The sequence below is a fragment of the Corallococcus sp. NCSPR001 genome (genome assembly GCF_017309135.1).
GTDB lineage: Bacteria > Myxococcota > Myxococcia > Myxococcales > Myxococcaceae > Corallococcus.
In genome coordinates, this window is record NZ_JAFIMS010000002.1 from 3,471,262 (window position 1) to 3,699,695 (window position 228,434).

General features: G+C 70.1%; 197 protein-coding genes and 3 tRNA genes (2 of these 200 only partly in view). 117 read left to right on the plus strand and 83 right to left on the minus strand.

Annotated elements, in window-relative coordinates; translation table 11 throughout:
• On the minus strand, positions 1–327 hold the start of the coding sequence (locus JYJ93_RS16075) for a phosphatase PAP2 family protein (RefSeq protein ID WP_242543827.1). Its footprint begins 567 nt before the window's first position; the window shows 327 of its 894 coding nt (coding positions 1–327); the start codon lies at positions 325–327; the stop codon falls past the left edge of the window.
• Between the two features lie 57 nt (positions 328–384).
• On the minus strand, positions 385–696 hold the full coding sequence (locus tag JYJ93_RS16080; RefSeq protein ID WP_206792273.1) for a LysR substrate-binding domain-containing protein: 312 nt from the start codon (positions 694–696) through the stop codon (positions 385–387).
• 596 nt (positions 697–1,292) lie between these two features.
• On the opposite strand from JYJ93_RS16080, the gene JYJ93_RS40800 reads away from it, so the two are divergent.
• The 7 genes from JYJ93_RS40800 (at position 1,293) to JYJ93_RS16120 (ending at position 13,038) form a co-directional block, all read left to right on the plus strand.
• Positions 1,293–1,874 carry an alpha/beta hydrolase gene (locus JYJ93_RS40800; RefSeq protein ID WP_206792275.1) on the plus strand — a complete coding sequence of 194 codons (582 nt, stop codon included), beginning with the start codon at positions 1,293–1,295 and terminating at the stop codon, positions 1,872–1,874.
• A gap of 12 nt (positions 1,875–1,886) precedes the next feature.
• Entirely contained in the window at positions 1,887–2,078 is a 192-nt protein-coding gene (locus JYJ93_RS16095; protein WP_206792277.1) for a hypothetical protein, read from the plus strand.
• A gap of 1,265 nt (positions 2,079–3,343) precedes the next feature.
• Complete coding sequence (locus JYJ93_RS16100; protein WP_206792279.1) at positions 3,344–6,589, plus strand: PD-(D/E)XK nuclease family protein; 3,246 nt, start codon at positions 3,344–3,346, stop codon at positions 6,587–6,589.
• Positions 6,586–10,254 carry a UvrD-helicase domain-containing protein gene (locus JYJ93_RS16105; RefSeq protein WP_206792281.1) on the plus strand — a complete coding sequence of 1,223 codons (3,669 nt, stop codon included), beginning with the start codon at positions 6,586–6,588 and terminating at the stop codon, positions 10,252–10,254. Before JYJ93_RS16100 ends, JYJ93_RS16105 begins: the two co-directional genes overlap by 4 nt.
• 12 nt (positions 10,255–10,266) lie before the next feature.
• Entirely contained in the window at positions 10,267–11,577 is a 1,311-nt protein-coding gene (locus tag JYJ93_RS16110; protein WP_206792283.1) for an adenylosuccinate synthase, read from the plus strand.
• A gap of 56 nt (positions 11,578–11,633) precedes the next feature.
• Positions 11,634–12,533 carry a tetratricopeptide repeat protein gene (locus JYJ93_RS16115; RefSeq protein WP_206792285.1) on the plus strand — a complete coding sequence of 300 codons (900 nt, stop codon included), beginning with the start codon at positions 11,634–11,636 and terminating at the stop codon, positions 12,531–12,533.
• A 64-nt stretch (positions 12,534–12,597) separates the two neighbouring features.
• Positions 12,598–13,038, plus strand: a complete 441-nt coding sequence (locus JYJ93_RS16120; protein WP_206792287.1) for a PH domain-containing protein — start codon at positions 12,598–12,600, stop codon at positions 13,036–13,038.
• A gap of 13 nt (positions 13,039–13,051) precedes the next feature.
• On the opposite strand, the gene JYJ93_RS16125 is transcribed toward JYJ93_RS16120, so the two are convergent.
• Together JYJ93_RS16125 and JYJ93_RS16130 are read right to left on the minus strand one after the other, a co-directional pair.
• Positions 13,052–13,888, minus strand: coding sequence for an FHA domain-containing protein (locus JYJ93_RS16125; RefSeq protein WP_206792289.1), 837 nt, complete (start codon positions 13,886–13,888; stop codon positions 13,052–13,054).
• 128 nt (positions 13,889–14,016) lie between these two features.
• A complete protein-coding gene (locus tag JYJ93_RS16130; RefSeq protein ID WP_206792291.1) occupies positions 14,017–14,652 on the minus strand; it encodes an outer membrane beta-barrel protein in 636 nt (211 codons plus the stop codon).
• 185 nt (positions 14,653–14,837) lie between these two features.
• On the opposite strand from JYJ93_RS16130, the gene JYJ93_RS16135 reads away from it, so the two are divergent.
• On the plus strand, positions 14,838–16,043 hold the full coding sequence (locus JYJ93_RS16135; protein WP_206792293.1) for a carbohydrate-binding family 9-like protein: 1,206 nt from the start codon (positions 14,838–14,840) through the stop codon (positions 16,041–16,043).
• Between the two features lie 9 nt (positions 16,044–16,052).
• Here JYJ93_RS16135 and JYJ93_RS16140 read toward each other — a convergent pair whose 3' ends face one another.
• A complete protein-coding gene (locus tag JYJ93_RS16140; RefSeq protein WP_014398208.1) occupies positions 16,053–16,313 on the minus strand; it encodes a hypothetical protein in 261 nt (86 codons plus the stop codon).
• Complete coding sequence (locus JYJ93_RS16145) at positions 16,313–18,772, minus strand: DNA internalization-related competence protein ComEC/Rec2 (protein WP_206800325.1); 2,460 nt, start codon at positions 18,770–18,772, stop codon at positions 16,313–16,315. The genes JYJ93_RS16140 and JYJ93_RS16145 overlap by 1 nt, the downstream gene beginning before the upstream one ends.
• Positions 18,773–18,963: 191 nt before the next feature.
• Here JYJ93_RS16145 and JYJ93_RS16150 point away from each other — a divergent pair, with 191 nt between their 5' ends.
• Complete coding sequence (locus tag JYJ93_RS16150; RefSeq protein WP_014398206.1) at positions 18,964–19,458, plus strand: CarD family transcriptional regulator; 495 nt, start codon at positions 18,964–18,966, stop codon at positions 19,456–19,458.
• A gap of 596 nt (positions 19,459–20,054) precedes the next feature.
• Here JYJ93_RS16150 and JYJ93_RS16155 read toward each other — a convergent pair.
• Positions 20,055–21,563: an FHA domain-containing protein gene (locus JYJ93_RS16155; protein WP_206792295.1), complete on the minus strand. Its 1,509-nt coding sequence runs from the start codon at positions 21,561–21,563 to the stop codon at positions 20,055–20,057.
• A 128-nt stretch (positions 21,564–21,691) separates the two neighbouring features.
• Between JYJ93_RS16155 and cysS the strand changes: the two genes are divergently transcribed.
• The 7 genes from cysS to JYJ93_RS16190 all read left to right on the plus strand — a co-directional run bounded on the left by cysS (position 21,692) and on the right by JYJ93_RS16190 (position 32,620).
• The gene (gene cysS / locus JYJ93_RS16160; RefSeq protein ID WP_206792297.1) at positions 21,692–23,161 is read left to right on the plus strand and encodes a cysteine--tRNA ligase; all 1,470 of its coding nucleotides are present in this window, start codon (positions 21,692–21,694) and stop codon (positions 23,159–23,161) included.
• 45 nt (positions 23,162–23,206) lie between these two features.
• A complete protein-coding gene (locus JYJ93_RS16165; protein WP_206792299.1) occupies positions 23,207–24,892 on the plus strand; it encodes a M28 family metallopeptidase in 1,686 nt (561 codons plus the stop codon).
• 79 nt (positions 24,893–24,971) lie between these two features.
• Positions 24,972–27,137, plus strand: a complete 2,166-nt coding sequence (uvrB, locus tag JYJ93_RS16170; protein ID WP_242544450.1) for an excinuclease ABC subunit UvrB — start codon at positions 24,972–24,974, stop codon at positions 27,135–27,137.
• A gap of 11 nt (positions 27,138–27,148) precedes the next feature.
• Positions 27,149–29,089 (plus strand): excinuclease ABC subunit UvrC, encoded by a 1,941-nt coding sequence (gene uvrC, locus JYJ93_RS16175; RefSeq protein WP_206792302.1) that lies wholly within the window; start codon positions 27,149–27,151, stop codon positions 29,087–29,089.
• 138 nt (positions 29,090–29,227) lie between these two features.
• Positions 29,228–29,746, plus strand: a complete 519-nt coding sequence (locus tag JYJ93_RS16180; protein WP_014398200.1) for a DUF507 family protein — start codon at positions 29,228–29,230, stop codon at positions 29,744–29,746.
• 61 nt (positions 29,747–29,807) lie between these two features.
• On the plus strand, positions 29,808–31,214 hold the full coding sequence (locus JYJ93_RS16185; RefSeq protein WP_206792304.1) for a hypothetical protein: 1,407 nt from the start codon (positions 29,808–29,810) through the stop codon (positions 31,212–31,214).
• Positions 31,215–32,305: 1,091 nt separating this feature from the next.
• The gene (locus JYJ93_RS16190; protein ID WP_242543828.1) at positions 32,306–32,620 is read left to right on the plus strand and encodes a hypothetical protein; all 315 of its coding nucleotides are present in this window, start codon (positions 32,306–32,308) and stop codon (positions 32,618–32,620) included.
• 9 nt (positions 32,621–32,629) lie between these two features.
• On the opposite strand, the gene JYJ93_RS40595 is transcribed toward JYJ93_RS16190, so the two are convergent.
• The 6 genes from JYJ93_RS40595 to JYJ93_RS16220 form a co-directional block, all read right to left on the minus strand.
• Positions 32,630–32,746, minus strand: coding sequence for a di-heme oxidoredictase family protein (locus JYJ93_RS40595; RefSeq protein WP_206792308.1), 117 nt, complete (start codon positions 32,744–32,746; stop codon positions 32,630–32,632).
• Positions 32,743–33,246, minus strand: coding sequence for a hypothetical protein (locus JYJ93_RS16200; protein WP_206792310.1), 504 nt, complete (start codon positions 33,244–33,246; stop codon positions 32,743–32,745). The genes JYJ93_RS40595 and JYJ93_RS16200 overlap by 4 nt, the downstream gene beginning before the upstream one ends.
• A 64-nt stretch (positions 33,247–33,310) precedes the next feature.
• Positions 33,311–33,490: a hypothetical protein gene (locus JYJ93_RS16205; protein ID WP_206792312.1), complete on the minus strand. Its 180-nt coding sequence runs from the start codon at positions 33,488–33,490 to the stop codon at positions 33,311–33,313.
• A gap of 106 nt (positions 33,491–33,596) precedes the next feature.
• On the minus strand, positions 33,597–34,577 hold the full coding sequence (locus tag JYJ93_RS16210) for a DUF3108 domain-containing protein (protein ID WP_206792313.1): 981 nt from the start codon (positions 34,575–34,577) through the stop codon (positions 33,597–33,599).
• Between the two features lie 25 nt (positions 34,578–34,602).
• On the minus strand, positions 34,603–36,288 hold the full coding sequence (locus tag JYJ93_RS16215) for a DUF4091 domain-containing protein (protein ID WP_206792316.1): 1,686 nt from the start codon (positions 36,286–36,288) through the stop codon (positions 34,603–34,605).
• A 37-nt stretch (positions 36,289–36,325) separates the two neighbouring features.
• Positions 36,326–37,132 (minus strand): DUF3108 domain-containing protein, encoded by an 807-nt coding sequence (locus JYJ93_RS16220; RefSeq protein ID WP_206792318.1) that lies wholly within the window; start codon positions 37,130–37,132, stop codon positions 36,326–36,328.
• Between the two features lie 293 nt (positions 37,133–37,425).
• Here JYJ93_RS16220 and JYJ93_RS16225 point away from each other — a divergent pair, with 293 nt between their 5' ends.
• Positions 37,426–37,647: a hypothetical protein gene (locus JYJ93_RS16225; RefSeq protein WP_206792319.1), complete on the plus strand. Its 222-nt coding sequence runs from the start codon at positions 37,426–37,428 to the stop codon at positions 37,645–37,647.
• Between the two features lie 7 nt (positions 37,648–37,654).
• Here the strand turns inward: JYJ93_RS16225 and JYJ93_RS16230 are convergent, their stop codons facing one another.
• Positions 37,655–38,323, minus strand: coding sequence for a YggS family pyridoxal phosphate-dependent enzyme (locus JYJ93_RS16230; protein WP_206792321.1), 669 nt, complete (start codon positions 38,321–38,323; stop codon positions 37,655–37,657).
• Positions 38,320–38,913 (minus strand): Maf family protein, encoded by a 594-nt coding sequence (locus JYJ93_RS16235; RefSeq protein ID WP_206792323.1) that lies wholly within the window; start codon positions 38,911–38,913, stop codon positions 38,320–38,322. The genes JYJ93_RS16230 and JYJ93_RS16235 overlap by 4 nt, the downstream gene beginning before the upstream one ends.
• Before the next feature lie 64 nt (positions 38,914–38,977).
• On the opposite strand from JYJ93_RS16235, the gene JYJ93_RS16240 reads away from it, so the two are divergent.
• On the plus strand, positions 38,978–40,078 hold the full coding sequence (locus tag JYJ93_RS16240) for a sensor domain-containing diguanylate cyclase (protein WP_206792325.1): 1,101 nt from the start codon (positions 38,978–38,980) through the stop codon (positions 40,076–40,078).
• Here the strand turns inward: JYJ93_RS16240 and JYJ93_RS16245 are convergent, their stop codons facing one another.
• Entirely contained in the window at positions 40,079–41,656 is a 1,578-nt protein-coding gene (locus JYJ93_RS16245; protein WP_206792327.1) for a SurA N-terminal domain-containing protein, read from the minus strand.
• A 230-nt stretch (positions 41,657–41,886) separates the two neighbouring features.
• Here JYJ93_RS16245 and mreC point away from each other — a divergent pair, with 230 nt between their 5' ends.
• From mreC to JYJ93_RS16270, 5 genes are read left to right on the plus strand one after another with little or no spacing between them, the layout of a single operon-like run.
• The gene (mreC, locus tag JYJ93_RS16250) at positions 41,887–42,753 is read left to right on the plus strand and encodes a rod shape-determining protein MreC (protein WP_206792329.1); all 867 of its coding nucleotides are present in this window, start codon (positions 41,887–41,889) and stop codon (positions 42,751–42,753) included.
• Positions 42,750–43,250, plus strand: a complete 501-nt coding sequence (locus JYJ93_RS16255; protein ID WP_206792331.1) for a hypothetical protein — start codon at positions 42,750–42,752, stop codon at positions 43,248–43,250. The genes mreC and JYJ93_RS16255 overlap by 4 nt, the downstream gene beginning before the upstream one ends.
• Positions 43,247–45,304: a penicillin-binding protein 2 gene (gene mrdA / locus JYJ93_RS16260; protein ID WP_206792333.1), complete on the plus strand. Its 2,058-nt coding sequence runs from the start codon at positions 43,247–43,249 to the stop codon at positions 45,302–45,304. The genes JYJ93_RS16255 and mrdA overlap by 4 nt, the downstream gene beginning before the upstream one ends.
• A 7-nt stretch (positions 45,305–45,311) precedes the next feature.
• The gene (gene rodA, locus JYJ93_RS16265) at positions 45,312–46,439 is read left to right on the plus strand and encodes a rod shape-determining protein RodA (protein WP_206800326.1); all 1,128 of its coding nucleotides are present in this window, start codon (positions 45,312–45,314) and stop codon (positions 46,437–46,439) included.
• Positions 46,440–46,457: 18 nt separating this feature from the next.
• Positions 46,458–47,099: a PilZ domain-containing protein gene (locus JYJ93_RS16270; RefSeq protein WP_206792335.1), complete on the plus strand. Its 642-nt coding sequence runs from the start codon at positions 46,458–46,460 to the stop codon at positions 47,097–47,099.
• An 18-nt stretch (positions 47,100–47,117) separates the two neighbouring features.
• Here JYJ93_RS16270 and JYJ93_RS16275 read toward each other — a convergent pair whose 3' ends face one another.
• Both JYJ93_RS16275 and trxA read right to left on the minus strand, forming a co-directional pair.
• Positions 47,118–47,459 (minus strand): hypothetical protein, encoded by a 342-nt coding sequence (locus JYJ93_RS16275; protein ID WP_120566465.1) that lies wholly within the window; start codon positions 47,457–47,459, stop codon positions 47,118–47,120.
• Positions 47,460–47,895: 436 nt separating this feature from the next.
• Positions 47,896–48,222 carry a thioredoxin gene (gene trxA, locus JYJ93_RS16280; protein ID WP_206792337.1) on the minus strand — a complete coding sequence of 109 codons (327 nt, stop codon included), beginning with the start codon at positions 48,220–48,222 and terminating at the stop codon, positions 47,896–47,898.
• Positions 48,223–48,396: 174 nt separating this feature from the next.
• Between trxA and JYJ93_RS16285 the strand changes: the two genes are divergently transcribed.
• The 7 genes from JYJ93_RS16285 (at position 48,397) to JYJ93_RS16315 (ending at position 56,353) form a co-directional block, all read left to right on the plus strand.
• Positions 48,397–48,759 carry a hypothetical protein gene (locus tag JYJ93_RS16285; protein WP_206792339.1) on the plus strand — a complete coding sequence of 121 codons (363 nt, stop codon included), beginning with the start codon at positions 48,397–48,399 and terminating at the stop codon, positions 48,757–48,759.
• Between the two features lie 55 nt (positions 48,760–48,814).
• The gene (gene ccsA / locus JYJ93_RS16290; protein WP_206792341.1) at positions 48,815–49,627 is read left to right on the plus strand and encodes a cytochrome c biogenesis protein CcsA; all 813 of its coding nucleotides are present in this window, start codon (positions 48,815–48,817) and stop codon (positions 49,625–49,627) included.
• 2 nt (positions 49,628–49,629) lie between these two features.
• Positions 49,630–50,970 carry a glutamyl-tRNA reductase gene (gene hemA / locus JYJ93_RS16295; RefSeq protein ID WP_206792343.1) on the plus strand — a complete coding sequence of 447 codons (1,341 nt, stop codon included), beginning with the start codon at positions 49,630–49,632 and terminating at the stop codon, positions 50,968–50,970.
• Positions 50,967–51,911 (plus strand): hydroxymethylbilane synthase, encoded by a 945-nt coding sequence (gene hemC / locus JYJ93_RS16300; RefSeq protein ID WP_206792345.1) that lies wholly within the window; start codon positions 50,967–50,969, stop codon positions 51,909–51,911. The genes hemA and hemC overlap by 4 nt, the downstream gene beginning before the upstream one ends.
• An 11-nt stretch (positions 51,912–51,922) precedes the next feature.
• Positions 51,923–52,684, plus strand: coding sequence for a uroporphyrinogen-III synthase (locus JYJ93_RS16305; protein WP_206792347.1), 762 nt, complete (start codon positions 51,923–51,925; stop codon positions 52,682–52,684).
• Between the two features lie 73 nt (positions 52,685–52,757).
• Positions 52,758–54,518 (plus strand): MYXO-CTERM sorting domain-containing protein, encoded by a 1,761-nt coding sequence (locus JYJ93_RS16310; protein WP_206792349.1) that lies wholly within the window; start codon positions 52,758–52,760, stop codon positions 54,516–54,518.
• On the plus strand, positions 54,515–56,353 hold the full coding sequence (locus JYJ93_RS16315; RefSeq protein WP_206792351.1) for a type II/IV secretion system protein: 1,839 nt from the start codon (positions 54,515–54,517) through the stop codon (positions 56,351–56,353). Before JYJ93_RS16310 ends, JYJ93_RS16315 begins: the two co-directional genes overlap by 4 nt.
• A gap of 71 nt (positions 56,354–56,424) precedes the next feature.
• On the opposite strand, the gene JYJ93_RS16320 is transcribed toward JYJ93_RS16315, so the two are convergent.
• The 3 genes from JYJ93_RS16320 to JYJ93_RS16330 form a co-directional block, all read right to left on the minus strand.
• On the minus strand, positions 56,425–57,957 hold the full coding sequence (locus tag JYJ93_RS16320; protein ID WP_206792353.1) for a hypothetical protein: 1,533 nt from the start codon (positions 57,955–57,957) through the stop codon (positions 56,425–56,427).
• Between the two features lie 96 nt (positions 57,958–58,053).
• The gene (locus JYJ93_RS16325) at positions 58,054–60,036 is read right to left on the minus strand and encodes a hypothetical protein (RefSeq protein ID WP_206792355.1); all 1,983 of its coding nucleotides are present in this window, start codon (positions 60,034–60,036) and stop codon (positions 58,054–58,056) included.
• Positions 60,036–62,330: a bifunctional UDP-sugar hydrolase/5'-nucleotidase gene (locus tag JYJ93_RS16330; RefSeq protein ID WP_269012533.1), complete on the minus strand. Its 2,295-nt coding sequence runs from the start codon at positions 62,328–62,330 to the stop codon at positions 60,036–60,038. Before JYJ93_RS16330 ends, JYJ93_RS16325 begins: the two co-directional genes overlap by 1 nt.
• Before the next feature lie 232 nt (positions 62,331–62,562).
• Between JYJ93_RS16330 and JYJ93_RS16335 the strand changes: the two genes are divergently transcribed.
• The 7 genes from JYJ93_RS16335 (at position 62,563) to JYJ93_RS16365 (ending at position 71,240) form a co-directional block, all read left to right on the plus strand.
• Entirely contained in the window at positions 62,563–63,243 is a 681-nt protein-coding gene (locus tag JYJ93_RS16335) for an NUDIX hydrolase (RefSeq protein WP_206792360.1), read from the plus strand.
• An 85-nt stretch (positions 63,244–63,328) separates the two neighbouring features.
• Positions 63,329–64,798, plus strand: a complete 1,470-nt coding sequence (locus tag JYJ93_RS16340) for an MFS transporter (protein WP_206792362.1) — start codon at positions 63,329–63,331, stop codon at positions 64,796–64,798.
• Between the two features lie 101 nt (positions 64,799–64,899).
• Complete coding sequence (locus tag JYJ93_RS16345; protein WP_206792364.1) at positions 64,900–66,483, plus strand: hypothetical protein; 1,584 nt, start codon at positions 64,900–64,902, stop codon at positions 66,481–66,483.
• Positions 66,484–66,528: 45 nt separating this feature from the next.
• Positions 66,529–67,296, plus strand: a complete 768-nt coding sequence (locus JYJ93_RS16350; protein WP_206792366.1) for a hypothetical protein — start codon at positions 66,529–66,531, stop codon at positions 67,294–67,296.
• A 131-nt stretch (positions 67,297–67,427) separates the two neighbouring features.
• Positions 67,428–68,555: a pyruvate dehydrogenase (acetyl-transferring) E1 component subunit alpha gene (pdhA, locus tag JYJ93_RS16355; protein WP_171414388.1), complete on the plus strand. Its 1,128-nt coding sequence runs from the start codon at positions 67,428–67,430 to the stop codon at positions 68,553–68,555.
• 54 nt (positions 68,556–68,609) lie between these two features.
• Complete coding sequence (locus JYJ93_RS16360; protein WP_014398167.1) at positions 68,610–69,596, plus strand: pyruvate dehydrogenase complex E1 component subunit beta; 987 nt, start codon at positions 68,610–68,612, stop codon at positions 69,594–69,596.
• A 6-nt stretch (positions 69,597–69,602) separates the two neighbouring features.
• Positions 69,603–71,240: a pyruvate dehydrogenase complex dihydrolipoamide acetyltransferase gene (locus JYJ93_RS16365; protein ID WP_206792368.1), complete on the plus strand. Its 1,638-nt coding sequence runs from the start codon at positions 69,603–69,605 to the stop codon at positions 71,238–71,240.
• Positions 71,241–71,304: 64 nt separating this feature from the next.
• Here JYJ93_RS16365 and JYJ93_RS16370 read toward each other — a convergent pair whose 3' ends face one another.
• Positions 71,305–71,499, minus strand: a complete 195-nt coding sequence (locus tag JYJ93_RS16370) for a hypothetical protein (protein WP_206792370.1) — start codon at positions 71,497–71,499, stop codon at positions 71,305–71,307.
• A gap of 195 nt (positions 71,500–71,694) precedes the next feature.
• Here JYJ93_RS16370 and JYJ93_RS16375 point away from each other — a divergent pair, with 195 nt between their 5' ends.
• Positions 71,695–71,955 carry a DUF2795 domain-containing protein gene (locus JYJ93_RS16375; RefSeq protein ID WP_242543830.1) on the plus strand — a complete coding sequence of 87 codons (261 nt, stop codon included), beginning with the start codon at positions 71,695–71,697 and terminating at the stop codon, positions 71,953–71,955.
• Between the two features lie 138 nt (positions 71,956–72,093).
• Positions 72,094–73,251 (plus strand): hybrid sensor histidine kinase/response regulator, encoded by a 1,158-nt coding sequence (locus tag JYJ93_RS16380; protein WP_206792374.1) that lies wholly within the window; start codon positions 72,094–72,096, stop codon positions 73,249–73,251.
• On the opposite strand, the gene JYJ93_RS16385 is transcribed toward JYJ93_RS16380, so the two are convergent.
• The gene (locus tag JYJ93_RS16385; protein ID WP_269012531.1) at positions 73,229–73,798 is read right to left on the minus strand and encodes a hypothetical protein; all 570 of its coding nucleotides are present in this window, start codon (positions 73,796–73,798) and stop codon (positions 73,229–73,231) included. The two genes, JYJ93_RS16380 and JYJ93_RS16385, sit on opposite strands and share 23 nt — an antisense overlap.
• Positions 73,799–73,870: 72 nt before the next feature.
• On the opposite strand from JYJ93_RS16385, the gene JYJ93_RS16390 reads away from it, so the two are divergent.
• Positions 73,871–74,839: a response regulator gene (locus JYJ93_RS16390; protein ID WP_206792378.1), complete on the plus strand. Its 969-nt coding sequence runs from the start codon at positions 73,871–73,873 to the stop codon at positions 74,837–74,839.
• Positions 74,840–74,972: 133 nt separating this feature from the next.
• On the opposite strand, the gene JYJ93_RS16395 is transcribed toward JYJ93_RS16390, so the two are convergent.
• The 4 genes from JYJ93_RS16395 to gltX form a co-directional block, all read right to left on the minus strand.
• Positions 74,973–75,044, minus strand: a tRNA-Glu gene (locus JYJ93_RS16395).
• Between the two features lie 81 nt (positions 75,045–75,125).
• A tRNA-Gln gene (locus tag JYJ93_RS16400) sits at positions 75,126–75,196 on the minus strand.
• 68 nt (positions 75,197–75,264) lie between these two features.
• A complete protein-coding gene (locus JYJ93_RS16405; protein ID WP_014398160.1) occupies positions 75,265–75,675 on the minus strand; it encodes a hypothetical protein in 411 nt (136 codons plus the stop codon).
• Positions 75,676–75,721: 46 nt separating this feature from the next.
• Positions 75,722–77,173 carry a glutamate--tRNA ligase gene (gltX, locus tag JYJ93_RS16410; protein WP_206792380.1) on the minus strand — a complete coding sequence of 484 codons (1,452 nt, stop codon included), beginning with the start codon at positions 77,171–77,173 and terminating at the stop codon, positions 75,722–75,724.
• Between the two features lie 88 nt (positions 77,174–77,261).
• On the opposite strand from gltX, the gene JYJ93_RS16415 reads away from it, so the two are divergent.
• From JYJ93_RS16415 to JYJ93_RS16430, 4 genes are read left to right on the plus strand one after another with little or no spacing between them, the layout of a single operon-like run.
• The gene (locus tag JYJ93_RS16415; protein WP_206792382.1) at positions 77,262–77,843 is read left to right on the plus strand and encodes a hypothetical protein; all 582 of its coding nucleotides are present in this window, start codon (positions 77,262–77,264) and stop codon (positions 77,841–77,843) included.
• A complete protein-coding gene (locus tag JYJ93_RS16420; protein ID WP_206792384.1) occupies positions 77,843–78,742 on the plus strand; it encodes a myxosortase-dependent metalloprotease, MXAN_2677/MXAN_2678 family in 900 nt (299 codons plus the stop codon). The genes JYJ93_RS16415 and JYJ93_RS16420 overlap by 1 nt, the downstream gene beginning before the upstream one ends.
• On the plus strand, positions 78,739–79,704 hold the full coding sequence (locus JYJ93_RS16425; RefSeq protein ID WP_206792386.1) for a myxosortase-dependent metalloprotease, MXAN_2677/MXAN_2678 family: 966 nt from the start codon (positions 78,739–78,741) through the stop codon (positions 79,702–79,704). The genes JYJ93_RS16420 and JYJ93_RS16425 overlap by 4 nt, the downstream gene beginning before the upstream one ends.
• A 10-nt stretch (positions 79,705–79,714) precedes the next feature.
• Entirely contained in the window at positions 79,715–80,434 is a 720-nt protein-coding gene (locus tag JYJ93_RS16430; protein WP_206792389.1) for an HAD-IB family hydrolase, read from the plus strand.
• On the opposite strand, the gene JYJ93_RS16435 is transcribed toward JYJ93_RS16430, so the two are convergent.
• Positions 80,431–82,494 carry a TonB family protein gene (locus tag JYJ93_RS16435; RefSeq protein ID WP_206792391.1) on the minus strand — a complete coding sequence of 688 codons (2,064 nt, stop codon included), beginning with the start codon at positions 82,492–82,494 and terminating at the stop codon, positions 80,431–80,433. The two genes, JYJ93_RS16430 and JYJ93_RS16435, sit on opposite strands and share 4 nt — an antisense overlap.
• A 248-nt stretch (positions 82,495–82,742) precedes the next feature.
• Here JYJ93_RS16435 and JYJ93_RS16440 point away from each other — a divergent pair, with 248 nt between their 5' ends.
• Genes JYJ93_RS16440 through JYJ93_RS16465 form a run of 6 tightly spaced genes read left to right on the plus strand, consistent with a single transcriptional unit; the run spans position 82,743 to position 90,020 of the window.
• On the plus strand, positions 82,743–83,306 hold the full coding sequence (locus JYJ93_RS16440) for a chemotaxis protein CheW (protein WP_206792393.1): 564 nt from the start codon (positions 82,743–82,745) through the stop codon (positions 83,304–83,306).
• The gene (locus JYJ93_RS16445; protein WP_206792395.1) at positions 83,303–84,805 is read left to right on the plus strand and encodes a CheR family methyltransferase; all 1,503 of its coding nucleotides are present in this window, start codon (positions 83,303–83,305) and stop codon (positions 84,803–84,805) included. The genes JYJ93_RS16440 and JYJ93_RS16445 overlap by 4 nt, the downstream gene beginning before the upstream one ends.
• A gap of 39 nt (positions 84,806–84,844) precedes the next feature.
• On the plus strand, positions 84,845–86,452 hold the full coding sequence (locus tag JYJ93_RS16450; protein WP_206792397.1) for a methyl-accepting chemotaxis protein: 1,608 nt from the start codon (positions 84,845–84,847) through the stop codon (positions 86,450–86,452).
• A complete protein-coding gene (locus JYJ93_RS16455) occupies positions 86,449–86,862 on the plus strand; it encodes a response regulator (protein WP_014398150.1) in 414 nt (137 codons plus the stop codon). Before JYJ93_RS16450 ends, JYJ93_RS16455 begins: the two co-directional genes overlap by 4 nt.
• 11 nt (positions 86,863–86,873) lie before the next feature.
• Positions 86,874–87,455, plus strand: a complete 582-nt coding sequence (locus tag JYJ93_RS16460; protein ID WP_206792399.1) for a chemotaxis protein CheW — start codon at positions 86,874–86,876, stop codon at positions 87,453–87,455.
• A gap of 15 nt (positions 87,456–87,470) precedes the next feature.
• Complete coding sequence (locus tag JYJ93_RS16465) at positions 87,471–90,020, plus strand: response regulator (RefSeq protein WP_206792401.1); 2,550 nt, start codon at positions 87,471–87,473, stop codon at positions 90,018–90,020.
• 90 nt (positions 90,021–90,110) lie between these two features.
• On the opposite strand, the gene JYJ93_RS16470 is transcribed toward JYJ93_RS16465, so the two are convergent.
• Positions 90,111–91,055, minus strand: a complete 945-nt coding sequence (locus tag JYJ93_RS16470) for a histidine kinase dimerization/phospho-acceptor domain-containing protein (RefSeq protein ID WP_242543831.1) — start codon at positions 91,053–91,055, stop codon at positions 90,111–90,113.
• Positions 91,056–91,335: 280 nt separating this feature from the next.
• Between JYJ93_RS16470 and JYJ93_RS16475 the strand changes: the two genes are divergently transcribed.
• From JYJ93_RS16475 to JYJ93_RS16485, 3 genes are all read left to right on the plus strand, one after another.
• Positions 91,336–93,411 (plus strand): alginate lyase family protein, encoded by a 2,076-nt coding sequence (locus tag JYJ93_RS16475; protein WP_206792403.1) that lies wholly within the window; start codon positions 91,336–91,338, stop codon positions 93,409–93,411.
• A gap of 71 nt (positions 93,412–93,482) precedes the next feature.
• A complete protein-coding gene (locus tag JYJ93_RS16480; RefSeq protein WP_277989548.1) occupies positions 93,483–94,802 on the plus strand; it encodes a nucleotide sugar dehydrogenase in 1,320 nt (439 codons plus the stop codon).
• Between the two features lie 135 nt (positions 94,803–94,937).
• Positions 94,938–96,644, plus strand: coding sequence for a TldD/PmbA family protein (locus JYJ93_RS16485; RefSeq protein ID WP_242544459.1), 1,707 nt, complete (start codon positions 94,938–94,940; stop codon positions 96,642–96,644).
• Here the strand turns inward: JYJ93_RS16485 and JYJ93_RS16490 are convergent.
• Genes JYJ93_RS16490 through JYJ93_RS16500 form a run of 3 tightly spaced genes read right to left on the minus strand, consistent with a single transcriptional unit; the run spans position 96,641 to position 101,700 of the window.
• Positions 96,641–99,733: an alpha-amylase family glycosyl hydrolase gene (locus tag JYJ93_RS16490; RefSeq protein WP_206792407.1), complete on the minus strand. Its 3,093-nt coding sequence runs from the start codon at positions 99,731–99,733 to the stop codon at positions 96,641–96,643. The two genes, JYJ93_RS16485 and JYJ93_RS16490, sit on opposite strands and share 4 nt — an antisense overlap.
• Positions 99,734–99,771: 38 nt before the next feature.
• Complete coding sequence (locus JYJ93_RS16495; RefSeq protein WP_206792409.1) at positions 99,772–100,752, minus strand: hypothetical protein; 981 nt, start codon at positions 100,750–100,752, stop codon at positions 99,772–99,774.
• A gap of 12 nt (positions 100,753–100,764) precedes the next feature.
• On the minus strand, positions 100,765–101,700 hold the full coding sequence (locus tag JYJ93_RS16500; RefSeq protein WP_206792411.1) for a metalloenzyme: 936 nt from the start codon (positions 101,698–101,700) through the stop codon (positions 100,765–100,767).
• A gap of 32 nt (positions 101,701–101,732) precedes the next feature.
• Here JYJ93_RS16500 and JYJ93_RS16505 point away from each other — a divergent pair, with 32 nt between their 5' ends.
• Positions 101,733–102,818, plus strand: a complete 1,086-nt coding sequence (locus JYJ93_RS16505; protein ID WP_206792413.1) for a DUF4388 domain-containing protein — start codon at positions 101,733–101,735, stop codon at positions 102,816–102,818.
• Between the two features lie 9 nt (positions 102,819–102,827).
• Here the strand turns inward: JYJ93_RS16505 and JYJ93_RS16510 are convergent, their stop codons facing one another.
• The 7 genes from JYJ93_RS16510 to JYJ93_RS16540 all read right to left on the minus strand — a co-directional run bounded on the left by JYJ93_RS16510 (position 102,828) and on the right by JYJ93_RS16540 (position 109,347).
• Positions 102,828–103,241, minus strand: coding sequence for an SET domain-containing protein (locus tag JYJ93_RS16510; RefSeq protein ID WP_206792415.1), 414 nt, complete (start codon positions 103,239–103,241; stop codon positions 102,828–102,830).
• 73 nt (positions 103,242–103,314) lie between these two features.
• Positions 103,315–104,451: an ADP-ribosylation factor-like protein gene (locus JYJ93_RS16515; RefSeq protein WP_206792417.1), complete on the minus strand. Its 1,137-nt coding sequence runs from the start codon at positions 104,449–104,451 to the stop codon at positions 103,315–103,317.
• On the minus strand, positions 104,448–105,611 hold the full coding sequence (locus JYJ93_RS16520) for an anhydro-N-acetylmuramic acid kinase (RefSeq protein ID WP_206792419.1): 1,164 nt from the start codon (positions 105,609–105,611) through the stop codon (positions 104,448–104,450). Before JYJ93_RS16520 ends, JYJ93_RS16515 begins: the two co-directional genes overlap by 4 nt.
• Positions 105,612–105,773: 162 nt before the next feature.
• Entirely contained in the window at positions 105,774–106,721 is a 948-nt protein-coding gene (gene murQ, locus JYJ93_RS16525) for an N-acetylmuramic acid 6-phosphate etherase (RefSeq protein ID WP_206792421.1), read from the minus strand.
• 23 nt (positions 106,722–106,744) lie between these two features.
• Entirely contained in the window at positions 106,745–106,936 is a 192-nt protein-coding gene (rpmB, locus tag JYJ93_RS16530) for a 50S ribosomal protein L28 (RefSeq protein WP_014398134.1), read from the minus strand.
• Between the two features lie 104 nt (positions 106,937–107,040).
• Positions 107,041–108,561 carry an NAD(P)-binding protein gene (locus JYJ93_RS16535; RefSeq protein ID WP_206792423.1) on the minus strand — a complete coding sequence of 507 codons (1,521 nt, stop codon included), beginning with the start codon at positions 108,559–108,561 and terminating at the stop codon, positions 107,041–107,043.
• A 96-nt stretch (positions 108,562–108,657) separates the two neighbouring features.
• Positions 108,658–109,347 carry an HAD family phosphatase gene (locus tag JYJ93_RS16540; RefSeq protein ID WP_206792424.1) on the minus strand — a complete coding sequence of 230 codons (690 nt, stop codon included), beginning with the start codon at positions 109,345–109,347 and terminating at the stop codon, positions 108,658–108,660.
• 83 nt (positions 109,348–109,430) lie between these two features.
• Here JYJ93_RS16540 and JYJ93_RS16545 point away from each other — a divergent pair, with 83 nt between their 5' ends.
• A complete protein-coding gene (locus tag JYJ93_RS16545) occupies positions 109,431–110,498 on the plus strand; it encodes an enoyl-CoA hydratase/isomerase family protein (protein WP_206792426.1) in 1,068 nt (355 codons plus the stop codon).
• 2 nt (positions 110,499–110,500) lie between these two features.
• Here JYJ93_RS16545 and JYJ93_RS16550 read toward each other — a convergent pair whose 3' ends face one another.
• The 3 genes from JYJ93_RS16550 to purM are packed head-to-tail and all read right to left on the minus strand — an operon-like array spanning position 110,501 to position 112,718.
• Positions 110,501–111,022: a DUF523 domain-containing protein gene (locus JYJ93_RS16550; RefSeq protein WP_269012520.1), complete on the minus strand. Its 522-nt coding sequence runs from the start codon at positions 111,020–111,022 to the stop codon at positions 110,501–110,503.
• Complete coding sequence (purN, locus tag JYJ93_RS16555) at positions 111,019–111,684, minus strand: phosphoribosylglycinamide formyltransferase (protein WP_206792428.1); 666 nt, start codon at positions 111,682–111,684, stop codon at positions 111,019–111,021. The genes JYJ93_RS16550 and purN overlap by 4 nt, the downstream gene beginning before the upstream one ends.
• Positions 111,681–112,718 (minus strand): phosphoribosylformylglycinamidine cyclo-ligase, encoded by a 1,038-nt coding sequence (purM, locus tag JYJ93_RS16560; RefSeq protein ID WP_206792430.1) that lies wholly within the window; start codon positions 112,716–112,718, stop codon positions 111,681–111,683. The genes purN and purM overlap by 4 nt, the downstream gene beginning before the upstream one ends.
• A 152-nt stretch (positions 112,719–112,870) precedes the next feature.
• Between purM and JYJ93_RS16565 the strand changes: the two genes are divergently transcribed.
• The 9 genes from JYJ93_RS16565 to JYJ93_RS16605 all read left to right on the plus strand — a co-directional run bounded on the left by JYJ93_RS16565 (position 112,871) and on the right by JYJ93_RS16605 (position 123,520).
• Positions 112,871–113,521 carry a Crp/Fnr family transcriptional regulator gene (locus JYJ93_RS16565; RefSeq protein WP_014398127.1) on the plus strand — a complete coding sequence of 217 codons (651 nt, stop codon included), beginning with the start codon at positions 112,871–112,873 and terminating at the stop codon, positions 113,519–113,521.
• 1 nt (position 113,522) lies between these two features.
• Entirely contained in the window at positions 113,523–114,278 is a 756-nt protein-coding gene (locus tag JYJ93_RS16570) for a 3',5'-cyclic-nucleotide phosphodiesterase (protein WP_206792432.1), read from the plus strand.
• Positions 114,279–114,351: 73 nt separating this feature from the next.
• Entirely contained in the window at positions 114,352–115,203 is an 852-nt protein-coding gene (accD, locus tag JYJ93_RS16575) for an acetyl-CoA carboxylase, carboxyltransferase subunit beta (protein ID WP_206792434.1), read from the plus strand.
• 19 nt (positions 115,204–115,222) lie between these two features.
• Positions 115,223–116,548, plus strand: a complete 1,326-nt coding sequence (locus tag JYJ93_RS16580) for a folylpolyglutamate synthase/dihydrofolate synthase family protein (protein ID WP_242543833.1) — start codon at positions 115,223–115,225, stop codon at positions 116,546–116,548.
• Positions 116,549–116,557: 9 nt separating this feature from the next.
• Positions 116,558–117,829, plus strand: coding sequence for an alpha/beta fold hydrolase (locus JYJ93_RS16585; protein WP_206792436.1), 1,272 nt, complete (start codon positions 116,558–116,560; stop codon positions 117,827–117,829).
• 98 nt (positions 117,830–117,927) lie between these two features.
• Complete coding sequence (locus JYJ93_RS16590; RefSeq protein WP_206792438.1) at positions 117,928–119,433, plus strand: AMIN domain-containing protein; 1,506 nt, start codon at positions 117,928–117,930, stop codon at positions 119,431–119,433.
• Positions 119,434–119,484: 51 nt separating this feature from the next.
• A complete protein-coding gene (gene lptD / locus JYJ93_RS16595; protein ID WP_206792440.1) occupies positions 119,485–122,184 on the plus strand; it encodes an LPS assembly protein LptD in 2,700 nt (899 codons plus the stop codon).
• A 67-nt stretch (positions 122,185–122,251) separates the two neighbouring features.
• Positions 122,252–122,602, plus strand: coding sequence for a helix-turn-helix transcriptional regulator (locus JYJ93_RS16600; protein ID WP_014398120.1), 351 nt, complete (start codon positions 122,252–122,254; stop codon positions 122,600–122,602).
• 153 nt (positions 122,603–122,755) lie between these two features.
• The gene (locus JYJ93_RS16605) at positions 122,756–123,520 is read left to right on the plus strand and encodes a TetR/AcrR family transcriptional regulator (RefSeq protein ID WP_206792442.1); all 765 of its coding nucleotides are present in this window, start codon (positions 122,756–122,758) and stop codon (positions 123,518–123,520) included.
• Positions 123,521–123,539: 19 nt separating this feature from the next.
• Here the strand turns inward: JYJ93_RS16605 and JYJ93_RS16610 are convergent, their stop codons facing one another.
• Complete coding sequence (locus JYJ93_RS16610; RefSeq protein WP_206792444.1) at positions 123,540–124,601, minus strand: M23 family metallopeptidase; 1,062 nt, start codon at positions 124,599–124,601, stop codon at positions 123,540–123,542.
• A 315-nt stretch (positions 124,602–124,916) separates the two neighbouring features.
• On the opposite strand from JYJ93_RS16610, the gene JYJ93_RS16615 reads away from it, so the two are divergent.
• The 8 genes from JYJ93_RS16615 (at position 124,917) to JYJ93_RS16650 (ending at position 129,167) form a co-directional block, all read left to right on the plus strand.
• Positions 124,917–125,435, plus strand: coding sequence for a hypothetical protein (locus JYJ93_RS16615; protein ID WP_206792446.1), 519 nt, complete (start codon positions 124,917–124,919; stop codon positions 125,433–125,435).
• 25 nt (positions 125,436–125,460) lie between these two features.
• Positions 125,461–126,225 carry an endonuclease/exonuclease/phosphatase family protein gene (locus tag JYJ93_RS16620; RefSeq protein WP_206792448.1) on the plus strand — a complete coding sequence of 255 codons (765 nt, stop codon included), beginning with the start codon at positions 125,461–125,463 and terminating at the stop codon, positions 126,223–126,225.
• A gap of 169 nt (positions 126,226–126,394) precedes the next feature.
• Positions 126,395–126,868 carry a phage holin family protein gene (locus tag JYJ93_RS16625; protein WP_206792450.1) on the plus strand — a complete coding sequence of 158 codons (474 nt, stop codon included), beginning with the start codon at positions 126,395–126,397 and terminating at the stop codon, positions 126,866–126,868.
• Positions 126,858–127,067, plus strand: coding sequence for a DUF3618 domain-containing protein (locus JYJ93_RS16630; protein ID WP_014398114.1), 210 nt, complete (start codon positions 126,858–126,860; stop codon positions 127,065–127,067). The genes JYJ93_RS16625 and JYJ93_RS16630 overlap by 11 nt, the downstream gene beginning before the upstream one ends.
• Positions 127,068–127,140: 73 nt before the next feature.
• Positions 127,141–127,335, plus strand: coding sequence for a hypothetical protein (locus JYJ93_RS16635; protein WP_206792452.1), 195 nt, complete (start codon positions 127,141–127,143; stop codon positions 127,333–127,335).
• Positions 127,336–127,362: 27 nt separating this feature from the next.
• The gene (locus JYJ93_RS16640; RefSeq protein WP_120590667.1) at positions 127,363–127,740 is read left to right on the plus strand and encodes a hypothetical protein; all 378 of its coding nucleotides are present in this window, start codon (positions 127,363–127,365) and stop codon (positions 127,738–127,740) included.
• Between the two features lie 55 nt (positions 127,741–127,795).
• On the plus strand, positions 127,796–128,104 hold the full coding sequence (locus tag JYJ93_RS16645) for a YtxH domain-containing protein (protein WP_206792454.1): 309 nt from the start codon (positions 127,796–127,798) through the stop codon (positions 128,102–128,104).
• Between the two features lie 88 nt (positions 128,105–128,192).
• The gene (locus JYJ93_RS16650; RefSeq protein WP_242543835.1) at positions 128,193–129,167 is read left to right on the plus strand and encodes a hypothetical protein; all 975 of its coding nucleotides are present in this window, start codon (positions 128,193–128,195) and stop codon (positions 129,165–129,167) included.
• Between the two features lie 6 nt (positions 129,168–129,173).
• Here the strand turns inward: JYJ93_RS16650 and JYJ93_RS16655 are convergent, their stop codons facing one another.
• Positions 129,174–130,040, minus strand: coding sequence for a hypothetical protein (locus JYJ93_RS16655; protein ID WP_206792455.1), 867 nt, complete (start codon positions 130,038–130,040; stop codon positions 129,174–129,176).
• Between the two features lie 99 nt (positions 130,041–130,139).
• Here JYJ93_RS16655 and JYJ93_RS16660 point away from each other — a divergent pair, with 99 nt between their 5' ends.
• Complete coding sequence (locus JYJ93_RS16660) at positions 130,140–132,746, plus strand: adenylate/guanylate cyclase domain-containing protein (RefSeq protein WP_330166744.1); 2,607 nt, start codon at positions 130,140–130,142, stop codon at positions 132,744–132,746.
• Here the strand turns inward: JYJ93_RS16660 and JYJ93_RS16665 are convergent.
• The 7 genes from JYJ93_RS16665 to JYJ93_RS40600 form a co-directional block, all read right to left on the minus strand.
• Entirely contained in the window at positions 132,743–133,102 is a 360-nt protein-coding gene (locus tag JYJ93_RS16665) for a (2Fe-2S) ferredoxin domain-containing protein (RefSeq protein WP_206792458.1), read from the minus strand. The two genes, JYJ93_RS16660 and JYJ93_RS16665, sit on opposite strands and share 4 nt — an antisense overlap.
• 172 nt (positions 133,103–133,274) lie before the next feature.
• On the minus strand, positions 133,275–134,027 hold the full coding sequence (locus tag JYJ93_RS16670) for an NADH-quinone oxidoreductase subunit I (RefSeq protein WP_206792460.1): 753 nt from the start codon (positions 134,025–134,027) through the stop codon (positions 133,275–133,277).
• A 27-nt stretch (positions 134,028–134,054) separates the two neighbouring features.
• Positions 134,055–135,500: a complex I subunit 1 family protein gene (locus tag JYJ93_RS16675; RefSeq protein ID WP_206792463.1), complete on the minus strand. Its 1,446-nt coding sequence runs from the start codon at positions 135,498–135,500 to the stop codon at positions 134,055–134,057.
• 2 nt (positions 135,501–135,502) lie between these two features.
• Complete coding sequence (locus tag JYJ93_RS16680) at positions 135,503–137,392, minus strand: 2Fe-2S iron-sulfur cluster-binding protein (protein WP_206792466.1); 1,890 nt, start codon at positions 137,390–137,392, stop codon at positions 135,503–135,505.
• Positions 137,389–138,648, minus strand: coding sequence for an NADH dehydrogenase (quinone) subunit D (nuoD, locus tag JYJ93_RS16685; protein ID WP_206792468.1), 1,260 nt, complete (start codon positions 138,646–138,648; stop codon positions 137,389–137,391). The genes JYJ93_RS16680 and nuoD overlap by 4 nt, the downstream gene beginning before the upstream one ends.
• A gap of 13 nt (positions 138,649–138,661) precedes the next feature.
• Complete coding sequence (locus tag JYJ93_RS16690) at positions 138,662–139,180, minus strand: NADH-quinone oxidoreductase subunit C (protein ID WP_120566563.1); 519 nt, start codon at positions 139,178–139,180, stop codon at positions 138,662–138,664.
• 174 nt (positions 139,181–139,354) lie between these two features.
• On the minus strand, positions 139,355–140,629 hold the full coding sequence (locus JYJ93_RS40600; protein WP_206792470.1) for an adenylate/guanylate cyclase domain-containing protein: 1,275 nt from the start codon (positions 140,627–140,629) through the stop codon (positions 139,355–139,357).
• 157 nt (positions 140,630–140,786) lie between these two features.
• Between JYJ93_RS40600 and JYJ93_RS16700 the strand changes: the two genes are divergently transcribed.
• Together JYJ93_RS16700 and JYJ93_RS16705 are read left to right on the plus strand one after the other, a co-directional pair.
• On the plus strand, positions 140,787–142,970 hold the full coding sequence (locus JYJ93_RS16700) for a sulfatase-like hydrolase/transferase (RefSeq protein ID WP_206792471.1): 2,184 nt from the start codon (positions 140,787–140,789) through the stop codon (positions 142,968–142,970).
• Positions 142,960–143,328: a PaaI family thioesterase gene (locus JYJ93_RS16705; RefSeq protein ID WP_169820855.1), complete on the plus strand. Its 369-nt coding sequence runs from the start codon at positions 142,960–142,962 to the stop codon at positions 143,326–143,328. Before JYJ93_RS16700 ends, JYJ93_RS16705 begins: the two co-directional genes overlap by 11 nt.
• A gap of 84 nt (positions 143,329–143,412) precedes the next feature.
• Here JYJ93_RS16705 and JYJ93_RS16710 read toward each other — a convergent pair whose 3' ends face one another.
• On the minus strand, positions 143,413–143,976 hold the full coding sequence (locus JYJ93_RS16710) for an NADH-quinone oxidoreductase subunit B (protein ID WP_120566535.1): 564 nt from the start codon (positions 143,974–143,976) through the stop codon (positions 143,413–143,415).
• 9 nt (positions 143,977–143,985) lie between these two features.
• Entirely contained in the window at positions 143,986–144,354 is a 369-nt protein-coding gene (locus tag JYJ93_RS16715) for an NADH-quinone oxidoreductase subunit A (protein ID WP_120552545.1), read from the minus strand.
• A gap of 247 nt (positions 144,355–144,601) precedes the next feature.
• Here JYJ93_RS16715 and JYJ93_RS16720 point away from each other — a divergent pair, with 247 nt between their 5' ends.
• On the plus strand, positions 144,602–146,149 hold the full coding sequence (locus JYJ93_RS16720; RefSeq protein WP_206792473.1) for a methyl-accepting chemotaxis protein: 1,548 nt from the start codon (positions 144,602–144,604) through the stop codon (positions 146,147–146,149).
• Between the two features lie 15 nt (positions 146,150–146,164).
• Here JYJ93_RS16720 and JYJ93_RS16725 read toward each other — a convergent pair whose 3' ends face one another.
• Complete coding sequence (locus JYJ93_RS16725) at positions 146,165–146,995, minus strand: PHP domain-containing protein (RefSeq protein ID WP_206792475.1); 831 nt, start codon at positions 146,993–146,995, stop codon at positions 146,165–146,167.
• Positions 146,996–147,188: 193 nt separating this feature from the next.
• On the opposite strand from JYJ93_RS16725, the gene JYJ93_RS16730 reads away from it, so the two are divergent.
• The 3 genes from JYJ93_RS16730 (at position 147,189) to JYJ93_RS16740 (ending at position 149,535) form a co-directional block, all read left to right on the plus strand.
• On the plus strand, positions 147,189–148,412 hold the full coding sequence (locus JYJ93_RS16730; protein WP_206792477.1) for a deoxyhypusine synthase family protein: 1,224 nt from the start codon (positions 147,189–147,191) through the stop codon (positions 148,410–148,412).
• Between the two features lie 29 nt (positions 148,413–148,441).
• Positions 148,442–148,870, plus strand: a complete 429-nt coding sequence (locus tag JYJ93_RS16735; protein ID WP_206792479.1) for an OsmC family protein — start codon at positions 148,442–148,444, stop codon at positions 148,868–148,870.
• A 137-nt stretch (positions 148,871–149,007) separates the two neighbouring features.
• On the plus strand, positions 149,008–149,535 hold the full coding sequence (locus tag JYJ93_RS16740) for a hypothetical protein (RefSeq protein WP_206792481.1): 528 nt from the start codon (positions 149,008–149,010) through the stop codon (positions 149,533–149,535).
• Positions 149,536–149,550: 15 nt separating this feature from the next.
• On the opposite strand, the gene speA is transcribed toward JYJ93_RS16740, so the two are convergent.
• The gene (speA, locus tag JYJ93_RS16745; protein ID WP_206792483.1) at positions 149,551–151,560 is read right to left on the minus strand and encodes a biosynthetic arginine decarboxylase; all 2,010 of its coding nucleotides are present in this window, start codon (positions 151,558–151,560) and stop codon (positions 149,551–149,553) included.
• 236 nt (positions 151,561–151,796) lie between these two features.
• Here speA and clpX point away from each other — a divergent pair, with 236 nt between their 5' ends.
• Positions 151,797–152,873, plus strand: a complete 1,077-nt coding sequence (gene clpX / locus JYJ93_RS16750) for an ATP-dependent Clp protease ATP-binding subunit ClpX (RefSeq protein ID WP_206792485.1) — start codon at positions 151,797–151,799, stop codon at positions 152,871–152,873.
• Here the strand turns inward: clpX and JYJ93_RS16755 are convergent.
• Both JYJ93_RS16755 and JYJ93_RS40080 read right to left on the minus strand, forming a co-directional pair.
• The gene (locus JYJ93_RS16755) at positions 152,863–153,627 is read right to left on the minus strand and encodes a CvpA family protein (RefSeq protein WP_206792487.1); all 765 of its coding nucleotides are present in this window, start codon (positions 153,625–153,627) and stop codon (positions 152,863–152,865) included. The two genes, clpX and JYJ93_RS16755, sit on opposite strands and share 11 nt — an antisense overlap.
• Positions 153,628–153,648: 21 nt before the next feature.
• Positions 153,649–154,665, minus strand: a complete 1,017-nt coding sequence (locus tag JYJ93_RS40080) for a J domain-containing protein (protein ID WP_242543836.1) — start codon at positions 154,663–154,665, stop codon at positions 153,649–153,651.
• On the opposite strand from JYJ93_RS40080, the gene JYJ93_RS16765 reads away from it, so the two are divergent.
• Positions 154,664–154,828, plus strand: coding sequence for a hypothetical protein (locus JYJ93_RS16765; protein ID WP_206792490.1), 165 nt, complete (start codon positions 154,664–154,666; stop codon positions 154,826–154,828). The genes JYJ93_RS40080 and JYJ93_RS16765 overlap by 2 nt on opposite strands.
• A gap of 1,196 nt (positions 154,829–156,024) precedes the next feature.
• On the opposite strand, the gene dnaK is transcribed toward JYJ93_RS16765, so the two are convergent.
• Positions 156,025–157,632, minus strand: coding sequence for a molecular chaperone DnaK (gene dnaK / locus JYJ93_RS16770; RefSeq protein WP_206792492.1), 1,608 nt, complete (start codon positions 157,630–157,632; stop codon positions 156,025–156,027).
• A 215-nt stretch (positions 157,633–157,847) separates the two neighbouring features.
• Between dnaK and JYJ93_RS16775 the strand changes: the two genes are divergently transcribed.
• Positions 157,848–158,681 (plus strand): class II glutamine amidotransferase, encoded by an 834-nt coding sequence (locus JYJ93_RS16775; RefSeq protein WP_206792494.1) that lies wholly within the window; start codon positions 157,848–157,850, stop codon positions 158,679–158,681.
• Between the two features lie 8 nt (positions 158,682–158,689).
• Here JYJ93_RS16775 and mrtX read toward each other — a convergent pair whose 3' ends face one another.
• From mrtX to polX, 3 genes are read right to left on the minus strand one after another with little or no spacing between them, the layout of a single operon-like run.
• Positions 158,690–159,415 (minus strand): myxosortase MrtX, encoded by a 726-nt coding sequence (mrtX, locus tag JYJ93_RS16780; RefSeq protein ID WP_206792496.1) that lies wholly within the window; start codon positions 159,413–159,415, stop codon positions 158,690–158,692.
• Positions 159,412–160,023: a serine protease gene (locus JYJ93_RS16785; protein WP_206792498.1), complete on the minus strand. Its 612-nt coding sequence runs from the start codon at positions 160,021–160,023 to the stop codon at positions 159,412–159,414. Before JYJ93_RS16785 ends, mrtX begins: the two co-directional genes overlap by 4 nt.
• A 19-nt stretch (positions 160,024–160,042) precedes the next feature.
• The gene (gene polX / locus JYJ93_RS16790) at positions 160,043–161,803 is read right to left on the minus strand and encodes a DNA polymerase/3'-5' exonuclease PolX (RefSeq protein ID WP_347402696.1); all 1,761 of its coding nucleotides are present in this window, start codon (positions 161,801–161,803) and stop codon (positions 160,043–160,045) included.
• A 66-nt stretch (positions 161,804–161,869) separates the two neighbouring features.
• Between polX and JYJ93_RS16795 the strand changes: the two genes are divergently transcribed.
• The 7 genes from JYJ93_RS16795 (at position 161,870) to eutB (ending at position 170,815) form a co-directional block, all read left to right on the plus strand.
• Positions 161,870–162,184 (plus strand): Rieske 2Fe-2S domain-containing protein, encoded by a 315-nt coding sequence (locus JYJ93_RS16795; protein WP_014398081.1) that lies wholly within the window; start codon positions 161,870–161,872, stop codon positions 162,182–162,184.
• A gap of 227 nt (positions 162,185–162,411) precedes the next feature.
• The gene (locus tag JYJ93_RS16800; protein ID WP_120594536.1) at positions 162,412–162,879 is read left to right on the plus strand and encodes a molybdenum cofactor biosynthesis protein B; all 468 of its coding nucleotides are present in this window, start codon (positions 162,412–162,414) and stop codon (positions 162,877–162,879) included.
• A gap of 13 nt (positions 162,880–162,892) precedes the next feature.
• Positions 162,893–163,822, plus strand: coding sequence for a TIGR02757 family protein (locus JYJ93_RS16805; RefSeq protein WP_206792500.1), 930 nt, complete (start codon positions 162,893–162,895; stop codon positions 163,820–163,822).
• 77 nt (positions 163,823–163,899) lie between these two features.
• On the plus strand, positions 163,900–165,858 hold the full coding sequence (locus JYJ93_RS16810) for an ATP-binding protein (protein WP_206792502.1): 1,959 nt from the start codon (positions 163,900–163,902) through the stop codon (positions 165,856–165,858).
• Positions 165,855–167,012, plus strand: coding sequence for a hypothetical protein (locus JYJ93_RS16815; RefSeq protein WP_206792504.1), 1,158 nt, complete (start codon positions 165,855–165,857; stop codon positions 167,010–167,012). Before JYJ93_RS16810 ends, JYJ93_RS16815 begins: the two co-directional genes overlap by 4 nt.
• Positions 167,013–167,056: 44 nt before the next feature.
• Positions 167,057–168,451, plus strand: a complete 1,395-nt coding sequence (locus JYJ93_RS16820; RefSeq protein WP_206792506.1) for a hypothetical protein — start codon at positions 167,057–167,059, stop codon at positions 168,449–168,451.
• Between the two features lie 126 nt (positions 168,452–168,577).
• Positions 168,578–170,815, plus strand: coding sequence for an ethanolamine ammonia-lyase subunit EutB (eutB, locus tag JYJ93_RS16825; protein ID WP_206792508.1), 2,238 nt, complete (start codon positions 168,578–168,580; stop codon positions 170,813–170,815).
• Between the two features lie 16 nt (positions 170,816–170,831).
• Here eutB and JYJ93_RS16830 read toward each other — a convergent pair whose 3' ends face one another.
• From JYJ93_RS16830 to JYJ93_RS16850, 5 genes are all read right to left on the minus strand, one after another.
• Complete coding sequence (locus JYJ93_RS16830; protein ID WP_206792510.1) at positions 170,832–171,089, minus strand: hypothetical protein; 258 nt, start codon at positions 171,087–171,089, stop codon at positions 170,832–170,834.
• Between the two features lie 52 nt (positions 171,090–171,141).
• Positions 171,142–172,629: an NAD(P)/FAD-dependent oxidoreductase gene (locus JYJ93_RS16835; RefSeq protein ID WP_206792512.1), complete on the minus strand. Its 1,488-nt coding sequence runs from the start codon at positions 172,627–172,629 to the stop codon at positions 171,142–171,144.
• Between the two features lie 189 nt (positions 172,630–172,818).
• Complete coding sequence (locus tag JYJ93_RS16840) at positions 172,819–173,580, minus strand: energy transducer TonB (protein WP_206792514.1); 762 nt, start codon at positions 173,578–173,580, stop codon at positions 172,819–172,821.
• Between the two features lie 117 nt (positions 173,581–173,697).
• A complete protein-coding gene (locus JYJ93_RS16845; RefSeq protein WP_206792516.1) occupies positions 173,698–174,423 on the minus strand; it encodes a response regulator transcription factor in 726 nt (241 codons plus the stop codon).
• Positions 174,420–176,249, minus strand: a complete 1,830-nt coding sequence (locus tag JYJ93_RS16850) for a HAMP domain-containing sensor histidine kinase (RefSeq protein ID WP_206792518.1) — start codon at positions 176,247–176,249, stop codon at positions 174,420–174,422. Before JYJ93_RS16850 ends, JYJ93_RS16845 begins: the two co-directional genes overlap by 4 nt.
• 116 nt (positions 176,250–176,365) lie before the next feature.
• Here JYJ93_RS16850 and JYJ93_RS16855 point away from each other — a divergent pair, with 116 nt between their 5' ends.
• A complete protein-coding gene (locus JYJ93_RS16855; RefSeq protein ID WP_242543837.1) occupies positions 176,366–177,739 on the plus strand; it encodes a YXWGXW repeat-containing protein in 1,374 nt (457 codons plus the stop codon).
• Between the two features lie 25 nt (positions 177,740–177,764).
• On the opposite strand, the gene JYJ93_RS16860 is transcribed toward JYJ93_RS16855, so the two are convergent.
• Positions 177,765–178,793: a lipoate--protein ligase gene (locus JYJ93_RS16860; protein ID WP_206792520.1), complete on the minus strand. Its 1,029-nt coding sequence runs from the start codon at positions 178,791–178,793 to the stop codon at positions 177,765–177,767.
• Between the two features lie 159 nt (positions 178,794–178,952).
• Between JYJ93_RS16860 and JYJ93_RS16865 the strand changes: the two genes are divergently transcribed.
• Positions 178,953–179,705: a pyridoxal-phosphate dependent enzyme gene (locus JYJ93_RS16865; RefSeq protein ID WP_206792522.1), complete on the plus strand. Its 753-nt coding sequence runs from the start codon at positions 178,953–178,955 to the stop codon at positions 179,703–179,705.
• Between the two features lie 12 nt (positions 179,706–179,717).
• Here JYJ93_RS16865 and JYJ93_RS16870 read toward each other — a convergent pair whose 3' ends face one another.
• Positions 179,718–180,503: a hypothetical protein gene (locus JYJ93_RS16870; protein ID WP_206792524.1), complete on the minus strand. Its 786-nt coding sequence runs from the start codon at positions 180,501–180,503 to the stop codon at positions 179,718–179,720.
• Between the two features lie 190 nt (positions 180,504–180,693).
• Here JYJ93_RS16870 and JYJ93_RS16875 point away from each other — a divergent pair, with 190 nt between their 5' ends.
• Positions 180,694–181,620, plus strand: coding sequence for a triacylglycerol lipase (locus JYJ93_RS16875; protein ID WP_206792526.1), 927 nt, complete (start codon positions 180,694–180,696; stop codon positions 181,618–181,620).
• Between the two features lie 23 nt (positions 181,621–181,643).
• A complete protein-coding gene (locus JYJ93_RS16880; RefSeq protein WP_206792528.1) occupies positions 181,644–182,705 on the plus strand; it encodes a lipase secretion chaperone in 1,062 nt (353 codons plus the stop codon).
• A 7-nt stretch (positions 182,706–182,712) separates the two neighbouring features.
• On the opposite strand, the gene nadE is transcribed toward JYJ93_RS16880, so the two are convergent.
• The 8 genes from nadE to JYJ93_RS16920 form a co-directional block, all read right to left on the minus strand.
• Entirely contained in the window at positions 182,713–183,708 is a 996-nt protein-coding gene (gene nadE, locus JYJ93_RS16885) for an NAD(+) synthase (RefSeq protein ID WP_206800336.1), read from the minus strand.
• Positions 183,709–183,710: 2 nt separating this feature from the next.
• Positions 183,711–185,330, minus strand: coding sequence for a class I adenylate-forming enzyme family protein (locus tag JYJ93_RS16890; RefSeq protein WP_347402697.1), 1,620 nt, complete (start codon positions 185,328–185,330; stop codon positions 183,711–183,713).
• Positions 185,331–185,370: 40 nt separating this feature from the next.
• The gene (gene asnB / locus JYJ93_RS16895; protein WP_206792532.1) at positions 185,371–187,341 is read right to left on the minus strand and encodes an asparagine synthase (glutamine-hydrolyzing); all 1,971 of its coding nucleotides are present in this window, start codon (positions 187,339–187,341) and stop codon (positions 185,371–185,373) included.
• Positions 187,342–187,348: 7 nt separating this feature from the next.
• Positions 187,349–187,597, minus strand: coding sequence for an acyl carrier protein (locus JYJ93_RS16900; protein WP_206792534.1), 249 nt, complete (start codon positions 187,595–187,597; stop codon positions 187,349–187,351).
• A gap of 109 nt (positions 187,598–187,706) precedes the next feature.
• A complete protein-coding gene (locus tag JYJ93_RS16905) occupies positions 187,707–188,303 on the minus strand; it encodes an acyltransferase (protein WP_206792536.1) in 597 nt (198 codons plus the stop codon).
• Positions 188,300–188,842: a DapH/DapD/GlmU-related protein gene (locus JYJ93_RS16910; protein ID WP_206792537.1), complete on the minus strand. Its 543-nt coding sequence runs from the start codon at positions 188,840–188,842 to the stop codon at positions 188,300–188,302. Before JYJ93_RS16910 ends, JYJ93_RS16905 begins: the two co-directional genes overlap by 4 nt.
• A 3-nt stretch (positions 188,843–188,845) precedes the next feature.
• Positions 188,846–189,709, minus strand: a complete 864-nt coding sequence (locus tag JYJ93_RS16915) for a hypothetical protein (RefSeq protein WP_206792539.1) — start codon at positions 189,707–189,709, stop codon at positions 188,846–188,848.
• A gap of 134 nt (positions 189,710–189,843) precedes the next feature.
• Entirely contained in the window at positions 189,844–191,334 is a 1,491-nt protein-coding gene (locus JYJ93_RS16920; RefSeq protein ID WP_269012503.1) for a mechanosensitive ion channel family protein, read from the minus strand.
• A gap of 84 nt (positions 191,335–191,418) precedes the next feature.
• Between JYJ93_RS16920 and holB the strand changes: the two genes are divergently transcribed.
• From holB to JYJ93_RS16945, 5 genes are all read left to right on the plus strand, one after another.
• A complete protein-coding gene (gene holB, locus JYJ93_RS16925; protein WP_206792543.1) occupies positions 191,419–192,453 on the plus strand; it encodes a DNA polymerase III subunit delta' in 1,035 nt (344 codons plus the stop codon).
• Positions 192,450–193,766 carry a DNA polymerase III subunit delta gene (gene holA, locus JYJ93_RS16930; RefSeq protein ID WP_269012501.1) on the plus strand — a complete coding sequence of 439 codons (1,317 nt, stop codon included), beginning with the start codon at positions 192,450–192,452 and terminating at the stop codon, positions 193,764–193,766. Before holB ends, holA begins: the two co-directional genes overlap by 4 nt.
• 24 nt (positions 193,767–193,790) lie before the next feature.
• Entirely contained in the window at positions 193,791–194,240 is a 450-nt protein-coding gene (locus JYJ93_RS16935) for a hypothetical protein (RefSeq protein WP_014398053.1), read from the plus strand.
• A gap of 338 nt (positions 194,241–194,578) precedes the next feature.
• Positions 194,579–196,477 carry a M4 family metallopeptidase gene (locus JYJ93_RS16940; RefSeq protein WP_206792545.1) on the plus strand — a complete coding sequence of 633 codons (1,899 nt, stop codon included), beginning with the start codon at positions 194,579–194,581 and terminating at the stop codon, positions 196,475–196,477.
• A gap of 130 nt (positions 196,478–196,607) precedes the next feature.
• The gene (locus JYJ93_RS16945) at positions 196,608–197,495 is read left to right on the plus strand and encodes a patatin-like phospholipase family protein (protein WP_206792547.1); all 888 of its coding nucleotides are present in this window, start codon (positions 196,608–196,610) and stop codon (positions 197,493–197,495) included.
• A 15-nt stretch (positions 197,496–197,510) separates the two neighbouring features.
• On the opposite strand, the gene JYJ93_RS16950 is transcribed toward JYJ93_RS16945, so the two are convergent.
• Positions 197,511–198,305 carry an NRDE family protein gene (locus tag JYJ93_RS16950; RefSeq protein ID WP_206792549.1) on the minus strand — a complete coding sequence of 265 codons (795 nt, stop codon included), beginning with the start codon at positions 198,303–198,305 and terminating at the stop codon, positions 197,511–197,513.
• A gap of 109 nt (positions 198,306–198,414) precedes the next feature.
• Here JYJ93_RS16950 and metG point away from each other — a divergent pair, with 109 nt between their 5' ends.
• From metG to JYJ93_RS16965, 3 genes are all read left to right on the plus strand, one after another.
• The gene (gene metG, locus JYJ93_RS16955; protein WP_206792551.1) at positions 198,415–200,541 is read left to right on the plus strand and encodes a methionine--tRNA ligase; all 2,127 of its coding nucleotides are present in this window, start codon (positions 198,415–198,417) and stop codon (positions 200,539–200,541) included.
• A 235-nt stretch (positions 200,542–200,776) separates the two neighbouring features.
• Positions 200,777–201,751, plus strand: a complete 975-nt coding sequence (locus JYJ93_RS16960) for a HEAT repeat domain-containing protein (RefSeq protein ID WP_206792553.1) — start codon at positions 200,777–200,779, stop codon at positions 201,749–201,751.
• Positions 201,748–202,524 carry a TatD family hydrolase gene (locus tag JYJ93_RS16965; RefSeq protein ID WP_206792555.1) on the plus strand — a complete coding sequence of 259 codons (777 nt, stop codon included), beginning with the start codon at positions 201,748–201,750 and terminating at the stop codon, positions 202,522–202,524. Before JYJ93_RS16960 ends, JYJ93_RS16965 begins: the two co-directional genes overlap by 4 nt.
• Here JYJ93_RS16965 and JYJ93_RS16970 read toward each other — a convergent pair.
• The 5 genes from JYJ93_RS16970 to JYJ93_RS16990 all read right to left on the minus strand — a co-directional run bounded on the left by JYJ93_RS16970 (position 202,511) and on the right by JYJ93_RS16990 (position 209,354).
• Positions 202,511–204,481 (minus strand): HD domain-containing phosphohydrolase, encoded by a 1,971-nt coding sequence (locus JYJ93_RS16970; protein ID WP_206792556.1) that lies wholly within the window; start codon positions 204,479–204,481, stop codon positions 202,511–202,513. The two genes, JYJ93_RS16965 and JYJ93_RS16970, sit on opposite strands and share 14 nt — an antisense overlap.
• A 5-nt stretch (positions 204,482–204,486) precedes the next feature.
• Positions 204,487–206,013, minus strand: a complete 1,527-nt coding sequence (locus tag JYJ93_RS16975; RefSeq protein WP_206792558.1) for an OB-fold nucleic acid binding domain-containing protein — start codon at positions 206,011–206,013, stop codon at positions 204,487–204,489.
• 56 nt (positions 206,014–206,069) lie between these two features.
• On the minus strand, positions 206,070–207,209 hold the full coding sequence (locus JYJ93_RS16980; RefSeq protein WP_206800338.1) for a methyltransferase domain-containing protein: 1,140 nt from the start codon (positions 207,207–207,209) through the stop codon (positions 206,070–206,072).
• A gap of 127 nt (positions 207,210–207,336) precedes the next feature.
• The gene (locus tag JYJ93_RS16985) at positions 207,337–207,711 is read right to left on the minus strand and encodes a hypothetical protein (RefSeq protein WP_206792560.1); all 375 of its coding nucleotides are present in this window, start codon (positions 207,709–207,711) and stop codon (positions 207,337–207,339) included.
• A gap of 47 nt (positions 207,712–207,758) precedes the next feature.
• Positions 207,759–209,354: an FAD-dependent protein gene (locus JYJ93_RS16990; protein WP_206792562.1), complete on the minus strand. Its 1,596-nt coding sequence runs from the start codon at positions 209,352–209,354 to the stop codon at positions 207,759–207,761.
• Positions 209,355–209,676: 322 nt separating this feature from the next.
• On the opposite strand from JYJ93_RS16990, the gene JYJ93_RS16995 reads away from it, so the two are divergent.
• Positions 209,677–209,889 (plus strand): hypothetical protein, encoded by a 213-nt coding sequence (locus tag JYJ93_RS16995; RefSeq protein WP_206792564.1) that lies wholly within the window; start codon positions 209,677–209,679, stop codon positions 209,887–209,889.
• 109 nt (positions 209,890–209,998) lie between these two features.
• Here the strand turns inward: JYJ93_RS16995 and JYJ93_RS17000 are convergent, their stop codons facing one another.
• Positions 209,999–210,643 carry a diacylglycerol kinase family protein gene (locus JYJ93_RS17000; protein WP_206792566.1) on the minus strand — a complete coding sequence of 215 codons (645 nt, stop codon included), beginning with the start codon at positions 210,641–210,643 and terminating at the stop codon, positions 209,999–210,001.
• Positions 210,644–210,723: 80 nt separating this feature from the next.
• Between JYJ93_RS17000 and JYJ93_RS17005 the strand changes: the two genes are divergently transcribed.
• The 15 genes from JYJ93_RS17005 to JYJ93_RS17070 all read left to right on the plus strand — a co-directional run.
• Entirely contained in the window at positions 210,724–213,603 is a 2,880-nt protein-coding gene (locus tag JYJ93_RS17005; protein ID WP_206792568.1) for an N-acetylmuramoyl-L-alanine amidase, read from the plus strand.
• A gap of 96 nt (positions 213,604–213,699) precedes the next feature.
• Positions 213,700–214,713, plus strand: a complete 1,014-nt coding sequence (gap, locus tag JYJ93_RS17010) for a type I glyceraldehyde-3-phosphate dehydrogenase (RefSeq protein WP_206792570.1) — start codon at positions 213,700–213,702, stop codon at positions 214,711–214,713.
• A 57-nt stretch (positions 214,714–214,770) separates the two neighbouring features.
• A complete protein-coding gene (locus JYJ93_RS17015) occupies positions 214,771–215,964 on the plus strand; it encodes a phosphoglycerate kinase (protein WP_206792571.1) in 1,194 nt (397 codons plus the stop codon).
• A gap of 39 nt (positions 215,965–216,003) precedes the next feature.
• Positions 216,004–216,765, plus strand: a complete 762-nt coding sequence (gene tpiA, locus JYJ93_RS17020; protein WP_206792573.1) for a triose-phosphate isomerase — start codon at positions 216,004–216,006, stop codon at positions 216,763–216,765.
• 85 nt (positions 216,766–216,850) lie between these two features.
• Entirely contained in the window at positions 216,851–217,249 is a 399-nt protein-coding gene (gene secG, locus JYJ93_RS17025) for a preprotein translocase subunit SecG (protein ID WP_206792575.1), read from the plus strand.
• Positions 217,250–217,334: 85 nt separating this feature from the next.
• A tRNA-Leu gene (locus JYJ93_RS17030) sits at positions 217,335–217,416 on the plus strand.
• Between the two features lie 210 nt (positions 217,417–217,626).
• Positions 217,627–218,502 (plus strand): DUF2381 family protein, encoded by an 876-nt coding sequence (locus tag JYJ93_RS17035; RefSeq protein ID WP_206792577.1) that lies wholly within the window; start codon positions 217,627–217,629, stop codon positions 218,500–218,502.
• Positions 218,499–220,301 (plus strand): serine/threonine protein kinase, encoded by a 1,803-nt coding sequence (locus JYJ93_RS17040; protein ID WP_206792579.1) that lies wholly within the window; start codon positions 218,499–218,501, stop codon positions 220,299–220,301. Before JYJ93_RS17035 ends, JYJ93_RS17040 begins: the two co-directional genes overlap by 4 nt.
• Before the next feature lie 351 nt (positions 220,302–220,652).
• Entirely contained in the window at positions 220,653–221,243 is a 591-nt protein-coding gene (locus JYJ93_RS40085; protein ID WP_242544474.1) for a protein kinase, read from the plus strand.
• A gap of 37 nt (positions 221,244–221,280) precedes the next feature.
• Positions 221,281–223,083 carry a hypothetical protein gene (locus JYJ93_RS17045; protein ID WP_242543840.1) on the plus strand — a complete coding sequence of 601 codons (1,803 nt, stop codon included), beginning with the start codon at positions 221,281–221,283 and terminating at the stop codon, positions 223,081–223,083.
• The gene (locus tag JYJ93_RS17050; RefSeq protein ID WP_206792581.1) at positions 223,083–225,404 is read left to right on the plus strand and encodes a hypothetical protein; all 2,322 of its coding nucleotides are present in this window, start codon (positions 223,083–223,085) and stop codon (positions 225,402–225,404) included. The genes JYJ93_RS17045 and JYJ93_RS17050 overlap by 1 nt, the downstream gene beginning before the upstream one ends.
• A gap of 159 nt (positions 225,405–225,563) precedes the next feature.
• Positions 225,564–226,277: an immunity 52 family protein gene (locus tag JYJ93_RS17055; protein ID WP_206792583.1), complete on the plus strand. Its 714-nt coding sequence runs from the start codon at positions 225,564–225,566 to the stop codon at positions 226,275–226,277.
• Positions 226,278–226,586: 309 nt separating this feature from the next.
• Positions 226,587–227,129 carry a DUF2378 family protein gene (locus JYJ93_RS17060; RefSeq protein ID WP_206792585.1) on the plus strand — a complete coding sequence of 181 codons (543 nt, stop codon included), beginning with the start codon at positions 226,587–226,589 and terminating at the stop codon, positions 227,127–227,129.
• A 171-nt stretch (positions 227,130–227,300) separates the two neighbouring features.
• Positions 227,301–227,843 carry a DUF2378 family protein gene (locus JYJ93_RS17065; protein ID WP_206792587.1) on the plus strand — a complete coding sequence of 181 codons (543 nt, stop codon included), beginning with the start codon at positions 227,301–227,303 and terminating at the stop codon, positions 227,841–227,843.
• Positions 227,844–227,855: 12 nt separating this feature from the next.
• Positions 227,856–228,434, plus strand: partial view of a fibronectin type III domain-containing protein gene (locus tag JYJ93_RS17070; protein ID WP_206792589.1) — the 5' portion only. Its footprint extends 987 nt past the window's final position; the window shows 579 of its 1,566 coding nt (coding positions 1–579); its start codon is at positions 227,856–227,858; its stop codon lies beyond the right edge, outside the window.

Consider the following 228,434-nt stretch of genomic DNA (forward strand, 5'->3'; position numbering starts at 1 on the left):
GATGATGTTGCTCCAGGTGTCCGCGCGCTTGCGGGACGCTTCCGTGCTGCCCGCGATGCCTCGGCCCCAGCGGTCCAGGCGATTGAGCCGGTCGGTGCCGTCCGGAGCGCGGTCGCACCAGCGGCACTGTGCAGGGGACAGGTCGGCCTTGAACACCGACTCGCTGGTGATCCACAGCACTCCCGCGGTGCCGGTGATGATGCCGTCGCGGGTCCAGTTGAAGCGCAGCGCGCGCGGCGCGTCGGAGGCGTCCTGCGCGGCGGCGGGGGACAGCGGCGCCAGCAGGAGCAGGCAGAAGGTGGCGAGGGTCCGGTAGGAAGCAGGCATGGGCCGGAGGAGCATAAAGGCGCTCCGCCCTTTTCCTGCAATCCGGGTGATGGGATCTCAGCTCGGCCCGGCCCCGTCCTCTTCGACGAGCCGCGCCAGGAAGGCGCCCAGGGCCTTCACCTTGGGCGAGGTTCGCAGCGCCTGGGGCCACACCCGCCACAGCGTGCCGCGTTCCAGGGAGCGCCCACGCAGGAAGGGGCGCAGCGTGCCGGCCTTGAGTTCCGGGCGGATCATCCGCTCCACGAACTGGGCGATGCCGAAGCCCGCCCGGGCCGTGTGGGTGACGGCCTCGCTGTTGTTGAAGACGAAGGTCTCCGGGATGCGCGGTGAGAGAGCGCCCGCGGGCTGACGCAGGGCCCTGGACTCCACGCGGCGGGGTGGACACGAAGCGATAGCGGATGCAGTCGTGCTCCTGAAGCGCGTCGAGCGAGCACGGCGTTCCATGCACCTGGAGGCAGGCGGGAGAGGCGCAGAGGATGAAGCGCTTGGGGCCCAGGCGACGGCGCATGAGCCGTAAGTCGGTGAACTCGCCGCAGCGCACCGCCGCGTCCAGCCCGTCCGCGACGATGTCGGCCACGTGGTCGTTGACGTCCAGCTCCAGCTCCAGGTGCGGGTACTCGGGGCGGAAGCTCTGGACGTTGGGGATGATGAGCCGCAGGGCGAGCATTTCCGGCACGGAGACGCGCCCACGGCCCCGCAGGGTGCGCACCGCGTGGGCGAGCTCCGACTCCGCATCGCGCAATTCGCTGAGGGCGCGCGCAGCGCTCGTGGAAGCGGGCGCCCTGCTCGGTGAGGTGCATGCGCCGCGTGGTGCGCTGGGAGCGGCGCGTGCCCAATCGTTCCTCCAGGCGGGCCACGCTCTTGCTCGCGGCGGATGGAGTGATGCCCAGCGCGCGGGCCGCGGAGGCGAAGCTGCCGGTTTCCGCGACGCGGGCGAAGACGCCGATGGCGGAGAGGCTCTCCATGTGTATCCCCCAGCGATTGTGGATGGCACGTCGCTGTCGTACTTCCGGCACGGGCAGGGGCCCGCGCTCGTCTGGATCTGCGGCACGCTCAGCACGTGGGACAATTGGCGGGACGTCGCGTCGCGGCTATCCCCGCGCTTCACGGACTTCGTGTTGGAGCGGCGCGGACGCGGCGCCAGCGCGGACGGCGAGGTGTATTCGCTGGAACGCGAGGTCGAGGATGTACTCGCGCTGATGCAGGAGGCCAGGGCCGGGGCCTGCCTGTTCGGCCACTCGCCAGGCGGCATCCTCGCGCTGGAGGCGGCGGCGCGACGGCCACCTGCGCGGATGGTGCTCTACGAACCTCCGTTCCCTATCTCCCAATGCATCGCGCGCGAAGCCGTGGAGTTCGTCCGCACGACCTGGAAGCCCGAGGGCCCGGACGCGGCGCTCGTGGCCGCGCAACACCGCATCTTCCGGATGCTTACTCCGGAGCAACTCGATGCCTTCCGCCAGACGCCGCAGTGGGCGAAGCAACTCGGCCGGATAGAGCCCTTCCTGCGCGAAATCAGCGCGGTGGCGGACCTCCCAATAGGCGTGTAGCGCTTCCGCGCCGTGGATGCCGCCACCCTCGTGGTCCTGGGCGACCAGAGCCCCCAGGTGCTCCTCTCGGAACCTGCCCATGCCCTGACGAAGGTCCTCCCACACGCGTCCCTCCGCATGCTGCCGGGACAGGGCCATGTGGCCCACGTCTCAGCTCCCGCGCTGCTCGCCCTGGCGGTGGAGAACTTCCTCACCGCGCACTGAATCGCCCGAGGAGCCTCACGCCCTGACGTCCATGGCGGATTATCGGACAGGTTTCCACAGCAGCGCTCACGCCAAGCGCAGTGTTCCAGAACCTGCCCGACCGTCCGACAAGTTCTTGCCGCGGCTTGGCACCAGCAGTGGCAGTCCAGACTTGCCCGGCTGTCCAACAGGTTCTCGCTGCGACCTGGCGTGGGCGCCGCCGTTCCAAAACCTGTCCGACTGTCCGACATGTTTTCACAAGCGTGGGGCGCCAGCCGTGTGTCCCAACCCAACCCGGCTGTCCAACAGGTTCTCGCTGCGGCCTGGCGTGGGCGCCGCCGTTCCAAAACCTGCCCGACTGTCCAACAGGTCTTCACAAGCGTGGGGCGCCAGCCGTGTGTCCCAACCCAACCCGGCTGTCCAACAGGTTCTCGCTGCGACCTGTCGTGGGCGCTGCCGTTCCAGAACCTGCCCGACTGTCCAACAGGTCTTCACAAGCGTGGGGCGCCAGTCGTGTGTCCCATGCCGGTCCGACAGGTTTCACTGCATGGTGCCCACTGCGATGCTCCAAAAGCAGTCCGACCGTCCGACAGGTTCTCGCCGTGGCTTGGTGCCAGCAGTGGTGGTTCAGTCCTGTCCGACTATCCAACAGGTTCTGGCTGCGGCGTGGCGGCGGCGCTGTACCAGCAGCTGTCCGACGGGATTCCACAGTGGAGGTGTTCCAGCCTTGGGGCTCCAGAATCAGTCCGACTGTCCGACAGGTTTTCGCAACGCCGTGGCGCCAGCCCCGGTTTACCTGTCGAACAGGACTGGTCTTCGCGGTGCCATGACGCCAGCCACGGTCGGCCGGACTGGCTTTGGCCGTCCGACAGGTTTTCGCCGCACCATGGTCCTGGCGGAGCGCTCGTGACCGGTCCGATTGTCCGACAGGTTTTCCACCACCGTGGCGGCAGCCCCGATGGGCCAGCCGGTCTGCCTGTCGGACAGGTTTTCGCGGCTCCGTGGTGCCCGCGGTGGTGCTCCCGACCTGTTCGTCTGTCCAACAAGTTTTCGCGGCCTGTCACCTGCCGCGACTTTCCAGAACCTGTCCGACCGTCGGGCAGGTTCTGCGACCTGGGCGCCTCCAGCCTGAGCGGAGCTGTCGCGGGTCGGGCGGAAAGGCTCGCGTCCTTGGACTTCCCGGGTTCCAAGGGCGGCAGGCGAGCGGACAACGGGCCAGGGTGTGGGAATGCGCAGAAAGGAGCATGAAAACGGCGCCCCTGGCCGTTCTAGAGTCCTCGCCCCGCATGTCCCGCCCTGGTCGCACACTCCACGTCTTCCCCGATGCCGCGCGCCGCCAGGCTGCCCTGCGGGCGGAGCGGCGTGCGCGGGGCCTCGCCGTGGGGACCCATCTGCTCACGTGGGACGACTTCGTCCACGCGCTGGGTGGGGCTCGCGAACTCAACCGGCGGCCCTGTCCCGCGATGACGGCCCGCGCCGTGGTGGCCGGCCTGGGCGCATTGCTGGGCTCCACACCGTTCGGTGACTACGTGCGCGAGCCCGCCTTCGCCCGCGCCGCCGCAGACGTGCTGCTGGACCTGAAGGCGGGCCGGCTCTCTCCTCGCGAACTCCAGGACGCCGCGGAGGTGCTGCCCCCGGAGCGCCGCACCCGCGCGCGGGTCCTCGCCCGGCTCTATCACCTGTATGAACAGCGTCTGGCGGAGCTGGGGCTCGCGGACCGTGAGGACGTGCTCCGGGGCGCTCGCGAGGCGCTGGACCGGGGCGCGTGGCCCTCGGGCTGGGACGGGGTGACGGGGCTGGTGCTCCACGGCGTCTACGACGTGCGCCCGTCGAAGCTGGAGCTGCTGATGGGGCTCGCCGCGGCGTGCGAGGCCCGGCGCGTGTCGCTGCGCGTGGAGACGCCGGTGGGCGGCTCTCCGGTGGCCGACGCGGCGCTCGCGGCGCTGTTCCGCGCCTTCGAGAACCGGGGCGAGACCATGCCCCACGTGGACCTCTTCAAGGCGGACGTCACCTTCGAGGGCCGCCCCTTCACGGACCTCGGCCGGCACCTGTTCTCGCCTCGCGCCGCTCGTGACGTGCTGAAGGGCGCGGTGGACGGGCTGTCCGTGTGGAACGCGACGAACGCCCGCGAGGAGGCCCGCGTCGTGGCCCGCGACGTGCGCCGCCTCATCGACTCGGGCAGCGCGCCGGGCGACATCGCCATCGCTTACCGGGACCTGGGACCGGAGGCGGGCTGGCTCGCGGAGGCTCTGGGCGACCTGGGCGTGCCGGTGCGCCTGCCGTGGGGGGAGCCGCTCGCGCTCGCGGGGCCGGTGCGGCTGGCGCTGGAGCTGCCGGTGCTGATGGAGGACGGCTTCCCGGCTGAACGCGTGGCGGAGCTCGTCTCCAGCCGCTACGTGCCTTCGCTGTCGCGCGGGGGGCCGGATGCGCCCGCGACCCTCTTCGCGCTCGCCGCCGCGCGCGATGACCGCCTGGGCGCCACGCGAGGCAAGGGCGCCTACGACGTGCGCCTGGAAGGGCTCGCGCGCCGGATGGCCGCGCAGGGCGGCAAGCGCAAGGAGGACGCGGTCAAGGTGATGGCCGTGCGCGCGCTTCGCGACCGCGTGATGCGGCTCATCGACGAATGCCGCCACATCCCCCAGGAGGCCCCCGCCGCGGAGTCCATCGCCGCGTGGTGGAAGGTCGTGGAGCGGCTGGGCCTGCTCGACTCCTCGGGGCCCCTGGAGGCCCGCGAGGCCGGGACCCTGGGCGCGCGCATCGAGGACGCGCAGGCCCGGGACGACGCGGCGCTCGCGGCGTTCCGCCAGCGGATGGAAGCGCTGCTGCGCTCGCTGCGCGCCGTGGGCGGAGGTCCCCGCATCACCCGGCGCGTGCTGGGCCGGTGGCTGACGGACGCGCTGCGCGACGTGCACCTGCCCGCGCGAGGCCCGTCCACGGGCGCGGTGGAGGTGCTGGACCTGGCGGAGGTGCCCGGCCGCACCTTCCGGCACCTCTTCGTCGCCGGGCTCACCGAAGGCCGGCTCCCCGGGCGCGACCCGCCGTCGCCGCTGCTGGGCGACGCGGAGCGCGTGGCGCTCAACCAGCACCTGACCCGGGACGTGTTCCGCCTCACCGGCGGCGAGTTCGACGACCGCGCGCCCTGGCGCCTCACGGAGGACCGGCTGCTCTTCGCCAGCGCGCTCGCGGCGGCGGAGGGCTCGCTGAGCCTGTCGTTCGCGGTGAAGGCCGCGGGTGGACAGGAGCAGGTGCCCTCCGCGTTCCTGGAGGAGGTGCGCCGGCTCACCGGCCACAAGTGGTCCACGCGCACGCTGCCCCCGGTGCTGCCGCTGGACGAAGTGCTCACGCCGTCCGAGCTGCGGCGCACCGTGGCGCTGGAGGCGCTGGCGGGCCTGTCGTTCCCCTCCCTGCGCGTCACGGAGCCGGACCCCGCGGGACAGGTGCTCAAGGACCGCTTCGGCACGGATGACTGGTTCCGCAGCGCCCGGGAGCTGGCCCACATGGAGGCCGCGCGCCTGCGCTTCTTCGGCCGCGAGGACGAGCTGCCCGGCGAGTTCACCGGCGGCGTGCAGGGCCCCCAACTGGAGCAGAAGCTGCGCGACACGTTCCACTTCGGTCTGGAGCGCCCGCTGTCCGCGAGCGCCCTGTCGAAGTTCGGCAACTGCGGCTTCCAGGGCTTCATCGCGTACGGCCTGAAGGTGGCCGAGCCCGTGGTGGCCAACGAGGAGTTCGACGCCCGGGGCCGGGGCACCTTCTGGCACCGCGTGATGGAGGAGGTCTTCCAGGCGCTCAAGGAGAAGAAGCTCCTGGGCCAGGCGCCGGAGGACATCCCCGAGGAGGTGCTGGAGAAGGCGGTCAAGAAGGCCAGCCGGCACTTCGCGGAGCTGTACCACGTGGGCCACCACGAGCTGTGGAAGCTCGCGGGTGAGAAGGCCCAGGCCATGGCCCGGCGCATCCTCGCGGATCCGCGGCGCGGCCTGCCGTTCGACCCGCTGGTGCCCGAAGGCTTCGAGCTGCGCTTCGGCCCCGCGGCCGAGGACAAGCGCTGGAGCGACGTGAAGCTGATGGTGGCCGAGGACGCCATCGTCTTCGAGGGGCAGATCGACCGGCTGGACACGGCCGGCCCGGAGGTGGGCGTCATCGACTACAAGACGGGCCGCCTGGACAAGCGCACATTGAAAGAAAACCTGCTGCGCTCGGACTTCCAGCTCCCGCTGTACCTCTATGCCGCGCGCGTGGCGGGCCACGTGGGCGCGAAGAACGCGGCGTGGTTCTCGCTGCGCACGGGCGACGCCATCCACCTGTCCTCGGTGCTGCCGGCCGCGGAGCTGGAGGACCTGCTGTCCACCGACCCGGAGGTGCGCCAGCGCGTGGCGGAGTCCGCCGGCCTCAACCTGCCCAACGCGGTGGAGTCGCTGGTGCGCCAGCTGCGCAAGGGCGACTTCCCGGCGCGGCCCAATGACTGCGGCAAGTGCGGCTACCGCGCCGTGTGCCGCATCACCGAGCGCCGCATCTCGGACGAGGGGAGCGGATGAGCGACACCGCGCCCCACATGCTCGCGCTGGAAAAGAACCTGGCCCTGATGGCGGGCGCCGGCGCGGGCAAGACGTACAGCCTGGTGACCATGACGCTGCACCTGTTCGCGGGAGCGCGGCAGGCGGAGCCGCTGCGTCCCTCCCGGCTGTGCATGCTCACGTTCACGGACAAGGCCGCCGCCGAAATGCGCAAGCGCGTCCGCGAACGCCTGGACGCGCTGGCCCAGGGCGATGTCCCGCATGACGCGGAGAAGGACCTGCGCGCGTCGCTCGCGAGGCTGGAGCGTCCGTTCCCCACGCAGGACGCCTGGCGCAAGGTGCGCGAGGAGCTGGGCGCCGCGACGGTGGGCACGTTCCACTCGCTCTGCGGTCAGCTCCTGCGCCGCGCGCCGCCCGCGGTGGGCATCGACCCTGCCTTCGAGGTGCTGGACGAGCTGGAGGCCGCGGGCCTGCTGGAAGACGTCACCGAACGCGTCGTCCTGGACGCGCTGGAGGGCGGAGACGCGCGCGTGCGCGAGCTGTGCGCGGAGCTGGGCTTCTCCGGCTCCGGCTTCTCCGACGGGCTCGTGGCCGCGCTGATGGACGTCTACGGCACGCTGCGCGAAGAGGGCCTGAAGGCCGCCACGGCGCGCGTGGGCGACGGCGTGGCGGACAAGGCGCAGCTCGAAGCCCTCATCGAGGATTGCCGCCGCCTGTGCCTGGACGCCCGCGCCCAGGACACCAAGGGCGAGTGGAGCCCGCTCCTGTCCGCGTGCGAGCTCCCGCTGAAGACGATGACGCCGGACACGTTCATGCAGTCGGGCCACTACCCGACGCTGCGCAACGTGCTGCTGTCGGAGCCGCGCAACCTGGCCAACCTGCGCAAGGGCGCGGGCGCGTGCCTGAAGGAGCTGCTCTGGAGGGTGAAAGGCAAGAGCGACGGCTCCGTGCGGCGGCTGGAGGATGCCTACGCCGCGTGGCGCACGGCGCCCTTCGAGGCGACCTTCCGCGATCTGCTGGCCCAGGTGGAGGAGCGGCACGACGCGGAGCTGGCCCGGCGCAACGTGTTCGACTTCACCTCGCTGCTGGTGAAGGCGCGCGACCTGCTGCGCGACCATCCGGAGTTCCGCCAGCAGGTGCAGGAGCGGCTGGGCGCGCTGCTCGTGGACGAGTTCCAGGACACCAACCGGCTGCAGTTGGAGCTGGTGCTGCTCCTGGCGGAGAAGCGCGAAGGCGGCCCGCGTGAGCTGGCGCCGGACATGGACCTCGTGGCCTCGCTGCCCGTGGAGCCCGCGTTCCTGTGCGCGGTGGGTGACCGCAAGCAGTCCATCTACGAGTTCCGTGGCGCGGACGTGTCCGTGTTCAAGGTGCTCGCGGACAAGATCGAAGCCGAGGGCGGCATGCGCGGCTTCCTCCAGAACAACTACCGCTCGCTGCCGGGCGTCCTGTCCTTCTTCAACCGCGCGTTCGCCGGGCTGCTCGTGGCGAAGGAGGCGACGCCCCGTCCCTTTGAAGTCGTCTACGAACCCGAGACGGACGACCTGTCCCCCACGCGACCGGACCTGGCCGAAAGGCCCGTGGTGGAGCGGCTCACCCTGCCGGAGGCCGACACCGCCCCGGAGCTGCGCGAGTACGAAGCGGACGCGGTGGCCCGCAGGCTGCGGGTGATGCTCGCGCCGGGTGCCCCGCCGACGGTGATGGCCGAGGACAAGAAGGGCCTGCGCCCCGCGCGCGGCGGCGACGTGGCCATCCTCTTCCGGACCTTCACGCACCTGGAGGAGTACCGGCAGGCGTTGATCCGCCACGGCGTGCCGCACCGGGTGCTGCGAGGCCGCGGTTTCTACGGGGCCCAGGAGGTGCGCGACCTCGCCTCGTTGCTGGCGCTGCTCGCGGACGCGGACGACGCGCTGGCGTTCGCCGCGGTGCTGCGATCGCCGCTGGTGGGCCTGTCGGACGCGTCGCTGTTCCGGCTCGCGGGGGACCTGCCGCTGTCGCTCGGCTCACCGCGCCTGGTGGATGAAGAGGTCCGCGCCGCCATGTCCGCGCGCGAGCAGTCGCGGCTCGCGCGCTTCCTGGAGCTCATCCCCGTGCTGCGGCGCGAGCGGGACCGGCTGGGCGTGCATGCCCTCTTGCAGGCCGCGCTGGAGGCGACGGGCTACCGGGAGGCCCTCGCGGGCTCGCCCTACGCGGAGCAGGCGAGCGCGAACGTGGAGAAGCTCCTGTCGCTGGCGGCGCGCCGGGACGAGCGCGGCACGGGTGGCTGCGTGGCCTTCGCGCGCGAGCTGCGCCAGCTGGCGGACTCCGACCCCAACGAGGCCCAGGCGGACCTGCTGGACGAGGGCGACCCGCGCGCCGTGCAGTTGCTCACCATCCACCGCGCCAAGGGCCTGGAGTGGCCGGTGGTCATCGTGCCCGGCATGGGCGGACGTCGGCGCACCACGTCCGCGCGGGCGTACTTCGAGCGCTCGTTCGGCCTGGCCCTGCGGCCGTGGATGCCGGACTCGCTGGACACCTTCACCTCCGAACGCTTCGAGGCCGTGCGCGCCGAGCTGAAGGCCCGCGAGGACGCCGAATACCTGCGCCTGCTCTACGTGGCCCTCACGCGCGCCAAGGACCTGCTCGTGCTTTCCGGCGGAGAGGAGAAGCGCGCGGGCACCGACACGTGGTGGCACCGCGTGGACCGCCGGCTGGACGTGGACCCGGAGCTGCGTGCGCTCGCCAACGACGTGGACGTGGAGCAGCTGCCGCCGCCCGCGGATCCGGAGCCGCCCACGGAGGAGCAACTGGAGCAGGCGCGGATCCGCCTGGAGTCCGCGCTGGAGCGGCTGTCCGACGAAGCCTCGGGCGTGGGTGCCGCGCTGCTCACCGACGCCCCGGCGGTCGCGTCCGTGCGCGCGGTCCAGGACTTCCTCACCTGCCCGCGCCGCTACCACCAGCTCCACCGGCTGGGGCTCGCCGCCGGATCCGAACCGTGGGAAGCCCCCGTGCGCGCCGCGCCCCTCTTCGTGGAGCCTGACGGCTGGCTGCCCGTGGAGCGTCCGGACCAGCTCGTCACGCGGTTGTTGCGCGAGGTGGACCTGTCGCTCGCGGGACCGGACGCGGAGGCCTCCGAGCGGCGCGCGCACCTGGAGAACCTGCTGCGCGGCGCGGGCCGGGATCCGGACGAGGAGGAACTGGGCGGCGTGCTCGCCACCGTGGAGCGCTTCCTGGACACGACGTTCGCCCGGCAGCTCGCGGTGGCGCCCGCGTCCACCCTCCACCGCGGCCTGGACTTCGTGCTGGACCTGGATGACAGCGCCAGCGTGGAGGGCGCCGTGGATCTGCTCTGGGAGTCGCCGGACGGAGAGGCCGTGGCGGTGCTCCTGCGCCCGGGCGCCCGCCACCCCCTGGGCACTGCCGCGTGCGTCCACGAGCTGACAGCCCTGGCCCTGGCGTCCGCGCGGATGGTGCGCGACGGGGTGCCGGTGCGGGTGGGCGTGGCCTTCCTGGGAGACGCATCCCCGGAGCCGGAATTCCTCCCGGCCGGATCCGCCGACGCCGGGGCGGTGCGCCGGCTGGCCGAGGGCGTCCGAGCGCTTGTCCAGGCCGAAATGTCGCGGGCACGGCCGGGGTGGGACAAGGCGGCCTGCCAGGCCCTTCACTGCGGCTTCGCGGAACACTGTCACCCGGCCCCTCCCGCGTGCTAAGCGGCGGGCACCATGCCGAACGTCGTCGTCATCGGAGCGCAGTGGGGAGATGAGGGGAAGGGCAAGGTCGTCGACCTTCTCACCGAGCACGCCCAGGTGGTCGTCCGTTTCCAGGGCGGCAACAACGCGGGCCACACGCTGGTGGTGGGCGGGCAGAAGACCGTCCTGCACCTGATTCCGTCCGGCATCCTTCACCCGGGCAAGACGTGTGTCATTGGCAACGGGGTGGTGGTGGATCCCGCCGTCCTCGTCCGGGAGATCGACGCGCTCAAGCCGCGCGGCTTCCTCAAGGATGACGCGCAGCTGCTCATCTCCGACAACGCCCACGTCATCTTCCCGTGGCACAAGCTGTTGGACAGCTTCCGGGAGAAGGCGCGCGGTGGCAGCGCCATCGGCACCACGGGGCGGGGCATCGGTCCGGCGTACGAAGACAAGGTGGCCCGCCGGGGCATCCGCGTGCGCGACCTGCTCCACCCGGAGCGCCTGCGCCGCCGCATCGACGAGCGCCTCCCCGCCGCGCTGGAGGAGCTCAAGGACCTCTGCGCCCGGGCGGGCGTGGACGTGCCAACCCTGGAGACGCCGCAGATCCTGGCGGAGTTCTCCGCCCTGGGCGAGCGGCTGCGCCCCTACGTGCACGACGTGTCGCTCTTCCTCTCCGAGCAGGTCCGCCGCGGCGCCCGTATCCTCTTCGAGGGCGCGCAGGGCACGCTGCTGGACGTGGACCACGGCACCTATCCGTTCGTCACCAGCTCCAACTGCGTGGCGGGCAACGCCGCGGTGGGCTCGGGCCTGGGGCCCACGGCCATCGACAAGGTGATGGGCATCAGCAAGGCGTACACCACGCGCGTCGGCGGAGGCCCGTTCCCCACGGAGCTCAGCGACGAGCTGGGAGACCGGCTGCGCAAGGTGGGCGACGAGTTCGGCGCCACCACGGGCCGCCCGCGCCGCTGCGGCTGGCTGGACGGCGTGGTGCTGCGCTACGCGGTGCGCGTCAACGGTCTGTGGGGCATCGCGCTCACCAAGCTGGACGTGCTCAGCGGCATCAAGACGCTCAGCATCTGCAACGCGTACGAGCTGGACGGCCAGCGCGTCACCGAGCTGCCCGGTGACTACGAGGACCTCGCGCGCGTGAAGCCCATCTACGAGACGCTGCCCGGCTGGGACGAGAAGCTCGCCGGCGTGCGCACCTTCGACGAGCTGCCCGAAGCCGCCAAGCGCTACGTGCGCCGCGTGGAAGAGGTCAGCGGCGTGCCCGTGGTGTGCGTGTCCGTGGGCGCCGACCGCGGCGAGACGGTGCTCCTGCAGAACCCCTTCCGCAGCTAGGAAGGACGCAGGCCGCAGTGGTTCTGGCCCGCCGGGGGCCAGGACGGGAGAGGGACATGGTTCGCACGCGCAGGTTCCAGCTCGGGGTCTCGGCGGTGGTGTGGCTCGGCACGTTGGCGGTGCCGGCCTGGGCGCAGGGCCCCAGCGCACAGCCCCCGGCCACCGAGCCGAAGTCCGCCGCCCCGGCCGCGCGCGCACCGGGCCCGGCCACCGACACGCCTCCCGGCCCGGTGGAGCCCAAGCGCACGTCGCAGGCCGTGCTCGCGGCCACGCGGATCCGCGACGGGGACGCGCTGATGCGCGAGCGCCGCTACCGCGAGGCGGCCTTCGCCTTCCTCGACGCGGAGCACGCGGCGCCGGATCACGTGGAGGCGCGCTTCAAGCTGGGCAACGCGCTGGCGGTGCTGGGTTACTACGCGCGCGCCATTGAAGAGTGGGAAGCCGCGTCGCGCCTCACCCAGGACGTCGCCATCCGTCAGAGCGCGCAGGACAACATCACCCGCGCGCGCGTGAAGCAGGGCGAGCTCGGAGCGTCGCCGCAGGCGGTGGGGCAGCCGCCCGGCTCGGGCCCGGTGGCGGACACGACGCGGGCCCAGGCGCGCCGCGCCTACGAGCAGGGCGTCCAGCACATCAGCCAGCGCGCCTACGCGCCCGCGCTCCAGACGCTGACGCAGGCCCTGCAGCAGGAGCCGCTCCTGACCGTGGCGTACATCGCGCGGGGCAGCGCCAACATCGGGCTGCGGCGCTACGCGGAGGCCGCGGCGGACTACCAGTTCGCGCTGAAGCTGGAGCCGGACGCGGCCTCGCCGCTGTACGGGCTCGCGGAGGCCTACCGCGCGCTGGGCCGCAACCTGGAGGCCCGCGACCTCTACGAGCGCTACGCGCGCTCCACCGCCGCCGACGTGCGGCCCGAGCTGAAGGAGGAGTCCCGCCAGAAGGCCGAGCGCCTGCGCTGACCGTCTGCCTGGAGAGCAGGCGGGCATGGTCCGAGGGACTGTCCGGCCCACTATTTTGAAGGGCATGGACGGACGCGATCGGACGGTGGAGGGGAAGCAGCCGCACCAGGTCTTTCGCCCGCGCAGGGTGCTCGCCGCCGTGATGGCGGCGGCGGGCCTGTTATGGCTGGGCATCTTCGCCTGGCTGTTCCACTTCGACGGAGTGCCGCTGCAGACGTTCCTGTCCGCGGCCTTCTTCGTCCTCTTCTTCGGGGTGGCCGTCGCCTACTACGGCCGCACCCGCATTGAAGTGGACTCCCGGGGCATCACCTGCCGGGGCATGGTGCGCACGCGGCGCTTCTCGTTCGCGGACATCCGCAAGCTGGACGTCCTGCCCGGGCCGGTGACGGTCTACGCCATCCGGGGCAGCAAGGGCTTCGTGCACTTCACCAGCTTCTTCCGTCACCACCGGTATCTGGCTCGGCTGCTGGTGGAGCGCGCGGGGCTCTCGCCCCTGCCGGCGTAGGGCGCGCGCGTCTTCAGCCTGTCGCCGCCACCAGGGAGGTGACGAGCAGCGCACCCAGGGCCAGCGCGACGGCCCCGGCGATGATCCACCCCTCCAGGCGTCGCGGCCCTCCTTCGGGAGGCCGCGGCGTTGCTGCATTCGCGGGCTCCACGACGACGGCCACCGGCCGGGGCACGGGCCGAGCCTCTCCAGCGGCCTCGTCGAACGCCGCCTGGAAGCGGAGCAGCGAGCGCCCCAGCTCCACGACGTCCCCGTCCGCCAGGGGCGCGGGGGCCTCCAGCCGCACGCCGTTGAGGAACACGCCGTTGGGCGTGCCCAGGTCCTCCAGCACGAAGCCCGGGTCCTCGCGGCGGATCCGCGCGTGCATCCGTGACACGGCCCGGTCGCGCAGCCGCAGGGACATGCCGTCACCCCGGCCGATGTCCGTGCACGCCTCCGCGAGCGCGTGACAGCGGCCCACGTCCAGTCCGGTGAGGCAGGTGAGGGTGGCGGCGCGCGACGGCGGGATGTCCGAGTCCGTCAGCAGGCCCTTGAGCACCGCGACGGTGCCCACTTCGCGTCCGGGGGCGCCCGGCTCGGCGAGCACGCGCAGGCACATGCCGTCCGGAAGGCCCAGCACCTCGCCGGGCACCACCAGGCGCGACACGCCGGGCAGCACGCGCACCGCGTTCACGGTGAAGCTGCGCACCGCCTGCACCATGAGCCGCCCGGAGTCGATGCGCAGGGTCAACAGCCCCGGAGGAAGCCCCTCCAGGTGGACATGGTCGTCGGGGCCGCCGCCCAGCAGGTGGTGGCCCTCGGTCAGCTCGAACGGGGTGGGGGTGCCCAGGTGCTCGAATTCGAAGCGCATGCGGACGTCCGGCAGCAAGCGTCACGCCTGCCACCGGACGTCGCGTTTTCGCGAGGTTGCCCCCAGGCCCCATCCAGCCCCGGCCCCCCATGTCCGGAGGCCGGGACGGCGGTGGCCATGGCTTCTGTCTAGAAGGTGGCGCCCAGGTTGATGGTGCCCACGTAGCGGCCGCCGCTGCTGAACGTCTCGTCGCCGCCCAGGTCCACGTCGGACGGCGGCACGGTGAGCGCGAACTCCTGGTCGAACAGGAAGTTGTAGTTCACGCGCGCGTCCGCGGTGAAGCTGCCGATGTGCAGGCGCAGGCCCGCGCCCACCGGCACGCTGCCCACCGTGTCGTCCTGGAAGCCCAGGGCGGCGGAGCGCACGTTGTAGCGGCTCACGCCCAGGCCGCCCATGACGTACGGCTGGAGCGGCGTGGCCGTCAGGCCCAGCGTGACCGCCGCCTGCGCGCCGTTGCGCACGATGTCCGGCCCGCTGGTGTCCGTCGCCAGCACGCGGCTGTCGTTGAAGTTACTGATGGCGCCCGTGTAGCCCAGCTCCAGGCCCAGCACGTTCGTCGGCTTGATGGCCACCGTCACGCCGTAGCCCAGGCCTGGATCAATCTGGTCGCGCAGGCCGCTGGTGTAGCCCTCCACACCGCCGCCCACGAGGAACGTCAGTCCGCGCATGTCCGCCGACCTGCGCAGCTCCGTCGACGCCGCCTGTGCGGAACCCGCCGCCAACACCGCCACCGCCGCCGCGCCAGCCAACAATCCCTTGCTCATGTGGTCCCCTCCCTGTGTTGGACCGAAAAGTGGGGTGTACCTTCGTCCATGCCAACCGGGCTCCGGGGGCCCGCCGGCTCGGCCGCCCTCCCTTGCGGACGGGTTGCCCAGGCACGGGAAGCGCGCTGCCCACCCGAGGAAGAACGCTTCCCAGAAGACGGGGGAGGGTAGACTCCGCGCCTTCGATGCGCCTGCGCTCCCTTGCCCTCGTCCCGTTGCTGTCCTCCGTCCTGTTCATGGGTGGCGCCTGCCGCGATGAACAGGCGGGCCCCGCCCACCGCACGCCCAAGCTGCCCGCGCCCACGGCGCTGCGGACGCTCGACGCGGCCCCGGAGGGGCTCACCTTCCGCAGCGGCGCCACCTTCGCCGGAGGCGCCGTCGTCTACCTGGGCGCGCGCGTGACGCCGGAGAAGCCCACCCCAGGGCAGCCGGTGCGCATCGCGCACTACTTCCAGGCCGTGCGCCCGCCGCCCCAGGGCTTCCACTTCTTCGTGCACGTGGTGGATCCGGAGAGCGGCCAGATGCTGGCCAACGCGGATCACGAGTTCCAGGACGGCGCCGCGCCGCTGGAGACCTGGCCCGTGGGCCGGGTGCTGGAGGACGTGCACACCGTCGCCATGCCCGCCACGCCCGCGCGGCTCGCGTTGGGCTTCTGGAAGGACGATGAGCGGCTCGCGGTGGATGATCCGCGCATGCAATTGGGTGACAACCGGATGCGCGGCCCGCTCCTGGGCGGCGAGCCTCCGGCGCTGCCGGAGTACACCGTCACGCGCGTGAAGAAGGCGCCCGTGATTGACGGCGCGCTGGACGACGAGGCCTGGAAGGGCGCGAAGCCGGTGACGCTCGCGGGCAGCTTCGACGGCCGGCCCGTGCGGCTGCGCACCCAGGCGCGGCTCGTCTACGACGACGCCAACCTGTACGTGGCCTTCGACGTGGAGGACCCGGACATCTGGGGCACGATGCGCAACCGCGACGACTCCATCTACGAGCAGGAGGTCGTGGAGGTGTTCCTCGACGCCAACGCGGACGGGCGCACGTACAACGAGCTGCAGGTGTCCCCCCACAACGTCATCTTCGACGCGTACTTCCCCGCGCGGCGCCAGGGCATGGACCGCTCCTGGGACTCAGGCATGAAGACGGCGGTGAAGGTGCGCGGCACGCTGGACGACGCGTCCGACCGCGACGAGGGCTGGACGGTGGAGATGGCCATCCCGTTCAACCGGCTCGCGGAGGTGCCGCACATTCCGCCCCAGCCGGGTGAGCGCTGGCGCTTCAACCTCTACCGGTTGGAGCACCTCGAACGCCGGCAGGTGGAAGGCCAGTCCTTCTCGCCGCTCTTCATCGGTGACTTCCACGCGCTGCCGCGCTTCGGCTGGCTCGTCTTCCAGTAGGCCGGCGAGTCAGGCGTGGGGCGAGATGTCCCACGGCGCGTCCGCCACGGAGCGCTCCGCCGGATCGCCCAGGAAGCGCACGAAGCCCCGGGCCTCCAGCGTGTCGACGAGCTCCTCGGCCTCCAGCTCGGAGAACCGGTTCTCCCTCATGTCGAGCAGCAGGTCGCGCATGAGGGATTTGCCGCGCAGGTAGCCCACGGGCTCGCCAGGGCCCAGGCGGGCCTTGAGTTGGGTCGTGAGCTGCCGGAGATCCAGGTCGTCGGAGATCATCACCGCTCAAGCTGGGCCTGCTCCCCACTCCCGGCAACGGGGAGCGGGGGGGAATCCACGCGCGGCAGGAAGGACACCAGCCGGACGTCCTCACCGTCGCTCTCCAGGGTGATGGCCCCGTCGCGGTCGGTGCGCCAGCACTCGGTGCCCAGGGCCCGGTAACGCGCCTCCACCTCCGGATGAGGGAACCCGTAGCGGTTGCGCCGGCCCACGCAGAACACCGCGTGGCGCGGCCGGGTGCGCTCCAGGAGCGGCGCGGTGGACGACGTGCGCGAGCCATGGTGCGGCACCTTCAACACCGTCACCGGGCCCAGGACCTCCTCGAGCGCGGCCTCGCCCTCCGCCTCCACGTCGCCCGCGAGCAGCACGGTGACGTCGCCATGGCGCACGCGCAGCACCACGCTCCGGTCGTTCGCGCCCTCCATCAGCTCCCGGTCCACGGGAGGCCCCAGCACCTCCAGCGTCGCCTCGCCCAGGACGAACGAGGGATGGCCCACCTCCACCTCCTCCACGGCGGCGCCCTTCGCGGCGGAGATGATCCGCCGGGACAGCGGTCCGTCCGCGCTCCCCGCGGACAGCCACAGGCGTTCGGTGGGCACCTGGGCCAGGGTCGACACGAGCCCGAGCGCATGGTCCGGATGTGGATGGGAGAGCACCGCGAGGTCCAGCCGCGACACGCCCTCGGCCTTGAGGAAGGGCAGGACGAACCGCTCCCCGGTATCCGCGCCCTCCGGAACGCCGCCCGCATCCACCAACGCATGGTGCCCCTGGGAGCGCAGCACCACCGCGTCTCCCTGGCCCACGGAGAGGAAGGTGATCCGCAGCGCGGGCTCTGGGGCGAGCACGGGCAGGAGCAGCGCGCCCAGCACGGCCCCCGGAACGAGCAGTCCCAGCCATCGCCAGCGCCCCGACCCCAGTGCCCAGGCGCCCAGCCCCACCGCGTACGCCCCGCCGAGCCACGGCCCCAGGCCCGGCACCTCCACCGCCGCGAAGGGCACGGCCGCGAAGCCCCGCGTCAGCACGAGGAGGAGCTCCGATGCCCAGGCGCCCGCCCACAGCACCGGCGTCGCCACGACCGGCGCCACCACGAAGAGCGCCGCGCCGCCCGCCGCGAGCCCGGTGAGCAGTCCGCACAGGGGCAGGGCGATGATGTTGGACACGAGCCCCGCCAGGCTCACCCGGCCGAACGCCGCCGCCACCACGGGCAGCCCCACGAGCGTCGCCGCGCCGCTCGCGCACAACGTCTGCGCCACGGTCTCCCGCGCCTGGGCGGCCCACCGCTTCAGCAGCCGGGGTTCGGAAGGAGCCGGCCGGTCCAGGGGCAGGGCCTCGCGCAGCGCGGGCGACAGCAGCACCAGGCCCAGCACCGCGAGGAATGACAGCCGGAGCGACAGGTCCACGACGCTGGAGGGCGCCCAGGCCACGAGCACCAGCGCCGCCAGCGACAGGCCATTCAGCCCATCCGCGCGCCGCCACAGCGACAGGCCCAGCAGCACCGCTGACGCCATCACCGCCGAGCGCACCGCGGGCGCCTGGTTCCCCGTGAAGAGCACGTACGCCCAGACGAAGGGCACCGCAGCTGGAGCCGCCCAACGCCGCGCCTCCAGCGTCCGCCAGCGTCCACCCAGGCGCACGAGCCCCCGCCTGAGCAGCGCGAGCGTCATCAACGCGAGCGCCGCCACGTGCAGCCCGCTGACGCTGAGCACATGGGCGAGCCCCGCCCGCGAGAACGCGTCCTCCCAGGAGGCGTCCAGGTCCGCGCGCTGTCCGGCGGCCAGCGTGAGGAACAGCGCCGCCGCGTCCGCGGAGGGAGCGACCCCCTGCACCGCCGTCGTCAGCCGCCCGCGCACGTCCTCCAGCGCGAGTCGCCACGACGGGGCAGGGGAGAGCGCCAGCACGCGCCCTGGAACGAAGCCGCCCGTGAAGGCCACGCCCTGCCGCCGCCGCGCCGACGAGAAGTCCCGCTCGCCCGGATTTGAAGGAGGCGCATCCGGCACGAGCCGCGCTTCCACCCGCACGCGCTGCCCGGGGTGCAATTCCAGACCTTCCCCCCGCCCGGAGAGGCTGACGCGGAATCGAGCGGCCACCGGAGGCTCCGGAACCGGCCCCGCGCGGGCCACCGCGAGCCGCAGCCGCACGGCACCATCGAAGCGCTCCACGCGCTCCAACTCACCTTCGAGGACCGCGCTGCCGCCTTCCTTGAGGGCCAGAGGGATGTCGACCCGCGCCTCCAGGGAGGACAGCCCCGCGCCCGTCAGGGCCAGCGCGCCGAGCACCGCGAGGTGTGCTCCAGGCAAGGGGCCGAGCGCCACGCCCAACCCACCCAGACAAAGCGCGCAGAGGAGAAATACCCCGGCGAAGCTCTCTGTTCCGGTTGGCCAAAGGGCGCCGAGCAAGAGGCTCAGCGCTGGAAAGAACAACGGACGCGCACCCAGGTCGCGCCACGAATAACGAACCAACACCCACCCCCACCCACCGCCCTGTCCGTCTCGCGGCGCTCACACACCGAGCGACACCGCACACAAAACCGGACACCGTAGTGCGGCTGTCATCGGGTGGTCAAGGCGATTTCGTTGCCCGTGGATGTGGTTTGTGGTAGTAGTGGCAGGCGTGAAGGCCGGGGTCGAAGCTTTCTCCAAGGAGGCAGTTAGTGCAGACCAGCTTCAAGACTGGTGACAAGGCGGTTTATCCGGGCCAGGGCGTCGGTGAGGTGATGGGCATCGAGCACACCGAGGTCGCCGGGCAGCGCCAGTCGTTCTACGTGCTGCGCATCCTGGAGAACGGGATGCGGATCATGATCCCGATCAACAAGGTCGGGTCGGTCGGCCTCCGGGAGATCATCAGCGAGGAGGACGTCAAGCAGGTCTATTCCATCCTCCGCGAGAAGGACATCTCCGTCGACTCCACCACGTGGAACCGCCGGTACCGCGAGTACATGGAGAAGATCAAGACGGGCTCCGTCTTCGAAATCGCCGAGGTGCTCCGCGACCTGTACCTGCTCAAGGGTGACAAGGACCTGTCGTTCGGCGAGCGCAAGATGCTGGACACGGCGCGCTCGCTGCTGATCAAGGAGCTGTCGCTGGCCAAGGACTGCTCCGAGGAAGAGGTCGAGTCCGACCTGAAGAAGATCTTCAACCTCGCCTGAGTCCCCGCGTGACGCGCGGCTTCAAGCCGCCGCGTTCGCACCCCGCGCCCCGGGTTCCCTCGATGGAATCCGGGGCGTCGTGTTTCCAGGGCCAGGCAGGCGCCCGGCTTCCCCGGACTCCCATCCGCTCCGCGCCGCACGAACCGGTCGGACAGTCGGACAAGTTCGGGGAGTCATGGCCAAGGGCGCCCCGCCGACCGGGCAGCCGAAACCTGTCGGACTGTCGGACACGTTTGGAACGTCGCGGCCAAGGCCGGCCTCGTCACCCGGGCAGCCGGAACCCGTCAGACAGGTTTGACCCCCATGGCCAGAGGGCCTCCGCCGAAGCCGGGCCAAGAAACCTGTCCGACAGTCGGACACGTTTTGGAGCCCCGAGGCCGGGCCCTCCACCCGGGCCGAGCGGTGGAAACCTGTCCGACTGTCGGACACGTTTTGGAACTCCGAAGCCAGGCCCTCCACCCGGGCCGAGCGGTGGAAACCTGTCCGACAGTCGGACAGGTTTTGCAGAAACGCGTCGGGGAGGGCGGTGGGCGACCGGGAGGTCACAAGGCCTGGCGCAATGGCTCGCGTTCGTAGCGCCCGGCGGGACCGCTCAATCAAGGCGCCTGGGTGGGCAGTGCCGCCAGCTGCGAGCGGGCCTCGGCGTTGTCGGCGTCGTACTTGAGGGCGGCGGTGAAGGCCTCGCGGGCTTCGTCGAAGCGCTGGGCGCGGACGGCCTCCTGGCCCGTGCGCACGTACATCCCGGCGAGCTGGCGGCGGAGGCTGATGCCCTGGCGGCTCCAGCCCTGGGACAGCTCCCCGTCCGCCCGCACGGCGGCGCTGAGCGCATCGAGCGCCCGGGGACGGTCCTGCTGCGCCAAGGCGGTCCGGGCCGCCGCCTCGGCGGTCTGGAAGCGGGTGAGCTGCTGCACCAAGGGCGTGAGGTTCGCGCGCTTCGCCTGGGCCAACGCGCCGGAGACGTCGCCGGATTCGTAGCGAGCGAGGATGTCCGCGCGCTGGCGCTCGTCCGGAGGCCCTGAAGGCTCGCTCGAGGGCACGGCTTTCCGTCCGGACGCGGCGACGACCGCGGCGTCCGCATGGGGTTCACCCGCCTTCGCTGTCCCCGTGCCCTTCGCGATCTCCAAGGCGCTCGGAGCCGCGTCCTTCGTCGCCGCCCCGGTGCTCGGATGCATGCCTCGAGCGATGTCCGAGGCACTCGGAGTCACCTGTCCCGACGGCCCTCTTCGCGCGATGTCCGAAGCGCTGATGACCTTCGCCGCTGCCGGGCTCCCGTGAGTCGGGTCCTTCGCGGGCGCTGAAGCCTCGGTCTCCTGGGCCTCCTTCGCGGGCGCCGCTGGAGTCCCAGGTTCCTTGGCGGGCGCACCTTCCGCCGGAGCCCGCGCGGGAGTCCGGTCCCCCATGCGCATGGCCACCACGCTGATCAACGCCGCCACCGCGGAGCCCACGACCGCCGCGACCACCGCCACGGCGACCCCGTTCAGCCGGCGCCGTGCCGCGCGAGGCAGCAGTGGATCCAACGCCGTCCGGCTCATTGTCGGCCCGGCCCCGGGCCCGCGCAGCCGCAGCGTCGCGTTGCCCAGGCTGAGTTCGTCACCGGGCTTGATCTCCACCTCGCCCTTGATGCGCAGGCGGTTGACGAAGGTGCCGTTCTGGCTGCCCAGGTCGCGCACCATGAAGACGTTGCCCCGCCGGGTCAGCTGCGCATGGCGCCGGCTGATGGACGCGTGCTGCAGCCGCAGGTCCGACGTGGAGGACCGCCCCAGCGTGATGGAGCCCTGGCGCAGGGGCACGAGCTGCCCGGCCCCGGGCCCGCGCTCCACGTAGACGAACGCGGGCGTCAGGCCTGGATCCGAGTATTCCTTCGCCCAGTCATACCGGGGCGACAGCTCACGGTCGGACCGGCTGCGCTCACCCGGGCCTCGCCGCTTCGCCTTCCGGGGGCCCGCCGGATACTGGGGCACGCGCTGCGGGCGTGGATCATCCGCCTGCAGGGGCGCCACCTCGTCGTCGTCGAACGGGAGCTCCTCCGACGGGTCATCCGACGACGCCTGCTGCCCTGGAGGGCGGGGAGGGCGCGGCGGACGCTTCGGATTCGGCGGAGCCATGCGGCGATTCTCCCTATCCGACGCTTCCAACGCCAAGTGCTGGCCTGTGTGGGACCCGGGATCCTAGAGTGTGTATCGCGTTGCGCAAGTGCCGCGCCCGCCCTGTCCCCAAAGGAGGACCCTCCACCGTGGCCCCCCCATCCATCCGGCTCTTCAACACGATGTCCATGCAGAAGGAGCCGCTGGAGCCGCTCGTGCCCGGCGAAGTGAAGGTCTACGTCTGTGGGCCCACGGTCTACAGCTACATTCATATCGGGAACGCGCGCACCTTCACGTCGTTCGACGTGGTGGTCCGCTACCTGCGCTACCGGGGCTTCAAGGTGACGTACGTGCGCAACTTCACGGACGTCGACGACAAGATCATCAAGGCCGCGCACGAAACGGGTGAGGCGCCCGTGGACCTGGCCTCGCGCTTCGTGGAGGCCTTCCGCGAGGACGCCCGCGCGCTGCACCTGCGCGAGCCGGACGTGTCCCCGCGCGTGAGCGAGACCATCCCGGAGATCGTCGCCCTCATCCAGACGCTCGTGGACAAGGGCTACGCCTACGAGGCGAAGGGCGACGTGTACTTCGCCGTCGACAAGGACGAGGACTACGCGAAGCTGTCCAAGCGCCACCTGGACGAGCTGTGCCAGGGCGAGCGCGTGCAGCCCGGAGACATCAAGCGCCAGCCGCTGGACTTCGCGCTGTGGAAGGCGGCGAAGCCCGGTGAGCCGTCGTGGGACAGCCCGTGGGGCAAGGGCCGTCCGGGCTGGCACATCGAGTGCTCCGCGATGAGCGAGAAGTTCCTCGGCCGCACGTTCGACATCCACGGCGGGGCGTTGGACCTCATCTTCCCCCACCACGAGAACGAGATCGCCCAGAGCGAGTCCGCCACCGGCCAGACGATGGCGAAGTACTGGATGCACTGCGGCTTCCTGGACCTGGAAGGCGCGAAGATGTCCAAGTCGCTGGGCAACGTGGTGCGCCTGCGCGACGCGCTCGCCAAGGTGGACGCGGAGGCCCTGCGCTTCTTCTTCCTCTCCACGCACTACCGCCACCCGCTCAACTTCGGGGAGAAGGCGCTCCAGGACGCGGAAGGTCGCATGGAGTACTTCTACGAAACGCTGCGCAAGGTGGACGAGCGCGTGGCGGGCAAGGACTTCGGCAAGGGCCCGCTGCACGGCGACCCCGCGCGCTTCCTCACGGAGTTCGAGTCCGCCATGGACGACGACTTCAACACCGCGAGCGCCCTGGGCGCGCTGTCCGGGCTCTTCGGCTTCATGAACGAGCTCACCGACAAGCCGCCCGTGAAGGACAAGCCGCTGGTGGGCCGCACGCTCCAGGCGCTGCGCGAGCAGGTGCGTGAGACGTCCCGCGTCCTGGGGGTCTTCGAGGATGAACCGGGCGAGTGGCTGTTGCGCCGCCGCGACCGCGCGGTGCGTGAGCGCGGCATCGACGTGGCGGAGGTGGAGCGGCTGCTCTCCGAGCGGACCGCCGCGCGCGCCGCGAAGGACTTCGCCAGGGCGGACCAGGTGCGAGGCGCCCTCAAGGCCCTGGGCGTGGACATCATGGACACGCCTGCCGGCACCTCCTGGAAGGTGGCGGCGACAGCCTCCTGAAAACCCGCTGGGGAGCCCCGTGCGGCCATGCTACGCACGGGGCTCATGAAGCTCCTCCCCGCGCTGTTCGTCTCGCTGTGCTCCCTGGGCCCGGTGCCCGTCCTGGCGGCGGGCGCCCCCACCGTCACGCCGCAGGAGAAGACGGCCGAACAGGCCATCACGGCGGACCTCCTGCGCGCGCACGTGCGCTTCCTCGCGAGCGACCTGCTGGAGGGCCGGGGCCCCGGCACGCGCGGCGACGCGCTGGCGCAGGAGTACATCGCCACGCAGTTCGAGGGCCTGGGCCTCAAGCCGGGCGCCGAGGACGGCGGCTACCTCCAGCGCTTCGACCTGATGGGCATCCACAGCCGCCCCGGCGCCATGACCTTCCAGGCGAAGGCGGGGCGCGTGGAGCTCCAGCCGCGCGAGGACTTCATCGCCGTCTCCGGCGTGCAGGCGCCCGAGGCGAAGCTGGACGCGTCCGAGCTCGTCTTCGTGGGCTACGGCATCGTCGCGCCGGAGTACCAGTGGGACGACTTCAAGGGCGCGGACCTGAAGGGCAAGACGCTGGTCATCCTCAACAATGATCCGGAGGACGACCCGCGCCTCTTCGGGGGCAAGGCGCGCCTCTGGTACGGCCGCTGGGACTACAAATACGAGCAGGCGGCGAAGACGGGCGCGGCGGGCGCCATCATCATCCACACCACGCCCAGCGCGGGCTATCCGTGGCAGGTGGTGCGCACGTCGTGGACCGGCGAGCAGTTCGAGCTGCCCGCCGGGGACGCGCCCCGCCTCCAGGTCAAGGCCTGGACCACCGAGGACGCCACGAAGCAGGTGATGAAGCTCGCGGGGCAGGACCTGGACGCGCTGCGCGCCGCCGCCCAGAAGCGCGACTTCCACCCGGTGCCGCTCGGCATGAAGGTGTCCCTGGGCCTCACCAACGAGGTGCGCCGCCGGCCCACCGCGAACGTGCTGGGCCTCCTGCCCGGCAGCGACCCCACGCTGGCGAAGGAAGTGGTGCTCTACAGCGCGCACCATGACCACCTGGGCAAGAAGGACGACGGCAAGCCCGGCGAGGACGTCATCTACAACGGCGCACTGGACAACGCGGCAGGCGTCGCCTCGATGCTGTCCGTGGCCCGCGCCTTCACCGCGCTGCCCACGCCTCCGCGCCGCTCCATCCTCTTCGCTGCGGTGGCCGCGGAGGAGTACGGCCTGCTGGGCTCCGCGTACCTCGCGGCGCATCCTCCCGTGCCTCCGGGCCGCATCGCCGCGAACATCAACGTGGACGGCGGCAACGTACTGGGCCGCACGCGGGACATCACCGTCATCGGCCTGGGCAAGTCCTCCCTGGACACCTACGTCACCGCGATGGCGAAGACGCAAGGTCGCACGGTGAAGGCGGATCAGCTCTCCGACCGCGGGTTCTTCTACCGCTCGGATCAATTCAACTTCGCGCGGCAGGGCATCCCCGCCGCCTACTTCGGCAGCGGCATGGACTTCATCGGCCGGCCGGAGGGCTGGGGCAAACAGCAGCGCGCCCAGTGGGAGGCGAAGCACTACCATCAGCCCTCCGACGAGGTCCGCCCGGAGTGGGACCTGTCCGGCGCGGTGGAGGACACGCGGCTGTTCTTCCTGGTGGGCGCCCAGGTGGCGAAGGCCCTGGCGATGCCCGTATGGAACAAGGGCGACGAGTTCGAGGCCGCTCGCCTGAAGTCCCTGGAGGCACTGAAGGCCCCGGCCGCGAAGTAGGGGAGCGCCCCGTCCTTTGTCGGACGGACGTGCACGAAGGTTCAGTACACAGGCAGCGGGGATGTTAGATCTGTCCTCCATGCCGGACTTCGAAATCGTCAGTGAGCACAAGCCGCAGGGCGACCAGCCAAGGGCCATTGGGGAGCTGACCGAGGGCCTGCTTCGCGGCGACCGCTATCAGACCCTCCTGGGTGTCACCGGCTCGGGCAAGACGTTCACGATGGCGAACCTCATCGCGAACGTGAAGCGCCCCGCGCTGGTCATCGCGCACAACAAGACGCTGGCGGCGCAGCTGTACGGCGAGTTCAAGGCGCTCTTCCCGAACAACGCCGTCGAGTACTTCGTCTCGTACTACGACTACTACCAGCCCGAGGCCTACGTCCCGTCGACGGACACCTTCATCGAGAAGGACTCGTCCATCAACGACAACATCGAACGGATGCGCCACTCGGCGACGCACAGCCTGCGCACCCGCAACGACGTCATCATCGTGGCCAGCGTGTCCTGCATCTACGGCCTGGGCGCCGCGCGCAGCTACGTGGACCTGGCCATCCGCGCCTCCGTGGGCGAGGACATGGGCCGCGACGGCTTCATGCGCAAGCTCGTGGAGGCCCAGTACGAGCGCAACGACCTGGACTTCCACCGCGGCACCTTCCGCGCCCGCGGCGACACCGTGGAGGTGTTCCCCGCCTACGAGGAAGAGCGCGCCGTGCGCGTCAGCTTCTTTGGCGACGAGGTGGAGCGCATCACCGAGTTCGACCCGCTGCGCGGCCAGACGCTGGGCCAACTGGAGAAGATCGTCATCTTCCCCGCCAGCCACTACGTCGCCGGCGCCGACGCGCGCCAGAACGCCATGCGCACCATCCGCGAGGAGCTGGCCGAACAGCTCCAGAAGTTCAAGGCGGAGGGCAAACTGCTGGAGGCGCAGCGGCTGGAGCAGCGCACCATGTTCGACCTGGAGATGATCGAACAGGTTGGCTACTGCAACGGCATCGAGAACTACTCGCGCCACTTCACCGGGCGCGCGCCGGGAGAGGCGGCCCCGTGCCTCATCGACTACTTCCCGCGCGACCTGCTGGTGCTCATCGACGAGAGCCATCAGACGGTGTCCCAGATTGGCGCCATGTACCGGGGCGACCGCGCCCGCAAGGAGACGCTGGTCAACTTCGGCTTCCGCATGCCCAGCGCGCTGGACAACCGGCCGCTGAAGTTCGTTGAGTTCGAGGAGATGGTCCCCCAGGCCGTCTTCGTCTCCGCGACCCCCGCCGAGTACGAGCTGCAGAAGTCCAAGGGCGTGGTGGTGGAGCAGATCATCCGCCCCACCGGCCTGACCGACCCGGAGGTGGAGACGCGCCCCGCCGGCAACCAGGTGGACGACCTGTTGGAAGAGGTCCGCGTGCGCGTGTCGCGCAACGAGCGCGTGCTGGTGACCACGCTCACCAAGCGCATGGCGGAGGACCTCACCGAGTACTACAGCGACGTGGGCGTGAAGGTCCGCTACCTGCACTCGGACATCGACGCCATCCAGCGCATGGCCATCATCCGCGACCTGCGCCGGGGCGAGTTCGACGTGCTCGTGGGCATCAACCTGCTGCGCGAGGGTCTGGACATCCCCGAGGTGTCGCTCGTGGCCATCCTGGACGCCGACAAGGAAGGCTTCCTGCGCAGCCACGTGTCGCTCATCCAGACCATTGGCCGCGCGGCGCGCAACGTGAACGGGCGCGTCATCATGTATTCGGATCAGATGACCGACTCCATGAAGCGCGCCATGGAGGAGACGACGCGCCGCCGCGACATCCAACGCGCGTACAATCTGGAGCACGGCATCACGCCGCGGTCGGTGAAGAGCAACATCACCGACTTCACGGAGAACATCCCGGACTACGACGCGGGCGCGGGCGCGCTGCCCATGGCGGCGGAAGGCGAGAACGACCTCCTGGAACCCAAGGAGATCAAGCGCCTCATCGCGGAGTTCACCGCCGACATGCTCAAGGCCGCGGACGAGATGCAGTTCGAGAAAGCCGCCGAGTTCCGCGACCGCGTCCAACTGCTCAAGGACATGGACCTGGGGCTCAAGCCCGCCTCGCGTTCGCTCCTGCGCGCGCCGGCCAAGGCCGTGGATCAGCCCGGCACCACGCCGAAGAAGGGGCGCGGACGCGGGCGTCCGTCCTCGTCTGGAAGCGGTTCATCTGGCGCGTCCGGGGCGGCGAAGCCCGCGGCCCGTTCGCGGTCACGCAAGAACTAGAGGCCTTCGCCATGGACATCCGGCTGCAGGAGAAGCTGGACGCGCTGCCCACCGAGCCCGGCGTGTACCTGATGAAGGACAAGCGCGGGACCATCATCTACGTGGGCAAGGCCATCAACCTGCGCAGCCGCGTGCGCAGCTACTTCAACCGCTCCGGAGACACCCGCGTCTTCGTGTCGCTCCTGGACACGATGCTGGGCGACCTGGAGACGGTGCTCGTTCACAACGAGAAGGAGGCCCTCCTTCTTGAGAACGAGCTGATCAAGAAGCACAAGCCGCGCTTCAACGTCCTGCTCAAGGACGACAAGCAGTTCATCTCCCTGCGCCTGGACCGCACCCAGCCGTTTCCCCGGCTGGAGGTGGTGCGCAAGTACGAGAAGGACGGCGCGCGCTACTTCGGGCCGTACTCCAGCGCGGGCGCCATCCGCGAAACGCTGCGCCTCATCAACCGCTTCTTCCGCCTGCGCACCTGCACGGACCACGTGCTCGCCAACCGCAAGCGGCCGTGCCTGCTGTACCAAATCGGACGGTGCCCGGCCCCGTGCGTCCATCCGGTGCCCCCGGAGGAGTACCGCAAGAGCGTGGACGAGGTGGCCATGTTCCTGGAGGGCAAGGCCGGGCAGCTCATCGAAGGGCTGCGCGCGCGGATGAAGCGCGCGTCCATGGAGCTGAAGTTCGAGGAGGCCGCGCGGGTGCGCGACCAGTTGCTCGCCATCGAGCGCAGCCTGGAGCGCCAGAAGGTGGCCACCACGGACTTCAAGGACCAGGACGTGTTCGCGCTGTATCGCGAGGGCGACCGCATCCTGTTCTACGTGCTGCACGTGCGGCAGGGCCGGCTCAACGGCGGCCAGGCCTTCCCCTTCGGCAGCCAGGAGTTCCCGGACGACGAGCTGCTCGCCTCGTTCGTGAACCTCTACTACGACCAGGGCGGCTTCGTGCCGGAGGAGGTCCTGCTGCCCCTGGAGCCCGGCGACGGCACGGACGGCCTGGAGGCCCTGCTCACGGAGCGCAAGGGCGAGCGCGTGCGCGTCTTCGTCCCCAAGCGCGGGGAGAAGCATGAGCTGGTGAACATGGCGGTGAAGAACGCGGAGCAGGCGTTCTTGGAGCGCAAGCGCACCAAGGACGAAACCGACACCGTGCTGTCACGGCTCCAGTCCAAGCTGGGCCTGCGCAACTTCCCGCGCCGCATGGAGTGCTACGACATCTCCCACTTCCAGAGCTCCTCCATCGTGGCGTCCCAGGTGGCCGTGACGGACGGGGAGACGGACAAGTCGCGCTACCGCAAATACAAGATCAAGACGGTGGAGAAGCAGGACGACTTCGCCAGCATGTACGAGGTCATCACCCGCCGGCTCAAGCGCGGCCTGGAGGACAACGACCTGCCGGACCTGCTCGTCATCGACGGCGGCAAGGGTCAGCTCGCCAGCGCGCACGCGGCCATGAAGGACCTGGGCGTGGAGGGCGTGGACGTGGTGGGCCTGGCCAAGAGCCGGGATCAGGAGGTCTTCGACCGCGACGCGGAGAGCGCGAAGAGCCCCGAGCGCGTCTTCGTCCTGGGTCGCAAGGATCCCATCGTCCTGCCGCAGAACTCAGCGGAAATGTTCATGCTCACCCGCATGCGGGACGAGGCCCACCGCTTCGCCATCACCTTCCAGGGCAAATCCATGCGCAAGAGCTCCTTGCGTTCGGCGCTGGAGGACATTCCCGGCGTGGGCGAAGGACGGCGGAAGATGTTGCTGCGCCACTTCGGTTCTCTCAAGCGGGTGGGGGAGGCCAGCATCGAGGAGCTGACCGAGGTCGTGGGCCCGGCGATGGCCGAGCGCGTCCACGCGGGCCTGCATGGCGACCCCGAGGACGACACCGAGGACCCCGTGCGCGAGGCGTCCCTGGATGACGCTTCCGAACCCGTGCACGAAAAAGCGGATGGAGGGTCGCCACCCGGTGCGGCATGATTAAGTTCCGCTTCGGACGCCGGGGGGAGTGGCCGCTGGAACCCGCGACGTTCCTAGGGTTTTTCATTGCGACCATGCTCGGCGCTGATTTATAGCGGTTGAAGATCCGAGCACGTTTGAAGAGGACGAGGGACCGACATGAGGCTGTATCCGAAGGTGATCCCGATCATCTCGCGCGAGGCCATTCAGCAGCTCATGCAGGACGGGGACATCGAGGTGGAGCCGATGCGCGTGGCCGACGCCGAGATGGATCTCTCCGCCATCATGCGCGAGTACCTCGCCAACGAAGAGCGTGTGAACCAGGCGACGCGCGAGGCCCTGGAGCGTCGGGGATATGACTACTCCAAGTTCAACCAGGTGAAGCGCGAGATGGCGGACGTGCGCGGCTTCAAGATGGGGGACGAGGGCATCGAGTACGTCATCAACCAGATGATTGAGTTCCTCCTCATCAGCCGGAACGTCGAGGAGGTCTACTCCCCCGACAACGTGCTGCGTCAGAAGATGTTCCAGGGCATGAAGAAGCACCTGGACGTCGACGACGAGATCGACCGGGAGGCCCGCTCGCGGCTGAAGCACCTGCAGGAAGGCACGAGCGCCTTCGACATCGAGTACAACAAGACGGTCGAGCAGATCCGCCGCGCCCGCGGTCTGATTTAGTCCCGGGGCGTGCCACGGCCCGCTCCGCTGCCTACCTTCAACTTCAAGGGAGGCAGCGTCGATGGCGGGTCCAATCACGAGCATCTTGCTGTCCGGTGTCCTGGCGGCGGCGCCAGGGGGCGAAGGGGTCACGTTCGAGGGCCGCGAGGCCAGCGCGAGGACCGAGCAGCCGGACGGTTACTACTTCCAGGGTTCGCTTCCATTCGGTGACCTGACCGAGCGCGGCACGGGGCAGGTATCGCTCTCCGTTCAGGACCGGGTGGGCGTGGCGAACGCGACCTTCGGCGACAAGGCGAGGCTCTCCGCGAGCCTGCGCATTGGTGGCGCTGAGTACCGCGTGGAGTTGACGCAGGCGGGCTTCCCGCCCGTGCAGGCGATGACTCCGGCGCCCGCCGGGCCGCTCCCTCCGCCGCCACCGCACCTCATCGAGGGCGGGGTGCTGATGGGGACGCCCATCTACGGTGAAACCGGCATTGGCTGGCGCGCCACGACGCGCGCGCACGCGGCGATGGCCGTCTGGGGCATTGGCAGCGTGTGGCGCAACGGGACGCTGCTGACGGACTCCGCGCTGGTGCACGCGGCGGCGTTGGATGCGGGCACGTACGCGGATGACGACACGAAGCGGCTGTTGCGCGAGGCGCGGCCGGGGGACGCGGAGGTGGTGGTGGTGGTGTGGAACCTGCCGCCGCAGGCGGAGCCGCGCGGGTTCATCCAGTTCCTCTTCGACAACGTGTCCATCGACGTGGATGGGACGCGGGTGCCGTCGGTGGCGGTGGTGCCCACGACGGGGGAGTTGCCCGTGGCGCTCGGAACGCTGACGCCGGTGTCGCCCACGGCGTTCCCGGCGGCGGTGGCCCCCATGTCCGCGCCACGCTTCGCGCAGGGCACGGGCGGCAGCGGCACGGCGGGCGTGAATCCCAGCGCGGCGAACACAGGCGTGGGCGCGGCGGGGACGACGACGGTCATCGTGCCTTCGGTGCCCGCGCTGCCCACGGAGGGGCCTGCGACGATCAGCGGTTCGTTCACGCCCTCCGCGCCGTCCGAGCCGCCCGCGGTGGTGTCGGGTGCGTCGCCGGGCTCCGCGAACACGGTGGGGCAGGGGACGTTCACCACGCCGCCGACGGTGGCGGGCGTGTCCGTGGGGGGCTTCACCACGCCGCAACTGCCCGCGCCGGACTTCAACAACTTCCTGGGCACCAGCCAGGTGAGCCCGGGCATTCTCTCCACGGTGCCGCCGCTGTCGCAGACCTTCGGCACCCCGGCGTCGCCCATCCTGGGGACGCCCGCGCCGCTCAACACCGGCACGCCGTCGCCGCTCCTGGGGACGCCTCCGCCGCTCAACTCCGCGCCGAGCACCGCACTGCCGGCCACCCCGTCCCCGGCCAACGCCGCGCCTGCGGCATCTCCAGCGGCGGCCCCGGCGGCTCCGGCGGCTCCGGCAGGAGGTGCCGCGGCGCCCGCGCGCTGAGAAGCGCGCCCACGGCATCTCAGCGGCGGGCCCCGGCGGCTCCGATGGGCATTGCCGCAGCGCCCCGGCGCTCAGAAAGCGCGCCCACGGCATCTCCAGCGGTAGCCCCGGCGGCGCCGGCGGGTGGTGCCGCAGCACCCGCGCCTGAGGAATCGCAGCGCTAGCTGCGGCTCCATGGGTGGCCCTTTCGGCTCCGGCTGGTGGTGCCGCAGTGCCCACGCGCTGGGAATGCGCCGCGTCAGGCCCGGCCAGGAATGCTGTCCTACTGGCGGGCCGGCGCACTTCAAACCGGTCCGACAGTCGGACCGGTTCGCGAGGTGTGCCCCTGCCGGGCCTGCGTAGTTCAACCTGGTCCAACAGTTGGGCAGGTTCGCTAGGTGCGCCTCCGCCGGGCCGATGCACTTCAACCTGGTCCGACAGTCGGACAAGCTCGCGAGGCTCGCCCTTGCCGGGCCGATGCACTTCAACTTGGTCCGACAGTCGGACAGGCTCGCGAGGCTCGCCCTTGCCGGGCCGATGCCCTTAAACTTGGTCCGACAGTCGGACAGGCTCGCCCCTGCCGGGCCGATGCACTTCAACCTGGTCTGACAATCGGACAGGTTCGCGCGGTTCGCCTTCGATGGACCGATGCACTTCAACCTGGTCCGACACTCGGACAGGTTCGCGCGGTTCGCCTTCGACGGACCGATGCGCTTCAACCTGGTTCGACAGTCGGACAGGTTCGCGCGGTTCGCCCTCGATGGGCCGATGCCCTTCAACCTGGTCCGACAGTCGGACAGGTTCGCGACATGCGCCCCCGGCGGGCCGGCGTGCTTCAAAGCGGTCCGACAGTCGGACAGGTTCGCGACATGCGCCCCCAGCGGGCCGGCGTGCTTCAAACTGGTCCGACAGTCGGACAGGTTCGCGAGGTTCGCCCCTGCTGGACCGATACGCTTCAATCTGGTCCGACAGTCGGACCGGTTCGCGCGGTTCACCGCCGACGGGGCGGCGTTTCGCACCGACCGGCAGGGGGTGGGAAAATTGACCGGATGCTACGGACCTGTAGCGTCCTGGATATGTCCCCTTCCGTCGCAGCCCTCGCCACCCCCGCGATGTTGCGCCGTACCGATCCTGTCCGTGGGGCGGTGGAGCGCCTGGCCCGGACGCTGCCCGCTCGCGAGGACGCCACCGTCCTCCTGGACTTCCTGGAGGACGACCTCCGCGAGGGTCTGGACGCCCTGGGCGATGTGCAAGCGCATTTCTACGACCTGCTCCTGGCACTCCACCGCGAGACGCTCACGCCAGTTGCCGTGATGAACGCGGGCGAGAACCTGCACGTGTTCCAGCGCATCGAGGACTTGCACGAGGTGGTGACGCAGCTGCGCCGCCGCCTGTCGCAGGCCGCCGGGATGATCCGCAACGGGTGAAGCCGCTCGCTACAGCGACTGGAGGATGCGCACCTGTGCGTCCCGGTCGCTGGTGGACAGGTTGCGGAACCCCTCCCGCGCCCGCTCCGCCTCACCGCCGTGCCACAACACGGCCTCTTCCGTCATCGCCACAGGCGCCCATCAGGAGCGCGCCACCCACCAGCAGGGAGGGTTTCCAGGGAACGGGAGGCCAGGGGGGAACCTTCAATTCCTCTCGTGGCGACAACGATCGAGATAGCCGAGGGACGAATCCGTAGACAAAGCCCGTCGACCTCCGGAGCGCGTTCTCCGAACGGAAGACGCCGCTGGCTGAAGTTGGGCCTCAGCGCGGCGAGCCCCGCGAGCGTGTAGCTGGTGCCCCCCGTGTAGGGGGTGCGCTCGAAGTGGGAGGTGAACAGCTCGGGGCGGGGCTTGAGCTGCGAATCCATGGAGTCGATGCGGACGGACGGCTCCAGCCGATGGTTGCCGTCCAGCCCCAGCCAGGGCGCGATGTCGTAGCCCTGCTCGCCCCACGCGGAGCGCACGTTGTCAGCCGCCAGCGTGCGCAGCACGTTGAGCAGGTTGGACAGACGCGTGTTGCGCGCGGACACCGCCGCGGCGTTGCCCAGGTGGACGAACATCACCATCGCGTGCGCCCGCCAACGGTCGCGGCCTCGAGCCCGTACTCCGGCAGCCCCGCCTCCAGCTCCATCACCAGGCGCGTCGTGTCGAACGCGAGCCGTCCGCCCGGTTCCAGTCCTCGCCGAGGTTGGAGTACGCGAACTGGAGATCCGCGTACGCGTTCACGCTCACGTCCAGCTTCGGCTTGCCGCCGACGGTCAGGACCTTGTCCTTCGCGTCCTCGCCGATGCGGCACTCGTCGGCGCGCACCCTGTGTTCGGCTTTTCGACTCCGCGAATCAGTCTCGATATTCGGCCAAGAAAAAGGCCCGCGCTCCCTGTGGGAGGCGGGCCCGGGGCGGGAGCTCAGCCCCGCGTTACCACTTGAGGTCTTCCTTGCCCTGCGCCTCCATGGGTTTTTCACCGGGACGCTTCACGCCGGACAGCGTCAGCCGCACCGCGCCCAGGTCGATGGCGCCCACGGCGGCCAGCGGGAGGCGGCGGTCGTCGTCGGTAATCCAGACGTGCACGTCGCGCGTCTGCGACGGCCGGTCCAGGCGCACGGCGGTGCCGGCCAGGTGCCAGGCGTCGAACTCGCCCAGGGGCAGCGACACGTGCTCGCGCTCCACCACGGTGGCCGTCATGCGCCACATGCGGCGGATGCCGTACACGTCGAAGCACACCGGCAGGTCCTTCTTCAGGGGCAGCTGGCGGATGAGGTAGATGGCGCCCGCGACGTCCAGGCCGTCCTTGTCGTAGGCGTAGTCGAAGTGGCCCTTGGGGCGGTCCCCGATCTGGTAGTCCACCTTGACGCTCTTGTCCTGCGCGCCGAAGTCCACGTTCACCTTGCGGCGCTGCTCGTTCTCCACGGCCTCCTCGGTGTAGCGCGAGGGGCGCAGCGTCTTGGGGTGCAGGTAGCTGGTCGCGCTGCCGCGCACCCGGCGCACCTTGGAGAACAGCGTGTTCGTCTGCGCCTCCACCAGCACCGGCAGCGAGCCGTTGGCGGGGCGCTGCACGCGCATGGTGAGCTTGCCCGCCTTCGCGCCCATGGCGTCCATTTCGAACTCGAGCAACTCCCCCGGCTTGAAGGCCAGCGGCGAGCGCAGCACGGGCAGACCCTGCTCACACGGCTTCACCGCGACGACGGGCTCCTCGGGGGCAGGTGCGGCGGACGCGTCGCCGGTGTTCTCCGCGGCCGCCGCGGGCTTCGCCGGATCAGCGGTGTCCGTCACCGTCGGGAGCCTGGAGGGGCTCAGGATGTTGATGGGGCGGGGCTGGGCCTCCTGGGCCTGTCCCGAGTTGGCGCCAAGGGCGCTGAAGGCGAGGCAGGCCGCGACGAGGGTGCGCATGGGTTTCATTCTGCTTCCTCCCAGGGGGGAGTGACTACGGGGTTCCCCCGGAAGTCCGACGTCCGGAGCGCTTCGCTTGTTCAGCCGATTGACGCTTCACGATGCGCTCGGTCAGTTCCTTGCGCACCGCTTCCCATTCCGCCGGGTCCCGGGAGATTTCGTACCCGGACTTCGCCAGCCGCTTCGCCGCCGCCTTCGCGAAGGCGCCGTCGCCCAGCGAGTCGAGCAGGCGCAGGTATTCGTAGTCCTCCAGGCCGTCACGGATGTGTTTCAGCCGCAGGGACACCACGGGTTGGTGCTCGGTGCCCCCCAGCTTCGCGGGCGTGCCCGGGTAGAAGAGGGTGCCGTCGCCGTTGCCGCCGAACTCGAAGAGGTCCGACCAGACATCCTTCTTCGTGTTGTAGGCGAAGACGGTGTCGAAATAGAGCTCGCCATCCACGCCGCTTTCGAAGGCCAGCGGGCCCATGGCGCGGTTGAGCGGGGCGGGGTGATCCACCATGTACGACGCCCAGTCGCTGTACGCCTTGTCCAGCGACTTGTCCTCGGGCGGGCCGCCCGTGCAGCCGTGCGACATACAGCTCTGGTACCACCACACCTTCGCGCGCGAGCTCAGCTTCGTGCGCGCGGCCGAGGCGTTGACCACGTTGTGGCACGTCTGAGGCCCCTCGCGCGGGTAGAAGCAGTTGATGATGGGCGTGAGGATGTCCACCGAGCCCTGGAGCGCCGGGTTCAACGCCGTGGTGACGAGCACCGGGATGTCCGCTCCCGCGTCGCGCACGCGCTTGGACTGCGCCTTCACCAGCGGGAAGTCCGCGGGCTTGGGTTCGTCCTTGGCGTAGAAGAAGAGCTGCGCCTTCCATCCCTTGTCCGCGAAGTGCTTCTGGAAGGCGCGGTAGTACGCGGACTTCTCCGCGTCCGTGGAGGCCTTGCGGTTGTCACGCACGTCCACGGTGGTGAAGCGCGCGCCGGAGGGCAGCACGCTCCCATCCAGGAAGGGCGCCATCTCCGCGTCGTACGCGGTCCAGTCCAGCACCGCGCGGCCGTCCTGGAACTTCACCGGCGGCGGGTCCATGCCCATGCCGTGCGCGCTCACGCGGTGCTCCAGCAGCGTCTTGCCGTACTCGCGCAGGAGCGCCTTCGCCTCCGGCGACTCCGCCGGGATGCCGTGCCCCTTCGCGATGCTGTACAGCGAGATGCCGAAGCTGTTGGGCAGGGACGACGTCGCGGGCAGCTCGAAAGGTTGCACCTCCACGCTGAAGGGGACGGCCGGCAGCTCCCTGCCATCCACCGCCGCGCTCAGGCTCCCCGTATAGGTGCCCGGGGCCTGCTTGGCGGGAACGCAGACCTCCACGTAGACGACCGTCGGATGTCTGGGATTGGCGGGCGCGGACAGGGGCACCAGCGCGTCCGGCCACAAGCCCGTTTTGCCCTCGCCGTTGGAGGGCGTCTTCACGTCGAGGTAGGCCTCGCGCCACGCGTCCACGGTGAGCGGCGCGCCCGGCCCCTTGAGGGCCAGGGGCTTCATCGTCACGCGCGTCACGCCCTGGGGGAGCACCAGTTGCGTGCCCTCGCATTCACCCCGGGCCGCGCTGAGGCGAGCCTCCTTCGCGCCCTTCGGCGTCGCGTCCGGCCGCACCTTCACCAGCGGCGACACCACCTGCACGCCGCCCGGCGCGGCGGAGAGCGCCGCTGCCACTGCCCATGCCCAACCCACGCCCATGCCCCCTGCCTTCCCCTGGTTGGCGGACGACGCACTTTCAGTCGCCCGAGTTGTCCGCCCGGGCCACCGTCACCACGCGGCCCGGCTTGTAGTCCATGAGCTCCGCCACGACGGTGCCCAGCGCGAAGTCCGCTTCGATTCGCACCGGCACGTGATGCGCATCCGCGCTGAGGTACGCCACCATGTCGCGCTTGGATTCCAGCTTGCCGCCGAAGTCGGTGTGCACGCGCACCTTGAAGGCGTCCCGAGCCCCCGCGGGCGTCGTCACCGTCTCGCGGCCCTCCACCGTGGCGCTCATGGTGAACTGCTTGCTGCCGGTGAACACCGGATAGGAATAGGAGCGGCCCACCACCAGCTCCTGGCCGCGCAGCGCGAACGTCGCGCCCGCCACGTCCATGGAGCCCTCGGGCAGCGTGTGCTCGGACTCGCGCGGCGGGTCACTCTCCTTCTGCTTGATGACCTTGGCGCCCGCTCCATCCGCCGACAGCTGGATGCGCTGGCGGCGGCGCTTGCGGTTCTCTTCTGAATGAAGGTCGCTCCCCGTTACGCGCCCGGCGTCCGCGTTCCAGTACGACACGAAGCGGCTCTTGATGGGGTAGACGCCCACCAGGTCATCCGACTTCGCGGTGGACACGATGGGCCACACGCTCTGGCCCCACTGCGTCATGGGCGCGCCCACCGTCACCGTCGCCGTGCCGGCCGTCAGCCCCAGGTAGCGCACCCGGTACTGGGCCTGCTCACCCGGGCCGAACGCCGAACCGGTGGGCTCCTGGGCATGCGCCAGCGTGGACCCCATGAGTCCCACCACCGCCGCCGTGAACCCCCACCTGGACAGACCGCGCATCGGGTGTGCTCCCTTGCTTGCAAGTTAGGTGGCCGGCCCGCCCAAGCCAACCGTGCCCCTCAACCGCCCCCGCCACCGGACATTTCCAGGACGGACGGCCGTGGGACAGCATTCAAAGCCGTCCGGCCGCCCTCCGGACGCGCCTGCGAAAGACTGGCAGGGGACGGAAATGACGGCCCGCAGGGGTACACGCCGCCAAGGGCCGCTGACAAATGGACGACAGTCCGGCGCGCCTGCCTGGATGCCCGGCAGGGCACCCCCGGACGCCGGGCCCGGTGCTAGCGTCCGGGGCCATGGCCAACGACTTCCAGTTCGACGACGACGACTTCGCCAAGGAATCCGGCGCGGGCGCCGGCAGCCGTGTGTTGAAGGAGTTCGACTGCCCCGGCTGCAACGCCAACAACCCCGTGGACGAGACGTTCACCGACGGGGACGAGGTGCGCTGCAACTACTGCGGCTGCGAGTACAAGGCGCTCATCAACCAGGAGGGGCGGGTGAGGTTCCGCGAGCTGTGAGCGGGCTTCAGGCGCGCTCGCCGAAGATGGCGGTGCCCACGCGCACGACGGTGGCGCCTTCTAGAATTGCCTGCTCGAAGTCGTGCGTGGTGCCCATGGACAGGGCCGTCAGCGCGTGCGCCCGCGCCAGCTCGCGCAGCCGGGCGAAGCCCTCGCGCATCCGCGCCACGTCGTCCGTGGGCGGCGGCAGCGCCATCAGCCCCACCACCTGGAGGTTCGGCAGCTCGCGCACCTGGGTGAGGAAGTCCCCCAGCGTGTCCGGGGTGAGCCCGTGCTTGGTGTCCTCTCCGCCCAGGTTGAGCTCCACGTAGCAGGGCAGGGGAGATGTCCCTTCGCGCCGCTTGGACAGCTCCCGGGCGACGTCCAGCCGCTCCAGCGCGTGGAAGGCGTGCGCGACGCGGGCCACGTACTTCACCTTGTTCGTCTGCAAGGACCCGATGGCGTGCCAGCGCAGGCCGTCCAGGTCCTTGAGCTCCTCGGCCTTGTCCCGCAGCTCCTGGGCGTAGTTCTCCCCGAAGTCTCGCTGCCCCGCGGCATACGCCTCGCGGATGAGCGCCGAGGGCTTGAGCTTGGACACGGCCACCAGCGTCACCGACGACTCCGGCCGCCCCGCGCTCGCGCAGGCCTTCGCCACGCGCTCGCGCACCCGCGCCAGGTGGTCCGCCACGCTGCTCATCGCGCACCCTCCGTCCACGGCAGCGGCATGCCCACGCGCGCAAGCAACGCCAGCGTCTCGCCCAGCGGCAGGCCCACGACATTGGAGTGGCTGCCCTCGATGCCCTGCACCAGGAAGCCGCCCTTGCCCTGGATGGCGTAGGCGCCCGCCTTGTCCAGGGGCTCGCCGGTGTCCGCGTACCAGGCAATCTCCTCCGGGGAGAGCGCGCGGAAGGTCACCTGCGTGCGCACCACCTGGGACGCCTGGGCGCGGCCCGCCACCGCGATGCCGGTGAAGACTTCATGGACCCGGCCGGACAGGCGGCCAATCATCCGCCGCGCCTCCGCCGCGTCCTGGGGCTTGCCGAGCAGCTCCGACCCCAGGGCCACGGTGGTGTCCGCGGCCAGCACCCATGCGTCCGGGTGTCGGGAGGCGACCGTGCGTGCCTTCTCTTCGGCCAGCCGGAGCACGTACTTCGACGCAATTTCTCCGGCCATCGGCGTTTCATCGATATCCGCCGCCGCCACGGTGAAGCGAAGGCCCAGCTGGGCCAATAAATCCTTGCGCCGGGGCGATGCGGAGGCGAGAACGAAGCGAGCGGTTGGATCCATGGGCGGGTGCGGGATGTTTCGCGCTCGCGGGCCTTAGCAGACTTGCGCTCCAGAGGGCACCTCGATGAACCCCGCGGACCTCCTGTCGGCCATGAAGCGGACAGTGGAGCAGCTGGCCGCCTACAACGAGATGGCCAAGGCGCTGACCTCCACGCTGGAGCTGCGCGAAGTGCTCGCGCTGGTGATGCAGAAGGTCAGCGCGCTGCTCAAGCCGCGCAACTGGTCGCTCATCCTCCAGGACGAGCGCAGCGGAAAGCTCTACTTCGAAATCGCGGTGGGGGAGGGCGCCGAGGCGCTCAAGGCCCTCCAGCTCAACCCGGGCGAGGGCATCGCCGGGGCGGTGTTCTCCTCTGGCGTCGCGCGGCTCGTGCACGACGTGGCCGGCGACTCCAGCTTCGCGCCCCGCTTCGACGAGGCCTCCGCCTTCCACACCCGCTCGCTGCTCGCCGTGCCCCTGGTGGCGCGCGAGCGCGTGCTGGGCGTGATTGAGCTGGTCAACGGGCCCACCGAGCCCGGCTTCACGCATGACGACCTCGCCGCCCTGTCCGCCATCGCGGACTACGCGGCCATCGCCATCGAGAACGCGCGCAACTTCCGCCGCGTCCAGGAGCTCACCATCACGGACGAGCACACCGGCTGCTTCAACGCGCGGCACCTGCGCGCGCAATTGGAGCAGGAGGTGAAGCGCTCGGCGCGCTTCCGCCACCCGCTGTCGCTCGTGTTCCTGGACCTGGACCACTTCAAGTCCATCAACGACCGGCACGGGCACCTGGTGGGCAGCGCCACGCTCAAGGAGGTGGGGGACCTACTCATCAGCCTGGGCCGCCACAACCTGGACGCCGTCTTCCGCTACGGCGGCGACGAGTTCGCGGTGATGTTGATTGAGACGGACAAGGCCGGGGCCCAGGTCATCGCCCAGCGCATCTGCGAGGCGTTCCGCGGCCAGCGCTTCCTGCGTGAGCAGGGGCTGGACGTGGCGCTCACCGCGAGCGTGGGGGTGGCCTCCTTCCCGGAGCACGCCACCACTTCCACGGACCTCATCCGCGCGGCGGACTTCGCCATGTACGCGGCCAAGGGCCGGGGCCGGGACGGCATCGCCGTCGCCGAGGCCCCTTCGGGAGGGGGGACCCCGATGGAGGTCCCCTACGCCCGCTCCGGCGGGTGACTACCCCGCGGAGCCCAGCACCGAGTCGATGGCCTCGGTGTTGGTGACGACGCTGCCGCTCTTCTTCAGCGACTTGAGGAAGGACTCCGTCAGCTCAATCTGCTTGGCCTGACGGGCCTGGGTGCGCAGCTCCTCCTTGCGCTTGTCGAAGCCCGCGGTGTCCGGCTTCTCGCGCTCCACCACCTGCGCGACGATGTTCGCGTCGCCCACGGTGAAGACCTCGCCCAGCACCACCGGGCCGTTGGCCTCGAAGGTGGACTTCACCAGGGCCGGCGCCGGCCCCAGGTGCGGCACGGAGTCACCCTGCGCGGTGAAGCTGTCCGTCTCCACGGCCTCCGGCTTCGTCTCCGCCTCGAAGCGCAACAGCGCGGGCTGCTGGCCGGCGGGGACCGGGAACTGCTCCTTCAGGGACTTGCCGGCCTTCGCCGCGGCCAGGGCCTTCTCGGCCTCCGCCTTCGCCAGCCCCTTCGCCTGGTCCTGCTTGAAGAGCGTGGTGGCGATTTCACCCTTCACGTCCTCCAGCTTCTTCGCCTGGGCGTCCTTCTTCTCCTCCACCTTCACCAGGTGCACGCCCAGCGCGGACTCCACCGGCTGCGTGACTTCCCCGGCCTTCAGCGCGAACGCCGCGTCGGCCAGCGCCGGGTCCCACGTGGTGCGCTCCACCCAGCCCAGCTCGCCGCCCTTCGCCTTGGTGGCGTCGTCGTCGCTGCTCGCCCTGGCCAGGGTGGCGAAGTCCTTGCCGCCGTCCAGCTCCTTGCGCAGGCCCTCCGCCTTCGCCTTCGCCTGGGCCTTCTGCTCGGGCGTGGCGTCCGGGGCCACCTTCACCAGGATCTGACGGGCGCGGATCCGCTCCGGCACGTTGTAGACGAAGCTGTTCGCCGCGTAATAGTCGGCGATCTCCTTCTCGTGCGTCTTCTGGAACTCCGCGAGCTTCGCGGGCGTGGGCGCGGGGACCTTGTCCGCGAACATCGTGGGCAGGAAGCGGGCGAACACCAGCTTCGCCTGGTTGCCTTCCTTCTCGTAGCGGGCGCGGACCTCGTCGTCCGACACCACGGCGCCCGTGCGCACCACGTCCAGCATCTTCTGGGCGGCCATCTGGCGGCGCAGCTCCTGCTCGTACTCCTGCGGCGTGCGGCGGTAGAAGTCGCGCAGCACCTGCTGGTAGCGGGCGAAGTCGAACGCGCCCTCCTTGGTGTGGAAGTCGGTGTTCTCGTGGATGAGCTTGCGCAGCTCCTCATCCGACGGGGTGATGCCGTGGCGCTCCGCCGACTGGGCGAGCAGCTCCGCGTTCACCAGCCGGTCGAGCACCTGCTTGTCCAGGCCGAACTGGCGGGCCACCGACTCCGGGATGGGGTTGCCCTGCGAGCGCAGGAAGTTCATCTGCCGCGACCAGGCCATGCTGAAGTCGCGCACAGGAATCTCCTTCCCGTTCACCGTGGCCACCGCGCTGGCGGTGGGCGCCTGGCTGCCCGTGTCCGCGAACCCGTTGCTGCCAGGGCCGAACTGGAGCGTGAACACCACGGCGATGCCGATGATGAACAGGAGGGAGAAGACCTTCCGGGGATTCAAACCGTCCATTGTGGTCACTTCACGGTCGGAAGCGCCCGCGAATCACCTTGCGGAAGGTCTCGCGGCGCCGTGTTGTTGGTAGCCCGGCCGGTGGGGATGCATGAGTATCAACACCCCCTCATCCGGGCCTTGACTGCCTAGGACAACAGACCGGAAAATGCAAGCGATTCAGCCAGCTTAGCCCGACCCTCTCCCCCTTCCACCCGCGTCCTTCGCCCACCCCGGGAAAGCCCCCGTCCGTGTTGTCTCTTCTCAAGCGGTACCGCCGCTTCCTCCTCGTGGCCGCCCTCCTCTTGTACCCGCTCGGCGCCTTCCTGCTGGGCGGGCGGCGGGGCCGCGACCCGAACTTCGTCGACCGGGGCGTCATCGCGCTCACGGCCCCCGTGCAGCAGGGGCTCACCGCCGGCATCGACGGCGCCGTGGCCGCGGTGCGCAACTACCTGGATCTGCGTGGCGTCCGTCAGGACAATGACGCGTTGCGACTGGAGAACCTTCAGCTGCGGGCGACGGTGCAGGCCCTGGGCGAGGCCCGCTCGGAGAACGGGCGGCTGCGCAAATTGCTGGCGTACGCGGAGGCCGTGCCCGGGCCGGAGATTCCGGCGCGGGTGGTGGGCGTCAATCCGGTGGCGAAGCTCCTGTCGGTGCGGATCAGCAGCGGAGAGAAGGACGGCGTGTTCCGCGGCATGTCGGTGGTGACGCCGGACGGCATCGTCGGGCAGGTCATCCGGTCCACGGGCGGCTACGCGGACGTGGCGCTGGTGACGGATCCGCAGAGCCGGGTGGCGGTGCGGGTGCAGCGCTCCAGGGCGCGCGGCACGGCGGCGGGCGCGGGCAACGGCCCCCTGACGCTGGAGAACATGCTGCGCACGGAGGACGTGGAGAACGGCGACCTCATCATCACCTCCGGCACGGACGGCATCTATCCGCCGGGGCTGGTGGTGGGGCGGGTGACGCAGCTGGAGAAGAAGGAGCACGGCATGTTCCAGGGCGCGGACATCACGCCTGCGGTGGACACCAGCCGGCTGGAGGAGGTCCTGGTGGTGGGCAGTCCGTACAGTGAAATGGCCGCCACCGGCGGGGCCTCCACGGAGGGCGCGCAGAAATGAAGTTCCTGGTGACCGTCATCCTGGCGCTGGTGCTGCTCACGCTGGAGTCCGTGTTCGTCCAGCAGGCGGGGCTGGTGCTGGGCCGCGTGGACGTCACGGTGGTGCTGGTGGCCTTCCTCGCGCTCCGGGCGAGCCTCACGGAAGGGGCCTGCTCCGCCTTCGCGGTGGGCTACCTGCTGGACCTGATGAGCGGCCAGCCCACGGGCCTGTTCACGTTCCTCGCGGTGTTCACCTTCCTGGTGGGCCGGCTGGTGGCGTCGTTCGTGGACGTCCGGGGCCCGGTGGCCTTCGCGCTGTTCGCCATGGGCGCGGACCTGGGGCATGGCCTCCTGTCCACGTTCTTCACCTGGCTCACGGTGAAGGAAGGCTCCACGGCGCCGCTGCTCTCCGGCATGCCGGCGCAGCTGGCGCTCACGGGCGTGGCGGCCCTGTTGCTCTTCCCGTTGTTCAAGCGGTTTGAGGTGGCGCAGGAGCGCCCGGCGGGGTTGCTCCGTTGACGCCTCCCACCATTGGCAACACCACTCCAGGCCGGGATCTGAAGCGCCGCTTCCTGTGGCTGGGCCTGGCCATGTCGCTGGGCCTGGTGGCGCTGGCCATCCAGCTGTACCGGCTCCAGCTCATCCGTCATGAGGAGTACGCCGCCAAGAGCGTGGCGAACTTCGTGAAGGAGGTGCGCCTGCGCGCCGACCGCGGCGTCATCAAGGACGCGCGCGGCACCATCCTGGTGGACAGCCGCCCGTCGTTCGACGCCTTCGTCACGCCGGCCTTCTGCACGGACTGCTTCGAGCAGGTGATTCCGCGCCTGGGCGAGCTGCTCCAGTGGGACCCCGAGCAGCGCAAGAAGATTGAAGACCTGGTCCGCGCGAGCCGCCGCAACGCGCCCTTCCAGCCGGTGCCGGTGCGAGTGGACCTGACGCGCGACGAGTACGACCGGCTCAACGCCCGGCGCGACATCCTGGACGGCGTGGAAGTGGTGCCCGTGCCGCACCGCAACTACCGCGCGGACACGGTGCTGTCGCACGTGCTGGGCTACATGAATGAAATCACCCAGGAGGAGCTGGAGCGCCTCAACGGGGACGGCGCGAAGTACGCGCTGGGCGACTACATCGGCCGGCGAGGCCTGGAGCGCTACTTCGAGTCCAAGCTGCGCGGGCAGGACGGCGTGCGCAAGGAAGTGGTGAACGCGCGTGGCCAGACGATTGAAGAGCTCAACGACAAGCTGGGGGAGAACGCGGTCATTCCTCCCACGGCCGGCAGCAACGTGGTGCTCTCCATCGACATGCGCCTGCAGGAAGAGGCGGAGCGCTCGTTCCCGGGCGTGACGGGCGCGGTGGTGGCCATCGACGTGAACACCGGCTTCATCAAGGCGCTGGTGTCCCGCCCCGGCTTCGACCCCAACCTGCTCACCGGCCGCGTGACGCCGTCGCAGATGGCCACGCTGGCCCGGGATCCGCTCCACCCGATGATCAACCGCGTGGCCGCGGAGCACTACAGCCCGGGCTCCACGTTCAAGGTCGTGACGCAGCTGGCGGCCTTCAAGTCCGGCGCGTTCCGTCCGGAGACGGTGGTGCACTGCTCCGGCGGCTACCGGCTGGGCGCGCGCGTGTGGCGCTGCCACAAGGACAGCGGCCACGGGCCCCTGGACGGCCGGGGCGCCATGAAGGCGTCGTGCGACGCGTGGTTCTACAAGGTGGCGGACACCATCGGCCTGGACCCCATCGCGGAGATGGGCAAGTCGCTGGGCCTGGGCCGCCCCACCGGCATCGGCGTGGTGGCGGAGGTGCCGGGCATCATGCCGTCCAGCGCGTACCACGACAAAGCCTCGCCGGGCGGCTACACCAAGGGCATGGCGCTCAACAGCGCCATCGGGCAGGGCGACGACAACGTGACGCCGCTGCAACTGGCGCTGGTGTACGCGGCCGTGGCCAACGGCGGGAAGCTCTACAAGCCGCAGATGGTGCAGCGGCTGGAGAACCTGGACGGGCAGGTGATGGAGGAGTTCAAGCCGGAGGTGGTGTCGAAGGTGGACATCAACCCCGCGCACCTGAAGGCCATTGTCGAAGGCCTGGAGGCGGTGGCGCAGGAGCCCGGCGGCACCGCGTACCGCGCGAAGCTCAAGTCGGGCCTGCCCGCGGACTTCCTGGTGGCGGCCAAGACGGGCACCGCGCAGGTGGCGCGCATCGGCACGGTGCGCCTGAAGACGCACCAGATGAGCTACTTCGAGCGCGACCACGCGTGGTTCGCCGGCTTCGCGCCCGCGGACAAGCCGGAGCTGGCGGTGGTGGTGCTCAACGAGCACGGTGGCCACGGCGGCGTGGACGCGGCGCCCACGGCGCTGGCCGTGATGAAGAAGTACTTCGAACTGAAGGCGCAGGACGCCACGTCACCGCCGCCCCGCGCCAACCAGCCCTACACGCCGTCCTTGCCGCCGGCGCCCAGCCTGGATGAAGCGTCGCTCACGCGCGTGGTGCCCCCGCCGAAGGTGAACCTGCCGGGAGAGCCCATCCAGCCGCCCTCGGAAACCGGAGACGACAGTGCAACTGCGGATTGAGCGCCGGATGATGCCCCACGTGCCGTGGGGGCTCATCGTGTGCGTGCTGGGCGTGTGCGCGCTGGGCATCTGGAACCTGGCGTCCGCGTCCCGGCCCCCCATGGCGCCGGTGTGGACCAGCCAGGCGCTCTACCTGGGCGTGGGCCTGGGCGCGGTGCTGATGGTGTGCCTGGTGGACTACCGCTGGATCCAGCGGATGGCCTTCCCCATCTACGTGCTCAACATCCTGGCGCTGCTGGCGCTGCGGCTGGTGGGGCACACGGCGAAGGGCGCGGAGAGCTGGTTCGTCATTGGCCCGTTCCGCCTGCAGCCCGCCGAGTTCATGAAGATTGGCGTCGTGCTGATGCTGGCCAAGGTCTACCACGACGACTTCCAGCCCAATCAGCCGTCCTACGGGCTCGTCCGGCTGTGGAAGCCGGTGCTGGTGGTGATGGTGCCCTTCACGCTGGTGCTGGTGCAGCCGGACCTGGGCACCGCGCTGATGATCTTCCTGTCCTCCGGCACCGTCATCCTCTTCGGCAAGGTGCGCTGGTACCTGGCCGCCACCATCGTGGCGGGCGTGCTGGTGGGCGGCCTCATCATCTGGAACGACTACGTCCGGGAGATGCCCGAGCCGCGCACCACCGTCGTGCGCCACTACCTGAAGAAACACCAGAGCCAGCGCATCTCCGGATGGTTGGACCCCGAAGCGGATCTGCGCGGCAGTGGCTATCACGCCGCGCAATCCAAGATTGCCGTGGGCTCCGGGGGGCTCACCGGCAAGGGCTGGCGTGAGGGAACCCAGACAGGTCTGCGCTTCCTGCCGGAACAGCACACGGATTTCATCTTCTCCGTGTGGGCCGAGGAACACGGCTTCTTCTCCTGTCTCCTGTTGCTCGTGCTCTACGGCGGCATCTTCATTCTCGGGTTGGGCGTGGGGTTCAGCGCACGTGACCGTTTTGGAGCGTTCGTTGCCGTAGGGGTGGTGGCTACACTTTTCTGGCAGGTGTTCGAAAACATCGGCATGGTCATTGGCCTGTTGCCGGTGACGGGCATCACGCTGCCCCTCATGAGCTACGGCGGCTCCTCGATGCTGTCGGTGATGTTGTGCATCGGGCTGCTGGTGAACATCAGCATGCGCCGTCACATGTTCTGACGGCCGCGGAGGCTTCCGATGGTGGTGCAGAGGAAGGGTGTGACGACGGCGAAGGCCGGCACGGCGGCGCGCGGGCCGGAGGAAGCGCAGGCACCCCGGCCGTTCGTCCCGCCGGTGGGCACGTCGCGCAACGTGCCCGTGCCCGGCGCGGCGCCCCGCATCGAGATGAACCAGGGGGAGCCGGAGCACCGGCACTTCCCGCGCGCGCAGTTGGCCACGCACTTCGAGCTCTGGGTGGAGGACGGCGCGGGCGGGCGGCGCTTCTCCGCGGGGCTCACGTCCGTGAACGTGAGCGTCAGCGGCGCCTTCCTCGCGAGCACCTTCTTCCTGCCCATGGGCACGGTGGTGCGCGCGCGCTTCGCGCTGGAGGAGGGGGCCGCCCCCGTGGAGGCTCGCGCGGAGATTGTCCGGGAGGAGCGGGGCCCGGAGGACGAGGGCCGCAGCGGGTTCGCCCTGCGCTTCCTGGACTTCTCGGGTCAGACGGAGGTGGCGCTCGCCCGGCTCTTCCTGGGCATGCGCCTGAGGGCCTTCACCGAGGACTACCTCAAGTCCCAGCGCGCCCGCTCCCTGCCCAATGAGCTGGAGCGGGTCATCGACGTGATGGCGGCCTGGGAGCTGCTCAAGGCCACCACGCCCGGAGACCCCTGGCGCGGCGAGTAGGGCCCCGGTACGGCTTCTTCAGGCCGGCTTGCCGGTGGCGATCTGCCTGCGGCGCTCGGCCTGGTAGTGCGCGGAACACAGGCCCTTGGAGCGCTGCTCGCGGGTGCAACCGCTCACCGTGCAGCGGCGGTCCATGGGCACCGGCCCGCCCGCCACCGTCTTGGGGGGACGGCCGCGGCGGCGACCCGCCATCACCGCGCCATTGCCCGGCGACGCCGCGACGGCGCCCATGCCCGGCATTCCCGTGTTCAGCGCGCGCAGCATGCCGCGGCCGATGGCATCACCCAGGGCCTCCGCCCACGACGTCAGGGCAGGGGTCAGCGGTGCTTGCGAGGTCAATTCTTTGCGAAGGCGTGCCATGAAAACTCCTGTAGAAACTCGCCAATCAAGACAGGCGTGTACTCGCGACTTGTGTCTGTTGTGGCGAACTCTGTCAACAAGACATGTTGGGGTCGTGTTTGACTCGTAATGCAATTTCAATGTCTGTTGAACAAAACATGACGGGAGGATCGTCCAGTCGTGCCAGGAAGGCATTTGTCTCAAGAGCAGAGAAACGTCTGCGTCAGGGGGCGGGTCGCACCCGGTACGTGAAAGCCCTTACCGTTGCGGTGAGTTGTCTTTCTACAGACATATCGAACCGCGAGCCCTGTCACGCCCGGGTGTCTGGTTGGGAGCCCATAAGCAACGTCCCCTCTCACCGGGCGCGAAGCCTGGCGGTGTGAAGGCCAGGGCGCGTGGGTGGAGGGGACGAAGGGAGACGGCCTCGAAGCAGGCCCGTCACCGGGAACACATGGGCTCAGAGATTCTTCCGGACCACGTCCTCGATGCGCGACTTCGGCACCGCGCCGACAATCTGGTCCACGACCTTGCCGCCCTTGAAGAGCAGCAGGGTGGGGATGGAGCGGATGCCATACTTCTGGGGCGTGTCCTGGTTCGCGTCGATGTCCATCTTCGCGAACTTCACCTGGCCCTTGTACTGGCCGGACAGCGCCTCGACGGAGGGCGCGATGGCGCGGCAGGGCGCGCACCAGGTGGCCCAGAAGTCCACGAGCACGGGTTGTTGAGAGTCCAGGACCTGCGTCTGGAAGTCCGAATCACCGATGTTGATCACGTCGCCAGCCATGTCGTCACCTCATGTCGACTGCTTGAGTAGGATACGTCCTGAGCTTCGCGCCCGGCGGATGCCTCGGGGGCGGGAGGGCCGGGCCGCTTCCGGTGGAACGGATGCCGCATCTGGCCGGAGGTTGCACCCCATTTCCAGGCCCGCCGGGAATGAGGGTGGTGTAGTCTGCGGCGCGTGACGAAGCTCTTCCTGTCCCAGGCCCAGCTCGAGGAGTGGGCGCTGGAGGACAAAGCAGACCTGCGCGAGGGCCGCCTGGTGGTCGCCGCCGAGGGTGGGAGCGCCTGGCCGCTCACGCCCGCCGTCCATGTCGTCCAACTGGTGTCCGGGGAGGACACGCACCAGCTGGTCTCCCGGGTGAAGACCGAGGAGCAGCTTGGCCGGCTGGGGGCTGAACAGATGGCCGACTCCATCCTGGTCGGGGACTCCGCGTACGAGGTGGTTCCGGGTTATGTCGCGGAGGTGGGGGCGCCCGCTGCTGAGCGCAAGCCCAATTCGGAGACCGATCTGCTGGCGGCCTTCATTCTCAATAAAATGTAAAATGGGCTGAGGCAGGACTGAATGCCTCCTCGGCCGGGGTTATGAGCCTGCCGCCATGAGCCATACGCTCGTCTCGCTCGCCTGCCACGCCTACGGCCTGGCCGCGCTCGTCTACCTCGCCTTCCTGGTCCGCCAGTCCCAGGTGCTCGCCGTCACCGGCCGGGTGCTGGTGGGGACCGGGCTGCTGATGCATTGCGTTGCGCTCATCGGGATGCTGAGCGCGCAGGGAGGCCGCCTGGTGGGCCCCGCGCAGGGCATGTCCACCTTCGCCTTCCTGCTGCTGGCGCTGTTCCTGGCGCTGGACGTGCGCTACCGCAAGCCCGTCATCGGCGCGTTCCTCACGCCGCTGGCGGTGGCGGTGCTGCTCGTCGGCATGCTGCTGCACGGCGGATCCACGCCGCTGCCGGACGCGGTGCGCCAGCCGCTGTTGCCGGTGCATGTGACCATCGCGCTGTTGGGCCTGACGGCCTTCGGCGTCGCGGCCGGAGTGGGCGTCATGTACCTGCTGATGGAGCGCGAGGTGAAGTCCAAGCACTTCGGGCTGCTCTTCTCCCGGCTGCCGTCGCTGGAGTTCCTGGACACGCTCAACCGGCGGCTCGTGCTGTGGGGGTTCATCGCGCTGTCGCTCACGCTGGCGACCGGCGCCCTGTTCACCACCACGCTGCGGGGGCTCACCTGGGCGCTCGAGGCCAAGCACGTGGCCACGTTCGTCGCATGGGGCGTCTTCGCGGCGCTCGTCAACGCACGCATCTTCGCCGGCTGGCGTGGCCGGCGGGTGGCGCTGCTCACCATGGCCGGCTTCTGCCTGGTACTGGTCTCCTTCCTGTCGTCCTACGACCTGTCCGCCGCTGGCCCGGGGATGCCGTAGCCATGGAATTCATCTGCATTGGCGTGTCACACCGCACCGCGCCCCTGGGCGTCCGTGAGCGGCTGGCATTGCCTGAAACCCGGCAGACGGAAGTGTTGCAGCGCCTGGCGCAGGCGCCCGTGGAGGCGCTCTGGGTGTCCACGTGCAACCGCGTGGAGGTGTACCTGGCGGCCCCCAGCGCGGACCTGGCGCGGGAGCGCGCGCGGGAGACGCTGCACTCGCTGGGCGGCGCGGAGGCGCTGGAGCACCTGTACGAGCACCAGGGCGAGGCGGCGCTCGTGCACCTGTTCCGCGTGGCGTCCAGCCTGGACTCCATGGTGCTGGGCGAGGCGCAGATATTGGGGCAGGTGAAGGATGCCTTCGAGCGCGGCCAGGGCGCGGGCGCGGTGCGCGGTGAGTTGACGCGCGCGTGCGCGGCGGCGTTCGGCTGCGCCAAGCGCGTGCGCACGGAGACGGCGGTGGGCCGCGCGGCGACGTCCATGGCGTCCGCGGCGGTGCAGCTGGCGAGCAAGGTGTTCGACGGGCTCAAGGACAAGACCGTGCTGGTGGTGGGCGCGGGCGAGATGGGCGAGCTGGCGGCGCGGCACCTGAAGAACGCGGGCGCCGGGACGCTCATCGTGACCAACCGCACGCTCGCCCGCGCGGAAGCGCTGGTGGCGCAGGTGGGCGGGGTGGCGAAGCCCTTCGAGGAACTCTTCACGCTGCTCGCTGCGGCGGACGTGGTGGTGACGAGCACCGCGTCGCCGGTGCCCCTCTTCACGCGCGACAACGTGGGCGCGCTGGGCAAGGCGCGCAAGGGCCGGCCGCTGTTCATGGTGGACCTGGCGGTGCCGCGAGACATCGACCCGGCGGTAGGGACGCTGGACTGGGTGCACGCGTACGACGTGGACGACATCCAGAAGTTCGTCGCGGACAACACCGCCGCGCGCGCGGAAGAGGCGCACAAGGCGGGCGGGCTGGTGGCGCAGGAGGTGGCGCGCTTCGCCCGGGAGCGCGCGCTGCGCGACGGCATGCCCGTGCTGGCGCGCCTGCGTCAGCGCGCGGAGGCCATTGCCCGCGCGGAGGTGGAGCGCACGCTGCTGGGCCTGGGCGACGGGCTCACCGACAAGCAGAAGAAGAGCATCGAGGCCATGGGGCGAGCCATCGTGAACAAGCTGTTGCATGAGCCCACCGCGCGCCTGCGCGCCGTGGGGCCCCAGGGTGAGGGCAACCGGCTGGCGGGCGCCGCCGCGGAGCTGTTCGGCCTGACGGAGGCGGAGGCCGCCGCCATCGCTCCGGACGAGAGCGCCGCGCCCCCTCAGGAGGCGCGCAACACCGTGGTGGCAACCGGGAGCCGGCGATGATGAAGACGGTGCGAATCGCGACGCGGGAGAGCCCGCTGGCGCTGTGGCAGGCGAATCACGTGGCCTCGCTCCTCACCGCGCGCAACCCCGGCCTGGAGGTCACCCTGGTGAAGATGACCACCGAGGGCGACCGCTTCCTGTCCGCGCCGCTGTCCCAGGTGGGCGGCAAGGGCCTGTTCGTGAAGGAGATTGAACAGGCGCTGCTCGATGGCCGCGCGGACATCGCGGTGCACAGCCTCAAGGACATGACGTCGGTGTTCCCGGAGGGGCTCATCCTGGCGGCGGTGCCGGCGCGCGAGGATCCGCGCGACGCGTTCTGCAGCCCGGAGGGGCACACGCTGGCGATGCTGCCCGCGGGCGCGAAGGTGGGCACGTCCTCGCTCCGGCGCAGCTGCATCCTGCGCGAGCGCCGGCCGGACCTGGAGATCGTCTCGCTGCGCGGCAACGTGCAGACGCGCCTGCAGAAGACGCGCGACCTCCAGCTCGCGGGCGCGATGCTCGCGGCGGCGGGGCTCAAGCGCCTGGGATTGGACCACCACATCACCCAGGTGGTGCCGGTGGCGGAGAGCCTGCCGGCGGTGGGGCAGGGCGTGCTGGCCATCCAGTGCCGCGAGGCGGACGCGGACGTGCGCGCGCTGCTTTCACCCCTGGAGGACCTGGCCACCCGCAACGCGGTGCGGGCCGAGCGCGCCTTCCTGGCGAAGCTGGAGGGCGGCTGCACCGTGCCCATGGCCGGCCACGCCACCGTGAAGGACGGCCAGGTGTACCTGAGCGGCCTCGTCGGCCGGCCGGACGGGACACGGGTGGTACGGGGCGAGGTGAAGGGCCCCGTACCGGAAGCGGAGCGGCTGGGCGAGGCGCTCGCGGACGAGCTGCTGTCGCGCGGGGCGGGAGACATCCTGCGCGATTTCGCCCGCCGCGAAGGCGCTCCCCGCGCCTAGAGTGCCGGCCCGTGGACCCGCGACTGGATGGCATCCGAATCTTGGTGACGCGCCCGCGTGAGCGGGCCGAGGAGCTGTGCTTCCTCCTGGAGGACGAGGGCGCGGAGGTCCTCAGCCTGCCGCTGCTGGAGCTGCATCCGCCGGAGGACCCGCGCCCGCTCGCGTCCGCCGCCGAGCACGTGCAGCGCTACCACTGGGTGGTGTTCGCCAGCCCCTCCGCCGTGGAGGCCTTCCTGGAGGCCCTGCGGCTCGCCGGTACGTTGGACCGGCTGTCCCGCGTGAAGCTGGCCGCCGTGGGGCCGCGCACCGCGAGGGCCGTGGAGGGCTATGGCCTGAAGGTGGAGGCCGAGCCCAACGAGGGCACCGGCGCGGCGCTCTTCACCGCCCTGCGCGACGTGCTGGGGCCGGAGGACGACGTGCTCCTCCCCGCGGCGGAGGAGGGCAGGCGCGAGCTGGAGGACGGCCTGCGCGACCTGGGCGTGCGGGTCACCCGCGTGACGGCCTACCGCAGCGCTCCGGCCACCGTCGAACCGGAGTCGCTGGCCCGGCTGGCCGAATCGCCGCCCCAGGTGGTGCTCTTCGCCTCGCCGCGCACCGCGGAGGCCTTCGTGGAGGGGGTGGGCCGCGAGCCGCTGGCCTCCGCGAAAGTGGTGGCCATTGGCCCCACCACGGCGACCGCGCTGACGCAGTTGGGCATCCCCGTGGCCGCCGTCGCCGAGCGCCCCACGCCCGAGGCGCTGGTGGATGCCACCGTTCGCGCCGTTCACGGGTAGAGTGTCCGCCCGGTGACGTCCGGGCGCTCAGACGGAGCGCCCCGTGCGGACGTGACGTGACGAGGTGCGGGTGATGAAGCGTGGGACGCAGCGGAGTGTCTTCCTCCTTGGACTGCTGGCGCTGGCCACGACAGCGCAGGCCCAGGGGGGCTACCAGTTCCTGGAACACTGGGTGCTCAACAACAGCCAGGACCCGTTCCCGTACTACGTGGACGCGCGCAACAACCAGCCCTCGGGCAATGACATCTCGCTGGTGGAAGACGCGGTGAAGAAGGCCTTCCAGGCCTGGCAGGACGTGGACTGCGCCTGGCCCGCCTTCACGTACAAGGGCCGCTCCACCATCGTCCCCATCCCGGACGTGAACGACCGGCTGGACGGCTTCAGCGTCGCCGCCATCTGGGTCACCGACCCGAACAGCACCGAGTACAAGGACGTGCTCAACGCCGGCGCCAACGTGGCCGCCGCGGTGCCGCTGAGCCACGGCGGCAACGTGTACCAGTGCGACATCTTCCTGGACGCCGTGAGCCACAAGTTCACCACGTTCTCCCCCACGCCCGCGGGCTTCGTGGACATCCAGACGGCGGTGATGCGCGAGGTGGGCCACTGTCTGGGCCTGGGCAGCACGTACGAGTACCCGGACGCGGTGATGTACTTCTCGCTGAACGCGGGCACGCAGCGGCGCACCCTGTCGTCGTATGACCGCGGCGCCTTCTGCCAGCGCTATCCCCAGACGGGCGCGGTGGGCTCGCCGTGTGATACCGCCGCGTGCGGCCCCGGGCTCACCTGCGTCACCACGCAGTCCACCACCAGCGGCAACTCGATGAAGATCTGCTCCAAGCCGTGCCCCTCCGGCACGCCCGGAGCCTGCCCGGCCCCCTACCAGTGCCGCGCGTCCACGCTCATCAACGGCTCGCAGTACGCCTGTCTGCCGGAGGCGATTGGCACGGGCACCAAGGTGGGCAACCCCTGCACCAGCGCCTCCACGTGCGGCGCGCCCGAGTCGCGCTGCCTGACGGCCACGGACAAGACCACCGCCTTCCCGGCGTGGACGGACGGCTACTGCACGGAGTCCTGCGTCGCCAACGCGGACTGCCCCACCGGCTCCACGTGCACGTCCGTGGGCTCCGTGGGCAAGCGCTGTCTGAAGAACTGCCGCCCGGGCAAGGGCGACTGCCGCCAGGGCTATACCTGCAACACGCTGCCGGACAACGGCGGCGACGTGTGCGTCGCTGACTGCGCCACCAACAACGACTGCGGCTCCAACTACGCCTGCCGCTCCTGCGACCACGCCTGCGTGCAGCAGCTGTCTGGCACGCGCAGCGTGGGCGACCCGTGCCTCCAGGATTCGGAGTGCGGCTTCAACCAGAAGTGCCTGAAGCTCAATGGCAACCCGCAGGGCGTGTGCTCGGAGCCGTGCTCGGTGGCCACCTGCACGTGCAGCCCCGGCAACACCTGCCGCCCGGCGGGCACCGGCGAGGACCGCTACTGCTTCCGCGACTGCGGCACGGGCACCTGCTCCTCGCCGCTCCAGTGCGTGCCCTTCCAGGAGGGCACCGCCTGCATCGCCCCCTGCCGCTCCAACCAGGACTGCCCCAACGGCCTCTACTGCGGCAATGGTGGCCAGTGCTACGACCCGTACGCGCAGACGGACGGCGGCACCTGCACCCTGTGTGGTGACGGTGGCACGCCGCCGCCCCCGCCGGTGGACGGCGGCTCGGGTGGCACGACGAACGACCCCGGCGGCTGCGGCTGCCAGAGTGCCCCCTCGTCCGCGGCATTCCTCGTGGGGCTCGGGGTGTTGCTCCTGGCCACCCGCAGAAGGAGGAAGGTGTGACCCAGGCGGCTCCCCCCGGAAGCAGCGCCCCCTCGCGCAGCGCCACGGACTTCACCCTGGGCTTCGTGCTGGAGGCGCTGGTCGCCCAGCGCCTGCTGACGCCCCAGCAGGCGCAGGAGGTGTTGGCGCGGGAGCCCGCCGCGCGCGCCCGCGTGCTCAAGGCGCAGGGCGGGCCGGGGAAGGACGCGGCCCGCTATGACGTGTCGCCCGTGGAGGTGGTCGCGGCCTTCCAGGTTCCGGCGCCGGGGGGGCGGGGGGTGCTGGACGAGGACCGCGTCACGGAGGCCGCCGCGCGCGCCGCGGGGCTGGCCTACCGGAAGCTGGATCCGCTGAAGATGGACATGGCGCTGGCCACCCGCACGGTGTCCCGGCCCTACGCGCAGAAGCACGTGCTGCTGCCCCTGGAGCGCACCGAACAGGGGCGGCTGCGCGTGGCGGTGGCCAACCCCTTCGACCGCGAGCTCTTCGAGTCCTTCCACCGGCTCACCGGCGAGCCGGTGGAGCCCGTGCTGTCCGCGAAGACGGACATCCTGCGCTCCATCGCGGACATCTACGGCTTCAAGAACACGCTGGCCAAGGCCGCGGACGACTTCGGCGGCGCCAACGCGCCCATCGCCAACTTCGAGCAGCTGGTGTCGCTCAGCGGCACGCAGGAGCTGGAGGCGTCCGACAGGCCGGTGGTGCAGGCGGTGGACTACCTCCTGCGCTACGCCTTCGACAACCGCGCGTCGGACATCCACATCGAACCCAAGCGCGCCACCGCCGTGGTGCGCCTGCGCATCGACGGCGTGCTGCACCCCGTCTACACGCTGCCCTCGCAGGTGCACCCGCCCATCGTGTCGCGCGTGAAGATGCTGTCGCGCATCGACATCTCCGAGAAGCGCCGCCCCCAGGACGGCCGCATCAAGACGGAGCGCGACGGCCGCGAGGTGGAGCTGCGCGTCTCCACGCTGCCCACCGCCTTCGGCGAGAAGGTGGTCATCCGCATCTTCGACCCGGAGACGCTGGTGCAGGACATCGCCCAGCTGGGCTTCGACCCGGACGAGAAGGGCCACTTCGAGTCATGGATTGACCAGCCCCACGGCCTCATCCTGGTGACGGGCCCCACGGGCAGCGGCAAGACGACGACGCTCTACTCCGCGCTCAAGGCGGTGGCGGGGCCGGACGTCAACGTCACCACGATTGAAGACCCCATCGAAATGGTGTGGGACACCTTCAACCAGGTGCAGGTACAGCCCAAGGTGGGCCTGGATTTCGCGGGGGCGCTGCGCCACATCCTGCGCCAGGACCCGGACGTCATCATGGTGGGCGAGATCCGCGACGCGGAGACGGCGGAGAACGCCATCCAGGCCGCGCTCACCGGCCACCTGGTGCTCTCCACGCTGCACACCAACGACGCGCTGGGCGCGGTGGCGCGCATGAAGGACCTGGGCGTGCCGGCCTTCCTCCTGGCCCAGAGCCTGCTGGGCGTCATGGCCCAGCGCCTGTTGCGCCGCGTCTGCGTGCACTGCGCGGAGGAGGCGGTGCTCACGCCGGACGAGCTGTTGGCCCTGGAAGCCCCCCTGCCGCTGTTGCCCGGCGGCGTGAAGCTGTCCAAGGGGGCGGGGTGCGTGCGCTGCCGCGGCACCGGCTTCTCCGGCCGCACCGGCGTCTTCGAAATCGTCTCCACCAACCGCGAGGTGCGCGAGCTCATCGCCCGCGAGGCGCCCTACGAGCACCTGGTGCAGGCGGCGCGCCGCGGGGGCATGCGCACGCTGCGCGAGGCCGCCGTGCGCAAGCTGGCGCAGGGCCTCACCGCCTTCGACGAGGTGGTGCGGATGACGTCCGCCTTCTGAAAACACGAAGGGCCCGCCGTGAAACACGGCGGGCCCCGCGATGCTGCCCGAAAGAGGGCGAAGGCGGCTTTCTAGAAGCGCGCCTGCAGCAGCGTGTTGAAGCCCAGCGCGTGCGGCTTCTCGAAGTTCGGCTGCGCGATGCCCGTCACGTCGTCCTCGAACGTGGTCCGGTTGGTGTCGTACGTGTAGTAGACCTCACCCACGGCCGCGACCGTCTCCGACAGGTCCCACCGGAAGGTGGCCTTGGCGGACCAGATGAGCTCCGCCTCGCAGGCGTTGGAGCCGCCGCAGGTGCTGGGCAGGATGCTCAGCTGGTTGGCGTCACGCACCACGACCGTGCGCGTGCCGGTGAGGCTGGGGGGCGGGTTGCTGCCGCCCACGAGCGGGACCGGGCTGCGGAAGGACGCCGGCTGCTGCGCGCCGATGATGAAGCCCGGCGTCAGGTGCAGCTTCTCGATGTTGTAGTCCACGCCCACCGCGCCGAAGACTTCCGGCTTCAGCTCCGTGCCCGTGGGGAAGTCCTGGAACGGCGGGAAGCCCGGCACGTCGAACTGGATGAAGGACAGGCTGCGCACCAGCGCCAGCGCGTTGAAGCGGAAGCGGTTGAGCTTCGCGCGGCCCTGGAAGGCGAGCGCCACGGCGCCCTGGGGCTTGGTGGCGCCGAACTTGTCCGGGTCCTGCAGGGTCTGCGTGAGGTAGCTGCCCTCCAGCGAGAGGGAGTACGACAGGCCACCCGGGTACGTCTCCGGCGCGAAGAAGCGCTGGTAGATTTCCGGGTCGTTCTTGTAGAGCCGGAAGTCCACGCTCGTGCCCACCGGCACGCCCACGTGGTAGACGACCTGCCCGGACACGCCGGCCGAGTTGACGCCCGCCTCGATGGACTGGTTCGCCAGGCCCGGGACGATGCCCTTCTGGAAGTAGCCGCCGCCGGCCTCCACGCGCAGCGTCTCCAGGATGTCCCAGCCCGCGCCGGCCATCACGCCGTAGAGCGTCTCCTGCTCCAGGATGAGGTCGTTGAGCACCAGCGCCGTCTTGCCGCCCACGTACGCGTACCAGCGGTCCCGCGTCACCTGGAACTTGGCGCCCGGCACACCGGACGCGGTGGCGCGGTTGGTGAAGATGGAGCTACCGCCCCAGGAGATGCGGTACGCGTAGCCCAGACGGAAGCGGTCCGCGGACACCGGGAAGCCGGTGAGCGAGATGCCTTCCTTCTCACCCCAGCCCGGCGGCTGGTAGTTCAGGCGCACGTAGCTGGAGTTGTCGAAGATGTCGACACCGCCGGACGGGCGCTCCAGCACCAGCAGCGTGAGGGCCGCCTCCGTGGTGAGGCCCTCGAAGAACGCCGGCATGCGCTTGTAGAGCACGACGTTCGACAGGGACTCGAAGCCGGAGAACCGCGTGTTGAAGTTGTCGTAGAACTGCGTGTTCTGGTTACCCGCGCCAAAGCGCGCGTTGGGGCTGTTAGGAGTCGTCTCTCCCGCGCCCGCCAGCACGTTGTCGTCCGCGAAGACGAACGACAAACGGGTGTCCACGAAGTCCCCGGCCCAAGCGGGCGCGGAAAGGGTTGTGAGGCCCGCCAGGGCCAGCGTCTGCAACGTTTTCAATGTCCCTCCAGGAAGCGGTCCGGGGGAGACCGCTCCTCCCTGCGCCCCGGCTCTTCACCGGGGCGCTCAATGCGACTGCTCAAAGGTGAATGGCGATTACGGGCACGGCTTGATGGGCTTCGGGCACTCCATCCCGGGCCCGGGGTAGCAGCACAGGTCGTCCTGGTCTCGCGGCAGGACGTTCCAGCGCGGACGCGCCGGACCCACGTGCTTCAGGTGCCCCACGACGTCGAAGGTGGCCGCCCGCAGCTGCTTGCACTGGAGCGCCTTCGCCGCGTCGGGGTCGTTCTCGTTGCAGTCCGGGTTCAGGTCCGGCACCGCGTCCTTGATCTGAAGGCTGATGCGCGAGCGCGTGTCCGGGGCGACCTTGCACGCGGCGTTGGCCGTGGCGGCGGCGTCGCGCACCAGCGCGACCGTGACCTCGGAGTCCTTCAGCGTGTACTCGTAGCGGGTGTTCGCCGGGATGAGCGTGTCCGTCTGGTCCGCCGTCACGCTCACCGGGCCGAAGCGCGCGTGCACCGGCTGGGTGCAGATGATGTTCATCCGGTAGCCCAGCGGCAGCGCCTTGTCCGGCCGCACGGCCGTGGTGCCCACGTTGACGTTCATGATGCGGTTGGGGACGGACTCGTCCATGCCCATGGACGCGGGGCCGGTGGCGTTCATCTCCACCACGAACTGGCCGAAGTTCGTGTACGTCGTCTTCTCCGCGCAGATGGTGCCGGCGTACTCGCCAATGCCCAGCGTGCAGTCGATGACGCACTTGCGCTCCGGCAGGTCCGGATCATCCGGCGGCTCCTCGAAGCAGTTCTGCCAGGTGCGCGACGCGCTGCTGCCCACCGGGCAGAACATGGGCATGTCGTTGTTGCCGTTGGCGTCGCAGTTGCGGAACACCTTGGGGAACTTCACCCGGCGCAGCTTCACCAGCGAGGACTCCAGGCTCTCCATCTTGTAGTTCTTGTAGCTGTAGCCGCACAGGATGTCGTCCAGGTACGGCGAGCCGCTGTAGCCGCACAGCCGGCCGTTGATCTCCACGGGCGGCACCTGGTCCAGGTACTTGTTCCACTGGTCCTGCGGCAAGAGGCGCACGTTCTCCCGCAGCGTCCAGGCGGGGAAGCTCATCTGCGTGGTGTTGGTGAACTCCGCCACCGTGCCGGACAGCGTCCAGAGCAGGTCGCCGGAGTCCAGCCCCTCCGGGAAGGAGTAGTTGTAGATGTAGATGCTGTTGAAGCGGCCCGGGTTGAAGCCGTCCGGCTCCGCGGTCTGCACGTTCGCGCCCGTGACGCTCTTCTCCGCCACGCGGCAGGCCGTCATGTCCGTGACGTAGAAGCCGCTGGAGTCCGTGCCCGTCACCAGCAGCATCATCTGCTTGCCGTTGTTGGGGTCGGACGGGTCGCAGTTCTGCGTCAGCGGCTCGCCGGACTCCGGGTTGCGGCCCACGCGCATGAACTGCTTGACGAAGACGCTCGTCTCCGAGCCGCCCTCGGGCAGGTTGATGGTTGAGAGCGAGGGCTCCTCGAAGCGGATGCCCGGGGACAGGCCGGTCGCGAGGGTGCGCGTGGCCGGCTCCTGGGGCAGCTGGGCCAGGTCGCCCACGACGCCGCCGTCCGCGTAGACGAGCTCCAGGTCCTGGTCCTGCACCCAGACGTGCGTCTCGCCGTACAGGTGGGCCACGCGCACGGTGCCGGTGCCCTTGCCGTTGGTCAGCTGCGTCCAGCGCTGGCCGTACTCACCGGTGAGGTCGCCCGGGATGACCCGGAAGGACACCGGCCCGTTGAAGGACGTCATCTCCCCGCCGGTGCCGTCCAGCGCGGTGATGGACAGGCCGATGTCCACGTCCGAGCGGGGCAGGGTGTAGGGGCAGTCCGTGGTGCCGCGCACGTCGAGCGGCACCGCCGCCTGGTCGTTGCCGTACTTCGCCGCGCAGGCGTTCACCACCGGCAGCAGCGTCGCGGCGGAACCGCCGGTGGTGATGCTCGTCACCTCCACGCGGAAGGACGTGAGTCCGGTGGGCGCCTCGGACTCCTTCGTGTAGCAGCCGGCCGCCAGGGCCAGCGTGGACAGCAGGAAGAGTCTCTTCATCACTTCACCCTCCGCCCGATGCGGCCATCCTCGATGGCGCTCGCGATGGGCATGGCTGTGGGCTTCTCACAGAAGGAACGCAGCTGGCTCGTCACGTTGCCGCAGGTGGGGTTGCCGCCCACCAGCAGGTCGCGGCAGGTGCAGCGGCCGGTGTAGGGCCCCTGCGGCAGCGCGCACTGCTCCACGGCCGCCTGCTTCGTCGTGTCCGGCAGGCCGCACCGGGCCATGGCCGCCGGCTGCTCCTTGGCGTCGTCGGTCACCTTGAGCAGGTCGCGGCACGAGCAGCTGCCCACGGTCTTGTCGAGCCCTTCCTCGAAGGCCTTGGACACCTTGCAGGAGTTCAGCGTCTTCTCGTCCACCGTCCACTGGCCGTTGACCAGCGAGCCGCAGCGCGTGCCGTTGCTGGACGTCTCCCGGCCGTTGAGCAGGTCGTCGCAGTTGCAGAAGCCCTGCATGTAGCCGATGAGCGAGTCGCGCAGGCTGATGCCCGTCTCGATGCGCGTGGTGTTGCGCTTGAGCACCGTGAAGCCGGAGCCGCCCTTGGCGATGTAGTCGTTCACCGCGACCTTGTAGGTGCCGTTGGTGTCCAGCGGCCGGCCGTTGATCTCGATGTTGATGCCCGGGTGCGCCCAGCAGCGCGAACCGGCGGTGTCCTCCAGGCAGGTCCAGGGAGCGTGGCCCTCGCGGTTGTCCTGGGGGCAGTCCGTGGACACCGTGGCCGGCGTGCACGCGATGCGCAGGTCGTTGAGCTGCACCTGGGCGCAGTCCATGGTGAAGCGGGCGCCGGAGATCTGCGCCTGGCTCACGCACCCGCGCTCCGCGGAGCGCTCGGTGACGAAGTCGAACATCTCCTGCATCTCCACGCCGGACAGGTACATGATGTTGATGGTGTTCTCGAACGGGAACACGTTGAACATCGCCTCCTGCGTCACCACGCCCGCGTAGAGGTTGTCGCGGATGCCCAGGGAGTTGGTGAGCGCCATCTCCGCCTCCACGCGGTTGCGCTTGCGCATGGAGTCCGCGGCGATGTTGCCCAGCGGGCTGTCACCGCCGTTGGAGTTGTTGCGGCGCTGCACGTCCAGCGGCGCGTAGGAGAAGATGGAGGTGAGCTGCAGCTTCACGTCCATGCCCAGCAGGTACGGGATGAGCAGGTCCGTCGTCTGCGCGTCCTCCTGACGGCCGCACTCCGCCATGGCCTCGCGCACGCCCGGCGCGTTGATGAACTCGCCCGGGTCCCAGAAGATGTTGTCGTCGAAGCGGTACTTGCGCATCGCCTCGTTGCACCAGAGGCCGTCCACCGGGAACGCGTGGTAGTCTTGGCTGATGACCTCGGCGCCGTTCTCCTCGCCCCGCTGGTTGGGCATCTTCACGACCAGCTCCAGGCGGCCCACGTACTTGGCGAACGCGCCCGAGTGCGACAGCACGACCTTGCGGCCGGAGGGGTCCGTCACCAGCTGCGGCGGGTTGAGCACCACGTGCAGGTGGCCGCCCAGCACCACGTCCATGCCGTTGACGCCCGCGATGTGCACGCGCACCACCGACTTGTCGTTGCCTTCCGGCCCGAACCACTCCAGCACCTTCCACGCGTCGTGCGCGCGGTTGATGAAGGGCTTCGCGCGGCCGTACTCGTAATAGGCCTCATAACCCTGGATGAGATCCTGGTCCTCGGTGAGGCCCAGGTGGCTGACGATGACAATCAGGTCCGTCACCGGGCGCAGCAGCTCCACGTAGGAGCGCGCGGCCTCGTTCTGCTCCAGCGGCGTCACCTGCAGGCTGTTGCCGCCCTCCACGATGGAGTTGAGCGAGGAGATGTTCGCCATGCCGATGACGCCCACCCGCAGGCCCTTCACCGTCCGGATGGTGTAGGGGTTGGTCACCATGGAGGCGCCGTTGGTGCCGGTCGTCTTGGGGTCGTCCCAGTAGTAGTTGGCGGCCAGCAGCGGGAAGTTGGCGAAGTTGCGCGCCTTCTGGACGAAGTTGAGGGCGCCCGCGTCGAACTCGTGGTTGCCCACCACGGCGGCGTCCAGACGGGACTCGGAGAGGAAGCGGAACTCCGCCTCGCCCGTGTTCACGTTGAAGATGGGGGCGCCCTGGAAGCAGTCACCGGAGTCCAGGTGCAGGATGCGGTCGCCCTTGGCGCGCTCGCGCTTGAGGATGGACGCGATGCGCGTGGCACCGCCAAAGGGACCGGCTTCCGGGATGAGCTCCAGGTCCTGGTCCGTCTTCAGCGGCGTGAAGTCGTACGGGACGAGCCGCGAGTGGATGTCAGAGGTATGGAGGAGGGTAAGCCGCACCTCCTGACCTTCAAGGTGGTAATCCTGGCCTTCCAGCACAGGCATGCACGAGGCGAGGGCCAGGGCGCAGGCACAGAAGAGGCCGAGCAGTGCGCGACACATTCGTGGCGGATCCGTGATTCTGAGGGAGTGACGACTTGAGGACGGCGCAACCTACGGGATCAAGGGTGCACGGGCAAGCAACGCCACCGTGGCACCTCCACCTACCAGGACATCAGGAGAGCAGGCAGACATGCGTCCCAGCAGTTCCAATGTGACTGACATCGAGATCATCGAGGATTTCTCCGCCACGGCGCGTTGTGACGAAGGTTTCCTCCGAGTGCGTCGGCTGCGCTGCCGCAACCGGCGCGCGGATGGCTCGTCGTCTCCGGTGTACCGGGTGGATGTGGTGGACCGGCCCCGGTTGGACGCGGTGTCGGTGCTCATCTACCGCCGCGCGCCGGATGGAAACGTGGAAGTCCTGACCCGGATGAACCTGCGCCCCGCGGCCTACTTCCGCCGCGAGCAGACCGCGTCCATGACCGTGCCTGACACGGTGAGCCATCTGCGCGTGGAGGAAATCGTCGCGGGCCTGCTGGAGCCCGCGGACAAGGGCGAGGAGGGGCTTCGCCGCCGCGCGGCGGAGGAGGTGAAGGAGGAGGCGGGCTACACGGTGCGGCCGGAGGACATCCAGCTCCTGGGCGGCGCGTTCTTCCTCGCGCCGGGCATCCTGTCGGAGAAGGTCTTCCCGGCCGCGGTGGACGTCACCGGCGTGACGCAGGGCGAGGTGGAGGGTGACGGCTCTCCCCTGGAGGAGGGCATCCACCTGCAGTGGCGGCCCTTGAGCGCGGTGCTGGACGCGTGCCGGCGCGGGGACATCGCGGACGCGAAGACGGAGGTGTCCCTCACGCGGCTGCTCGCCCGGCTTTCCTGAAAGCCGCTTGCTGTTTCCGGGGTGACGACGGACGGGGTAGGGTGCTGCCCCGTTCCGCTTCCTTTTAGCAGGCGAGGTTCGTCGCATGTCGTCGCTGCCCCCGTGGCTGGCCCAGCTGCTCCCCATCGTCATCCTGCTCGGGGCCATTGGCCTGGTGCTCTCACGGCTGCCGAAGGTGGAGCTGGGGCACACCGATGCGTTCCGCCGCCGCCGCTTCTTCAACTGGTTCCCGCTGGGCCTGACGTACGCGTTCCTCTACATGGGGCGCTACAACGTCAACGTGGCGACCAGCGCCATGGGCGCGCAGACGTCCAACGCGGACTTCGCCACCATCTTCTTCTGGGGGACGCTGACGTACGGCGTGGCCTTCCTCCTCAACGGCCCGCTGACGGACAAGCTGGGCGGCCGCTTCACCATCCTGCTGTCCGCGGGCGGCAGCGCGGCGGCGAACATCGCCATGGGCGGCCTGGTGTACGCGGTGCTGAAGAACGGCTGGGCCCCGCCGGGCGGCATCGTCGCGTGGCTTGCGTTCCTCTACAGCGTGAACATGTACTTCCAGAGCTTCGGCGCGGTCTCCATCGTCAAGGTGAACGCGTCGTGGTTCCACGTGCGCGAGCGCGGCCAGCTGGGCGGCGTGTTCGGCATCCTCATCTCGCTGGGCCTGTACTTCGCGTTCGACTGGTGCCGCTTCATCGCGGACGCGGCGCCGGTGTGGTGGGTGTTCTTCGTGCCGGCAGGCCTGCTCCTGGCCTTCCTGGTGCTGGACTTCTTCGTCATCCGCGACACGCCGTCGCAGACGGGCCACCCGGACTTCGACACGGCGGATGCGTCCAGCGGGGAGACGGGCCCGGCGCTCTCCGTGCCGCAGCTGTTCGGCAAGCTCTTGAGCAACCGCGTCATCCTCATCATCCTGGGCGTGGAGTTCTGCAGCGGCTTCCTGCGCAACGCGGTGATGCAGTGGTTCCCCAAGTACGCCAAGGCGGTGGGGGAGTCCGGCGGCTTCGTGGCCTCCAACTGGGGCATGCTGTCGTGCGTCGCCGGCATCCTGGGCGGCATGTTCGCGGGCGTCATCAGCGACCGCATCTTCGACTCGCGCCGGGGCCCCGTGTCCACGGTGCTCTACGCGGGCCTGCTGCTGGGCGCTGTCGGCGCGGTGTTCCTGCTGGGCACGGTGGGCGCCGGCTGGTCCGTGGTGTTCATGTCCCTGTGCGTCATCGGCGTGCACGGCATGCTGTCCGGCACGGCCACCATGGACTTCGGCGGCAAGAAGAACGCGGGCATCGTGGTGGGCATCATCGACGGCGCGGTGTACGCGGGCACGGCCATCCACGCGCTCATCTACGGGATGATCCTGCCCACCGGCGACGCCATGAAGGACCCCGCCAACTGGAAGCCGTGGCCCCTGGCCATGCTGCCCCTGGCCGTCGTGGGCCTGGTGCTGGCGTCGCGGGTGTGGAACGCGAAGCCCCAGCCCAGGGCCGCCCCGCTGCCGGTGGGCGACGTCGTCCCGGGCGCCGTGCCGGGCGCGTCCTCCCGTACGGGCACCAACGGTTGAGGCTCCACGGGAGTGCGTCCGGGTGTGTCGCCCCGGACGCTTTTCCATCCTTCAGTGAGGGTGGCTCCCGTGTGACAGGCCTGTGACATAGACTGGAGTTTGTGTCCCAGGTCCCTGAAGCGCTCCACAGCCGGTTCGACGTCCACGACCGCAAGCAGTTCGAGATCAAGCTCGAGTACCAGCCCACGGGCGCGGACGAGACGCGCTACCTGGTGGAGGCCTACCTCTTCCTGCCGTCGAGCCTGAACATCGACGCGGAGACGTACCCGCGCGCGGACTTCTACGCGGACATCCACAACTACGTGCGCTTCAAGACGCCGGTGATGGGGCTGGGGGAGCTGCTGTCGTCGGAGGGCTCGCCGCTGGTGAAGCTGGAGGCGTGGCTGCGCGCGGGCGTGGCGCCGGAGGCGGACGTCGTCTACCAGGCGAAGCTCTTCTCGTGCGTGCTGCGCGGCGCGCTGCGCCGGTTCGCCACCACGGTGGAGACGCGCTGTGACGCCAAGACGGGCGAGGCGGGCAGGGTGGACCTGGAGGCGGTGGTGCGGCAGGCGGGGGACTCCGTGCCCGTGGTGCTGGAGCGCTTCCGCGCGTGGCTGCGCGCCACCGGTGAGGCGAAGCTCCAGGAGAAGACGCGCGCGTCGCTGCGGCTGGTGGACGAGTACGTGAGCCTGCTGGTGGAGCAGTTCTTCCGCCGCGCGGTGGCGGACATGGACGCGCTGCCGCGCACCGGCCCGTGGCTGCCCCTGCGCAAGGGGCTGATGGAGGCGGTGCTGCGCGAGGAGTCCTACCGCAAGGAGCACCGGCTGCGCTCCGTGTTGAGCCCCACCGGGGACAACGAGGAGTACATGCAGCGGCTGGGCTTCCTGAAGAAGTTCTGCATGAACGTGCTCTTCCTGTCCTCGCGCCGGCGTCAGCGGCGGCAGGGCTGGGAGGAGGTGCTGTTCGCCATCGCGGCGGGCGTGGCCATGGCCTTCGCCACGTCGGTGGCGCTCTGGGCGCAGGTCCGCTTCACGCAGGTGAGCCTCAACTTCTTCCTGGTGGCCGTGGTCGGCTACATGATGAAGGACCGCATCAAGGAAGGGCTGCGGCGCATGTTCAGCCGCGTGGCCGCCACGCACCTGTACGACCGCACCACGGACCTGGTGGACCCCGTCACGGCGCGCGCCATTGGCACGTGCGAGGAGCGCGTGGACTATGGCGCGGCGGTGAAGGTGCCGCGGGCGGTGTCGTCGCTGCGGCTGCAGGACGACTTCCTCACCGTGTCCCAGGGCGAGCTGTCCGAAGCCGTCATCCGCTACCAGAAGCGCATCGTGCTGGACGCGCGCCTGTTGCCCCGCTCCGAGCGCGGCCTCACGGGCGTCACGGACATCCTCCGGCTGAACGTGGGGCGCTTCCTGCGCGACATGGACGAGCCGGAGTTCGCGCTGGAGTACGTGGACCTGGAGGACTTCTCCGTGGGCCACATCCGGGGCGCGAAGCGCTACCCGGTGGACTTGGTCTTCCGCTTCACGGTGATGGAGGACGGCGTGCGTCATGAATCCGCGCAGCTGGTCCGCCTGGTGTTGGACCGCAACGGCATCCAGCGCATGCAGAACTTCGCCCGGGCCCCCGAGGTCCTGGCGGAGGGCTCGGAGCCCGCGGGGTCGGTGCCCATCCAGCCGGCCGCGTGGCGCCAGGGCGCGTGATTTGATGGCCAGCCCCGCGCCGGGGGCATGTATCTTCCGGCGTCCATGGCATTTGAAGATCTCAAGCAGCGCGTGCGGCCGGACTGGCGCGAGGCACTCCGGAGCATCCTGGAGAAGGCCCGCTCGCTCGGCCCCCAGGCCGTCCTGGCGTTCGACCTGGACTCCACCCTCTTCGACAACCGGCCCCGCCAAGCGCGCATCCTGCGCGAGTACGGCGACGCCCGGTCCCTGCACCTGCTCTCCGTGTGCGAGCCTCGCCACTGGGACACCGGCTGGGACATGCGCGCCGCCATGCGCGCGTGCGGCATGGAGGACGCGGAGGTGGAGCAGCGCTACGCGGACGCGCGCGCCTTCTGGCAGGAGCGCTTCTTCACGAGTGACTACTGCGTCTCCGACGAGGCGATTGATGGCGCGGCCGCCTTCACGCAGGCGGTGGCCGCCACCGGCGCGCAGGTCGTCTACCTGACGGGCCGCCATGAAGCGATGCGTGAAGGCACCGTGTCATGCCTCGCGCGCTGCGGGATGGTGACGCCCCCCGGCGCGGACGGGCGCGTGCACCTCATCATGAAGCCCACGCTCGCGGAGAACGACGACGCCTTCAAGCGCGAGGCGCACGCGCGCCTGGGCCGCATGGGCACCGTGGTGGCCGCGTTCGACAATGAACCCACACATGCCAATGACTACCGCCACCGCTTCCCGGAGGCGACGGTCATCCACCTGGCCACGGACCACTCGGGACGGGACGTGGAATTGAAGGATGGCATCGTGTCAGTGCCGCATTTCTCCATGGAGGACGTGACGCACCGCGCCTGAAAGAAAGGCGTGATGGACGACGGTTTCTGAAAGGCTTTGGAAGTCCCTTGGCCGCGCGCTAAGAGGCGCACGGCGTTCGCCGCCCTTCCCCCTCGGGTCTTCAGGGGCGGCCCAGACGGAGGCATGCCGCGGTGGCCAGCGCGTACTCGAAGGACCTGTTGTTGACGATGTACCGGAAGATGTACCTCCTGCGCCGCTTCGAGGAGCGGGCCGGCCAGCAGTACACGCTGGGGAAGATCGCCGGCTTCTGCCACCTCTACATCGGCCAGGAGGCCGTGGCGGTGGGCTGCAACGAGGCCATCCGCCCGGATGACTACATGCTGTCCGCCTACCGCGACCACGGCCAGCCGCTGGCGCGTGGCAGCGACGCCGGGATGGTCATGGCGGAGCTGTTCGGCCGGGGCTCCGGCTACAGCAAGGGCAAGGGCGGCTCGATGCACATCTTCGACATCGAGCACCACTTCTACGGCGGCTACGGCATCGTCGGCGGGCAGATTCCGCTCGCGGCGGGCATGGCCTTCGCCAGCCGCTATCGCAACGAAGACCGCGTCACGGTGTGCTTCTTCGGCGACGCGGCCGCCAACCAGGGCTCGTTCCACGAGACCTTCAACATGGCGCAGAAGTGGAAGCTGCCGGTCATCTACATCTGCGAGAACAACCGCTACGGCATGGGCACGGCCATCGCGCGCACGTCCGCGGTGCCGGAGATCCACAAGCGCGCCTCCGCGTACGGCATGCGCGGTGAGGCGGTGGACGGCATGGACGTCCTCAAGATGTACGAGGCCGTGAAGGACGCCGCCGAGTACTGCCGCGCGGGCAAGGGCCCCGTGCTGATGGAGGCGAACACGTACCGCTTCCGCGGCCACTCGATGGCGGACCCGGCGAACTACCGCACCAAGCAGGAGGTGGAGGACGAGCGCAAGAACGACCCCATCCCGAAGCTGCGCGAGTTCGCGATGAAGCAGGGCTTCAAGCTCACCGACGCGGACTTCGAGGCCATCGAGGAGGAGGAGAAGCGCGCGGTGGACGCGGCGGTGAAGTTCGCCGACGAGTCGCCCGAGCCCAGCGTGGACGAGCTGTGGCGCGACACCATCGTGGAGCCGGGCGAGGAGGACGTGCGCCCGCGCGAGCGCGTGCTGGGCGTGAAGGTCACCAACTGGCCGAAGTACCCGTCGGGCCAGGAGCTGAAGGTGACCTGGGACCTGGAGCCCCGCGCCGAGGCCGAGCAGGCGGACAAGAAGGCGGGCCTGAGCCGCTAGCGCTCACGTTCACCCAAGCCACTACCCTTTCGAGATTCGAGTTCGGAGCCGACGATGCCCGAGTTGATGTATCGCGAAGCGTTGAACCAGGCGCTCGCCGAGGAGATGGAGCGCGACGCCAATGTGTTCCTCATTGGCGAGGAAGTGGGCCGCTACAACGGCGCGTTCAAGGTGTCCCAGGGACTGCTGGACAAGTTTGGCAGCGCGCGCATCATCGACGCGCCCATCAGCGAGCTGGGCTTCACGGGCCTCTCCGTGGGCGCTGCGGCGGTGGGCCTGCGTCCGGTGGTGGAGATGATGACCTGGAACTTCGCCATCCTGGCGATGGACCAGATCGTCAACAACGCGGCCAAGCTGCGCCACATGAGCGGCGGCCAGTTGCGCTGCCCCATCGTGTTCCGCGGCCCGGGTGGCGCGGGCGGCCGGCTCTCCAGCCAGCACAGCCAGGCGCTGGAGGCCAACTACGCGCACTTCCCCGGCCTGAAGGTGATTGCCCCGGCGACCCCGGCGGACGCCAAGGGCATGCTCAAGAGCGCCATCCGGGACGAGAACCCGGTGGTCATGTTCGAGGGCGAGCGCCTCTACGCCATCAAGGGCGAGGTGCCGGAAGGTGAGCACATCGTTCCGCTGGGCAAGGCGGACGTGAAGCGTGAGGGCACGGACGTCACGCTGATCACCTGGAGCCGGATGTACTACTTCTGCATGGAGGCCGCGGAGGCCCTGGCGAAGGAAGGCATCAGCGTGGAGGTGCTCGACCTGCGCACCCTGCGCCCCCTGGACGAGGAGGCCATCCTCGCGAGCGTGCGCAAGACGAACCGCGCGGTCATCTGTGAAGAGGGCTGGGCGCTGGCCGGTGTCGGCGCGTCCGTGGTGGACCTCATCCAGTCCCAGGCGTTCGACGACCTGGACGCGCCGGTCGTGCGCGTCACCGGGTTGGATGTGAACATGTCCTATGCGGCGAACCTGGAGAACGCGACCCAGCCGGACGCGCCCAAGATCATCGCCGCCATCAAGAAGGTCCTGTACCGCGAGGGAGCCTGAACGCGTATGGCGACGCCCATCCAGATGCCCAGCCTCTCCCCGACGATGAAGGAGGGGAAGATCGTCAAATGGCTGAAGAAGGTGGGAGACAAGATCTCCTCCGGAGACGCCATCGCCGAGGTGGAGACCGACAAGTCCAACCTCGAGGTGGAAGCCTTCGACGACGGCTACCTCATTGAAATCGCCGTGCCCGAGGGCGAGGTCGCCACGGTGGGTGCGCCCATCGGCTTCCTCGGCGCCAAGGGTGAGAAGGCCACCGGTGGCGGTGCGCCTGCGGCCCCCGCGCCGCAGAAGGCGGAGGCCCCCAAGGCCGCCGCTCCCGCCGCCGCCCCGAAGCCTCCCGAGCAGGCCCCGGCTCCCGCCGCCAGCGGCGCGGGCGAGGGGATTGCCATCCTGATGCCCAGCCTCTCCCCGACGATGACGGAGGGGAAGATCGTCAAGTGGCTGAAGAAGGAGGGGGACAAGGTCTCCTCCGGGGATGCCATCGCCGAGGTGGAGACGGACAAGTCCAACCTCGAGGTGGAGGCGTACGACGACGGCACGCTCGCGCGCATCACGGTGCAGGCGGGTGACATGGCCAAGGTCGGCGCGCCCATCGCGTTCCTCACGCCCAAGGGCGCCAAGGCCGGGGCCTCCGCTCCGGCGGCCGCTCCGAAGGCTCCTGCGCAGGCCCCTGTCGCCGCGGCTCCGTCCGCGCCCGCCGGGGGACAGGTCGTCCCGCTGCGCCGCGAGCCCCAGGCTCCGGCCTCCGGCGCTGGCGGCCGGCTGCGCGCAAGCCCCCTGGCGAAGCGCATGGCCCAGGAGCGCGGGCTGGACATCAGCCAGGTGCGCGGCACCGGCCCGCTGGGCCGCGTGGTGAAGCGCGACGTGGAGCAGGCGCTGGGCCAGGGTTTGGCGAAGGCTCCCGCGCAGGCGCCGGCGGCGAAGAAGGCCACGCAGCCAGAGGTTCGCGCCTTCGGCACGCGTCCGGAGCCACAGTCGGTGCCCATGTCCTCCATGCGCAAGGTCATTGGCCAGCGCATGTCGGAAGTGAAGCCCGGCGTGCCGCACTTCTACCTCACGGTGGAGGTGGAGATGGACGCCGCGGTGAAGATCCGCGAGGAGGCCAAGGCGCTGGACCTCAAGGTGTCCGTCAACGACATCATCGTGAAGGCGGCGGCCATCGCGCTGCGGCGTTCACCGAAGATGAACGTGTCGCTCCAGGGCGACCAGGTGGTGCACTACGGCACCGTGGACGTGGGCATCGCGGTCGCCATCGAGGATGGGCTGATCACGCCCATCATCCGCGACGCGGACCTCAAGGGCCTGCAAGCCATCTCCGCCGAGTCCCGCGACATGGCGGAGCGCGCCCGCAAGCGCGCCCTGAAGCCGGCCGAGTACAACGGCGGCTCGCTCACGGTGAGCAACCTGGGCATGTACGGCATCGACCAGTTCATCGCCGTCATCAACCCGCCCCAGTCCGCCATCATCGCGGTGGGCGCCGTGGCGGAGAAGGCCGTGGTGCGTGACGGCCAGCTGGCGATTCGCAAGATGATGACGGTGACGCTGTCGGGTGACCACCGCGTCATCGACGGGGCCACCGGCGCGGAGTACCTCCGCGAGCTGAAGGGGCTCCTGGAGCACCCCTCGCGGCTGCTGTTCTAGCGGTCGAGCGGTCCGCCTGCTTCCGCCCCCGTGTGACACGCACGGGGGCGGGGCATAGCCTGGGCTACTCCCGCGTCGGTTCGTCCTTCTCCAGCTTGCGCTGGGCCTCGGTGACGCCCGCCTGTTCCGCGCGGCGCGTGCCCGTCTCCAGGTCCTCCTCGTGCTCCTGGCTGCGGCCCTGGATGCCGGGCCACGGCTCCGGACGCGTCGCTTCCACGTGCTTCACCGGCTTCACGTCTTCGTTCTTCTTGTTCGCCATGGTGCGTTACTCCTCCCCCCAGTCGGGGGCGTGGGTAGGACTTCCGTGGCGGTACGGTGGGATGCCCACGCTGGCGCGGCCACCCGGTGGGATGGAGGGGCAGAGCGCCCGCCTGCCTGACTCCCTTCGGACGGCGAAAAAAGGTCGGCAGGCGGCGGGGTTCGCTGCTTAACTTCTCACTCAATGAACGACGACATGACTCGCGAGCGCCTGGGACTTGGACTGCGGGAGGTGGAGCCTTCACCGGCTCCCCTGACTCCGGCGGTGTCCCTGGCGCACTCGCTGCAGCAGGCGCTGCGCGGCGCGGTGTATCCGCTCACCGCGGAGCAGTTGGTCTGGGTCGCGCGCGAGAACGAGGCGCCCTCCCACGTGGTGTCGCTCCTGGGCACGCTGCCGCGGGGCCGTTTCCCGTCGGTGGACACGGTGACTCTCGCGCTCGGGAACCCCTCCGTCTGAGGGGCGGAGTGCTGTTCCGCGCCGTTCGCTTTCGGCCTGGGTACAACGTACCCCCAGGCGCGCGGTCGGACGTGCGCGTTATCCTCGGCGCGACCAGCCTGTCTTCCGGATGAGGAAGCCATGGTCTGGAGGAGCTCCATGAACGCCTCGGACCTGCCCGCCGTGCTGTACGTGGACGACGACGCCCTCAACCTGAGGGTGTTCGACGCCAACTTCGGGCAGCGGTTTCGCATCTTCCGGTGCTCGTCCCCCAACGAGGCCCTGGCGCTCCTGGAGCAGCGGCGCTCGGAGATTGGCGTGGTGCTGTCCGACCAGCGCATGCCGGGGATGACGGGCGTGGAGCTGCTGGAGCGCGCCCGCACCATCGCGCCGGACGCCCGGCGCATGCTGGTGACGGCGTACGCGGACATGCAGGCCGTCATCGACGCGGTGAACCGCGGCCAGGTGACGCGCTACTTCGTCAAGCCGTGGGACCGCGCGGAGCTGCTGGCGGCGCTGGAAGACGCGCTCAAGATTGCCCGGCTGGAGCTGCGCATCCGCGAAGTGGAAGGCCGGATGATGAAGTCCGAGCGTCTGGCCACGCTGGGGCAGGTGACGGCGGGCATCGCGCACGAGCTGATGGGCCCGGTGGGCTACCTCACGCAGAACGTGTCGTCGCTCCAGCGCGACATGGAGCGGGTGGTGCAGTACGTGTCGCGGCACCTGGCCACGGATCCGGACGCGGAGGTGTCCTCCACCATCGAGGACCTGCCGTCGCTCATCAAGGACCTGTCCGAGGGCGCCACCCACCTGCGCGGGGTGGCGCTGGGCCTGCGCGCCCAGGCGCGCGGCGAGGACATGGAGGCGACCGCGGACGTGGCGGAGGTCGTCTCCTTCGCGGTGAAGCTGGCGCGAGCGGAGGTGCGAGACCGGGCGCGGCTCACCAGCAACGGCGAGCCCATCCGCATCGTCTTCGGGCCGGTGAAGCTGTGCCAGGTGCTGCTCAACCTCATCGTCAACGCGGCGCAGGCCATGGAGGGCACGGGCCGTCCAGGCCGCATCGACGTGCGGTGGGAGGCGCGCGACGAGGACGTGGTGCTGACCGTGGCGGACAACGGCTGCGGCATCCCCGTGGCGCTCCAGGAGAAGGTGTTCCAGCCGCTCTTCACCACGAAGCCCGTGGGCATCGGCACGGGGCTGGGCCTGTCCATCTGCCGCGAGCTGGTGATGCAGTTCGGCGGTCAGCTGCGCCTGTCGTCCACGCCGGGCGAGGGCACCGAAATCGAGCTCACCTTCAAGCGAGCCCCGCTCCCTTGAGCCCGAACGCGTTGTGCAGGAGCCGCCACACCCGGTAGAGGGTGTCACTCTCCTGCGCCCGCACGTCCCGCACCAGGAGTGCGCGTCTTGGCGCCGTTTCCGGACCGTACTCTACCACCAGTGCGTATCCGCCCTTGGGAGGCTGGATGATGTGCACCGCGCGCACGTCGTCGAAGGGGAACACCTCCGTGCGCGCCGCGCCCGGGGCCCACGCGAGCGTCTCCAGCCGCAGGGACTCCGTCTTGAAGTGCAGCACGAAGCGCCGCCGCCGCAGCCGCGCCTCCAACATCAGCGCGGCGCCCACCAGGGCCCCCGCCAGCACGAGCAGCAGGGTCGCGAGGCCCGGCGTCCGGGCCTTGTCCAGGACGAGCAGCAGCCCCACCCCCGTGCACACGGCGGCCAGGGCCACGAGGAGCGTGGGCAACAGCCGCAGCGTCCAGGCAGGGGGTAGGGATTCCCCCACCAGCCGGCCCCCGTCGTAGAACAGCCGCACGTCGCCCAGCCGCGGTGGCACGCGGTTCTCCCGCAGCGCGTCTTCGAAGCTCACCGGGAGAGCATAGTGGCCGTGCCTGTTTCCCACCCTCGAAGTTGGACGAGAGCTGTGCGATCCTCCCAATTCATGGATCTCCCGTTCGAGACCGGTGAAGGTGAAGGGGAAGGGCGGGGGACGCTCGCCTCGAAGGTGCTGCTGGTGGATGACGAGCCGGTGGTGCTGGACATCTGCGTGCGCCTGTTGGGGCGGGAGGCGGACCTCATCGTCTCCCCCGTGGGCAGCGCGGAGGAGGCGCTCGTCCTCTTGAAGGACCAGCGCTTCGACGTGCTGGTGACGGACAAGAACCTGCCCGGCATGGGCGGGGTGGAGCTCATCGCGGAGGCGCGGCGGATGCAGCCCGCGCTGGAGGCGGTGATGATCACCGCCTACGCCAGCTCCGAGTCCGTCATCGCCGCGTTCGCCGCCGGTGCCAGCGACTACATCGTGAAGCCCTTCGACGATTTGCGCGTGCTGCGCGCCAAGGTGCGCGCCGCGCTGGAGCGCCGCTCGGAGCGGGTGCGCACGCGCGACGGTGCCAGGGAGATGGCCCGGCAGGCCGCCGCGCTGCTGGACGCGGGCCGGGACGCGCCGGAGCCCGCGCATGAAGCGCTGGAGACGGAGCTGCGCAACTACGAGCAGGCGGTGCGCCTGGGCCACAGCGGCAGCGTCGCGGTGGTGGGCAGCGCCGAGGCCGTGAAGGTGCTGCGCGACGCGTCCTTCGAGGTGGTGGAGCTGCCGCCGTACTCGCCCCAGCTGGAGAGCGCGGACGTGGTGGTGGTGGAGACCGGAGACCCGCAGTGGCACACGCTGGCGGAGCGCCTCCAGGGCCGCTCGCCGGACGTGGTGCTCCTGGCCGGCGAGGACGCCGACCTGAGCGACCTCCTGGAGGCCATCACCCTGCGCATGGACCTGGTGGGCTACGGCCAGTCCAACGCCGCCCGCGTCCTGCCGGAGAAGGTGCGCATGCTGCTGATGCGCCGGGGCATCCAGCGCGCCCAGCAGCGGCTCACCGCCGCGCTGGACGCCTTCCGCCAGAGCATCGCGACCCCGAACTGAGCTGAATCCTCCGGGCCGCGTCCAGATGCCTGGGCGCGGCACCCTCGGAGGCCCGGCCGGAAGGGCAGGGCGGTTCGCCGTGGCCCGCAAAGCGAAACGCCCACCTTCGTTTCCGAAGGTGGGCGTTTCTGAGTGACCCTGCCGGGATTCGAACCCGAGTTTGAGCCGTGAGAGGGCTCCGTCCTAACCACTAGACGACAGGGCCGGCTTGTTTCCCTACAACCGCTTCGTTTCTGCTGCTGCTTCCTACATTCTCCGTTTTGCTTCGTCAACCGGAGATTTTCAGCTGGGGAACTAGGATTCGAACCTAGATAAGCAGAGTCAGAGTCTGCTGTCCTGCCGTTAGACGATTCCCCAAGGCGCTGCGTGCTGCGGGCTGCGTTGTTGCGGGCGCTTCTACTACCGACTTCTGCTGCTGACTTCAACTACTTCGTTTTCCTGACCGGCTTGCCTTCGTTCTTCTTCGCCGGCTTCGCCGCCCCCTGCAACGGGACGACGTAGATGCGAACCTCTTCGTTCGCTTCGTAAATATTCAGCCCCTCGAAGTTCTTCCCGGAGGGGTTGGAGATGTGCACGGCCTTGACGCCCGGCTGGTTGACGATCGACCGCCTCGGGTAGCTCGAGGTCGGGTAGACGTTCTTGTAGTAGTCGAGCGTCGCTTCGAAGTCTCGCGAAGCCCGGTACCTGTTCTCGCCCACCTTCTGGGCACCATCCGGAATCTGCGCGCCGTTCACCAACTCGGCGCCGGAAGCCGTTGCCCAGAGGGCCAGCAGCACCGCCCCGAGCGGGCGCGCCTTATAGAAATGCGGTCTCAGGCTGTCAAGCGGTCGCGTCATCGCCGGCCAAGATAGGGCCCGGCGATGCCCGCGTCCACCGCCAATCTCACGTCCCGCGAGCGAGCGCCGCGTCGATGCGCTTGAGGGCTTCGTCGCGCCCCACGAGCAGCAGCGTCTCACCGATGCCGGGGCTGGTGGTGTTGCCGGTGATGGCCACGCGGATGGGCTGGGCCACCTTGCCCATGCCCACCTGGGCGGCCTCGCTCACCGTCTTCACCACGCCGTCCAGCGGCTCCACCGTCCAGGCGGGCAGGGCGGCCAGCTTCTCCCGGGCCTGGCGCAGGACGTGGAGCGAGTCCCCGCTCAGGTGCTTGGCGGCGGCCTTCTCATCCAGGGTGACGCCGCTCTTGAAGTAGATGGACGCGGTGTTCGCCATCTCCTCCAGGGTGCGCGAGCGCTCGCGCAGCGCGACCACCAGCGGCTCCAGGCGAGCATCTCCCTTGACCTGGAAGCCGCGGGCCTCCAGGAAGGGGACGAGCCGCTCCGCGACCACGGCCGGGGGCAGCAGCTTGAACCACTGCTGGTTGAGCCACTGGAGCTTCTCCGGGTTCCACACGCCGGAGGTGCTGCCCACGCCGTCGAAGTCGAACCACTCCACCATCTGCTCGCGGCTGATGACCTCGTCGTTGCCGTGGCTCCAGCCCAGGCGGATGACGAAGTTGAGCAGGGCCTCCGGCATGATGCCCGTGCGCTTGTGCAGCATCACGTCCGCTTCCGGATGCTTGCGCTTGGAGAGCTTCTCGCGGTCCGGTCCCAGGATGAGCGGCAGGTGCGCGAAGTCCGGCGGGGTCCACCCCAGCGCCTGGTAGAGCATCAACTGCGGGAAGGTGGAGTTGACGTGCTCCTGGCCGCGCGACACCAGGGTGATGTCCATCAGGTGGTCGTCGATGACGCAGCCGTAGTTGTAGAGCGGGATGCCGTCCGCGCGCATCATCACCCAGTCATCCAGGTCCGAGTACGCCTTGGTGATGGTGCCCAGCACCTTGTCGTTGAACGACACGGTGCCCTCGCCGGAGGGCATGCGGAAGCGGATGACGGCGTCCTCCAGCTTCTTGCCGGGGGGCGGGGCCTTCAGGTCGTGGCAGGTGCCCTCGTACTTGTAGGACCCCTGGCCCTTCTCCTTCTCCACGGCCTCGCGGCGCTGGGAAATCTCCTCTCGGGTGCAGTAGCACCGGAAGGCCTTCCCTTCCGCGATGAGCTGGTCCGCGTGCTTGCGGTACGTGTCCAGGCGCTGGGTCTGGAAGTAGGGACCGTACTTCGGGTCCTCCTTGCCGGGGCCCTCGTCCCAGTCCAGGCCCAGCCAGTTGAGCCCGTCCAGGATGGCCTTCACGGACTCGGGCGTGGAGCGCTCCTGATCCGTATCTTCCATGCGCAGGACGAAGGTGCCGCCGTAGCGCTTCGCGTAGAGGTAGTTGAAGAGCGCCGTCCGGGCGCCTCCGATGTGGAGGTATCCAGTAGGTGACGGAGCGAAGCGGACGCGGGGTTTTGACGGAGCCATGGGCAGGCGCGCGATAGCAGGACGGGTGCACGAGGGTCAACGCAAGCCGCCCGCTTGGGGTTAGGCTGCGCGGCCAAGGAGACTATCCATGTCGATTCGACACGCGGTTCGCACGGTGGTGCTGGCCACCCTGCTCGGAGGGCTGCCGGTGGGGGCCACCACGATGCTGCGGACGGACCTGCCGCAGATGTCGCGGACGTCCGACGCGGTGGTGCAGGGGGTCGTCCGGCGCGTGCAGAGCCGCTGGAGCGGGGACAAGCGCCGCATCGTCACCGACGTGGAGATTCAAGTGACGGAGGCCCTCAAGGGGCAGCCCGGCGGCACGGTCATCGTCACCCAGCCGGGAGGCCGGGTGGGGGACATCGGACAGGTGGTGGGGGGGCTGGCGTCCTTCTCCGAGGGCGAGGAGGTCGTCGTCTTCCTGGAGAAGCGCGGCGCGTCCGCGTTCCAGTTGGCCGGCATGGCGCAGGGCAAGTACCAGGTGAAGCGCACCGGCCCGGGCGCGATGGCGGTGCCGGCGTCCACCGGGGACGCGGTGCTGATTGATCCGACGACGCGCCAGGAGACGGTGTCCAACGCGAAGCCGGTGACGCTGGAGGAGCTGAAGGCCTCCGTGCGCGCGGCGGTGCAGGCGCAGCAGGCGGCGCCGGCGAAGAAGGGGGCGAAGTGATGGGCGCGCTCGCGTCGTTCGTGGTGCTGGCGGCGGTGATGGGACAGAGCTCCGCGCCGTACGTGCGCAGCCGCGTGTCCCCCGGGGACGAGGCCACGCAGTGTCTGTACTGGACGCAGTCGCGCGTCGCCTGGCAGCAGAGCACCGTGGGCAACCCGAAGGTGACGAACCACACGGAATTCGACGCCATCACCCGCTCGTTCCAGAGCTGGCAGGACATCTTCGCCAGCTGCGGCAACCTGACGCTGGCGGAGGGCTCGCGCGTGAACTCGCGGACGGTGGGCTACAGCCGCGACGGCGACAACATCAACCTCATCCTCTTCCGGGGCCGCGCCTGTCGCGAGGTCGTGGACGCCAACGACGCCTGCTTCACCCAGGACACGTGCGCGAACACCTACGACTGCTGGGATGACAGCGACGGCACCATCGCCATCACGCTCACCACGTACGACGAGCGCACGGGCGTCGTCTACGACTCGGACATCTCCTTCAACGCCGCGCGCTTCAACTTCACCACCGGCAACGGCGGGCCGTGCGGCATCGTGGCCACGCCGGACTGCGTGGACACGGACGTGCAGAACACGGCCACCCATGAGGTGGGCCACTTCGTGGGCCTGGACCACACGCTGGCGACGGGCTCCACCATGAACCCCAGCGCCCCTCCGGGCGAGACGTCCAAGCGCAACATCGACTCCGGTTCGCGCAGCTTCGTGTGCGCCGCGTACCCCAAGGGCAGCGCGAGCCAGCCCTGCTTCCCGGTGACGAACTCCAACGGCAACGGCAGCGGAGATGGCGACGGGGATGGTGACGGCTGCACCGCGGCGGCCGGCGGGCTGGCGGTGCTGCCGCTGTTGGCCGCGGCCTCGCTGCTGGCGCGCCGCCGGAGGAGTGGACGGTGAGCTGTCGCCTGCTGCTCCTGGGAGTGCTGCTATGCGCGGGAGCGGCGGGCGCGCAGCAGGACTACAAGCGCACGCTCGTGCCGGGCCGGCCGCTGTGCCTGGTGTGGCCGGGGCGTGACTACGTCTACCACCTGGACGCGGCCGGCAGCACGCGCACGCCCGGGGACACGGAGTTCGCCGCCATGGAGGCGGCGTTCGACGCGTGGCGGGCGCTGTCCACGACATGCAGCGACTTCCGCTTCATCCGGGGCGAGGACTGGTCGCGCACCGTCGAGATTGGCTACGACCAGGAGCACCCCTTCGACAACTACAACGTCGTCACCTTCCGCGAGCGCAACTGCCAGGACGTCGCCCCTCCGAATGACGCGTGCTGGGAGGAGGAGACGTGCGGCAACGTCTACCAGTGCTGGGCGCACGGGGGCGCCACCATCGGGCTCACCACGTCGTCGTTCAGCTTCAAGGACGGCTCCGTGGTGGACTCGGACATCGAGCTCAACGCGGCGGAGACGGACTACGGGCCCAGCTTCCTCTTCACCACCGTGAATGGCCCTCCGTGTTCGGGCACTCCGTCCACCGGCTGCGTCGCCACGGACGTGCAGAACACCATGACGCATGAGATTGGCCACGTCGTCGGGCTGGACCACGTCTTCTCGGCGGGCTCCACCATGGAGGCCACCGCCTCCCAGGGCGAGACCTCCAAGCGCGTCATCGACGCGGGCTCCGCGGCCGGCTTCTGCTCGGCGTACCCGCGTGGCCTGCCGCCCACGCAGTGCCGCATCCCGGAGGACCCGGGCTTGAAGCTCGTGGCGGACGGGAAGGGCACCGGCTGCGGCGCTTCCTCGGGGGGACCGGGCGTGGCCGCCGTGCTGCTCTGGAGCCTGGCGCTGCTTCGTGGGGGCAGGCGTTCAGCGGCCCCCCGGGCTGGCCTCCCCGGCGCTGCCCCGGGTGGAGCACGCGGTTAGACTCTGTTGCGTGGCTGTCGCCTTCTTCGACCTGGACAGGACGCTGCTCGCCGCCAACTCCGCGTCGCTCTGGGTGCGCCGCGAGCTGGCGCTGGGCCACATCTCCCGCTGGGAGGCCCTGCGCGCCAGCCTGCTGCTCGCCCGTTATCACCTGGGCTTCGTGGCGATGCAGGACGTGCTCCTGCGCGCCACGGCGCTGCTCACGGGCTCCGACGCGAAGGCCCTGGAGGCGCGCTCCGCGGACTTCTACGCGGAGGCCGTGCGCGGGCAGTACCGGCCCGGGGCCCTGGTGGCGCTGGAAGCCCACCGCGAGGCTGGGGACCGGCTGGTGCTCCTGACGTCGTCCTCGGGCTACCTGTCCGATCTGGTGGCGCGCGAGCTGCGCCTGGACGGCGTGCTCTGCAACCGCTTCGAGGTGGACGCGGCGGGGCTGCACACCGGGCGCCCGCTGGGGGCCGTGTGTTTCGGCGAGGGCAAGCGCTTCTACGCGGAGGCCACTGCGAGAGAGGTGGGCGTGCCGCTGTCCGCGTGCGCCTTCTACACGGACTCGTACTCGGACCTGCCGGTGCTGGAGGTGGTGGGGCGCCCGGTGGTGGTGAATCCGGACCACCGGCTGCGCCGCGAGGCCCGGCGGCGGGGCTGGCCGGTGGTGGACTGGGGTGTGCCTCCTGGAGGCGCCACCCCGTCCGTCCCTCCGTCGCCGCCGCTCGTGCCCTCCACTGGCCCCTAGCGGCGCGGGGAGACGAGCCGCATGGTGAACGTGTAGTCCACGTTCGCCGGGCGGCCCTGGTACTGGATGGGCTTGTAGACGCGCGACTGGAGCGAGTCGAGCACCGCCTTGTCCATGTGCTGCACCATCTTCAGGATGCGGCAGTTCTCCACGCGCCCCTTGTTGGTGATGGTGCAGCGGACCGCCACGAGCCCCTCCGCCTTGATGGCGAGCGCCTCGCGCGTGTAGGCGATGTCCCGGCCCTCCTCGAGCAGCGTCGGCCGCTCCATGGCGTCGTTGAAGGGGATGACGGCGTTCGGGTTGACGGGCGCGAGCGCGCCGGTCGTCAGTGACGGCACCGCCAGGCTGCCCGCCGCGCTGACCGGCGTCGCGGCGGACGCGCCCAGCGCGCCCAGCGCCTTGTCCGACGTCGCGGCGGGGACGGCCGCGGGGGCGGACGGGGCCGTGGCCTGCATCATCACCGGCGCCGCGAGCCCACCCGGCGTCGCCGGGGCCACGTTCTCGAAGTCCTCGGGGGTGGAGGCGTTGGCCAGGTCCACGCGGCTCGGGCGCTCACCGCCGCCCCGGCGCCTGGTCAGCTTCTGGGACAGCACCACCTCACCGGAGCCGCCGGTGATGAGGGTCTCCGTCTGGTAGCCCTCCAGCGCGAAGGTCAGCTCCGCGGTGATGCTGCCCTCGCTGCCCAGGGGCAGCTCCATCACGAAGGGCGTCACGCCCTTCTCCTTGCCCTTGTAGTAGACGCGCGCGCCGGACGGCTGGCTCATCAGCCGGAAGCGCACCTTGCCCGGCGCGGGCGCCGCCGTGGGCGCCTCCGCCACCGGGGCCTGCGCCGTGGGGGCCGCGGCCTGAGCCGCCGGCTGCGCGGGCTTGTCCTCCGCGCCGCCGCCGCGCAGGAGGAACAGCGTGATGCCCACCAGGCCCGCCACCATCACGCCGCCCAGCGCGCCCATCATGAGCGTGCGCTGGCGGGCGCGCTGTACGTCCGCGGGCACCTCCACGCTGATGTCCACCGCAAGCCCGCCGTCCGCGGGCTCCGCGTTGCCCACGTTGGCGAACAGCGGGGACGCGTAGGGGCCCGTCGTCGGCGGAGAGGGGTAGGGGCCCGTCGTCGTGGCGCCGCCCAGCCGGCGGAACACGCCGCTGTTGCCGCCCGCGGCCATGTGCGCCTCGCGCAGGCCCTCCAGCAGCTCGTCCATCGTCTGGAAGCGCCGCGCCGGGTCCTTCTCCAGACAGCGGCGCACCACCATCTCAATCTCTGGCGGCACCGCGAGATCCGGGCGCACGGACTGGAAGGTGGGGGGCGGCTCCTTGTAGTGGGCGAAGATGAGCTCAATGTGGTCGCGCGCGATGAACGGCGGCCGGCCCATCAGCATCTGGAACAGCATGATGCCCAGCGAGTACACGTCGCTGCGTGCGTCCGCCACGTTGCGCGCCTGCTCCGGCGCCATGTACTGCGGCGAGCCCAGGAACGTGCCGTTCTGGGTGATTTCGGGGCTGACCGGCCCCTCCTGCTGCGGCGCCACGGACTTCACGAGGCCGAAGTCCAGGACCTTCACCAGGTCCTGATCCGCCTCGTTGAGGATCATGATGTTCGCGGGCTTCAGGTCGCGGTGGACGATGCCCAGCGCGTGCGCCTCGCGCAGCGAGCGGCACACCTGCTGCGCCACCGACACCGCGCGGGCCCAGGGCAGCGGCCCGGCCTGGCCGAGCACCTGCTGGAGCGTGCGGCCCTCCAGGTACTCCATCGCGATGTAATAGATGCCGTCGTCCGTCTGCCCGTAGTCGATGACGGTGACGGTGTTCGGGTGCCGCAGCTTCGACGTCAGGGACGCTTCGCGCAGGAAGCGCTTCTGGAAGCCGGGGTCGCGGCTGCTCGGGAAGTTGGGGTTGAGCACCTTGAGTGCGACCACCCGCTCCAGCGGTGCTTGCAGGGCGCGGTACACCTTGCCCATGCCACCCACGCCCAGGGGCTCCAGAATGCTGAAGCGGCCGTTCAACGTCCGGCCGATGAGCGGATCCGTTCCCGGCGCCTCAGGGCTCGGGGAATCGCTCTTGATCATTCGTGTCCCCTAGAAGCTGCGTGCAACATGGTTTCTCCGGCAAAAGCAGCGCCTCCGTATCCAAGCACAACTCGCCGGTGCGGCGCACGCCGAGGGGGTCCGGAATCCACCACGTCGGGGCAAGCGCGACCCCGGTCGCAGGGGGGGATGTGAGTCGCGACCTTCGGGTAAGCCCGCATTGCGTTGGGCAGGGCTCCCGGATTACGGTTTTTCTTCCTGCCCGCCATTCGGTGGGCCGAGTTCTTCAGATGGCCGAAACCCCCAGAGTCCCCGTTCCTCCGCAGGCGCGCCGGCTCTCCGTGCAACAGCGCCTGAGCGCGCTGGAGGCGGAGCAGAACCAGTTGCGCCAGGAGCTCGCCTCCCTGCAGGGAGAGGTCCGCCTGCCGGGCCTCTACCTGACCGTGGAGGCAGGCGACACGACCGCGCTCGTGCCCGCGAAGCAGGTGCAGGAGGTGGTGCGGTTGGTGGCGCTGGATCCGCTGCCCGGCGCGCCGGTGCACGTGTCCGGTTCATTCGTCTACCGCGGCAGTCCGGCGGTGGTGGTGGACGTGGCGCGCATGATGGGCGTCAAGCGCACGCCGGACCTGGACTCGCTGCTGGTGGTGATCGACGCGGGCCGCATGGTGGCGCTGCTGGTGGACCGGGTGAAGGACCTGGTGGAGACGCCGGTGCTGGTGGACGGCTCGCAGGGCGGCGAGGAGAAGCTGCCCTGGGATGGCACCGGGCTGATGGCCGGGCTGTGCCGCACGCCGGAAGGCCTGCGCCCGCTGCTGCGCACGAGCGCGCTGCTGAACGGCACGGAGGGCCTGTGAGCGAAGGGCTTCTCGATGACGCAACGCTCGCGAAGGTCGAGGAGGTGCTCCAGGGCGCCTGCGGCCTGACGCTCGCGAGCAGCCTGCGTCGCTCGCTGGAGCCCGCGCTGTCCCGCGCGGCGCTGACGCGCAACCTGTCCGAGGTGGCCTTCCTGCGCCAGCTGCTCATCCGCGAGCCGACGGCGGTGGAGGCCTTCATCGAGCACGCCGTCATCGGCGAGACCTACTTCTTCCGCCACCCTGAGCACCTGCGCGCGCTGGCCTCGCGGGCGAAGGCGCACCAGGGCGGCCCGTTCCACGTCTGGAGCGCGGGCTGCGCGAGCGGCGAGGAGCCCTACAGCATCGCCATGGCGCTGATGGCCGCGGGGCTGGGCAACGGCGGGCGCTTCCGCGTGCTGGCGACGGACGTGTCCGGCCGGGCGCTGCAGCGCGCGAAGGCCGGCGTGTACAGCCCGTGGTCGCTGCGGCGCATCGAGCCGGACCTGGAGAAGCGCTTCCTGGTGCCGCACCCGGCCGTGTCGGGGAACGACACGCAGCACACCGTCTCCCCGGAGGTCGTGCGCACGGTGGACTTCCGCCGCCACAACCTGGCCACGGACGCGGTTCCGTCCCTGGGCTTCCACGCCATCTTCTGCCGCAACGTCCTCATCTACTTCACGCCGGAGCTGGTGCGCGCGGTGCTGAGCCGGCTGGTGAGCGCGCTCGCGCCGGGCGGGCTGCTCTTCGTGTCGCCCGCGGAGGTGCCGCTCACCAACGGGATGGGGCTGGAGACGCTGGACGTGGATGGCACCCCCGTCCTGCGCATGCCCCTGGAGCAGCCGTGGCTCGCGGGCGAGTCCGCGACCGTGGCCCCGCGCCGTGACGCGCTCTCATCCTTCACCGCCGCCGCGCTCGGCCGGACGATGCCGGTGCCGGACGGCCCGCGGCTGGAGCCCCGCCGCGACACGCCGGCGCCGGGCAGCCTGCGGCTGGAGCCCCGCCGTCCCACCCCCGCGCCCATGCCGGCCTACGCGCCGCGCGCGACCCCTCGGACGCCGGCCCCGGAGGCCGCTCGGGCCCAGGCCGCCACGCCGGCTGCTCGCGCGGCCCAGGACGCGGGCCTGCTGACGCGGGCGCTGGAGGCGGCGCACGCGGGCCAGTTCGAGGAGGCGGAGGCGCTGGCGCGCGAGGCGGCGCGGGCGCTGTCCCCGGAGGCGTACCTGCTCCTGGCGATGGTGGCCGAGTCGCGCAACGACCTGGACGCGGCGGTGGAGGCGGTGCGCAAGGCGCTGTATCTGGAGCCGCAGCTGGCGCTGGGACATGCGACGCTGGTGGCGCTCTACAGCCGCCTGGACAGGCGCGAGGACGCGGAGCGCGCGCGGCAGAACGCGCTGCGCGCGCTGGATGGATTGGATGACGAGCACCCGCTGCGAGGCGTGGAGACGACGATGACGGCGGGAGGCCTGCGGCAGGCGCTGGCCCCCCGTCCTTCGCAGATGGGCTGGCAGGGCGCGCGCTGAAGCCATGGCGCGCGCCGGTACACGTGAGGTGGGGACAACGTGGAAGCGAAAGGTTTGAAGGTGGCGTCGCCTCAAGGGGCGGATTCGACCAGGCTCAGCCTGCGGACGAAGATCCTCGGGGGCACGGGCATCTTCGGCATCGTGCTGGTCGGCATCCTGACCTTCGCGTTCTGGATGCAGATGAGCGACGGCCTGCTGGATGAGCTCACCAAGCGCGCGCGCGCGGTGGGCATCGGCATGGCGTTCAGCGTGGCCGCGTCCGCGGCGTCGAACGACGCGGCGATGCTCCAGCTGGGCACCGACGCGGCCCTCAAGAGCGTGCCGGACATCGCGTACATCGTGATCCGCGACTCGAGCGGCAAGGTGCTGGCGCGCTCCGCGGGCGAGCAGTTCTCGACCGCCGCCGCCGTGGAGCCCGCGGACGGCGACGGGGTGGTGGACCGCCTCCTGACGGCCGGCACGCTGCCCGTGGTGGAGACGACGGCGCCCATCCTCTTCGGCCCGCCGGGCAGCGCGCCCAAGCGCGTGGGCACCGTGCAGCTGGCGCTGGACCGCGAGGCGCTGGCGGAGTCGCTGTCCTCCAGCACCTGGCGCACCGCGGGCCTGGGCCTGCTGGTGCTGGTGCTGGGCCTCCTGGCGGCGGCCGGCATGGCCAGCCTCTTCATCCAGCCGCTGGAGCGGCTGGCCCGCGCGGCGGTGGGGATCGCCGCGGGGGATCTGCGCCAGCAGATCGACACCACCGGCACGGACGAGATTGGCGAGCTGGCGCGCAGCTTCGCCACCATGGCGGACGCGCTGGTGCACCTGCTGCACGACCTGCGCGGCGCGGCCACGGACCTGGAGCACGAGGCCGCGGGCGTGCTGGCCACGTCCACGCAGCAGTCCGCGATGGCGCACCAGCAGGCGTCCGCCATCAACGAGACCAGCACCACGGTGGCGGAGATCGCCCAGACCTCCAAGCAGGCCACGTCCTACGCGGACGCCGTGATTGCCCAGACGCAGAAGTCGGAGTCGCTCAGCGCCCAGGGCCAGAAGGTCGTCACGGAGAGCGTGGAGGGCATGGAGAAGCTGGGCGAACAGGTGAAGGCCATTGCCCTGTCCATCACCGACCTGAACGAGCGCACGCTGCAGATCAGCGACATCATCGGGCAGGTGAAGGACGTGGCGGAGCAGTCCAACCTGCTGGCCCTCAACGCCTCCATCGAGGCGGCGAAGGCGGGCGAGCACGGGCGCGGCTTCGCCGTGGTCGCCACGGAGATGCGCACGCTGGCGGAGCAGTCCCGCATGGCGGCCGAGCAGGTGCGCGTGCTCCTGGGGGAGGTGCAGAAGGGCACCCGCGTGGCCGTCACCACGACGGACGAGGGCAGCAGGCGCGCCCAGGCGGCGATGGAGCTGGCGCGCGGCGCGGGCTCCACCATCCTGGGCCTGTCGGAGGTCATCCGCGAGTCGTCCGGGGCGGCGCGGCAGATCGCGGGCAACACGCGGCAGCAGACCATTGGCGTGGAGCAGATCGCCACGGCGATGGGCGAGCTGACGTCCGCCATGAGTGATTCGGTGGAGGGCACCCGGCGCATCGAGCAGGTGGCCGGCAACCTCTCCATCTTGTCGAAGCGCTTCTCTGAACTTGTAGGCAGGTACCAGCTATGAACAGCAACGTGACGGGTGGGGCACGCAAGGCGGCGAAGGTGCTCATCGTGGAGGACACGAAGACCATCACCAACCTCCTGCAGGTCTACCTGATGGGGTGGGGGCTGGACTTCCTGGACGCGCCCAACGGCGCGGTGGGACTGAAGCGGGCGCGCGAGCAGAAGCCGGACCTCATCATCTCCGACGTGCAGATGCCGGAGATGGACGGCTTCGCGCTGTGCGCGGCCATCCGGGGCGACCCGAAGCTGCACGACACGCCCTTCATGCTGCTCACGTCGCTGAAGGACGACGCGAGCCGCCAGAAGGGGAAGCTCGTCGGCGCGAGCGCGTTCCTCAACAAGCCGGTGTCCGTGGACGACCTGCGCTCCAAGGTGCGGGACATCCTCAAGCTGCCGGCCACGAAGTACTGATCCGCCCGCCCATGTCCAACGAAGACCGCAAGCTCCTGCCCATCGACTTCGACGAGCTGAAGGCCTCGCTCGACGCGGCCCAGATGCTGCTCGAAGGCGCCACGGTGGTGAGCGCCCACAGGCGGCGCGAGGTGCTGCACCAGCGCGCGGTGGCGCTGGCCAACTCGCGCCATGAGACGCGCCAGGAGGTCGTCACGGTGCTCGCCTTCCACGTGGGCGGCGAGCGCTACGCGGTGAAGATCGACTACGTGGACCACGTGCTGGAGTCGCGCGGGATGTGCTCGCTGCCCGGGGCGCCGCGCCACGTGCTGGGGGCGCTCCTGTCGCGCTCGCGCATCGTGCCGGTGCTGGACCTGCGGCAGCTGTTGGGGCTGGAGGGCGGGGGCATGTCCGACCTGAGCAAGGTCGTGGTGGTGGAAGTGGAGGACGAGGCGTTCGGGCTGGCGGCGGAGGTCGTGGACGGACGGCTGGAGTTGCCGCGCGCGGAGCTGTCCCAGCCGCCGCCGGGGCCGTTCCTGTTCCTGACGTCGGACCGGCTCACGGTGCTGGACCTCACACAGCTGGGCAACCCGGCGGCCGCACGGCGCGGCTAGAGGGGACTGGGTTTCATGGATCCGCAGTTGCTGCGCAGCATCTGGCCGGTGTTCGCCGCGGAGACGCGCGAGCAGATTCAGGCCATCGGGTCGAAGGTGCTGGGGCTGGAGCAGCCGGCCAGCGCCCGCGACGCGGACCTGCTGCCGTCGCTCAAGCGCGTGGTGCACAGCCTCAAGGGCTCCGCGGCGAGCCTGGGGCTGGACGACATCGAACGCATCGTCCACGCCATTGAGGACGGGCTGTCCCACGTCAACGTGGAGCAGCCCATCTCCCGGGGCGCCGTGGAGGCGATGCTCCGGGGCCTGTCCGCCATCGAGAACGCCCTCAACCGGGGCGACGCGGGGGAACAGCCCGTGGTGGACGGCGTGGCCTCGCTGCTCAAGGCCCTGGGCCACGAGGAGCCGGCCGCCCCTGGCTCCGACGACGCCGCCATCAACGGCCCGTTGGGCGAGGACGGGCTGAAGGCGCTGGTGGCGCTGGAGAACGCGCTGAGCACGCTGGTGTCCCCCAAGGTGGAGGACCGGGCGGCCGCGGTGCGCGCGGCGGTGGACCAGGCGCACGCCCTGCGCCAGAGCGCGGAGGCCGTCCAGGCGGACGTGGTGGCGTCCCTGGCGGAGGCCGCGGCGCTGGGCTTCACGCGCATGGAGGAGGGCGGGGACGCGGCGGGACAGGCGGCGTCCGAGGTCGCGGGCGCGCTGGTGGACCTGCGCATGGCGCTGAGCGTGGCGGAGGAAGCGGACGCGGTCCGGGAGCCCGAGCCCGTGAACCTGGCTCCGGTCCCGGTGGCGGCGAAGCCCGCGGCGCGCGCGAGCACCCCGACTCCCGAAGGCAGGGCCGGGACGGTGGACCGCGCGGTGCGCGTGTCGGTGAAGACGCTGGACTCGCTGGCGCTCCAGGTGGAGCACCTGGTGTCCGGGCGGGCGCAGCTGGGCCGGCGCACGGAGGGCTTCCGGTCGCTGACGGACCAGGCGCACGAGGTGCTGCTGCACCTGGAGCGCGCCGCGTCGCAGCTGGCCATGTCCGGCGGCGGGCCCGCGCTGGAGCCGCTGCGCACGGGCGTGGGCCTGATGCGCACGATGCAGAAGCGCCTCCTGGAGCAGGCGAAGGAGGCGCACCGCGACGGTGAGCAGCAGGCGCTCATCGGGCAGGTCATCCGCGACGACCTGCGCGACCTGCGCATGGTGCCGGCCTCGCAGGTGCTGGAGCCCTTGCGGCGCACGGTGCGCGAGACGGCTTCGCGGCTGGGCAAGGAGGTGGCGCTGGAGCTGGGCGGCACCGACGTGCGGCTCGACCGGCGCATCGTGGACGCGCTGAAGGATCCGCTGGTGCACCTGGTGCGCAACGCCATCGACCACGGGCTGGAGATGCCCGCGGCGCGCAGGGCGGCGGGCAAGCCGGAGACGGGCCGGCTGGTGGTGCGGGTGGAGGCGCGGGGAACGCGCATCGGCGTCATCGTGGAGGATGACGGCGGGGGCCTGGATCCGGTGCGCGTGCGCGCGACGGCAGTGCGCCGGGGCCTGATGACCCAGGAGGCGGCGGACAAGCTGTCGGACGCGCAGGCCGCGCGGCTCATCTTCCAGCCGGGCTTCTCCACGCGCGACGAGGTGACCTCCACGTCGGGTCGTGGAGTCGGCCTGGACGTGGTGCTGGCCACCGCGCAGCGGCTGCAGGGCAGCGTGGACGTGGAGTACACGGCTGGCAGGGGGACGCGCTTCATCGTGGACCTGCCGCTGACGCTGGCGGCGGCGCTGGGCCTGCTGGTGCGCACCGGCACCACCGTCACCGCGATTCCCTCCGACACCGTGAAGCGCGTGCTGCGGCTGGACGCGGACGACGTGGGCACGGTGGCGGGGCGCGTGGTGGCGCGGCTGGACGGCGAGCAGCTCACGTTCTTGTCGCTCTCGGAGGCCATCGGCCTGCCGCGCATGCCGCTCGCGCTGGAGTCGGGCCGGCGGCAGACCGCGGTGCTCCTGTCCCTGGGCGAGGAGCGCGTGCTGTACGCCATCGACGAGGTGGTGGGGCAGCAGGAGCTGGTGGTCCGCTCCCTGGGCAAGCACCTGCGGGACGTCACGCACCTGGCGGGCGCGGCGGTGCTGGACGACGGCCGCGTGGTGCCGGTGCTCAACGCGCCGGAGTTGCTGCGCGCGGCCAAGCCGGACACGCGCACCTCCAGCGGCGAATCCAAGCTGCCGCGCATCCTGGTGTGCGACGACTCGCTCACCACGCGCTTCGCGATGAAGTCCCTGCTGGAGATCGCCGGCTACCCGGTGGTGACGGCGTCGGACGGCGAGGAGGCGTGGCAGGTGCTGGAGCGCGTGCACTGCCACCTGGTGGTCAGCGACTGGCAGATGCCCCGGCTGGACGGCGTGGGACTGGCGCGGCGGATCAAGGGCCACCCCATGTTCCGGCGCACGCCCATCATCCTGGTCACCTCGCTGGACAGCAACGAGGACCGCGCGGCCGGCCTGGAGGCGGGCGCGGACGGCTACCTCGTCAAGCGCGAGGTGGAGCGCGGCAAGCTCCTGGAGCTCGTGCGACAGCTGCTGCCCAGCTCCGCGGCCTGAAGAAGGGCAGGGAGGCCTGGAGACGACGACGCCCCGTCCTTCGCCTGGCGCGAGGGACAGGGCGTCCGTGTTTTTCAGCCGCGGGGCGCCTCAGCGATGGACGGCAACGGGAAAGGCGTCATCCCCCGGCAGCACCAGGGTGATTTCCAGCCGGGGCTCCACGGCCACGGCCAGCGTGCCTCCCAGGCGCTCCGCGAGCTGCTGGAGCATGCCCTGCGTCCGCGCCGTCAGGGCCGCGCCAGGGCAGGCCCGGACGCGCAGCAGCCACTGGGAGGCGTCCTGGGCCGGACTCAAATGGACGTCCACGGCGACAGCGCCAGCGGTGCCCCTCGCCAGGGTTCGGGCGAGCAGCTCCCAGTCCGCCGGGGCGCCGCTCACCGGCACGGTCCGTTCCGCGGGCAGCGTCAGCGTGGGGGCGGCGCGGCTTCGCGTGGGCGCGAAGGCCTGCGTCAGCACGGGGCGCAGGTCGTCCAGGCCCGGCACCGGCGGCGACAGGCGCCGGTCGATGAGCTCCTTCTGATCCGCGGCGACCTTGGCGATCCGCTCCAGGTAGCGCTGCGCCTGCGGGCCCAGCGGTCCGCCGGTGCCCTTGAGCATCATGTCCACGTAGCCCTTGATGACCATCAGCGGCGTTCGCAGGTCGTGCGCCGCGCGCGAGCGCCGCTTGTCCTGCAGGGCCACGGTGCGCTCCAGGCGCCGCTTCGCTTCGAGCAAGCGGGCCTGCCGCGCGCCCTGGGCCACCTCGCGCGCGTGCGCCGCGAGCAGCGCCGGGGCGAACGCGCTGAAGCGCTTCACCACGCTCCGCTGCGACGTCGTCATCGGCGCGGGCCATAGCTCCAAGACGGAAGGCCTCTTCGATGCATCCGCGCGACGGGCGGGGACATTCCCCACCTTCATCACGCACGCGCGTCCTTCATAGAGGGCCGCGCCGGTCGCGCCGGTCAGCCGCAAGGACGCCTTGAGGAGAGCCTCCAGGCCCGCGCGCGTTCCTCCGCGCAGCGCCTGCTCGGCCACCGCCGTCAGCGTCGTTTCCATCCTGGCATCGAGGTCGTCCTCGATGCGCCGCCCCATCCAAGCCCCAGCCCGCACGCGCCAAGGAATGGCCATGCCCGTCAAGAGGCGCAACGGCTCCACCAGGGAGCACTTCCGTTCCGCACCAGGCAGCAATCCTTTACCCACCGTGATCGGCACGGGCGGACATTTTTACCGCCGTTCGGGCAGGCCCCTCGCGCCAAACCCTTGCTCTTGCTGGGAAAAGGTTTTGGCCAGCCGCTTGCTATCACCTGCCCACGTCAGGCTGGGCGGGAAGGGGCGGATGGGTACTCTCGATTACTACGCGACGATGGCTCGGATGGCGCCTGGGGCGCTCGCGAAGAGCGCGGTCCGCCGGGTCCAGAAGGTCGCTCGGCAGGCGCTGTACCGCCGCCGGGAGCAGGTGGACGAGGCGCAGTTGCTGGAGTCCTTTGGCGCCACCCGCGCCGAGGACCTGGTGACGCTCGCGCTGGATCACCGCACGTCGCGGGCCTGGTGTGAGCTGTCGCAGCGCGAGTCCGCTCGCGCCGCCATCCAGAGTGTTCCGGGTGCGAAGGCTCGCACCGCGCTGCGCGCCGAGCGTGCGCTCCGTCAGGAGTGGGACGTCTTCGGCACGAAGGTGGCCTTCGGTGAAGGCAAGCCGGTGGACTGGTCCCTGGAGCCGGTGAGCGGCCGGCGCTATCCGGTGGATCCCGTGGAGCGCATGCCGCTGCACGTGACGGGCATGGATCCGAAGTACCCGTGGGTGATGGCGCGGTTGGACAGCGCGCTGGCGCTGGCCCAGGGCGCGTGGGTGGCGGACACCGAAGCGGAGCGCTCGCGCTTCGCCACGGCCTTCGTCGCGCAGACGCTGGACTTCCTCCAGGCGAACCCCGTGGGCATGGGCGTCCACTGGACCTGCCCCATGGAGATTGCCCTGCGCGCGGCCAACCTCGCGCAGGCGCTGGCGATGTTCGCGGACGCGCCGGAGGTGCGCCGTCCGGAGTTCCTGGTGCCCGTGCTGGGCGCGCTCGCGGAGCACTGCGCCTGGGTGGAGGTCCACCTGGAGGACACCAGCGCGGTGCCCAACAACCACCTCGTCTCCAACTACGTGGGGCTGGCGGTGGTGGGGCTGCTCTTCCCGGAGCTGCCCGGCGCGCCCCGTCAGGTGGCGCTCGCGGCCAACGGCCTGCGCACGCAGATGGAGGCGCAGGTCCACCCCGAGGGCACGTCCTTCGAGGGCTCCATTCCCTACCACCGCCTGTCGGTGGAGCTCTTCACGCTGGCCTACCTCGTCGCTCGTGGCGCGGGCGTATCACTGGGCCCCGCGTATGAGTCGCGTCTGCGACTGATGTTCGTCGCGGCTCGCGCGTGGTCTTCGGAAGCCGGCCTGGCGCCGCAGATTGGCGACAACGACAGCGGCCGCATGTTCCCGTTCCAGGACCGTGAGGATGGTGATCACGGCTACCTCGCGGGGCTGGGCGCGGCGCTCTTCAACGACGCGGGCCTGGGCGGCGGCGTGTTCCCGGACGAGGCGGCGTGGCTCCTGGGCGACGCGGGCTTCGTGCGCTTCCACGCGCTGCCCGTGGCTCCGGCGCCCGCGTCTGTAAGCTTTTCGGAAGGTGGCTTCCACATCTTGCGCGGTGAGGGTGTCGTGCTCACCGTCTCGGCCGGAAAACAGGGGCAGCGGGGCGTCGGAGGACACAGCCACAACGACAAGCTTTCCTTCGAGCTTCACCTCGCCGGCCGCCCCGTCATCGTCGATTCAGGCACGGGTTCGTACACGCGGGACCCGGCCCTGCGCAACGCGATGCGGAGCACCGCGGCGCACAACACGCTTCAGGTGGATGGGGCGGAGCAGGCCCCGATGGATCCGGCGCGGCTGTTCGCGCTGCCGGAGGATGCCCGGGCTCGCGTCGTGGCCTTCCAGCCCGGCGCGAAGCATGACCGGTTGGTGGTGCGCCATGACGGCTACCGCCACCTGCCGGCCCCGGTAGGGATTGAGAGGACTTTCTTCCTCGACCGGCACGTGCGCGCGCTGGCCGTGGGGGACCGGCTCGTCGGAACGGGCCGTCATGAGGTGGTCGGACGTTTGCACCTGCCGGATGCGCAGGCGCGGTGGTGCCAGCCCGCGGCGGATGTGGTGGCGCGGGCGGGGCGCGTGCAGGAGGGCCCGGAGGCCTTCGATGCACGGGCCCTGGAGATTGGACCGGCGGATGCACCCGCGGGTTGGGTGCTCTTCGGGCAGGGGTTGGAGACCCTGCTCGTGCCGTCTCGCTACTCGCCCGCGTATGGGCGCGTGGTGCCGGCGGTGTCGGTGGAGTTCCGGAGGCAGCTGACGCCTCCGGCATGGTTGGGGTGGGTGTTCGTCTTCAGGTGATTGGTGTGGGTCGGGACGTGTGAGCCGGCGAGGCCGCACGTCAACTGCTGGGAGTAACGACAATGCGCGTGATGGTTGGCAACCCGTTGCTGGGTCGGATTCAGAATCGGGAAGCGAAGGTGGGCGTGGTGGGTCTCGGGTACGTCGGTCTTCCGCTGGGCATGGCCTTCGCGGAAGCGGGCTTCCCGGTCACGGGGCTGGACGTCGACCAGCGCAAGATCGACAAGATCGCCAAGGGTGAGAGCTACATCAAGCACATCCCCAGCGCGCCGCTGGCGGAGCTCACCAACGCTGGCAAGCTCAAGGCGACGAACGACTTCGCGAAGTCCCGCGAGCTGGACTGCGTGGTCATCTGCGTGCCCACGCCGCTGACCGCGTCGCGTGAGCCGGACATGACCTTCATCATCCAGACGGGCGAGGCCCTGGCGCCGTACGTGCGCCCCGGCCAGCTCTTCATCCTGGAGTCCACCACCTACCCGGGCACGACCGAAGAGGTGCTCAAGCCGCTGCTGGAGAAGAACGGCCTCAAGGCGGGCGTGGACTTCTTCCTGGCCTTCAGCCCCGAGCGCGAGGACCCGGGCAACAAGGGCTTCAATACGAAGACGATTCCGAAGGTCGTGGGCGGCTACTCGCCCGCGTGCCTCGAGGTGGCGGTCGCCCTCTACGGCAGCGCGCTGAAGGAAGTGGTCCCGGTGTCGTCCACGCGCGTGGCGGAGCTGGCCAAGCTGCTGGAGAACATCTACCGCTGCGTGAACATCGCCATGGTCAACGAGATGAAGATGCTCTGCGACCGCATGAACGTGGACGTGTGGGAGGTCATCCAGGCCGCCAGCACCAAGCCCTTCGGCTTCCAGCCGTTCTACCCGGGCCCCGGCCTGGGCGGGCACTGCATCCCCATCGACCCGTTCTACCTGACGTGGAAGGCGCGCGAGTTCGAGTTCCACACCAAGTTCATCGAGCTGGCCGGTGAGGTGAACTGGCAGATGCCCTACTACGTGGTGCAGCGCACGATGGAGGCGCTCAACCAGAACAAGAAGGTGCTCAACGGCGCGAAGGTCCTCTGCATCGGCGCGGCGTACAAGAAGGACATCGACGACCACCGCGAGTCCCCGTCGCTGCGCGTGATGACGCTCCTCAAGGAGAAGGGCGCGGAGATCGCCTACCACGACCCGTTCGTGAAGGAGCTGCACAAGGGCCACGGCTTCAACATGGAAATGAAGTCCGTCCCGCTCGACCCGGAGACGCTCAACCAGTACGACGCGGTGATGATCCTCACGGACCACTCGCACATCGACTACAACGAGCTGGTCCAGCGCTCGAACATCGTCATCGACACGCGCAACGCGACCAAGAGCGTCACCCAGGGCCGCGAGAAGATCGTCAAGGCGTAAGCCTGTAGCCAACAGGGCATGCGGGCAGGAGGGTCCTCGCTTCACGCCTGGCGCGTGAGGGGAGGGCCCTCGCCGCGTTTCTGGCTACAGTGCGTGGCCGTGCCTGGCTCCTCCCGTCCCCTGTTCCCGCTGTTGATGGCCGCGTCGCTGCTGATGGGCGCCTCTCCCGCTCCCGACCCTCGCGCCCCGCTGCTGGACGCGATGAGCGCGGAGCTCCAGCGCAACCAGCAGCAGCTCAAGGTGACCGGCCATGAGGCGCCGTACTTCCTGAGCTACGGCGTGAAGGACTACGAGTCGCGGTTGATCATCGCGCGCTACGGAGCGCTGTTCCAGGACGACGACTACCGCGAGCGCAAGCTGGGCGTGGACGTGCGCGTGGGCAGCTACGACTACGACAGCTCCGTGGCGGACTCGCTCGACTTCGGTTTCAGCACCAGCAAGGGCTCCAGCTTCACCGCGCGCAAGGACGGGCCGCAGGACGACTCGCCGCTCGCGCTGCGCACGGCGCTGTGGCTCGTCACGGATGAGAAGTACAAGGCCGCGCTCTTCCAGTACCTGAAGAAGAAGGGCGAGGACGTCTACGCGGTGGAGGACCCCAAGCGCCCCGCGTCCTTCTCCCGGGAGACGCCGGCCACCTACGTGCAGCCGCCGGTGCCGTTCCCGTTCGACAGGCAGAAGTGGCGCAAGCTGGCGCGAGACGTGTCCGCGCGCTTCAACGCGCACCCGGAGCTGTTCGATTCAGAGGTGCGTATCACCGCGGACAAGGTCACGCGGCTGTTCGTGTCGTCGGAGGGCACGCGCCTCATCACGGAGGAGACGCTGTACGCGTTCCACGTCTCCGCGGTGACGCGCGCGCCGGACGGGCAGCTCCTGGACAACTCGCGCAGCTTCTACCTGCCCACGGAGGCGGGCATGCCGAGCGAGGCGCGCGTGCACGAGGCCGCGCGGAAGGTCATCGACGAGCTGCTCGCGCTGCGGCAGGCGCCGGCCATCACCCCGTACGCGGGCCCGGCCATCCTGGCGCCGGAGGCCGCGGGCGTGCTCTTCCACGAGACGCTGGGCCACCGGCTGGAGGCGGACCGGCAGGACGGCGACACCGACGGCAAGACGTTCAAGGGCCAGGAGGGCAAGCAGATCCTCCCGGCCTTCCTGTCGCTGCGGGATGATCCGTCCCGGCGCGAGGTGAACGGCGAGCCGCTCAACGGCTACTACCTCTATGACGAAGAGGGCGTGAAGGGTCAGCCGGTGAGCCTGGTGGAGAAGGGCGTGCTCAAGGGCTACCTGATGAGCCGTCACCCGGTGGAGGGCTTCCCCAGGTCCAACGGCCACGGGCGCGGCCAGGGCACGCTCCAGCCGGTGGCGCGCATGGCCAACCTCATCGTGGACAGCACGAAGCAGGTGAGCGACGCGGAGCTGAAGAAGCTGCTCATCGCGGAGGCGAAGCGGCAGGGCAAGCCGTACGGGCTCATCATCCGCGACATCACCGGCGGTAACACCAACACGTCCAGCTACGGCTACCAGGCCTTCAAGGGCGTGCCGCGCATGGTGTACCGGGTGGACGTGAAGACCGGGGAGGAGACGCTGGTGCGCGGCGTGGAAATCGTGGGCACGCCGCTGTCGTCCGTGAACCGCATCCTCGCCACGGGCCAGCGGCCAGGCGTGTTCAACGGCTTCTGCGGCGCGGAGAGCGGCAACGTGCCCGTGTCCACCGTGGCGCCCGCGGTGCTGCTCCAGGAACTGGAGCTTCAGCGCACCATGGAGGGCAAGGACCGGCCGCCGCTTCTGCCGGGCCCGGCCGCCCTCCAGAAGGGGACGGCCGGACCGGAGGCGAAGAAGGACTAGCCGACCTTCTTCATCACCACGTAGCCGCCGGCGGGGATGTTCACCGGGGTGTTCCCGCCGTTCAGCGTGGCGCCGTAGTTGCCGAAGTTGCCGCCGCCGTACACCGCGGCGTCGCTGTTCAGCACTTCCTTCCACTGGCCCGGGGGCAGGGGCAGCGAGTAGCCCTCCAGGTTCTTCTTGTTGAGGCTGCCCACCACGAGGAACTCCTCGTTGCCCGACTTGCGCGTGAAGGCCATCACGCTGTCGTCGTTGTGGGTGTAGACGCGCTTCACCTCCGCCGCGGCGCTGAAGGCGTCGCTGCTGTTCCTGAGGCCGATGGAGTCCTTGTAGAAGCTGAAGGACTGCCGGCGGGTGATGTCCAGCATCGCGTCCCGGCGCTCGGAGGCGGGCATGGCGGCCACCTCCGCGAACAGCTTCTTGTCGTCCGCGGAGAAGGCCTTGTACGCGCTGTCCTTCGCGCGCGCGTCCGGGGACAGGCTGAAGAGGCGCTCGTAGGTGGCCTTGGTGGTGTCGTTGAACGTCACCTTGCCGAAGTCCACGCCCTTGCCGATGTCCTGCCAGCTCCAGTCGCTGTCCCAGGTGGACGGGTTGCCCCACTTGAAGGGGTTCTGGGCGCCGAACTCGTCACCCTGGAAGAACATGGGGATGCCGGGGCCGGCCATGCCGATGCCGGCGGCGAAGCGGGCGGCGCCGCGCGCCCAGTTGTCCGGGAAGTCGGTGGGGTTCTCGCCCTCCGCGGTGTCCATGGTGCGCTCCGCGTTGCCCACCTCGTCGTGGTTGCTGATGATGGACAGCGCGTGCTTCCAGCCGTCCAGGCCGCGCGGGTTCGTCATCAGGTTCACGAACGCGTCCACGTCCGTCTTCATCCCGCGCGAGGCGGCCTGGATGAGGCCCGGCTTGCTGTTGTCGCGCACCAGCCGGTGCTGGAACTCCGTGTACCACTGGGCGTCAAAGCCGCCGCCCGTGCCGTCCGCCTTCGCGGGGCGCGAGATGTCCGGCTCGTAGTCGAACTGCTCCGCCACGGTCCACGCGTTGGGGTTGATGAAGTGCACCTGGCGGTTGATCTCCCGGAGCATGTCCCAGCCGTCCTTGCCGCCCGTGCCCTTGATGGGCTCCGTGAAGTCGAAGCGCAGGCCGTCGAACTTCAGCTCGGCGATCTGCTGCACGGCGTGGTCCACGAAGAGCTGCTTCACCTGCGGCGTGTTGTACGCGGGCACGGCGCCCCACGGCGTATCGCGCTGCTCGAACTGGCCGGGCTCCTTGGCCCAGTTGAAGTAGGGGTTGCTGGGGCCGCCCACGTTCCACAGGCCGTTGTGGTCGCCGAAGACGTGGTTGTAGACGACGTCCGACACCACGTTCAGGCCCTTGCCGTGGGCCGCGTCGATGAAGCGCTTGAGGGCCTCATCGCCCTCCACCCACTGGCCGGTCTCGTCCTCGAAGCCGAAGGAACTCTCCGTGGCCAGGCTGTTGACGCCCAGGTAGCCCCAGTTGCGCGCGCCCTCCACCTCGTTGGTGGGCAACAGCTCCAGCGTGGTGACGCCCAGCTCCTTGAAGTAATCCAGCTTCTTGATCAGGTCCTCCATGGTGGAGCGGTTGGCGTTGCCCGCCTCGCCCAGGAAGCTGCCCGGGTGGAGCTGGTACACCACCCACTTGGACGGATCCTTCTCACGCGGCACGTCGTCGTTCTTGAACTGGAACGTCGTGGGGTCGGTGAGGATGGAGCCGCGGAAGTCCACGCCGCTGCCCTTGGTGATGAGGTTGCTCCAGGGGTCGTTCTCCGTGGACGCCCGGCGCTCCACGTCGGACAGCTTGCCGTCGTTGTTCACGTCGTCGCGCAGGTGCAGCTTTCCCTGCGCGTCCTTGTCGAACACCTGGAACTCGTAGCGCAGGCCGGCCAGCTTGTCCGGATCGTTGACGAGCGCGGTCCACGCGCCGGCCTGGTTCGTCATCTTGATGCGGCCGTCGTCGGTGACGTTGCGTGACCAGAAGTCGTTGAGCTTTCCGCCGTGCAGCTTGTCGATGAGGGTGTCATCGAACTTGCCCAGGCGCTCCTGGAGCTGCTGCTTGTTGAGCGGGTTGCCGTCGCCGTCCTTGAGGACGAGGAACGCGCTGTCCGCGTCCTCCGCGCTGTCGATGTCGAAGCGCATCAGGCCGGTGGCGCCGGGGAAGTAGCGGTCCACCTCCTTGCCGCGCGTGGGGTCCAGGTAGAGCCGGTCCAGGCCGCGCTGCTCGCCCATCATCCGGCGCGCGTACGGGTCCGGGCGGTCGCTGACAGCGCCCGTGGAGTCCACGACCTCGTAGACGTAGGCCTTGCCCTCCATCTGGGCCCACGCGCCCTTGGCCTGCGCGGTCCAGTTGCCGCCCTCGTCGCGCGTCATGGGGATGCGCTGCTCGCGGCCCTCCTTGTCCGTCACCTTCACCTGCACGGCCCGCGCGTCCGGCGCCCAGAACTTGAAGTTCACGTCCTGGCCGGACTTCTGCGCGCCCATCGAGTGGTACGTCGTGGGCGAGTAGGACGCGGTGGCCTTGGACAGGTCCAACTTGAGGTTGCCCTCGCCCATCACCGCCCACTGGTCCTTGCCGGACGGGCCGTCCACGCTGACGCCCCACTCCCAGTTGTGCGCCAGGCCGTCGTCCGCCACTTTCACCGTGGCCTCGTACTTGCCGTTGCCCAGCGGCTTCATGGGGATGCCGCCGGAGGACCACTGCGCGTCGTAGCGGCCGTCCGCGCCCCAACTGCCCTTGAGCTTCGGGTTGGTGAGCGCCGCGTGCGGGCCCGCGTCGTACGTGAAGGTGATGGTGCGCGTCGTGGGGTTCGCCACCGTCGCGCCGTTCTTCACCGCGGACGTGGGCGCGGCGCCCAACAGCGCGCTCGCGTTGGCGGAGCGGGCCAGGTTGCCGGTGCCGGCCACCGGGGCGCGCGCGCCGGTCGCGGGGGCGGACTCGAAGCCGGACTGGTTGCGCTTCGTGGCGGCGGCCTTCGCGGCGGCGGCCTTCTGACGTTCCGCCAGCGTGGCGGCGGTGGGGGTGGTGCTACCCGTGGCGGGGGTCGAGGAGAGTTTCGGGCGGTTGATTTTGGAATCAGTCACGGGGCAATCCTCCAGCGGCCCACGCATAGCGGGCTTGCTCAACTTGTCGGGCTTGGGGCCTCCGGAGTTGTGTCCGGTGGCGTGGAAGTGGGGGAATGTGGGGCGGATGACGGTGCGGGCTGGGGATTCCCAGGAACTCCGCGTACTTCCGGGCGCGGAAGGGGTGGGGGTGGGGTCAGCCGGCCCCCCTTGAAACCGCGCAGGTACACGTAGCGGCGGAAGTCGCGGAGGAAGGCGTCCACGGGCAGCCCGATGGCCTCCAGGAAGCCACCTGTGAAGTCCTGTCCCCCGCGCATGGCGGCGAGGACGCCGCGGATGCGCCTTTCGCCGTAGCGCTCCATGAGGAAGGTGAAGGCGTGGTGGGCGGCGCCGTAGACGGTGGCGTTCTCGGTCTCGTAGAGCGACTCGGCGCGCGCGAGCGGATCCGCCTGGGGGTGCTGGTGGAGGAAGCGGGACAGGTCCTCCAGGCTGGGGACGCGGTAGCCCTGGCCGGCGGTGTACGAGGCCATGCCCTCGCTGAACCACAGGGGGATGCCCTTCTTCGTCCAGTCCGACACGGAGGCGGACGCCTGCCACATGAGGCTGTGGGTGAGCTCGTGCAGGAGCAATTCGTCCACCTGCTTCTGGCTGGCGCCGGCGCGCGTCCAGGTGCGGGGGCTCTGGACCTCCACCTGCTCGTAGCGGGCCCAGGCGCGCAGGAAGTCGTAGCCGGAGCGGCGGGCGGCGCGCTCCAGGGCGGCGTGGTTCGGGTGGATGACCAGGGTGACGGGCTCCTGGAAGGTGCCCCAGCGGGCCAGGCGGGGAAAGGCGTTCTCCACCGCGCGGCGGACCATGTCCGCGGCCTGGGTGTCCTTCGCGGAGTGCTCGAAGCGGAACTCACCGCCGGGCAGCGCCAGCGTGGTGCTGGGGTCGCTGGCCTTCTTCGGGGCGGCGGCGCACGCGGAAAGGAGCAGCGTCGTCCCGAGCAAGCAGAGCAGGGCGGGCCACAGGCTCCTTCGTCCGGTACCGCCCACCCGCATCCGTACGTCCCTCTAGTTGGCCCCGAGCCAGCGCAGCACCGCGCGGCCCACGTCCGCGACGGTGGAGAACGAGGCTACCTCCGGGGCGGAGGGGCCGAAGTAGAGCATGGGCACGGCGTGCACGGTGTGTCCTCGAACCGACAGGTCCTCCACGTTGCCGTGGTCACTGCACACCAACACGCGCGCGTCGTCCGGCCGGGTGGCCGCCACGGCGCGCAGGAAGGCGTCGAAGGTGTCGAGCGCCAGACGGGCGGCCGTGAAGTCCTGGGCGTGGCCGGCCTCGTCGGCGAGGTAGTGCTCGAAGAAGGTGAAGTCCGCCCCTCCCGCGATGCGCCAGAAGAGGGCCGCGGCTTCGCCGGGCGTGCGGTGGGGCACGTCCAGTCCGTGCGCGCGAGCGGCGGCGCCGGTGATGTCGTGCGTGAGGCCGTCGCCGGACCGCGCGTCGTCCAGCGTGCGCAGCGCTTCACCTCCCGCGGCGAAGGCGAGCTTCGCGGCCGAGGGGCGCACCTTGCGCGCGGCGCGCTCCGACAGGGTGAACTCCGGCGGGGATGTGGACGGGCGCCGGGGGACGCCGAGCGCGTCCAGGTACGGCGCGGGGTACGCGTTGGCGAAGGTGGCGGTGCGGCCCGCGGCCTTGAGGCGCCGCACGATGGAGCGCTCCGCGAGCAAATCCCTCAGCGCGGTGTTGGGGTAGCCCAGCACGTGGCCGCCCACGAGCACGGGGGCGGGGTCTCCGGTGAGGATGGCCGTCTGGTTGGAGGCGGACTGGGGCCGGCCGGGCACGCCGAAGGTGGGGTCCACCGGGAGGCCCATGCCGCCGTGGGGCAGGACGGGGACGGGGGCGTCCTGGAACCAGGAAAGGAGGTGGTCGCGGTCCGCGAGCGGGTTCACGGCCGGGTCCTTCCGTCCGATGCCCACCCCGTCGATGAACAGGACCGCGACGCGCACGGCCTGGGACTGTATCCTCGAATCCGACACGCATGGCCATCCACGGCGACCTCTTCAGCTACCCGCTCCCCGAGTTCCTTCAATGGCTGGACAGCTCCCGCAAGACGGGGACGCTCCAGCTGTCGTGGGAGGCAGGCGAGCGCAAGTTGTTCCTCCTGTCCGGCCAGGTGGGGGCCACCGCGAGCGAAGGCCTGCGCGGCCGGGTGGCCCGCCTGCTGTCCTTGCCGAAGCTGGCGACGGGCACGCGCGTGCTGGCGGCGTTCGACGAGCTGACGCGCACGCCGGACGTGGACGCGGCCTTCGACGCGCACGGCGTCCAGGCGCGGTGGGTGCGGGACCTGGGCCGCGAGGAGCTGTTCGCGGCGATGACGGACCTGACCATCGCGGGGCAGGGCACCTTCCACTGGACGGAGGACGCGGACCGCACCGGTGAGGACTGGGTGCCGTCCGACATGAGCATCCGCGAGCTGCTCTTCGAGTCCCTGCGCTGGGTGGACGAGCAGGGGGACGTGGACAAGGCGCTGCCCATCGACGCGCTGAGCGTGAAGGCGCTGTCGCCGCCCAGCCCCAGCCAGCCGTTGATGCACCGGATCATCCTGGCGCTGACGACGACGCCGCAGAACCTGGGGCGGCTGCGGCTGTCCATGGGCGTGTCGCGCTCGTCGGTGACGCGCCGGGTGCACGAGCTGCTGCGCGCGAAGCTGGTGGAGGTGGACGGCGCGCCGCAGGTGGAAGCCGACCCCGTGGCGGAGATGCTGGAGAAGGGCGCGGTGCTGATGCGCGAGGGCCAGTACGACGCGGCCGGCATCGTGTGCGCGTCCCTGCTGGCCAGCGACCCCGCGGACCGGCGCGTGCGCGAGTTCGCGCGCCTGGTGCAGCGCGAGCACGTGGCCGCGCTCTACGCGGACCTGCCGCCGCTGGTGGTGCCGCGGCTGATCCAATCCCCGCAGACGATGGTGATGCTCAAGCCGGAGGAGCGGCAGATCGCCGGCCTCATCAGCGGGACGTGGGACGTGTCCACGCTGGTGCTGGCCAGCCCCGCGCGGGAGCTGGAGACGCTCAAGACGCTGGCGAAGCTGCACCGCATGGGGCTGTTGGAGCTCACGCTCCCGCGCTGAAGCGCCCTTTCAGTGCAGCGTGGGGCTCCCGGGCACGGGCTCCGCTTCGATGAGGCCCTGGAACTCGTTCCACGGGTCCTCCATGGTGGTGTAGTCGTCCGTGAGCTCCTCCCCCGCCGCGATGTCTCGCCGGGCGACGGTGGCGGTGCGGGACGCGTTGGTGCCGCAGTTGGCCTCGTCCGAGTGGTTCATGAACCGCGCGTGGTCCCCGCACAGCACCAGCGTGCCCCGCTCACAGAAGGCGTAGCGGGCGAGGAAGGCCTTCTCGTTGGCGCTCATGCCCACGACGTCCACGGGCCAGAAGCGCTGGTCGATGGGGCGGTCGAAGGCCCAGATGATGGTGCCTTCGGGGATGTGCTCTTCGGCGAACAGCCCCACGCCGTGAATGGGCGAACGCTTCACCGAGGTCTTCACTCGCAACATGCAGGGACACCCTCCAGGACTCCCACGCGGGGAGCCGTGTCCCTGAGATGTGGGGGCCCGAGCCCCGCGCGAATCACCCGGCGGTCGGAAGCCCCACGGCGTTGAGTCGCACGAAGACCTGCATGAGCACGTAGAGCGCGAACGCCGCGTCGTCCACGCGCAGCTGCGGCAGTGTGGACAGCCCCTGCAGGCGCAGCAGGTCCGAGCCGTCCACGTGCAGCAGGAAGGCCTGCTGGGCCAGGGAGCCTTCCCCCGCGAACGCCATGGCGCGGCGGACAGCGTCGGTGCAGGCGGTGACGCAGGTGGTGTAGTCCCCGGCGGTGAAGGCGGCCTCCGCGGCCCGGGCGTGGTCGAAGAGGTCCCCCGGCGCCAGCGCGCTCGTGGGCCCCAGCAGCCTGGTGCTCGCGGCCGGCGCCGCGGCCACGGCGGGCACGGCCGCGGGCTCCACGCGCGGCGGGGCGGGCGCCGTCAGCGTGCGGGGCACGGGCGTGGCGGCGGCGGTAGGGCTGGCGGCGGGCGGCGTCGCGGTCGGCGGAGGCTGGCGGTGGTGCAGGTGCTGCGACAGCTGCGCCTCCAGGCCCGCGGGGGCCGTTTCGCCCGGGGCGGGGCGGGGCGGCGGGACGATGCGCTTGGCGCGCAGGTCCTTGATGACCAGCCGGGTGATGGTCTTGAGCGCGTCCATCACGCCCCGGCCGTTGGCGGCGGCCGTCTCGAAGTCAGGGACGCCGCGCGGGTTGAGCTCCCGGCGCAGCTCCTCCACGGAGAGGATGTTGTCCAGGTCCCGCTTGTTCCACTGCATCACCAGCGGGAAGCGGTCCAGGCGGATGCCGTTCTCCAGGAGGTTCTCCTCCAGGTTGGCCAGGGACTCGCGGTTGGCGTCCATGGCCTCCGCCTGCGAGTCCGCCACGAACACCACGCCGTCCGCGCCCTGGAGCACCAGCTTGCGGGTGGCGTTGTAGAAGACCTGCCCGGGCACGGTGTAGAGGGCCAGGCGCACGGAGCAGTCGCCCACGCGCTCCACCTTCACCGGCAGGAAGTCGAAGAAGAGCGTCCGGTCGCCTTCGGTGGCGATGGACATCATCTCGCCGCGGTGGGCCGGGCGAACGGTCTCGTAGACCTTTCGCAGGGTCGTCGTCTTCCCCGACAGGCCGGGGCCGTAGAAGACGATCTTCGCGGCCACTTCGCGGGCCATCAGGTTCACGCTGCTCACGGTGTCAGCTTACCTAGAACGACTCGGCGCCCGGCGCCAGTTGCGGGGCGAACATTCGCGGGCGTCCCGGCCCGGTGCTCGGCCGCGAGCAGGGCGAAGAGGGCCGCCTCCTTCGCCTCCTCGGGAAATCCCAGCACGTCCAGCCGCTCCAGCGGCACCGGGGCCAGCCGCGCCCGCAGGTCCGCCATCAGCACCGGGTTCCGCGTGCCGCCGCCGGAGACATACACGGCCTCCAGCCGGGGAAAGCGGGGCCGCACCCAGGTGTCGAAGGCGCGCGCGGTGGCCTCCACGGTGAAGGCCCGTGCGGTGGCCATCAGGTCGTGGGGACGCTCCGGGGCCGCCGCCCAGAGCCGGTCCACCAGCGGCTCACCGAAGCCCTCGCGGCCCGCGCTGCGCGGTGGCGGCCGCGCGAGGAACGGATGCGCGAGCAGCTCCTCCAGGAGCGCGGGAATCACCTGGCCCCGGGAGGACAGGCTGCCGTCGCGGTCGCACGCGAGCTGTCCCTGCGTCACCCGGCGCGCCAGGCCGTCCAGCACCATGTTCGCGGGCCCGGTGTCGAACGCGAGCGTGTCGTCCACGTGCTCGCCCACGACGCTGATGTTGGCGATGCCGCCCAGGTTGAGGAACGCGCGGGTGACGTCCGGCCGTTCGCGGTTCCGGAACACGGCCCAGTCCATGTAGGGCACGAGCGGAGCCCCCTGGCCGCCCACCGCCATGTCGCGGGTGCGGAAGTCGCTGACGACGGGCAGGCCGGTGCGCTCGGCGATGACGGCCGCTTCGCCAATCTGGAGCGTGGAGGCGATGGCGGACAGGTCCGAGGGCAGGTGGGCCATCGTCTGGCCATGCGAGCCGACGACGTGGACGTCCTCGCGCTTCACGCCCGCGCGCGCGATGACGGCCAGCACGGCTTCGGCGAAGCGCTCCCCCAGTTCGAAGTTGAGGGCGCAGAGGCTCCGGGCGTCCTGCGGTCCCAGCACCCGGGCGACGAGGTCCGGCGTGAAGGGGTGGGAGACATGCGCGAGCAGCTGGAGCTTCAAGTCCGCGCCGGTGCCGTCCACCCGGCACAGCGCCGCGTCCGCCGCGTCCACGCTGGTTCCGGACAGCACGCCCACGCAAAGCCGGGGCGGCAGGGAGGGGGAGGGTGGCGTGGCGGGGCGCATGCCCCAAGTCTAAAGGCCAGCTCCCACGCACGCCGGGCCCCGGCCCGGAGGGCACCCCGTGTGTCTGGGAGTGACGCCGCCACCGTGCCCCCTGTTCAGCGTTCACTGGCGGGTGTGTCGGATTCCGGAGGCTCGTCTCCGGGTCGTGCCGCGCCTGCCGCGTCAGGGGCGGGCGCGCTGACGTGGCCTTTGGACCACAGCCGCGCGTGCCTCGGCCGGGCGTTCGAGCCCTCGCAGGCCCGCGTCCTTCATCCGCCGCCGGGCCTGGGCCGCCGGCAGCCCCGTGAAGTGCATGGCCAGCGCCAGCTTCACGTGGTCCCCCGAGGCCCGGAGCAGCGCCTCTGCCCGCGCCGGGGGCAGGTCCGTCAGCTCCGCGACCATCCGCGCCGCCCGGGCCCGCAGCTTCGTGTTCGTGGGGCGCACGTCCACCATCCGCCCCCGGTACACATGGCCCAGCGACACGAAGGCCGCGGTGGTGATGGCGTTGAGCACGAGCTTCGTCGCCGTGCCCGCCTTCAGCCGCGTGGAGCCCGCCACCACCTCTGGCCCCGTGCGCGCCAGCACCACCGTGTCCGCGCGCACGGCCGGCCCCGGCGGGTTGCAGCACACCAGCACCGTGCGCGCCCCACGCTCGCGGGCCTCGTCGAGCGCGCCCCGGACGTAGGGCGTGGAGGCCGACGCGGTGATGCCGCACACCACGTCCCGCGCCGTGGCCCGGAACGCCCGCACCGCTCGGGCCCCCGCGGCGACGTCGTCCTCGGCGCCCTCCACGGCGCGCGTCAGGGCCCGCCGGCCGCCAGCCATGGCCGCCTGGACCCGCGTCGCCGGGACACCGAAGGTGGGGGGACACTCGCTCGCGTCGAGCACGCCGAGCCGGCCGCTGGTTCCCGCGCCCACGTAGAGCAGCCGGCCGCCAGCGCGAAAGGCTTCCGCCACGGCCCGGGCAGCCGCCGCGATGGACGGCAACGCCTCACGGACCGCGCGGAGCGCGATCAGGTCTTCTTGATGCAACCGTCGGACGACCGCCTCGACAGGGAGGAGGTCCAGGTCATCCGCACGGGGGTGGAGCCGTTCGGTGGGCGGAAGCGCGGACTTTCGAGCGCGCGTCATGCCCACCGGAAGGCTCCCGGACTTCAGGCGGCCTTGGTCACCTTGCCCGCCTTGATGCAGCGGGTGCAGGCCAGGACGCGCTCGATGCTGCCGCTCACGTTCGCGCGCACCTTCTGCAGGTTCGGCAGGGTCCGCTTCTTGGTCTTGTTGTTCGCGTGGCTGACGTTGTTACCCACCAGCGGACGCTTCCCACAGAGGTCGCACTTCCACGCCATGACTGCTAACTCCTTGAAAACTGGGGCGTTCGACAGCAGCCCATAAAAGAGCGGCGGACCCTACCAGAAACAGGCCGGAAATCCAGCCGGATCCGACCCGGGACCTATCCCTTGAGCGGATCCTTCTTCTTCAACATCTCCTGCACCAGCTTCGCGGCCCGCATGCCCGCGAGCAGCTCGCCCTCCAGGCCCAGCCCGGGCAGCACCTCGCGGCCGGCCAGGATCACGTTCTTCGCGGGCGTGCGCTGCTTCAACCCCGTGACGCCCAGGAAGGCTTCCGTTTCGAAGCTGTAGAGCGGGTGGGGCATGAGCCGGCTGCCACGCACCCCCCCGGCGTCCAGGTAGGGGGCCGAGCGCAGCGCGCGGTGCTGCTTCGTGAAGGGCATCAGCCGGTCCAGGTGCTCGTCGATGCGCTTCGCCAGCGCCTGGAGGTGCTCCTCGCCCTCTTCGCGCGCGGAGGCCGGGACGAAGGCGCCCGCGCACACCACGCGCACGCCCTCCACGTCCTTGTGGCCGGAGGCCGCGGCGGTGCGCGCCGGGTGCTGCTGCACGAGCAGCGGGCCCAGCTCCGGGTCCTGCGTGTCCACCAGCACCAGCTCGCCCATGCCGCGCGGGAGCGCCGCCTCCGGCACCACCCAGTTCACGCTGAAGAGCAGCGACTTGATGTTGGACTGATCCAGGTGCTCCAGCAGGCCCCGGTGGTGCTTCTTGTCCGTCACCAGCCGGCGCAGCGCCCCGGAGTCCGTGGCCGTCACCAGGCAGGCCGCGCGGTAGAGCGTGTCCGAGCGCACCAGCTTCACGCCGGAGAACTTGCTGCCGTCGAACGCGAGCTCCTCGACGATGAAGCCCGCCGGGTTGTCGCGGCCCAGCACGTCGCCGCCCAGCTCCGTCAGCCGCCGGGTGAGCACGTCGCGCAGGGCGTCCATGCCGCCGGGGTACGTGGACGGCGCGGTGAGCACCTGGGACAGGGCCCGCGTCTGCGCCAGGGGCGCGCCAGGCTTCTCCATGTGCACGAGGAAGGGCAGGAGGCCGCGCACCAGCGACAGCGCCGGATCCTCGCCCGCGATCCGGGGCGTGGCCTCCAGGGCCGGGTGATCCTTGATCTGCCCCTTGAGCTTCCAGCCCTCGAAGAAGCCGTCGGGCGGCAGCTGGGGACCGGCCTTGAAGAAGGCGTCGGTGGCCTCGTGCTGCGCGGCGCTGCCCGCGAGCGCGCCCTGGATGCCCTCGCCGGCCTCGCCGAACTCGCGCGTCAATTCCGCGCGGCGGCGGGCGGCGTCCGCGGTCAGGTCCACCCGGTTGCGCGGCAGCACGAGCTGGAGCTCCGGCGCGTGGGGCCTCAGCGCGCGGCCGATGGCGGTGGACAGGCCCAGCTCGTTGAGGGCCTCGTCCACGGCGGGCATCGCCTTGAGGGGCGGCGCGACGAACGGGGCGTAGGGCAGCACGAAGCCGTCGTGCTCGTAGCCGGGCCCCATGCCGTCATGCTCCACCAGCAACACGCGGTGGTTGCGCTTCGCCAGGAGCGCGGCGGCGAGCGCGCCTCCGACCTGGCTGCCCAGCACGATGACGTCGTACACGTGCCGGGACGGGCCCGAGGGGAGCTTGAGTTTGGCGGCGGACGTCGACATGGCCGCCGAACACTACACAACGTCACCGCGTCTGGCGCCCTTTTGGCGCCCGGCGCGGCAGGGAGTCCGTGCCCGGGGTGGGGCGTATGTGCCCCCTCAGGCCCTGGACGCGAAGAGGCGCGCGAGCAGCTCCGGGGGCAGCGTGTCGAAGTCCGGGGCGGTGTAGTGGGCCCCCGCGTTCTTCAGCGCTTCCGCGGTCGTGGTGGTGGTGATGCCCACGGTGACCATGCCGGCGGCGCGCGCGGACAGCACGCCGTTGATGGCGTCCTCGAAGGCGAGGCACGACTCGGGGGGCACCCGCAGGGCCTTCGCCGCCGCGAGGAAGATGTCCGGCGCGGGCTTGCCGCGCGTCACCTGTTCGGCGCCGACGACACAGGCGAAGAGCGGACGCACGGAGAGCCCGTCCAGCACCAGCTCGCGGTTGCCGTGCGGCGCGGCGGTGGCCACGGCCAGGGGCAGGTTCGCTTCGCGCAGGCGGTGCAGGAAGCCCTCCGCGCCCCGGTGCAGCGCCAGGTAGGGCCGGTAGATGGCGCGGTAGTGGGACTCCTTCTCCTCGGCGAGCGCGTTCAGCTCCGCGACGGAGAGGGTGCGGCCCAGCAGCTGCGGGAGGATCTCCTCGTTCTTCTTTCCCGCGAACTCGTTCTGGAAGCGTTCCGCGGTCAGGCCATCCAGACCGAGTTTCCGGGCGAGCGACACCCAGGCGCGGTTGTGGAAGTCCATGTTGTCGACGAGCGTGCCATCCATGTCGAAGACGGCGGCGAGCAGGGGGGCGGCTGCGGGAGTCATGTTCTCCCCAATACCGATTTCCTCCGCCATGTCACCCCTGAATCTCCCGTGCGAGCCCCTTCCGGGCTGATATCCCCCACGGCATGAGCGAGGACGTGCTGCTGGAGACTCGGGGGGCCGTGGGCCTGGTCACCCTCAACCGACCGAAGGCGCTCAACGCGCTCTCCCTGGAGATGTGCCGGGCACTGCATCCGCGGCTGGACGCCTGGGCGGCGGATCCCTCCGTGAAGGCGGTGGTGATCCGCGGTGCTGGCGGCCGGGCCTTCTGCGCGGGAGGGGACGTGCGCGCGGTGGCTGGTTCGGTCGCACGGTCGGACGCGTCGCTGTCTCGCGAGTTCTTCCGCGCGGAGTACGCGCTCAACCACCGGATCCACCACTTCCCGAAGCCGTTCATCGCGCTGGTGGACGGCATCTGCATGGGCGGTGGGTTGGGGCTGTCCGTGCACGGGGCCTTCCGCGCCGTGACGGAGAAGCTGGTGCTCGCGATGCCGGAGACGGCCATCGGCATCTTCCCGGACGTGGGCGGTGGTTGGTTCCTCCCGCGCTTCCCGGGCGAGGCGGGGACGTACCTGGGGCTCACCGGTGCGCGGTGTGACGCAGCGGATGCGATGTGGTTGGGCTACGCGACGCATCGGGTGGAGTCCTCGCGGCTGGAGGACGTGGTGGGCGCGCTGGAGGCCGCGGACTGGAGCGGACCGGGGCGGGAGGTGGCGGCGCGCGTGCTGCAAGGCTTCCATCAGGACCCTGGTACATCGGGGCTCGCGGCGCGCGCGGACGTCATCGACCGGTGCTTCCAGGGGGACCGCGTGGAGGACGTCCTCGCGGCGCTGGAGCGCGAGGGAACACCATGGGCGGAGGAGACTCGCGCGACGCTGCTGCGCATGTCGCCGACGAGCCTGCGGGTGACGCTGCGGCAGCTGCGCGTTGGTCGCGGCCAGGACTACGACGCGACGGCGCGCATGGAGTACCGCTTGAGCCAGGCGTTGACGCAGCGGCCGGACTTCCAGGAGGGGATCCGCGCGGTGCTGGTGGACAAGGATCAGAAGCCGCGCTGGAGCCCGGCCACGCTCGCGGAGGTGAGCGACGCGGAGGTGGAGGCGTGCTTCGCGCCCAGGCAGGGTGACGAACTGGAGCTGCCTGTACTGAGCTGAGGCTACAGGTCCTCGTCGCTCACGACGGTGCGTCCCTCCGCGCGGAGCAGCGCGGTGGTGATGCCTTCACCCGGGCGCAGCACGCCCGTCTCGTAGACGCGCTGGCTGCCGCATGAGGGGCTCTTTTCCTTCAAGAGCGCCACCGTGACGTCGAAGCGCCGGGCGGCGTCCAGGGCCTGCCTGGCGCCATCCTGGAACGCGGCGGTGCGGTCCTCGCGGCTTTCCCGCGTGAGGGCCCGCGCGCGGCCGGCCCAGACGTCCACGCCCGTGCCGCCCGCGAGGTCCACGGGAGGCCGTGGAATGCCCATGCCCGCGGCGGCCTCCGGACAGATGGGGATGACGGCCTTGCCCTCCAGCGCCGCGAGCACGCGCTCCGAACGCTGCGAGCGTCCGTCGTAGCGGCACGCCTCGCCCAGCAGGCACGCGCTGACCATCACCGTGGGGGCGGCGCGCAGGGCTTCGCGTCGCGCATCACGGGCAGACGCTTCGCCTTCGTCCGAGGACGGCTCCACGGCCTTCGTCACTTCGGCGCACCCGGGCTGCGCAGCGCCGTGCCGTCTCCCGTCACCCTCGCGTCCACCTTCGTGCGCGTCCCGTCCAGCGTCACCGCGCCCGTCACCGCCAGCCTCACGGCCAGCGGATACAGCCGGTGCTCCTCCGCGAGGATGCGCGCGCTCAGGCTCGCTTCGTCATCCTCCGGGAGCACGGGCACCGCCGCCTGCGCGATGATGGGGCCCGTGTCCGTGCCCGCGTCCACGTAGTGCACCGTGCACCCGGCCACCTTCACGCCGCGCTCCAGCGCCTGCCTCTGCGCATGCAGGCCCGGGAACGCCGGCAGCAGGGAAGGGTGGATGTTCAGCACGCGCCCCGGGAAGCGCTTCAGGAAGTCCGCGCTCACCAGCCGCATGAAGCCCGCCAGGCACACCCACTCGACGCCCGCGTCCGCCAGCACGCCGAGCACCGCCGCCTCGAAGTCCACCTTCGACCCGAAGCCCTTGTGGTCCACCACCTCCGCGCGCACGCCCGCCTTCCGGGCGCGCTCCAGCGCGAACGCCGTGGGCACGTTGGACAGCACGCACGCCACCTCGGCCGGGAAGTCCGCCTGCCCGGCCGCGTCGAGCAGCGCCTGCAGGTTGCTCCCGCCGCCGCTGACGAGCACCCCCAGCCGCGCCCGCCGCGCGCTCATGGGTCGATGACCGCCGTGGCCTCGCCCTGGCCCGCTTCCACCCGGCCCACCTCAGAGGCCTCCACGCCCCGGGCGCGCAGCACCTCCAGCGCCTTGGCCACGTCCTCCTTCGCCACCACGACGATGAGGCCCAGGCCCATATTGAACGTGCTGAACATCTCGTCGCGCGCCACGCCGCCCGTCTTCGCGATGAGGTCGAAGATGGCCGGCTTCTTCCACGTGGACTCGCTCAGCACCGCGCGCGTCCCGTCCGGCAGGCAGCGGGGCAGGTTGCCCGGGATGCCGCTGCCGGTGATGTGCGCCATGCCCTTCACCTTCACGGCCTGGCACAGCGCGAGCGCGTCCTTCACGTAGATGCGCGTGGGCTCCAAGAGCGCGTCACCCAGCGGCCGGTCCAGCCCCGGCGGCGTCATGTCCAGGGGCAGCTTCGCGTCGTCCAGCAGCACCTTGCGCGCCAGCGAGTAGCCGTTGCTGTGCAGCCCCGACGACGTCAGGCCGATGAGCGCGTCCCCCGGCTTCACCGTCTTGCCGTCGATGATGGCGGACCGCTCCACCACGCCCACGCAGAAGCCCGCGACGTCGTACTCGCCCCGCGCGTAGAAGCCCGGCATCTCCGCCGTCTCCCCGCCCAGGAGCGCGCACCCCGCCTGCTCGCAGCCCAGGGCGATGCCCTTGACCACCTCCGCCGCGGCGTCCACCTCCAGCTTCCCCGTGGCGAAGTAGTCCAGGAAGAAGAGCGGCTCCGCGCCACAGGTGAGGATGTCGTTCACCGACATGGCGACCAGGTCGATGCCCACCGTGTCGTGGCGCCCGGCCAGGAAGGCCACCTTCAGCTTGGTGCCCACCCCGTCCGTGCCCGCCACCAGCACCGGCGCCTGGTACTTGCCGGGCGGCAGTGCGAACAGGCCGCCGAACCCGCCCACTCCGCCCAGGACCTCTGGGCGCGTGGTGCGCGCGGCATGGGGCTTGATCTTCTCGACGAACGCGTCGCCGGCCTCGATGTCTACTCCGGACTGCTTGTAGGTCGTTCCCACGGGCCGGCCTTGTACCCCTCCCGGGGGCCCCTGTCTCGGGCCTCGGAAGGGACGTGTCGGGTTTGCGGCGCCGTCACGCCCTCGGGCACGGAAGGGATATCGGTCTGGGATATTTGACCGGTGGGATGGGGGCTGATTGACTCGCGGGCCAGATGGGCGCCGAGGAAACCCTCTTTCAACGTTTTGGCAAGGAGTTCCCCAAGGGCACCGAGCTCTTCCGCGAGGGAGAGATCGGCAAGGAGATGTTCGTCATCCAGTCCGGGAAGATCGCCATCTCCAAGCGCGTGCGCGACGTGGAGAAGGTGCTCGCGGTCCTGGGCCCGGGCGAATTCTTCGGCGAGATGGCCATCATCTCCAACAAGCCCCGGAACGCCTCCGCCGTGGTGCATGACGACGCGAAGCTGCTCGTCATCGACCCCAAGACCTTCGAGGCGATGATCCGCGGCAACGCGGAGATCGCCGTGCGGATGATCAAGAAGCTGGCCGAGCGCCTCTCCGAGGCGGACGCCCAGATCGAGAACCTGCTCCACGGCGACCCCGCCAGCCGCGTCGTCCATCAGATCCTCCAGGCCTGCCAGACGCGCGGCCGTCCGTTGGAGGAGGGCGTGGAGGTGGACTTCGCCATCCGGGAGATGCCCCGGCAGATCGGCGTGGGCGAGCCCGCCGTGCGCAGCATGCTGGAGCGCCTGGAGCGCGCGGGCCTCATCGAGCGGAGCGGTGACCGGGTGACCGTGTACGACACGGCCCGGCTGCATGACTTCCTCAACTACCTCGAGATGAAGTGGAAGTTCGGAGACCTCTAGCGTGAAGCTGCAAGTCCTCGGGTGCCACGGCGGCGAGCTTCCCACGTGCAGGAGCACCTGCTTCCTCGTGGACGACGTGCTCGCGCTCGACGCGGGCGCACTCACCGGCACGCTCTCGCTGGAGCAGCTCTGCAAGGTGGACGACATCCTCGTCGGCCACAGCCACTTCGACCACGTGAAGGACCTGCCGCTGCTGGCCGACCTGGTCATCGGACGCAGGGACAAGCCCGTCACCATCCATGCCTCCCGCGAGTGCGCCAAGGCGCTGCGCGAGAACATGTTCAACAACGCGCTGTGGCCGGACTTCACGCGCATCCCCACGCGCCACAAGCCCGTGCTGGCCATCAAGACCTTCCGCGCCGGCAGCACCTTCCAGGTGGGCCCCTACACCGTGAAGAGCGTGCCGGTGAGCCACCCCGTGGAGTCGTGCGCCTTCATCATCAGCGACGGGAAGTCCGCGCTGGCCATGAGCGGCGACACCGGCCCCACGGACAAGCTGTGGAAGGCGCTCAACGCCACGAAGAACCTCAAGGCGCTGCTGTTGGAGACCAGCTTCCCCAACAGCCTCCAGGCCCTGGCGGACATCTCCGGCCACCTGACGCCCGCCACCGTGGGCTCGGAGCTGCGCAAGTTCGAGCGCAACGGCGCCCAGGTGATGCTCTACCACCTGAAGCCCGCCTTCGTGACCCAGCTCAAGAAGGAACTGGCCCCCCTGCCCGTGAACGTCCTGGAGCTGGGGGAGACCTTCCAGTTCTAGGGCCGCGTCGTGCCGCGCCGCGCCGTACGGAGGTATTGACGGCCCGCGGCGGCCGGATTAACCCCCGGGCCTCATGGCCTGGTTCTCCAAGAAGCCCCGCATCGCCGTCGACGCAGAGAAAGCCGCCGAGCCCCAGCCCTCCCGCATGCAGGGCCTCTGGGCCAAGTGCGAGCAGTGCGACGAGATCATCTACCGCCAGGAGCTCGAGAAGAACTGGATGGTGTGCATGCACTGTGAGCACCACCACGCCTGGACGGCCCGGGCGCGGCTGGCGGCCACGCTGGATCCGGACTCCTTCGAGGAGTTCGACAAGGAGCTGGAGCCCCAGGACCCGCTCAGCTTCACCGACTCCAAGAAGTACAAGGACCGGCTCAAGTCCACGCGCAAGAACCTGGAGGAGAACGACGCGTTCATCTCCGGCGTGGGCCGCATCGAGGGCCACCCCGTCTCCATCGGCTCGTTCGTCTTCGAGTTCATGGGCGGCTCCATGGGCTCCGTCGTGGGTGAGAAGGTCACGCGCGTGTTCGAGCGCGCCTTCGAGCTCAAGTGCCCCGCGGTGGTGTTCTCCGCCTCCGGCGGCGCGCGCATGCAGGAGGGCATCTTCTCCCTGATGCAGATGGCGAAGACGTCCGCGGCCATTGCCCGCTTCCGCACCAGCGGCAAGCCGTACGTCTCCGTGATGCTCAACCCCACCACGGGCGGCGTGGCCGCGTCCTTCTCCTGGCTGGGCGACATCATCCTCGCGGAGCCCAAGGCCCTCATCGGCTTCGCCGGCCCGCGCGTGATTGAGCAGACCATCCGCCAGAAGCTGCCGGAGGGCTTCCAGCGCTCGGAGTTCCTGTTGGATCACGGCATGATCGACGCCATCGTCCACCGCAAGGACCTGCGCGCGAAGCTGGGGCAGATCCTCGGCATGCTGGGGTAGGGCGGCGCGCCTCCACGCCATGGACGCGCCCCGCACCGCCCCCCGGACTCCGGAAGAGGCCCTGAGCTTCTTCCAGGCGCTCAACCCCTCCGGCATCAAGCTGGGGCTGGAGCGGGTGAGGGACGCGCTCGCCGCGCTCGACCATCCCGAGCGCGACTACCCGGCGCTCCACGTCGCCGGGACCAACGGCAAGGGCAGCACCTGCGCCTTCGTGGCGCGGGCGCTGGAGGCCGCCGGGCACCGCGTGGGGCTCTACACGTCCCCGCACCTGGTGCGCGTGAACGAGCGGATCCGCGTCTCTGGCGCGGACATCCCGGACGCGGTCTTCGGGCAGCGCATCCTGGAGGTCCTGGAGCGCTACCCCTCCGCGCTGTCGGACCCGATGACGTACTTCGAGTTCGGCACCGTGGTCGCGCTCTGGCACTTCTCCCGCGAGCGCGTGGACGTGGCCGTGCTGGAGACGGGCCTGGGCGGCCGGCTGGACGCCACCACCGCCGCGAACCCCGTCGTCACCTGCGTCACCCCCGTCTCCTTCGACCACATGGAGTACCTGGGGCACACGCTCCGGGAGATCGCCTGGGAGAAGGCCGGCATCTTCAAGCCGGGCGTTCCGGTGGTGCTTTCCCGGCAGGAGCCGGAGGCCCTGGACGCGCTCCTGCGCCGCGCGGAGCAGCTCGCCGTGCCCGTCCAGGTGGAGGGCCGCGACTTCGGCATCGTCCCCGGGGCCGATGGGACGCTCTCGTATCGCGGATCCGGTTGGTCGCTCGACGGACTCACGCTCGCGCTGCGCGGTCCGTATCAGCACCAGAACGCGGCGGTCGCCCTGGCCTGCCTGGAGGCCCTCCAGGCCCGGGGCGTGGCCGTGACGCCGGAGGCCGCGCGGCAGGGCCTGGCCACCGCGCGCTGGCCGGGGCGGCTGGAGGAGGTGGCCCAGGCGCCGACGGTGGTGGTGGACGGGGCCCACAACCCGGCGGGCGTGGCGGTGCTGCTGGAGGCCCTGCGCACCCTCTATGCCGGGCGGCCGCTGCACCTCGTCTTCGGGGTGGTGGCGGACAAGGACCGGGGGCCGATGATGCAAGCCCTGTTTCCGCTGGCGGCCTCCGTGCATCTCACGCCGCTGGACACGCCGCGCTCGCTTGCCCCGGAGCGATACATCGCTGAAGCACGGGTCTTGTGTTCACGGGCAGTCGCGCACGCCTCCCTGGAGTGGGCACTTGCCGGAGCGAGGGCCGATGCAGTGGGTCGTCCGGACGGCGTGGTCCTGGCTACAGGCTCACTGTTCCTGGTAGGCGCCGTGAAGCGAATGGTCGACCGAAGCCTTGGCGCAATGCAGCAGCAGCAGTAACTTTGCGACATGCGCCTGCCGGACTGGAGATCAGCGCTTCCGGGACCTCCGATGCCCACCGTCGACGAGGTTGACTTCCGGGCGTTGTACTCCAAGACCAACTACGTGGTGGAGACGGCGGACGGCTGGTCGCTCGTCATCACGCGCTACCGGCCGGTGAAACAGGCGTTCGCGCAGCCGCTGTTCGGTGAGCCGCTGCTGCTGGTGCACGGCTTCTCCCAGAACCGGCACACGTGGACGAGCGGTCAGTTCGTCAAGAACCTGCTCTTCTTCGGCGTGGACATCCACATCCTGGAGCTGCGCGGGCACGGCAAGAGCTCCATCGCCTTCCAGAAGGAGCGCGCGGAGCGCTTCAAGCGCCCGCTGCCGCAGGACCTGGACTACGGCTGGGACCTGGACAGCTACTTCCTCTATGACCTGCCGGCGGCCGTCTCCGGCGTCAAGCGCATCACCCGGCGCGAGCGCGTCTTCTACTGCGGCCACTCCATGGGCGGCATGCTGGGCTACGGCTACGCCGGCATCCACGACGACTTCGAGGGGCTCATCACCATCGGCTCGCCGGCGGACCTGGGGCGCGGCTTCGCGCTGTTGCGCCTGTTGGCGCACGGCTCTCCGCTGTTCGCGGGCGCGGTGGACATGACGCTGGGCGGGCTGAACCTGAACCGCCGCGCGTCCTCGCTGGGCCGCTCGCTGCTGGCGAAGGGGGCGGGCGCCTTCAGCCCCGCGCTCCAGAAGCGCCTGGAGCCGGAGGCTCCCAAGTCGCTCGTGTTCAACGCGGTGCCGGTGGACGTGGTGCTCAAGTGGGTGGAGCGCCAGCTGGCCCAGGCGGACGAGTCCGCGCTGTATCAGCGCTTCACGCGCAAGCTGAACCGGCTCATCAACACCGAGCGCGTCAGCCGCGACGACATCCGGTGGCTCTTGCGTGAGGGCGGCGAGCGCGAGCCCCGCAAGGTGATTGAACAGTTCGCCCGGTGGATCCGCCGGGGCGAGATGGTCTGCTACCGCACGGACTACGACTTCAAGCGCGGCTTCGGGAAGATTGAGATCCCCATGGCCATCATCTTCGGGGACATGGATCCGCTGGCGTCCGTGGAGTCCACGCGCAGCGTCTACCGCGCCGCGAAGAGCGAGTACCTGCTGTGGCGCCCGGTGAAGGGCAACAGCCACGTCGAGCTCACCATGGGGCACGACATCCGGCAGATCTGCTACGACATCAAGAACCTCATCGAGTACACCCGCACGCACCGCACGCGCTCGCCGTCCATGCCGCGCTTGCGTTGAAGCGCGGACGTTCCGGCCAGACTGAAAAGTTGGTGCCTCCCGGGTGCGTGATAATTTCGCACGCGTCTGTCTTCTGACGCATGTCACGGGAGTGGTCGATGAAGGGCTTGGCGGTGTCGCTGCTCGGGTTGTGGCTGGTGCCCCTGGTGGCGCTGGCGCAGCAGCCGGTGGACTACAACACCATCACGGCCGTCACCGTCAGCGGCGGAACGGTGGAGATCTCCGGCAGCAAGAAGGCGGACTTCAACAGCTTCACCATGACGGACCCGCCGCGGCTCGTCATCGACGTGTCCGGCGCCGTCTTCAAGGACGTGCCGGAGGAGCTGCCGGTGGGCAATGGCACCGTGACGGGCATCCGCACGCAGGCCTACGGCACGGAGTCCTCGTCCATCGCGCGCATCCTCATCGGCTATGAGCGCGAGGTGGAAACGGACATCCAGACCTCCGGCAACAAGCTGGTGGTGAAGGTCCTGGGAGGCGGCCCGGCCGTCGCGCAGGTGACGCCCACGGAAGGGCAGGGCACCCCCGCCCAGGGGACCGCCGCGGCCACCCCCCAGGCCCAGGCCCAGGCCGGCTCCAACGCGCAGGACGCGGCCCGCGCCGCCGCGTCGGACCGGGAGGCGCAGACCCAGGCCGTGAAGGCCGCCGCCGACGCCGCCCGGGCGGAGCGCGAGGCCCAGGAGAAGGCCGCCGCCGAGGCCGCCGCCCGCGCCAAGGCGGACGCGGACGCGGAGAAGAAGCGCCAGGAGGAGGCCCAGGCCGCCGCGAAGCGCCAGGACGAGGAGCGTCGCGCGTCCGAGCAGGCCGCCGCCGAGGAGCGCAAGCGCCAGGAGTCGGAGGCCCAGGCCGCCGCGAAGCGCGCCGAGGATGAGCGCCGCGCCACCGCGCAGGCCGCCGCCGACCAGAAGCGCCAGCAGGAGGAGGACGCGAAGGCCGCCGCCAGGGCCTCCGCGGAGGAGAAGCGCGCCGCCGCCCAGGCCGCCGCCGACGAGCGCCAGGCCGCCGCGAAGACGGCCGCGGAGCAGAAGCGCGCCGCCGCCGAGGCCGCCGCCGAGGCCCGGCGTCAGAAGGAAGAGGAGCGCCAGGCCGCCGCGCAGGCCCGCCGCGAGGAGCAGCAGTCGGCCCGCGAGTCCGCCGCCGAGCAGAAGCGCCAGCGCGCGGCGGAGGCCCGTGAGCGCCGCGAGCAGGCCCTGGCGGCCCGTGAGTCGCGCGCCCGCCCAAGCCAGGGCAGCGCCGCGGCCGCGTCGCGTGAGAGCGGCGGGGGCGCGGTGTCGTCTCGCCGCAAGACGATGACGCAGATTGGCTTCCAGCAGCAGCCGGACAGCTCGCGCGTCTTCGTGCGCACCAACGAGCCGGTGCGCTACACGGTGAACGGCTCCGGCAACCAGGTGGTGCTGGAGCTGGAGAACACGCGCGTGGTGGAGTCCAACAACACGCTGCCGCTGGACACGCACTTCTTCCCGTCGGCCGTGTCGCGGGTGGAGGCGTTCTCCAACGCGGGCCAGACGGTGCGCGTCGTCATCCAGCTGAAGCAGGGGGTTCGCTATGAGACACGCCAGGAAGGCGGCCTCATCACCCTCGACTTCCCGCGCCCGGGCCGGTAGGACGGGGCGGGCGCCGTTGCCGGCACGGCGCCCACCGCCCACGCCTCCCGCATGACCTTCCTTGCCCCGGTCGTCCTGACGCTCTGGGTGTCGGCCCAGATTCCGCTGGCCACGCAGGTGGAGCTGCCCACCGGCGAGGTCGTGGAGCTCGCGGCCGACTACGTCGTCTTCGAGAACGACATCCTCACCGCCCGGGGCCACTGCGAGCTGCGCAGCGGCCCCAACGTGCTGCGCGCGGACGAGGTGACGTACAGCGAGGCCACGCAGGTGGCCACCGCCACCGGCAACGTGATGTTCGTCAGCGGCCTGATGGCCGCCATCGCGGACGACGTGCGCGTGGACCTGCGCTCCAACGAGGCCACCGTGAAGGGCGGCCTCTTCATGCAGAAGAAGGGCGTCACCCCCGAAGCGCTCCAGGCCGCCAAGACGACGGACGAGCTGCGCAAGCTGGGCGAGACGCCCGTCCTGATGAGCGGCACGCGCATCCGCCGCACCGGGGAGACCGCGTTCTCCGTGGACGGCCTGGCCTTCACGCCATGCCAGTGCGGCCCGGGCGAGCCCAGTTGGCGCGTGGAGGCGAAGGAGGCCAACGTGAAGATGGGCGAGCGCGCCATCCTCACCTGGCCCGTGGTGTACGTGCGCTCGGTGCCGGTGTTCGCGCTGCCGTGGCTGTACCTGCCCCTGGCCGAGCGCCGCTCCGGTCTGCTCATCCCCCGTCCGTCCAACTCCGGCCTCAACGGCTTCGGGCTGGACCAGCCCGTCTTCGTCACGCTGGGGGAGAGCTACGACCTCACGTTCACCCCGGGCATCTTCACGGGCGGCGGGGAGGTCTCGAACCCCCGGTTCCTCGAGGTGGGCGAGGACGGCAACCCGACGCCCATCCGTGAGCTGCGCACCAACGGCGTGAAGGGCCCGCGGCTGCTCACCGAGTTCCGCTACGTCCCCAGCGACCGCACGCGGGGCCGGGCCACGCTGGGCTTCCTCTATGACCTGCGGCCCCGGTTGGATCCCACCACGTCCGACTTCCTCCGCGTCGTGGACCGGACCAACCCGCTGGCTCCCTTCTACACGCCGCAGATCGTCGACGAGAAGCGGGGCCTGCGCGGCGAGGCGTCCTGGCAGCACACGCAGGACCTGGGCGACGGCTGGCACGACCGCGTGGACGCGTACTTCGTGTCGGACGGGTTCTACACGCGCGACCTCACCGCCGACCTGCTGGTGCAGAACACCAACTACCTGCGCAGCACCGCCATGGTGTACCAGCGCCGCGACGAGCGTTACCTGGGCCTGGACGTGTCGCTGCGCCAGGACCTGCGCTACGCCTACCGCTTCTTCCAGACGAACCCCATCCCCGCGGTGGCTTCGCTGACGGGCGAAGCCACCAACCCCCACGGCCCCACGACGTTCCAGCGGCTGCCGGGCATCACCCTGTCCCTGCCGCAGCGCCCCCTCTTCGGCGGGCGGGTGATGGGCGGAGTGCAGGTGGAGTACAACCGGCTGGCGCCCCTGCGCAGCGGCGGCTTCGCGGACGACGGCTCCGACGGGCTCTTCTCGCTCGGCCGCGCCTGGCGCCCCGAGGGCACGCCCATCGAGGCCGCGCCGGTGGCCGATGAGCTGGAGGGCAACGGCCGCCTGGACCCCACCGAGCGCGAGGGCCGCGACCGCGTGTCGTTGGCCCCGCGCCTGTCCACGTCCTACGGGCTGGGCACCTGGGGCCGGCTGACGCCCTCCGTGGCGCTGCGCCAGGACGTGTCCGTGGGCGAGGTCTCCGGCCGCACCGCCGCGCGCGGCTACGCGCTGGCGGACCTGGTGCTGGACTCACAATTGGCGCGCACCTTCGTGGACCGGGACACGCTCTACCGCCACACGCTGTCCCCCTCGGTGAACCTGCGCTACGTGCCCGGCGGCTGGGGCCACGGGCTCACCGCCTTGAACGGCGGAGGCACCGGCACCGTGCCGCTCGTCTATGACGCGTGGGACTCCGCGGTGCCGCTCCAGTCCGACGGCAGCGTGCGCGGCTTCCTCCACGCCGTGGTCGCCGTGGACCAGTCATTGCGCGTGCGCAAGGGGCCCACCACCCGCGAACCGCTGCGCCTGCGCATCGGCCAGGGCTTTGATTTGTCGCGCATCTCGCCCGTCGCGGGCCGGGACACCGTGCGGGGCAGCGTGCTGCGCGACACCTTCGCGCGCCTGTCCGCCAGCGCCGGTGTCCTCACCGCGGGCGGGCTCGTGCGCATGGACCCCACCACGCTCGACATCACCCAGCTGTCCGCCGACTTCACCATCGACAATGGCAAGGGCAACGCGCTGTACGCGCGATACGATGACCTGCTGGCCGTGAAACAATTGTCAATTGATCGTGGGTTGGATCCTTTGGCACAAGGACCCGATTTCACGCGTCGGGGCGTGGACATGTTGGTGGGAGACGCACCTCGTCCCCTGCCGTCCCACAATGACCAGGTCGACCCCTCTCCGACCGAACGAGCGCAGGCTCTCACTGTCGGTACGCGAATCAAGCTCGGATTTGGGCTCGGGTTGCGATACGAAGCACTGGTGCAGCCGCTTTATAAGGATCTGATTACCCAGGAAAGTCAGCCCCTTGCACAGCAGACCTTCGGCGTGTCGTATGGGCCCGCCTGTGACTGCTGGCGAATCGAAGGGGTTGTGATCCTGCGGCGCAATCAAACGCCGGAATTCGCCGGCGTGAATTTGAGTGTGGCCGGCTTCGGATCCTTCGGGTCGGGTGGATAGGAATCACCCGCCGTACGCGAGCGTTGCACTCACCTCGGAAACATCCCCCCTAGAGGAGAAGTACTTCGTGTCGGATCTCGGAAAAAGAATTGGCCAGCGCATTCGCGAGCTTCGCACGCAGCGCCCGGAGCGATGGACGCAGGAAGAGCTCGCGGAGCGAGCGCAGATCAGCGTGTCCTTCCTGTCGATGATCGAACGCGGCGAGCGCGTGCCTCATGTGGAGACACTGGCGGCCCTTTCCAACGCCCTCAGCGTCAGCCTCGGTGAGCTCTTCACGGGCACCGAGCAGACGCCCGCCCAGACGGAGGACCTGCTGCGTCCCCTGTCGGACTTCGCCCGTGCGCGCGGCCTCAACGCGCGTGACGTGGACCGCCTGCTCGGCGTGGCCCGCGTGATGTTCAACGGCTCGGCGGCCTGAGTCCCCTCCCGGGGAGGGACCTTCCCCGTGCGTGTCCCTTCCGCCCGCCTCCCCCCGGGCGCGGCGGAGGGCCCCACGTAAGGATTGACCCCGGAGCCTCGCGTCCGTAGCGTGGCTGGCTGATTCTAGAATCAACCAGCCGTGGGAGGACGCGTGGGCCAGCAGAAGACGGCGCCGGAGAGCGGGACGCGGGAGAGCGAGCGCCGCCGCACCATCCTGCGGGCCGCCATCGACGTGTTCGCCCGCAAGGGCTACCACGGCTGCCGTATCGCGGACGTCGCCAAGGAGGCGGGCGTCGCGTACGGGCTCGTCTACCACTACTTCAAGAACAAGGATGAGCTGCTGGAGACCGTCTTCGAGACGGGCTGGAGCGGCTTCATCGCGCGTGCGCGCACCGTCGCGGAGAGCGAGGGGCCGCTGGTGGAGAAGGTCCGCCGCATCGCGGACGTGGCCTTCGAGGCCTACCGCGTGGACCCCCGCGCCGTGAAGGTGCTCATCCTGGAGATTGCCCGTTCACCGGCCGGAGCCCGCATCAACCGGCAGACGGCCTTCGTGGACGTCATCCGCCTGAGCGCGCAGATGTTCACCCGCGCGAAGGAGGCCGGGGAGCTGCGCCCGGACGTGGATCCGCTGCTCGCGTCCGCGCTGCTCTTCGGCTCCATTGAAATGGGGCTCACCGCCTTCGTCGTGGGGCTGGCGGATGCACGCGACACGGTGATGCTCGAGCGCGCGAAGGCGCAGATCGCCGACTCGTTCCTCCACGGCGTGCTGCTGGCCGGCGCGTCCTCCAAGACGGAGCCCGCGAAGCACGAGCCGGTGAAGTACGAGCCTCCGAAGGACGAGGAGCCCCAGGAGGACGCGGCCCCGCGGAAGCCGGCGAAGGCCTCGCCCAGGACCCGGGCGCCCAAGCGCGGCTGAGACAGGCCGCGCGGCTGAGCTACGGGTTCGTCAGGCCGGGCGCGTTGGTGGCCACGCCCGGGGCCTGCGGGGCGCCGGTGAAGTCCAGCTTGAGCAGCGTCTGGCCATCCACCCAGCGGTCATCCGCCTTCACGCCCCAGTGGAGGTGCGGGCCGGTGACGCGGCCGGTGCTGCCCACCAGGCCCAGCGCGTCGCCCTGCTTCACGCGCGCGCCCTCCTTCACGTCGATGCGGGACAGGTGGAAGTACGCGGTGTAGAGCCCCGCGCCGTGGTGCACGAGCACGGTGTTGCCGGACGCGTAGTTGTCGCGCGACATCACCACCGTGCCGTCGTTGGCGGCGACCACCGGCGAGCCCGTGGCGCCATCCAGGTCCACGCCGAAGTGCTGCGTCTGCAGCTTGCCGTTGAACGAGCGGCGGTCGCCGAAGGGCGCCGTCACCGTGGCCTCGCGCGGCCAGGCGAAGTTCTGGCCGAACAGCGGCGTCTGGAAGGGCTGCGCGAACGCCGCGGCGAACGCCTTGCGGTCCGCCTCCATGCGCGCCTTCACCGCCTTGGGCGGCTTCACGTACTTGTTGGCCACGCGCAGCTCGCGCTCGCGGAAGCCCGGCGCACCTACGTTGAGCACGCCGGACAGCAGCACCGGCAGGCCGCGGCCGGGGGCCGTGACGTCCACCGGCACGGTGCCCTCGGTCTGCTCCACTGGCAGGCTGGTGAGGGCCGCGTAGCCGTCGTTCCACGCGAAGAAGCGCAGAGGCCGGCCCGCGATGCTCCCCGTGGGCAGCGCGGACGCGCCGCTCACCGTCACCAGCACCGGGTCGCCCGGCTTGGGGTTGGCGGGCTGGAGCGACAGGTGCGGCCCGCTCGCGGGCGCCACCTTCAGCGGCGCCAGCTCTCCCTGGAGCACCGCGCCTGGCGTGGGCGCGCCCGGAGCGCGGAGGCCCGGTGTGGCCGTGGAGCCCGGCACGCTGCCTGTCACCACCGCGGAGGAGGCGGTGGGCGTGGCGGCGGCGAGCGCCGGAGACCCGGAGGCGAGCAGGGAGAGGACGAGGAGGCGGACGGCGGCAGGGTTCCGGGCGGGCATGGGCCGTTCTTTACACCACGCGCGCGCGGAACCTTCCCGGAGCGGCGTCTCGCGTGTTGGCTGGCTGCTGCTCTGCCCGAAAGGGCCTGGCTGGATGCCTCCTGCTCGACGTCTGGCCGCCCGTCCTGCCGGCAGGCACCAAACGTGTGCCATTGCCGGTACTTGGGTGCCCTCCGAGGCGAAAAGGTGTTCCTGGCCGGACGTGCGGCAGGCAGCCGTGCCAGTTGTTCCCGTGTCAAGGCGTTACGGACGGCGAGGGGCTCCCTAGCTTTCCCACATCAACGCAGCACATCAATTTCGAAAGGGAGAGCGCGCATGCCTCGCTCCTACAGCTTCGACCACTTCCAGGTTCCCAAGACGCTGCCGCCGCAGAAGCGCAGCCTGCGTCAGCGCGACAAGGCGCACCTGGCGCAGTCGTCACGGGTGTCGGTGGACGAACACGAGGGCGTCCACTACGGCAAGAGCCACGCGCAGACGGAGGAGATCCTCACCGCGCGCAAGATGGAGCTCCAGTTGGAGGAACTGGCCCGTCCGGAGGCGGACGCCAAGTTCTCCCACGGGCCGGTGTCGCGCGTGAGCGGCGCCTCGAAGAAGCAGCGCAAGGCCGCCGCGTCGCCCGTCATCGGGACCACGGCGCCCATCGGCGCGCTGCCGCCCACCCAGGAGCGGCCGATGCAGCAGCAGGGCCGTCTGCCCGACCTCATCGACGAGGCGCGCCGGCAGCTCAAGGCCATCCAGTCCGGCGTGGGCGACGTGGCGACGGCCATGCAGCGGCTGGCGATGCTGCCCCTGGAAGCGGTGCGCCTAGCGGCCCGCCGCATCATCCCGGCCTGAGCAAGAAGGGGAGGGTGGACGACGCGTGGAGCTGACCCTGGTCTCCTACAACATCCACTCCGGCATCGGCGTGGACGGAGCTTTCGACCTGGAGCGCGTAGGCTCGGTGCTCCGCGAGGTGAACGCGGACATCATCGCCCTGCAGGAGGTGGGGGACTTCCGGGGCAAGACGCCCCGGGAGGACCAGCCCGAGCACCTGGCGCGGATGCTCGGGCTGCACATGGCCTTCGGACCCAACGTGGTCCGCAACGGCCGCCGCTACGGCAACGCCATCCTCAGCCGGCTGCCGGTGCTCAAGTCGAAGAACTACGACCTGAGCGTGCCGCGCCGTGAGCCCCGGGGCGCGTTGCGGTGCGACCTGGACCTGGGAGGAGGGCAGCAGCTGCACGTCTTCTGCCTCCACCTGGGCCTGTCCGTGAGCGAGCGGCGGCGGCAGGAGGCGCTCCTGCTGTCCGCCGACCTGCTCCGCGACGCGGCCCGCAAGGACCCCATGGTGGTGTGCGGGGACTTCAACTCCTGGGGCAACGGGCCGGTGTCCTCGCTCGTGCGCGAGGCCATCCACGACGCCGCGTTCGAACTGGGCGCCGCCGCGCGCACGTACCCCACGCGGCTGCCCCTGTTCCGCCTGGATCGCATCTACGTGGACTCCGGGGTGCGGCCCGTGTCGGTGACGCCGCACCGCTCGGCGCTGAGCCGGGTGGCGTCGGACCACCTGCCGCTGGTGATGCGCTTCGAGGCGCCCATCGCCGTGCAGCCGCCGGTCGCACCGCCGGTGCAGCTGATCGGCTAGGAGTACGGGCTTGCGCTAGGCTTTCACCTGGGTCCGGTGGTTTCTCGCGTTGAGTGGCCGACGCTGGCGAACGCCGGACAAATTCCTCGCGCCGTGGTTGTCGCGGGGAGGTGGGGTGCCTAGGTTGGCGCCCACGCGCACAGGGACGTGAGCGTCGGCCGGAGAGCGCATGCACGTGGGCAGTGAACAGACGGATCGCGGCGTCGCCGCGCTCGTCGGGCGCATGGCGGACGGCTTCAGTCGGTTGGTGACGCAGCACCTCCAGTTGGCGCGCGTGGAGCTGGCGGAGGACGCGAAGGCCATGGGCCTGGACGTGGCGAGCATCGCCGTGTTCGTGCCCTTCCTCCTGGTGGGTTACGCCTTCCTCTGCGGGGCGCTGGCGGCCGTGCTTGCTCCGTGGACGGGGTGGGCGGGGGCGCTGGCCATCGTGGGCGCGGTGAACCTGTTGGGCGGCGGCCTGGGCATCCTTCGCGCGGTGAAGCGGATGAAGTCACGCCAGATGATGGATGACAGCGTGAGCGAGCTGTCGCGTAGCATGGCGGCGCTCACCACGGCGCAGCCGCGGGTGGCCGCGACGCCCGGGGTGAACACGCTGAAGGACACGACGGGAATGGCTTTCAAGGAGCCGCGGGATGGCCGCTAGCAATGGACACCTGCCGCGCACGAGCGCGGCGCTTCGCGAGGAAATCGAGCGCACCCGGGCCGACCTGGCCACGTCGGTGAGCGCCCTCAAGGTGGAGGTGGCGGAGGTCACCGACTGGCGCCAGTGGGTGCGCAAGCATCCCTACGCCTGCGTGGGGACCGCCTTCCTCGTCGGTTACCTGGTGGGCTCGCGGCGCTGAGGCTGCGCCGGCGGGCCTGGATGCAGACACTTCAAGACGCAATCGGAAAACGAACGCACAGCAGAGGGCTTCCATGGAAATCAATCCGCAGCAGATGGCAGACCGGGCGCGGCAAATTCAGGACCAGCTGCCGAACATGGACGAGGCGCGGCAGAACCTGGTGGACCTGAACGACCAGGTCGTCGGGTTCATCAAGGCCAACCCGGGCACCTGCCTGCTGGGCGCCATCGCGGTGGGCTTCATCGTGGGCCGCATCGCGTCCCGCTAACCGGTTGCCGGAAAAGGGAGCACGGACATGACGAACTACTCGGGCACGACGGGCAACGGCACGGGGCACAGCGAGGACGCCGGCTTCGGCCAGCGCGTGGATCAGCTGGGCTCCGACGCGCAGCAGTTCATCGGCAACGCGCGCAGCGCGGTGGCGGACCTGGGACAGGCGCTGGACCTGAAGGGGCGCGTGGAGCGCAACCCCTATGGCACGTTGGCCATCGCCGTGGGCGTGGGCTACGTGCTGGGCGGCGGCCTCTTCACGCCGCTGACCGGCCGCATCCTCAAGCTGGGCGTGCGGCTGGCCGCGCTGCCCTTCGTGAAGGATGAGCTCATGGGCATGGCGGAGTCCGCCTTCCAGGGCTATCAGACGGGCCGGGGCACGCCGCCCTCGGGCAGCGTCTAGCATTCATTCGAAGCACCCCACGTCTTTCCCCGAAGTCATTTCCCCGGAGTCGGACATGCTGAGCCTGAAGGACTTGAAGAAGCTGGACCGCGACGACGTGCTGGACCTCATCGGCCTGGAGACGCGCCGCTCGACGGCGGAGACGGCGCTGCCGGCGCTGGGCATCTTCGCGGCGGGCGTGCTGGTGGGCGTGGGCGTCGGCCTGCTGCTCGCGGACAAGCCGGGCCAGCAGCTGCGCGGTGACCTGCGCCAGCGCATCCAGGGCGGCCAGGACAAGCTCGCGACCGCCATCAACAACGCGCGTGGCACGGAAGGCCAGCAGGGCGCCGGCTCCACGGTGCCTCCGGGCCAGCGGACGACCTGATTCCAGGGCGTCACATGGACTTGCACACGGGCCTCTTCCCGCTGAACGCGGGGAGGGGCCTTCGTGTTTCGGGCTAGGATGCGAGGCGATGGGTACGAAGCCGCCCGGGGCGAAACCGCCACCGAGACATGACACGCCCGTGGATGAAATTCCGGCGCTTCCCGCGCGAAACACAGACACGCCGTGGACCGGGCTGTCCTCCGGACCCGACGGCGCGCTGGGACAACTGCGCGCGCTGGAAACGCTGGAGTCCGCGTACGACGCCTGGGAGGAGCTGAAGCGCGGTCACGCCGCCTCCGTCATCCAGTTCCGCGAGGAGCAGGCCCGGCTCACGCAGCAGGGCTCGTTCCTGCTGGGCGCGGTGCGCGCCGCGGGCATGGACGCCGGTTCGACCACTCCGGGACTTCAGCCACAGGGCGCCGCCAGCGACTTCCTGCGCGACGCGGAAGCGAAGCTCGCCAAGGCTCGCGAGGCCGTGTCCCAGCGCGAAGCGGAGAGCGAGGCCCGCTACCAGGCCGCGTTCACGGAGGTCCGCGCCACGCTGCTGGACCGCGTCCAGCGCTACCTCCAGCGCAGCCAGCCGCACCTCACGCTGCTCCTGCGCCGCGTGGGGGCGGAGCGCTCCATCCTCCACGTCGCGCGCGTGCGGCCGGATGAGGCCGTCCTGCTCTGCTACCTGCTCACGCAGCGGGTGCCGTCCCGCTACGGCTTCCTCTTCGACGACTCCACCGAGGACCTGTCGCTTCCGCCCGCGCCGCTCTACGCGGAGGAGTCCGTCGCCTCCGACGCCGTGCGCCCGGACGCGCCGGGACTGCTGCGCGTCCTCGACGCGAGCACGGACGTCGTGCCGCTCAAGGGCTTCATCCCCCTGCGCGTGCCCAGGCCCGGGGGAGGGGAGGACTTCTTCCGCCTGCTCCAGCGTGGCGCCGTGATGGAGGTGGAGATCGCGGACGGTTCGGACTTCCGCAGCATCCTCACCCGCGAAGAGTCGGAGCGCTTCGCGGGCCACCTCCTGCGCCTCAAGCTGGAGGAGCGCATCGGCCTGGACATCGAGGCCGGGTAGGCGCGCTCAGTTCGTCCGCACGATGCCCACTTCCGCGGTGCCCGCGAGGACGACGCTGCCCAGGAAGAGGTTGTCGGACTCCGGGCCGCCCATGCGCACGGCCTGGAAGATGACCAGGTAGGTCTGCTTCGGGTTCGGGAACGCGGTGGCGGGGATCGTCACGCGCGCCTCCCGGAACAGCGCCGGGGTCGCCGCCAGCTGGAGGAACTCCACCGGCGACGTGGGCACGTTCGAGTAGGTGGCCTGGCCCTTCTCCCCGTTCGCGCCCAGCGGCACCACCGTCACGAAGCCGAGCGTGCGGTCCTGGTTCGCCGGAGGCGCCGGCCGGTCGAACGCGAACGCCGTGTTGGCGTCGTGGCGCACGAAGCCCTCCTCCGGGTGGAACTTCGCGATGGCCTCCTTCGTCGGCGCGTCCTCCACCCGCGCCTCGTACTTCGTGCCGTTCTGCTCCGCGAAGAACGAGTAGGTGGCGCCGGACGCGTACGTCAGGTCGTCCGTGGAGTCGCTCGTCACGCCGTAGCTTCCGCCGCCCTGGCCGTTGAGGGGGACGCCCGCCGAGCTCCCGGTGTTCAGCGTCACGGTGGCCCCGCTCACGCCCTGCGGCTGCGCGTTCTCCCCCGACTTCGTCCCGAAGAACACGAACGCCGCCGTCTGCCCGGGGAAGTTCACCACGTCCCCGCCGTCCGGTCCGCCGAAGGTCCCCGCGTCGTAGCCCGCCATGGCGGACGCGGACACGTCCACCTGCGGCGTCGCCAGCAGGGTGCCCACGATGACGTGGTCCGCCTTGAGCTGGTTGGTCGTCTTCTCCAGGTCACAGGCGAGCGGCGACAGCAGGGACACGGTGGCCAGGGCGGACAGCAGCAGGCGTTTCATGGGCACTCTCTTGGACGGGGCACGGTTGAAGGCGGCCAACCATACCGCGCGTGTTGCCCATGGGCGCGAGCCCCCAACGGAGTATCCTGTGCGCCGCTCGTGCAACGCCTCCGCATCCACTCCTCTGGCCGCCGCTTCCTCCACCGGCTCGGCTTCTCGCTCGCCATGGCGGCCCTGTTCGGCTGCCTGCTGGGCCTGCTCGTCTCCCAGCGTGACACGGGACCCGTGCGGCCGGACGACACGCCCGCGCCCCTGCTGTCGCCCTCCGGCTTCATCGACGGGCTCTCGCGCTGGCTCGACGGCGGCGAGCGCGCCTTCTACGACTGGCGCATCCGCCAGTTGGGAGAGGTGTCCGAGCGCTCCGACCGCGTGGTGCTCGTGTCCATCGACGACGACACGCTCGCCGAAGCCCAGCAGGGCCCTCGCGCGGACATCGCCGCGTACCCGTGGCCGCGCCAGGTCATGGGCGGCATGGTGCACCGCCTGGTGGAGGAGGGCGCCTCCGTGGTGATGCTGGACTTCGCCTACCCGGAGCTCAGCCCCCGCGCCTGCGTCACCCCCACGCGCTCGGGCCGGGGCGCCCTGTCCCAGGACGATGACGCGCTCCGCGCCCTGCTGGACCAGGACCCCGGCCACTCCGTGCTCGCCTTTCGCTGGGGCGCCGAGGGCACCCGCACGCTGCCTCCCACCGGCCGCCTGTGGCCCTACAGGGTCCGCCTGGGCAGCTACCCCAGCGTCACCGAGGCCCGCACCCGCGCCCAGTCCGTGCTCGCCCTCCAGCGCCCCGCGTTCCTCATCCCCGCCGGCAAGGCCCTGGAGGTCTGGGCCGGCGTCGCGGACGAGGGCGAGGGGCGCAGCCTGGGCGACCAACTGGGCACCGCCGCCGCGTCCATCCAGGAGCGCCGCGCCGCGGACGACGCCTTCCGCGTGGCCCCGTCGGACCTGTTCCTCGCCCTGGCCTCCGTGCATGTGCAGGGGCTGGATCCAGAGAAGCTCCTGGAGGTGCGCCAGCTCCACCACCCGGTGACGCCCCTGCTCAGCCAGGCCAGCGGCTACGGCGCCACCACGCTGCCCGCGGACGCCGACGGCGTGGTGCGCGGCGTGCCCCACCTCGTCGCGTACAGCCCGCGCGGGGGCGAGCGCTACGTGCTGCCCTCGCTGCCCCTGGCCGCAGCCATGCAGCTCGCGGGCACGCAGAAGCTGCGGTACGCGGACGGGCGCCTCTACATCGGGGACAAGTACTCCGTGCCCATGGACGCGGCCGGCTACAGCCTGCTGCGCTGGGAGGCCCCGGCCGCCACCCGCGGCGCGCGCGGCCCGCTGGCCCGCTCCATCCGCGCGTGGAACGTGCTGCTCAACCTCTTCGACTCGCAGGAGGCGCGGCCGGTCCGCTTCGACCACGATCTGGAAGGCCGCGCCGTCATCCTCACCAACACCAGCAGCTACGCGCCCGAGCGCCGGGTGACGCCCATCGGGCCGGGCATCGCCAACGGCGCCGTGCTGGGCCAGGCGCTCGCCAACATCCTCGCGTCGAACGGCATCACCCGCGCGCCGCCGAAGGTGGACATGCTCGCCACCATGGGGCTCGCGTTCATCGGCGCGTTCCTGGCGCTGTCGTTCAGCTGGCTCCTGCGCTCCGTGGGCGGCGCCTTCCTCTTCGTCTGCGTGGCGGTGGCGGCCGGGGCGGGCTACGTGGGCGCGGCGGGCTACGTCTTCGTCCATGACCAGGTGTGGGTGGCCGTCGCGGGGCCGCTGTGGTCCGGCGGGCTCGCGTTCCTGGTGACGACCCTCTACGCCTTCCGCACCGAACAGGACGTGCGCGAGTTCGTGCACAGCGCGCTGGGCCGCTACGTGAGCCCGGACGTGGCGCGGCTGGTGGCGCGCGACGTGAGCCTGATGAAGCCGGAGCGCCGGCAGATGACCGTGTACCTCTGCGACATCGAGGGCTTCACGCGCCTGTCCGAAGCGCTGCCGCCGGAGCAACTGGTGCCGCTGCTCAACACCTTCCTCACGGAGATGACCGCCGTGGTGCGCGCCACGGCGGGGCAGGTGGACAAGTACATCGGCGACTCGGTGATGGCCTTCTGGGGCGCGCCCGTGCGCACGGACCGCCACGCGCACCTGGCCTGCGAGGCGGCGCTGAAGCTCCACGCGGCGCTCGCGCAGAAGCAGCCCCTCTGGGAGAAGCAGTTCGGCCACCGGCTGTCGGTGCGCGCCGGCATCGACACGGGCGACCTGCTGGTGGGCGACATGGGCAGCGAGCTCAAGTCGAACTACACCGTCATGGGCGACGCGGTGGGCATGGCCGGCCGGCTGGAAGCGGCCAACAAGCAGTACGGCACCCAGGTGCTGGTGGGACAGACCACCGCGCAGCTCGCCAGCGACGCCTACGTCTTCCGCGAGGTGGACCGGGTGCTCCTGAGGGACCGTCCCCAGCCCGTGCGCGTGCACGAGCTCCTGGGCCGCCGGGGTGAATTCTCCCCGGAGAAGCAGGCGGGCATCGCCCTCTACGAGAAGGCCCTCACCGCCTACTACGGGCGCGACTTCATCCTGGCCCAGGAGCTGTTCCGCCGCTGCGGCGTGGAGCACGGCGACCCGGTGGCCCGCGTCTACGTCGAGCGCTGCCAGCGCCTCATCCAGACGCCGCCGCCCGAGGACTGGGACGGCGTCATCCGCTGGGGCCGGCGCAGCACGGACTCGCGCTAGTCGTCGCCGGAGTCCGGCTGGCCGAACAGCTCGCGCACCGGCTCGTCGCCCTGGATGTGCTCGGCCACCACGCGGCGCATCTTCTCCGCCGTCATCCCGGAGTAGTAGACCTCTCCGGGCCACCCCATGAGCTGGTAGTCCTCCGGGGACAGCGGGTCGCGCTTGCGGCCCGTGTCCTCGCGCACCACCACGTTGGGCCCCATGTGGCAGAAGCCGTAGCAGCCGCCCCGGTACAGCTCGCAGCGGGGCTGCAGGCCCTGCTCCGCCAGCGCCTCGCGCGCCGCCACGTGCACCGCGTCCGAGCCGCCCTCGCGGCAGCTGGAGCCCTTGCACACCGACATCCGGTAGCGCTTCACGGCGGGGCTCCCCGTGCCAGGCCGGCACCATGCGCATTGAAGAGGTGCAGCATCACCACATGCCCCCAGAAAAGGCTTCGGCCCGCTCTTCCCAAAACAGCGGGAAGAAGGCGGGCCGGGATGCGAGCGAAGGGCGGCGCACGGCCCGCCCCCCGCGGTTCGAAACACGGGACTACTTGATGAACTTCGTCACCTGGATGGGGCCCTGCTGGGTCACCACCGCGTGGCCCGCACCCGCCTTGGCATGGCCGTGGCCCGCGCCCAGCTGCTTGGCGTGGCCGTGGTCCGCGTGTCCCTCGCCGATGCGCGTGTGCGCTTCCTTGTGGACGTGGTGCGGCTCCGCGGAGCTGTCGCGCTTGTTCCACGGGTCGGACGGGTGCGACACCGGCGGGCCCTTGAGCAGCTTCGGGATGTCGTAGACGAAGTTCTGCCGGTTGTACTCGGACGGCGTGTGCATGTACGTGTCCATACGGATGGCGTCCTTGGGGCACGCCTCCACGCACAGGCCGCACACGATGCAGCGCAGCTCGTCGATGACGAACTGGGTGGGGTACTTCTCGATGACCGCCGACTCGGAGTCGGAGGCCGCCGTCTCGTACTCACCCGCCTCGATGTAGATGCACTGCGCCGGGCAGATGGTCGCGCACATGTAGCAGGCCACGCAGCGCGGCTTGCCGTCGTCACGCGGAACCAGCCGGTGCAGACCGCGGTAGCCCTCCGGATAGATGGGCTTCTCTTCCGGGTACTCCACCGTGGTCATCAGGCTCGTGCCCGTGCGGTCCACCACCTGGGGGTTGGGGTCGCGCGTGCCGAACATGTTGCGGAAGAAGTGCTTGGTCGTGATGGCCAGACCGCGCAGCAGCTCCGGGATGTACATCCGCTCGCGGAGGTCCGTGCGCGGGTCCTGGGAAGCATTGAACGCCATGGTGTCTTGTCTCGCTTCCGGACCGCGCTAGTGCGCGCCCGCCGGGGAGTGGGAGTGGGGGTCCGCGTGCGCAGGCAGCCCGTGCGCGTCGTGGCCGTGGCCGTGCGCGTCGTGCCCATGGCCGTGCGCCGTGTCGTGCGCGTCCGCCGCCTTGGAACCCGAGGTCATCGTCAGCGCGATCACGAAGCCGATCTCCAGCAGGCCCACCACGCCCAGCGCCTTGAGGGACGGATCCCACAGCACCAGCGCGCCGCTGATGAACACGTTGGCCAGGCCCACGGGCAGGAGGATCTTCCAGCCCAGGTTCTGGATCTGATCGTAACGGAAGCGCGGGAAGGTCCAGCGGATCACCAGCTGCACCCAGATGAGCAGGATGACCTTGATCCAGAACACCGTGCCCAGCAGCGTGCCGTACACCCAGCCGTGCTCCTGCATGAAGGGCTGCGCCGCCAGCCACTCGCCGCCGAAGGGCAGGTGGTGCCCACCGAAGAAGAGCGACGCCGTCACGCCGGCCAGCACCACGACCTCCACGAACTCGGAGATCATGAACATGCCGAACTTCATGCCGGAGTACTCCACGAAGTAGCCGATGATCTCGGACTCGCCTTCCGGAGCGTCGAACGGGGCGCGCTTGGTCTCCGCGAAGGACGCCACGAAGAAGGCGATGAAGCCCAGGGGCTGAATGAAGATGCCCCACGCCGGCAGGCCCAGGTCGAAGCCGCCGTCCGTGCGCCACAGGTACTTCGCCTGGCCGGTGCCGGACACGAGCGCGTTGCCCACGTCACCCACCAGCGTGGGCAGCTGCACAGAGGAGAACGCCAGGAACAGGCCCACGAGCGACAGGCCCAGCGCCACCTCGTAGGAGATCATCTGCGCGGAGGCGCGCACGCCGCCCAGCAGCGCGAACTTGTTGTTGGAGGACCAGCCGGCCAGCGACGTGCCGTAGACGGCGAGCGACGCGATGGCGAGCAGGTACAGCATGCCGAAGTCCGGCGTGGCGACGACCATGTCCACCGTCTTGCCGAACACGTTCACCGTGGGGCCGGCCGGCACCACCGCGAACAGCGCGAACACCGGCGCGAAGGCGAGGATGGGGCCCAGGTTGAACAGGAAGCGGTTGGCGGTGCCGGGGACGAAGTCCTCCTTGGTCAGCATCTTCAGCACGTCGGTGATGATGTGCGGGATGCCGCCCAGGGAGCGGTTGCCCAGGCCCGGGATGATGGACAGGCGCGCGCGGTTGGGGCCCACGCGGTCCTGCATGAACGCGGACCACTTGCGCTCCGCCAGCGTCAGCAGCGTCGCGGTGATCATCACGAAGACGAGCATCAGGAAGAGGATGTTCGTCAGGCGGCTGGCACCCTCGAAGAGGTACTCCTCCGCCAGGTAGCCCACCAGATACGCCGAGGCCACTCCGCCAGCGATGGCGAAGATGATGAAGGCCATGGCGAACAGCATGGTCAGGATACGGCTCATGGTCAGATGCCCCTCACGCGCGGCGCGCCGAACTCACGGTAGCCCGGCGGACGGCCGTCGGCACTCGACGGCAGCGGGTTGATGCCCGGCTTCTCCCGGTCCGGCGGAGAGGCCTTGTCCCAGTTGAACTCGGCGAACTCGGACACCTGACCCGAGAGCGCCCGCCACACGTCGCGCGCGGAGGCCGCGGCGGCCTCGCCGCCCAGCTCGCGCGTCAGCTCCGTGGCCCACTTCCAGTGCGGCACCGCGTCCCCCTTGGAGGGGTACGCCTTGCGGAAGCGCTGGGTGATGCCGTCCGCTTGCGTGAACGTGCCCTCGTCCTCGATGTGCGCCGAGGCGGGCAAGAGCACCGTGGCCTGCGCCGTCACCGGGGACTCGTTCTGCGCCTGGACGACGAAGACCTCCAGCGAGGCGGCGACCTCCGCGAACGCGGCCGCGTCCGTGGGGACCTCCGCGCCCAGCGCGTAGAGCGCCTTCACCTGGCCGGCCTTGATGGCGGGGGTGAGCTCCTCGAAGCCCTTGAGCGACAGCCCCAGGCCCTTGGCGATGAGCGCCAGGCCCTGGCGGTTGGGGTTCTTGTCCGCCGTCATCAGGTAGTGGTCCGCCTTGCCCTGCGGACGGCCCCCGACGAACACGGACGTCACGCCCAGCACCGTCTTGGCGAACGTCAGGCCCGCCAGCAGGTCCTCGTTGGACGCGAGCGGGGAGGCCAGCACCGCGAGCTGCTTGGAGCCCGCGAGCGGCTTGAGCGCCTTGGCCGCGCCGAGGGCGGCGTCCTTGCGCGTGAGCACTGGCTGCACCGTGCCGGGGGCCTGCAGGCCGCGGCCCACGCGGGCGGACAGCACGCGGCCCACGTTCAGGTCCTTGTACGACAGGCGGCCCTGGTCGCACATCCAGCTCTTGTTGATGGCCTCGTTCTCACGCGGGCGGTAGCGGTAGGTGTCCTGGGACATCCAGTCCGCGGAGATGTTGCAGCCGCGCGAGCAGCCCGTGCAGACGGACGGCGTGGCGGACAGGAACCAGGAGCGCGCCTTGAAGCGGAAGTCGCGGGAGAGCAGCGCGCCCACCGGGCACACGTCCACGGTGTTCAGCGAGTAGTTGCTGTTCAGCTCGTTGCCCGGGAAGACGTCGATGCGCTCGTGGCTGCCACGGCCGAAGACGCCCAGCTGGGGCTCCTTCGGGATCTCGTTCATGAAGCGGACGCAGCGCGTGCAGATGATGCAGCGCTCCTGGTCCAGCACCACGTGAGGCCCCAGCACCTTGCGCTTGTGCTTGAGGGCCTTGGTGCCCTCCAGGCGCGAGGGCTTGTAGTTGTACTTCATGTAGTAGTCCTGCAGCTTGCACTCACCGGCCTGGTCGCAGATGGAGCAGTCGACCGGGTGGTTCAAGAGCAGGAACTCCATCACCGCGCGCTGCTGCTCCTTGACCTTGGGGGTCGTGGTCTTGATGACCTGACCCTCGGCCATGGGCGTCTGGCAGGCGGGGACGAGCTTGGGCGCGTTGGACGCCTCAATCAGACAGATGCGGCAGTTGGCCGCGATGGAGAGGCGCGGGTGGTAGCAGTAGTAGGGGATCTCCGAGCCGACCGACTTGGCCGCCTCGATCATGTTGGTCCCCGGCTTCACCACGACTTCGCGCCCGTCGATGACCGCCGTCACGAAGCCCGGGTTCTTGGGCTGCGGCTTGGGCGGAGGGCCACCCGCGGGCGCCGCCGGCTTGGGCGGAGGCGTCCCGGTGGGGCCGCTGGCGGCCGCTGGCGGCGAGTCCAGCTTCGCGCCGGCGGGCGGGTTGGACGGCTCCGGGCCAATCTTGGCCGCGGGCGTGTCGGTGGGCGCGCCCTTGGGGGGCGTCTGCGCGTCACCGGTGGGCTTCTTCGTGTCGTTGTCGCTCACTGCTCGACCTCGCCGCCGATCATGTTGATGGTGTCAAAGGTGGGAACGAGGTCCGCGAGCATCTTGCCCTGGATGATGTGCGGCAGCGCCGACAGCACCGGGAAGCCCGGGGCGCGCACGTGGACCTTGTACGGACGGCCGCGGCCGTCGCTCACCAGGTACCAGCCCAGCTCGCCGTTGGACGCTTCCGTCGCGTCGTAGACCTCGCCGGGGGGAACCTGGATGCCCTCCATCACCAGCTTGAAGTGGGCCATCACGCCTTCGATGGTGCCGTACACCTCCGGCTTGGGCGGCAGCGCGATGCGCCAGTCGTCCACGATGATGGGACCCGCGGGGATGGTGTCGAGGGCCTGGCGGATGATCTTGATGGACTGCCGCATCTCCTCCAGGCGCACGAGGTAGCGGTCGTAGTTGTCGCCGTGCTCGCCCACCACCACCTCGAAGTCGAAGCGGTCGTAGACCCAGTACGGCTGCACCTTGCGCAGGTCGTGGTCCACGCCGCAGGCGCGCAGCGCGGGGCCGGTCCACCCGAAGTCGATGGCGTCCTCGGCGGTGATGATGCCGGTGCCCTTGGTGCGGTCCACGAAGATGCGGTTGCGCGTGAGCAGCCCGTCCATCTCCACGAGCAGCTCTTCGGTGCGGTCCAGCGTCTTCCTGACCTTCTCCGACCAGCCCTCCGGCAGGTCGCGGTTCATGCCACCCACGCGGCCGAAGCTGGTGGTGAGGCGCGCGCCGGTGAGCTCCGTGACGCGGTCCTGGATGAGCTCGCGGGCCTCCATGCCATAGAGGAACGGCGCGAAGCCGCCCATCTCCAGGCCGGTGGCGCCCACGCACGTCAGGTGGTCGGTGAGCCGGTGCAGCTCGCTGCCGATGACGCGGATGTACTGGGCGCGCTCCGGGATCTCCAGGCCGATGAGCTTCTCCACGGCGTTGAGGAACCCGAAGTTGTTCATCATCGCGGACAGGTAGTTGAGCCGGTCCGTATACGGCAGGCACTGCGTCCAGGTGACGTTCTCGCAGCTCTTCTGGAAGCCGCGGTGGAGGAAGCCGATCTCCGGGTCGATCTTGACGATGGTCTCACCCTCGAGCTCCACCTTCAGCCGCACGGTGCCGTGCGTGGCCGGGTGGGAGGGGCCCATGTTGATGACCATGTTCTTCGTCTGGAAGTGCGACTCCAGCTCCGACTCCTCGTGGGCGAACCCATCGGTGTCGGGGTTGTGCGGCTTCTGCGTGTCGGTGTTGTGGCTGTCGGCCATGGTGAGGTCTCGATCAGGCGATGCCGCTGGTGCCGGGGCCGCGGAAGATGTCCTTGATGGGGCGCTCGGGGATCAACGGCTGGCGGTCGCGCAGCGCGTAGTCCTTGCGCAGGGGGTGACCCTGGAACTCGTCGTACAGGAGGATGCGGCGCAGGTCCGGGTGGTCCGTGAAGCGGATGCCGTAGAAGTCGAACACCAGCCGCTCCCACCAGTTGGCGCCGCGGTACAGCGGCGTGAGGGAGGGCAGCTCCGGGCGGGTCTCGGTCACGCGCACCTTCAGGCGCACGTGCTCCTTCCGCTTGAGCGAATAGAGGAAGTAGACGACCTCGAAGCGCGGATCACTCTCCGCCAGGTGCAGGCGATCCACGGCGTCCGCGGAGCCGAACAGCTTGAAGTCCAGCTCGGGGTCCATCTTCAGGAAGGTGGCGACCTTCGGCAGCCACTCGGCATGAATGACGGCCCAGGCTCCACCAGCGCGGTCGACATAGCGCTCCGCGACCGCCTCGGGGAACTGGGCGGCGACCCGGTCCAACGCGAAAATGCTCAAGGGGGGCCTCGATCTACGACAGAGGAAACCGCGGCTTTATAAGGACCGTTCGCGTGAGGCGTCAACGTAAACCCTCAACCGTGTAGGCCACTTAGGCGGTCCAGTAGCCCGGCGTCGCGATCCACCCCCTGCCTGCCTGGGCACGGCGTGCGGAAGGGGTCAGGCGGCCACGTCCGGGCCCAGCACCGGCGCCCCTTCGGCGGGCTCGGGGATGAAGGTCACCACCGGCTGGCTCTTGCCGGGGACGAGCGCGGTGGGCGCGGGGGCCCAGCGGAAGGCGTCACCCGCCCGCTCGCGGGTCGCCTGGGAGACGAGCACCGGCACCCCGAAGCCCTTGGTCAGCCGCTCGATGCGGTTGGCCAGGTTCACTGTGTCGCCAATGGCCGTGTACTCCAGGCGCCGGAACGGCGAGCCGATGTTGCCCAGCACCACCGGCCCGGTGTGCACGCCCACCCCCATGCGCAGGCCGGGCTCTCCCCGGGCGGCGCGCTCGGCGTTGACGGCCTCCAGTTCGCGCACCATGTCCAGCGCGCAGCGGGTGGCGCTCCGGGCATGCAGGGCGTCCGGCAGCGGGGCGCCGAAGTACACCATCAGTGCGTCCCCGATGAACTTGTCGAGCGTCCCGCCATGGCGGAACACCACCTCCACCATGCGGCCGTAGTACTCGTTGAGGATGGTGACCACCTGCTCGGGTGGCAGCCGTTCGCTCAGGGCGGTGAAGTCGCGCACGTCCGCGAAGAGGACGGACACCTCGCGCAGCTCCGGGGCGGGGGAGTCGCGGTCCTGGAGGCGCTCGGCGACGGCGGGGGAGAAGTAGCGGCCCAGGCGCGCGCGCTGGAGCTCCTCCTGGGTGACCGCGGCGGACAGCAGGCGGATGCGCTGGAGGAGCCGGGAGGCCCCGGCGGCCGTCATGGCCAGCATCACCGCGCCGGCCACCTGCGCGCCTCCGCCGATGGCGGCCTGCCGCTGGAGCTCCACCTCCGCGAGGATGGCGATGACCGTGACGAGCTGGGTGACGGGCCGCCGCAGGCTCAGCGCGGACAGCAGCACCAGCGCCGCGAAGATGCCCAGCGTGAAGCCGGCCACGCCGCCGGGGGACGGGGACACCGGCAGCGCCAGGTGCTGGAGCCAGAACACGGCGGGCACGTCCACGAACGCGACGGACAGCGACGCCCAGCGGGCGATGCGCGCGGAGGCCGTCACCGCCACGGCCACGACGGTGGTGCACACGAGGTACAGCGCGAAGGGCGCCAGGTAGACGTCCCAGTCGTGCAGCCCGCGCGCGCGGCCCAGGTAGACGATCATGCAGAACAGCACGCCCACCGCGCCCAGCCGGACCCACGCCAGGTGCTGTCCATTGGACTGCCGTTCCATGTCGAGCGCGCGCCGGACGGACTCCTGCAAGCTGTCGCTGGGCGTGACGCTGGATGACATGGGAAGTGCCTTCCGGGCCGAGGGAAGCGTTGGCCGGGTACAGTGCGGGTGCCATCTTGTACCGCGAGTGTGCCCGATGCACGTCAGGCGCTCCCCGAAAGCCCGGTAGAACACAGAGTTGGCGCAAGAACGCCTGGACGGAGTAGAGGCTGGAGGCATGTCCGTGCGGTCCGTTGCCTCCTTCCTCCGCGCCATTTCGGGGCGCCTGGCCCTGGGCGCCCTGCTGGGGCTGATGCTCTTCGGCGCCGAGACGCTCTGGCTGCTCAGGGCGGGCGTGGTGGGCGTGGACATCCCCCTGGACGGCCCCTACGCGGCGCTGGCGGCGGCGGTCCGGCCCCTGCTGCCCGGCGTCATCCTGCGCGTGGCCTCCGTGTACGCGGTGGCGGGCGCCCTGCTGGGGCTCGCCGCGGCGGTGCTGACCCGCGCCTGGACGCGGCGGGGCGGGTGGAGGGCGCTGGCGTGGATGGTGCCGCACTGGCTGGGGCTCTTGTCGTTCTGGGCCTGGGACCGGGCGCTCGCGCGGCCCGCCCTCTTCGACGACCTGCCGGCGGTGCGGCCCGTGCTGGCGTGGCTGGTGGATCACGGCGAGCCGTGGCAGGCGCGCGCGGCGGCCGGGGCGTGGGTGTCGGTCCATCTGGCCGTGCTGGCGTGGCGGGGCGCGCGGGGGCTGCGGCGGTTCGTGTCCTCCGGCGGCCCGGCGCCCCTCCGGGCGGAGCGCGCCGCGTGGGTGGTGGTGGCGGGCGTCGTCGGGGTGCTGGCGGTGGCGGTGACGGTGCGGCGCGCGGGGCCTTCCGTCCGGCGGCCGCTGGTGGTGCTCATCGGCATCGACGCGTTCCGGCCGGACCGGCTGGGCGCGACGGGGCATGGCGTCGCGCCCCAGGTGGAGCGCTTCCTCCAGGACGCCACGCTCTTCACCCGGGCCTACACGCCGGTGGCGCAGACGGAGCCCGCGTGGCGCTCGCTGCTCACCGCGCGCTGGCCGTACCGCACGGGCGTGCGCTACCCGCTGACGCCTGACGCGCGGCTCGTGCTGGCGCCCACCTTCGCGCAGCACTTCGCGGAGGCCGGGTGGCGCACGGTGTTCGCCACGGACTGCTCGCGCTTCCACTTCGAGGGCCCGGCCTCCGGCTTCGCCACGCGCTGGCAGCCTCCGCGCGGGGCCATCAACTTCGCGCTGGAGAAGCTGCGCTACCGGGCGCTGGGGCTGTTCGCGGACAACCCGGCCGGCGCCGCGTGGGTGCCCGAGTTCATCGACAACCGCGCGCTGGCCGGCATCCATGACCCCATGGGCTATGCCCGGCGGCTGTCGGAGGGGCTCGTGGCGGAAGCAGGGGAGGGGCCGCTGCTCTTCGCCTTCCACGCCACGGCGGCGCACTTCCCGGGCGACCCGGTGTATCCGTTCTACCGCCGCTACGTGTCCTCCTCCGAGCCGCTGGAGCGCCGGCTGCGCATGCACTTCGCGCCGGTGACGCCGGGGGCGAAGGGGGCGTGGAGCCGCGCGGGCGCGGAGGGGCTCTACGACGAACTGCTCGCGCAAGCGGACGCGCAGGTGGGCACGCTGCTGGACGCGCTGCGGGCCTCCGGGCGCTACGACGACGCGCTCATCGTGCTGATGTCCGACCACGGCGAGAGCTTCCACGCGGACCGGCCGGACCTGGCGGGCGCGACGTCCGTGCACGGCGCCCGGCTGGGCGACGAGGAGAACCGCATCCTGCTCGCGGTGAAGCTGCCCGGCGGCCGTGGCGCGGGCCCGGCGCAGGTGGACGCGCTGGCGCGGCTGGTGGACGTGGGCCCCACGCTGCTGGAGCTGTCCGGCCTGTCCGCGCTGCCGGAGTCGGACGGGGCGTCGCTCGGGCCGCTCTTGCGCGGCGAGGGGCGTCCGCTCACGCCGCTGTACGCGGAGACGGGCTACACGCACGTGGTCCCGGAGGTGTTCGACCCGGGCCACCGGCCGGGCGCGCCGCGCACCTTCGACGCGTACCGCCTGCGTCCGGACGGAGTGGTGGAGATGGGCGACGAGGCGGGCATGGCGGTGCTGCGCGAGAAGGACACCGGCGCCTTCGACGGCGAGCGCTGGGTGGTGGACCGGCCGCAGGCGGACGGCACCGTGCGCCGCACCTGCACGGGTGACTGTGAAGGGGCGGACGCGCGAGCGCTGGCGGACTGGCTGGACGACGCGACGGAGCGCGCACCGGAGCCCGCCTCACGTAGAGTCGCCGGCCATGTCGACGACCGAAACGACTCGCGGCCTCCAGGAAACGTACGCCCCCCACAACGCCTGCTTCGGGTGTGGCCCGGCCAACCCCAAGGGGCTGCGCATCCGCAGCCGCGTGGAGGGTGACCTCGTCGTCGCGGACTGGACGCCGGAGGAGCACCACCAGGCGTTCCCGGGCGTGCTCAACGGCGGCATCATCGGCGCGCTGCTGGACTGCCACTGCAACTGGACGGCGGCGTACCACCTGATGAAGGCGCAGGGCGCGGCCACCCCTCCGTGCACCGTCACCGCCGACTACGCCATCGTGCTCAAGCGCCCCACGCCCATGGGCCCCGTGCACCTGTCCGCGAAGCCCGTGTCGATTGAAGGCGACCGCGTCGTCGTGGAGGGCACCCTCACCGGGGAGAACGGCAAGGTCACCGCCACCTGCCGCGGCACCTTCGTCGCCGTGAAGGAAGGCCACCCCGCGTACCACCGCTGGTAGGCCCCGGGAATGCCTCGGGCCCCGTCACCGGCCTCTTCGTGAGAGGCGGCGCGGGGCCCGTGGGGGACAGCGAAAGCGGTGTGACTACTTGCCGGCGGCGAGCATGCGGGCGTGGTGCGCCGCGGTCTCGTTGGGCTCGCCCGGGTCACGCAGCCGGTGCACCTGGTTGCCGATCTTGTCCTGCAGCAGCATCAGGCCGTCCAGCACCTGCTCCGGACGCGGCGGGCAGCCGGGGATGTAGACGTCCACCGGGATGATGCGGTCGATGCCCTGGAGCACCGCGTAGTTGTCGTAGAAGCCGCCCGAGGACGCGCACACGCCGAAGGACACGACCCACTTGGGCTCGGTCATCTGCTCGTAGACGCGCTTGAGGATGGGGGCCTGCTTCAGGTTGATGGTGCCCACCACCATCAGCAGGTCCGCCTGGCGCGGCGAGAAGCGCGGGAACTCCGCGCCGAAGCGCGAGATGTCGTGGCGGCTGGCGGCCACGGACATGTACTCCATGCCGCAGCACGCGGTGGCGTACGGGTAGGTGAACAGCGAGTACTTGCGGGCCCAGCCCAGGCCCTTGGACACCAGCTTCTGGAAGAAGCCCATGGCTTCGTCCCGGCGGGTGGTCATGATCGGCGCGATGTCGGTGTCAGCCATGGCGTAGTCTCAGCTCTCCCAGTCGAGAGCGCCCTTCTTCCAGACATAGATAAGGCCCACGACCAGGGTCGACGCGAAAACCAGCATCTCCACGTAGCCGAACCAGCCGAGCGCCTGGAAGTTCACCGCCCAGGGGTACAGGAACACCGCTTCCACGTCGAACACGATGAAGAGCAGCGCGATGACGTAGAACTTCACGGCGAAGCGCTGGCGAGCGGGACCGCTCGACTCGGAGCCTGCTTCGAAGGGGGCCGACTTGGTGCTGCTCGGGCGCTTGGGGCCCAGCCGGGTGGTGACCTGGGGGATGATCATCCCCATGACACCGGCCAGCAGGAGCACCACCGCCAGCGGCAGGTACGGGGCGAGGGGTGTAGTCATCGGGCGCGGACCCTAACGACACCGCTGGCGTCGTGTCAAAGGGAAACACCCCCGCGCCGGGCCCGCCAACCCCTTGAGATGACGGCCGAAACAACGCCGCCCGGACGCCTGCCCCCGGACGGGCGGTGGATCAGCGGACGCCCGCCGCTCCCGGGCCTGGACCGGGGCCGGTTTGACGCTGTGGGGAGCCCACGCCTAGCGTCAGTGGGCTGTCCTTTCCGCGTTCATCGCCAGGGGAGTCGTCGACATGTGGGGCCGGCTGACCTTGCGGATGCAGGTGGCGATCGCGGTGCTGCTCCCGTGCCTCGCGGTGGTGTTCTTCACCGGGGTGTACTTCCCCGCGCGGCAGAAGGCGGCCGGCCTGGAGGTCCTGGCCGGCAGGGCCGCGACGCTGGGGACGCTGGTGGTGCGGCACCCCTCGCTCGCGCTGCCGGAGACCGCGCCGGACGCCCGCGCTCGGCGCGACGAGGTCTTCGACCAGGTGGAGTCCGGCGGCTTCACGCTGACGTTCCAGGAGCTGACCCGCGCCGACGGCACCGTGGTGGCCCTGCGCGGCCAGGTCCCGGAAGGGACCCCCGAGCCGAAGCAGCCCCATCCGGGGACGTGCTCGGTGGCGCGGGACATGGAGCAGGTCGTGGTGCGCTGCGAGAGCGATGGCCGCGTGTACCGCGCGGGCTTCGGCACGCACGAGGTGAAGGCGGCGCTGGCGGCGACCGAGGGCTACTCGCTCATGGGCTACCTGGGCGCCGCGGTGCTCGGCCTGGGGCTGGCCGTCATCATCAGCCGCGCCATCGCGGACCCCGTGTCGCGCGTCACGCAGGTGGCGCGCGAGGTGGCCCGGGGTGACGTGTTCCGGGGGGAGCTGGACGTGTCCGCCGCCGGCGAGGTGCGCCAGATGGCCACCTCCTTCAACGAGATGCTGGGCACGCTGCGCTCCACGGTGATGGAGCTCGTCACGCGCACCGAGCAGCTGTCCAGCGCGTCGCGGGGCCTGATGGGCGCCTCCGCGGATCAGGAGCACGTCATCAGCCAGCAGGCCGCGTACGCGCAGCAGATCGCCGCCACGTTCGAGGAGCTCTCCCGCACCGCCGAGCAGATCTCCTCGTCCACGGAGGTGGTGGAGTCCAGCGCGCGGCGCACCCATGACGCGGTCGCGGAGGCCATGGCGGTGGTGGCGCAGGTGGTGGGCGGCATCAACGACATCCGCACGGAGTCCAAGGGCGTGGCGGACGCCATCGTGGGGCTGAACAAGGACCTGCAGCAGGTCTCCAAGATCGCCCAGGTCATCAACCAGGTGGCGGAGCGAAGCGACCTGCTGGCGCTCAACGCGGCGCTGGAGGGCACCAAGGCCGGCGACGTGGGCCGGGGCTTCTCCCTGGTGGCCGCGGAGATGCGCAAGCTGGCGGAGAACGTGTCCGTGTCCGCGCGCGACATCGCCCGCATCGTGGAGAAGGTGCAGGACTCCGGCGAGGAGGCCGCGTCCAAGGCCCGCGTGGGCATGGCGACGAGCGACCGGGGCGTGGAGGTGGCCGAGCAGGCCTCCGCCGTCTTCCTGCGCATCGTGGAGCTGGCGCGCGGCACCAGTGAGGCGGCGCGGCAGATCACCATCGCCACCCGCCAACAGCGTCAGTCCAGCGAGCAGGCGGTGCAGGGCGCGCGCAACGTGGCGGACCTGGTGAAGCAGGGCGTGGACGCCACCGGCCGCACCACCCGCATCGCCCAGGACCTGCAATCCGTGGCCGAGGGCCTCACCGCGGTGACCAGCCGCTTCAAGGCCCAGCAGCCCCGGTCCTGAGCCCCCGGCTCTGACTCAGACGGGGCGGGACGATGGCGCGCGGGCGCGCAGCTTCTGGAACAGCTCCGGGGCCATGGCCGCGACGCCCAGCCGGTGGTCGGGCGCCACCGCCTCGCCGTGGAAGTCGCTGCCGAAGGTGGGCACCAGGTCGAACTCCGCCGCGAGCGCCAGGTACTTCTGACGCACCGTGGGGTTGTGGTCCACGCCGAGGATCTCCAGGCCGGAGAGGCCCGCCTTCGCCAGCGCTTGAATCTCCGAGCGCTCCATCTTGGACGAGCCGGGGTGGGCGAGCGTCGCGGTGCCGCCCGCGTCGCGGATGAGCCGGATGGCCTCCGCGCCGTCCAGCTTGAAGCGCTCCACCCACGCCGCGCGGCCCGTGCCCAGGAAGCGGTCGAACGCGGCCTTCACGTCGATGCACCAGCCCTGATCCACCAGCACCCGCGCCAGGTGGGGCCGCCCCAGCTGCGCGTCCCCGGCCACCTTGCGCACCTGCTCCATGCGCACCGGGAAGCCCAGCTCCCGCAGGCGGGCCACCATGGCCTCCATGCGGTGCGTGCGCTCATCCCGCAGCCGGTCCGCGAAGCGCGCCAGGTCCGGGTCCTCCGGGCGCAGGAAGTGGCCCAGGATGTGGGCCTCCTTGCCGTACACGAAGGCGGACAGCTCGATGCCGGGCACCAGCTCCATGCCGTGCGCGGCGGCGGCCGCCTTCGCCTCGTGGAGCCCCGCCACCGTGTCGTGGTCCGTCACGGCCAGGACGGTGACGCCCGCGGCGGCGGCCTTCGCCACCAGCTCCGAAGGCGGGTACTGGCCGTCACTGGCGGTGGTGTGCGAATGCAGGTCGATCACGGCGGGGGACCCTCCAGAGGGCGGCGAGGCGGGCACTCTTACGCCATGTCCCCATGGGAAGGGGCCTGAAGAGCGGGCCCTGTGTGAATCCGCACGGCGGGCGGTTTGTTCCTGTCCGGTGGCGGCCCCGGGGGAGGGCGGGGCTGGAGCCGGGCCTCCCCTTGGCAGGCCGGCGGTGTTAGATCGCCGCGCCATGGCCAAGACCCAGACCCCGAAGAAGTCCACCCTTCGCGCCGCCTACGCGAACGCGCGCAAGGCGGATCCGCGCCCCATCACCGGCAAGGAGAAGCCGGCGGAGCTGCTCGCGCACGCGTTCAGCGCGTACGTGGGCCGCCAGGAGCGCACCGCGTTCGAGCTGATGCAGCAGTCCGTGCAGCAGGACGCGTCCATCTTCCTCACGCTGTCAGGCGCCATGACGCCCGCGGGCCTGCACCAGTCCTGCATCATCCCGCTGGTGGAGAAGGGCATCATCTCCGCCATCACCACCACGGGCGCCAACCTCTACCACGACGCCCACCGCATCATCGGCCACGGCATCCGCGAGGTGAACCCCAACGCGGGCGACCTCCAGTACCGCCTGGCGCGCATCATCCGCATCTACGACCTGGGCTTCTGGGAAGAGGCGCTGCTCGACACCGACCGCCTCTTCTCCGCCATCCTCCGGCAGCCGCAGTTCCAGCGGAAGATGACCACCCCGGAGTTCCACTACCTCCTGGGCAAGGCCATCCACGGCATCGAGAAGCAGCTGGGCGTGAAGCAGCCGTCGCTCCTGTCCACCTGCTACAAGCACGGCGTGCCCATCTGGGTGGGCGCGGTGCAGGACGGCTCCATCTTCCTCAACGTCGTGAAGCTCAAGCGCCTGCTGGGCGACGAGTTCAAGTTCGAGCTCGACATCAACGACGACGTCTATTCCATGGCCGCCATGCAGCACTACTGCCGCCACCACGGCAGCGGGAAGCTGGCCATCTGGATCCTGGGCGGTGGCGTGCCCAAGAACTACACGCTCCAGGGCGAGCCGCTGCTCGACCAGATTTTGAACGTCCCCACGTCCGGCTTCGACATCGACGTGCAGTTCTGCGTGGACCCGGTGGACAACGGCGCGCTGTCCAGCTGCCCGGCCGGTGAGGGCCACACCTGGGGCAAGGTGTCCGTGGAGGCGGTGGAGACGGGCTCCATGTACGTGCACTGCGACGTGACGGCGGTGTTCCCCTGGCTCACGCACGCGCTGTTCAGCGAGCCCAAGAACAAGCGCAAGCCCATGCGCCTGATGGACAAGATGGACGACGCGGTGAAGTTCCTGGACGCGGACGTCAAGAAGCGCAGCAAGTCGCTGATGAAGACGCTGGACTGGAGCGTCGAGGACGCCGAGCCCTCCTCCGAAGAGGATGCGAAGTCCCACGACAGCTTCGTGCGTTAGTGCGCGGTTCTTTTCCCAAGGAGACGGTGATGAGTCAGCAGCCCGCGACGGGTGTGGTGATGTCCCTGGTGAGTGCTCCCCAGCTGAAGACGCAGGTGACGCACGGTCCGTCCGGCGCGACGCTGCCCACGGAGGCGCCGAAGGACAACGGCGGCACCGGCGGCAGCTTCTCCCCCACGGACCTGGTGGCCACGGCGCTGGCGTCCTGTGTCGTGACGACCATGCACCTGATGGCCGGCAAGGAGGGCATCACCCTGGGCGAGGTGCGCGCGACGGTGGAGAAGCGGATGACCCCGCCGCCGCGCAAGATTGGCGAGCTGGTGCTCTCCATCCTGATGCCGTCCGGCCTGGCGCCGGAGCAGCGCGCGATGCTGGAGAAGATCGCCCACGAGTGTCCCGTGGCGCGCAGCCTCCACCCGGACGTGAAGGTGACGGCGTCGTTCGGTTACCCGGACTGAAGCGGCCGTGAGTGAGGGGGCTCGGCAGGCCGTCTGCCTTCCGAGCCTCCGCCGAGCGTCCATGGCCGCATGCGGCAAGCGGCCGTCGTGCCCACCCTCGTGAAGTCCATGGATGCCTCGGGGGAGGGGCACTCGACATGAATGTGAAGCGACTGGGCATCTATCTCAACGACCACCTGCTGGGCTCCACCGTGGGACTGGACCTGGCGAAGCGGACGGAGCGGGAGAACCGCAGCAATCCGGTGGGCCAGTACCTGGCCACGCTCATCCCGCTGATTGAACAGGACCGCGCCACGCTGCTCACCGTGATGTCCGCGCTGGAGGTCCGCGTGGATCCGCTGAAGGTGGGTGGCGCGTGGATCACCGAGAAGCTGTCGCGGCTGAAGCTCAACGGCTCCTGGCTGCGCTACTCGCCGCTGAGCCGGCTGGTGGAGCTGGAGGGGCTGTGCGTGGGCTCCCACGGGCGCGTGTCCCTGTGGAGGAGCCTGGAGCGCGTGGCCGCGAAGGAGCCGCGCCTGGCGCGGTTCGACTTCGCCTTCCTCGCCGAGCGCGCCGACGGGCAACTGGAGACGCTCCAGACGCTGCGGCTGCGCTCGACGGATGCCGCGTTCAGCGACACATCCGTCGAGACCGGCGAACAGGCACCGGTCCCGACGGAGGCTTGAGCGACGTCAGGGCCTTCAGGTCCCCGAGGGCGTGACGGGCGGACGCGCCGCCCCGTTCTCGGGGCCGGGCAGGAGGCGCAGCTGGCTGGCGGAGGTGAACGTCGCGTCCACCTCCCGCTCCAGGTACGTGTAGCCGGACAGGCCGTCCTCGTAGACGCGCAGCAGGTTGCGCGACTCGTCCAGGGTGATGCGCCCCTGGCGCAGCGCCAGCTCCGTGAACTTGCGCAGCTTCGCGACGAGGTCGTCCTTGTTGTAGCTCACGTAGTTGAGCACTTCCGTCACGGTGTCCCCGGCGACGACGTGGTCGATGAGGTAGCCGCCGCCCGGAGCCAGCGACACCTGCACCGTGTGCGTGTCCCCGAAGAGGTTGTGCAGGTCGCCCAAAATCTCCTGGTACGCGCCCACCAGGAAGATGCCCAGGTAGTAGTCGTCGCTGTTGAGCGCGTGCAGCTCCAGCGCGTCCTTCACCTCGCGCTTGTCGATGAAGTGCTCGATCTTCCCGTCCGAGTCGCAGGTGATGTCCGCCAGCGTCGCGCGCCGGGTCGGCTTCTCCGCCAGGCGGTGGATGGGCATCATCGGGAAGAGCTGATCAATGGCCCACGAGTCCGGCAGCGACTGGAACACGGAGAAGTTGCAGAAGTACGTGTCCGACAGCTGCTTCTCCAGCGCCTCCAGCTCCTCCGGAATCTCCCCGGCCTCGCGCGCCACGCGCAAGATCTTGTGGCAGATGGCCCAGTAGAGGTTCTCCGCCGCCACGCGCTGCTCCAGCGACAGGTGGCCCAGGGAGAACAGCTGGAGGCTCTCCTCCTTGGCGTCCTGCGCGTCGTGGAAGGCCTCGATGACGTTCTTGTTCGTGACCTCGCGGAACGTCGAATAGAGGTTGCGCACCACGGAGGGCGCCTTGTCGTCCACCTTGTCGGGCGTCTGGGACGGGTCGAACTCGCTGGTGCCCAGCACGTCCACCACCAGCACCGCGTGGTGCGCCACGACGGCGCGGCCGGACTCGGAGACGAGCGTGGGGTGCGGCACGCCCGCGCGGTCGCACGCCTCCATCACGCCGAAGACGACGTCGTTGGCGTACTCCTCCGTCGTGTAGTTCATGGAGGAGGCGAAGTTCGTCTGGGAGCCGTCGTAGTCCACGCCCAGGCCGCCGCCCACGTCCAGGTACTTCAGGGGCGCGCCCTGGCGGGCCACCTCCACGTAGAAGCAGCCCACCTCGCGCAGCGCGTTCTTCACGTTGCGGATGTTGGAGATCTGGCTGCCCAGGTGGAAGTGCAGCAGCTCGAACGAGGCCAGCAGGCCCGCGTCCTTCATGAAGCCGATGCAGTTCATCAGCTCCGACGAGGACAGGCCGAACTTGGAGCGGTCACCGCCGGACGCCTCCCACTTGCCGGCGCCGCGCGTGGACAGCTTCACGCGCATGCCCAGCCGCGGCGTGATGCCGGTGCGGCGCGCCACCTCCGCGATGAGGGGCAGCTCGCTGGGCTTCTCCACCACCAGGATGACGTTGCGGCCCAGGCGTGAGTAGAAGAGCGCCGTCTCGATGTACTCCTCGTCCTTGTAGCCGTTGCAGATGACGAGCGCGTCCTCGCTGTCCAGCAGCGCCATGACGGCGAGCAGCTCCGGCTTGCTGCCGGCCTCCAGGCCGTAGGTGTGCTCCTTGCCCGCCTCGATGATGGTCTCCACCACGTAGCGGTGCTGGTTCACCTTGATGGGGTACACGCCCCGGTACAGGCCCTTGTAGCCCTGATCCGCGATGGCCTTCTTGAACGCGTTGTTCAGGTGCACCACGCGGTGGCGCAGCACGTCCGTGAAGCGCAGGAGCAGCGGCAGGCCGATGCCCCGGCGGCGGACCTCGTCCACCAGCTCCTTGAGGTCCATGCTCGGAGCGGCGGGCCCGTCCGGGTGGACGCACACGTGGCCCTTGTCGTTGATGCCGAAGTAGGGCGAGCCCCAGTTGCGGATGCCGTACAGCTCGTGGGCATCGGCCAGGGTCCAGCGGTGCTGAGGGGAGGGAGCGGCCATCGTTGTTTCGTGCCTCCGGTGGAGCGCGCGGCGAGGTGTGGAAACTCCCATGAACACGGGAGGGGGGCCGGACTATCGGAAACGCCCCATCCATTCAATAGCCGCCTGTTCCCAGGGCAGGCAGGCGGGCAGGGGCCCATTTCCGGGCTCTGGCCCTGGTGGGCCGGTCAGCATCCAATTCCTACCCTTCCTCCTGGGCAGCGCAGGGAGGCCGAGTGGAGAGAAGGGGAGGGTACATGGAGTCGTCCGCACGCAGGGAAGAGGCAGCGCCACTGACCCCGCGGGAGATCTTCGAACGTCTGGACAGGTACGTCATTGGCCAGGACGCCGCGAAGCGAGCGGTGGCCATCGCCGCGCACAACCACCTCAAGCGCATCCAGGCGCGGCGGATGCGCCGGCAGTCCCTCATCAAGAAGTCCAACATCCTGCTGATTGGTCCCACGGGCAGCGGCAAGACGCACATCGCGCGCAACCTGGCGGAGATCCTCCACGTCCCGTTCACCACCGTGGACGCCACCGAGTACACGGAGGCGGGCTACTACGGGAAGGACGTGGAGGTGATGGTGTCCGACCTGCTCTTCAAGGCGAACCACTCCGTGGAGGACACCCAGCGGGGCATCATCTTCATCGACGAGGTCGACAAGATCGCCCGCCGCACCCAGGGCGCGCGCAACGGCGCGGGCAGCCGCGACATCGGCGGCGAGGGCGTGCAGCAGTCGCTGCTGAAGCTCCTGGAGGGGCGCGAGGTGCACGTGCCCATGAACGTCACCCAGGCGTGGAACAAGAGTGACTTCGTGCAGGTGGACACGCGCGACATCCTCTTCATCTGCGCGGGCACGTTCAGCGACCTGCACGACTACGGCGACGAGGGCAGCCGGGCCATGGGCTTCGGCGCGGACGCGCTCGGGGCGAAGCGCAAGGAGAAGCGCATCTCCACGAAGCAGCTGGTGGACTTCGGGATGATGGCGGAGTTCCTGGGCCGCATGCCGGTGATGGTGCAGTTGGAGCGGCTGGGCGAGCCCGACCTCCTGCGCGTGCTCACCGAGCCGCCGGATGCCATCACCCGCGAGTTCAAGGAGCTGATGTCGCTGGATGAGATTGAATTGGAGTTCCCGGAGAGCGGCCTGCGGGAGGTGGTGCGCTACTCCATCGCGCGCGGGCTGGGGGCTCGCGGCCTGCGCTCCATCCTGGAGCACGTGATGTCGGACATCATGTTCGAGGCGCCGGAGCGCAAGCACCGTCAGGTGACGGTGGACGCGGAGTTCGTGAAGGCGCGGCTCGCGGCGCTGGACGACGTGGAGCTCACCGCTTAGCGGGCGTGGGCTTCTCGGAGGCCCGGGCGGCGGCGCCCAGCCGTGCCGCCGCCTGCGGATCCTGGATGAGCTGGAGCACCACGTCGTTGCGCAAGAGGGCGCGCGTGTCGCCGCGCTCCAGCGCGTTCTGCAGGTCCCGGTGCGACAGCGCGAGCTGGAAGCGCGGGTCCTTGCGCAGCGCCTTGTAGGCCGGATCCTCCTGGAGCTTCTTCGCCTTCGCCGGGTCGTGCGTGGCCTGGGCCACCTGGACCAGGTCCTCCAGCGGGGCGAACTGGGTCAGCTCGAAGAGGTTGAAGCGGCGGGACAGGTCGAAGGCGACGGAGCCCTTGGGGGCCACGCCCCAGCGCTGCCCGGCGATGACGACGTGCTGCTCCATGAACGTCAGCGCGCTCAGGCAGACCCAGAACAGGGCCGCCATCTTCCCTCCGCCGAGCACGAAGCCCAGGGTGCGGTCCAGGCCTCGCTCGTCCGGGTCCTTGCCGGAGAGGAAGCGCAGGAGCAGCGCGCCCAGCGCGTAGCGCACGGTGAGCCACGTGACGACGAAGAGCAGCACCGTGCCGAAGAGCGTCCCGATGAGCAGCGGTGAGCCCAGCGCGACGGCGAGCTGGGGGCCAACGACGGGCGCGAGCTTGCGCGAGACGAAGTAGCCCGCCGCGAGCCCCACGGAGTTGGCCACCTGCCGGGCGGCGCCGGAGAGGGCGCCGAGGAGGCCGAAGAACAGCACCATGCCCAGGAGGATGAGGTCGATGACCATGGGGTGGGCTCCTGGGGACCGCTAGCGGATCTTGAACGAGGAGTCGCCCTTGGACTTGTCCGCGGACTGCTTCTGGGCGTCCGCGAGGGCTTCCTTGTAGCGGGCGTTGGAGGGCTCGTAGGTGAGCGCCATCTTGAGGTTGCGCTCCGCGGCGGAGGGGTTGCCGGACTCCAGGTCCTTCTGGGCCTGTGCGTAGAACTGACGGCCCTTGGGGTGGGTGCCGATCTGCTCTTCCTGTTCCTTCTTCGCGGCGGCCTTCGTCTCGGCCTCGGAGGCGTCGGTGAAGCGCAGCTTCTGCGCGCGGTCCGGGCCGGCGATGTCGGTGAGGTACTTCTTGCGCTTGGTGTCGTCGCGCAGGACGTAATAGGCCTCGGTGACGCGCTTGTAGAGCTCGTTCACCTGGTCCTTGAGGGCCTTGGACTCCAGTTGGAAGAAGCGGTCCGGGTGGTAGACGCGGCTCTCTTTGTAGAACGCCTTCTTGATGTCGCTGGGGACCGCGGCGCGGTCCAGGCCGAGCACCTCGAAGTAGTCCATCTGGTCGAGCTTCGCGCAGCGGGCCTCCAGGTCCGCGAGCTGCTCCGGGCTGAGGGCCGGGCCTCCCGCGGTGGCGGGCGGCGTTGGAGGCGTGCTGGCGGCGGGAGGGCGCGGCGGAGCCACGGGCGGTGGCGTCGGAGGCCGGGGAGCGCCGGCGGGCGCGAGCGCGGGCAGGGACGTGGTGGGGCGGTTACCGGGGCGCGGCGGCGCGGGAGTCGCCGGAGCGATGGGCGGGACGATCTGCCCGATGGCGAGCACCGGCGGCGGTGTCGCGGAGATGGCGGGAGGAACCGGAGGCCTGGGCGCGACGGGCGGCGGCGTCACCGGGCCCACGGTGGGGACGGGGCGCGCGGCGGGAGCGCCCGGAGGCCGGACACCCGCGGGGGCGATGGTGGGCACCGAGGGCGGACGGGCCGCGGGAGCCACCGGCGGAATCGCCGGGCTCAGCGGCTGCATGGTCGGCACGGCCGAGGGACCGCGAGCCACGGGCGGCGGCGTCGGCATGGACGCGATGCTCGGCACCGCCGGAGGCATGGCGGGAGGCATCGCGGGCGAAGCGCTCCCGGTGGGCGGAACGACTGGAGCGATGCGAGGCGCCGATGCGGGAGCCGTCACCGCGCCCACTGCGGGCGTCGTCGTGGTGGGCCGGGCGGTGGCGGGCGCTTGAGGCGGAGTTACCGCGCCCACGGTGGGTGTCGTGGTGGTCGGCCGGGCGGTAGCGGGCGCTTGAGGCGGCGTCACCGCGCCGACGGCGGGAATCGCGGTCACGGTAGGGCGAGCACCGGCGGGAGTCACCGCGCCCACGGCCGGCGTCGTGGTGGTCGGCCGGGCGGTGGCGGGAGCCTGCGGCGGCGTCACCGCACCGACGGCAGGAATCGCGGTCGCGGTAGGGCGAGCACCGGCGGGAGTCACCGCACCAACGGCAGGAATCGCGGTCACGGTCGCGCGAGGCGTGGCGGGCGTTGCCGGAGCCTGGGGCGGCGTCACCGCGCCGACAGCAGGCATCGCGGTCACGGTGAGCCGGGTCTGCGCGGTCGTCACTGGCGGTACCGATGCGACTCCGACAGAGGGAACCCCCGACACCGTGGGCCTTGCCGCGGCAGGGGCACCCACAGGGGCGATGCCTGGCGGTGTCCCACGGGGAGCCGCACCCATGGGCGCGAGGCCCGCGGGTGTGGGGCGCGGCGGTGCTCCCGTCGTGGGTGCTCCTCCTGCGGGAGGAACGGCCGGCACACCGCTGGACGACGCGGGCTGCGCGGTCGCCGGAGCCACCGAAGGAACCTGACCCGACGCAGGCCGGGCCGTCGCAGGGGCCACGGACGGAACACCGCCCACAGCGGGCGCTACCGAAGGAACCTGACCCGATGCAGGCCGGGCCGTCGCTGGGGCCACGGGCGGAACGCCACCCGCGGCAGGAGCTACCGAAGGAACCTGTCCCGACGCAGGCCGTGCCGTCGCCGGAGCAGTAGGAGCCACCGAAGGAACCTGACCTGAAGCAGGCCGCGCAGTCGCCGGAGCCACCGAAGGAACCTGTCCCGACGCGGGCCGCGCCGTCGCCGGAGCCACCGAAGGAACCTGTCCCGACGCGGGCCGCGCCGTCGCCGGAGCCACGGGCGGAACACCTCCCGCTGCCGGCGGCACCGCGGGCACCTGACCCGAGGCGGGCCGGGCCGTCCCTGGGGCCTGGGGAGGCGCGACGGGGGGCGGCGTGAGAGGCCGGGGGGCCGCCGGTGGGATGGACGGCGGCATGGAGGCCGTCACCCTGGGCAGGGCGGGCGTCGCCGGACGCGCGGGGGCCGGGGGCACGGCGGGCCCTGGCGGTGCGCCAGAGTTCGGATCGGAAGGCTCGGACATCGGCGGTGCCTAGTTGGCCACGGCGGGCAGGTCGCTGCTGTTGTGGCCGGCGAGCCGCGTGTTGCGGTTCGACTGGATCGACTGCTGGATGTCCGCCTCCGTCATGCCGGACGACAACGTGATCGTCGTGGACGTCTTCTGTCCCGTCTCCACGTCGCACGCGGACACGTTCACCAGACCGTCCGTGTTGATCTCGAACGTCACTTCGATCTTCACCTCGCCGCGATACCCGATGCGGAAGCCCGAGAACTCGAACTCGCCCAGCATCTCGCACTCCTCGGCGCGGTTGGACTCACCCTGGTACACGCGGATCTTCACCTTCTCCTGCCCGTCACGGCTGGTGGTGAAGGTCTTCGACCGGTCGATGGGCACCGGCGTGTTCTTGTCGATGATCTTCTCCGTGTACCCGCCCACGGTGCCAATCCGCAGCGTCAGCGGCGTGACGTCCACCAGGAACGTCTCCGTCTTGCTGTCGAGCAGCGCGTGCGACTGGAGCGCGGCGCCCATGGCCACGACCTGATCCGGGTTGATGCCCTCCAGCGGATCCTTCTGGAAATAGTGCTTCACCGAGTTGCGGATGATGGGCAGCCGCGTGGGCCCGCCCACCAGGATGACCGCGTCGATGTCCGCCGCCGTCAGCCGCGCGCTCTGGAGCGCCTCGTCGCAGACCTTGAACGTGCGCTGCACCAGGTCCATCACCATCCGGTTGAACTGGTCCTGGTTGAGCGTGTTGCGCAGGTCCATCACGTTGCCGTTGGCGTCCTGGCAGATGCCCGCGCACAGGATGTCCGCGGTGCCGTACTGGCCCACGTCGATCTTCGCCTTCTCCGCCGCGTCCTTCAGCATCTGCAGGCAGTACTTGTTCTGCCTCAGGTCCAGCCGCGTGCGGTTGAGGAAGTCGTCCGCCATCCACGTCATGATGCGGTCGTCGAAGTCGTCGCCGCCCAGGTACGTGTCACCCGCCGTGGCCAGCACCTCGAAGACGTCCTTGCCGATCTCCAGGATGGACACGTCGAACGTGCCGCCGCCCAGGTCGTAGACGACGACGCGCTGGTTGACGTCCCGGCCGAAGCCGTACGCCAGCGCCGCCGCCGTGGGCTCGTTGAGGATGCGAAGCACCTCCAGCCCCGCGATGCGGCCCGCGTCCTTCGTCGCCTGGCGCTGGTTGTCGTTGAAGTACGCGGGGACGGTGATGACCGCCTTGTGCACCTCGCGGCCCAGGTACGTCTCCGCGACGGCCTTCATCTCCTTGAGCACCAGCGCGGAGATCTCCGGCAGCGAATAGCTGCGCTCCCGCACGCCGATGCGCACCGAGTTGTTGTCGCCCTCGACGATGCGGTAGGGCATCACCGCCTGCGCCTTCTTCACCTCGTCGGAGAAGTAGTACCGGCCGATGAGCCGCTTGGCCGAGTACACCGTGTTCTCGGGGCTGGTGATGATGTTCTTCTTCGCCGCGTTGCCCACGAGCACGGACCCTTCCTCCAGGAAGGACACGCACGAGGCATGCGTCGTCTCGCCCCACTCGTTGGGGATGACCGTGGGTTGGCCTTCATGGACGACCGACACGCATGAGTACGACGTGCCCAGGTCGATGCCGATTGCGATGTCGTCCGCCATTCCGTCTCCGGTGAAGACCTGCACCCCGGCTCCTCTGGGAAGAGGGCGGTCGGGAAGCGCCCGGAGGTTAGGCTCCACGTTCCGGGGTGTCAATTCAATGACTGATCAAATGCCAGCCATTTCAAGGGCTTAGCGCCAGAGCAGGGGAGCGGGTTCGCGTCGCTGAACCGGGGTTCCATGGACCTTATCCCTAGGGGTGAAGGGGGGAACTCTCCATGTCCGCCATCCTCGCCGCCCTGTCGTCGGACCCCAACCTGCTGCGGTGCGAGCTGCACCGGCTGACCGGGCAGGTCGTCCTCCGCCCGGATGCTCACGCCAACGCGCTGGGGGTGGGCTCCTATGCCCAGGAGGAAGTGCTCCTGCGCCGCCTGGCACCGGACCGCGACCTCACGCTGGACGACCTGGGACCGCCACACGAATCAGAGGCCGTGCTCTTCCACGCGAACCGGCTGCCGCTCGGCCTGTCGCCCGAGGAGAACACCCAGCCCTTCCGGGTCCGCCACTGGTTGTTCGCCCACCAGGGGCCGCTGCCGGACTTCGAGCCCCTGCGTGCCCCGCTGCTGTCGCGCGTGCCGGAGCACCTGCGGCGGCTGGTGCGCGGCCCCACCGACAGCGAGGTCCTCTTCGCCCTGTTCCTCACGCACCTGCGGGAGCTGGGCCGCACGGATGATCCGCGCCTGGGGCCGGCCGTCGCTGGCCGCGTGTTGCGCGACACGGTGCGCGAGGTGGAGGCCGCGCTCGTGCAGGTGGGGCAGCGGCGCATGCCACCGCTCAACATGGTGGCCACCAATGGCACCGTGCTGGCCGCCACGCGTCGCGGCGAATCCCCGCTCTACTACACGCGCCTGGAGGGCAGCGCGGAGTGCGCCCACTGCGGCGTGACTCCCGCGACGCCGGAGACGCACCCGGAGGTGGGCGCGCATCGCCGCCGCCGCACGGTGGTGGTGGCCAGCCACGTGACGCGCACCCAGGGCTGGGTGGAGCTGCCGCAGGGCACGACGCTGACGGTGGGCGCGGACCTCCAGGTCCAGCACCTGCCGGCGTCCTGAAGGGGCCGCTACGGGCCGCCGAAGAAGGAGACCTCCAGGAAGCGCACGTAGAGGTTGCAGGCGGCGTGGAAGAGCGAGCAGCCGACGATCGTGCCGGTGCGCTCGCGCATCCAGCCGAAGAGGAGGGCGGGGAAGAACACCGCCAGCCTCCACGTCTGGAAGATGGCCAGGTGGCCCAGCGCGAAGAGGAGCGCCGTCACCCAGAAGGCGCGCCCCAGCCGCGCGCCCAGCACCACGCGCCCCTGGGGCCACGCGTCGCGCAGGCGGGCCTGGAGGTAGCCCCGGTAGAAGAACTCCTCCGGCAGGGCCACGACGAAGAGCTGATCAATCACCCACTCGCCAAATCGCGGCGGCAGGCGCGGCTGGAAGTGGCCTTCGCCGATGATGGGCGTCAGGTGGCGCGCGAGCCCGGGCGGCAGGTGCGGCACCACCTGCACGAAGGCGGCGAAGCCCGCGAAGAACAGCGGCCCCACGATGGCGCACATCACCAGGAACAGCTTCAGGTCCTGCCTCCACGCGCGCAGGGTGAGGCCGTAGTCGCGGTAGTCCTCGTCGCGCCAGCGCATGGGGATGAGCGGCAGGTAGAGGAAGCCCACCGTGGCCACCAGCTTGGGCACGCTGGTGCCCCCGGCGATGAGGAACGCCGCGATGATGCCCAGGAAGCCCAGCGCCCAGAGGCCCATGGCCTCCTGCACCGCGCTCACCTTGAACGGGGGCCCCGAAGGCCGGCTCATGGCGCGTCCGCCGAGGCGAGCTCCGCCTTCACCGCGGACAGGGGCAGGGCGCGAACCCCGCGGCCCCGGCGCTCGACGACGACGCCCACCAGCCGCCCGTCCCCGTCATACAGCGGGCTGCCCGGCGCGAGCGTCAGGGCCACGTCGAAGAACGGCGCGGGGGCGGCCTTCGCCACCGCGGCCCTGGGCGTGTCTCGCTGGCCCTTCTTGCGCGCGGGCATCACGCCCACCACCCAGCGCCCCGCGAGCCCCTCCGGCACCAGCCGCACCGGCACCGCGGGCCACGTGCCCTGGGGACCCGCCACCACCGCGACCTGGAGCGCCGTGCTGGAGAGCACCACGCGCGCCGTCAGGGCGTTGCCCGCGTGCACCACCTGGACGGAGTCGGGGCCCACGAGCGACACGGCGGTGAGCACCTGGCCATCCGCGCCCACGATGATGCCGGGGCCCGCGTGCTGGGGGCCGCGCACGCGCACGGACGAGCGGGCGTGCAATTCCAGCACGCGCTGGAGGTCGGCGCGCGACGGACGGGCCTCCGCGCCGGCCCGCGAGGGCAGGGCCAGGAGGAGACACAGCAGGGCGGGGACGAGAAGGAACGGGCGGAACATCTGCGCGCCCGCAAGCCTATCAGCGCTCTCGCAAGGCGGCGAGGAAGCTCTCCGCGGACCGGGTGTTGAGGATGTCCTTCTTGCGCGCCCAGCCCCGGCGCGCCGTGGCCACCGCGTACGCCAGGTTCTTCAGGTCCTCCTGGCGGTGCGCGTCGCAGCTCACCACCAGCTTCACCCCGAGCCCCACGGCCTGCCGCACGTACTCGGACTTGATGTCCAGGCGCGCCGGCTTGCCGTTGATCTCCACCGCCACGCCGCGCTCCCGGGCGCGCTCCAGCACCTCCTCCATGCGCAGCGCGTACGGCTCGCGGCTCTGGATGAGGCGCCCGGTGGGGTGTCCCAGGATGTGCAGGTGCGGGTTGTCCAGCGCGGCCAGCACCCGGCGCGTCATCTGGTCCTCGTCCATGGAGTGGCGCACGTGGATGGACGCGATGACGACCTCCAGTTGCTCCAGCACGCTGTCCGCGTAGTCCAGCGCGCCCGACTCCAGGATGTCCACCTCGATGCCCTTGAGCAGCCGCACGCCGGGCACCGCCGCGTTCACGCGGTCGATCTCCTCCCACTGCCGCTTGAGGTCGTCCACCTTGAGGCCGCCCGCGTGGATGGCCGCCTCGCTGTGCTCGGTGATGGTGAGGTACTTGAGCCCCAGCGCCTGGGCCGCCCGCGCCATCTCCTCCAGCGAGTTGCGGCCGTCGGACCAGGTGCTGTGCGCGTGCACCGCGCCCTGCACGTCCTCCAGCGTCACCAGGTCCTCCGGCAGCTTCCCGGCCCGGGCGGCCTCCACCTCGCCGTTGTCCTCGCGCAACTCCGGCGGCACCTCCTGCATGCCCAGCAGCCGGTACAGCGTCGCCTCGTCGGGGACGGGGAGCTTGGTGCCGTCCTCGCGGTGCACGCCCCACTCGGAAATCTTGAGGCCCTTCTCGTGGCCCAGGTTGCGCAGCCGGATGTGGTGCGCCTTGGAGCCGGTGAAGTGGTGCAGCGCGGTGGCGAAGTCCTCGTCCGGCAGCACGCGCAGGTCCACCTGGAGGTCGCCCTGCACCATGCGCACGGAGCACTTGCTGTCGCCCTTGCCAATCACCGTGGCCACGCCCGGCGCGTTCGCGAGCGCGTCCAGCACCGGCCCCGCCTCCTTCGCGGAGGCGATGAGGTCCACGTCGGACACGGTCTCCGCGCGGCGGCGCACGCTGCCGCCCAGGCTCGCGCGCACCACGCCCGGGGCCTGGCGGATCCGCTCCAGCAGGCCCTCCGCGATGGGGAGCGCTTCACCCAACAGCTTCCGTTCTCCCCGGGCGCGCCGGTACACGGCGATGCCGTCCAGGAGCTTCGTCTCGCTCTTGGCGCCAAAGCCCTTGAGCTCCCGCACGCGGCCGTCCTTGCAGGCGCGCTCCAGGTCCTCGACGCTGCCCACCTGGAGCTCGCTCCACAGGGCGGCCACCTTCTTCGGGCCCACGTCCGGCAGCTTCATCAGCTCCAGCAGGCCGGCGGGGAACTGGGCCTTCAGCTCCTCGAACGCCGTCATGCGGCCGGTCGTCACCAGCTCGGTGAGCTTCTCGGCGAGCCCCGGGCCGATGCCCTGGAGCTCCTGCAGGCGGCCCTCGGTGACGATGGCGCCCAGGTCCTGCGGCAGGTTCGCGATGCGGTCCGCGGCGATGTCGTAGGCGCGGACGCGGAAGCCGCTCTGCCCCTGGAGCTGGAGCAGGAGGGACATGTCCCTCAGGAGCTGGGCAACGGCCGCCTTGTCGGTGAGCACGGCGGTGGAGGGTGTCACGTCGGGAGTCACGGTCGGGAAATTAATGCCGGGGGAACGGGGGTGCAGGCCCGGACGGGTTGTGGGAAAAGGAACGCAATGACGAAGATCAAGCTGGGACCCGCGGACTTCGCCGAGAGGGAGATGCGGGGCTACGAAATCGGCAAGCGCAACGTCTGCATCGCGAAGATCCACGGCCGCTACAAGGGCCTCGATGACTGGTGCAACCACGCCGGATGTCTGCTGTCGGGCGGACGCCTCGAGGACAACATGGTCGTGTGCCCCTGTCATGAGGTCGGCTTCGACATGGACTCGGGGAAGAACGCGACTTCGCCCGGCGTCTGTGATGACCAGCCGACCGTGCAACTCACGGTCGAGGACGGAACGCTCGTCGTCGACCTGCCTGACGTTTGAGCCTTCCGCCTCCAGGAGCGTCCAACATGGGACACGACGGACACGATCACGACCATGACCACGGTCATGGCCATCACCACCACCACCACGGCCATTCACACGACCACGGCCACGGGCATTCGCACGACCACGACCATTCGCACGACCATGACCACGGTCACGGTCATGACCACGGGCACTCGCACGAGGGCTCCCCGGTGGCGGCGGAGCACAAGTCGCGCGCGCCGGTGCATGTCAGCGCGTACGTGGTGACGTGCTCGGACAGCCGGGACGAAGCGCACGACGGCAGCGGCAAGGACCTGCGCGAGGGCCTGGCCGCCGCGGGGCACACCGTCGCCGGGCACACGGTGGTGAAGGATGATCCGGAGGCCATCCGGGGCGCGCTCGCGCAGGCGCAGGCGGCGGGGGCCCGCGCGGTGCTCTTCACGGGCGGCACCGGCATTGGCCGGCGCGACTGCACGGTGGAGACGCTGCGCGCGCTCTTCGAGAAGGAGCTGCCCGGCTTCGGCGAGCTGTTCCGGATGCTGTCGTTCCAGCGCATCGGCAGCCCCGCGATGATGTCGCGCGCCACGGCGGGCACGTACCAGGGGATGATCCTCTTCGCGCTGCCGGGCTCGCCGCAGGCGGTGCGGCTGGCGCTGGACGCGCTCATCCTCCCGGAGCTGGGCCACGCGGTGCGCGAGCTCACGCGTTAAGACAGGTCGCGTGATGAAGAAGCGCCGTGTCGCCCATACAGGATTGAGCACCCAGGCGGCCGACCTCCTGCGCCCCCGCCTGGATGCCTTCCTGGCGTCCATGGATCAGACGGCGCGCATCGGGTTCGACCCGGTGGAGTTCCCCCACCGCTACACGGATCCACGCGACGTGGAGGTCAGCGCGCTGCTCGCGGCGGCGCTGGCCTACGGGCGCGCGGACCTCTTCCGCCCGAAGGTGGATGCGCTCCTGAAACAGATGGGGCCGTCCCCCGCGGCCTTCGTGCGCGCGCTGGACGTGAAGGGCGCGAAGGCGCTGCTCACGGGCTTCGTGTACCGCTTCAACGTGGGCACCGACCTCGCGGTGCTGCTCTTGGGCATGGGCCGCGCGCTGCGCGAGCACGGCAGCCTGGAGGCGCTGTTCGTGCGCGGCTTCCAGGCGAGCGGCACGCTGCACGGGGCGCTCGCGGCCTTCACCGCCGCGCTGCGGGACGTGCCCATGGCCGCGCTCCGCAAGGCCATGGGGCCGGAGCGGGGACTGCATCACCTGCTGCCCTCGCCGCTGGGGCCGGGCGCCGCGAAGCGCCTCAACCTGTACCTGCGGTGGATGGTGCGCGGACCGGACGCGGTGGACTTCGGCATCTGGAAGCAGGTGCCCGCCTCAGCACTGCTGGTCCCACTGGACACGCACATTGGACGGATGGCGCTGCACCTGGGACTGACGCAGCGGACGGACCTCACCTGGCGGACCGCCGAGGAGGTGACGGCCTCGCTGCGGGCGCTCGATCCAGAAGATCCGGTCCGGTATGACTTTGCTCTGTGTCACTACGGCATGAGTGGCGCCTGCCCGGCGAAGACGCTGCCCCAGCACTGCGAGCGCTGCTCGCTCCTACCTTCCTGCAAGGTAGGCCCCCGCGTCATCGCGCGCGGTTCACTGCAATTCTGAGTCCCACCCGACCCGGAAATGGGCTACGGGCAGTCCGCGCGGCCCCGCGTTGACGGGTTGGCGCGGTCAAGGCTGCAATGCGGTCGGGCGACGCGGGTGGAATGATCCCGCGGGGCGCGAGGAGCGACGCGGTGCACGCAATGCTGGTGGCGGTCCCAGCCCCGGTGGCCCAGGACGTGGAGCGCGACCTTTGCGCCACGGCCGAAGGGCGCGCGTGTCGGGTGATCCGCGTGGAGTCCCCGCCGGAGCCGCTGCCCGAAGGGCTCCTCGTCCTGTGGGACCATGGCGGCCCGCTGGAGGCCGTGAAGGCGCGCTGCCAGTGGGCGCATGCGCGCCGGTTGCAGACCCGGACCTGGCTGGTGGTGCTGACGAAGCGCGAGGGCGAGGAGGCGGAGGCGCTGGTGTCCGCGGGCGCGGACGAGTGCGTGACGCCGCCCGGCACGCGCTGGGGCGCGAGGCTCGTGGCGCTGCGGCGCAGGTCCTCGGACGGGGACGCGCAGGCGCTCCGGCGGGCCCGCGACATGTTCCAGGGCGCGCTGGACGCGGTGCCGGAGCCGCTGTTCATCAAGGACCGCGAGCACCGGCTCGTGGCGGTGAACAACGCCTACTGCCGCCTGTTGGATCAACCCGCTGAAGCGCTGCGCGGCACGGTCACTTCGGCGCAGGTGCCGCCGCACGAGGCGGAGGCGTCGTGGCGCCAGGACGAGCGCGCCTTCACCACCGGGCAGACCGTGGAGGACGAGGGCTCCTTCACCGACGCGAAGGGCCGCTCGCGCGAGGTGCTCACGCAGCGGGCCGCGTACATGCTGCCCAACGGCGAGCGCTTCCTCGTGGGGCTCGTTCGCGACGTCACCGAGCGCTCCCGCCTGGAGACGCAGCGGCGGCTGGCGGAGCGGATGACGTCCGTGGGCACGCTGGCCGCGGGTGTCGCGCATGAAATCAACAACCCGCTCTCGTACGTGACCTCCAACCTGGCCTACCTCTGGGAGCGCGTGGCGCAGCCGGTGCTCCCCGTTCCGCCCGAGCAACTGGAGGAGCTGCGGCAGGTGGTGGCGGAGGCGCTGGAGGGCGCGGGGCGGGTGCGCTCCATCGTGCGCGACCTGCGGACGTTCTCGCGCACGGAGGAGGAGCAGCACGGTCCGGTGGATGTGCGGCGCGCGGTGGAGAACGCGGTCAAGCTCATGCGCGACGACCTCCAGCACCGCGCGTGCATGGCGTGCGACCTGGAGCCGGTGGCCGCGGTGCACGGCAACGAGGGTCGCCTGGCGCAGGTCGTCACCGGCCTGCTGACCAACGCGCTCCAGGCCTTCGGCGACAGGGCTCCGGAAGAGAACCTGATCAAGCTGAGCGTGCGTCCGGGCCGCGAGGGCCACGTGCTCATCGAGGTGGAGGACAATGGGCGCGGGATGCCCGTGGAGGTGCGCCAGCGCATCTTCGATCCGTTCTTCACCACGCGCTCGCCCAAGGGCGGCACGGGCCTGGGCCTGTCCATCTGCCTCACGCTGGTGCACGCGATGGGCGGCCACATCGAGGTGGCCAGCGAAGAGGGACAGGGCAGCCTCTTCCGCGTGGAGCTGCCGGCGCTCACGTTGCCGCCCGAAGCGGCCCGGTCCGCGCAAGCCGCCCCGGCCGTGACGGAAGAGCCCGCGTCGAAGCCGGTGCGCGCGACGCGAGACCTGCGCCGGTTGCTGCTCATCGACGACGAGCCGGCGGTGGGCAGCGCGGTGAGCCGCCTCTTGCGCAACCTCTACGAGGTGCACGTCATCCAGGACGCGCGCGAGGCCCTGAAGCGCCTGTCGCACGGCGAGAAGTTCGACGCCATCCTCTGCGACCTGATGATGCCGGGCATGAGCGGCATGGACTTCCTGGTGGAGCTGGAGCGGCTGGCGCCGGAGCTGGCGCCGCGCACCGGCCTGATGACGGGCGGGGTGAACCCGCAGGCCCGTGAGTTCGTGGGCCGCCGCGCGCGCGAGCTGCTGGAGAAGCCCTTCGAGCGCGACCAGCTGTGCACCTTCGTCGAAACCCTGATGCAATGAAGCGCCGGACGCGCTGGACACTGGGGGCCGTGCTGGCGGCCCTGCTGGTCGCGGCCTTCTTCCTGCTGCCGCCCGAGCTGCGAGGGCTGTCCTTCGTGCTGCGCGCGGCGGGGATGCACGGCACCCCGGCCACGGCCCTGGCCAGCCGCTACGGCACCGGGGCCTTCAGCGTCGCGGACCTGAGCGTGCCCACGCACCACGGGCCGGTGCGCGCGCGGCTCTACCAGCCGGACCGGCGCAGGGGCCGGCTCATCGTGCTCACGTCGGGCGTGCACGCGGCGGGCATCGACGAGCCCCGGCTGGTGCGCCTGGCGGAGGACCTGGCCATGGGCGGACATCCGGTGCTCACGCCGGAGCCGCCGGACCTGCTGCGCTACGAAATCACGCCGTGCCTGCCGGACATCATCGAGGAGACGGCGCTGTGGGCGCTGGGGCCGGGCTCACTGGCGCCGGAGGGGAAGGTGGACCTCTTCGGCATCAGCTTCTCCGGAGGCTTGTCCGTCGTCGCGGCGGGCCGGCCCGCGCTGCGCGACAAGGTGGCCGCGGTGCTGTCCTTCGGAGGACACGGCGACCTCTCCCGCGTGCTGTCCTTCCTGTGCACGGGCGTGCAGGCGGACGGGACGCACCGCACACCGCACGACTACGGCGTGGTGGTCATCCTGCTGAACGTCGCGGACCGGCTGGTGCCGCCGGAGCAGGTGGAGGCCCTGCGCAGCGGCGTCCTGAAGTTCATGCACGCGTCGCACCTGACGCTCGTGGACTCGAAGCAGGCGGAGGCCGCGTTCGCGGAGGCGCGCGCGATGGAGGCCACGTTGCCGGAGCCCGCCGCCACGCTGCTGCACCAGGTGAACACGCGCGACGTGGCCGCTCTGGGGCCCCGGTTGCTGCCCTTCGTGAAGGACTTCGCCGGAGACCCGTCGCTGTCGCCGGACCGCTCCCCCGCGCCGAGTGCGCCGGTGTACCTGCTGCACGGGATGGACGACTCCGTCATCCCCGCCATCGAATCCACGCTGCTGGCGCGCGCGCTGGAGCCGCACACGCGCGTGCACCTGCTGCCCACGCCGCTCATCACCCACGCGGAGATGGACCGGAAGGCCAGCGTGATGGAGTCGCTGAAGCTGGTGCGCTTCTGGTCGGCCCTCCTCGACGAGTAGGGCGCCACCGCGCGGCTTGACGTCCGAGCCCCGGAGCGGCTGCCATGGCGGGCATGTCCGTGTCCCTCATCGCATCGTTCGGGCTGGGTTGGTTGCTGGCGGCCGCGCCCCCGCAGGCGAAGCGCATCGTCCCGTGTCCGCCGGACTCCGCCGATTGGCAGGCGGCGCGAGAGGAGCTGTCCGCGTTCGACGCGCGGATGGAGGCGCTCCCAATGGATGGCGAGGTGGAGGAGGCGCGGTCGGGGCTCATGCTCCTGCTGAGCCACCGCTGCTTCGGCATCGCCCGCGCGGAGGAGGGCCGGGAGCCGCTGTCCTGGGACGAGGAGACCGTCGCGCCCGCGCTCGCGTTGAAGACGTGGTGGCGCGACGGAGGCAAGGCGTACTTCACGTCCCAACTGGAGCTGGGCCGCGCCGGAGCACAGACCGTCGTCATTCCTCCGGACCTTCGCGTCGTGCTGGCGCGCGAGTCGTCACCGAAGCACCGGCTGGCATCCCTGCTGTGTCCCTTGAACGCCGGTGAGTGCGGCGCGGAGACCGAAGCCTGGCGAGCGCGGGCGGAGAAGGCCTTCCGCCCGGAGAACCGTCGTCCGGGCACATTCGACGCGGATCCGCCGCCTCCGACGGACTGCATGAAGGAGGCCCGGAAGCAGCCTTCACGGAGCCGCTACAAGGCCTGGCGGGTCTGTCTGGCGCTCGACCCGGACGCGCGGAACGTCCAGACGGTGCTGCCGCTGGGCCGCATCCGCGCACCGACAGACGGCTGGCTGGTGATCCGGGGCCGGCGAGGCCACTACAACTTCTGTGATCAACTCGACGCCTACCATCTGGCCACGGGGACCCTGTACCGCTCGAGCAGCTGCTCCGGCCTGGCGTTGAAGTCCGACGGCCAGGTGGACGGAGCCGCCACGAATGCCGCGCGGCGGTCCGGGGTGAAGGTGGGGCGCGTGTCGCCGGAGCGGCTCCGCGAACTGCTGTGGATGCTGTTGCTGGCGCCGGAGGTGGATGACCGGGTGCAGGTGGAGGCCGTGCGCATCCCGGTGCCCAAGGGCCTCCGCGTCGAATGGCCCGCGACCGATGACGGCATCCTGGGCGGAGTCGCCGGCGGGGTCTTCGGTGGCTCCACGGCACAGACGCAGCTGAGCTGGAAGTGGTTTCCTCCCGGGGGCGCGGAGCTCTTGTCGGGAACGTTCACGTATCCCAATTCGTGGGCCGCGGGCGAGGACCACGCGAACGTGCTCATGCGCGAGGCCGAAGCCACGTTGCAGGAGGGCTGCCCGGCACTGCCCGTCCCGGTCCGGGAGCTCGACTTCACGCGTGAGCCCGGCGTCAACCGCATCGACGCACCGGAGGGTGTGTCGAAGGTCCAGGACGCACGGGTGGACGCGTTGCTCACCTGGAAGCCTCCTGCGGGCTGCGTGCCGGGCAAGAACGGCGGCTGAGTTTTCAGGGCACCAACGATTGCAACACCAAGCATCGTCGCGGGCAGGCGTCCGGGCGTCACGCAGGCGACAGCGCCCTCGGGGGATGGTGGCGCGGCGGGGCCGCCGGTTAAATCTGATGGCCCCATGAACGTCCGCGTCCCCGGCGTCCTCCCCCATGAAGATGTATTGGATTATGTGCAGCGCCTGCGCGGCGGCTTCGACGCGCGCCTGTATCAGCAGGTGCTGGGCGCGGCGAATGCGTTCAAGGAAGGCGACGAGGCCATCGGCGTCGCGGCGGCGGATGAGGACTCGCGGCGCAACGCGCGGACCCTGCTGTCGCGCACGCGGTTGGACGACCTGCACGCGCATCCTCCGTTCGAGGACCGGCTGTATGTCTTCAACCTGGAGGCCTGGGACGCGGCGCGCTGGAAGCGCGTGGCGGATTGGACGCTGGGAAAGCTCAAGAACTTCCTACTCACCGCGCCGGAGTCCCAGGTGCATGACGTCCTGGACGGACTGCCCAGTGACGTTATCGCGTGCGTCGTGAAGCTGATGAGCGACGCGGAGCTGAAGACAGTCGGTGGGCGCATCTTCCATCCACTGCCAGGCAGCCGCGTGGGCGCGAAGGGCTACCTGGGCGCGCGCTTGCAGCCCAACTCGCCCACGGATCATCCGGAGGACATCCGCTGGCAGGTCTTCAACGGGTGGTCCTTCGCGGTGGGCGACGTGGTGCTGGGGACCAACCCGGTGTCTTCGGACGTGGCGTCCGTGTCCGCGGTGGAGTCCGCGCTGCACGACGTGCTGGTGACGTTCGGGCTGGAGGAGGTGCTGCCCCACTGCGTGCTCGCGCACATCGACGTGCAGGCGCAGGTGGAGGCGCAGCGGCCGGGCACCACGGGCATCTGGTTCCAGAGCCTCGGTGGGAACGAAGCGGCCAACCGCACCTTCGACGTGACAATCGAGAAGATGGTGGCGCACGCGGCGGCGCGCACCGGCAAGTGGGGCCTGTACTTCGAGACGGGGCAGGGCGCGGACGCGACGAACGGGCACCACTTCGGCACGGACATGCTCATCCACGAGTCGCGCAAGTACGGCTTCGCGCGGGCCCTGAAGCGCCGCGTGGCCCTGGCGCAGTCGGGCGCGGGGCGGGACGCGGCGCCGTGGGTGCACGTCAACGACGTGGCGGGCTTCATTGGCCCGGAGGTCTTCCGCACGCGCGAGCAATTGGTGCGCTGCTGCCTGGAAGACATCGTGATGGGCAAGCTGCACGGCCTCACGCTGGGCCTGGACGTGTGCTCCACGCTGCACATGGACGTGACGCTGGATGACCTGGGCTGGTGCCAGGAGCAGCTCGCGGAGGCCGGGCCCGCGTACCTGATGGCGCTGCCCACGCGGAATGATCCGATGCTCAGCTACCTCACCACGTCCTTCCAGGACCACGTGCGGCTGCGCGAGCGGTACGGCCTGAAGGTGGACGACCGGATGTGGGCCTTCTTCCAGCGCCTGGGCGTCATCAGCGCGGACGGCCGGCCCACGAGGCACTTCGGAGACCCCGCCCACGTCTACGTGCACTACCGCCGGGCCAAGGGCGACACGCGGACGGATGCGGCGCTGCGGGCGGAGGCGGAAGCGAAGATGGCGGAGGTGCGCGCCCGGGGCGTGCCGCTGGCGGTGGGGCACGGCGATGCGCCCTGGACGCCGGAGCCCGCGCTGGAGCGGGAGGTGCGCGGCCTCTACGACGACGGCAAGGTGGGGCTCTGGTCGGAGCTGTCCGACGCGGCGGTGGAGTCCATCCCGGGCGCGGCGCGGCTCCAGACGCGCTCCCTGGACCGCCGCGATTACATCCTGCACCCGCCGTCCGGCGAGTCATTGGGCGAGGCCTCGGAGGCGGCGGTGCGCGCGCTGCGCGACCGGCACGCGGGCCGGTACGACGCGCAGGTGGTCGTGTCGGACGGACTGGACCCCCGGTCGCTGATGGACGAGGGCCACCTGGCGCCGTTCCTGGCGCGACTGCGCGCGGAGCTGGAGGCGACAGGCTGGAGGGTGGCGCCGGAGGTGCTGGTGGTGAAGCACGGCCGCGTGCGCGCGGGCTACCAGGTGGGCCACCTGCTGTTCGGCGCGGAAGGGGAAGCGCGTCCGTGTGCCCTGGTGCATGTGATTGGCGAGCGCCCCGGCTCCGGGCACCACGCCTTCTCCGCATACCTCACCGCGCCGGACGCGGACACCTGGGCGAAGCCGGGCGCGGTGGACCACGACCGCACCCGGCTCATCGCCGGCATCTCGGACACCAGCGTCCGGCCGGAGGACGCCGCCGTGGAATCGGCGCGCATCCTCGCGGAGACGCGGACCTCAGCCCCTTCCGTGGTTTCGGGAGTGGCTTAGGTTTGCCTTCAACGGCTCAGCACTCCTGGATGTACTCCGAATAGACCGACCGGCCGCCCCAGTAGTAGAGCCCGCCGCAATAGCAACCATACTCACCAATGAGCTGGGTATGCGCCGCGTCGCTGTAGTACCGGTGCAGATTCGCGTTCGGCTCGTTGGAGCAGTCCGGCAGCGTCGCCTCCTGCGTGGCCAGGTTCGGCTCGGACTCCTGCTCCATGGGACCGCCACAGCCCACCGCCATCGCCAACAGACCACCAATCAAGAACGTGCGCATGTGTCCTCCGTGAGGGGGCACGAACCATACGCGGTTTGGGTCAGACAAAGCTTCAGCGCGCCGCGGCGATGCTTGCCGCGGTGCGCACGCCACCCACCGCGGTGGCCAGGGTGCTCTGACCCGGGAACACGGAGTCCCCCACCAGCCACACGCCGCGCTGCGCCTGGAACGGTCCCAGGATGCGGTAATTGTCCAATCCCGCGCGCCGGGGCACTCCGCCCACCGCGCCGGCCTCCCGCAGCGTGAAGCGCTGGAACGTGCGCGGCGAGCCCGTCATGGCGTGCACCACGTGGGCCGTCCACTCCGGAAGCAGCGCGTCCAGGTTCTCGCGCATCCGCGCATGGAGCCCGGCGAAGTACACCGCCTGTTCCTCCGGCGCCATGCCCGCGAGCTTCTTCAACGACACATGCGTGGACACCGTCACCGTGCGCTGTCCCGGCCGCGCCCGGCCTTCGTCCGAAGCCCCGCTCACGGAGGCGAAGAGGTGGTTGCCTTCGATGAAGGGGGCCTGCTCGTCGCGCACCAGCTCGAAGTGATGCGCGGCGCCGGAGTCACCCTCGGGAGGCCGCACCACGAGGTACAGCATCGCCGCGCCCCAGCCGTCGTCCACGCGCTCCGCGAGCGCATCCACCCGGGGCATCCGGCCCACCGGGACATCCAGCAGCGTGCGCAGCCCTTGCGGCAACGTGTTGGCCACCACATGCCGCGCGAGCAGCTCACCCCTGCGCGCCGTCACCCTCCAGCCCCCATCCACCGGCGTCACCGCGCGCACCCGGTTCGCCATGAGCACGTCGCCGCCCCGCGCGGTGATGGCCTTCGTCAGCGCCGTCGCCAACCGTCCGATGCCGCCCCGCACATGGCCCGTGCCGCGCCAGTAGTAGTCCATCGCCGCGAACGCGAACGGCGCCTCCGCCTCCGCCGCGGAGCACTGCACTGTTATCTGACAGAGCGCATCCAGGTAGGTGCGCAGCGGCGTGAAGCCCTCCAACCCATGCCGCGCGAGCACCGCGCCCAACGGGCGGCCCAGCCACCGCGTCAGCGGCGCGTACGACCATGCGCGCCCCGCGTGCCGCATCAGCGTCTTCAGGTTCAACGGCGGCAACAGGTCCGGGTCATCGAACAAGGGCCACAGCGCACCGGCCACCTGTCCCTGCAACTCGAAGAAGCGCCGCACGCCCTGCACGGGCGCGCCGGGCAACGCGCAGAGCTCCGCGATGAGCCGCTCCCGGTCCCGGTGCACCGGCAGCCGCATCCCCGGGGTCCGCAGCTCCACCAGGGGATCCAACCAGTCCACCGTCACGTCCAGCGCATGCTCGCGGATCCACCGGCCGAAGAGCTGATGCTCACCGAAGCCGGAGAACAGCGTGGCGCCGGACTCGAAGGCGAAACCTCCGCGCCGGAAGGTGCTCGCGCAGCCGCCCGGGTAGTTGAGCCCTTCGCACAGCGCCACGCGGGCGCCCCGGCGGCACAACTCCAGCGCCGTGCCCAGGCCGCCAAAGCCCGCGCCCACCACCACCGCGTCGTACCAGGTGTCCGCCATTGAACGAGTGAAAGGACCGGCACCGGGAGCGGGCCGGGGGAGACCCGCTCCTTCCGGTGCCGGTATCGCGCACATGGCCAGGCGCGACGGGAGTTTCCTAACGGGCCCGCGCTCCCGCCGCGATTGTTTTCCCCACCCGAAGGGGGGACAGGCGGCCGGCCGCTTCCACTGGCGGACACCTGCCCCTGTCTACCGCGGGAGCTTCAGCTTGATGTTGAACGTGTACGACACGTTCACCGGACGGCCCTGGAACATCAGCGGCTGGTACTGACGCGAGGAGAGCGCGTCCAGCACCGCGTCATCCATGAACGGCAGGCCCCGGATGATGCGGCAGTCGCGCACGCGGCCCTCCGTGGTGATGACGCACTTCGCGATGATCATCCCCTCCACGCCCGCGCGCCGCGCCTCGTCCGTGTAGCTGAACTGCGCGCCGCTGAGCATCTTCGGGGGCGTCATCCCGCCCTGGAAGGGCAGCACGTCCGTGCCCGTGGGCGCGGCCGGCAGGAGGCCCGCCACCGCGATCGTGCCGATGGGGCTGGTGCTGTCCGGATCTCCGTTCGGGTCGCCCACCGGGCCCGGCTCGCCCGTGCCTGTCGCGTCGGGGGTGGCCGCCGCGTCCGCGATCGTCGTCGGCTCCGGCTTCGCCTCCGGGAGATCCGCGGGCAGCGGCTTCGGGTTCAGCGGGATGCGGTCCGTGCGCGGCTTGGGCTTCGGCTTCGGGGCCGGTGCGGTGGTGGCCGGTGCCGGCTGCGCGGCCTGCTTCGTCCCCAACTGGATGGTGGGCGGACGGAAGACGAGGTCCCCGAGCGGCTTCTCCACGGTCTCGGGCGGGCGGCCGGAGATGAAGAACACCAGACCCAGGAGCCCCGCGTGCACGCCGATGGACACCCACGCGCCCGTGCCGAACCGTCCCGAGCGCACTCCCCGCCGTTCGATGACCGACTCAAACATCTGACCCGCCTCCTGTTCGGGGCGGACGCTCCAGGCGTCCCGTCCCCACAAGATGCAAGGTACGAAGTCCCGCCAGTCAAAAGGCCGACGGGGCTCCATGTGTTGGTCATGATTGCGTCATGACGGGCCGCCGCTCAAAACCTCCATGCGGTAGCCCACGCCGCGCAGCGTGTGGATGGTGAAGCCGGACGTGCTCGTCCACCCGAGCTTCTTCTTCAGGTTCGACACGAAGTTGTCCACCGTGCGCGGATCCACCACCACGTCGCGGCCCCAGACGGCATCCAGGATTTCGCCCCGGGGCAGGGCGCGGTCGCGGTGGCGCAGGAGGAACGCCAACAGGTCGAACTCCGTGCGCGTCAGGTCCACCTCGCTGCCGTCCGCCCGCAGCACCGCGCGGCGGCCCAAATCCAGCGTGAAGGCGCCAAAGGTCACCACCTGCGGCGGCGCCGTGCCCGCCCTGCGCACCAGCGCCTGCACGCGCGCGAGCAATTCCCGCAGCCGGTAGGGCTTGGTGAGGTAGTCCTGCGCGCCGGCCTCGAAGCCGCGCACCAGGTCGTCCTCCAGCGAGCGCGCGGTGAGCATCAGCACCATGCTCTTCACGCCCTCCGCGCGCAGGCGGCGGCAGAAGCTGTAGCCGTCCTCGCCCGGCAGCATCACGTCCAGGATGAGCAGGTCGAACACCCGCGACGCCAGGTGCGGCGCCGCGTCCTTCGCGGACGGGGCGTCCGTCACGTCGTAGCCCTCGTCGCGCAGGTTGTCGCGCAGGCCCAGGCGCAGGTTGGCGTCGTCCTCGACGATGAGGATGGTGGGGCGGGTGGTGGTGGTAGGCGTCTGCGTCGTCATCGGCGCGTCTCGGGAAAGGTCAGGGCGAAGGTCGTGCCTTCGGGGCCGGAGGAGGCCACCTGGATGCTGCCCTGGTGCAGGCCCATGATTCTGCGGCACAGCGCCAGCCCCAGGCCACTTCCATGCACCTCCGGCCCGGGCGTTGTCAGACGGTAGAAGTCCTGGAACACGCGCTCCCATTCCTCCGGGGGGATGCCCACCCCGTTGTCGCTGAAGAGCACCGTGGCCCCGAAGCCCGGCTGCGGATAGGCGCGCACCGTGAGGACCACCGGACTTCGTTGGTTGTAGAGGCAGGCGTTGCGGCCCAGGTTGGCGAAGAGCATCCGCACGAGCGACGCGTCCGCGTCCAGCTCCACGTCCCCCACGTCCGAGCTCAGCTCCACCGGCACGGTGACGGCGTCCATCAGGTCGTCACGCAGGTTGCCCACCGCCTCCTCCAACCGCACGCGCGCGGGCTTGAGCGCCCATCGCCCCTTGTCGATGCGGTTGAAGGACAGGATGTTCTCCACCAGGAAGTGCAGGCCCTCCGCCGCGCGCACGATGCGGGTGGGGTAGTCCCCGGCCTCCGGGCTCTTGCCCAGCCGGCGCTCCAGCGTCTCTCCCAACAGGCGGATGGACGCGAGCGGCGTGCGCAGCTCATGGGACACGGTGGAGACGAAGTCGCTCTTGAGCTCCACGAAGCGATACTTGCGCTGCTGGGCCACCACCGCCAGCGCCGCGATGGCCGACGCGAGCGCGCCGCACGCCGCGACGAGCAGCGTCTTCAGGCCGTACCGCGCCTCGATGTCCGCCTCCGCCGCGGCCCAGCCTGGAGTCGCCACCTCCAGCCCCGGGTGCTTCAGGGGGCGCGCCACGCCCCCGGGGCCCAGGCGCACCTGGCCATCCCGGGGGATGAGGTTGCGCTCGCGCAGCTCCTGCGTCAGCTCCGACAGGAGCGCGCCCATGTCCACGGCCAGCCCGTGCACCTGCTCGGCCGCGGGCTCCACGTACCACTGCTCGGCCAGCAGGGTGGGACCGTCCAGCGGCTCCGGCAGCACCAGCGCGCCCGCGCCGGCCTCCTGCACGCGGGCCACGAAGGCGTCGGACGGCTCCGACAGGGCGCGGCTCAGCGCCACGATGCGCGCCTGGAGGAAGTTGAAGTCCGGCTGCGTGAGCTGGGAGCGGGCGCGCAGCAGGTTGCGCTGCAGGCCCGCGTCGCGCGCCATGCCGCCCAGCTCCTCCGGAAGGCCTTCGCGCACCAGCGCCCGGATGAGGGGCGGCGTGTCCTCGCCGCGTTGCAGGTACTCCACCATCAAGAGGGTGAAGGGCAGCTCCTGATCCGGCGGCAGCGGGTGCGCCGCGTGGTAGCGCAGCAGGGACTCCACCGCGGCGTCCTTGCGCGCCTCGCTGCCAGCGGCCAGGGCGGCCTGCGTCGCGCGCAGCCGGGACAGCCGTTCCTGATAGGGCGAGGGGGCCTGACCGTCGTCCAGCGCGTGCGCCAGCATCGTGTAGTTGGCCTGGGCCGGGACGTCCGCGCCCTCCCGGGGCCAGTCCACGCGCGGCAGGAACTGGTGGTCGCGGAAGAGCAGGTAGTAGCCCTCGGCGGGCAGCAGCGGATCGCCCACGGCCGAGTTGAGGTTCGGCAGGTGGGTCTTCATCCTCTGCGCGAGCGCGGTGCGCAGCGACTCGGCCGCCAGCTGCTCCAGGGCGATGCGCCGCGAGCGCACCTGGGCGCGCGCGTCCTCACGCTCCTGGGTGAAGATGCGCTGGAGGCTCACCAGCCCCCAGCCGAGGGCCAGCAGTCCGCAACCCAGCGCGAGCAATGTGGGGAGGAGTCGGCGCAGCATTCGCGTCCCTCGGGACTGTAGCAGTGTCGACAGCTTCGCGGGCTTGTAGCCTCCAGGGTGAATAAAGTGGGGGAAGCCCGCGTCCCCTGGGGTGTCTGGAGATCGGAGACGGAGTCATGGGTTCTCGATGGTGGATGGGTTTGATTGTCGGCCTGGCGACCCAGGGAGCGTTCGCGCAGACCTCGCCGGTCGCCGCGGATGACTGGGGCGATGATGACGGGTACGCCCAGCAGGCCAACGCGGATGATTCCGGGCCCATCGCGCCCTCGCCGCCCCCCGACCTGCCCGCCGAGTCACCGACTCCCCGGCCCTATGCCGGCGCGGTGTGGACGTCCGGGCACTGGTACTGGGACGGCGACAACTGGCAGTTCAAGTCCGGCGGCTGGGTGGAGCGCATGCCCGGCTACCAGTACGTCAACGGCTACTGGGCGCAGGACGGCGACGTCTGGCGCTGGGTGTCCGGCGGCTGGGCCCAGGAGGGCTCCACCGAGGTGGAGATCCCCGTGGAGGTCGCCAGCGAGAACGTGACGGCCACCCAGGCGCCTCCGGCCCTGCGCGTGGAGACGCCGCCCCCCGCGCCGTCCGTGGGCTACACGTGGGCGCCGGGCTACTGGTACTGGGGCGCCAACGGCTACGAGTGGGTCTCCGGCACGTGGATGGAGCCGCCGCGTCCGGGCCTGGTGTTCGTGTCGCCGCACTGGGTGCGCCGCGGCCCGTCGTGGGTGTTCGTGGGTGGCGGCTGGGGCTGGAACGGCTCGGTGCGCGTCGTCGTGCCGGTCTACCGCCATGCGCACATCTCGTTCTCGTTCGGCCGTCCGAACCCGTTCCTGCGCACGTGGTACCGGTATCCGGGCGTGTCGTGGCGCTACTACGGCTACGGGCACGACCGCTACCGCCCGGGGCGCTACTACTCCTCGCGCCCGGGGCCGTACCGCTACAACAGCCCGCGCGTGCATGACGCGTCGCCCGGGCGGTACAGCAATGGCTACGGCGGCCGGGGCAACAGCCGTCCCGGGCCCTACCGTCCGCAGGGCAGCGGCGTCCACTCGTCGAACAACGGCAACAGCGGCAACAGCGGCGGCTGGGGTGGCACGCGCAATCCGCCGCCCGGTGGGAACGGCACGAGCGGTGGCTCGCACCAGTCCAGCGGCGGCTGGGGTGGCGGTTCCAACCCCGGGCGTCCGTCGTCGGGTGGCGGCGCGCACCAGTCCAGCGGCGGCTGGGGCGGCGGCTCCTCCAACCCCGGGCGTCCGTCGTCGGGTGGCGGGGGACGCTCCTCGTCCAGCAACGGCGGCGGTTGGGGGGGCGGCTCCGTTCGCGTCCAGCAGACCGGCGGCGGGTCCTCCTCCAGCAGCCACGGCGGCGGCTCCGGCCGCGGCGGTGGGTCCTCCTCACGCGGTTCCAGCAGCGGCGGCGGGTCTCACGGCTCCAGCCACGGCGGTGGCAATGGCGGCGGCTGGGGTGGTGGCCACGGCGGTGGCCACCGCTGAATGACGTGACGGCGGATGGGCCGGGTCAGACCTCGACCTGGCCCATCAGCCATGTCTCCAGCTCCGCCAGCTCCCGCTCCTGCGAGGGGTGACGGGCGCGGACCTCGGCGACGGCCTGCTTCATCCCATCCCGGCTGTGCGGCTTGCCGGTGAGCGCGGTCTGCAGGTCCTGCACGAGGTCCGGGTAGAGCGCATCCGAGAAGACCTGCGCGCGGGTGATGTGTCCGTTCTCCGCGTCGACGTGGACCTCGAAGAAGCCCCACGACAGGTACTCCACCATCTGGTGGCTGAAGCGGGGCGCGTTGCCGAAGCGCCAGTCCCACGACGCGTAGTGCTCGAAGGTGCGCTTGAGCGACGGCTGGTTCTCCAGGAACGACGGCTCCAGCAGCTGCGGCTCCGCGGTGCCGCCGTGGAAGTCGCAGAAGGCGCCAATCATCGCCTTCACCAGCGACTCATGGGAGACCTCTGGCTGGAGGTCGCGGATGTTCATCACGCGCGAGCGCACCGACGCGCTGCCCTTGGACTCCAGCTTCTTCGGGTGCGGCGTGAGGTAGTTGGCCAGCCGCGACAGGTTGGCGTGGATGAGGAACGTGCCGTGGTGGAAGGCGCGGTCCTTCGTCTCGCGGTACGCGCTGCCGCTGATCTTCCGGGGCCCGTCCTCCAGCGGAATCACCAGGTCGTTGCGCCCGGACGCCTGCGCCGTCACGCCCAGCCGCGACAGCGCGTCCAGCAGGATGCGGACGTTCGCCGTCTTGTCGTAGCCCTCCTTCGCGGACAGGAACGTGAAGCAGGTGTTGCCCAGGTCGTGGAACACCGCGCCGCCGCCGCTGGTGCGCCGCGCGAGGAAGACCTTGTCCTCCTCCATGCGCGAGAGGTTGCACTCGGACCATGGGTTCTGGTTGCGGCCGATGACGACCGTGTTGTCGTTGCGCCAGAGGAAGAGCGTCTGGGTGGACGGATCCAGCTCGCGGAAGATCCAGTCCTCGGTCGCCAGGTTGAACCAGGGGTTGTACGTCTCCGACAGCAGGATGCGGACGCGCGGGGCTTGAGACATGGGCGCGGAGCATAACCGCCCGCCACGGCGTTGCAGGGACTTGCGCCGTCCCCCGGCGGACATCCGCCCCGTCCCCGGGGCAATGGCCCAAGGGGGCCCCCTCCGGAAGACTCCGGCATGTGTCGGGCGCGGAATGCGGGTGCGCGCCAGGGGGCGGCCATGCGTGGAGTTTTTTCCCTTTCGCGTCCGCAGGCGGGCGGGCCGGTGGTGCTGTGGGGTGGAGCGCAGCCGTCCGGCAGCCTCAAGTACCTCACGTTCGCGCGCTACCTGGCCGCCATGCCGCCGGGTTCGCGAGGGCTGGTGGAGCTGTCCGGCGCGTCGAGCGCGCTGGCGCTGGACGTCCTGGGCCGCGAGCGGGGCCTGCCCACGGTGGCCCTGACGGACGCGGCGGGGGCGGTGTACCTGCGCGCGCACGGCTTCCAGGGGCAGGTGCGCCAGGTGGACTCGATGGCGGACATGTTCCACCAGGCCCAGTCCCTGGAGCGCGAGGGCTGGAGCTGGCCCCGGCAGCTCACCAACCGGGCGATGGTGGCGTGCGTGGAGGCCTGGGCGGCGGGCCTGCGCGCGCAGGTGCGCGAGCGCTTCCCCTCGGTGCGGCACGTGGTGTGTGGCTTCGGCACGGGCGCGACGCTCGTGGGCCTGACGCGCATCTTCATGGCCGGTGGCTTCACCGTCACCGGCCTGCAGCCCGCGCCCGGAAAGGCGGTGCCCGGCTGGCGCACGTGGGCGTCCCAGAACCTGGGAGCGGAGGACCTGTTCTTCGAACACCAGCCGCGCATGCTCCTGGCCACGGCCGCCCCCGCGCCGGATGCCTTCACCGCGCTGCTGGACTGGGCGCGCCGGCAGCCGCATCCCGAGCGGGTGCTCGTCATCGGGCACAACGCCCGGGAACAGGACGCCGCCCGGGCCTGAGCCGCCGCGCGCCTACCGGTGCATCGCTTCGAGCCGGGCCCGCACGGCGGCCACTCCGTCGCGCGGGTACGCGGGCACGTGGGACAGCTCGCGCTCGGCCAGCACGAGGAGCGTGCGCGCGAGGCCCGGCGTATCGCCTTCCAAGGCCCGCGCCAGCTCACCGCCGGTCTCCGGATACACGCGCTCCACGCGCCGCACCGGATCCAACCCGTCCAGCAGCGAAGCGTCAGGAGCGGGGACGTGGCGCGCGAGGAGAATGCAGAACAGGCGCACCGCATCGTAGAGCCGCGAGCGCCCGCTGAGCCCTTCACCGCGCGCGTGGCGCCCCGCGCCTACCAGCACCTGCGTGAGCCACTGCCCGAACAGCCACGCGTCGTCCGGGGCCGTGCGCTGGAGCTCCTCCGTCGTGTCCCTCGCGCGCGCGTCCATGCGCTCCGTCACGCCGCCCTTGTCCAGCAGCACGCGGTAGCGGTTGACGCGCGCGAAGGACAGCTCCTCCAGGTCGAACACCGCGAACTCCAGCAGGTGCCCGTCGCGGTACACGACCTTGAGGCCGTGCGCCGTCTCGCGGAACGTCAGCGCCACGTCCTCCGCGCGGGGCAGCCACCCGCGCTCCTGTCTCAATGTTTCAGCGTGTCCGGGCCATGCGACGACGAAGAAGTCATGGTCGCTGAAGTCATCCGGCGCGTAGTCCCGCGCCGCCATCGAGCCCAGCGCCACGAGCCCCCGGAAGCGGCCGTCCGCGTCGGCCCTGTGCGTCAATTCCGCGGTGAAGGCGTGGTAGGCGACTGTGTCCAAGGGCGTGCTCCTCTGGAGGGGCCCGGATGCTGCCAGTTCAACGCGGGGCGTTAAAGTCTGACTTGACCCGGAGCTGACATGCTTTTCGGTGAATTCTGAGGTTGGCTTGATTTTTATCAGTGGCTCGCTCTATGGGCTGATTCGCGGGTCAATCCCTTCGATGATCCGCCCTCCCCAATCAGGAGCCTGTATGCGAAACGCCGTCCGGACCCTCGTTCTGACTGTCGCGGTTCTTGCCCTCTGGGCGCAGCCTGCCCGCGCGGATACGTACACGCAGACGAAGTACCCCATCGTGCTGGCGCACGGCATGGCGGGTTTTGATTCGCTGTTCGGGGTGCTCGACTACTTCTACGGCATCGAGTCGACGCTGAAGTCGGGCGGCGCGAAGGTCTACATCACGCACGTTCCGCAGTTCAACACGAGCGAGGCGCGCGGCGAGGCGCTGCTGGCGCAGGTGCAGGACGTGCTCGCGCGTTCGGGCGCGAAGAAGGTGAACCTGATTGGCCACAGCCACGGCGGCCTGGACGTGCGCTACGTGGCGGCGGTGCGGCCGGACCTGGTGGCGTCCGTGACGACGGTGGGCACGCCGCACAAGGGCGCGGACCTGGCCACCTACCTGCGCTCGAACATCAAGGGCGGTTCGTTCACGGAGAGCGTGCTGTCGTACTTCGCGAACAACCTGGGCATGGTGCTGGGCCTGCTGTCCGGCCACACGCAGTCCCAGGACGCCATCGGCGCGCTGGGGGCGCTGTCCGCTTCGGGCGCGGCCACCTACAACGCGAAGTTCCCGGCGGGTCTGCCCACCACGTCGTGCGGCACTGGCGCGGCGACGGGCGCGCAGGGCCAGCGCTACTACTCCTGGTCCGGCACGGATCCCTTCACCAACGTCTTCGACGCGTCTGACTACGCGCTGAAGCTGTCGTCCTTCTTCTACAGCGAGTCCAACGACGGCCTCGTGGGCCGTTGCAGCTCGCGCTTCGGCACGGTCATCCGCGACAACTACGACATGAACCACCTGGACGAGGTGAACCAAGTGCTGGGCCTCACCGCGTTCTTCACCGACCCGAAGTCCGTGTTCCGCACCCAGGCGAACCGCCTGAAGACCGCGGGCCTGTAAGGCCGTTGAAGGAGCGCCCCGCCATGAAGAGCCGCGCCGTCATTCTCGTGGTCGCGCTGTGCGCCCTCCTGGGTGCCGGCGTCTTCTCGTGGTGGAAGGTCCGGGCGGAGGATGCGCCCGGACCCGCTGTCCCGCCGTCCGCCGTCCCCGTCGCGCAGGGTGTCCAATCGCGCGCGATGTCTCCCGGAGTGCCCGGTGCCGCCGCGGCGGCGAGCGCTGTCCCCGACGCGCCGCTGCCGCCGCTGCCCGGTTCGCTGAAGGACACGGAGGAGGATGGCGCGGTGCTGGTGGACGCGTCCGGGCACCTGGTGCCGAACGCGGACCTGCGCCGGTTCTTCAACTACTACCTGTCCGCCACGGGCGAGGAGCCCGCGTCGCTCATCCGCGAGCGCATCCTCACGGCCCTGCGGGCGAAGAAGCTGCCCGCCGCCGCGATGGACGAAGCGGTGCAGGTGCTGGACGATTATCTGGCTTATCTGGATGCGGCGCGAGGGCTGGCGTCGAAGGGCTCTGCGGCCATGCCGGACACGGCGGAGCGCCTGGAGTCCCTGCGCAAGCTGCGCCGCGAGCACCTGGGCCCGGGCGTGGCGGATGGCCTCTTCGGGCAGGAGGAGGCGGTGGACGCCGTCGCGGTGGAGCGGCTCAAGCTGATGAAGGACGCGTCGCTCACGAAGGAGGAGCGCGAGCAGCGCATGGCGGCCCTGGAGGAGCGGCTGCCCCCGGAGGTGCGCGCCAGCCGCGAGGAGGCCGTGCGCCCGCTGCGGCAGCAGGCCGTGGAGCAGGAGCTGCTTGCGGCGGGAGCGACGGCGGAGGACCTGCACCAGCACCGGCTGTCCACCGTGGGCCCGGAGGCCACCGAGCGGCTGGAGGCGCTGGACGCGGAGCGCGCGCAGTGGAAGCAGCGGCTGGCGGACTTCCGCGCGAAGCGCGCGGCGCTGGGCCAGAGCGAGCCCAACCCCGCCCGGCGTCAGGCCGCGGTGCAGCGGCTCTTGTTCGACTCGTTCACCCCGGAGGAGCGCCTCCGGGTGGAGGCCGCGGACTCCATCGAAGCGGCCTCCGGTTCCCCCGGCGCTGGCGGCGGGTGAGGCTCCTTCAGGAGATCTTGAAGGGCTTCAGCTCGCTGACCTCTTCAAGCAGCAGCGGCTGCGCGTGGAGGTACGCGGTGGTGCGGCGCTTCTGGTCGATGTCGTCGTAGACGCGCTGGATCTGCTGCGGCGTGAGGCTCATCTCCGGGGCGGCCTCTTCCGGGGCGATGCCGTGGTTCTTCGCCCAGAGGATGAGGTCCAGCTGCGAGTAGTGCACGGAGAAGTAGAAGTCCTCCTGCGACTGCTCCAGGCTGAACGTGTCCGTGGTGGGCTCGCGGTTGAGGATACCGTCGATGACGCCCAGGTGCCGCGCGAGCTTGTACGTCTGCGTCTTGTAGAGGCTGGCGATGGGCTTCACGTCCGCGGCGCCGTCGCCGAGCTTCACGAAGAAGCCCTGATCATACTCCAGGCGGTTGGGCGTGCCGGACGCGGCGAAGTTGAGCCGGTCCGCGTGGAAGTACTCCATCATCTTGCGCACGCGCTGCTTGAAGTTGGTGGCGGCGACAATCTGGACGTAGGCCTGGGGCGTGAGGCGGAAGCGCTGCTCCTGCCCGTCCACCTGCACCACCACGTAGAAGATGTTGAGGGCGTCCGTGTTGAGCCGGTCGCCGTGCATGACGATCTTCCACTTCATGTCCGGCTGGAACGCGGGGAACACGGAGCGCACGGCCGCGTCGCGCTGCGAATAGCACCCGGCGGCCTCCAGCACGGGCGCGATGTCGTGCAGCGTGTACTGGATGCCCAGCTTCTCGCAGAGCTCGCGGCCCAGCTTGGAGGACAGGCCGCTGGAGTCGCGCTCCGGCAGGAGCAGGCCGAAGACGCGGTCCGGCCCCAGCGCGCGCACCGCCAGCGCGGCGACGCACGCGGAGTCGATGCCGCCGGAGACGGCGACCACCAGGCCGCGCTTGCGCAGCTTCTTGAGGACGGCCTCCTTGAGCCCGTCGGACAGCGACGCGGCCTTGGCCTCCCAGTCCAGTTCCAGCACCTGCTTGGAGAACTTCATCGTCACGGCGACCTCGATTCAGGAGAAGAGAGTGAAGACAGCACGCGCGTGCGCAGGTCGGCCTTGAGCACCTTGCCGGTGGGCCCGCGAGGGAGCGCGTCAATGAACAGCACGTGGCGTGGCACCTTGTGGGCCGGGAGCGCCTCACGGCAGAAGCGGCGCAGGTCGTCCTCCTGAGCGCTGGCGCCGGGCTGGAGGACCACGGCGGCGCACGCGGCCTCGCCGCCCAGGTCGTCCGGTACGCCCACCACGGCGGCCTCCAGCACGGCCGGGTGGCGCGCGAGGACGTGCTCAATCTCCGCGGGGCTCACCCGGTGGCCGCCGACCTTGAGGATCTCCTTCGCGCGGCCGACGAGGAAGAAGAAGCCCTCCGCGTCGCGCCACGCGAGGTCGCCGGTCCACAGCCAGCCGTCATGGAGGATGGCGGCGGTGTCGTCCGGCGCGTCGAGATAGCCGGGGGTGACGTTGGCGCCCTTCGCCACGAGCTGGCCCACTTCGCCGTCGGGAAGGGGCGTGCCGTCGTCCGCGACCACGGCCAGCGTGACGCCCGGGATGCCCTGTCCGATGGAGCCCGCCTTGTCGGTGGCGCGCGAGGGCGGCAGGTAGGAGAGCCGCGCGGTGGCCTCCGTCTGGCCGTACATGACGAACAGCTCGGCCGGGTGGAAGGCCTCGCGCGTCCAGCGCACGGTGTCCGGGGACATGCCTCCGCCGGCCTGGGTGAGGTAGCGCAGCTTCAGGTTCGCGAGCGAGTCCGGGGCGGCCTGACGGCGCAGCAGCTCGAAGGTGAGGGGCACGCCCGCGAAGCCGGTGCAGGACTCGGTGGCCATGGCCTCCAGCACCACCTGCGGGTACATGAAGCGCGGATCCAGGAACACGGAGCCGCCCGCGAGCAGGTGCGTCTGGAGCACGCTCTTCCCGTAGCAGTAGTGCAGGGGAAGGATGAGCATGGCGCGGTCGTGCGGAGTGAGGCCCAGGTACTCCACGATGGAGCGCGTGTTCGCCGCGATGTTGGCGAACGTCTGCACGACGCCACGGGGCGTGCCCGTGCTGCCGGACGTGTAGACGATGGACGCGGGCGCATCCGGAGGCAGGGCGGGCAGGGCGGCCAGCGGCTCCGGGCACACGTCCGGATCCACCGCGCCGTCCTCCTGCAACCACGTGCACGAGGCGGGCTTCAGCAACCCGAGCATGCGCTCCGGAGGGCGGGAGCCGTGGACGATGAAGAAGTGGGTGAGCTGCGAGCGCCCCGTCCAGCGCCGCGCGTCCTGACCGAAGATGACCGCGTGGCGGGCACCCGTCTGCGCGAGGATGCTGGCCAGGGAGTCCGCGCCCGTCTCACGGTCCAGCTCCACGGCGCAGGCACCCAGCGCCTGCACCGCGAGGCTCGCGACGGCCGAGGCGCAGCCCAGGGGCAGGGCGATGAGGACCCGAGCGCCCGGCTCGACGCCGGCGGCCCGCAGCTGTCCCGCGAGCGCCAGCATCCGCGCTTCGAGCTGCGCGTAGGTGAGCCGCGCCCACGGCGAGTCCACCGCTGGCGCATCCGGGTTTGAGGCCGCATGGCCACGAACCCACGAAGGGGCGGTATCCGCGCTCACGCTTCCTCCCACTGCGCGGGCGAACACCGGGCTGCCGGGATCTCCACTGCGATGCCTGAAGGCGCGCTCACGCGGCCTCCAACTGCACGGCATCCACGTCTGCCTGGGGCACGGGCTTCGGCTTCAGGAAGTGATGCGCCAGCAACTGCGTGGACGCCACGGCGAACAGGGCCATGGTGTCCGCCTCACTCTCCGCCGAGTTCGGTGCCCGCAGCTTCGCGACCAGCCGCTCCACCTTGCGCGCGTCGAAGACGCCCGTCGCCGACACCGCCTCTGGAGCCAGCAGCTCGCGCGCCCAGGTGGGCGCATCCGGGCCCACCAGCGCTCCCGCGATGGGGGCTCGGTACGGGAACTTGCTGCGCTCCAGGATGGACGCCGGCACGCGGCCCTTGGCGAAGCGCTTGAGCAGGTGCTTCTCGTCCAGGCCCCGGAGCCGCAGCCGCTCCGGCACCCGCGCGGCGAACTCCATCACGCCCGTGTCCAGAAAGGGGAAGCGCCCCTCCACCGCGTTGCCCAGCAGCATGCGGTCGCCCTGCGCGGACAGGAGGTAGCCCGACAGCAACGTCCGCGCCTCCAGGTACTGGGCCCGCGCCAGGGGCCGCCACTTCGCCACCGCGTCCGGCACCGTCGCGAGCACCGACGCCACCGGATCCTCGTCCGCCACCTTCGCGGCGAACTCCGGCGCGAGGAAGCGCAGGATGCGGCCGCTGTTGCCCCACCGCACCATGTGCGAGAACCCGAGCGCGTCCGGCGTCTCCAGCCCCGTGCCGAAGAACTCGCGCAAGAGCTCCACGTTCTGCTGGCTCACCGACAGCGTCGGATACAGCCGGCGCAGGAGCAGCGGCCGGTACTTCGAGCCCGGCTGGCGCGCCCAGAACTGGCGCACCTTCGTCTCCTTGAAGAGGTCGTAGCCGAGGAACATCTCGTCCGACCCTTCACCCGTCAGCACCACCTTGATGCCCTGGTCGCGCACCCACCCCGACAGCCGCAGGAACGGCGCGGGCGCGGAGCGCATCATCGCCTGCTCCGCGTGGAAGATGACGCCCGGCACCAGCGCGCCAATGTCCCCATCGCGCATCTCCACCACGCGGTGCTCGGTGCGCAGTTGCTCCGCCACCGTCGCCTGATGCGCGCGCTCGTCGAACCGCGCGTGCGCGAAGCCCACGGAGAAGGTCCGCAGCGTCCCGCCCAGCTGCTCCTGCGCCAGCGCGCACAGCAGGCTGGAGTCCAACCCACCCGAAAGGTACGCCGCCACCGGCACGTCCGCGCGCAGCCGCAGGCGCACCGCCCGGTCCAGCACCGCGCCCAGTTCCTCCAGCAGCCGGGGCGCCTCCACCGCGTCCGGCGTCACGCCGAAGTCCAGGTCCCAGTAGCGCTGGAGCGTCAGCGTCCCATCGCGCCACTTCGCCACGTGCGCGGGCGGCAGCAGCGACACGCCCTCGAAGGACGTGCGCGGCGCCACCGGCGCCCAGAGCTGGAACGTCTGCTTGAGCCCCCGAGCGTCCAGCACCGGCGTCACCAGTCCGCCAGCGAAGAGCGCCTTCGCCTCCGACGCGAACGCCAGATGCCCTTGCGGCAGCCGCGCGTAGAACAGCGGGCAGATGCCCACGCGGTCCCGTGACATCCACAGCGTGCGGTCGCGCGGATCCCACAGCGCGAAGGCCCACTGGCCCTCGAAGCGGCGCACGCAGTCGATGCCCCACGTGAGGAACGCCGCGAGGATGACCTCCGTGTCCGAGCGCGTGCGGAAGGCATATGCCCCCGACAGCTGCTCGCGCAGCTCCACGTGGTTGAAGATTTCGCCGTTGAAGACGACCGTGAGTCCGGTGGCCTCGTCGCGCATGGGCTGGTGACCGGAGGCCAGGTCGACGATGGACAGCCGCGCGTGCCCCAGCGCGGCGCCGTCCAGGAGCAGGGCCCGCTGCGCGTCCGGCCCCCGGTGCTTGATGCTGGCGGTCATGCGGCGCAGGCGGTCGGCGTGCTGCGCCGTGCCCGATGCGTCACCCGCCGGGAAGGTGAACCCCGCGATGCCGCACATGGGCGTCTCAGCTCGCCTTCGCCAGCGACTGCTTGCGGTCCACGAAGGCCACCACGCGAGCCAGCGAGTCCAGGTTCTCCGGCACCAGCTCCTTGTCGTCGAGCTTGATGTGGAACTCCGTCTCGATGAAGGCCACCAGCTCCATCATCCCCGTGGAGTCGATGAGGCCCTTGCGCAGGAACGAGTCGTCGTCCGCGAAGTCGTCCACGAAGAAGGTGTCGACGATGAAGGTGCGAAGCGTGTCACGCGTGCTCATGGATGGGGTCCTGTCGTTGAAGCGGGAAGTGGGGTGTGGAGGGGGATGCGGAAAAGAACGCGCCCGGCACGTTTTGCTGAGCGCCGGGCGGAAGCGGGCACGCGCGCGGTCAGGTGCCCGTGGCGTCGCGGGCCACCAGGTCCAGGCTCATGCTGCGCGCCGGGTTGCCCATGGCGAGCGAATCCGGGGGGACGTCCTGGGAAACGATGCTGCCGGCGGACACCACCGACCGTGCACCGATGCGCACGCCCGGTAGCAGGATGGCGCCGTGGGCCACCCAGACGTCGTCCTCGATGATGATGGGCGCGATGCGCTGGCCGTCCCGGTCACTCACGCGCACGAACGACGCGAACATGCACCGGTCGCCAATCTGCACCGACTCCCAGGCCTCCACCGACGCGCCGTAGTTGAACTGGGTTTCGTTGCCCACCAGCAGGCGCGCGTGCTCGTAGCAGACCACCGACGTGGGCAGCATGCCGCCCAGGAACGTCAGCTTGTCGCCCAGCTCCGCGTGGCCGTCGTTGCGCGCGCTCACCGGGCCATACGCCGCCACGTCGCGGCCCATGCGGAAGTCGCGGAACAGCCAGCGCGCCCGCGCCACGGCCACCACGCGCTCGGCGCGCGGAAACACCTCCGTGCGCACCATCTGAAGGCCCGCGCGCGCCAACTGGAGCGCCTCGGTCCGGGAGGGGAGGGGGGGCTTCATCGCGGCACCTCGCGCCGCAGCACGCGGGCCGGAGAGCCGCCCACCGTCACGCCCGGCGGGATGCGGCGGGAGATGACCGTGCCGGAGGCCACGCTCGCGCCCTTCTGCAGGTGCGTGCCCGGCAACAGGATGGAGCGGCTGCCCACCGTGACGCCTTCCTCCACCACCAGCGGCACCGACCGCGGCCGCTCGTGCCGGTTGCCCCGGACCGGGTGGTACATGTTGTCCATCAGCTTGCACCACATGCCCAGGCGGCTGCGCGCGCCCACCGTCACGCACGACTGCGCTTCGATGGAGCTGCCTCCCTCGATGGTCACGTCGTCCTCGATCACGATGCGTCCCCCCCGCTGCGCGTGCAGCTCGATGGGCGCCATCCGCGCGTCGAACACCACGCGGTTGCCCACCTGGACTTCGCCCTCGCCGTGAATCCAGACGCGCCCCCAGACGGTCGGGGTGGCGCCCACCGCTTCACAGCGGCGCAGCTTCAAACGCGCGACGGTCGGCCCCAGGCCGAGCATCATCATCAACGGAACGCGCATGGCTCAGGGCCCGGCCTTCGCGGAGGCAGCGGCTTCCGGCAGGGCCGCCAGGAACGTGACGAGCGCGGAGGCCACGCGCGCCTGTCCCTGCGCGTTGAGGTGCCCGCCGTCATCCGAATACGCCGGCACCATCGCCGGGTACGCGCGGCCGTTGACCTCGTAGGTCTCACGGCTGCCGTCCGGCTGCGACGACTCCAGCGCCGCCAGGTCGAACAGCGGCTCCTTGCCGCCGTAGGTCTGCCGCATCAGCGCGTTGAACGCCTCGCGCGACACGTTCTCCCCCACGCCGTACACCGCGCGTCCTCGCAGCTCGTTGAACCAGGCCTTCGCCCCGCGCTGCACCGTCGTCAGCGGCGCGGTGACGTGCACGAAGGTGACGCCCGGGTGGCGCGACTTCAGCCCCGCGAGCGTGTCGCGGTACTTCTCGAACAGTGCCTTCGCGTCCGTGCTGGAGGTGAAGTCGATGTAGCAGAACTTCACCAGCGCCACGTCCACCTGCTTCGCGACGCCGCCATCCAGCAGCTGCGCGAAGTGCGCGAGCTTCGTCTCCGGCTGCTCGTTCTGGCCCACGAACGCGTGCGCCAGCGTGCCCGGCGCGATCGTGGCGTCCGCGTCCTTCACCTCCACGATGGCGGGCGTCTTGGAGCCCGGCGCGTTCGGCAGGGCCCGCACGCCGTCCAGGATGTTCCCGCCCACCGACTGGTGGCCAAAGAAGACCCGGCGGTGCGTCAGCCGCTCCAGGCCCGCGACCGCCGCGTCTGGCTTCACCTGGGCCGTGGCCGCCGCGCTCTGGGGCAGGGCCATCAGCAGCGCGCCGGGAAGCAGCAGCGCGCCCAATCGCGCGGGGAAGCCACGAATGTCTTGCATGTGTGAACCTTTAGACCTTTCAGGCTCCGAGCGTCAAAGTCCATGGCGTCGCGCCTGGATGCATGCCTTCCAGGCCGCCACGCAGCGTGTCGCAGAGGGTCGTGATTGCCCCGGATGCCGCCGGGGGAAAGCCGCTATTCGTGCTTGAGGCCGAAGAGCGAGCGAAGCCTTCCGAGGATGCGGCCCGCCTCGGGTGAGTGGTCCGGACCTCCACCGGAGGCCTGGGCCACGGCGCGCAGCTGGGTGCGGCGCTGGGCGAGGAGCGCGGAGAGCTGCCGCGCGAGGCCGGGATGGTCGGAGAACAGGCGCGCGAAGGTGGGCCGGTCCAGCTCCAGCAGCACGGAGTCCTGGAGCGCCACCACCGTGGCGGCGCGAGGCTCGCCGGTGAGCAGGGACATCTCTCCGATGTACTGGCCCGGCCCCAGCCGCGTGATTTCGGACTGGAGCGTGCCGGCGCGCACGCTGACCTCGCCGGAGGCCACGACGTAGAAGGTCCCGCCCTCGTCGCCCTCCTGGATGATGCGCTCGTTGCGGCCGAAGCGGCGCACCACCACCTCGCACCGCAACTGCTCCAGCTTCTCCGGGCCCAGCGGCGCGAAGAGGTCCACCTGGCGCAACAGGTCGCGCACGGTGTCGTCCGCCAGCTCGCCGCGGCGGTGCTTCGTCTCGCGGCGCAGGGTCACCGTGCGCTGGGCGTGGGGCAGCTCCAGTCCCTCGCGGCGCAGCCGGTACCACAGCCGCGTGTGCAGCTCCTCCTTCACGGTGTCCGACAGCGCGAAGTCATTGAGGAACACGCGCACCATGTACTGCGCGTTGGAGTCCGTGAAGGCCACCGTGCGCGCGATGGGCGGCGGCTGCACCAGGACCTGGGGAATCTCCCGGGCCACGTCCAGCAGCGCCTGCTTCACCTGGTTGGGCGGCGCGTCCAGCGACACGCCCACCTGCATCTCGATGCCCACGGGCTCGCGGTGCTGGGTGAAGTTCTTCACGTGCTCCTTGCCCACCATGCTGTTGGGCAGGGTGATGACCTCGCGCCGGAAGTTGGCGATGCGGATGGAGCGCCACCCGATGTGCACCACCCGCCCGGTGTGCTCGCCGATGCGGATGAAGTCGCCCACCTCGAAGGGTCGGTCCAACTGCAACGACAGGCCCGCGAAGAGGTTGCCCAGCGTCTCCTGGAGCGCCAGACCGATGACCACCGTCAGCACCGCGGTGGACGCGACCAGGCCCGCCAGGTCCAGGTTGAGCTGGCTCTGGAGGATGGGGACGGTGGCGAGCGCGTACAGCGTGAAGTCGATGACGTCACGGAGGATCTTGGGCGTCGACACCGGCGAGCGCATCCGCACCAGCTTCAGCGCGAACGCCACCCCGGCCCGGATGACGCCGTAGGCGAACGTGAGCATCCAGCCCACGCTCACGAACTTGCGCAGGCCCTCGGGCGTCGAGGCCTCCGGCAGGAGGCGCGACACCAGCCGCAGGGCCAGGAAGGCGACCAGCATCCGCACCGCGCCGCGCAGGTCGTCGCGCAGGTCCGGGTCCTGGGTGGACCGCTGGATGCCCAGCAGGAGCACCGTCAGGATGGAGCCCGCCAGCAGGGGAAGGTAGCCTTCGAGGAAGTTCAACACGCTGAGGCGAATCAGACCGGTGGCGCGCGCACGGGTCAAGGTGGCGGTTGACGGGTGGGCCCCGAGCGGGGATACACGCCCCCCATGACGCTTGCCTCGGTGCAGGGACAGCCCCGCGCGATGGACGCGCTCCAATCCGCCCTGCGGTCCGGCTCGGTGCATCACGCCTACCTGTTCGCCGGGCCTGAAGGCGTGGGCAAGGAGCTGGCCGCGGTGGGGCTGGCCCAGGCCCTCACGTGCCCGGAGGCCCCGGAGGTGGGCTGCGGCAGGTGCGCCAGCTGCGTGCGCATCGCCAAGGGGCTGCACCCGGACGTCACCTGGGTGATGCCGGACGACGAGCGCGTGTCGCGAGGACTCGCTGGCCGCTCCGACTTCACCGGCACGCCCAGCCGCGAGCTGCGCGTGGAGCAGATACGGCAGCTCCAGGAGCGCCTGGCGCTGCGCGGCCTGGAGTCCAAGCGCAAGGTGGCCATCCTGGTCAGCGCGGAGCAGATGAACGTCCAGGCGCAGAACGCGTTCCTCAAGACGCTGGAGGAGCCGCCCGCGGAGACCACCCTCATCCTGGTGGCGAGCGCCATGGACCGGCTGCTGCCCACCATCCGCAGCCGGTGCAGCAAGGTGTACTTCGGCCCGCTGCCGGTGGACCTGGTCGCACGGCACGTGCAACAGGAGCGCAAGCTGGACGCGGACACCGCCGCCCTGGCCGCGGTGATGTCCGGGGGCAGCCTGGGCCGTGCGCTCGCGCTGGACGTGGACGCGCTGAAGGAGCGCAAGGACGTCCTCACCGCCTTTGAAGGCCTGAGCGGCGAGGACATCCCGGCGCTCCTGCGCTTCGCGGAGGCGCACGGCGGCTCGCGCGAGGACGCGGACACGGCGCTGGAGCTGCTCATCCTGTGGACGCGGGACGTGTCGCTCGCGAAGGCCGGGGCGCTGGATGCGCTGGCGAACCGCGACCTGACGGCGCTGGCGCAGGAAGCGGCGCGGCGCACGTCGGAGGCCGCGCTGCACCGGCGGCATTCGCTGCTGGAGTCGGCGCGCACGGCCATCGGTTCGCGCAACGGCGCGCCCCGGTTGCAGCTGGAGCGGCTGCTCATCGAACTGTGCGTGGAGGCCCGGTGAGCGCGGACATGGACGAGGTGCTGGCGGAGGTGAAGGGCGGCAAGGTGTGGCCGCTGTACCTCCTGTGGGGCGAGGAGTTCCTGGTCAGGAAGGGCGCCGACGAGCTGGTGAAGACGCTGGTGCCGGACGCCGCCATGGGGCTGAACCTCGCGGTGCTGGACGCGGCCTCCCCGCGCGAGGTGGCGCAGGAGCTGGCCACGCTGCCGCTGTTCCCCGGGCGCAAGGTGGTGCTGGTGCGCGACCCGGAGTTCCTCGCGCCCAAGAAGGGCAAGGGCGACGCGCTGGCCAAGGCGCGCGACGCGTGGAAGGCGGGCAAGCGCAAGGAGGGGGCCCGGCGGCTCCTGGCGCTCGCGGGCCGCGCGGGCTGGGGCGTGGATCAATTGGATCCCCGCGTGCCCGGCGCGCCCACGGTGGAGCAGTGGAAGGAAGAGCTCAACGTGGACCTGGCGGAAGCCGACCTCGCCTTCCTCCAGGAGGCGGCGGCCTTCTGCCGTGACGAGCGCATCAGCGCTCCGGAAGGGGACGCGTCCGCGCTCCTGGAGCTGCTCCAGAAGGGCGTGCCGCCGGGGCACGCGCTGGTGCTCGCGGCCACGGACGTGGACTCGCGCAGCCCGCTGCTCAAGTTCGCGCAGGACAAGGGCCGCCTCTTCGAGCGCAAGGTGGCCGCGCGCCACAAGGACCTGGACCTCAGTGAAATCTCCAGGGAGTTCCTCGCCCCCTTCAAGAAGAAGCTGGGCCCGGGCGCGCTGGAGGGACTGAAGGAGCGCATCGGCGGCAACATCCGGCTGCTCCAGTCGGAGCTGGAGAAGCTGGCCGTCTACGCGGAGGGGCCCACCATCGAAGCGCAGCACGTGGCGCTGCTCGTGCACCACGCGCGCGAGGAGGAGTTCTTCGAGCTGACGGAGGCGCTCCAGAAGCGCGAGCTGCGCGACGCGCTCTCCTACGCCGAGGACGCGATGGGGCAGGGCACGCACGCGCTCCAGTTGCTGGGCGCGGTGGCGTCCATCGTCCGCTCGCTCCTGGAGAACCACGCCTGGCTGGAGAAGTACGCGGGCGGCCAGCCGCCGCGCACCGGCCGCGACGTGGAGGCGCGCATCCTCCCCAAGCTGGAGGCCGAGCTGAAGGCCTCCAAGCGCAAGACGCCCAACGCGTGGGCGCTCGCGTTCGGCATGCAGGCCGCCGCCCGCTACGAGCGCCGCGAGCTGCTCAACGCCCTGGTGGCGTGCGCGGACGCGGACCTGGCCCTGAAGTCCTCCGCCAGCGGGAAGCTCGTCATCGAGCGGCTGTTGTGGACGGTGTGCACCCGCGCCTGAAGGGGCCGGGCTGAAGGAGCCGCCATGGCGGACAAGCGACGCTTCGACCTCTTCGCGGACCTGCTCGTCACGCGCTTCCCCCAGGCCCTGCGCGTCTATGACATCGCCGGAGGCATGGGGAAGCTGAACGAGTCCCTCACCCAGCGCGGGCGCACCGTCACCACGTTCGACCTGCGCCACAAGCACCTGCCCGTGAAGTACGCCCAGCGGCTCTTCACGCTGGAGGAGCCCTGCGAGGCGGAGCTCGTCGTGGGCATGCACCCGGACGGCGCCACGCGGATCATCATCGAGTACGCCGCGCGCCACGGGCTGGGCTTCGCCGTCGTCCCTTGCTGCTCCGACAATGGGATGCCCTACAAACCGTGGATGCGGCACCTGGCCGACGTGGCCCGCGACGCCGGCTTCACCACGGTGGAAGAGGCCGCGCTCCCCATGGATGGACGCGCGCGGGTGCTGCTCGGCGTGTGGCGCTGACGCACGCCGCGCGAATTCAGGGCCATGCTTTGTGTACCAAGAAAAAGCCGTCAAACTTGGATTGTCTGAATAGAGGACACACCCTCATGGGGACTGTCATGGTTCAGGACAGCCGCCCGCTCGCCCATGAATCCCCAGGGATTCCATGGGGTTGTGCCAGGGGTGTAACGAATGCTTCCACATTACAGAAGATTTACTGGGCGCTGATGTGCCAGCCGTTTTTCAGCGCGTTCCAGTACTACGAGGCATTTCGCGGACTTAATGAGTTGGCCTGAAGAATGCTGAAAGGAGCGCTGTCCCGGCGACCACCCCCTTTGCGCCGGGCAGGAGGCAGTACCTTGGTTCGCACCCGTTTCGTTTCAGCCCTGCTGGCCTTCCCCCTCGTCGCTTGCGGCGTCGGTGAGACGGACTCCAACACGCAGAAGGATCAGCAGAAGCCGGATGAAGTCGCGGAAGTGCAGAACGCCCTGAGCGTGATTCCGGGCGCGCAGATCGTGGGCACCAACCCGGATGGGACGCCGCACACCATCCAGGGCCGCCTGGGCCAGGCGGACCGCCCGCTGACGGGCTTCGCCGCCGCGGACGTGCACACGGCCATCGCCGGGTCGCTGCCCTCCATCGCCTCGCTCTTCCGCCTGAACGCGAACGACCTGCAGGTCCGCCGCATCAACGTGGATGACCAGGGCGTCTCGCACATCCGCTACGCGCAGACGCTGAACGGTCTGCCGGTGGTGGGCGAGGAACTGGTGGTGCACGTGGACAGCTCGGGCGCCATCTTCGGCGCGAACGGCTCCGCCCGCTCCGGCGGCTCCGTGTCCGCGCGTCCGCTGGTCGCCGCGGAGGCGGCCCAGACGGCGGCGCTGCGCGACACGCAGGGCACGGGCCTGGCCGCGGAGGGCGCGCGCCTGGTGTACGTGAAGTCCGAGCAGGACGGCCGTCTGCACCTCGCCTATGAGGTGAAGGTGACGGGCGACAGCAACCTGATGCCGCTGCGCGACCGCGTCTATGTGGACGCCATCAACGGCGCCACGCTGCTGCGCGTTCCGGAGATCCACACCGCGCTCAACCGCAAGGTGTACAGCGCGAACAACGGCACCACCACCCCGGGCACGCTCAAGCGCAGCGAGGGCGGCGCGGCCACCGGTGACTCGCATGTCGACACCAACTACAACATGCTGGGCTACACCTACGACTGCTACAAGGTGCTGTTCAACCGCGACTCGCTGAACAACGCGGGCACGGCGCTCATCAGCACGGTGCACTACAGCCGCAACTACGTGAACGCCTACTGGGACGGCACCCAGATGGTGTACGGCGACGGCGACGGCGTGAACTCCATCGAGCTGGGCAAGGACGCGGACGTCACCGTCCACGAGCTGACCCACGCCGTGACGGAGTACGAGTCCAACCTCACGTACTCCGGCCAGTCCGGCGGCCTCAACGAGGCGATGTCCGACACGTTCGGCGCCGTCTGCGAGAGCCGCGTGAACAGCTGGAGCACCGCGGCGGACATCTGGAAGGTCGGCGAGGACGTGTGGACCCCCGGCACCGCCGGTGACGCGCTCCGCTACATGGACGACCCGGCGAAGGACGGCGCGTCCAAGGACTGGGCGGCCAACGTGACGTCCAGCACGGACGTGCACTACAGCTCCGGCGTGCCGAACCTGGCGTTCGCGCTGCTCTCCAAGGGCGGCGCGCACCCGCGCCGCACGGGTGGCCCCACGGTGACGGGCATCGGCGTCGAGAAGGCCGCTCGCATCTGGTACTACGCCAACACCAACCTCTTCACGGCGAGCACCACGTTCGCGCAGGCCAAGACGTGGACGGTCCAGGCCGCCGCGGCCCTGGGCTACTCCGCGGCTGACCAGGCCTCCGTGACGGCCGCCTGGGAGGCGGTGGGCGTGGGTGGCACGGTCACGCAGCCGACCTGCACCGCGCTGACCAACGGTGTCGCGAAGACGGGCCTGTCCGGCGCCACCGGCTCCGAGACGCTGTACTGCCTCGACCTGCCGGCCTCCAAGGCGTCCACCTACGTCATGAGCGGCGGCACGGGCGACGCGGACATGTACATCAAGTTCGGCTCCGCCCCGACGACGACCTCGTACGACTGCCGTCCGTACCTGTCCGGCAACAACGAGACGTGCAGCGCGGCGGCGAAGGCCTCGTCGGGCAAGATGTACATCATGCTGCGCGGCTACTCGTCGTACAGCAGCGTGTCCCTCAAGGGCACGTACTAGTCCCTCGCGCGGGTCCGGCGTGAGTCCACGCCGGGCCTCGTGAAGGTCACCTTCCGCCTCCGGGGCTCCAGTCCCGGGGGCGGTCGTGTTTCTGGGGTAGGGTGGCCCGACTTCGCGCGCGGGAGGATGCATGCGGCGGTTGGGCGTGGTGTGGCTGACGGTGTTGCTGGCTTCCGGGGCCCTGTCGTGCCACCGGGACACGCGCGCTTCGCGCACCTGCGTGGTGCTGTCGGTGGGCGGCACCAAGGGGCTCGCGCACGTGGGCGCGCTGGATGCGCTGGTGGCCCGGGGCGTGCCCATCGACTGCGTGGTGGGCAACAGCATGGGCGCGGTGGTGGGCGGCCTCTACGCGTCCAGGCCCGGCGCCAACCTGCGCCAGCGCTACCATTCCTTCTTCACCGCCTACGAAGAAGAGACGCGGAAGGTCGCCGCGACGCGCGGCGCGGTCGGTGCCGCGGTGGGCCTGCTCGCGGTGCTGGTGTCGGGCGGCGCGCTGGGGCCGGCCGTGGCGGCGGGCGCGCTGGGCGCCGCGGGTGGCGCGGCGACCGTGCCCCCCTTGAGCCATGAGCGCTTCACCCAGGTGCTGGAGCGCTTCTACGCGGGCGCGCGCGTGGAGGAGCTCCCCGTGCCCTTCGCCACCTTCCACCAGGAGCCCTTCGCGGGCGGCATCCGGCTGGTGACGGTCACGCGCGGCCCGCTGTCGGAGGCCGTCTCCGCGAGCGCCGCCAACCCGCTCCTCTTCAAGGACGCCACGCTGGAGCGGATCGACCCGGGAGCGGACCGCGTCGCCGCGACGCCCGTCCATGACGCGTGTCAGCTGTTCCCGGGCGCGCGGCTCATCGCCATCAACGTCACCGGTGAGCCGGCGTTCTACCGCTCCGACCTGGGCTGCGACGTGCGGGAGGTCCGCGTGGACGTGGCCATGCCCCCGGTAGAGGCCTTCACCGGCCGGGGCCCGGCCTTCGAGGCCACCTACGACGCGGGCCGCGACGCGGTGATGCGGGCGCGGCTGGACTGAAAGACGACAGGCCGCTCAAGGCGCCGCGAGCAGGCCCGTCACGTCCCGCCACCCGCCCTGGCAGGGCGCGATGTCCGTGGCCAGGTAGTGCCCCACGCGGCCGGGCCCGAGCGCGACGATGGCGGACGAGCGCGTCCCGTAGCCCTCCGTGTGGATGCACAGGGCTTGCAACTGCTGGAGGAAGTCCGCGGGCAGGCCGTCCTCGGAGAGCGGCCCCGTCGCGGACTCCCGGGGCGGCAGGGCATGATCGGCCAGGGCCGCCTGGAGCCCCGTCACCAGCTCCGGCCACGGGCGCGTTGCCACGCCTTCCGCCAGCGCGTGCGCCCGCCGCACCTTGGGGAGCGCCAGGTTGTCCAGGTTGTCGTTCGGGAGCACGTGCGCGCCGTCCGGGACGTCCTCGTGCAGCAGGCGCTCATGGCCCGGGCGCGCATAGGCCACCCGCAGGGTGCGCGCGTCTCCGTAGAGCAGGTTGAAGGGCAGGAACTCCGGGGCGGGCAGGGTGCCGAGGTAGCGCTCGATGGCCTCCACCGACCCGGCCTGCAGGGCGCGCAGCACCACCTCGCCCCGGGAGCGGGGGGCCAGGCCCAGGCTCCGGGCGCCGCGCTGGTTGGTCAGGGCGACGATGACTCCCTCGTGGGTGACCCCCATCCACGTGCCGCCCCGCTCCACGTCCTGGCCGCCCACCACGCGGGGGGACTCGGAGAGGACCTTCGGCCCGTGGGCCGGACGCGCGTAGAACTCATCCCGGTTGGCGGCGAGGACCAGCGGCCACTCGGGGTGGACGTTACGGAGGATGAGGACGGTGCACATGGCGTCCGGTCGATAACATCCCCCTTCGCGCCATGCAGCGCCCGGCCTGCATGTTGGCGATGACCTCGTATCCCCGAGCGGCTATGGTCCGCCGCCCTCAGGAGAGTCCATGGCGGAGAGAATCCTCGTCACCAGCGCCCTTCCGTACGCGAACGGCGCCGTCCACCTCGGCCACGCCGTCGAGTACATCCAGACGGACATTTACGTCCGCTTCCTGCGCTCGTGCGGCCAGGACGTCGTCTATTTCTGCGCGGACGACACGCACGGCACGCCCATCGAAATCAACGCCGCGAAGCAGGGCATCCCGCCGGAGCAGTTCGTCGCGCGCTTCCACGACGAGCACCAGCGCGACTTCCGCGACTTCGACATCCGCTTCGACTACTTCCACTCCACCAACTCGCCGGAGAACCGCCACTACGCGGAGCTCATCTACGGGCGCTTGAAGGACGCGGGCGACATCGACCGCCGCGACATCGAGCAGACCTACTGCGAGAAGGACAAGCGCTTCCTGCCGGACCGCTTCATCCGGGGCACCTGTCCCAACTGCAGGGCCACGGACCAGTACGGCGACGCCTGTGAGAAGTGCGGCAAGACGTACAACCCCACGGACCTCATCGACCCGAAGTGCGCGCTGTGTGGCACGCCGCCGGTGCGCCGCAACTCCGTCCACCTGTTCTTCAAGCTGTCGCGGCACGCGGACTTCCTCCAGGAAGTGCTCAAGCGCCCCGGCTTCATCCACCCGGGCCTGGCCGCCCAGCTCCAGGGTTTCTTCGAGAAGGGCCTGGCGGACTGGGACATCAGCCGCGACGGGCCGTACTTCGGCTTCGCGATCCCCGGTGAGACGGACAAGTTCTTCTACGTCTGGCTGGACGCGCCCATCGGGTACATCGCCACGACGGAGAAGTGGGCGAAGGAGTCGGGCCGCGTCCCGGACGCGCTCGCGTACTGGGGCAAGGACGCGCCCACGCGCATCGTCCACTTCATCGGCAAGGACATCGTCTACTTCCACGCGCTGTTCTGGCCCGCGGTGCTGAACGTCGCGGGGTTCCACATCCCCAACGAGATCAAGGTGCACGGGCACCTGACCGTGAACGGGGAGAAGATGAGCAAGAGCCGCGGCACCATGGTGGCCGCGCGTGACTACCTGGACCTGCTGGACCCCAGCTACCTGCGCTACTTCTACGCGGCCAACCTGGGCGCGGGCGTGGAGGACCTGGACCTCAACCTGAAGGACTTCCGCCTCCGGGTGAACGGCGAGCTCGTCAACAACGTGGGCAACCTGGCCAACCGCGCGCTGTCGCTGCTGGCCGGGCCGCTGGAGAAGAAGCTCGCGCCGGGCCGCGCGGAAGGGGCGGGGCGCAAGCTGGTGGAGGACGCGCTGGCGCGCGTGCCGGAGGTTCGCGAGGCGTTCGAGAAGCTGGAGTACCGCAACGCCATCCGGGTCATCACGGAGATCGCCTCCACCGCGAACGCGTTCCTGCAGACGGCGGCGCCGTGGGCGCTGGTGAAGAAGGACGCGGAGGCCGCGCGCGCGGACCTGTCGGACGCGGCGGACGTGGCGTACCTCTTGGGCGCGCTGCTGGCGCCAGTGACGCCGCGCGTGTCGGAGAAGCTGTTCGCGCAGCTGGGGGCGGAGCCGCTGACGTTCCAGGCGCTCGCCACCGCGAAGTACCCGCTGCTCGACCGCACCCGTCCGCTGGGCACGCCGGAGCCGCTGTTGCCCCGGCTGGAGGAGGAGCGCGTCAACGCCATCATCAAGGTCCCCGCGGGGACGCCGGCCGCCGAGCCCGTGAAGGCAGGCGGCAAGGACAAGAAGACGGAGAAGAAGCCCGTGGAAGCGAAGACTCCCGAAGCGGCGCCCACCACGCAGGCGTCCCCTGGCGCGGGGGCGGCGGAAGGCGCGCCCGCGGCCGACATCGAGTACGCGGACTTCGCCAAGGTGGTGCTGAAGGCGGGGCGCATCGTGGCCGCGGAGAAGGTGAAGGGCGCGGACAAGCTGCTCAAGCTGGACGTGGACCTGGGCGAGGGCACGCCGCGCACCATCGTGTCCGGCATCGCGGAGGCGTACGCGCCGGAGGCGGTGGCGGGCCGACGCGTGGTGGTGGTGGCGAACCTGAAGCCGCGCAAGCTCAAGGGCATCGAGTCGCGCGGCATGCTGCTGACGGCGGGCTCGGGCGGCAAGGACCTGTCCCTGCTGGATCCGGGTGATGTGCCGCCCGGCGCCGAAGTGAAGTAACGCGAGCGGTGGCATCCCGGGCGGCGGCTGCGCTCCCGGGATGCCAGCTGTGCGCGCGCACGCGGGCGCAGGGTAGGGCGTCAGTCGGAATGGCCACCCGCTCCGAAGCGATGGGGTGCGGGAGTGGTTTCAAGGGCGTGGGGTGCCCGCAGGGGCTACACGTCGGACAGCGACCGGGACTCCAAGCACGCGCCGGGGCGGAAGAACGGCCCGGGCGCGAGAGAGGTGACGAGACGTGGCGGACTGGCGTGCCGAGCGGGACCGCGCCCTGTTGACCCTGGAGCGGGAGAAGCGGCCGGCGAGCCGGGCCGAGGCGGCGGACCTGCTGTTCCAGATCGCGTCCGAGGAGCCCGCGCACGCGGCGGAGTTCACGGACGTGCTCGTGCGCCTGCTCGCGGATGCGCAGCCGGAGGTGCGCCGCTCGGGCGTGAGCCTGGCGTCCGTCATCCTGCCGCCGGAGCAACTCCCGGACATGCTCCTGCCGCGCTTGCGCGACGAGGACACCCGCGTGCGGCTGGAGGCCACCGGACGGCTGGCGGACCTGGCGCTGCCGCACGCGCGCGGCGCCCTGGCCGGAATGCTGGAGGACCCCACGCCCGAGGTCCGCTTCGAGGCCGCGCGAGGCATCGCCGCCCTCAAGCACCCCGCCGGCCTGGACATCCTCGTGGCCGCGCTGGACGTGGACACGCTGCGCTTCCGGGCGCTGGGCGCGCTGGCGGAGCTGGAGGACACGCGCGCGCTGCCAGCCGTGAAGCGCCTCTTCGGCAAGTGGCTGCTGCCCGCGTTCGACAAGACGCAGGCCGCGGGCGTGCTGCTGAAGCTGGGCGACCCGGAGGGCGCGGACTGGCTGATGCAGCGCACGCGCAAGAAGTGGAGCGCGGACCGGGCGCTCGCGGTGGAGCTGTGCGGTGAGTTGAAGGTCCCGGGCGCGTTGGAGCGCTTGAAGGACATCCTCGCGGACGTGAAGGACCCGTGCCGGGGCGCCGCCGCGCGCGGCCTGGGCCGGCTGGGGGATGCCCGGGCGCTGCCCTGGCTGCTCGCCGTGTTGGAAGACCGGAGCGCGCCGGAGGACGACCGGCTGGACGCGGCGGACGGCGTGTGGCGTCTGGGCGTGGCGGAGGGCGTGGAGCGCCTGCGCGCCGCAGTGCCCACCTTCGCCTCGGAAGAGGCGCGGACGGAGCTGGAAGAGCTGTTTCAGGAGAAGCCATGAAACTGGTTGATGCGCACTGCCACCTGGAGCCGAAGGACTACGCGGACGTGGCGCCGGTGCTGGAGCGCGCCCGCGCGGCGGGGCTGGTGCACGCGGTGCTGGTGGGGCAGTTCGAAAGCCCAGGTGACTGGGGCAACGCGCTGGAGATCGCCGCCCGGCACCCGGACTTCCTGTCGCCCACGCTGGGCATCCACCCGCACGCGGCCGCCCGCGCCACCGAAGCGGACTTCGAGATGCTGGAGCGCACCTGCGCCCGTCCGGAACTGCGCGCCGTGGGGGAGGCCGGGCTGGACTACTACTACGACCACTCGCCGCGCGAGATCCAGGCCACCGTCTTCCGGCGGCAGTGTGCGCTCGCGATGCGCCTGTCCAAGCCGCTGGTGGTGCACGTGCGCGACGCGCATGACGACTGTGAAGCAGCCCTGGCCGCCGAGGACGTCACGAGCGGCGTCATCCACTGCTTCACCGGTGACACGGCCGCCGCGCGCAAGTACCTGGACCGGGGTTTCTTCCTGTCGCTGTCCGGCGTCGTCACCTACAAGAAGACGGAGGCCCTCCAGGACGCGGTGCGCTTCGCGCCGCTGGAGCGCCTGATGGTGGAGACGGACAGCCCGTACCTCGCGCCGGTGCCGCACCGGGGCCGCAAGAACGAGCCCGCGCACGTGCTGGAGACGGCGAAGAAGGTCGCGGAGCTGAAGGGCGTGTCGCTGGAAGAGGTGGCCCGCGTCACCACGGCGAACGCGGCCCGCCTCTTCAACCTCACGCTGGCGTGAGCGCGTTGGCCAGGGCCTCCAGGTCCTGGTCCAACTGCGGCATGTCCAGGAGCAGCGCGTCCGGGTCGTAGACGAAGTCCGCCTGCTTCAGCTTCAGCAGGGCCTGCAGCGCGGGTTCGCCCGCGTGGCCGCCGAACGCCGCGTGCACCACGCGGCCGCGCTCCAGGTGCAGCGAGCCCTCCAGCGTGTGGCTGCGCAGCTGGAGCTTCCCGCTCTTCTTGCCGCCACCCAGCGTGCGCAAGAGCTCCTTCGGGGGCAGCTCGTCGAAGCTGCCGCGCACCACCCGGCCCGGGCCGTTGTGCTGCACGCGGTCCTGGAAGAGGGACAGCACCGTGCGGGCGACCTCCGCCTTGTCGCTCGGGGAGAGCACCGCCGTCGCGCCCGCCATCAGCAGCCGCTCGCGCGCCTGGGCATCCGGCTCACCCACCACGGCGATGGGCAGGCCCGCGCTCTCCGGCATGGAGCGCACGGCCTCCAGCAGGTCCATGACCTCCTGCTGGCCCAGCCGCAGGCTCACCACCAGCACGTCGCAGTCCTGCCGCGACAGGCCGTCCAGCGCGCCGTCCAGCGTGGACAGCGCGTGCGCCACCAGCTCCTGCTTGAGCACCGCCTCCAGCAACTCGCCGCGCGTGGCCTCGTCCGGCTCCGCGATGAGCACCTGGCGGCCCTCGCTGGCCAGCCGGTGCACCAGGAGCGCGCCGCTCTGCAACTGCCCGACGATGTCCGCCACCACGGGGTCGTAGAGCACGCCCGCGTACTTCTTCAGGTGCTCCAGCGCCTGCGGCTTGGTGAAGACGCGGCCGAACGCATTGCCCGGGTTCTTGGTCAGCTCCAGGAAGCTGTCCACCGCCGCCAGGATGCGCGCGCCCAGGGTGATGTCCTCGCCCTTGGCGCCCTGGGGCGTGCCGGAGCCGTCCCAGGCCTCGTACAGCTGCGCGAGGATGGTGTTCACCTGCGCGGGCAGGTGCACCGTCTCGAAGAGCTTCGTGGGCGCGCGGCAGCACGCCTTCGCCTGGGCCTTCCACTCCGGGTTGGCCGCGTTGCTCGCCAGCGAGAAGTGCCGCTCCGCAGGCTTGCCCAGGTCGTGCAGGTACGCCGCGATGGACAGCGCAGCCAGCTCCTTGTGGGGCATGCCCATGCGCTGGCCGACGATGCCCGCCTGCCGCGCCAGTTGCGCGGAGTGTCCCCGGTGCCGGGGCCGGTCCTGCTCCAGGAGGCCCACCATCAGGCTCAGCGTCTCCACGTAGTCCGTGTCGCTGATGAGCCCGCGCGGGCCTCCCGGCTCGCGCCGCTGCGTGGAGACGCGCGCCACGTTGGTGCCGCTGCCGCCGCGCTGCAGCCGCATCCGCGCGTCCGTCTCCAGCCGCATGCTCAGGCTGGTGGCGCTGCTGCGTCCGGCGGAGCTCCCGCCGCGCCCGGGCTCCGCGCCCACGTGCGTGTTGGAGGGCGTGTCCGGACGGCGCGGACCGTTGTTCGCGGAGGGGCCCTCCAGCAGCGTGGTGAACGCCGTGGGGTCGCCGTAGTAGTGCTTGCGGATGGCCGCGGAGATGGCGCTGCGCAGGCCGATGTACGCGTAGACCTCCGACATGCCGGTGACGAGGGCGATCTCGTCGAGCAGCGACTTGTTCTGCGGCTCGGCGGCCACCACCGACAGCAGCTTGCGCTCCGGGTCGATGGCCAGCGGGAGCACGTTCTGCGCTTCCGCCAGCCGCACCGGCAGCTTGTCCAACACCTTCGTGTCGATGCGGACCTTGGCCAGCTTGTCCGCGGTGACGAAGCGGGTCTGGAACTCGTTGGCCAGAAGCCGCAGCAGCGCGGCCTCCTGGAGCAGGCCCAGCTCCACCAGACAGTCCCCCAGCTTGTGGCCGGTGATCTTCTGGTGCTCCAGACCCTGCTCCACGGCCCCCGGCGTCACGAGGCCGGCCTCAATCAACCGCTCTCCCAGCCGCTTCGCCATGGACTTCAGCCCTCCGAGGAGCCACCACCCTCACCACCGGACTTCGGAGCCGGCGCCAGCGCGCTGAACGGCTTGAAGGTCAGCTCGCCGGGCAGGCTCTTGGGGTCGCGCGGCGGACGCTCCTCGCGCGGCGGACGCTCGGCGCGGGGCTCGCGCGGCGGCCGGTCCTCGCGCGGAGGACGCTCGGCACGAGGCTCGCGCGGAGGCCGCGGCGGGCGCTCCGGACGGGCCTCCTGGGTCGCGGGGGCGGCGGTGCCTTCCCCGGCCTGGGCGGGCGGGCCCTTGTCGGCGCGCGCCTTGCGCTTCTCCTCGCGGTGCTTGCGCCGGCCGCCCTCCACCGGAGCCCGGCCGCGGCCGGTGGGCACGAAGCCCTTCCAGAGGGAGCGCTCGTACGCGCGCAGGTGGTCCGTCCAGCGCTCGTTCGGATCGCGCTGCATGGCCTCCACCCACGAGGAGATGCGCGCGTCGAGCGAGCTGAGCGTGTCGACGATCTGCGCCTCCAGCGTCACCGGCACCTTCGCGCCGGGAGCGCCGGACGGCCCCGTCTGGGAGATCGCCAGGTGCGTCAGGTGCTGCTCCAAGAGCGGCGGGAAGCCTGGGATGCCCAGGGTCTTCTCGCGGATCTTCTGCGCGGCCAGCACCGCGTGGCCCACCAGCCGGCCCTCGTCGGAGGTGTCGAAGCCCTTGTCGGACGCCCCGTCGCCGCCCTTCATCACGTCGTGCAGGAACGCGCCGGCCAGCAGCAGGTCGCGGTCCGCCATGGGGTAGTGGTCCGACACGCGCAAGGTCAGGCGCATCACCGACAGGACGTGCTCGGCCAGCCCGCCGCGCCACGCGTGGTGCACGCCCTTGGCTGCGGGAGCCACCGGCAGCGCCGCGGACACCTGCGCGTCATCCAGGAACGCCAGGAGCAGCTGCTTCACGAACGGGTCGTTGACGCGCTCGGTGATGAGCTCGCGGATCTGCCCCACCGCGCGCGGGCCACCGCCGCCCTCGTGGCGCTCGGGCTTGCCTTCCACCTGCTTCGCGTCGCTGGACTTCGCTTCGCTGGACTTGGACTCGGCCTTCGCGTCGCCAGACTTGGACTCGGCCTTGGCTTCGCCGGACTTCGCTTCGCCGGACTTGGACTCGGCCTTCGCCTCGGCGGGCGGGGCGGGGGGCGGCTCGAACTCCTTGGGGTCGAGCGGCTCCGGATCCAGCCGCTCCACGGCCTCCACGACGACCTGGGTGCGGCCGTGGAAGACGATGACGCTGCCCTGCACGAGGACGTAGTCACCGTTCTGGAAGGCGGGCTCCAGTTCGTCCACCTTGTCGAAGACGCGCGCGTCCACCGTGCCGCTCTTGTCGGCCAGGGACAGCGACAGGAACACCTTGCCGCTGCGCGCGTTCACCTTCTCCTTCTTGGTGACGCGGAAGACGGTGTTGACCCGGTCCTTCTCGCGCAGGTCCGCCGCGTACACCTTGCGGACGGTCTCGACGGAAGCCTCCGGGGTGGAAGAGGTCGCGGCCTGGGACTCGTTTTCGGTTGTCATCGCGGCGCGGACACTAACACCGAGGAGGGCCCGTCGAGGGCGAAACAGCACGGGCGTCAGCTCACCTCAAGCGCCACCGCCTCCAGGTACTCGGCCCCCGGGGAGCCGACCGGCGCGGGGTGGTCCGGCGGCAATCCCATCCGTACCAGCCGGAATGCGATGCGCGCCTCCTGCTCGCAGGCCGTGGCCACGCACTCCGTGAATGAGCCCAGCGCCAGCGGTGGGTGATATCCGACCACGAGCAGCCGTCCTCCATGACGGGTGCGCCTGATGGCCAGCCGCACCTGTTCGATGAAGTCCTCCTCGGACGCCACCCCCAGCGTGTCGAGCAGCACCAGGTCGAAGGAGTCCTTGAGGGCCCGGAGCACGGCCAGCGGCTCGCCCTGTTCCACCGTCACCCGGCCGAGCAGCCCGTTGGCCTCCGCGTTCTCCCGCGCCAGGTCCGCCGCGTCCGCGTTGCCGTCGAAGGCCAGGATGTGCTTCGCCCCGTGCCGCCCCGCGTGGACGAAGAGGCCTCCCACGTTGCACGCCACGTCCAGCACCCGGTCCCCGTTGCCCGTGCGGCTCAAGAAACGGCGCAGCTCGCGGTGGTCATACGAGTAGCCCGTGCCTCGGCCATAGGTGAGGTCCACGGTGAAGCGCGCGCCCATCTCCAGGAGGCGGCACCAGCGCGGCGGCGTGCCGTACATCACGTGCGGGCGCTGCGCGGGCAGGCCCAGCGCCTTGCGCCGGAGCGTGTCGTTGCGCAAGAGCACCGAGCCCGCCCCCGTCACCTCTCCCAGCGCGCGGGTGATCTCGTCCAGCCGCGCGTCCATGGAGCGGGTGAGCGTCTGGACGACGAAGTGCTGATCATACCGGTCCACGATGAGGCCCGGCAGCCCGTCCCCGTCATCGTTGACGATGCGGCAGAAGCGCGGGTCGTCCACCAGCCGGCCGCGCCGCTCGAATGCGTGGCGCACGTGGCGGGGGATGAGCCCCTCCACGGACTCGTCCGGCAGGCCCAGGCGGCGCACGGCGTATGATGCCTGGAGGTCCACGTCTCCCAGCCCCAGGACATGCCCGTCCTCGTCCTTCAGCTGCATGGGCGTGCCGGGCTGCGGCTCGCCCTCCATGGAGACGATGTCCTCGCGGCGCAGCCAGGGGGCGCCATGGCGAAGCTTGCGGGCGGCTTCTCGGGACAGGTAGGTGCTGAGCAAGGTGCGGTCCTCCTCCAGCGCGATGGAGGGCACCCCGCGGGGTGCCTTCCACCAAACATGGGCCGTGTGGGGCCTGCTGGCGGCGAGGGCCGTGCCGCTGCCCTGGAGGGCAGGGGAGGAAGCGCCGTCAGAGGACGGGCGGAGGCCGTTTGTAGGCCTTGAAGGACACCCGGGTGAGCATTCCGCTGACCACCAGGGCCAGCGCGATGCCCATCATCCGGACATTCCAGTTCGTGCCGGTGAAGAGCAGCACGAGCGCGAGCACCCCCGCCGCCACCGCGCCCGCCACCGTGAGCGTCTGGGCGCGCTTGGACGTGTCCTGGCCGTGGGGCTTCTTCGCCCGGGCCAGGACGGGCAGCGAGGACGCCTTGCGCCACTTCTCCGCGCCGTCCTCGCGCACCTCGTCGTCCGGGTCCACCAGCCCCTGCAAGTAGGCGCGCTCGATGTCGCCCAGCGAGGGGAACATCAGCTCACCATCCGGAGTGCGAACGCGGTACGCCATGGTCTTCCTCCCTCCCGGCCCACCCTGCCCGGAAGGGGGCGGGGACCTCAAGCCAGCTCTGTCGCAATCTGCTCAGCGGCGCGCAGTCCATCAATGGCGGAGGACACGATACCGCCCGCGTAGCCGCAACCCTCGCCCACCGGGTACAGGCCGCGCATGGACACGGACTGCAGGTCGTCACCCCGGGTGATTCGCACCGGCGAGGACGTCCGGCTCTCGATGCCGATGAGCTTCCCCTCGTCGCTGATGAAGCCCTTCATCTTCCGGTCGAAGGTGCGCAGCGCCGCCTTGAGCGACTGCGTCAGCCGCTCCGGGAAGAGCGTGTTCAGGTCCGTGTGCGCCAGGCCCGGGCGGTAGCTGGTGTCGCCCGGGTCCTTCTTCACGCGGCCGGCCAGGTAGTCCGGAATCGTCTGCGCGGGCGCGAAGAAGCGGCCTCCGCCCAGCTTGTAGGCCTCGCCCTCCCAGTACCGCTGGAACTCCAGGCCCGCGAGCGGCCCGTGGAAGCCCTCGCGCGCGAAGTCCGCGACGGACACCGACACGACGATGCCCGCGTTGGCGAACTTCGCGTTGCGCCGCGAGTTGCTCATGCCGTTGGTGCACTGCAGCCCCTCTTCCGTGGGCGTGGGCACCACGATGCCGCCGGGGCACATGCAGAACGAGTAGACGCCGCGCACCTCGCCGTCCACGTCCAGGTTCTCCGCCAGCTTGTAGTCCGCGGGCGGCAGCTTGGAGTGCTTCGCCGCGGCCCCGTACTGGATGCCGTTGATGAGCGACTGCGGGTGCTCCGCGCGGAAGCCCAGCGCGAAGGGCTTGGCCTCCACGCTCACGCGGCCGTCGGCGGCGAAGCGCTCGTACAGTTCACGCGCGGAGTTGCCCGGCGCCAGGATGACGCGGTCGCTCTCCAGCGTGCGCCCGTCCGCCATCTTCACGCCCGCGATGCGGCCGTCGCGGTAAAGCAGGTCGTCCACGCGCTGCTCGAAGTGCACCTGGCAGCCGCCCGCGATGAGCTCGTCGCGCAGCTTCGCCACCGCGCCGGGCAGGAGGTCGGAGCCGATGTGCGGCTTGCCCTCGATGAGGATGTGATCCGGCGCGCCGTACTTCGCGAAGGCTTCAATCACCTTGCGCACCATGGGGTGGTTGATGCGCGTGGACAGCTTGCCGTCCGTGTACGCGCCCGCGCCGCCCTCGCCGAAGTTCATGTTGCTCTCGCGGTCGAGCGACCCGTCGCGCATGAGCTTCGCCACGTCCTTGCGGCGCGTCACCACCTCCTTGCCGCGCTCCAGCAGGATGCTGCGCACGCCGCGCTCCAGCAGGCCCAGCGCGCAGAACAACCCCGCGGGTCCGGTGCCGATGATGAGCGGCAGCTTCTCTGGCTCCTTCACGCGCGGCGGCAGCTCCGGCGGCGGCGGCGCCTCGCTCACGTCCGGGGGCAGCCGCGGCGCCTTGCGGCCCGGGGCCAGCTCCACCTCCAGCGTGTAGATGTAACGCGGGCTGCCCTTCTTGCGCGCATCCAGCACCGAGCGCACCACCCGCACGGAGGCGAGGTCGCTCCGGGTGACCCCCAGCTTCTCCGCGGCGCGCTGGCCGAGCAGCTCCTCCGGCTCGTCCAGCCACAGCCCGATGTTGTTCACCCGGTACGCCATTGTGTTCTGACTCCTCGGTGGGGGGCGCGTATGTGCTCCACCCCCCGGAGGGAATGCAAGCACTTGAAAAGACAAGATGGCCCGTGGGGTGGGTGCGTACCCGCTGATGCACCCGCCAACGCCGTTCCAGGCAGGGCGGACGTGCAGGTGCGTAACCCCCTTCGCACACTCCACGTTCCGTGCCGTGCACTTCCGGGCTTCAACCCCTGAGGACTGCTGGAGAATCCGTTCGGAAGAGAACGGCTGGCACGGAGGTTGAAGACCGGACCCGCACGTAGACGCGGCGCCCTGACACAAGGCGTCGAATCCGGAGGCAATTCCCGTGAGCACCGACCAAAAGGGCACCCGCATCCTCGCGCGCACGTTCTTCAACCAGCTGCGCGCAAGCGGTTACACGCCGCACCAGGTCATCGGCATCGCGACGGAGCTGCTGGAGCTGGTGACGACCGACCTGAAGGAAGGCGACAAGGCGGTCGCTGCCGCCCAGTCGACGCCGGCCCCGGACGCCGGGGCGGGGTTTCAGCAGCGCGCGTAGTCCCTTAGAATCCCCTGCATCGACCCTCCGCGGGTGAGCGGGCTCCGGACTGGTTTCCGGGCGCCCCACCCGCGAGGTGATGGGAAAAGCGTCGAGCGCTGTCGAGCCCTCAAGGCTGGGGGTGACGGCGGCGCTCGCGGGCCGCCGCGGCGGCGATGACGAGCAGCGCGGCGGTGAGCGCGGTGAAGACGAGGCTCGCGGACGTGGGCGCCGTCAACGCGAGCAGCCCCATGGCCAGGAGGAACGCGAGCACGTCCACGCTGGCGGGCCTCGGCTGCGGCAGCACGAGCACCGTGGCGCAGCCGGCCAGCGGCAGCCCCAGCGCGACCTGCCGGAAGATGGCGTCCGTGCTGGTGCGCACCGTCTCCCAGTAGTTGATCAGGATGGCGGCGAAAATCACGACCGTGCCGCCCGCGAGCACGAGCACGCCCGCGGCCGCCGCGTCCTTGGTGAGCCGGGCCTTCTCGTCGAACTGCTGCACGGCCAGGTCCACCAGCTGCTCCAGCGCGCTGTTGAGGATCTCCGCGAAGAAGATGAGCAGCACGCAGAAGATGAGCGTGACCTTCTCCGCGAGCCCCAGCGGGATGCCGCTGCCCACCAGCCCCACCAGCACGCCGGAGATGAGGTGGATTCGCATGTTGCGCTGCCAGGCCACGGTGTGGATGAGCCCTGCCCACGCATGTCCGAATGAAGCGAACAGGCCGTTGCTGCGGCGGGAGGGAAACTGGGGACGGGGGGATGCAGGAACGGTCATCGGAAGGTGAAGGGGTGGGCAGGCTAGCACCCACGGGTCCGATTGAAGCGGGGGAGTGAAGGGGTAAGGTCGGTCGCGTGATGCGAACGTTCCTTCCGTCCTGGTCGCGCTCGCTGGCGTTGACCCTGCTTTGCACCTCCGTCCTCGCTCACGCGCAGGGCACTCCCGAAGCCTTCGAAGGCGACGACCTGGGGCTGGAGCCGCCGGGTGTTCAATACCTGCCAGCTCCGGCGCCCCGGCCGCACGAGCAGCGCCGCCTGTCGCCGGACGCGCCCGCCGTGGTGCGCCGTGAGACGCGGGCCTCGAAGTCCAACGTGAAGGCCGCGGGTGTGCCTCAGACGCGGCGGGGCGAGGGCGCCCTGTCCGGCAAGGTCATCTACCTGAGCCCGGGCCACGGCTTCTATCGCGACAACGGCCTGAAGCGCTGGGCGACGCAGCGGCCCAACACCTGGGGCGTGGTGGAGGACTTCATCTCCGCGGAGGTGGTGGCGCAGGAGCTCCAGCCCATGCTGATGGCGGCGGGCGCCACGGTGGTGTCCGTGCGTGAGACGGACCTGAACCCGCTGCTCGCCACCGTGGACAACGGCGGCACGGGCTATGTGGAGAGCGGGGACGCCGCGCGCTTCCACGCCTCCACCCAGAAGGGCTGGGCGCCTCCGCCCGTGCCCATGGGCAACGGGGTGGAGCCCTTCACGCTGGGCACCACGCGCACGCTGGACACGGCGGCCACCTCCACCGCGAAGGCGACGTGGACGCCGGACGTGCCGGCGGACGCGGCCTACAACGTCTACGTCTCCTATGGCTCCGACCCCACGCGCGCGACGGACGCGCACTACGTGGTGAAGCACGCGGGCGGGGAGAGCCACTTCCGGGTGAACCAGCAGCGCCACGGTGGGACGTGGGTGCTCTTGGGGCGCTTCTACTTCCATGCGGGAGCGCAGCCGGAGTCTGGCGCGGTGGTGCTGGAGAACGACTCGGCGCAGGGCCCGGGCGCGACGCTGTCCGTGGACGCGGTGCGGCTGGGCGGTGGGCGGGGCCTGATGGGCGACGCGGCGCAGGGGCCGCTCCTGCGCCCGCGCTTCGAGGAGAGCGGGCGCTACCACGTGCAGTACAGCGGGGCTCCGTTCAGCGTGTACGCGCCGTCGGGGGCCAACGCGCTGTCCAACGAGCGCAACGCGGACGTGACGTCCCGGCCGCGCTTCGCCGCGTGGCTGCATGAGGAGGGCGAGGACGCCGTCTACGTCGCGTGGCACACCAACGCGGGCACGTCCGGCACCATCCGCGGCACGGAGGGCTACGTCTACGGGCCGAACCCGGTGGACGGCACGCTCAACTTCACGGGCGTGAAGGACAGCGACGTGATGGCGCGCGCGCTCCTGTCGCAGCTCGAGATGGACCTGAAGCGCGAGGTGGATCCGAACTGGCGGGTGCGCAACCTGCGCTCGGCGAACCTGGGCGAGGTGAACCCCACGCACAACCCGGAGATGCCCAGCGTGCTGCTGGAGATGGCGTACCACGACAACACGACGGACGCGGCGAACCTCAAGGAGGCCCGCGTCCGCCACGTGGCCGCGCGCGCCATCGTGCAGGGGCTGATCAAATACTTCGCGGCCCGTGACAGCGCGGCGGTGCACCTGCCGCCGGAGACGCCCGGCGCGGTGGTGGCGCGCAACGCGACGCCCGGCGCGGTGGAGGTGAAGTGGAGCGCGCCCCCACAGGTCGCGTCGGAGGAGGGACGGGACGCCCCCACGGCCTACCGGCTCTACCAGAGCGCGGACGGCTTCGGCTGGGATGAAGGCACGGAGGTGCGGAACACGTCGGCCACCGTCACGCTGGCGCCGGGCACGCTGCGCTACTTCCGCGTGGCGGCGGTGAACGCGGGCGGCGAGTCCTTCCCGTCCGCCACGGTGGGCGTGAGGGTGGGGGACACCGCGCCGGTGCTGCTGGTCAACGCGTACGAGCGCCTGGACGCGACGGTGGCGTGCGGCGAGGAGCTGGAGACGCCGTACGACCTGGAGGCCCCGCTGCGCGTCTACCTGGAGGCGATGAACGACGGCAGCTACCTGCGCCAGCACGGCGCGGCGTTCGCACCGTCAGCGGTGGCCTTCGACAGCACGACGGGCAACGCGGTGGCGGCGGGGCTGGTGTCGCCCGCGGGCTACCGGCTGGTGGACTGGTCCACCGGGCGCGGAGGCGTGGGGGGCGCGGGCCTGACGCGGGCGGAGCAGGACGCCCTGCGCGCGTTCGTCACCGGGGGCGGGCACCTGATGCTGTCGGGCGGCCGGACCGTGTTCACGCTTTCGCAGGGCAGCGCGGAGGACAAGGCCTTCCTCGCGGACGTCCTCCGGGCGTCTTTCGGAGTGGGCTCGGCGCTCAACCGGGTGGAGGGATTCGAGGGAGGTCTCCTCGCGGACCTGCCGGTCACGCCGCTGGACGACGGGACGCTTGGCGCCTATCCGGTCGGGGTGACGGACATCCTGCTCCCCACGGGAGGCGGCAAGGACGTGCTCCGCTACCCCAACACGGGGCTGGGTGCGGCCGTCCTGTCGGGCACGGCGCCCGCGGGCCAGGTGCTGGTGCTGGGCTTCCCGTTCGAGAGCCTTGCGTCCAATCGTGAGCGTTCGCGGCTGGTGGGCGCGTTCCTGGTGCGTTCGGGAATCGTCGCCCAGGCACCGGCCCTGCCGGACGCGGAGGTGACGCCCGCGGTCAGCCCCCGGCCGCTGTCGTCCTGCGTGGCGGTGCGGGAGGTGGATCCGCATCCGGTCGTGCAGCCGCCACCGCCGCCTCCGCCGCCGGACCCCACGGTCGTCCCGGCGCTCCCGAGTGACTATTCCCCCAAGGGGGACAGCGGCTGTGGATGCGGGGCGGGCGCGGGAACGGCCTCCGGGCTCTGGCTGTTGGTCGGGGTGATTGTTCAGCTCCGGCGTGCACGCGCGAAAGCGACCCACGCGAAGCGTTGACTCGGCGGGGGCGCCTGCCTACGGTCGCCCGCCTTCTTTACGAGATTCATGACGGTGGGCCGCGAAGGCCCACTCCTTCAAGGAGAACGAAACACCATGGCCATCAAGCTCGCCATCAACGGCTTCGGTCGTATCGGTCGCTGCATCCTGCGCGCCGCGCTCAGCCGCAAGGAAGACCTCGAGATCGTCGCCATCAACGACCTCGACAAGCCGTCGGCGCTGGCCCACCTGTTCAAGTACGACTCGGTGCACCGCACGTGGCCGGGCGAGGTCTCGCACACGGACAAGGGCATCGTCGTGAACGGCAAGGAGATCGCCGTCACCGCGGAGAAGGACCCCTCCGTGCTGCCGTGGAAGAGCATGAACGTGGACGTGGTGCTGGAGTGCACCGGCCGCTTCACCGCGCGCGACGCCGCCGCCAAGCACCTGGCCGCGGGCGCCAAGAAGGTCATCATCTCCGCGCCGGCCAAGGGCCCGGACATGACCCTCGCGTACGGCATCAACCACCACGAGTACGACCCGGCCAAGCACCACATCATCTCCAACGCCTCGTGCACCACCAACTGCCTGGCGCCCATCGCCAAGGTGCTGGTGGACAACTTCGGCGTCGAGAAGGGCCTGATGACCACGGTGCACAGCTACACCAACGACCAGCGCATCCTGGACCTCACCCACGACGACATGCGCCGCGCCCGCGCCGCCGCGCTCTCCATGATCCCCACCAGCACTGGCGCCGCGAAGGCCATCGGTGAGGTCATCCCGTCGCTCAAGGGCAAGATGCACGGCATCTCCGTGCGCGTCCCCACCCCGAACGTGTCCCTGGTGGACCTGACGGTGAACACCACCAAGAAGGTCACGCCTGAAGAGGTCATCAAGGCGATGAAGGACGCCGCCAACGGCGCGCTCAAGGGCGTGCTCGAGTTCAGCGACGCGCAGACCGTGTCGGTGGACTACAACGGCAACCCGCACTCGGCCATCTTCGACGCGACCAACTGCTTCGTGATGGGCGACAACATGCTCAAGGTCATGGCCTGGTACGACAACGAGTGGGGCTTCTCCAACCGCATGGTCGACACGGCGAAGTTCCTCGTGTCCAAGGGCGTGGCGTAGAGCCTCCCCGCACCGGCACCCCAGGCTGACCCAAGACAGGCACAAGGGACACCCAAGATGATCCGCTACATCGATGACCTGCAGTTGACCGGCAAGCGCGTCTTCATCCGCGTGGACTTCAACGTCCCGCTGGAGGGGCGCCGCGTCACCGACGACACCCGCATCCGTGAGGCGCTGCCCACCATCCGGCGCGCGCTGGAGATGGGCGGCAAGGTCATCCTGGCGTCCCACCTCGGCCGGCCCAAGGGGGCGGACCCCAAGCTGTCCACCGTGCTCGTCGCGGAGAAGCTGGCGGAGCTGCTGGGCGGCAAGCACGAGGTCATCCACGCGGACGACTGCGTGGGTGACAACGTGAAGAAGCAGGTGAACGACCTGAAGGCGGGGCAGGTACTCCTCTTGGAGAACCTGCGCTTCCACAAGGAGGAGGAGGCGAACGACGAGGCCTTCGCGCGCGAGCTGGCGGCGCTGGCGGACGTCTACGTCAACGACGCGTTCGGCACGGCGCACCGCGCGCACGCGTCCACGGCCGGCATGGTGCCCTTCGTGAAGGAGAAGGCCGCCGGCTTCCTGATGCGCAAGGAGATCGAGTACCTGGGCGACAAGGTCCTGCGCAATCCGCAGAAGCCCTTCGTGGCCATCCTGGGCGGCTCCAAGGTGAGCGACAAGATCAAGGTCATTGAAAGCCTGCTGCCCAAGGTGGACGCGCTGCTCGTGGGCGGCGCCATGGCGTACACCTTCCTGAAGGCGCAGGGCATCGAAGTGGGCAAGAGCCGGGTGGAGGAGGGCGACAAGCTGGCGCTGGCGGCGAAGCTGCTGGACACGGCCAAGCGCCTGAAGACGCCGCTGGTGCTGCCCATCGACCACATCGTCTGCGCGGATCCGGACGGCAAGGGCCCGGTGCGGGAGACGCCGGATCAGGTGGTGCCGGCGGACATGATGGGCCTGGACATCGGGCCCAAGACGCGCGCGATGTACACGCAGCGCATCCGCGACGCGAAGACGGTCATCTGGAACGGACCCATGGGCCGCTTCGAGGTCGACAAGTTCGCGGAGGGCACGCGCTCGGTGGCCGCGGCGATGTCCATCAACAAGGACGCCGTCACGGTGATTGGCGGCGGTGACAGCGCGGCGGCGGTGGAGCAGATGGGCTACGCGGACAAGATGAGCCACGTGTCCACGGGTGGCGGCGCGTCGCTGGAGTTCCTGGAAGGCCAGCCGCTGCCGGGCATCAAGGCGCTGGAGACGAAGTAGGGCACCACCCACGCGGTACGCACCGGGGGAGACACCTCGATGGCTCGTCGGAAGATCGTCGCTGGCAACTGGAAGATGAACAAGACGGTGCCGGAAGCGCTCGCGCTGGTGCGGGAGCTTCGCGGCGCGGTGGCGGCGTTGGGCGACAAGGTAGAGGTGGCCATCGCGCCCCCGTTCGTGGCGTTGCAGCCGCTGCACGTCGCGCTGGAGGGGGCGCCCCTCCAGCTGGCGGCGCAGAACTGCCACTGGGAGTCCTCGGGCGCCTTCACGGGCGAAGTCAGCGCGCCGATGCTGGCGGAGCTGGGGTGTGCCTACGTCATCGTGGGGCACTCGGAGCGCCGGCAGTTCTTCGGTGAGACGGACGCCACGGTGAACAAGCGCGCGAAGGCGGTGAAGGCCGCCGGGATGACGCCCATCGTCTGCGTGGGCGAGACGCTGGCCGAGCGCGAGTCGAACCAGACGCTGACGGTGGTGGAGCGCCAGGTGCGCGGCGCGCTGGAGGGCTTCTCCGGGGCGGACGTGGCGACCTTTGTCCTGGCGTACGAGCCGGTCTGGGCGATTGGGACGGGCCGGACGGCGACCACGGCGCAGGCGCAGGAGGTCCACGCGGCCATCCGGGGCCTGCTGACCCGGATGTACGACGAGGGGACGGCCGAGCGGGTGCGCATCCAGTACGGCGGCAGCGTGAAGCCGGACAACGCGGCGGAATTGCTGGGTCAGCCGGACGTGGACGGGGCGCTCGTGGGGGGAGCGAGCCTCAAGGCGGCGGACTTCGTGGCCATCGTGAAGGCGGCGGGCTGAAGCCGTCATCCCCCGTTAGAAGTTGTCACCCGTTGACCACTTTGTGTAGGTTGCGCCCTCTTTTCACGGAGCGTTGGGAACACCCATGCTGACTTTCTTCACGATCGTGCACGTCCTGCTCTGCGTGTTCATGATCTTCGTCATCTTGCTGCAGCCGGGGAAGGACGCCGGCATGGGTTCCGCCCTCGGTGGCGGCGCCGCGACGAGCGCCTTCGGTGGCCGCGGCGCGGTGACCTTCTTGAGCAAGCTGACGGGCGTCTGCGCCGGCTTGTTCTTCCTGACCTCGCTGGGCCTGTCCTTCGTGGGCCTGCGCGGTTCGGTGGCCGCGGGTTCGGTGGCGGCGCCTCCGGCGAAGACGGCCCCGGCGACCCCGGGAGCCACGACGCCGGCCCCTGCTGCACCGGGAGCGGTGGAGCAGGAGCGTTCCGCGACGCCGCCGGCGGAGGGCCAGCAGGCTCCCGCGCCGACGACGCCTGCGCAGTAGCTGTCAGGAAGCATCGGATTCACGCGACCGTTGAAATGGTTGTTGCGTGAATCCACGGGGTCCGGTAGATGGACCCCGCCGAAACGCCCAGGTGGTGGAACTGGTAGACACACCATCTTGAGGGGGTGGCGCCGAAAGGTGTGCGGGTTCGAATCCCGCCCTGGGCACTCCGATAGAAGCCTCCGAGTCGAAAGACTCGGGGGCTTTTGTCGTTTCAGGGCTGTGGACTTGCACGTGCGCTGCGAGGTGTCCACGGGCCTGGCTTCGCTCCCCGGACGAACCTGTGCGGATCCACAAGGTGAGTACTCCTGGGAAACTGGAGCGCACTGCGCGTCTGGTCTCGATGCTAGCCTCCCCATTCAGGAGGTCATGCATCCTTGCTCCAACCCTTCAGATTGGCTCTCTCCCTGGCGCTCACACTGGCTTGGGGCACTGCCGCGCAGGCCCAATTGGCCACGAGGGCGCGCGTTGGGCGTGAACGCTCCGTGAGCATCGCAGGTACGTCTGCGGATCCACTGCCCGTCGTCCGGATTGCGCAGGACACCCTGACGCTGCTGTTCTTTCCCTCGCCGATCCAGAAGAAGACGCTGACCTTCGACGAGTCGCGGATCCGCGTCCTGGATGCCGGCGAGCGCTCCGTCATCGTTCAGCCCGTGGTCAATCTTGGAGAGGGCGAGCGTCAGGAAATCGGGGTTTTCTTCACTGACGGTCGCGCGCCCGCGCGAGCCGCCTTTGTCCTCGTGACCGACGTGGCCGAGGTGGACTCCCGAATCGACGTGCAGCGCCCGGAGTCGCCCAACGCGGTCTGCCAGCCAACCCAGGCTTCGATTCCAAAGCCGGAAGACTTCGTGTTGCTTGGCTTCGTGGACAAGGCAGGTGTCACAACATCAAGCAAGCAAGGCGAGCCCATCACTGTGCAGGGGCTTGCATTGGAATCGCTCGTCGCCTTTCGGGGCACGGGTTGGATTCTGGCGGATATGAAGATCGAGAACCGACCTGGTCACCCCGCCTGGACACCCCAAACGGCGACGTACGTGGGGCGGGTGGGCGTACCACCCCTGCGGGCGCGGCTCGTGATGAAGAAGCCTGAGCCTATTCCTCCGGGGGAAAATGGACGCGTGCTCGCGATCGTGGAGGTGCCGGAGGCGCAATCGGACCTCGTCTTCACTCTGGAGGTGCTCGGGGATGGTGGACGCCGTCTCACGATTCCCGGTGTGCGCTTCCCTCAGCCCGTCGCAGGAGATGCCCAATGAGTGCGACGCTGCTCAACCTTCCTCCAGGCTCGTTGATTGATGGGTGGCAGGTGGCCAAACCCCTTGGAGCAGGGGGCTTCGCCCGCGTCTATCTGGGGGAAAAGAACGGTCGCCACCGTGCCATCAAAGTGGCCCAGCACCGGGAGGCCAGCGGTGACCTCAAGCAGACCCATGCCCGGACGCTGCGGGAGTTGACGGCACTGCTCATGCTGGATCATTCCAACATCGTCCGACCGCAAGGGTATGGCCTCGCCGAGAGTGGCAACCTCTACCTCGCGCTCGACTATGTGGACGGCTGGACGCTCGCGGAGTGGTCGGAGCGCAAGCACCCAACCGTTCGTGAAGTCCTCGGAGTCTTCGAGAAGCTCGCAGGTGCGCTGGCGTACATGCATGGCCGGGGCATCCTGCATCGAGACCTGAAGCTGTCCAACGTGCTCATCCGCAAGAGTGACGGCGAGCCCGTCATCATCGACTTCAGTTGTGCGACCTACGCGCACGCTGAAGATCTGACGGACGGAGGTTTGCCGCCGGGAACTGATCGCTACCGCGCACCCGAACAGTTCAGGTTTCTTCGGGAGCACAAGAACGAGCATCGGGCTCACTATGCCTTCCAGGTCGCCGATGAAGTCTTCGCGATCGGAGTCATGCTTCATGAACTGCTGACGGACCCGCGACCGACGGAGTTTCGTCCGCGCTTCGATTTCGGCATCGCGGCCATGCCCCCGCATTCACCCCGTCTGGCGAATGCGCGGATTCCAGAGGCCGTGAGCGATCTCATTGAGAGCATGCTGAACCTGGACCCCAAGCGACGCCCGGTCGACACCGAAGCGCTGCGCCGCGAGCTTGCGGAACTCCGGGCTGATCCTTCCTCTGAATACGACGTGCCGGGGCATCCGCCATCCGAACAGCGTCACGGCGTGCCGACGCCTGCTGCATTGGCAATGCCCTCCACTCCCCAGACACTCAAGCGGCATGTCGCCCGCGTCGAACGCCCGCGGGGCCTGGGCCGCTGGGTGGCGGCCCTCACCGGCATCGTCGCGCTGGTCGCTATCTCGCTCCTCTGGCGTTTGTCTGGGGATTTGCCCGGGACCCCTGTCGAGTCACGTGGCACCACGGATTCACGTCCTCTCGCCACGCTTCGTTCCACACCGCCCAAGACAGTACCTCCTGCTATGTCCACCTCTGGCCCATCGCCCGTGACAGCCCCGGGGCCAGCCATCGCTGACGCTCCGAAGGAAGGTTCCACCGTGAAGACGCCGCACCCTGAAACGCCGACACCTGGACGCACATCTCGCATGCCGAAGAAGGCCGTTGCCGCCGCGGAGTGTGCATCGTTGTCGCTCGTCGCCGCGCTTGCGGCAGGATGCCCGGGGGCCCAGATCCGGCCCGAGACCTTCACCTGCCCGGATAGGGCATTTGAAGCCATGACGGAGCAGCTCCACTGGAAACAGTACGACAACTTCACCGTCCAGATGGACGACCGCCAACCGGCGGAAGTGGTGTGGTTCTCCGCTGGCGCGGAGGTGGTGGGGGTGGTTCCGAAAGGTATCAACGATGACCGGCAAGAGGCGGTCGCCCCAGTTGGAACGCGCTTCTACGGCAAGGCCTATTACCTCTCAAGCAAGATGGGGCGTTCGGATGGGCCGGCACTCGTCGTCCGGTATGACCGCGTGAAGCTTCCCGGCCAGGGCGAGTACCCCATTTGCTTCGTGGTAGAGGCGAAGGCTGCGGCGTTCAAGGACGGCAAGGTGAAGGCGTACAACCGGGCTGGCGGATTTGTCGTGTACCGCTGGCCCTGAGTGGGGCTGGGGTGACGTGCTGAGTAGGTGCTCGATTTCCGTCTTTCTTCGCCAGACTGGACAGAACCTCCCCGGGGGCGTTTCTCTGCTGCCCGTCCCACAGGGAAGGTCGCCCGTGATGCGTAGGCCTTCGGATGCCTGCGCGAAGGGGAAGACAGAGCATGTCCGGTGAGTGAGTTCAGGCTTCCACGCGGGGCCATTCTCTTCACGAGGGACGGCTTTCAGTACGAGTTCCGCGAAGACCTTGGAGAGGTCCAGCCCGGATTGAGCCTCCTGCTGGCCCGGCAGCGCACTTCCGAGGGCAGCACCCGGGGCATGGTACTGGTCAAGGTGGTTGGCGTTCCGAAGCTGATGGATCTGCCTCGCTTGAAGCGTGCGCGGACTATGCTGGAAGAGCAGGGGCGCCTCGCGACATACCTCGAATACCCGGCCATTCTTCGCGTTCACGGGCTGCGCACGGCGGATAGGGGCTCGTACGTCATTACCGACCATCCGTCAGGGCACGGCATCTGCAACCTGCTGTCGAGCGCCGGAGAGTGCGTCCGCCGCTTCTCGCCTCTCTTTACCCTCCATGTCGGGACTCGCGTCGCCGAGGCCTTGGAGCACGCCCATGAAGCGAACGACGAAGAGGGGGGCCCTCTCCACATCGTTCACCGGGCGCTCGACATGGAGCACCTCTTTGTGAACTGGAACGGCAAGGTGCAGGTCTCCGACTTCGGGCTCGCCCTGTCCGGCCGACTTGGCCGCGTTTCGTCCACAGTCCGTTGGCCACAGAGACGCGTTCTATTCCTCGCCGGAAATGCTCCCGACGGGGCGCGTGGAGGCACGCTTGGACCTCTTCGCACAAGGTCAAGAACCGTCCTGCTCGGGTTCAAATCCAACCCTAATCCGCCCGAACAAGGGACTTGCAGTCGAAAGACTCGGGGCTCTTTATCATTTTAGAGAAGGTCTCATCCCCAGTGCAGAGGAGCTTGGAACAATGGCTTCGACCCGTGACAACCGTGTGGGCGCTGGCTACGACTACCAGTGGGATGTGTCGACCTTTTTGCTCCTGACGTACGTATTGACCCCTCGCCGCCCTAGCCTTCCTCTTGAGCAGGATTTCGGTTGGCTGGGTTCGCTCGTAAGCGTGCACCTTGAGGGAGATCCCGACAGGGACGCCCTAGAGGATTTGACTTTTCACGGTCTGAGTGGACGCCGCATTCATCTACAAGTGAAGGTTCGAGAAAATGACCGGACTCGTTGGAAGAAGAAGGATGACGACCTCATCGAGTTCCTCAACCGGGCGGCACATAAAGCCGAAACAGAAACCCGACGCTTCGTCTTCCTGACGAATGCGGGTTTAGATAAGCATCTTCAAGAACTCCTCGACTCAGCTGAGGAACTTGGACGCTATCGCGACGAGGTCGCCTGGAGGCATTTCGCGGGCAAGAACCCGAAGACTGTTGATGCGCAGGTCGCCCCTGTAGCTAGCTACAAGCTGCTGACAGAGTTGGTGGTCTGGCGAAAGTTCCTGCCCCCCACAGAACTCGGAACCGACAACCTCCCGATGTCTGGTGTCGCCGAGGCTTCTTTGAGCCGCCTGTATGAGCTAGGCGTTCATGATTCGATGGATGCCTATTTCAGGGTTTACAATTGGGTCAAGAATTGCTCATTTAACAAGCATGGGACTTTGCTGACGATAGAAGAAGTGCGCAGTAAGATTTTGGAGTTATTGGGCCTCCGCGAAGCGGATGTGGTTCGGCGTAGGAATGTTATTAGTCTTCTCGAAAAACTGAATGACCCGCGCCGCGATCAACATCTCCAGATCTCTCTGGAGCATCTGCGCCTTGGACGATTGTTCGTGGACCAGGCAGAGCTAGACCAAGCCCAAGCTCTACTTGAACGCGAAGGGATTCTGCTCGTTCTTGGACCTCGCGCTTCTGGCAAAACATTCTTCATCAGCCAGTTGGGTTTCCGGGCATCTAGAGCACGCGGCTATCCCATGATTTGGGACTTCGAAAACGACGGCCGGGAACTTCCCACAGATGCCTCGCGCTACCTGTCCGATGTTACGGCCTCGGCGAAGGTGCTGGGCCTGTACCCCTTATTGATTCTTGAGAACGTTCACCTGAATCCTACGGCGTTCCAGACGATTCTCGCCCTGGCTCCGGGATTCGCGGGACTCAATTTGCTTGCGACCGCGCGGGACCGGGAGTTTCTGGTGCGGGAAATGGCGGAATCGCAGCAGGTTCGACTTGCGGCAGTCACCTTCCCTCTAGGGAATAAACCACGGCTGAGAGGGGAACGGCTGTTGAGTTGGTACCTGAAGGACGTGCGCGGCCTTGAGTTGGAGGAACAGCGGCGCGTCTACAGGTCGGTCGACTGGGTCGACTTCATGGATGATCTGGTCGTGCTGAGAACTGCGCTAGAGTCCTATGATTGGAACGGATATTCGCTTTCTATTGTGGCTTTCAATAGTTATCTCCTGAGTCGTATTAAGTCAGTAGTGCGAGGCGGAAGTGGCAGTTATGACCTGCTGTATGTTGTCTCGGCCTTGGGGCGTTTTGGAGTGCCCGTTGATCTTGAGGCAATGGCTCGGATGCTGGGCAGGAGCGAGGATGAAATACGGGACATTGCGCTTCGATTCGCAGGTCAAGGCTTGCTGGAGTTCACCGCAGATGGTCATCTTATTAAATTTTGGCATCAATCTATGGCTGAGCTTTTTTGGCAGATGTTCCGGATGAATCGGGCGCTGCTTGGTCGTGGTGTGCGTTCGTGCTTCGAGGGAATGAGAGGTTGATGACCATGGGCATTGGGCTGAGTGAACTAGCCGATGCTGGTGAGGAGGTCTGGAAACAGACAATACGCGAGGTGATCGAGCAGGCCTTCAATCCGCACCGACAGGGTGCTTCGGAAGAATTGCGCCACTTCATTGCGACGATTCGCGCTAGGCTGGGCAAACGTGGCAAAGGAACCCACGAATGCTTTAAGTGGGTCGAGCAGCAAGTCAATCCTTGGCTTCGGGGGATTGATGCCGAGATGATTAGTGCCTGGGCTTCGACGTATGTGGATCTCCAGGAGCGAGTGCGCTTCCTTGTGACTCTTGCGGGGACGCCATTGATTGAGCGATCGGGGCCGGCGTTGTTCGGTGCTGCGGATGCTCTCTCGAAGCAAGAGTTGGCATCTGGGGGCGTAAGCCTTGAACAGCAGACGACGCTGGCGCTAAGGCTTGTTGACTTGGCAGGGAGCTTAGCGAACAACAGAACGGTTGTCCTCAGAGGACTCCTGGAGCGATTTCCGCCGGTGCTTCTGGAGAGTGTCCTGACAGATGTGGGACGCCTTGTCTTCTTTGATTATGCCTTGGAGGTGCTGGCGACTTCGCTCGTGCTTGCAGGGAATCGTACGGCAGAGTCATTTGCTGGGGCATTTGCAAAAGGGAAATCCGTTCGTTTGAGAAGAGTGCTTGAGGCAATGGCCGAGCGTTTTCGGAGGCCTGTTGGAGTATGGCGTCAGGAGCACGTCTCAGTTGATGCAATTAAATCTTGGTTTGCTGCGCTTGAACTAGCCATGCGTGCTCGAGCGCCAGAGCTTCAAGAACTACTAGATTCATTGCTAGAGTCGCTGCGTGAACATGACCGCGAACTCGCTGGGATCATGGCAGCTTACTTGGATGCTCAGCCAAGCAACCATGAGGATGTGTTCAATCTTTTCTCTGTGCGAGGCCAAAAACGACAAGCTTCGCCTCCATCGCAATGGGGGACTCCTACAGTAACCGTCCAGGAAACCGGCTCGATGCGGGGGAGTTCACTTTTTTCACGGGGAAAAGATATTCCGGAACCTGAGCCTGCAGATTTTGACTGGAAGCAGGCGTTGCGCAATGTAGGAGTGCCAGCTCTTAAAATGGCTGTATTAGCCCAATCCAGTCCTGAGTTCGCGCTGGAGTATCTTGAGCAGCTCGGAAATGTGCCGCATCCCAGTTTTCTGGAATTATGTGAAGAGCTGTGTGGAATTGAAAAGTTCCGCAGGCAGTTTTTCGTGGTTGATGGTGTTATGGCGGCGGTTGTCGTTTTGAGGCTGGATGCCCTTATGAGTGGAAATCCAGCGATTCAGGCGCTCCATGATGAACTCCTTCCTATGCTTATTGAGCGAATGCCAACGGAGTATCTCGTGCGGATGTCCAATCGCGATCTTCTTGGGCGGGAGATCGAGAGGCGCCTGCCTTCTGTTGAAGACGTGAGGACTCTAAGAACGTTGCTGGAACTCTCCTCATTCCTGGTTCCAGATGGACGGATGGTTGAACTGCTTGACCAAGTGTCGTTTAGGTCGTTCTGTCCCAAGGATACTGCTGATAATGATGAGCTTTCGCGGTGGGTTCTTGGGGCGGTGCATCTTGTCGATAACAGGGCGCTGGATCCAGTGACTCGGATGCTCAAGCAGTTATCTACCGTGGTGCTGGGCAGAATTTTCGGTTTGGAGCTAATGGGGGCCCGCGAGCAAGAGGACCAATGGACGCCTTCTCTGCGCCAGGGATTCAAGAGTCTATTGGTTGAGGAATGGGCGCGTCGAGAACCAGTGGCAGTCATGAAGGCACTCCAGGAGCATGCCGCGCGCGATGTTACGTTCTGGTTCTACTCCTTCTCGGGTTATTGTGTCGACGAGGCAAGATTCGCGGCTTCCGCTGAGCACTGGTGGTTACGGACTATTGAATCGTTGGCGCCAGAGTGGGTATCAGCCTATCTTCGTGAATTGTTGAAGAAGGCGTGGCTTCATCTGCCTCTGAACCGACTCGGGCCGACGCTGGAGAACGCTGCGGAATTTACGCGCAAGTGGTTGTCCTCCCGAGGCGACTATGTAGACCCATCTCTCTGGGAAATGTTGTTGGAGCGGCTCGCGCAGTTGCCCATGACTGATGGTGAAGGGGCCGCCATTATTGCGGCTGTCGAACTCCCTGCCATGTCGGAACATCTGCATGTGTTTCGTGAGAAGGCCGTTTTGGAGGCGCGCAAGCGACTGCTTCACTCGCGAGCGCTGGGCGATTCGGTAGGGTTCAGACGGCTTCGGAATATCGTGCTTCGAGAGAGGCCTGAACTCTGGATGCTTCTTGCTGATGTGGTGACTTAGTTTGTGGTGGTAGGATGTTTCGTGCGCGGCGGGGATGAGGCTCTGGGGTTCGCGGGCATTGGGCAAGGTGTTGACGCCGTGAGAGACCTGCTCGGGAGTGAAGGGCTTGGTTCAGTCAAGGTCGTATTCACCCCGCCGTCTCCGTAGGCAATAGTCCCGATGAACGAGAAATATTACCTGGGAGCGTACTGGCCGGGACGGGTTGAGCCAGTCGAGTCATACGCTCGACGTGCCGAGGCCTTCTTCCGTCTCCTGGCGCCCGCCGAACCTACGTTCAACCGATGGTTCGAGAAAGCCGGGTCTCGTGCTGATGCGCTCAAACACCCACTTGTGCCGAATGAAGAGTCGCTTCTCAAGCTCTTCAGCACGAAGTACCGGCGTGATCAGGTCGGGGTGTCTTTCTCTGCATGGAACGGTGAGCCCGATGGCGCAAGCACTGGCGTCAGGCTCGCATGCGGCTCCACCTCGCAGCTCCTGGGGGACCTCTGCGTGATGGAGCTTCCGACAGGAGGTGAAGTGAGAGCGCGTGTCCTGACCGCTTCTGTCCTTTCACAGACGCTTCGCGCAGCGGCTTTGGCTTGGGACCCTGAATGGGGGATTGCCACGTCAACGGCTCATCGAGACAGGGTGTCGGAGTTCGCGGTGCCAGGCACGTTCGTAGGCTGGGTCACGTACCTGTCGCGCCGTGTGGGTACAGTACCCCTGCTGCCCTCTCCGGTGCATATCGAACGGGTCGAGGACAAGGGGACGCTCATCGTCATGTGTCCCGAGCGATTCACGGTAAGCAACCCGGAGCACATCGTGCTCGCCGAGCAGGTGCATGACGAGCTGAACCGGGCGGGCCTGTTGAAGCCGATCCAACCCCAAGGGTAGACGCCCCATGTCTGGAAATTGTCGCCTCGGCTGAGTCCTACACTTTGGAAGTCAAGGAGGCTCAAGGTGCGCGTCTCGGACCCAAGATCCTCCGCCGAGTTCCTCGTATCCGCGCCGGGGCTCACCGGGGCCACTCAGACCCGCCGAGTCATCGGGTTCGAGTAATCCATGATTAAGCATCAGAACCGGTCGTGAAACATCGGTAGAACGTCTCGTCCAGGCAGGGGGCTTCGGATTCGTCAGGGGGATGGGGTAGGCTTCTTTGCGACACGGCGGAATGGGACCGCCGGGTTTGGGCCGGGGTGTTTCGTGGAAGAAGAGATCGTCTATCGCCACACCGTGGAAGGCGTGTTCCGCTCCATTGGTGACCGGCTCACTCCAGAGCTCCGGACCAAGCTGAAGGACGTGGGCCTGGACCTGGATGCTCAGGCTCCGCACCACACCTCCCGGTCCATCTTCGCGGAGGCCCTTCGCGTCACCGTCGAGCACCTGTATCCGCAGCTCGATGTGGGCGAGGGCTACCGGCGCCTGGGCGTTGGCATCATCCAGGGGATGGAGCAGACCGTGCTCGGCAAGTCGCTCGTGTCCATGTGGCCCATCTTCGGGCCCGAGCGCGTCGTCGTCCGCATCCAGGAGAGCTTCTCCACCGTCAACAACTACATGCGGTCGGAGCTGCTCACCCAGGGCCCCGGGCACCACATCATCCGCGTCAACGAGTGCAACGGGAACCCGGGCTACCTTCGCGGTCTCATCGAAGCGGGGCTGGCCAAGGCCGGCGCCAAGAACCTTCGCGTCGAGCCCTTCGACTTCGATGGCCACGCCTGCTCCTACCGCATCCGGTGGGGTGGCTGAGGCTGGAGCCGGGCAATCCCAGAACAGCGATCCAGTCGCGGTGTCTGGGAAAGACAGATGGGTTTGGTTGAGGTTACGTGGCGTCTGGCGGCGGCTCGTGCGTTCGTGATGACATTGCGGTGAGCTGCCGTTAGGGCTGCGCGCAATTACATCCGACCCCCGGACGGATTCATGGCTGAGCAGGTTGTCTATCGTCACACGATTGAGGGGCTCTTTCGCTCCATTGGGCGGCGGCTCACTCCGCGGTTGAAGGAGCAGCTGAAGCAGGCCGGGCTGGACCTGGACGCTCCCATCCCTCGCAACACGCCCCGGCTCGTCTTCGCGGAGGCGCTTCGCATCACGGCGCGAGCGCTCTACCCGGACGTCGACCTGGACGAGGGCTACCGGCGCCTGGGCGCGGGGCTCATCCAGGGCGTGGAGCAGACGCTGCTCGGCAAGGCGCTCGTCGCCATGTGGCCCATCTTCGGACCGGAGCGCGTCGTCGTCCGCATCCAGGAGAGCTTCGCCACCGTGAACAACTACCTGCGGACCGAGCTCGAAACCCAGGGACGTGCGCACCACGTCCTCCGTGTGTCCGAGTGCAACGGGAACCCCGGCTACCTGCGCGGCATCATCGAGGCCGGCCTGGCCAAGGCCGGTGCGAAGAACCTCCGGGTGGAACCGTTCGACTTCGACGGCCACGCCTGCTCCTACCGCATCCAGTGGGACCCTTGATAAAACGGGGAAATGAAGAAAATCACCCTCGCCCGGTACCGTGTGCTGTGTTTCACCGGTTCCTTCCTGTTGGCCCTCGCCTGTGGGCCGCGGGAGGACCTGCCGCTGGACCTGGAGGAGACCGGTGAGGTCTCCCAGGCGGCCCTGGCCGCCCCGACGTTGCTCGAAGCCGTCCCTGGCAACGGGCAGGTGACGCTGAAGTGGACCGCGGGCCCTATGGTCACCCAGGGCTACCAGGTCCGCTACCGCGTGGGCTCCGGCTCCTGGAGCTACCGGAGCGCGGGGGCCTCCACGACCTATGCCGTCACCGGCCTCACCAACGGCACGAAGTACGAGTTTGTCGTGCGCATCAAGGGCTCCACGGGCGACACGACCTCCGGGTACTCGAATGGCCTGTCCGCCACGCCCATTGCGGACGAATGCTCCGGCTCCTCCGTCCGCCACATCACCGTGACGGGCGCGGGCTCCAAGGACGGCCTCACGGCTCAGACGGCGGGCACGCTCGCCCATCTCAATTCATTCATCCAGGCGGTGGGGCCCGGGGGCACGGTGTGCATCCACGGGGGCACCTATGGCACCGGCACCACCGTG

Bases quoted from the DNA above. Each gene is read 5' to 3' on its own strand.
- JYJ93_RS16110 (WP_206792283.1), top strand. From the start codon at position 10,267: ATGCCGAACGTCGTCGTCATCGGAGCGCAGTGGGGAGATGAGGGGAAG.
- JYJ93_RS16580 (WP_242543833.1), top strand. From the start codon at position 115,223: ATGGACGCGCCCCGCACCGCCCCCCGGACTCCGGAAGAGGCCCTGAGC.
- JYJ93_RS16115 (WP_206792285.1), top strand. From the start codon at position 11,634: ATGGTTCGCACGCGCAGGTTCCAGCTCGGGGTCTCGGCGGTGGTGTGG.
- JYJ93_RS16105 (WP_206792281.1), top strand. From the start codon at position 6,586: ATGAGCGACACCGCGCCCCACATGCTCGCGCTGGAAAAGAACCTGGCC.
- JYJ93_RS16785 (WP_206792498.1), bottom strand. From the start codon at position 160,023: ATGTTCCGCCCGTTCCTTCTCGTCCCCGCCCTGCTGTGTCTCCTCCTG.
- JYJ93_RS16465 (WP_206792401.1), top strand. From the start codon at position 87,471: ATGGATCCGCAGTTGCTGCGCAGCATCTGGCCGGTGTTCGCCGCGGAG.
- JYJ93_RS16180 (WP_014398200.1), top strand. From the start codon at position 29,228: ATGAGGCTGTATCCGAAGGTGATCCCGATCATCTCGCGCGAGGCCATT.
- JYJ93_RS16975 (WP_206792558.1), bottom strand. From the start codon at position 206,013: ATGACAACCGAAAACGAGTCCCAGGCCGCGACCTCTTCCACCCCGGAG.
- JYJ93_RS16640 (WP_120590667.1), top strand. From the start codon at position 127,363: ATGACGAACTACTCGGGCACGACGGGCAACGGCACGGGGCACAGCGAG.
- murQ (WP_206792421.1), bottom strand. From the start codon at position 106,721: ATGACGCGCGCTCGAAAGTCCGCGCTTCCGCCCACCGAACGGCTCCAC.
- JYJ93_RS16670 (WP_206792460.1), bottom strand. From the start codon at position 134,027: ATGGCGTTCAATGCTTCCCAGGACCCGCGCACGGACCTCCGCGAGCGG.
- JYJ93_RS16840 (WP_206792514.1), bottom strand. From the start codon at position 173,580: ATGTTTGAGTCGGTCATCGAACGGCGGGGAGTGCGCTCGGGACGGTTC.
- purN (WP_206792428.1), bottom strand. From the start codon at position 111,684: ATGAGCGCGCGGCGGGCGCGGCTGGGGGTGCTCGTCAGCGGCGGCGGG.
- nadE (WP_206800336.1), bottom strand. From the start codon at position 183,708: ATGAAGTTCTCCAAGCAGGTGCTGGAACTGGACTGGGAGGCCAAGGCC.
- holB (WP_206792543.1), top strand. From the start codon at position 191,419: ATGACGCTTGCCTCGGTGCAGGGACAGCCCCGCGCGATGGACGCGCTC.
- JYJ93_RS16590 (WP_206792438.1), top strand. From the start codon at position 117,928: ATGAAGGGCTTGGCGGTGTCGCTGCTCGGGTTGTGGCTGGTGCCCCTG.
- JYJ93_RS16565 (WP_014398127.1), top strand. From the start codon at position 112,871: ATGGGCGCCGAGGAAACCCTCTTTCAACGTTTTGGCAAGGAGTTCCCC.
- JYJ93_RS16755 (WP_206792487.1), bottom strand. From the start codon at position 153,627: ATGGTCATCGACCTCATCCTCCTGGGCATGGTGCTGTTCTTCGGCCTC.
- JYJ93_RS16165 (WP_206792299.1), top strand. From the start codon at position 23,207: ATGAAGCTCCTCCCCGCGCTGTTCGTCTCGCTGTGCTCCCTGGGCCCG.
- dnaK (WP_206792492.1), bottom strand. From the start codon at position 157,632: ATGGCGGACGACATCGCAATCGGCATCGACCTGGGCACGTCGTACTCA.
- uvrC (WP_206792302.1), top strand. From the start codon at position 27,149: ATGGACATCCGGCTGCAGGAGAAGCTGGACGCGCTGCCCACCGAGCCC.
- eutB (WP_206792508.1), top strand. From the start codon at position 168,578: ATGAACGTCCGCGTCCCCGGCGTCCTCCCCCATGAAGATGTATTGGAT.
- JYJ93_RS16225 (WP_206792319.1), top strand. From the start codon at position 37,426: ATGGCCAACGACTTCCAGTTCGACGACGACGACTTCGCCAAGGAATCC.
- JYJ93_RS16440 (WP_206792393.1), top strand. From the start codon at position 82,743: ATGGCCGAAACCCCCAGAGTCCCCGTTCCTCCGCAGGCGCGCCGGCTC.
- JYJ93_RS16645 (WP_206792454.1), top strand. From the start codon at position 127,796: ATGCTGAGCCTGAAGGACTTGAAGAAGCTGGACCGCGACGACGTGCTG.
- JYJ93_RS16795 (WP_014398081.1), top strand. From the start codon at position 161,870: ATGACGAAGATCAAGCTGGGACCCGCGGACTTCGCCGAGAGGGAGATG.
- JYJ93_RS16495 (WP_206792409.1), bottom strand. From the start codon at position 100,752: ATGCGGGTGGGCGGTACCGGACGAAGGAGCCTGTGGCCCGCCCTGCTC.
- JYJ93_RS16310 (WP_206792349.1), top strand. From the start codon at position 52,758: ATGAAGCGTGGGACGCAGCGGAGTGTCTTCCTCCTTGGACTGCTGGCG.
- JYJ93_RS16255 (WP_206792331.1), top strand. From the start codon at position 42,750: ATGAAGTTCCTGGTGACCGTCATCCTGGCGCTGGTGCTGCTCACGCTG.
- gltX (WP_206792380.1), bottom strand. From the start codon at position 77,173: ATGGCTCCGTCAAAACCCCGCGTCCGCTTCGCTCCGTCACCTACTGGA.
- JYJ93_RS16235 (WP_206792323.1), bottom strand. From the start codon at position 38,913: ATGGATCCAACCGCTCGCTTCGTTCTCGCCTCCGCATCGCCCCGGCGC.
- JYJ93_RS16405 (WP_014398160.1), bottom strand. From the start codon at position 75,675: ATGACGCGACCGCTTGACAGCCTGAGACCGCATTTCTATAAGGCGCGC.
- JYJ93_RS16415 (WP_206792382.1), top strand. From the start codon at position 77,262: ATGTCGATTCGACACGCGGTTCGCACGGTGGTGCTGGCCACCCTGCTC.
- JYJ93_RS16865 (WP_206792522.1), top strand. From the start codon at position 178,953: ATGCGTGGAGTTTTTTCCCTTTCGCGTCCGCAGGCGGGCGGGCCGGTG.
- JYJ93_RS16630 (WP_014398114.1), top strand. From the start codon at position 126,858: ATGGCCGCTAGCAATGGACACCTGCCGCGCACGAGCGCGGCGCTTCGC.
- JYJ93_RS16855 (WP_242543837.1), top strand. From the start codon at position 176,366: ATGGGTTCTCGATGGTGGATGGGTTTGATTGTCGGCCTGGCGACCCAG.
- JYJ93_RS16845 (WP_206792516.1), bottom strand. From the start codon at position 174,423: ATGACGACGCAGACGCCTACCACCACCACCCGCCCCACCATCCTCATC.
- JYJ93_RS16730 (WP_206792477.1), top strand. From the start codon at position 147,189: ATGGCCAAGACCCAGACCCCGAAGAAGTCCACCCTTCGCGCCGCCTAC.
- JYJ93_RS16900 (WP_206792534.1), bottom strand. From the start codon at position 187,597: ATGAGCACGCGTGACACGCTTCGCACCTTCATCGTCGACACCTTCTTC.
- JYJ93_RS16775 (WP_206792494.1), top strand. From the start codon at position 157,848: ATGTCCGCCATCCTCGCCGCCCTGTCGTCGGACCCCAACCTGCTGCGG.
- JYJ93_RS16985 (WP_206792560.1), bottom strand. From the start codon at position 207,711: ATGGCGTACCGCGTTCGCACTCCGGATGGTGAGCTGATGTTCCCCTCG.
- JYJ93_RS16915 (WP_206792539.1), bottom strand. From the start codon at position 189,709: ATGCAAGACATTCGTGGCTTCCCCGCGCGATTGGGCGCGCTGCTGCTT.
- JYJ93_RS16375 (WP_242543830.1), top strand. From the start codon at position 71,695: ATGACTCGCGAGCGCCTGGGACTTGGACTGCGGGAGGTGGAGCCTTCA.
- JYJ93_RS16135 (WP_206792293.1), top strand. From the start codon at position 14,838: ATGCGCCTGCGCTCCCTTGCCCTCGTCCCGTTGCTGTCCTCCGTCCTG.
- JYJ93_RS16230 (WP_206792321.1), bottom strand. From the start codon at position 38,323: ATGAGCAGCGTGGCGGACCACCTGGCGCGGGTGCGCGAGCGCGTGGCG.
- JYJ93_RS16190 (WP_242543828.1), top strand. From the start codon at position 32,306: ATGTTGCGCCGTACCGATCCTGTCCGTGGGGCGGTGGAGCGCCTGGCC.
- rpmB (WP_014398134.1), bottom strand. From the start codon at position 106,936: ATGGCGTGGAAGTGCGACCTCTGTGGGAAGCGTCCGCTGGTGGGTAAC.
- JYJ93_RS16335 (WP_206792360.1), top strand. From the start codon at position 62,563: ATGCGTCCCAGCAGTTCCAATGTGACTGACATCGAGATCATCGAGGAT.
- JYJ93_RS16880 (WP_206792528.1), top strand. From the start codon at position 181,644: ATGAAGAGCCGCGCCGTCATTCTCGTGGTCGCGCTGTGCGCCCTCCTG.
- JYJ93_RS16245 (WP_206792327.1), bottom strand. From the start codon at position 41,656: ATGGACGGTTTGAATCCCCGGAAGGTCTTCTCCCTCCTGTTCATCATC.
- metG (WP_206792551.1), top strand. From the start codon at position 198,415: ATGGCGGAGAGAATCCTCGTCACCAGCGCCCTTCCGTACGCGAACGGC.
- JYJ93_RS16390 (WP_206792378.1), top strand. From the start codon at position 73,871: ATGGATCTCCCGTTCGAGACCGGTGAAGGTGAAGGGGAAGGGCGGGGG.
- gap (WP_206792570.1), top strand. From the start codon at position 213,700: ATGGCCATCAAGCTCGCCATCAACGGCTTCGGTCGTATCGGTCGCTGC.
- JYJ93_RS16505 (WP_206792413.1), top strand. From the start codon at position 101,733: ATGGCCATCCACGGCGACCTCTTCAGCTACCCGCTCCCCGAGTTCCTT.
- JYJ93_RS17055 (WP_206792583.1), top strand. From the start codon at position 225,564: ATGAACGAGAAATATTACCTGGGAGCGTACTGGCCGGGACGGGTTGAG.
- accD (WP_206792434.1), top strand. From the start codon at position 114,352: ATGGCCTGGTTCTCCAAGAAGCCCCGCATCGCCGTCGACGCAGAGAAA.
- JYJ93_RS16735 (WP_206792479.1), top strand. From the start codon at position 148,442: ATGAGTCAGCAGCCCGCGACGGGTGTGGTGATGTCCCTGGTGAGTGCT.
- JYJ93_RS16365 (WP_206792368.1), top strand. From the start codon at position 69,603: ATGGCGACGCCCATCCAGATGCCCAGCCTCTCCCCGACGATGAAGGAG.
- JYJ93_RS16210 (WP_206792313.1), bottom strand. From the start codon at position 34,577: ATGAAACCCATGCGCACCCTCGTCGCGGCCTGCCTCGCCTTCAGCGCC.
- JYJ93_RS16185 (WP_206792304.1), top strand. From the start codon at position 29,808: ATGGCGGGTCCAATCACGAGCATCTTGCTGTCCGGTGTCCTGGCGGCG.
- JYJ93_RS16435 (WP_206792391.1), bottom strand. From the start codon at position 82,494: ATGATCAAGAGCGATTCCCCGAGCCCTGAGGCGCCGGGAACGGATCCG.
- JYJ93_RS17050 (WP_206792581.1), top strand. From the start codon at position 223,083: ATGACCATGGGCATTGGGCTGAGTGAACTAGCCGATGCTGGTGAGGAG.
- JYJ93_RS16470 (WP_242543831.1), bottom strand. From the start codon at position 91,055: ATGGAAACGACGCTGACGGCGGTGGCCGAGCAGGCGCTGCGCGGAGGA.
- hemA (WP_206792343.1), top strand. From the start codon at position 49,630: ATGGAATTCATCTGCATTGGCGTGTCACACCGCACCGCGCCCCTGGGC.
- JYJ93_RS16140 (WP_014398208.1), bottom strand. From the start codon at position 16,313: ATGATCTCCGACGACCTGGATCTCCGGCAGCTCACGACCCAACTCAAG.
- JYJ93_RS17045 (WP_242543840.1), top strand. From the start codon at position 221,281: ATGGCTTCGACCCGTGACAACCGTGTGGGCGCTGGCTACGACTACCAG.
- JYJ93_RS16460 (WP_206792399.1), top strand. From the start codon at position 86,874: ATGTCCAACGAAGACCGCAAGCTCCTGCCCATCGACTTCGACGAGCTG.
- JYJ93_RS16635 (WP_206792452.1), top strand. From the start codon at position 127,141: ATGGAAATCAATCCGCAGCAGATGGCAGACCGGGCGCGGCAAATTCAG.
- JYJ93_RS16325 (WP_206792355.1), bottom strand. From the start codon at position 60,036: ATGAAGAGACTCTTCCTGCTGTCCACGCTGGCCCTGGCGGCCGGCTGC.
- JYJ93_RS16945 (WP_206792547.1), top strand. From the start codon at position 196,608: ATGCGGCGGTTGGGCGTGGTGTGGCTGACGGTGTTGCTGGCTTCCGGG.
- rodA (WP_206800326.1), top strand. From the start codon at position 45,312: ATGATGCCCCACGTGCCGTGGGGGCTCATCGTGTGCGTGCTGGGCGTG.
- JYJ93_RS40595 (WP_206792308.1), bottom strand. From the start codon at position 32,746: ATGACGGAAGAGGCCGTGTTGTGGCACGGCGGTGAGGCGGAGCGGGCG.
- JYJ93_RS16905 (WP_206792536.1), bottom strand. From the start codon at position 188,303: ATGAAGCCCCCCCTCCCCTCCCGGACCGAGGCGCTCCAGTTGGCGCGC.
- speA (WP_206792483.1), bottom strand. From the start codon at position 151,560: ATGGCCGCTCCCTCCCCTCAGCACCGCTGGACCCTGGCCGATGCCCAC.
- JYJ93_RS16545 (WP_206792426.1), top strand. From the start codon at position 109,431: ATGAGCGAGGACGTGCTGCTGGAGACTCGGGGGGCCGTGGGCCTGGTC.
- clpX (WP_206792485.1), top strand. From the start codon at position 151,797: ATGGAGTCGTCCGCACGCAGGGAAGAGGCAGCGCCACTGACCCCGCGG.
- nuoD (WP_206792468.1), bottom strand. From the start codon at position 138,648: ATGGCCGACAGCCACAACACCGACACGCAGAAGCCGCACAACCCCGAC.
- JYJ93_RS40080 (WP_242543836.1), bottom strand. From the start codon at position 154,665: ATGCCGACGCCGCCGCCCGTGGCTCGCGGTCCCTCGGCCGTGCCGACC.
- JYJ93_RS16240 (WP_206792325.1), top strand. From the start codon at position 38,978: ATGAACCCCGCGGACCTCCTGTCGGCCATGAAGCGGACAGTGGAGCAG.
- JYJ93_RS16535 (WP_206792423.1), bottom strand. From the start codon at position 108,561: ATGTCGACGTCCGCCGCCAAACTCAAGCTCCCCTCGGGCCCGTCCCGG.
- JYJ93_RS16585 (WP_206792436.1), top strand. From the start codon at position 116,558: ATGCGCCTGCCGGACTGGAGATCAGCGCTTCCGGGACCTCCGATGCCC.
- JYJ93_RS16220 (WP_206792318.1), bottom strand. From the start codon at position 37,132: ATGCGCGGTCTGTCCAGGTGGGGGTTCACGGCGGCGGTGGTGGGACTC.
- JYJ93_RS16830 (WP_206792510.1), bottom strand. From the start codon at position 171,089: ATGCGCACGTTCTTGATTGGTGGTCTGTTGGCGATGGCGGTGGGCTGT.
- JYJ93_RS16125 (WP_206792289.1), bottom strand. From the start codon at position 13,888: ATGCGCTTCGAATTCGAGCACCTGGGCACCCCCACCCCGTTCGAGCTG.
- JYJ93_RS16360 (WP_014398167.1), top strand. From the start codon at position 68,610: ATGCCCGAGTTGATGTATCGCGAAGCGTTGAACCAGGCGCTCGCCGAG.
- JYJ93_RS16700 (WP_206792471.1), top strand. From the start codon at position 140,787: ATGTCCGTGCGGTCCGTTGCCTCCTTCCTCCGCGCCATTTCGGGGCGC.
- JYJ93_RS16100 (WP_206792279.1), top strand. From the start codon at position 3,344: ATGTCCCGCCCTGGTCGCACACTCCACGTCTTCCCCGATGCCGCGCGC.
- JYJ93_RS16720 (WP_206792473.1), top strand. From the start codon at position 144,602: ATGTGGGGCCGGCTGACCTTGCGGATGCAGGTGGCGATCGCGGTGCTG.
- JYJ93_RS16215 (WP_206792316.1), bottom strand. From the start codon at position 36,288: ATGGGCGTGGGTTGGGCATGGGCAGTGGCAGCGGCGCTCTCCGCCGCG.
- JYJ93_RS16950 (WP_206792549.1), bottom strand. From the start codon at position 198,305: ATGTGCACCGTCCTCATCCTCCGTAACGTCCACCCCGAGTGGCCGCTG.
- JYJ93_RS16815 (WP_206792504.1), top strand. From the start codon at position 165,855: ATGAAGCGCCGGACGCGCTGGACACTGGGGGCCGTGCTGGCGGCCCTG.
- uvrB (WP_242544450.1), top strand. From the start codon at position 24,972: ATGCCGGACTTCGAAATCGTCAGTGAGCACAAGCCGCAGGGCGACCAG.
- JYJ93_RS16910 (WP_206792537.1), bottom strand. From the start codon at position 188,842: ATGCGCGTTCCGTTGATGATGATGCTCGGCCTGGGGCCGACCGTCGCG.
- JYJ93_RS17040 (WP_206792579.1), top strand. From the start codon at position 218,499: ATGAGTGCGACGCTGCTCAACCTTCCTCCAGGCTCGTTGATTGATGGG.
- JYJ93_RS16455 (WP_014398150.1), top strand. From the start codon at position 86,449: ATGAACAGCAACGTGACGGGTGGGGCACGCAAGGCGGCGAAGGTGCTC.
- JYJ93_RS40085 (WP_242544474.1), top strand. From the start codon at position 220,653: ATGGATCTGCCTCGCTTGAAGCGTGCGCGGACTATGCTGGAAGAGCAG.
- JYJ93_RS16625 (WP_206792450.1), top strand. From the start codon at position 126,395: ATGCACGTGGGCAGTGAACAGACGGATCGCGGCGTCGCCGCGCTCGTC.
- JYJ93_RS16120 (WP_206792287.1), top strand. From the start codon at position 12,598: ATGGACGGACGCGATCGGACGGTGGAGGGGAAGCAGCCGCACCAGGTC.
- JYJ93_RS16990 (WP_206792562.1), bottom strand. From the start codon at position 209,354: ATGGCGTACCGGGTGAACAACATCGGGCTGTGGCTGGACGAGCCGGAG.
- JYJ93_RS16715 (WP_120552545.1), bottom strand. From the start codon at position 144,354: ATGACTACACCCCTCGCCCCGTACCTGCCGCTGGCGGTGGTGCTCCTG.
- hemC (WP_206792345.1), top strand. From the start codon at position 50,967: ATGATGAAGACGGTGCGAATCGCGACGCGGGAGAGCCCGCTGGCGCTG.
- JYJ93_RS16935 (WP_014398053.1), top strand. From the start codon at position 193,791: ATGGCGGACAAGCGACGCTTCGACCTCTTCGCGGACCTGCTCGTCACG.
- JYJ93_RS16420 (WP_206792384.1), top strand. From the start codon at position 77,843: ATGGGCGCGCTCGCGTCGTTCGTGGTGCTGGCGGCGGTGATGGGACAG.
- JYJ93_RS17065 (WP_206792587.1), top strand. From the start codon at position 227,301: ATGGCTGAGCAGGTTGTCTATCGTCACACGATTGAGGGGCTCTTTCGC.
- JYJ93_RS16475 (WP_206792403.1), top strand. From the start codon at position 91,336: ATGGGTACTCTCGATTACTACGCGACGATGGCTCGGATGGCGCCTGGG.
- JYJ93_RS16970 (WP_206792556.1), bottom strand. From the start codon at position 204,481: ATGGCGAAGCGGCTGGGAGAGCGGTTGATTGAGGCCGGCCTCGTGACG.
- JYJ93_RS16860 (WP_206792520.1), bottom strand. From the start codon at position 178,793: ATGTCTCAAGCCCCGCGCGTCCGCATCCTGCTGTCGGAGACGTACAAC.
- mrtX (WP_206792496.1), bottom strand. From the start codon at position 159,415: ATGAGCCGGCCTTCGGGGCCCCCGTTCAAGGTGAGCGCGGTGCAGGAG.
- JYJ93_RS16805 (WP_206792500.1), top strand. From the start codon at position 162,893: ATGAAGAAGCGCCGTGTCGCCCATACAGGATTGAGCACCCAGGCGGCC.
- ccsA (WP_206792341.1), top strand. From the start codon at position 48,815: ATGAGCCATACGCTCGTCTCGCTCGCCTGCCACGCCTACGGCCTGGCC.
- JYJ93_RS16340 (WP_206792362.1), top strand. From the start codon at position 63,329: ATGTCGTCGCTGCCCCCGTGGCTGGCCCAGCTGCTCCCCATCGTCATC.
- trxA (WP_206792337.1), bottom strand. From the start codon at position 48,222: ATGGCTGGCGACGTGATCAACATCGGTGATTCGGACTTCCAGACGCAG.
- JYJ93_RS16810 (WP_206792502.1), top strand. From the start codon at position 163,900: ATGCGGTCGGGCGACGCGGGTGGAATGATCCCGCGGGGCGCGAGGAGC.
- JYJ93_RS16480 (WP_277989548.1), top strand. From the start codon at position 93,483: ATGGTTGGCAACCCGTTGCTGGGTCGGATTCAGAATCGGGAAGCGAAG.
- JYJ93_RS40600 (WP_206792470.1), bottom strand. From the start codon at position 140,629: ATGTCATCCAGCGTCACGCCCAGCGACAGCTTGCAGGAGTCCGTCCGG.
- JYJ93_RS16155 (WP_206792295.1), bottom strand. From the start codon at position 21,563: ATGGCTCCGCCGAATCCGAAGCGTCCGCCGCGCCCTCCCCGCCCTCCA.
- JYJ93_RS16270 (WP_206792335.1), top strand. From the start codon at position 46,458: ATGGTGGTGCAGAGGAAGGGTGTGACGACGGCGAAGGCCGGCACGGCG.
- JYJ93_RS16540 (WP_206792424.1), bottom strand. From the start codon at position 109,347: ATGACTCCCGCAGCCGCCCCCCTGCTCGCCGCCGTCTTCGACATGGAT.
- JYJ93_RS16835 (WP_206792512.1), bottom strand. From the start codon at position 172,629: ATGGCGGACACCTGGTACGACGCGGTGGTGGTGGGCGCGGGCTTTGGC.
- JYJ93_RS17015 (WP_206792571.1), top strand. From the start codon at position 214,771: ATGATCCGCTACATCGATGACCTGCAGTTGACCGGCAAGCGCGTCTTC.
- JYJ93_RS16740 (WP_206792481.1), top strand. From the start codon at position 149,008: ATGAATGTGAAGCGACTGGGCATCTATCTCAACGACCACCTGCTGGGC.
- JYJ93_RS16370 (WP_206792370.1), bottom strand. From the start codon at position 71,499: ATGGCGAACAAGAAGAACGAAGACGTGAAGCCGGTGAAGCACGTGGAA.
- JYJ93_RS16485 (WP_242544459.1), top strand. From the start codon at position 94,938: ATGGCCGCGTCGCTGCTGATGGGCGCCTCTCCCGCTCCCGACCCTCGC.
- JYJ93_RS16655 (WP_206792455.1), bottom strand. From the start codon at position 130,040: ATGAAACGCCTGCTGCTGTCCGCCCTGGCCACCGTGTCCCTGCTGTCG.
- JYJ93_RS16765 (WP_206792490.1), top strand. From the start codon at position 154,664: ATGGACGCGATGCTCGGCACCGCCGGAGGCATGGCGGGAGGCATCGCG.
- JYJ93_RS16275 (WP_120566465.1), bottom strand. From the start codon at position 47,459: ATGGCACGCCTTCGCAAAGAATTGACCTCGCAAGCACCGCTGACCCCT.
- asnB (WP_206792532.1), bottom strand. From the start codon at position 187,341: ATGTGCGGCATCGCGGGGTTCACCTTCCCGGCGGGTGACGCATCGGGC.
- JYJ93_RS16650 (WP_242543835.1), top strand. From the start codon at position 128,193: ATGGGTACGAAGCCGCCCGGGGCGAAACCGCCACCGAGACATGACACG.
- JYJ93_RS17000 (WP_206792566.1), bottom strand. From the start codon at position 210,643: ATGACCGTTCCTGCATCCCCCCGTCCCCAGTTTCCCTCCCGCCGCAGC.
- JYJ93_RS16200 (WP_206792310.1), bottom strand. From the start codon at position 33,246: ATGGTGATGTTCGTCCACCTGGGCAACGCCGCGGCGGTGTCCGCGCGC.
- JYJ93_RS16610 (WP_206792444.1), bottom strand. From the start codon at position 124,601: ATGCCCGCCCGGAACCCTGCCGCCGTCCGCCTCCTCGTCCTCTCCCTG.
- tpiA (WP_206792573.1), top strand. From the start codon at position 216,004: ATGGCTCGTCGGAAGATCGTCGCTGGCAACTGGAAGATGAACAAGACG.
- JYJ93_RS16510 (WP_206792415.1), bottom strand. From the start codon at position 103,241: ATGTTGCGAGTGAAGACCTCGGTGAAGCGTTCGCCCATTCACGGCGTG.
- JYJ93_RS16965 (WP_206792555.1), top strand. From the start codon at position 201,748: ATGAAACTGGTTGATGCGCACTGCCACCTGGAGCCGAAGGACTACGCG.
- JYJ93_RS16520 (WP_206792419.1), bottom strand. From the start codon at position 105,611: ATGCGCCCCGCCACGCCACCCTCCCCCTCCCTGCCGCCCCGGCTTTGC.
- lptD (WP_206792440.1), top strand. From the start codon at position 119,485: ATGACCTTCCTTGCCCCGGTCGTCCTGACGCTCTGGGTGTCGGCCCAG.
- JYJ93_RS16130 (WP_206792291.1), bottom strand. From the start codon at position 14,652: ATGAGCAAGGGATTGTTGGCTGGCGCGGCGGCGGTGGCGGTGTTGGCG.
- secG (WP_206792575.1), top strand. From the start codon at position 216,851: ATGCTGACTTTCTTCACGATCGTGCACGTCCTGCTCTGCGTGTTCATG.
- JYJ93_RS16380 (WP_206792374.1), top strand. From the start codon at position 72,094: ATGAACGCCTCGGACCTGCCCGCCGTGCTGTACGTGGACGACGACGCC.
- JYJ93_RS16710 (WP_120566535.1), bottom strand. From the start codon at position 143,976: ATGGCTGACACCGACATCGCGCCGATCATGACCACCCGCCGGGACGAA.
- JYJ93_RS16615 (WP_206792446.1), top strand. From the start codon at position 124,917: ATGCCTCGCTCCTACAGCTTCGACCACTTCCAGGTTCCCAAGACGCTG.
- JYJ93_RS16850 (WP_206792518.1), bottom strand. From the start codon at position 176,249: ATGCTGCGCCGACTCCTCCCCACATTGCTCGCGCTGGGTTGCGGACTG.
- JYJ93_RS16675 (WP_206792463.1), bottom strand. From the start codon at position 135,500: ATGAGCCGTATCCTGACCATGCTGTTCGCCATGGCCTTCATCATCTTC.
- JYJ93_RS16875 (WP_206792526.1), top strand. From the start codon at position 180,694: ATGCGAAACGCCGTCCGGACCCTCGTTCTGACTGTCGCGGTTCTTGCC.
- JYJ93_RS17005 (WP_206792568.1), top strand. From the start codon at position 210,724: ATGCGAACGTTCCTTCCGTCCTGGTCGCGCTCGCTGGCGTTGACCCTG.
- JYJ93_RS16350 (WP_206792366.1), top strand. From the start codon at position 66,529: ATGGCATTTGAAGATCTCAAGCAGCGCGTGCGGCCGGACTGGCGCGAG.
- JYJ93_RS16820 (WP_206792506.1), top strand. From the start codon at position 167,057: ATGGCGGGCATGTCCGTGTCCCTCATCGCATCGTTCGGGCTGGGTTGG.